The organism is Bradyrhizobium sp. CB1717, assembly GCF_029714325.1.
Classification (GTDB): Bacteria; Pseudomonadota; Alphaproteobacteria; order Rhizobiales; family Xanthobacteraceae; genus Bradyrhizobium.
This window is the reverse complement of record NZ_CP121666.1, coordinates 4,583,099-4,812,021: the sequence shown is the minus strand read 5'-3', so window position 1 is coordinate 4,812,021 and position 228,923 is coordinate 4,583,099. Positions and strand designations below refer to the sequence as shown.

Genomic DNA, 228,923 nt, shown 5'->3' with positions numbered 1-228,923 from the left:
AGCAGCGAGCCCGACAACGGCTTCAGGCCACGCCGGGCGAGGCCGGCGTCGAAGGCTTGCGGATTGTCGCGGATCGATTTGATGTCGTGCATGGCTATGGTCCTGGATCGGCGCGTAAACATACAACGGCAAACGTTGTACGTCAGCGCGTCTCCCCTAGCACTCTGTCATCGCCCGCGAAAGCGGGCGATCCAGTATTCCAGAGACGGGAGTGATTCTCCGAGGGGCCGCGGCCTACTGGATTCCCCGCTTTCGCGGGGGAATGACACCGGAGGGTGCGGCGCCCTACTCGGCCGGTTTCGCCGGCGTCGAGACGTCGGTGCCAGTGGCAGCCTGCGCGGCCGCCGCCTTCTTCTCCACCATCCCGACCGCGATGATCGAGCCCTCGTAGAGCGCGAGCAAGGGGATCGCGAGCGAGCACTGGCTGAGCACATCGGGCGGCGTCAGCACGGCCGCGATGACGAAGGCGATGACGATGAAATAGCGGCGCTTCTCGCGCAGCATTTTCGACGTGACGATGCCGATGCGGCCGAGCAGCGTCAGGATCACCGGGAGCTGGAAGGCGATGCCGAAGGCGAAGATCAGCGACATCATCAGCGACAGATATTCGCCGACCTTGGGCAGGAGCTGGATCTGCGCAGTCTCGTCGCTGCCGGCCTGCTGCATGCCGAGCGAGAAGCGCACCAGCATCGGCAGCACGACGAAATAGACCAGCGCCGCGCCCAGCACGAAGAAGAACGGGGTCGCGACCAGATATGGCAAAAAGGCCTGCTTCTCGTGCTTGTAGAGCCCGGGCGCCACGAACTTGTAGATCTGGGTCGCGACGATCGGGAACGAGATGAAGCCGGCGCCGAACAGCGCGAGCTTGAGCTGCGTGATGAAATATTCCAGCAGCGCCGTGTAGATGAACTTGGAGTTCTCGGGCCCTGCGACCCACACGAACGGCCAGACCAGCACGTTATAGATCTGCTTGGCGAAGAAGAAGCAGAAGATGAAGGCCACGCCAAAGCCGAGCAACGCCTTGATCAGCCGCGAGCGCAGCTCGATCAGGTGGTCCATCAGTGGGGCTTTGCTGGCCTCGATATCGGCGTCGGTCATGACGCTTTGGCGTCCTTGATCGGTTCGGATGGCGCGGTGTCCTGCGCGACCTTTGCCTGCTCGACTTCACGGGTGATGGCGAGCGGCTCGTTCACGGCCGCATGCGCTTCGGCTTCCACGAAGGTCTCTGGCGTCGGCGCTTCCGGAGTCGTTGGTGTGGCCGGCGCTTCGCTTGAAGTCGCCGACGGTTCGACAGCGGCGGTAGCCGGCGTTTCGGCCGGCTTGTCCAGCGCATCGACACGAAGCGCGTCGCTGACGTCCTTCTGCAGCGAGCTCAGCGGATTGAAGCCCGTGGCGGCTTCCTTGACCTCGTCGAAGCTCTTCTTGAGGTCGGCCATCTCGGCCTCACGCATCGCTTCCTGGAACTGGCCCTGGAATTCGGCGGCCATCTTGCGCGCCTTGCCCATCCACTGTCCGACCATGCGCAGCACGCCCGGCAGCTCTTTCGGGCCGATGGCGATCAGGGCCACGACCCCGATCAGGACCAGTTCACTCCACCCGATGTCGAACATGAGGTCTTCCGTTCACGCGAAGCCGCAACCGGCCAAATCCCTTGCGCGCAGGATCGGGCCGCTACCCGCGTCTCGCGTGCTCTCTGGCTCAGACGGCCTTGCTGCCGACGTCGGACCGTGCCGCGGTCGGCGCGGCATTGTGCTCGATGGACTTGGACGGCTCGGCGGGCTTGTCGGCAACCTTGTCGTCGTCCTGCATGCCCTTCTTGAATGCCTTGATGCCCTGCGCCACGTCGCCCATCAGATCCGAAATCTTGCCGCGGCCGAACAGCAGCAGGACCACTGCGATCACCAAGATCCAGTGCCAAATGCTGAGTGAACCCATCCTGCAACCCTCCAAACGCGCATGGCCGGGGACCCGGCCGATCTTGACCGGAACGTAGGCTTGGCGGGCCTTAAAAACAAGGACCAAGGCAGCGCCAATTCTCTGTTGGCACTACGTAATCTTGCTAAGTGGTAACTGGTCGCAGGGGTCCGTGGACGGACGGTACGTCAGTCTTCGGTGCCGCCTTCGGGGCCACCCTCGCCGCCACCCTCATTGCCCCCTTCCGGAGCCGCTTCCGAGGTCTCAGGCTCGACCGCAGGCGCCAACGCCAGATCCAGATCCTCGCCCGGTTCCAGCGGATCCTCGTCCTCACGCAGCGCCGGATCGTCCGACGGCGTCGGCACGCTGAAGCCCGTCGGCAAGCGCGAATCCAGCAGGCCCGTGCCCTTCAGCTCTTCCAGGCCCGGCAGGTCGCCGAGCTGTTCCAGGGTGAACTGCGACAGGAAGTCCTCGGTGGTTCCGAAGGTGAGCGGACGGCCCGGCGTCTTGCGACGGCCGCGCGGCTTGATCCAGCCGGTTTCCAGCAGCACGTCGAGCGTGCCTTTCGAGGTGACGACGCCACGGATCTCCTCGATCTCGGCGCGCGTCACCGGCTGGTGATAGGCGATGATCGCCAGCACCTCGATCGCGGCGCGCGACAGGCGGCGGGTCTCGGTGCTCTCGCGCGTCATCAGCCAGGCGAGATCGCCGGCAGTGCGGAAGGTCCATTTGTTGGCGACCCGCACGAGATTGACTCCGCGCGAGGCGTAGTCGGCCTGGAGCTGCTCGAGCGCGGCCTTGACGTCCACGCCATCAGGCATGCGCTTGGCGAGCGTTGCGGTATCCAGCGGCTCGCTCGACGCGAACAGCAGCGCTTCCAGCAGCCGTAGCTCTTCGGGACGTGCCTGGGTCTCGTTCTCCATCGGCTCGGCCTCTTCTACCCGCACTTCAGCCAGGCTTGCCATGGCAGATTCTCCTTCTTGCACTTAAGCGACCGGCGCGTCGGGCGCAGGAGCTGCGTCGACGACCGGTTTAGGACGCCCCTTCCGGAAATAGATGGGCGCAAACGCCTCTTTCTGGTTCAGCTCGAGCTGACCCTCGCGCACCAACTCGAGCGCGGCGGCGAAGCTCGAGGCGAACACCGTCGCGCGCTGCGTGGGATCGGCGACGTGCCGGACCAGGAAGTCGTCGAGAACGCCCCAGTCGTCCTGTTCGGTGATGCTGCCGACCAGTCGTTCCAGCGTCGCGCGCGCTTCGGCGAGCGACCACACGGTGCGCTTGGCCAGATGCACGCTTGCGAGCACGCGCGACTGGCGCTGCGAGGCGTACGCGGTGAGCAGGTCGTAGAGGGTTGCCGTATATTTCGGATGCTTGATCTCCGCGATCTGCTCGGGCTCGCCGCGCGGGAAGATGTCGCGCTGCAATTGCGGCCGATTCATCAGCCGGTTGGCGGCTTCGCGAATGGCTTCCAGACGGCGCAGCCGGTTGGCGAGCGCGGTCGCCATCTGCTCGGCGCTCGGCCCTTCCGCGCTCGGCGGCTCCGGCAGCAGCAGGCGCGATTTCAGGAAGGCGAGCCAGGCGGCCATGACCAGATAGTCGGCAGCGAGCTCCAGCCGGATCTTTCGCGCGGCTTCGATGAAGTGGAGATACTGGTCGGCCAACGCCAGGATCGAGATCTTGGCGAGATCGACCTTCTGCTGCCGCGCCAGCGCGAGCAGCAAATCGAGCGGGCCCTCATAGCCCTCGACGTCCACCACCAACGCCGGCTCACCCTCGGCGAGCTCTGCGGGCCGCCCGGTTTCAAACGATAGGATTTCTGCGGTCATGCGGATGCCGTGTTTGCCCGTGCGATCAATGCGTCCAGCTCAGCGCGTGCGGCCACGCGGTCGAACGGCTGCGGCGGCTTGCGCGCTGCGAGCGCCGCGTTCGCCCGCTCCAGCGCCCTCCCCGACAATTCAGGTGTCTGGCCGGCGACCTCGCGCATCTCCTCGAGGTTGCCGTTGCAATGCAGAGCCACGTCGCAACCGGCCGCGAAGATGGCGCGGGTCCGCTCGGCGATGCTGCCTGCCAGCGCGTTCATCGACACGTCATCACTCATTAACAAACCCTGGAACCCGATTGCGCCGCGAATCACCTGAGCAATCATTGTCGCAGATGTCGTCGCCGGATGGGCGGGGTCGACGGCGCTAAACACAACATGTGCAGTCATGGCCATCGGCAGATCCGCCAGCGGCTTGAACGCGGCGAAGTCGGTCCGATCGAGCTCGTCCATCGGCGTATCAACTGTCGGCAGCTTGAAATGGGTGTCCGCGGTGGCGCGCCCATGCCCGGGGATGTGCTTGAGCACCGGCAGCACTCCGCCCTGCTCCAGCCCCTCGGTGACCGCGCGGGCAATCGCCGCGACCTTGGCCGGCGAGGTGCCATAGGCTCGGTTCCCGATCACAGCGTCGGCGCCAGGCACCGGCACGTCAGCCAGCGGCAAGCAATCCACGGTAATGCCGAGATCGGCGAGATCGGCCGCGATCAGCCGGGCGCTGAGCCGCGCCGCGGTGAGCCCGAGCGCCGAATCAGTGTCGTACAAAGTCGCGAATACGGCCCCCGGCGGATAGACCGGCCAGTGCGGCGGGCCCAGCCGCTGCACGCGCCCGCCCTCTTGATCGATCAGGACCGGCGCATCGGGAGCATTCGCAACCGAGCGCAATTCCGCAACCAATGCAGCAACTTGCGCCGGCGTCGCGACATTGCGCTTGAACAGGATGAAGCCCCATGGGCGGTCGGCACGGATAAACGCCCGCTCGGCGGCGGTCAGTTCCGTTCCGGATACGCCGGTAATGAAGGCCCGCGTGCTCATAACGGCCGATTAACCCTGACCCGCGAGGGGGTCAAGGAAACGGCCGTTAATTCCTCTGGACGAAGCAGTTCGGGAGGCCAGCAGACTTTAGGCTGTTGCAGGCATGCGTCGCCTCTTCGAGCGAACCATAGGGGCCCGCGAAGGCGCGGTAGACGATCCCCTTGCCCTTGTCGGTCAGATCAGTCCGCTTGATCACCGGCGAGCGCGATCCAAGCAGGCTGCCATACTTGCTCTGAAGCACCCGGTACGACGCGGCAGCGCTGTCCTCGCTCTGCTGCGAGGAGACCTGGACGATGAAGCCGCTACCACCGCTGCTCGCGGGCGCGATCTGTGTCGGATTGGTCGCAGCCATCCGCTGTGGCGGCTCGGCCGCCGGTACCGATTGCGGCGCCAAAGACATCGGCTGGTTGGCGCTGGCATTGGCCGAGGTCGGCGGATTGCGCGGCGCGGCCGGCGCAGCAGGCGCGGCAACAGGCTTTGGCGCGACTGCAGTCGGCCTGCCAGCGGCCGATTGCGGCGTGGCGCTGTCGGTCTGATCACCCTTCACGGCCACGGTCCTGATCGGGCGCGGCGAATTGTTCGGCAGCGTGCCGTTGCTCGGGGTCGGCCCCGGGCTCGGCGGCGGCACCGCAGACGGCGACACGCTCGCCACCGATGGCGGATTCGCGTTCTGGTTCAGTGGCGGGAACACCACGCGGGGACCACCTGCCCTGGCGTTGACGTCGACAGGCGCCTCCTCGCGCGGCACGATCTTCTCGGTGCCGTCACCGGTGACCATGCGATCCGGCACCTTGGCCGAGGAGTCCGTCGGCGCCGGCACGATCTTGGTCGGGGTGTTGTCGGCCTTGATGATCGGCGGCTCGCCGCTGCGGGGCGAGCCCACATAGGTCTTGTAGGCGAAAGCCGCGCCGGTGCCGACCACCGCAAGCGCAAGGATCGCCGCGACCGTCATCATGCCGCCGCGCTGCTTCTTCGGTTCGTCGAGGTCGGCCTCGGGATAGTCGCTCTGGAACGCGTAGGGGTCGTCCGGATAGGCCGGGTCGCGCTGAAAGTCCTGCTCGCCCGTCTCCAGGCGGCCATAGAGTGCATCGTCGTAGCGCGACGGATCGGGCTGCTGATACGGCTCCTGATAGGCCTGGTCCTGCTGGTAGGCTTGAGCCTGATAAGCCTGATCCTGGTAAGCGTGATCCTGATAAGCCTGCGGCTGATGAAAATCAGGCTCGGGCGCGGCCGGCTGGGCGGAATAGCGATGCAGCGGATGAACCGGACTGGCAGAAACGGGATAGTCCGGCTCCGGCGCGGGTGCCGGCTGCGGCTGCACGTTGGCGCGGCGCATCCATGACGGCGGCCCGGGCGGAGGCGACGGGGCCGGCTCGGCGTAATCCTGCTGATAATCGTCCTGACCGTAGCCGTCGTCCTGATAGCTCTGGGCGGGGGCTGCCGGCGGGCGCGCGGCGGGCCGGCCCTGCGCGGCGAACGGATCGGTCTGTCCGATCAGGCGGGCGAGCTCGGCCAGCGGATCGTTATCCGCCTTCCCATGCTGATCGCCGCCGCGACCATAGTCATCGGAAGGAAACGGTCTGTCGTGATATCGTTCGGCCATCGTGATGATGCGTCCCTTCGGGAAAACCGCGCGCCCCTCGACCAAGGCACGGCTTTCGACCCACAAGGCTTTCAACCAAGTCTAAGCGATCCGGCTTCTGCCGGTTACCCCCGAATTCCCATTAAGTAGTTCGCCCCAAACTACCGCATCTCGTCCGGAGCATGGACGCCGAGGATGGCGAGGCCCGATGCCAGGACAGAGACGACGCCCTGGACCATTGCCAATCGCGCCTTTGTAAGATCTGCATCATTATTGATAATGAAGCGTAAATAGGGCAAATCGCGCCCCTTCGTCCAAAGTGCGTGAAATTCGCTCGCTAAGTCATAGAGATAGAAGGCAATTCGGTGCGGCTCATGGGCCGCGGCGGCAGCTTCCAGCATGCGCGGATAAATTGCGAGGCGCTTGAGAAGGTCGAGCTCGACGGGGTCCGACAGCCGTTCCACCGCCGATTCACTGAGCCAGGCGATGCGCTTGCCGGTGTCCTCCGGGAGTTCCGGGAACACCTCGGCCCGCGCGTTGCGGAAGATCGAGTGGCCGCGGGCGTGGCCGTACTGGACATAGAACACCGGGTTGTCTCGCGACTGTTCCATGACCTTGGCGAGGTCGAAGTCGAGCACCGCGTCGTTCTTCCGGTAAAGCATCATGAAGCGGACGGCGTCCTGGCCGACTTCATCCACCACCTCACGCAAGGTGACGAAGTCCCCGCTCCGCTTCGACATTTTCACAGGCTCGCCGTTGCGCAAGAGCTTCACGAGCTGGACGATCTTGACGTCGAGCGAGCCCTTGCCCGAGGTCGTCGCCTTCACCGCTGCCTGCATGCGCTTGATGTAGCCGCCATGATCGGCGCCCCAGACGTCGATCATCTCCGCAAAACCGCGGTCGAACTTGTTCTTGTGGTAGGCGATGTCGGAGGCGAAATAGGTGTAGGAATTGTCCGACTTGATCAGCGGGCGATCGACATCGTCGCCGTAGGCGGTGGCTTTGAACAGCAGCTGCTCGCGATCCTCCCAGTCCTCGACCGGCGCGCCCTTCGGCGGCGGCAGGCGGCCTTCGTAGATGTCGCCCTTGGCCTTCAGGAAATCGATGGTCTCGGCAACCTTGTTGTTGCCGGTCTCGATCAGCGACCGCTCCGAGAAAAACACGTCGTGACGGATGTTGAGCGCGGCGAGATCGTCCTTGATCTCGTCCATCATCATGGAGATCGCCTTGGCGCGCACGGTCGGCAGCCATTCGGCCTCGCTCATCGCGCGCAGCTTGTCGCCGTGCTCGTTTGCCAGCGCCGCACCCACCGGCTTCAGATAGTCGCCGGGATAGAGGCCTTCCGGGATGGCACCGATATCCTCGCCAAGCGCCTCGCGATACCGCAGGAACGCGGAGCGCGCGAGCACGTCGACCTGCGCACCGGCATCGTTGATGTAATATTCGCGGCAGACGTCGTGGCCCGCGAACTGGAGCAGGCTCGCCAGCGCGTCGCCGAACACGGCGCCGCGGCAATGGCCGACATGCATCGGCCCGGTCGGATTGGCCGACACGTATTCGACATTGACCTTGGAGCCGCCGCGGACGCGGCCGTAATCGGCACCCTCACGCAGCACGGTGCGCAGCGCCTCGGCCCAGGCGGCCGGCTTCAGCGTCAGATTGATGAAGCCGGGACCTGCGACATCGACCTTGGCTATCAGCGCGTCGGCACGCAGCCGCTCGGCGATCTGCTCGGCGAGATCGCGGGGCTTCGCCTTTGCCTCTTTCGCAAGCACCATCGCGGCGTTGGTCGCCATGTCGCCATGGGAGGCGTCGCGCGGCGGCTCGACCACCACGCGGGAGAAATCGATGCCCTCGGGCCAGCCGGAATCCGCCGCAAGCGCGCGGCAGGCGACGTGCACGCGTGCGAGCACGTCGGCGAACAAATGCAGGGATGAGGATGTCTGGGGCATGGCCGCCGCCTAACGCAAATCCGGGGTCGAGTCAAAAAGCCGCTGGTGCTCGGTCAGGGCGAAACGGTCGGTCATTCCGGCAATGAAATTGCCGATCCGGCGGGCCCGGTCGCCCTCGTCATCCGCCTCCGCCCCGACCAGCCATTCCGGCGGCAGCTCGGCCGGGGATTTCAGGTATTTCGCGAACAGGTCGAACAGGATCTGCTCGGCCTCCCCCATCACCCGCATCACCCGCTTGTGACGGTACATGTGCTGATACAGGAAGCCCTTGATGGCGGCCTCCTCCTCGGCGACCTCCGCGGGAAAGGCGATCAGCGCCCGGCTCTGCTGGCGCACGTCCTGGGCCGACTGCGGCTTCACCGCGGCGAGGTTCTTCTGCGCCTCCGCAAACACCGCGCCGATCAGGTGCGAAATCAGCTCGCGCACCAGCTCGGCACCGCGCCTGACGTCTTCGAGATCGGGATAATGCGCCGACGTTTCGGCGATGATCTCAGCGGTGAGCGGCATCACCTTGAGATCATCGAGATGGAACAGGCCGGCGCGCAGGCCGTCGTCGATGTCGTGGGCGTCATAGGCGATGTCGTCGGCGATCGCGGCGACCTGGGCTTCGAGCGAGGCGAAGCTCGACAGTTCGAGATCGTAGACCTTGATGTAGTCGGCAATGCCCACGGGAACGCCATGCTCGCGATAGCGCCCGACCGGCGCGCCGCTGCGATCGGTCAGCGGGCCGTTGTGCTTGACGATGCCCTCCAGCGACTCCCAGGTCAGATTGAGCCCGTCGAACTCGGGATAGCGATGCTCCAGCGAACCGACGACGCGAAGCGTCTGCGCGTTGTGATCGAAGCCGCCGAACTCCTTCAGACAGGCGTCGAGCGCCCGCTCGCCAGCGTGGCCAAAGGGCGGATGACCGAGATCGTGGGCGAGCGCCAGGGTCTCGGTGAGGTCCTCGTCCAGCCCGAGCTGCCGGGCCAGCGCGCGGGCGATCTGGGCAACCTCGAGCGAATGGGTCAGCCGGGTGCGGTAGTGGTCGCCCTCGTGGAACACGAACACCTGGGTCTTGTACTTCAGGCGGCGGAACGCGGTGGAGTGGATCACCCGGTCGCAATCCCGCCGGAACGGGCTGCGGGTCCGGCTCGGGGGCTCGGCGACCAGCCGGCCGCGGCTGCGATCGGGGTCGCAGGCATAGGGCGCGCGGGGGGCTGCCATTCCGACGGACACGGCGAATTTAGTCCCTATCCATTTGATTCTGCGTATGGTGGCACTTAACTATGTCAGGCGCGGGATACCAAATGAATTGGATATGACGCGGGACTATCGGAGACCAGCAATGACCACTGCCGTGACCATCAGTGACCGGGCCGCACGCCGGATTGGGGAGATCCTCAAGGGCGAAGGCTCTGGCGCGATGCTGCGCATCTCGGTCGAGGGCGGCGGCTGCTCCGGCTTCCAGTACAAGTTCGACATCGACCGTGCGCGCACTGACGACGATCTCGTGATCGAGCAGGACAACGCGGTGGTGCTGGTCGATTCCGCCTCCCAGCCGTTCCTGGCGGGCTCGCAGGTCGATTTCGTGGACGATCTGATCGGCGCCTCGTTCCGCGTCAACAATCCCAACGCGACGGCGTCCTGCGGCTGCGGCACCAGCTTCTCGATCTGATCTGGCCGGCTACGCGCCGGTGATCTGCCTTTCCTCATCCGTCCACTCCACGTCATCCGGCAATAGCGCCGGCTGAAGCGGTGCGTCCTCCGACACCAGGTGGCCGTCCAGCGCGCGCAGCAAGGCTTCAACCAGCGCCGGCTTGCGCAGCGGCTTGGCCAGGAAATCGGACATGCCTGCTTCGCGGCAGATCCTGACGTCTTCGGGGAAGGCGTTGGCGGTGAGCGCAACGATCGGCAGGGCCTCGGAGCGACCGCCCTGCGCACGGATCGCGCGGGTCGCGGCAAGGCCGTCCATGTCGGGCATGCGCACGTCCATCAGCACCACGTCGTAGTCGACTTCGGAGGCCGCCGCGACGGCTTCGACGCCGTCGGTGACGACGCGCAGCTCGACCTCGAAGGCCCCCAGCATCTTGCTCACGACCATGCGGTTGACGGCATCGTCCTCGGCGACCAGCACCTTCAGCGGCCGATCGAGGCCGGCAATGCGCGCTTTCAGCTCCTCTGCCTCATCGCGCTCGGCCGTCGCATCGGAAGCCTGGGCCTGGCTCCAGGGCAGCACCAGCGTGAAGCGGAAGGTCGAGCCCTCGCCCGGCGCCGAGGTGACGCCGATGGTGCCGCCCATCTGCTCGATGATGCGCCGGGAGATCGCAAGGCCGAGGCCGGTGCCGCCGAAGCGGCGGCTGATCGAGGCGTCGGCCTGCGCGAAGTCGCTGAACAACTGGCCAAGCTTCTCGGGCGCGATGCCGATGCCGCTGTCGGTCACCGTCCACTCGACTGTCGCCAGCAGGTCGCGCCGCGCCTGGCAGGTGGCCGATATCGTCACCTCGCCTTCGTCGGTGAACTTCACCGCGTTGGAGGCGAGATTGAGCAACACCTGGCGGATGCGCGCGACGTCGCCGCGCAGCGTCGGCGGCAGGTTCGGATCGAGCTCGACCTTGACCGTGAGCGCCTTGCTCTTGGCGCTCGCGCGCACCACGGTCGCAACCGTCTCGACCAGCGCCTGCGGCGCGAAGTCGATCGCCTCGAACTGGAAGCGGCCGGCTTCCAGCTTGGACAGATCGAGAATGTCGTTGAGGATGCGCTGGAGATTGTCGCCGGACTCGCGGATCGTGGTGACGGCCTCGCGCTGCTCCGGATCGAGTTTCGTTTCAAGCAGCATGCTGGCGAGCCCGAGCACGCCGTTCATGGGCGTGCGGATCTCGTGGCTCATCACGGCGAGGAAGTCGGACTTGGCGCGGCTCTCGGCTTCGGCCTTTTCTGCGCGCCAGCGCTCGGTGACGTCGCGGCCGAAGCCGCGATAGCCGAGGAACTGGCCGTCGCGGTCATAGCCGGGCTTTGCCGTCAGCGACCACAGCCGCGCCTCGCCGCCCGCGACGACCTTGAGGTTCATCTCGTGCAGCGGCTCGTTGTGTTCCATCAGGCCGACGACGTTGTAGGCCGCGGCCTTGTCCTCGGGGCAGAGCATGTCGAGCACGTCGGCGAAATGCGAGCCCTTCAGCAGCGGAAGCGGCAGCTGCGCGACATCGGCAAAGCGTTGGGGCACGTCGACCAGATGCCCTTCGGCGTCGGTCTGCCACAGCCAGTCGCTGGCGTTCTCCTGAAAGTCTTTCAGCAGCAGCGAGATGATCTCGGTCTGCCGCTCGAGCTCGAGCCGGGCCTTGAGGTTGCCGAGGAACAGATTGCCCTGCGAGACGATGTTGCGCGCCATGAAGAACGCGAACAGCAGCAGGAACACCGCGGTCACCAGATAGGGCCCGGTGCCGCACAGCAGCAGCGCGCCGGTGCAGGCGACCGTCATGGTGGCGAGATAGACGAGGCCGGCACGGGGGAAGGTCGAAAGCGTGAAGGCGCCGCCCGACATCATGCCGACCATCAGACAGGCGAGGATGAGCTGGCTGGTCGGCTCGATGCGGCTGAACAGGGCGAGCGGCAGCGTGCCCCAGATCGCGGCAAGGAAGAACGCCTGCCGCATCATCTGCCGCGCGGAGCGGGGCGAGGCTTCCTGCGGCGGGTTTTGATACGACCGCCGCCAGGCCCGCACCGCAAGCGAGGCGGTGACGGCAAGGGTCATGCCCCAGATCGCGAGAAAGTCGTTCCAGCCCCGGCCCCAGAACAGGATCAGCACGATGGCGACGTTGAGCATGGTGACAGCCATCGTCACCGGGATCAGCCGCGTCACGGCGTCGATCTGCTTGGCGCGGATACGGCGGATCTGGCGCTCGCTGAGATCGGCGGTCAGACCATCCTCAATCTCGAAGCCGCCGAGCCAATACAGGAACGCGCCGACGAGGCCGTCGCGCGGCTCAGTGCGTTGTGAAGTCTTGTCCGGCCATCCCATCCGCGGAACCTTTTCCGTATCAATGGCCTGCGGCCCGCTTAAGCCGGGTTAATTTTGTGGGAGATTTTGCGGCGTCCTTGACGGGCAGGTTTGCATTTTGTTCTAACCATGGCCCCTGCCTGGAGCCCTTCCCCAATGCCCATCAGAGTTGCCACCTGGAACGTGAACTCGGTCCGGCAGCGGATCGATCTGCTGCTGACCTGGCTGAGGGAGTGCCAGCCGGACATCGTCTGCCTCCAGGAGATCAAGTGTGTCGACGAGGCCTTCCCGCGGCTGGAGATCGAGGCGCTCGGCTACAACGTCGTCACGCACGGGCAGAAGACGTTCAACGGCGTCGCCCTGCTCTCGAAGCTGCGGTTCGACGAGACCAAGTCGGGGCTCGCCGGCGACGATGAGGACTCCCATGCCCGCTTCCTCGAAGGCGTGGTGACGCTCAAGTCCGGCGTGATGCGGATCGCCTGCCTCTATCTGCCCAATGGCAATCCGGTCGGGACCGACAAATATCCCTACAAGCTCAAATGGATGTCCCGGCTTTTTGAGTATTCGAAGGAGCGCCTCAAGACCGAGGAGCCGCTGATCCTCGCAGGCGACTTCAACGTCATCCCGCATGCCCGCGACGTCTCCAATCCCGCCGCCTGGACCGAGGACGCCCTGTTCAAGGCCGAGACGCGCGAGAGCTTCCAGTCCCTGCTCGGCCTCGGCCTGACCGACGCCTTGCGCGCGGTAACCGACGAGCCGGGCCTCTACACCTTCTGGGACTACCAGGCCGGCGCCTGGCAGAAGAACCAGGGGCTGCGGATCGATCATCTGCTGCTGTCGCCACAGGCCAGCGACAAGCTCGCCAATGTCGGGATCGACAGCTATGTGCGCGGCTGGGAGAAGCCGTCGGATCACGTGCCGGTGTGGGCGGATCTGGATCTGGAGGCGGCTTAGCGTACGCTGAGTTGGTGGGCACGCTGCGCTTTGCCCACCCTACGGCACCGAGTCTGCCGCTCTACTCCCGGCGGCCCTGCACCCATTGTTCCAGCATTTGCAGGCACATGGCGCGGTCGTCGTCGGAGGCCTTGGCGAAGGCGCGGTTGTAGCTTTCCTTGATCCAGGTCTCTTCGGCGCCGGCGCTGTCGCGCGCCAGGGTCAGCCACATCAGGCCGCGCGCGGCCTGCCGCGGCAGACGGTCGCCGTTGAACAGCATCTGGCCAAGCAGGGCCTGCGCCTCATGCTGGCCCTTCTGGGCGGCCAAGCCGAGCCAGCGGGCGCCATAGCGGAAGTCCTCGCGCGAGGCGTCGGGCGTCTTCAGGTACAGGCGGGCGAGATCGTACTGCGCGTCCGCATTGCCGAAATACGACGCGGCGTAGGAGAACATCTCCCGCGCCCGGTCCGGGTCGGCCTTGATCTTCGAGTTCGGGATGCCGGCGAGATAATAGCGGCCAAGCGCGACGAAGGCATTGGCCACGACCTGCGCCTGCGGCGCCGACGGGCTGTCCTCGGCGTGCGCATTGGCGATCCGGCTGAAATATTCGAACGCCCGCATGTCGTCCTGGGCGACGCCGTCGCCATTGGCATACATGCGGCCGAGCTTCCACTGCGCGATGGGATGACCGCCCTCGGCGGCATATTGCAGGGCGCTGAGCGAGGTTTCCTGGGTCGCCGGCGGCACCTTGCCGCGCACCGCGCCAGCGGCGCCCGGCAGCGTGGTCACGACGGGGATGGTCGCGTCCTTCTGATTGACTGGCGCGCCGTCGAAGGCGAGCGCAGGCGCGACCAGCGCACTGGCTCCCAACACAAACGCAACTATGGCACGCCTAGATGTCCGCATAGCACTGTTTCTCGTGCGCGCCGCCCGGATGGGTCACAGCCCCCCCGACCGCTGGTCCAACCTGCTGAGCATATTTCCAGAGCGCACCCGACGTGTGGTTAGTCGCGCGAGCGCTCCATTTGGTTTTGCGCTGGGTGAGCTCCTGGTCGCTCAATTTTACGTTAAGGGTACCGGCGTCCGCGTCGATCTCGATGATGTCGCCGTCCTCGAGCAGCGCGATCGGACCGCCGATGGCAGCCTCAGGCCCGACATGGCCGATGCAGAAGCCGCGGGTGGCGCCGGAGAAGCGGCCATCGGTGATGAGCGCGATCTTGCCGCCCATACCCTGCCCGGTCAGCGCCGCGGTGGTCTGGAGCATTTCCCGCATGCCGGGGCCGCCCTTGGGGCCCTCGTAGCGGATGACGATGACTTCGCCTTCCTTGTAGGTGCGGTTCTGAACAGCCTCGAACGCGTCCTCCTCCCGGTCAAAGCACCTGGCCGGACCGGTAAACTTGAGGTTGGACATTCCCGCGACTTTCACGATCGCACCTTCTGGCGCCAAATTGCCCTTCAGACCGACCACACCGCCCGTGACGGTGATGGGTTTGTCTGCCGGGTGCACCACGTCCTGGTGCGGATTCCATTTCACGCTTTTGAGGTTTTCGGCGATCGTTCGACCGGTGACCGTAATGCAGTCGCCGTGGAGAAATCCGTTGTCGAGCAGCGTCTTCATCAGAAGCGGTATGCCACCTACTTCAAACATGTCTTTGGCGACATAACGGCCGCCCGGCTTCAAATCCGCGACATAAGGTGTCTTTTTGAAGATTTCGGCGACGTCGAATAAATCAAACTTAATGCCCGCCTCATGGGCGATGGCCGGTAGGTGCAGCGCAGCATTGGTCGAGCCGCCAGAGGCAGCGACGACGGCCGCCGCGTTTTCCAAGGCCTTACGGGTGACGATGTCGCGCGGCCGGAGGTTCTCGGCGATCAGGTCCATGACCTTCTCGCCCGCAGTCATGCAGAAGGCGTCGCGGATTTCGTACGGCGCCGGAGCCCCGGCCGAGTACGGCAGCGCAAGGCCGATCGCTTCCGAAACCGTTGCCATCGTGTTGGCGGTGAACTGCGCACCGCAGGCGCCCGCCGAGGGGCACGCCACGCGCTCGATCTCGTCGAGGTCCTCGTCCGACATGGCACCGACCGAGTGCTTGCCAACGGCCTCGAACATGTCCTGTACGGTCACCTGCTGTCCCCGGAAATTGCCGGGCAGGATCGAGCCGCCGTAGATGAAGATCGAGGGCACGTTGAGACGAACCATCGCCATCATCATGCCGGGCAGCGACTTGTCGCAGCCGGCAAGGCCCACCAGCGCGTCGTAAGCGTGGCCGCGCACAGTCAGCTCGACGGAATCGGCGATGCATTCGCGCGACGGCAGCGACGAGCGCATGCCGTCATGGCCCATGGCGATGCCGTCGGTCACGGTGATGGTGCAGAACTCGCGTGGCGTGCCGCCGGCGGACGCGACGCCCTTCTTCACCGCCTGCGCCTGGCGCATCAAGGCGATGTTGCAGGGGGCGGCCTCATTCCAGCACGAGGCGACGCCGACGAAGGGCTGGTGGATCTGGTCGGTGGTCAGACCCATGGCGTAGAAGTAGGACCGGTGCGGCGCGCGCGCAGGGCCTTCCGTCACGTGACGGCTCGGCAGCCTCTGCTTGATGTTAGACTTCGCGTCCATACAACCAGTTTCCCCGGTCAACCCTTTCAGACCCGAAAAATCAGAGCCAAGATTTGAATCGACCTTGGGATTTCCCGTCGCCTTCGCGGACCGCCGCTCCCGCTGAAAAACTTAGAGCGATTTTATTCATGTTCGGGTGTGGCCAAAAAGCGGCGGTGATGCGAACGGCCGGCGATGAGGGCTTAATCCGGAATGGGTGTTGCGTAGACAGCACAATCGTGACCGGGAAGACACGGAGATGGCTACTTGGATACCGCCGCGAAGATGACAATCAACAACTTTAAGTTTTGTAGCAAGTAAAGCGCACTCAGTTTGGCTTCAGAGACGGAGCACGTATCAACTGAGTCGCGTCCCCAAATTGGGAGTCCCACGGGGAGCCTCAAAGGATGCACGGCCGAGATGCAGAGTGCCGTAGGGTGGGCAAAGGCGCAAAGCGCCGTGCCTCACCATTTCGGTCGGGGTGCGCATTGTGGTGGGCACGCTTCGCTTTGCCCAGCCTGCGATGCCTGAGTGTATCGCATGCTCTCTCCCCATCGTCATTGCGAGCGCAGCGAAGCAATCCAGAATCCATCCGCGGAAAGACTCTGGATTGCTTCGCTGCGCTCGCAATGACGGAGCAAGAGGCAGCATCACCATGCTTCAACTGCACCTCGACTTTCAGACACGCCTTCGCACCCTCGCGGCTGATTTCGCCCGAGCTTTGCTTGATCTCTCCACCCTCATAGCCAAGAGGGCGCAGGGAAGGCCGGGTGCCCAGCTGGCACCCGCGGTCCGCTGCGCGAAAAGGTAGCGCAAAAGAACCGCACAGCAGCATACAGGTGGAGCCAATCACTCGGCCTTCCCTGCGCGATGGTCGGACGGCTTATGCCGCGCTCTCCCGGGAGCCGAATTCCTTCTGGCCTCCCTCACGCTCACGGAATTCACCGGCACCGCGCCGGTTGACGCGATCACCGCATCCGCAAGAGCTTGACCGTAGCAACGACGGCCAGGACCACACGGTTTTGCCGTACGCACGGCCCGCCATTTCGCCGCAGTATTCCCAGCTCCGTCGACAGAGCCGGAAACTTACAGACGAGACGAACCTGTCAGCGCCGTTCGTCCGCACGCGGCCGCGAGCTCACCGGGGACTACCCTCCCTGCCCGCACCTTTCGCGCCCGACGCTGCCGCGTCCACCGCAAACCCGGCTCGCGAAAATGACGACCACATGATCGCCCCTCAAGGATGAGCCGGGATGGGCGATACATACGATAAATCCGAATTTCGGTAAAGCGGAATGTTTTTGCGCAGGCGGATTGACAGCCGGGCGACACAGCCCGGTCCCGTATCCCAGATGAGTCAACGGGTCGGCGCGAAGCGCCGCCCGATGAACAGGCGCCGCGACATCCGGGATCTTTGCGAGTGATTTCCCGGGTATCGCTGCGCTCACCCGGGCTAAGGTGGCGGCTCAGGCCGACATCGCCTTACGCCTGGACGGCGCGACCAGACGCACGATCTCGCAGACAGCGACGAGGCCGGCGAGCCAGACGGCGCTGAGGAGTCCGAGCCGCGTCACGATGGCGGCGGTGAAGGCGCCCTCTCCGCCAAGCAACGGCGTCGCGGCGAACAGCACGAGCTCATAGATCGCATAGGCGACGGCAAGCGTGCTCGCCAGCATCAGCGGCGTGCGCCCCTGCGGCAGCGCGCCGAGCACCGCGGATGAGACCGCGGTCGCGACCAGCGCAGCGGCACCGATCACAAAACCCCAGGCGAGCGTGCTGCCATCGACCGGATAGTGCAGCAGTCCGAAGCCGATACCCTGATTCACCAGCCATGCGCCGGTGACGACGAGCAGCGCCGGCCGCAGCGGCAACATCGCGGCCGCCACGACGGCGAACGCGGCAAACGGTGTTGCGCAAGCGAGCGCGAAGCTTGCCAGCGCGCATGACGCGGTCAGCAGCGCAAGGCAGAACGTCGGCGCAAGGCGCGGCGCGACCGGGTGAAGGCGGAAACGATCAACGTCGGGCGAAAGCATCTCGGCAGGCATCATGGATCTCCGTTGGCGATCCTAGCACATGCGCCGAGGGGGTCGACATGACATGCACGCGAGAAGCGGACCGACCGGGCTAGGCGGGCTCTTTCTCCGCAGGCGTCCTGATCATCGCCCGCTCGCCGGCGTCGACGAGCTGGCCGATGCCGGTCCGCCCTGCCAGCGCAGAGCGGATGATGTTTTCGGCGACCGATCTGCGGAAGCCGTGGTCCTCGCCGTCGGGGCGATTGCGGCAGACCCGGTCCAGGGCCAGCTTCATGTTGATGCGGGTGCGGGTGTCGAAATGCTCGCTGATCATTCGCACGGCCTCAGTCGCGTTGATATCGGAGGCGGAAACGCTTCGGTGACCGGGCGGGTTCCAAAACAGAGCCGAGCGATGTGCCGGTCGTCTACGTCCGGCCTCTCGGGCGCTGCGCCAGAGCCCAGGCCACGGCAACGTCGCGCGGCGGGACGTCGACGCGCCGGATCGGCGTCAACTCGCCCGAGGCGGAGACGATCGCGGTCTCCTCGCGGCGGCAGCGCGGGCACACGAAGCGGACCTCATGCGGGGACGGACGCCGACCAGCTCGAACGTTTCACATTGGCGGCCATGGGCCAGGCCTCGCATTGCGAGCACGACACCAGAAACCGCCCGGGATCGAGCATACCCATTCCATCGGACTCCGCGTCCTGCCTGCCCCTTCAATGATTAACCCATGTGAATCGTTCCGGTGCCTTGGCACCGTCAGGCTCGCCCCAGGGAGCCCTGGACTCGCTGTTCCCGATCCGCCGGCCTCCGGCTTCGAACGGCTCAGTGCGCGCCCTTGAGGGTGCAGGAGGTGGTGCAGGTGACCGTGGTGCCGTGGTCGCACGCCTTGCAGGCGGCGACGCACTGGTTCATGTCGCGCGCATTGTACGAGCTGTAGTTGCGCATCGGGCAGGTCGTGGTCGACCCGGTAATGTCCTGCTCTTGGTTGCAGGCCGCCATTGCGAGCGCGAGACCAAGGACTGCAAGAAGGCGCATGGGATTGCCCTGTAGGAGCGGCAAAGCGACGTCAGCGAGGCACGTTGCACCGCAACGGACCCCGGCATTCCCACCGCGAGCAATCGTGGAAGTCCGACGCTCGCATTCCCGGAGGATGCGCGCGAAAGATTAAAAACGGATTGCAGCCGACGTCAGGCCGCAGTTTTGGTCGCGATCGCCTGCCGCATGTCCACCGCGAGTTGGCGGTACTGTTCTGACAGTTTCAGATAGAATGCGCGCTTGGTGCTGTCGGTGGCGAGCTTGGCGATCAGCTCGCATTCGGCCGTGAGCGTCTCGAACCGTTCCAGCCTGTCCTCAAGTTCTGTCATCGGCGTGTCCCCATCAAACGCCTAAGGGACAATCAACCTAAGCCCGGGAAATAGGTCACGGCGAACATCGTTATGGGGTAGCATCAATTTTCGCTGCCGCGCGCAGCGAGAAGAGGACGCCGCTACCTATTTCTGCTCCAACCGCCATGCGCCGTCCCATTCCTCGCCCGGCGGATTGGACTCGAACTGCGCGATGCGGGCGAGCAGCGCGCGCGAAGGACCGTCGCCCGGGACGGCTTCGAGCGCCGCATTGAACGCGGCGCGCGCATCGTCGAAACGTTGCGCGCGATAGGCGGCAAGGCCTTCGCCGTAGCGCGTGCGCAGGCTCTCCTGGGGGACGCTGAGGCCGTGCGCCTTGCTCATCACCTCAAAAATGGCCTGCGGTACGCTCTGGCCGGCCACTGCGAGGCGATCGATCTCGCGCAGCTCAAGGTTCGATCCGATCGCATCCGCGGTCGCCTGCGAAATCAGGATTCGGGTTCCGTAGATCTTGTTGACCATCTCGAGCCGCGACGCGAGATTCACGGCGTCGCCCATCACTGTAAAGCTCATCATCAGCTCGGAGCCGATGCTGCCGGTCAGGACCTCGCCGGTTGCAATGCCGATGCGCAGGTCGCAGGGACCGGGCATGGCGCGGATGCCGAGCAGGTCCGGCAATTGCTTCTGCAGCGCGGGCACCTGGTCCGCCATCTCGATAGCGGCGTAGCAGGCGAACAGCGCCGGCTCGTCCTCCTCGATGAAGGGCGGGCCCCAATAGGCCATGATGGCGTCGCCGATATATTTGTCGATGATGCCACGATGGCTCCGGATCGGCGCGGACATCACCGTGAAGTAATGGTTCATCACCTTGACGAGGCCTCGCGGGGTCATGCCTTCGCTCATCGAGGTGAAGCCGCTCATGTCGCAGAACATGATGGTCATCACCCGGCGCTGGCCGTCGATGGCGACCTCCGGCCGATCGATCAGGCCCTGCACCACCTTGGGGTCGATGTAGCGGCCGAAGGTCTCGCGGATGCGCTCGTTGTGCCTGAGCTGCTCGATCATGCGATTGAAGGCGGCGGCGAGCTCGCCGATCTCGTCCTGGGTGGAGACGGCGATGGTCTTGTCGAAGTGACCTGCCTCGACCTCGCGGGTGCCGGCGAGCAACAGCCGCACAGGGCGCGTGATGCCGCTGGACACCAGCAGCGCGAAGGCGAATCCGACGATCGCCGCGAGCAGTGTCACGATCCCCGAAATGACGATCGCCTGGCGCTGGTGGCTGGTCACCTGCGACGTCGATGCAAACACCTGCTTGAGCATGTCGGCGCGGATGCCGTCGATCTTCTGGTTGAACTGATCGCGGATCACGTCGATGTGCTCCAGCGTGCCGCGGGCCTCGACCATCTGCTTGGCGTCGACCTGCTGCAGAAGCTTGGCGTGGTCCTCGTTCAGGTCGCGACGCAGCTCGGTGACGGCTGTCTCGATGCGGATCTCGATCCGCGCCAGCGCGGCATTGTCGGACGGCGTCCTGGGATCATCGATGATCGCGTTGATGAGCTTGCGCGCAGCCTCGGACTCCTCCTCGATCTTGCGGTCGGCTTCCTCGAACTCGCGCAGGCGCGCAGCATAGGCCTCCTCGTCCGAGGACACCTGCATCTTCACCATGATCATCCGTCGCAGCGCCACAGCCCGCTCCAGCGAACGGATGTTGGCGCGCGCCAGATGGCCATAGGCCGGCACGTAGCGGTTGGTCAGCTCGTCAAGGAGGACGCCGACCTGGCTCGACATCACCATCGACAGGATCGAGGTGACCAGCATCAGGACGATGAGTCCGAGGGCGATGCCGACGATCTTGCGCCGGATCGACTGGTTGAAAATCGGCATAGGTGCGGGCAAAGGCTGAAAAGACGGCTCGGAACTCAATACACCGGATTTGGCGACGGGAACACGCGCAATCTGGCTGCTTTGACGCTCCAGGCAGCGCACAACCGTCGCGCGAGCCCAAATCGTTAATAAAGGTTAAAGCGCCTACCCTTTTCTCCTTTGCGGAAGTTCCCTTGCATCATCCGTATTTTGCCGCATTGTTGCGACAGCGTGAGACATGCGAAACGATGCCGTGGCATCGTTTTCGGTGTCTTTGATTCTCAAGCCGCATACGATCGCGGACCTTGGTTTGTAGTGGTTTCGCAGGGGGACCATCCAATGAACCAGTGCCTACGCTCGCTCGCGTGTGTCGTTGCCGTGGCCGCTTTGGCCCTCCTTCCGTCGGAGCTGGCGGCGAAGAGCAGTCACAAATCGTCTGCGTCGAAAAAGACGCATGAGGCGAAAGCCGGCAAGCAGCGTCATGCCGCGGCGAAATCCCGTCACGGCAAGCATGCCGAAGCCAAACGCAAGTCGAAGAAAGAGGACGACGCACCCGCGGACAAGCCGGCCGCCCCGCCGCTCACCGGCGATCTCGCCGCGCTGAAGGACGCGATCGATCTTACGCGCAAGGGCAAGACCGACGACGCGAGCGCGGCGCGCGACCGCATCGCCGACCCCGCCGGGCAGAAGCTCGCCGACTGGTTCATGCTGCGCCATTCCGAGAGCACCGCGAATTTCAAACGCTATGCCGGCTTCCTCGCCGTCAACCCGGACTGGCCGAGCAGCGCCCTGCTCCGCCGCCGCGCCGAGGCGCGGCTGTGGCAGGAGAAGGCCGACGCCCTCACCGTTCACAAATTCACGATGGATCGCCCGACCAGCGCCAAGGGCAAGTTCGCACTCGCCCGCGTGCTGCTCGCCGAAGGCGAGACCGATAGGGCCGCGCGGCTCGTGCGCGAGGCCTGGCGCACGGACGAATTGTCCGAGCGCAGCGAGGAAGATTCCTACGAGGCGTTCCGCGATCTGCTGAACGCCGACGACCATCGCGCCCGCATGGACAAGCGGCTCGGCGCCAAGGACTACGCCGGCGCAAAGCGCGCAGCGAAACGGCTCGGCGAGGATGCGCTCGCGATCGTCAAGGCCTGTGCCGCGGTCACGGGCAAGGCTGACAAGTCCAAGGACTATCTCGACGATGTCGCTAGCGAGGCGCGCCGCGATCTCGGCTATGTGCTGTGCCGCGCGCAATGGCATCTGCAGAAGGACCGCATCGACGATGCGGCCGAGGTGATCCTCGCCGCCGCGCCCGACACGATGGCCGCGCAGGACACTGACGCCTGGTGGCGCGAGCGCCGCCTGCTGGCGCGCAAGCTGCTCGACCAGGGCAAGTCCAGGACCGCCTACGACGTGGTCCGCTCCGCGGCCGTGCCGGCGATGGAGGTCTACCGGGTCGACTATCACTTCATGTGCGGCTGGATCGCGCTGCGCTACCTCAACGATCCCAGGACGGCGATGGTGCATTTCGCCGCGATCGACGAGGGCTCGGCCAACCCGATCGCGCTGTCGCGCGCGCATTATTGGCGCGGCCGCGCGGCGGAAGCCATGGGTGCGACCGCCGATGCGCGCATGAGCTACAAGGCCGCCGCGCGCTATTCGACCGCCTATTACGGCCAGCTCGCCCGCGCCAAGCTCGGGCTCGACCGCATCGAGCTGCGTGCGCCCTCGCCCGTGCTGGCCTCTGCCGACACGCCTCCCCCTGATGAGCGCGTGCGCGCCGCCGACATGCTGTACGGGATCGGCGAACGCGACATGGTGTTCTACTACGCCGAGGATTTCGCCAAGGAGAGCACCGACGTCGCGGCGCTCGAAGCGCTCGGCGAGCTCGCAGGACGGCGCAACGATGCGCGCGTGATGCTCGAGGTCGGCAAGTCGGCGCTGGCGCGCGGGCTCGCGCTCGACCATTATGCCTTCCCGACCATCGGCATCCCCGAGCACAAGCAGCTCGCTCCGCCGATCGAGACCAGCGTGATCTATTCGGTGGCACGCACCGAGAGTTCGTTCGACCAGCGCGACAAGTCGCCCGCCAACGCGGTCGGGCTGATGCAGGTGACGCCTGAAGCCGGCCGCGACACCGCAAAACGCTTCGGCCTGACCTATGATTGGGACCGGATGGTCTCCGATCCCGTCTACAACACGCAGATGGGCGCGGCCGAGCTCAGTGCGCTGCTGTCGGAATATCGCGGCAACCAGATCATGACCTTCGCCGGCTACAATGCCGGCCGTGGCCGCGTGCGGGAATGGGTGCAGGCGCGCGGCGACCCCAGGGATCCCAATGTCGATCCGGTCGACTGGGTCGAGCGCATCCCGCTGTCGGAGACGCGCAATTACGTGCAGCGCGTGATGGAGAACGTGCTGGTCTACCGCGCACGGTTCGAGGGCAGCGGCATGGTCGCGTCGAAATCCGAGCAGCGCGTCACGACGCAGGAGGTGAGCGCGGAGCCAACCGTATCGGCCGCAGCCCCGTCGCCCTAACCTCGCGACCGCCGGGGCTGGACGCGGCGCGGGCTGGACGCGGTGGCTGCGGCCGACGGCTCTGCGCGGCCGGCAACGGGCAGTTAGCGGTCACCTCCTTCCGTGGTCAGAAGGACGTACTCGCGCAGATAGACCTCAGCCAGTGAGCGCGACAGCGCGCTCATCTGAATCATCCAGCTCCAGCTCGCCATCGCCGTCAGCACCGCGATCGCCTCGAACGGACTACGGGGCCTCAGCATGTCCATGGCCGTCTGCTGGCGGTAGCAATCGTAGTCGCAATACCGTTCTTGCTTGGACACATGCCGGACGTAACTCGAGCCCAGCGGCTGGGCGCATGCGCTGCAGGCTGCGCCGTGGCTGGGATGTTCCTGATTGACGAGCATGAATCTCAATGTCGTGTCCTCTCCTGCCTAAGGCACGTCCGCCGATGCGGCCCGCAGGCCTGTCTGCTCAGGATGCCGCGCGCGTACGCCCCTCGATCGACCGCCCTGATTCCTGATGAATCGCGTAGCACTCGTAGCCGCAGTAGGGCAGCAGCGTCCTGGCGTCGCGCAGATAGCCGCCCTCGATCTCCTCGCAACACCACAGGCACGACGTCTTGCGGAACGGGGTCCTGCCGTTCACCAATATGAATCTCACGTGGAACCTCCCAGCGCGAAGCAGTAGACCGTGTCGACCAGAGAGGCGGACGGCGGCGGCGCACAGATGTGGTTGCGGCCGTCGGGATTGTCTCTGTTGCGCTCGACCTTCTGGGACGGGATCAGGATGTATTTCCCGTCTTCCCGGCGCCGCGCGTAGATCCTGCCGTCGACGTAGCGTACCTCGGTCGGGTAGCAATCCGCATTGTTGCAGCAGCTCAGAACCGGATTGTCCGGCATGCGCCAGCCCGAATAGAATTTCTCGTGGAGCAGCTGATCCTGAGGCGGATGGTGGCGATGTGAACCATCCCGTCCGGCTTCCTCGGCCTTGACGCCCGTCAGTAGCGGAAGCGGCAGCGCGATCGCCAACAGGAGCTTGCAGCTACGGTTCAACTCACAGCCTCCGGGCGAAGAAATGACCTGACGGGCTAGGTGCGGCAGCCGATCCTCATGCCGCCTGGCACTGGAACAGCCAGCGGCGGTCGCGTTCGCGACGCGCCCTGAACCGGTCGAGGCATTTCCGCGAGCAGAGCGGCGCCCGCCAGGAGTAGTATCGGATCAGACCAAACTTGCCGGCACAGACGGCACAGCCTTTGGACTCGGAACGGCGCTCGGAGTAGTCGGGGCTATCGCACATCATCCTCTCCTCTTGACCTCTTGGGGTCCTGGCCTCCTCGCGCAAAACGCAGAGGTCGCCACGGTCGTCACGGAAAATGCGGGCTTCTCAATCGTGTGGACGCAGAGCCTGGCTCTTTTGGGTGCAACACGCCGGGCGTTCCGGCAATTTGTGCTCCGCAATCGTCTCCTCTCGATTGGCCGCAAGACTAGGCTCCTTGCAATGCGCCGCTCAATTGTACGGAGGTAAATGCGCGCTAGAACTAGGATTGTGCGAGCTATACGTAGGTTTGTGCCGTAGTTTTCCGGACCTTCTCCGCCCACCTTGCGCAACGAGACGGCGCAGCGCGCGCAAGCTGCACGGCAATCGGGAATTTTGCCGAGAGTTCGACTTTGGTCGGAGGGAATTGCCCCTGTTATGGCAAAGTGCTCTACTCGCCTTGACGCTGGCGAGCCGGGACGCTTGCGATGATGCCTGGCCAGATCATGAAAATCGGGAATTCGGCCGCCCAATTCCTGCTCGGCGGCCTTGCGGCGCTTCGATCATTCGGCAACGGCGAGAAGGACGGACCCGCGGTCGCAGAGGTCTCGCGGCAGAACACCGATCTGCGTGAGGCCATGAAGCAATGGCGCGAGGTGTTCGAGCACAATCCGGTCATGTACTTCATGGTCGATGCGGCCGGAACGGTACTCAACGTCAATACGTTCGGCGCCGAACAACTGGGCTACACGACGGACGAGCTGATCGGCCAATCCGTGCTGAACGTCTTCTTCGCGGAAGACCACGACTTCGTTCGTCAATGCGTCGCCTTGTGCCTGACGACCGTGGGCCAATCGCACACCTGGGAGATCCGCAAATTCCGGAAGGACGGGTCCGTGCTCTGGGTCCGTGAAAACGCCAAGGCGATGCTGCGCGGTGACGGCACGCCGATCCTGCTGGTCGCCTGCGAGAACATCACCCAGCGCAGGGAGACCGAAGATGCATTGCGGCAGAGCGAGGCCTACCTCGCCCAGGCCCAGGAATTGAGCCACACCGGCAGCTTCGGCCTGAACTTCGCGACCGGCGAGGCGGTCTGGTCGAGGGAGACCTTTCGCATCTTCCAGTGCGACCCGGCGAGGAAGCCGACCCTCCGCTTCGTCTTTCAACGCATTCATCCGGAAGATCGCGATACGGTCCGCAGCACCCTGGAGCGGGCCTACCGCCTGGCGGAGGATTTCGATCACCAATACCGCCTGCTGATGCCCGACGGATCGGTCAAATATCTCCATTCCGTGGCGCGCGCGGTGCGACATCCATCCGGGCGCATCGAGTTCGTCGGGGCCGTGACCGATGTCACGGTTGCCAAGGAAGCGGAACAGAGGCTGCGTCGCAGCGAAGCCTATTTGAGTGAAGCTCAACGCCTCAGCCATACGAGCAGCTGGTCCTGGGACGTTCGTCGCCAGGAGTTCGCCTACCGATCGGCTGAACTCTACCGCCTGTTCGGGTTTGAGCCGGACCAGATCGATGTCCCGGCCAAGGCTTTTCAGCAACGTATTCTGCCGGACGACTTTCAGCGGATCGTCGAGATGGAACGCGAAGCGGTTCGGCAGAAGCAGCCCTTCCAGATCGACTTCCGGATTGCGCGCCCCGACGGCTCGATCAGACGCGTCCATACCGAAGGACACCCCGTGATAGGCCACGACGGCGAGGTGATGGAAATCATCGGCACGCACGTGGACGTCACCGAGCAGTTCGCGGCAAAAGATGCGCTGCACAAGGCGTTCGACGAGCTCAAGGCATCCGAGCAGCGATTCCGCGACTATGCCGAAACCGCATCGGACTGGTTCTGGGAGACCGGCCCGGACCACCGCATCACGCGGATATCGGAACATGCCGACACCTCCACCGCCCCGCCGACGGGCTTGATCGGCCTGACCCGCTGGGACATCCCCCCCGATGCCGAGCTCGAGCCGGAGAAATGGGAGCAGCATCGCGCGGCGCTCGATGCCCGCGTTCCGTTCCGCGATCTGATCTACCGCAGCAGGGATCGTAACGGCTCTCCAATCTACGTGCGCACCAGCGGCAAGCCCTTCCATGATGCGCAAGGTAATTTTCTCGGCTATCGCGGCGTCAGCAGCGACATCACGGCGGCGATCCGCGTCGAGCAGGCGGAAGAGGCGCTGCGCAAGGCGCAAGGCGAGCTCGCCCATGTCACGCGCGTCACGACGCTCGGCGAGCTGACCACCTCGATTGCCCACGAAATCACCCAGCCTCTTGCCGCCGTGATCTCCAATGCGGACGCCTGCATCGCCTGGCTCGACCGCGAACCGGCCGATTTGAAAGCCGCGCGCCGGTCCGCTGAATGGATTGTCGAGGACGCCAATCGGGCGACCGAGGTGATCCGCCGTATCAGGGCGCTTGCGAAGAAGACCGAGATCGAAGTCGTTCCGCTCGACATCAACCAGGTCGTCAGGGAGGCCGTGGCGCTCGTTCGGCGCGAGCTCGCGACCCACGCGGTATCGGTGCGCATGGAGCTGGCGTCCGACCTGCCCCGGATCTGCGGCGACCGGATCCAGCTCCAGCAGGTGCTGATCAACCTGGTGATGAACGGCATTGAAGCCATGCAGGGCAATGTCGATCGTGCTCGCGAGCTGGCGATCCGCTCGTGCCGGGCGGACGACGACGACCGCCTGCTCCTCACCGTGACGGACCGCGGCGTCGGCCTCGCCAAAGACGTCAAGGAACGCATCTTCACTCCCTTCTTCACGACGAAATCGAGCGGCCTGGGAATGGGACTCTCGATCTGCCGATCGATCATCGAGGCTCACGCGGGCCGGCTTTCGGCCTTTCAAAACGAGGGGCGCGGTGCAACATTCCAGATCGCCCTGCCCTTGCCCTTGCCACACAAGGACATGTCGTGACTGACCATGCCAAGCAGGCCGAGGGGAGCGCCGGTGAACCGATCGTCCTTATCGTCGATGACGATCCGTCGATGCGCCGTGCGCTGACCAATCTTTTTCAATCGGTCGGCCTCAAGGTCGAAGCCTTCAGCTCGGCGGCGGAGATCCTGGAAGCCAAACCGCCTGCGGTCCCCAGTTGCCTCGTGCTCGACATCCGCCTGCCAGGCGCGAGCGGCCTCGACCTCCAGGCCGACCTCGCCAAGGCCAATATTCACACGCCCATCATCTTCATCACCGGTCACGGCGATATCCCCATGACCGTGAGAGCCATGAAAAGCGGTGCCGTCGATTTCCTGACCAAGCCGGTGCGCGACCAGGACATGCTGGATGCGGTGCAAGCGGCGATCGAACGGGATCGCAAGCGGCGCGATGCCGAGAAGTCCATCTCGGGCGTGCGATCCCGTTTCGAGGGGCTGACGGCACGCGAGCGCGACGTCCTCGCTCTGGTTGCATCCGGCCTGATGAACAAGCAGGTTGCCGCCGAACTCGGATTAGCCGAAATTACCGTAAAGATCTATCGAGGGCAGATCATGCGGAAAATGGGGGCGAAATCGTTGGCCGATCTCGTCAGAATGACGGACGCGCTCGGAATCCCGCGCAACAGGGGTCACCTGCAAACCTAAGTATGCTTTCCAAGCTCGCTCCGGTGGCCCACTTTCCCTGAGGCGGCTGAACCGCGGCCGGCGGCTCCCCGTTCAGGAGCGATCATCTTGTCAGTGCCTTCGATCATTTCCGTCATTGATGATGATGCCTCCGTTCGCCTTGCGACGAACAACCTCCTGACGTCGCGCGGGTACACGGTCTACACCTTTGGCTCCGCTCACGAATTTCTCCAATCCGCCGAACTGGAGGCGACCTCCTGCGTGATCGCGGACGTGCAGATGGCGGCCATGAGCGGTGTCGAGCTGTTGACGCATATGCGTGGCCTCGGGCGCATCACGCCCTTCATCTTCATGACGGCTTTTCCCGACGAGGCCGTGCGCGACCGCGCGCTGAAGGCCGGCGCGATCGGCTTTCTCGCCAAGCCGTTTTCAACACGAGCCCTGATCGAGTGCCTGGAGACGGCACTTTCGGACGCCGGTGACGCCACGATGTGACGCGGCGCCGCGTCCCGCCGCTCCTCAGGGCAAGCACTGCGCGCTGCGGCCACAGCGAGGCGCTCAATCCACCTTGATATTGGCCGCCTTGATGATCGGCCACCACTTTGCGATCTCGGCCTTTTGCCGCGCACCAAGCGCCTCCGGCGTGAGCTGGTCCTGCGGCGTCATCTCCAGGCCCTGGCTTTCGAGCTGCTTCTTCACGCCGGGATCGTTCAACGCCTCCACGGCTGCCGCATTCAGTTTCGTCACGATCGCCTTCGGCGTGCCCTTCGGCACCCACATGCCCGACCACAGCGTCATGTTGAAGCCTTTCAGGCCCGCCTCCTCCGCGGTCGGGATATCGGGCGCGGATGCGAGGCGCTTGTTGTCGGTGATGGCGTAGGCGCGGATGGTGCCGGCGCGGACCTGGTTGATGGAGTTGGAGGTCTGGTCGACGATGATATCGATCTGGCCGGCGATCAGATCGTTCAGCGCAGGCGCGGTGCCGCGGTACGGGACGTATTGCAGCTTGATGCCGGAAACGCTCTCGAAATAGACGCCGGCGATGTGGCTGCCGGAGCCTGCACCGGCCGTGCCGGCGGTCGGCGGCGACGGCCGCGACTTCAGCCATTCGATCAGCTCTTTCAGCGAGGTCGCGGGCACCGCGTTCTTGCTGACCACGATCATCGGGTTGCTCGGCAGCAGCACCACGGGTTCGAGGTCGGTGACGAGATCGTAGCTGAGCTTGTAGACGGCGCCGTTGGCGACATGGGTGCCGAGATGGCCGAAGGAGATGGTGTAGCCGTCGGGCGGCGATTGCACGGCGCGGCCGACGCCGATCGAGCCGCCTGCGCCGGTGACGTTCTCGATCACCAGGGGCTGGCCCAGCGAGGTCCGCATCCGCTCGGCGAGCACGCGCGCCATCGCATCCGACGGACCGCCGGCTGCGAAGGGAACGATGATGGTGATGGGGCGCGAAGGATAGTCGTCGGCGCGCGCGGCGCCTGCAAAAGCGAGAATACCTATCAGCCCGGCGCAGACGGCCTTCTTCATTGTGTTCTCCCCAGCGATGTGATTGTTATTTTTGCGCCCTCCCGCGTACGGGAAGAGGGATCGATCGTGAAGAGGCCAAATGACGCGCCGGAGCGCGATGATCGCACTCCGGCTTATTGGTCTTGCTTAGAACTGCGCGTAGTCGATCGGCTTGTGGCGATCGAGCGTGCGGGTGACCGGCGGCAGCGGGTATTTCAGGCCGGTCGCGCAGTTGAACAGCATCACGCGATCAGTCTTGCTGACGCGGCCGTCGGCGAGGCTCTCCTTGTAGGCGGCGTAGGTTGCGGCGCCCTCGGGACACAGCAAGAGCCCCTCCTCGCGCGCGACCTCGTTCAGGGCGGCGGAGATCTTGTCGTCATCCACGGCGATGGCAAAGCCCTTGCTCTCGCGCACGGCGCGCAGAATGAGAAAATCGCCGATCGCCTGCGGCACGCGGATGCCGGACGCGATGGTGTGGGCGTCCTCCCAGCGCGTGGCGTGCTCGGTGCCGGCCTCGTAAGCCCGCACCATCGGTGCGCAGCCCGAGGCCTGCACCGCGACCATTCGCGGGCGCTTGCTTCCGATGAAGCCGATCTTCTCGAGCTCATCGAACGCCTTCCACATGCCGATCAGGCCGGTGCCGCCGCCGGTCGGATAGAAGATCACGTCGGGCACGTCCCAGCCGAGCTGCTCGGCGAGCTCGAGGCCCATCGTCTTCTTGCCCTCGATGCGATATGGCTCCTTCAGCGTCGAGGTGTCGAACCAGCCGACCTTTGCCTTCCCCTCGCCGACGATCTTGCCGCAATCGTCGATATAGCCGTTGACGCGGTAGACGGTCGCGCCCTGGAGCTCGATCTCGCTGACATTCACTTCCGGCGTATCGGCCGGGCAGAAGATCGTGGTCTTGATGCCGCAGGAGGTGGCGTAAGCGGCGAGCGCCGCGCCGGCATTGCCGTTGGTCGGCATCGCCATGTGCTTGATGCCGAGCGCCTTGCCCATCGACACTGCCATCACGAGGCCGCGCGCCTTGAACGAGCCGGTCGGCAGGCGTCCCTCGTCCTTCACGATGATCTCGCCGCCGCCGAGCTTCTTCCCGAGCTTCGGCAGCCGGATCAGCGGCGTCGTGACTTCGCCGAGCGAGACGATGTCCTGGCATTTGCGCACCGGCAGCAGCTCGCGGTAGCGCCACATGTCACCGGGACGTTGGCTCAGCGCGTCCTTGGTCAGCGCCTTCTTCACGCCCGCGAGGTCGTAGCGGACCAGAAGCGGCTTGCCGGCCTTGGAGAGGTTGTGGACCTGGTCAGCGGCGTAATGGTCGCCCTCCATCGCGCATTCGAGATGGGTGACGAAGGTCGGGCGTTCGATGGTGAGGTTGTCGTTGTCGTGCATGGGGTGATTTCCTTCTTATTTTGCAGACGGCTCTCTCTGTTCGTCATTGCGAGCGCAGCGAAGCAATCCAGAATCTTTCCGCAGAGGCAGTCTGGATTGCTTCGCTTCGCTCGCAATGACGGCGGCGGGCGACGCGCTCGTCCATCAAATATTCAACACCCGTCCATACGCGTCCAGCACGGCTTCCTTCATCATCTCCGACAGGGTCGGATGCGGGAACACCGTGTGCATCAGCTCTTCTTCCGTCGTCTCCAGATTCATCGCGACGACGTAGCCCTGGATCAGCTCGGTGACCTCGGCGCCGACCATGTGGGCGCCGAGCAGCTGGCCGGTCTTCTTGTCGAAGATGACCTTGACCAGGCCCTGGTCCTCGCCGAGCGCGATCGCCTTGCCGTTGCCGACGAAGGGGAATCGGCCGACGCGGATCTCGCGGCCGTTCTCCTTGGCCTTGGCTTCGGTCAGGCCGACGGAGGCCACTTGCGGCTGGCAATAGGTGCAGCCCGGGATCATGTTCTTGTCCATGGGATGCGGATGCAGGCCCTTGATTGCCTCGACGCAGATCACGCCCTCATGCTCGGCCTTGTGCGCGAGCATCGGCGGGCCGGCGACGTCGCCGATGGCGTAGATGCCGGGGACATTGGTCTTGCCGTAGCCGTCGATCACGATGCACCCGCGGTCGGTCTTCACCCCTAACTTTTCGAGGCCGAGATTCTCGATATTGCCGACGACGCCGACCGCCGAGATCACGCGCTCGAACTCGGTGGTGACGGGCTTGCCCTTGCCGTCGTCGATGGTGGCGACGACGCTGTCGGCCTTCTTCTCGAGCTTGGTCACCTTGGTCGAGGACATGATCTTGAGGCCCATCTTCTCGAACCGCTTGCGCGCCAGTGCTGCGATCTCGGCGTCCTCGACGGGCAGGATCTGCGGCAGCACCTCGACCACGGTGACGTCGCTTCCCATCGTGTGGAAGAACGATGCGAATTCGATGCCGATCGCGCCGGAGCCGACCACCAGCAGCGACTTCGGCATCCGCTCCGGCACCATCGCCTCGAAATAGGTCCAGATCAGCTTCTTGTCAGGCTCGAGGCCGGGCAGCACGCGCGGCCGCGCGCCGGTCGCGACGATGATGTGCTTGGCCTGGTAAGTGCCCTCGCCCAGCGCGCCCTTCGGGCCCTCGACATCGGACTTCTTCACGGTGACTTTGCCGGGCGCGTCGATGGAGGCCGCGCCCCAGATCACGCTGACCTTGTTCTTCTTCATCAGGAAGCCGACGCCGTCGTTCAGCCGCTTCGAGACGCCCCGCGAGCGCTGCACCACGGCCTTCGGATCGAACGAGACCTTCTCGGCCGACAGGCCGTAATCCTTGGCGTGCTGCATGTAGTGATAGATCTCGGCCGAGCGCAGCAGCGCCTTGGTCGGAATGCAGCCCCAGTTCAGGCAGATGCCGCCGAGATAGGATTTTTCGACGATCGCAACCTTGAAGCCGAGCTGGGCGGCGCGGATCGCGGTGACATAGCCGCCGGGACCGGAGCCGATGATGATGACGTCGAAGGATGTATCGGCCATGGCGGCTCCCATTCAACTCAAGCGGTCGTTGCGCCGCGGGCGCGGCGTTTGAAGATCCAGGTTCTGATCAGCCATTCGATGAGAATGACCACCGCCATGATGGCGAAGATGGTGAGCGCGATCGGCGCCCAGATGTTGCGCGACAACGCCTCGCCGGCAAAGAAGGCGGCCTCAATGATCTCGCGGCCATGCGGGCTGAGCGTGAGGATCAGCGAAATCAGCATCGAGATCCAGGGCCAGCGCGACGTCATGCGCCATCTCAGACCATCATCATGACGGGGTTTTCGATCAGCTGCTTGAAGGCGCCGATCAACTCGGCGCCGAGCGCGCCGTCGATGGCGCGGTGATCGCAGGACAAGGTCACGCTCATGATCGTTGCGATCTCGATCTTGCCGCCGCGCACCACCGGACGCTCCTCCGAGGTGCCGACCGCGAGGATCGTCGCATGCGGCGGGTTGATCACGGCGGTGAAGTCCTTGATGCCGAACATGCCGAGGTTGGACACCGCGGTGGTGCCGCCCTGATACTCTTCCGGCTTCAGCTTGCGCGAGCGGGCGCGCGCGGCAAAATCCTTCATCTCGTTGGAGATGGTCGAGAGCGTCTTGGTCTCCGCTTTCCGGATGATCGGCGTGATCAGGCCGCCGGGCATCGCCACGGCAACGCCGACGTCGGAATGGTGGTGCTTGACCATGCCGCTCTCGGTCCAGCTCACGTTGCAGTTCGGGATCTTCTGCAGTGCGACCGCCATCGCCTTGATGACGAAATCGTTGACCGAGATCTTGTAGAGCGGCTTCTTCTCCTTGTCCTTGGGAGCAGCCGCATTGATCTCCTCGCGCGCGGCGAGCAGCTTGCCGATATCGCAGTCGATGGTGAGGTAGAAGTGCGGGACGTTCTGGATCGACGCGGTCAGGCGCTGCGCAATCGTGCGGCGCATGCCGTCGTGCGGGACGACCTCGTAGGAGCCGGGCTCGAACAGCGACAGGATCTGCTTGTCCGACATGGTCGGCGCGATCGAGGGCGCGCCTGACGGCGCCGCGGCGGGCGCCTTGAGGCCCTTGCCGGACTTGGCCTGCTCGACGTCGCGCGCGACCACGCGGCCATGCGGACCGGTGCCCGTCACCATCGCCACGTCGATGCCGGCATCCTTGGCGAGACGGCGCGCCAGCGGCGACGAGAACACGCGACCGCCATGGCCGTTGCTCTGCGCAGCCGGCGCTGCCGCCTGCGGCGCAGGTGCGGCAGCAGGCGGCGGAGCGGCCTTGGGCGCAGCAGGTGCGGGCGCCGGAGCAGCGGCAGGAGCTTCAGCAGCCTTCGGAGGCGCGGCCGAGGCGCTGGGCTTGGCGCTACCCGCGGCCTTCACGTCCTCGCCCTCGCCGGCGAGCACCGCGATCACGTCGTTGACCGGGACGTCCTGTGTCCCCTCGGGCACCAGGATCTTGGCGATCGTGCCCTCGTCGATGGCCTCGACCTCCATGGTCGCCTTGTCGGTCTCGATCTCGGCGATGACGTCGCCGGATTTGACCTTGTCGCCTTCCTTCTTCAGCCACTTGGCGAGGTTGCCCTTCTCCATCGTCGGTGAGAGAGCGGGCATCAGGATGTTGATGGGCATGCTGACCTCAAGAAGAACTTTGCAAAACGTCGTCCCCGACAGCGGAGACGAACAGACCAGGTTTAGTTGCCGATGTCGCCCTGCCAGAGGCGCTCATTGGCAGGGATGGAACGCCAATTTTTCATCATGGTGATGGAACGGTCGTCGGCAAGATCGATCCAGGGGATGCCGAACTTGTCGAGGATGTCCTTGGAGCCCGGGAAAGTGACGGACTCCCCGATCACCACCAGCTTGACCTTGAACAGCGCGAGCGCGCCGGCGCACATCGAGCAAGGGGACAGCGTGGTGTACATGACGGTGTCGTGGAACGTGATCGCGCCGGCCTCGCGCAGGCAGCTCATCTCGCCGTGCAGGATGACGTTGTTCTCCTGCACGCGGTTGTTGTGGCCGCGGGCGATGATCTCATTGCCGCGCGTCAGCACGGCGCCGATCGGCAGGCCGCCCTGCGCGATCGAAGCCTCGGCCTCGCGGATCGCCTCGAGCATGAAATCGTAATGATGGGCTTCGATCGCCACGGTCAGTGTCCCTTCCCGCGCGGCGTCGTGGTGCCGGTGTCCGTGGGACGCTCGATCTCGGCCTGGAACATGTCGAGGATCCGGTTCAGCGCATCCTCCTCGGTATATTCGCTCTCGCGCGCATAGGCGCGCGCGGCGTGGCGGGCGAGATCGACGAGCAGCAGGCCCCACATGTCGGGTTCCTCGAAGGCGCGCTGGAACGCCATCGACAGCCCGCCGTCCAGCACGAACACGCGCAGGATCTCGACCGCGTCGTCGCGGGTCATGACGTCGGGCGGCAGTGGCTGCTCCTTGGGGCCCGCCATGGTCTACCTGTAGCAGACGGCTTTGGCGGCCTCGACGACTTCCGCCGCCGAGGGCAGCGCGAGCTTCTCCAGGTTGGCGGCATAGGGCATCGGCACGTCCTTGCCGGAGACGCGTGCGACCGGCGCGTCCAGGTAGTCAAACGCGTTTTCCATGATGCGCGCGGCGATCTCGGCGCCGACGCCGCTCTGAGCCCAGCCCTCTTCCACCGTGACGGCACGGCCCGTTTTCTTCACGGAGTTGATGATGGTCTCGGTGTCCATCGGACGCAGCGTGCGCAGATCGATCACCTCGGCCTCGATGCCGTCCTTGGCGAGTTCGTCGGCGGCCTTGAGCGCATAGGTCATGCCGTTCGACCAGGAGATGATGGTGACATGGCTGCCGGAGCGCACGATGCGCGCCTTGCCGATCGGGATGATGAAATCATCGAGCTTGGGCACTTCGCCGGTGTGGCCGTAGAGCACCTCGTTCTCGAGGAAGATCACCGGATTGGGATCGCGGATCGCGGCCTTGAGCAGGCCCTTGTAGTCGGCGGCCGAGAACGGCGCGACAACCTTGAGACCCGGAATGTTCGAGTACCAGGCCGAATAGTCCTGACTGTGCTGGGCGGCGACGCGCGCAGCGGCGCCGTTCGGCCCGCGGAACACGATCGAGCAGCCCATCTGGCCACCGGACATGTAGAGCGTCTTGGCCGCGGAGTTGATGATCTGGTCGATCGCCTGCATGGCGAAGTTGAAGGTCATGAACTCGACGATCGGCTTCAGGCCGGTCATGGCGGCGCCGACGCCGACGCCGGCAAAGCCGTGCTCGGTGATCGGGGTGTCGATGACGCGCTTGGCGCCAAATTCCTGAAGGAGGCCCTGGGTGACCTTGTAGGCGCCCTGATATTCAGCGACCTCTTCGCCCATCACGAACACGTCGGCGTCGCGGCGCATCTCTTCGGCCATGGCGTCGCGCAAGGCTTCACGGATGGTCTGCGTCACCATCTCGGTGCCGGCGGGCACTTCCGGATCGGGCTCGGCGACGGCTTGCGGCGCAGGCGCAGCCTTGGGCGCGGGTGCCTCGGCTTTTGCTGCCGCAGGCGGCGCGGACTCCGCAGCCTTCGCGGCCGGCGCAGGCGCTTTGGCAAGATCGGCCGCGCTCTCGCCGTCGGCGAGAATGGTCGCGATCGGCGTGTTCACCGCGACGTCGGCGGTGCCCTCGGGGATCAGGATCTTGCCGAGCGTACCCTCGTCGGTCGCTTCGACCTCCATGGTCGCCTTGTCGGTCTCGATCTCGGCGATCACATCGCCCGACTTGATCGTCTCGCCCTCTTTTTTCAGCCACTTGGCGAGGTTGCCCTTTTCCATCGTGGGCGACAACGCGGGCATCAGCACTTGAATTGGCATATCGACTCCAAAAGAAAGCTTGCGCGCGTTCAGCGGTAAACGTCGGTCCAGAGCTCGGCGGCATCCGGCTCGGGATCATGCTGGGCAAAGTCGGCGGACGCATTGACGATGTCGCGCACCTCGGCGTCGATCGCCTTGAGATCGGCCTCGCTCGCCTTGGCCGCCAGCAGGCGATTGCGCACCTGCTCGATCGGGTCCTGATCGTGACGGACCTTCTCGACCTCCTCGCGCGTGCGATATTTTGCCGGGTCGGACATCGAATGGCCGCGATAGCGGTAGGTCTGCATCTCAAGGATGAAGGGGCCCTTGCCGGCGCGGCACCATTCCGCCGCTTCCTCGCCCGCCGCCTTGACGGCGCGAACGTCCATGCCGTCGACCTGCTTGCCGGGGATGTTGAAGGACGCACCACGCTTCGAGAAATCCTGCTGCGCCGAGGCGCGCGAGACCGAGGTGCCCATGGCGTAGCGGTTGTTCTCGATGACGAAGATCACCGGCAGCTTCCAGAGCTCCGCCATGTTGAAGCTCTCATAGACCTGGCCCTGGTTGGCCGCGCCGTCGCCGAAATAGGTGACGCTGACATTGCCGTTGCCGCGATAGTGATTGGCGAAGGCGAGGCCCGTGCCGAGCGAGACCTGGGCGCCGACGATACCGTGGCCGCCGTAAAAGTGCTTCTCCTTGCTGAACATGTGCATGGAGCCGCCCTTGCCCTTGGAATAGCCGCCGCGGCGGCCCGTGAGCTCGGCCATGACGCCGTTGGCGTCCATGCCGGTGGCAAGCATATGGCCGTGATCGCGATAGCCGGTGATGACCTGATCGCCCTCCTTGAGGGCCATCTGCATGCCGACCACCACGGCCTCCTGGCCGATATAGAGATGGCAGAAACCGCCGATCGCACCCATGCCGTAGAGCTGGCCGGCCTTTTCCTCGAACCGCCGGATCAGGAGCATCTCGCGGAGCGCCTTGAGCTCCTGCTCCCTGGTGAATTCCGGGGGCGATGCGCCGTCGGTCTTGTCCTGTGCAGCGCCTGCGGCGGCTTTCTTGGGTGCGGCCATGGGAATTCCGGGTCAGAGAAAACTTCAGCCCTCTCTAACCCAAGTCAAACGCCCTTGGAAAGCACCGCGGCGGCATGGCACGACTTTCATTATGCCGCACTGCAACGTGGCCGAAACTTTGCAAAACCTTTAGGCTTGATCAGGCAACTTTAGCTCACGCGCCAGCGAACGTGGCGCGTGCCATGCACGCAACGAAATTCGGACGCGTTTATCCGCGGGTCTGAACCCTCGCACGCGTCCGATTCGCCGTGCCGCCTACCAGCCCAGCTCGCGCAAATACGCTGCGCGGGCAGCGACGCCGGTATGCGTGAAGTCGCTGAAGACCCCATCGACGCCGAGCCGGAAGAATTTGAGATATTCAAGGCTGGGATCACCGCGATAGTCGGCTGCGAGATATTTCTTCTCGTTCCGGAATGTGAAGACATGCACGAACAGGCCGAGCTTGTGCGCATCGGTGACGAGGCTGGTCGGGTCCTGCGTCGAAGCCTCCGGCGTCGATCCCTTGTAGGGCGTGCCGTCGGCGTTGCTGTCCTTCCACGGCGCGATCTTGAGTGGAACGATATAGGCCTTCCACGGACCGATGCCGTCGGCATAGGTCTTGATCTCGGCAAGGCCCTCCGGGGTCAGCATCGCATCGTAGAGGCGCGCATCGCCCGCAACCGTCCAGTCGAACGGACGCGAGCTCGTGATGTTGTTGAGGAGCACCTTGCCGGTTTTGAAGTCGATACCGTTGCCGTCGATCAGCTGGACCTGCCGCGTCTGGAGCCCGTGGCTGCGCATATATTTCAGGCTGCCGGGCTCGAAGCTCTGGACCAGGATGGGCGCGTCCTTGGTGTTGAGGCCGTTGTCCTTGATGATCTTGATCAGGGCATCTTCGAGCGGATGACTGCCGGCCGGGCCGCAGCCATTGGCGATCGCCTGGGCATTGTTCCAGGTCGGGTTCTTGGTTTCGGGGTAGACGAGGATCGAACGCCCGGTCTCCTTGCTCTTGGCCTTGGCGATGTCGATGACGTCCTGGAAGCTGATGATCGGGAGCTTGCCATTGAAGACCTTCGGCCGCTCGTTGGCCGCGTCATAGGTGGTGCCGGCGATCCATTCCTTCAGCTCGGCCATAGTGAAATCGGTGATCGACCAGTCGTTGGTGTGGTCCTCGCCGTCCACGATCAATGACTTCAGCACCGATTTCGGATCAGCCGGATCGGTGAGGTCCGTCAGGTAATCGGCAGGCGCGCTCGGGGAAGCTGGCGCCTTGACGCGCACGCCGGGCATCGTGCGCTTGCGCGCGGCTACGGTCGCATTGGTCTTCGCGACCTCGGCAATGTCAGTGTTGTCGCTGAGCCAGGGATTATGCCGCACGACCAGCACGCAATCCTTGGTCAGGTGCAAATCCTCTTCGAGCGCGTCGGTCCCGACGGCAGAAGCGAGGTCATACGACGCCTCGGTCTCTTCCGGCACCAGTCCCGGCAGGCCGCGATGGCCGAGGACGAGCGGCGCCTTGCCATCGACGGTCAGGAAGGGTTTTGCGCCTGATGGCGCCGCAGCGGTCTGCGCGAAGGCCATCGACAGCGGGAGCACCGCGGCCCCGAACAGAATCGCCCCAACATACATTGTCCGCCGTGAACGAATGTTCCGCATCGCCAAGCCTCCGTCTTTGCCCGGCATTGCTGCGAATGCCGACAGCGCCGAACCCGGATAGGCGCGGCGCTGCCGTCTTGTCCCAATTCTCTGACAGATGGATGACGGTGGAACGGCGGCGCAGGGGTGCGCCGCCCTCTCCTGCCTGAACAGATCTTGCCCGATCAGAAGAAACCCAACTTCTTCGGGCTGTAGCTGACCAGGAGATTCTTGGTCTGCTGGTAGTGATCGAGCATCATCTTGTGGGTCTCGCGACCGACACCCGACTGCTTGTAGCCGCCGAAGGCCGCATGCGCGGGATAGGCATGGTAGCAGTTGGTCCAGACCCGGCCGGCCTGGATCGCGCGGCCGAAGCGGTAGCAGCGGTTGGCATCGCGGCTCCAGACGCCGGCCCCGAGGCCATAGAGCGTGTCGTTGGCGATCGCGAGCGCTTCGTCGTCGGTCTTGAAGGTCGTGACCGAGACGACCGGGCCGAAGATCTCCTCCTGGAAGATGCGCATCTTGTTGTGGCCTTCGAACACCGTCGGCTGGACATAGAAGCCCTTGGCGAGGTCGCCGCCGAGCTCGGCACGACCGCCGCCGGCCAGCACCTTGGCTCCCTCCTGCTTGCCGATGTCGATGTAGGAGAGGATCTTTGCGAGCTGCTCGCTCGATGCCTGCGCGCCGATCATGGTGTCGGCCACGCGCGGATCGCCCTGCTTGATCGCGGCGACGCGCTTCAGCGCCCGCTCCATGAAGCGGTCGTAGATGTCGGCGTGAACCAGCGCCCGGCTCGGACAGGTACAAACCTCGCCTTGGTTCAGCGCAAACATGACAAAGCCCTCGATCGCCTTGTCGAAGAAGTCGTCGTCCTCGGCGGTGACGTCCTTGAAGAAGATGTTCGGCGACTTGCCGCCGAGCTCCAGCGTCACAGGGATGAGGTTCTGGCTGGCATATTGCATGATCAGCCGGCCGGTCGAGGTCTCGCCGGTGAAGGCGATCTTGGCGATGCGCGGGCTGGACGCCAGCGGCTTGCCGGCCTCGAGGCCGAAACCGTTGACGATATTGAGCACGCCTGCCGGCAGCAGGTCGGCGATGATCTCGGCCCAGACCATGATCGAGGCCGGGGTCTGCTCGGCGGGCTTGAGCACGACGCAATTACCGGCGGCCAGCGCAGGCGCAAGCTTCCAGCAGGCCATCAGCAGCGGGAAGTTCCAGGGAATGATCTGGCCGACCACGCCGAGCGGCTCGTGGAAATGATAGGCGATGGTGTCGTGGTCGATCTCGCCGATCGAGCCTTCCTGGGCGCGCACCACGCCGGCGAAATAGCGGAAATGGTCGATCGCGAGCGGCAGGTCGGCGGCCCGGGTCTCGCGGATCGGCTTGCCGTTGTCCCAGGTCTCGGCAATTGCGAGGCGCTCGAGATTCTCTTCCATGCGGTCGGCGATCTTGTTCAGGATCGCGGCGCGCTCGGCGACGCTGGTGCGGCCCCAGGCGCCCTTGGCGGCATGCGCCGCGTCGAGGGCGGCCTCGACGTCCTGCGCGTCGGAGCGCGCGATCTTGCAGACGACCTGGCCGTTCACCGGCGAGGCATTGTCGAAATACTTGCCGGCAGCCGGCGGGACGAACTTGCCGCCGATGAGATTGTCATAGCGTTCGGCGAAGGGATGCTGGGTGACGCCCAGGAATTCCACCTTGTTCATTGATCACTCCCGATGTTGCTGTTTGCGCTTGTCGTCGCCTGTTCGCGACTTGCGCAGACGATGATGCGGGAGGCGTTTTCTGTCAGCCCGGTCGGGAGCGATGGCGGCGCGGACCTGTCGCAGTTCTGCGACAGTCGTCGGCGAGGCAGCGCGAGATGGGGTGCTCGCAGCCTCCATGTCGTCATCGCGAGCGCAGCGAAGCAATCCAGAGTCCCTCCGCGGAAAGATTCTGGAGTGCTTCGCTGCGCTCGCAATGACGGCTGAGTTCAGTGGTTCAGCTCGAACCGCTTGAGCTTGCGGTGCAGCGTGGCCCGGCTGACGCCGAGGGCCTTGGCGGCGGCGGAAACATTGCCGCCCGCGCGGAGCAGCGCCCGCTGCAACACCGCGCGCTGACCGCCGGCAAGGTGGTCATGCGCGACATCACCGCCGAGCAGATCGGCCGCAGGCACTGGCCGCAACGGGCGGCCGGGCGCGATCCCAATTCCATTGCCAAGTCCAATGCCAAGTCCCACCCGGGCGGAGCGGGTCGCGCCAATCACGAGATCGTCCGCATCGACGGCCACGAGGCCGCCGCACTGGCCGTCCGCAGCCGGCGTCAGCACGATGCGGGCATGGGCGAAGGCGCGGCGGAACATGTCGGCCTCGATGCGTTTGGCCGCCTCGCCCGCCGCCAGTGCGATCAGGCTGGAAAACGCATCGGTCCGGTCGGCGCGGCAGGAGGAGACGTCGAGCACACCGGCAAAGGCCGCCTCGTGGTTGTAGATCGGAACCGCAGTGCAGCTCAGAAGCGTGTTGCGGGTGAAGAAGTGCTGGTCGCGGTCGATCGTCAGCGGCCGCTGCTCGACGACGCAGGTGCCGATGCCGTTGGTTCCCTCGTGCTCCTCGCTCCAGAGCGCGCCGGTCCACAGGCCCCAGGATTGGAACGTCGCATCGTCCGCGGGCGTGCCGCGACGGTCGACCGGCACCCCCTCGCCGTCTGCAAGCAGCACGCAGCAGCCGGCCGCACCCACCGCCTGATAGAGCCGGTCCATGGCGCCCTGCGCGGCGGCCAGCAGCGGCGCGATGCGCTCGCGCGCCGTGCGGAGTTCCGCCTCCGTCAGCCGCTTCGGCAGGCCGCGGCCGGAGGGGTCGAGATGATGCAATCGGGAGGAACGGCGCCAGGAGGCCACGAGCGCGGAACGAGCCGCCTGGCCTGATGCAATGGCGGCCTCGACACGGGCCGCGTGATGCTGGGGGACTTGCCCATTCATCACCGTTTCCTCCGGGTGGCATTCTTAAGTCGTGCCGGCAGGGCCTTATTGATCTCCGTCAACCCTGGAGGCCGCGCGTCGAACAAGCCATGCCCCCGCCGGTAAAGCTCCGTCAAGGCGGCAAAGCGACCGCAGACTTGCGACGTTCGATGTAGTGGAGAAGCACGCTAGGAGCTCCCGGCCGCCGGCTTTCGATGCCGGTTTCGAATCGCGCGAAAACGCTAGTTCGGCGGGATCATCCGGACGAGATCATGCGGATTGACGTAGTCGAGCTGGAACCGTGCCCGCTCATCCAGCATGTCGGGATCGATCCTCGAGGTGCGCAGCAGCGAGACGCGCTGCTCGCTCCGAGCCCGCTCGCGCTTGAGCTGCGCCAGTTCGCTCGTCAGCGCGATGATCTCCTGGTCGAGCTCCTGGCGGGCGTTGAGGCCGTATTTGCCGGTATAGGCGTTGACGCCGAAATAGCCGACGATGGCGGCCGCCATCGCATAGAGGGCAAGACCGGTCAGGATCGATTTCAGGCGCGCGCGGGAGACCATCTCGGGAAGATGGGGCAGCTTGGTTAAGGGAGCGCTAACGCCCCTACCCGCGTCGTAGTCATGGCCGAGTCAGGCCCGGCCATGACGAGAGCGTGTGTTCACCCGTGATGCTTCGCCACGTGCGCAGCGAAGGCGTCGATGTAGGCCTGCAGCACGCCCTTCAGCGAGTCCTTGGTGAGGTTGCCCTCGGCATCGAAGGCATCGCCGACAGCGTTCAGGTAGGTCTCGGGCTGCTGCATGATCGGGCCTGTGATGCCCGGCAGGATGGTCTGCAGCGTCTTGGCGGCGCTGACGCCACCGAGCGGTCCCGGCGAGTTCGAGATGATACCGACCGGCTTGCCGTTGAACGAGCTCTTGCCATAGGGCCGCGAGGCGACGTCGATGGCGTTCTTCAGGGCGCCCGGAATGGCGCGGTTGTATTCGGGGGTGACGAAGATGACGCCGTCGGACTTCTGGAGCTTGTCGCGGAAGGCCAGCCAATCCGCGGGCGGCGCGCCCTCGAGGTCCTGATTGAAGAAGGAGATGCCCGCCGGCGTGATGACCTCGAGCTTGAGCGTATCAGGCGCGAGCTTGGCGAGCGCATTGGCGATCTTCAGCGAAAAACTGTCCTTGCGCAGGCTGCCGGCGATAACGACGATTTTGTAGGCCATGGGGTGTCCTTGAAACCTTGAGGGGAAGTGCCGCGCGGCACTTAAGCGATCCGGATCGATGGATGCAAGTGCATGAACCGGTCCGATTTGGAAACGCTGCGTTTCGCGAAAGCAGATATTGAGGCCCGGCTACGCTGCAAAACAATCAGGCCGCCCAGCGGCGGCCTGATGTTTCGCACAAAATCTGCAAGGGCGATCAGATCGTCGGATTCCAGGCCGACGGGATCAGGCGGTACTTGGCACCGTCCTTCTCGACATGACCGACCGAGGGGAAGGTGAAGTGGAAGCCGATCACGGTGGCCTTCTCCGCCGCCGCCATGTCGTAGAACTTGTGGCGCGTCGCCTGCGCCAGCGCGGCGTCGGCATCGAACATCACGTGCCAGTCCGGATTGCGCAGAAAGAACTCCGGAATGTTGGTGACGTCGGACTGGATCAGCACCTTGGCATCGCCCGAGGCAACCGCGAACGAGGTGTGGCCGGGAGTATGGCCGGGCGTCGCGATCGAGGTGATGCCAGGCGCCACTTCCTTGCCCCAATCGTACTTCGTCACCTTGGACTCGAGTCCGGCGAAGGTCTTCTTCACGTTGGCGAAGTAATTCTTCATCATCGGATTGGACTCGGCCTTGGCGGCGTTGTCCTCGCTGGTCCAGAATTCCCAGTCCTTGCCCGGCACCATGATCTCCGCGTTCGGGAACGCGAGCGCGCCGTCGGCCAGACGGATGCCGTTGGTGTGGTCGGGATGCAGATGCGACAGCAGCACGACGTCGATGCTCTTCGGGTCGACACCAGCGGCGGCAAGGTTTTGCAGGGTGCGGCCGACGGCGCCCTTGCTCGGCTCGAGATTGGCGACGCCGTTGCCGGTGTCGATCAGCACGAGCTTGGAGCCGGTGTTGATCAGCTGCGGATTGAACGGCACCGTAACCATGCCCTTGGGCATGTAAGCGGCTTCACCGGCGGCCGCGGCTTCTTCCTTCGGCACATTGACGACGAACTTGTCGGGCATCGGGAAAGTGCGCGCGCCGTCGTTGATCGAGGTGCACTCCAAGCTGCCGACCTTGTAGCGATAGAAGCCCGGCGCCTGCGTCCCGGCTGGCGGCACTGAAGCATTGGCAATGGTCGGGCGAAGTCCGGTGGCGGCGGCCGCACCGACGGCGGCGACGCCTGCGAGCAGGTGACGACGATTGAGATCGGTCATGGAATGAAGTCCCCTTCTGAGCGCCTTGCGGTTTTTCCGCTTTCAACGGCGGCGGGAATAATCCCCGGCTTCGCCCAGAAGGCAAGTCCTTCTTTCGGTGATGCGCCGTCGCACATCACGATAATTTATTCGGGGCGTTGGGGAATTTTTCGCCCGTGGCCTGTCCGCGCCAGTATCGCTTCGGCGCATGGCCGTAGACTCGCTTGAAGGCGTGTCCGAAGGCGCTATCCGACGAATATCCAAGCTGCGCGGCCGTTGCCGAAACGGTCGCTCCACGTCGAAGCAGATCGCGTGCAAGTCGCATTCGCCATCGGAGGAGGTAGTCGAGCGGCGCCAGCCCCACCAGCGACCTAAACCGCTTCGAAAATGCGGATCGCGACATGGCGATCGCTTCGGACAATGCTTCCAGTGTCCAGGGGTGAGCGGCGTCTTCGTGCATCAGCCTGATGGCCTTGCCGATCCTGGCGTCGACCAGCGCGTTGATCCATCCCAAACCCTCGCCGGCACTCTGATCCAGCGCCGCGCGGAGCACCTGGACGAGCAGGACGTCGGCAAGCCTGTCGGTGAGTACGGCCGCTCCGATTCCCGTCCCCCTGATTTCAAGATCGAGAATCTCGAGCGTGGAATGAATGACGGGTGCCGACGGACTGCGCGACGGTATGAGCAGAAAGCGGGGGAGCGCATCGAGCAGCAATCCGGCGTCCGACGCTTCGAAACCGAAACTGCCGGCAAGCAGAACGGTGTCGCTGCCCGCATGACGCGCGACATCCGACTGCGTCCAATCGAACGCCGCTATACCGTCTTCGGGAGCAAGGCGTTGGTCGTTGGCCAGAACATAGGCCGGTGCATTGGCCAGAAGAAAGCAGTCGCCGGTGGCAAGCCGATGGTGGGCTTCGTCGCCGAAATCGATCCAGCAATCACCTCGGATGACCGCGCCGAACTTGAGGGCGGGTTTGGCCGGGAACCGATACGACCAATTGCCGCCCGCCTCGAACCTCGTGCAACGCGCAGCGCGAACGTTCAGGAGCGAGAAGACCTGAGACAGCGGGTCCAGGGTCTTGTGCCTTTCCGAGGGGTTGTCCAAGGCTTGATCCGATCTCGACGATTTTCGAGCATTTCGAGCATAGATCATCCTCGCTTCCGATGCGAAGTTCATCTCGCAACGAATTGCATGGAACATCTATGACGGGCATCGCAGGCAAGGTCATCGCCATCACGGGCGCGAGCAGCGGAATTGGCGAAGCCGCCGCCCGGCATCTCGCAGAACGTGGCGCCATCGTGATCCTCGGCGCACGGCGCGCCGACCGGCTGCAGATGCTGGCCGCGAGCATCGCCTCAAAGGGCGGAAAGGCATCATTCCTCGTCACCGACGTCAGGCAACGCGAGGATGTCGCCAGGCTCGTCGGACTTGCCACGGACCGATACGGGAAGCTGGACGTCCTGATCAACAATGCCGGGATTGCCCCGATTTCGCGCCTGGACGATCTGAGGGTCGACGACTGGGACGACATGATCGACGTGAACGTGAAGGGCGTGCTCTACGGGATCGCCGCGGCCCTGCCCGTCTTCCGTCGTCAGGGCTTCGGCCATTTCGTTAACACCCTGTCGACCGCCGGCATCAAGATCGTTCCGACAATGGCCGTCTATGCGGGGTCGAAGAATGCCGTCAGGGCGATTTCCGAAGGGCTTCGTCAGGAGGCCGGCCCGTCCCTTCGCGTGACGACCATCTCACCCGGTTATGTCGACACCGAACTGCCGTCCTCCATGACGGATTCGGCGCTACGGGAACAAGGACAGGCAAGCATGAAGGCGATGGCCATTCCGGCGAGCGCTATCGCGGAGGCGATGGCCTTCGCGATAGCGCAGCCGGATAGCGTGGACGTCGGCGAGATCGTTGTTCGCCCCACGGCTCAGGCATAAATTCGATCAGGCCTGGACGCCGTCCGTCACGACTTATTCGGGTTGATGAGGAATTTTTCGCCGGTGGCGCGTTTGGCGTACACCGCGATGTTGGCGGGATCGAGTGCCTCCTGAAGCGACACCACCTTGGTGTAGTGGCTGGCGAAGGTGGTCTTCAGTTCATTGACGACGCGCTGGCGCAGCCGTCCGATATCGGCCGGACCGATCTTCTGGAGGAACGGCGTCAGCAGCCAGCCGCCGACGCCCCAGGCCATGCCGAAGCCGCGCGGCAGCTCGATCGGACGGACATCGAGCGCGCCATAGACATAGACCTGCTTGTGCACGCTGGAGCCGTAGCGGCTGTATTCCTTGGCGGTCTTGTTGATCGCGACTTCCATGCAGTTGAGGATGTCGCCGGCAAGCTTGCCGCCACCGATGGCGTCGAAGGCGATGGTGGCGCCAGTCTCGACCAGCGCATTGGTGAGATCGTCCAGGAAGGTCGGCTTGCTGGAATCGACGACGTATTTGGCGCCGATCTTCTTCAGGATCTCCGCCTGCTCCTGGCTGCGCACGATGTTGACGAGCGGGATGCCGTCGGCAAGACAGATCTTGTTCAGCATCTGGCCGAGATTGGAGGCCGCCGCGGTGTGCACCAGGGCCTTGTGGCCCTCGCGCCGCATCGTCTCGGTCATGCCGAGCGCAGTGAGCGGATTGACGAACCAGGACGCGCCCTCTGCCGCCGTGGTGCCCTCGGGCAGCGGCTGGCAATCCCTGACCTTCATCGTCCGGTACTGCGAATACATGGCGCCGCCGATCATGGCGACCGTCTTGCCCATCAGCGCCTTCGCGGCATCCGACGAGCCGGTCTTGATGACGACGCCGGCACCTTCATTGCCGACCGGCAGGGACTGGTCGAGCCGCGCTCCCATCGCGCGCATCGCGCCTTGCGGCACAGTTGCCGTGATGACGGGCGCCTGCTTAGTGCCGGACGCCTTGGCCGTGCTCATGTCGGCGGCGCCGACGAGCAGGCCGAGGTCGGACGGGTTGACCGGCGCCGCCTCGACGCGGACGACGACCTCGTCGTCCGCGGGCTTGGGGGTCGGCACGTCGACCAGCGAGATCTCGAGCTCACCGCTCTTCTTGATTAGCGAACGCAGTTGCAGTCCGGTCTTGCCGTCGCTCATGTCGATCTTCCCCTGTGTTTGCTAAGGCGCCGGCTTATGCCAGCGCCTTCAGTGCCGCCCTGCCGCCGTAGAGCGCCTGCTTGCCGAGCTGCTGCTCGATGCGCAGGAGCTGGTTGTATTTGGCGGTGCGGTCGGAACGTGCAAGGGAGCCGGTCTTGATCTGACCGCAATTGGTGGCGACCGCGAGATCGGCGATGGTGGAATCCTCGGTCTCGCCGGAGCGGTGCGACATCACGGAGGTGTAGCCCGACTTGTGCGCCATCTCGACGGCGGCAAGCGTCTCGGTCAGCGTGCCGATCTGGTTGACCTTGATCAGGATCGAGTTGGCGCGGCCGGCCTTGATGCCTTCGGCGAGGCGCTTGACGTTGGTGACGAACAGATCGTCGCCGACGAGTTGGCACTTCTTGCCGATGAGGTCGGTGAGCTCCTTCCAGCCGTCCATGTCGTCTTCCGACATGCCGTCCTCGATGGTGACGATCGGGTAGCGCGAGACGAGGTCGCCGAGATACTTGGCCTGCTCGGAGATCGAGCGGGTCTTGCCCTCGCCTTCATAGACGTATTTGCCGTCCTTGAAGAACTCGGTCGAGGCGCAGTCGAGGCCGAGCACGATGTCGGCGCCCGCCTTGAAGCCGGCCTTGCCGATCGCGTTCATGACGAAGTCGAGCGCGGCGTCGGCCGACGGCAGGTTCGGGGCAAAGCCGCCCTCGTCGCCGACATTGGTGTTGTGGCCGGCCTTCTTGAGCTCCGACTTCAGCGTGTGGAAGACTTCCGCGCCGTAGCGCAGGCCCTCGGCAAAGGACGACGCGCCGACCGGCAGGATCATGAATTCCTGGAAGTCGATCGGGTTGTCCGCATGCACGCCGCCATTGATGATGTTCATCATCGGCACCGGCAACAGCCGCGCCGAAGTGCCGCCGACGTAACGGTACAGCGGCATGTCGAGCGAGTTCGCGGCAGCCTTGGCGCAAGCGAGCGAGACGCCGAGGATGGCGTTGGCGCCCAGCCGGCTCTTGTTCGGCGTGCCGTCGAGCTCGATCATGATCTGATCGATCTGCGCCTGCTGCTCGACATCGAGGCCGCTCAGGGCCTCGAAGATCTCGCCGTTGACCGCGCCGACCGCCTTGGTGACGCCCTTGCCGAGATAGCGGGCCTTGTCGCCGTCGCGCAGTTCCACCGCCTCATGGGCGCCGGTCGAGGCGCCCGACGGCACGGCGGCGCGGCCGAGCGCGCCATCTTCCAGCACGACGTCGACCTCGACGGTGGGATTGCCCCGGCTATCGAGAATTTCGCGGCCGATGATGTCGATGATGGCGGTCATGATGTGCACTTCCGTTCGTTAGGGCTGATCGGTGCCGCGGGTCTTACACGGGCCGCAAGCAAATGTGAACGCTTGGACCCCCGGCTTCGGCTGACGCGTGAAGCACCTAATACTAAACTTGAGAACGCCGGGTCTGCGCGTCCATCCTCAATCCCAAGGAGTCGAGGTAACGCCATGAATCGCCGTCAGTTTCTTGCTTCAAGCGCCGCCGTCCTTGCCGCCCGCCCAGGTCTTGCGCAGGAGGCCCCGTTCCGGACGAAATATTTCCCTGTTAGCGCCGGCATCGGCTTGCACGATCTCGCGCCCGCCCCTGACGGCACGATCTGGTTCACCGCCCAGGGCAAGGGCCTGCTCGGCAGGCTCGATCCCCGGGATGGCAGTTTCAAGACGGTCAGCCTCGGCCAGGGCGCCGCCCCGCACGGCGTGACGATCGGCCCCGACGGCGCCCCCTGGATCACCGAAGGCGGCCAGAATGCGATCGCGCGGGTCGATCCCGGCGATCTCAAGGTCGCGCTGTTCCGCCTGCCGGAAAAGTTCGCCTCCGCCAATCTCAACACCGGTGTGTTCGACAAGACCGGGACCTACTGGTTCACTGGCCAGTCCGGATATTACGGCCGCCTCGCGCCGAGATCGGGCGAGATGAACGTGTTCAAGGCACCGAGGGGCGTCGGGCCCTACGGCATCACCGTGACGCCGAAGGGCGATGTCTGGTACGCCTCGCTCGCCGGCAGCCATATCGCCAGGATCGACCTTGCGACGGGCAGCGCCCATGTCGTCGAGCCGCCGACACCCAACCAGGGCGCGCGGCGAGTCTGGTCGGATTCGAACAGCCGGATCTGGGTCAGCGAGTGGAACAGCGGCCATGTCTCCGTGCACGATCCCGCTGACGGATCCTGGAAGACATGGAAGCTGCCGGGCGAGCGTCCCCGCGCCTACGCGGTCTATGTCGACGACAGGGACAAGGTGTGGCTGACGGATTTTTCGGCCAATGCCATCGTGCGTTTCGATCCCGCCACCGAGAAGTTCAACGTCTTCGCCAGCGACAAGGCCAACGCCAATGTCCGCCAGCTCGACGGCCGTCCGGGCGAGCTGTGGGGCTGCGAGTCCGGCAACGACCGGATCGTCATGATCCAGACGACCGCCTCGGGTTGACGACGGCCGCGATTACGTCCATCCCGGCATCCGTAACAGGATGTGACGACGATGGCGAAAAAATCCCTCCAGCTCGGCCGCGCGGTCGAGTGGCCGCACACACCGGAAGAAGCCCAGCTCGACCGCGTGCCCAATCCGCAAGCCGGCACGGACTATCTGGTGCGCTTCACGGTGCCGGAATTCACCTCGCTCTGCCCGGTCACGGGCCAGCCGGATTTCGCGCATCTGATGATCGACTACGCGCCCGGCCAATGGCTGCTGGAGTCGAAGTCGCTGAAACTCTACATCGCGAGCTTCCGCAACCACGGCGCCTTCCACGAGGATTGCACCGTGATGATCGGCAAGCGCATCGCGAGCGAGATCAAGCCGAAGTGGTTGCGCATCGGCGGCTACTGGTATCCGCGCGGCGGCATCCCGATCGACGTGTTCTGGCAGACCGGCCGCGTGCCGAAGGGCCTGTGGGTGCCCGAGCAAGGCGTCGCGCCCTATCGCGGGCGGGGCTAATGGGAGAAGAACAACAATGAAATCGACGTCAGCAACATTCCGCAACCTTGCCCTGAACCTTTCCTTCGGTCTTCTGGCCGTCCTGTGGCTCACCGGTGCGTCCGATGCTGCCGAGGTCCGGGTGATGATCTCGGGCGGATTGACAGCTGCCTACAAGGTGCTTGTGCCGGAGTTCGAGAAAGCCACCGGCAACAAGGTGCTGACGGAATATGGGCCGTCGATGGGGACCACCACCAACGCGATTCCCGTGCGGCTCGAACGCGGTGAACCGGCCGACGTCCTGATCATGGTGGGTTACGCCCTCAGCGATCTCGCGAGCAAGGGCAAGGTCGTTGCCGGCAGCCAGGTCGATCTCACCAAATCGCCGATCGGGATCGCCGTGAAATCAGGCGCGCCGAAGCCGGACATCAGCTCGGTCGACGCGGTCAAGCGCGCGCTGCTGGCGGCGAAGACGATCGCCTATTCCGACAGCGCCAGCGGCGTCTACGTCTCGACCGAGATGTTCGACAAGCTCGGCATTGCCGACGTCATGAAGGACAAGGCGCGCAAGATTCCGGCAACGCCGGTCGGCGAGATCGTCGCGCACGGCGAGGCCGAACTCGGCTTTCAGCAGATCAGCGAATTGAAGCCCGTGAAGGGCATCGACATCGTAGGTCCCCTGCCGAACGAATTGCAGAAGATCACGATCTTCTCGGCCGGGATCGCGACCGGTTCGAAGGAGCCCGAAGCCGGCCGCGCTTTGATAAACTTCCTCGCCTCCCCGGCCGCCCGTGACGTGATCATCGCAAGCGGCATGGAGCCGATCGCGGCTGGTGGAGCGAAATAGCGCGGCTCCCGGTGCGCCCTAATACGCGCTGAGCAGATCGACCTTCGCATTGGCCGCGACCAGCCGCCGCGCCAGGATCGCGGCGAGGTTGCGCATGATCTTCAGCGACGTCTCCGGGTGCAGGCGGCGATAGTCGGCAAAGCTGTCGAGCGGCAGTTCGAGGCAGGTGACGGGCGTATCGGCGAGAACGTCGGCGCTGCGGCTTTGCTCCAGCATCGCCATCTCGCCGAACTCCATGCCGGGGCCGAGGGACGCGAGCCGCACGCCGCTGCGCAGCTTCACGCTGACCATGCCGCTCTGGAGAAAGAACAATGAATTGGCGGGCTCGCCGGCGGCGATGATGCGCTGGCCGGCCGCGTAGTGCCGCGTGGTCGAGAGCTTGACGATCGCGGCGATCTCCTCCGCGTCGAGTTCGGCGAGCAGCGCCTGCTCGCCGAGATGCGCGCTCTCCTTGACGTCGGTGAAGCCGCCGAAACGGTAGATCACCTGATCCTCGGCCCATTCGATGGCATCATCGAGCAGCGGAAAGCGGCGCAGCCGGCGCGGCTCGGCCGTGCGCGCGGCGATCGCACTCCACACCGCCGAGTTCTCCTCGAAGCCGGACAGAACAGCGGTGACGCCGGCATTGCCGAGCGCAGTCAGCGTCTCGCCGAGCAGCTCCGCGCCGGCCGCGGTGATGTCGGGAACGCGGCGGAAATCGATGATCAGGAGCGGCGCATTCGGCGGCTCGCTGGTGAGCCGTCGCGTGACGTAGTCGATCGTGCCGAAATTCATCGCGCCGACCAGCTCGAGCACGCAGATGTCGCTGTGGCGCTCGTCGAGGATCTGCTGCTCGTGCGGCTGGCGGCTGCGGCGCGAGGAGATGCCGTAGACGTCGTAATCCGCCATGATGCTGGTGCGCACGTCCGCGTTGCGGTTGAGCATGTGCAGGTCGAACCGCGCCGACAGCGCCTCGCAGACCTTCAGGCCGCGCACACTGTTGAAATGGTTGTCGAGCAGCGGCGAGAAGGTGCCGAGCCCGAGCTGCGAGGGCAGCGCCGCGACGATGCCGCCGCCGACGCCGCTCTTGGCGGGGATGCCTACGCGATAGGTCCACTCGCCGGCATAATCGTACATGCCCGAGCTCGTCATCACCGACAGCGTGCGCGCGACGATGTTCGGCGTGATGACCTGGACGCCCGTGACCGGATTGATGCCGCGATTGGCGAGCGTTGCCGCCATCACGGCGAGGTCGCGCGCGGTGACCAGGATCGCGCATTGGCGGAAATAGACGTCGAGCACGGCGTCAACGTCGTCGGGCAGCACCGCGTAATTCCGCAGCAGCCAGGCGATCGCGCGGTTGCGATTGCCGGTAGCGGTCTCCGAGGCATGCACGGCCTCGTCGACGCCGAGCTCGCGGCCCGCGAACTGGCTGAGCTTGGCGCGGACACGCTCGAAGGCGCCCTTCCCGTCCGCCTCGTAGATCAGGCCAGAGCAGGCGATGGCGCCGGCGTTGACCATCGGATTGAAAGGACGGTTGTCGTTGGTGAGCCGGATCGAGTTGAAGGCTTCGCCGCTCGGCTCGACGCCGATGGTGGCCGCGACGCGCGCCTCACCGACCATCTCCAGCGCCAGCGCAAAGACGAAGGCTTTGGACACCGACTGGATCGTGAACGGCACATCGCTGTCGCCAACCTCGTAGACGTGGCCGTCAATGGTGACGAGCGCGATGCCGAAATGATCGGGATCGGCGCGCTTCAGCTCGGGGATGTAGTCGGCGAGCTGGCCGGAATTGTCGGTCCGGAATTCGGCGTGGCAATCGGTGAGGAAACGCCGCAGCGGTGGCCTGGTAGGATAACCGGTCGTGCGGGGCGTGCTGGCTGCGTTGGCGGAACGGCTGGTCTGGGCGTCCACGATCTCACACCTCGATTTGCCCAGAATAAAAGCAATTCGTGTGCCATGTATACGTTGCCGGTGGTGTCATGGTGCGGGACAACGCCCGGGTTACGTCCGCGAATGGACATCAGCGCGCGTCGGAGGGTGCCCGCGGCTTGAGCAGCCGGGCGCAGACGAGGCCCAGCACCACCATGATCGCAGCGCTCGTGAGCAAGGTCGCAACCTTGCCGGCATGCTGGAGCCCGAAGCCGTAGGCGAGCGGGCCGACCGTCTGTCCCATGAAGAAGAAGAACGAATGCAGCGACAGCGCGGTCGCGCGCGCCTCCACCGACAGCTCGCTGGCGAAAACCTGGAGGCAGCCATGGGCGATGTAAAAGCCCCAGCCCATCACGACGAGGCTTAGCGCCTGCACCTCCCAGCGCGGGCCAAAGGCCACGGCGATGAGCTGTGAGGCCACCAGCGTCATGCCGGCGATCATCATTCCCTTCATGCCGAGCCAGGGCAGCAGGCGCGACACCGTCAGCGTGTAGAACAGGCCGCCGACCGCAAAGCCCGCGATGACGATGCCGGCGATCGACAGCGACGTCTGCCCGAGCTCGAACAGGAACGAGGCGATGTAGGGAAACAGGCCGAGCACGCAGCAGCCTTCGATGAAAACGGCCGAGTAGCACACATAGGCATTGGGATTGGTGAAGATGGTGCGATAGCCCGCCTTCAGCGCGGACAGGCTCGTCTTCGGCGGATGCTTGACCTTCGCGCCGCGAAAGCCGGCGGCGACCGCGATCGAGGCGACGATGACGAGCACGCCGAGAACCGCCAGCACGCCGCGCCAGCCGAGGAAATCGCCGATCAGGCCGGACGCCGAGGCGCCGAGCAGATTGCCGGTCATGGCCCCGGCGAGCGTGCGGCTGATCGCGACCTGGCGCTTCTCCGGCCCGACCAGATCGCTGGTCAGGCTCAACGCCACCGGAAACACGCCGCCGGAGCCGATGCCTGCAAGGATGCGCGTGGCAAACAGCACCGAGAACGAGGTCGAGAGCGCGCCCAGGATGTTGGCAAGGCCCAGCAGCGCGAGGCATGCGATCATCAGCCGCGTCTTGCCGAACAGATCGGCCGCGGCGCCGATCACCGGCTGGATGATCGAGAAGGTGAAGGCGAACACGGCGGCAAAGGCCGCCGCGGTCGCGATGCTGACGCCGAAATCCTCGGCGACGTGCGGCAGCACAGGATCGAGCGCGCGCGCCGAGAGCGCTGCTGCGAAGCTTGCTCCGGAAATGACATAGAGCGCTGCCGGCAAGCCGTGATCGTGCGGCCCCGCCTCGCCGTGCTGCATCAGCGCGGGTTCTTTGCCAGCGCGTCGAACGCCATCAGCCTGGCGATCAGCCCCTCGAACTCGCGCAGCGGTACCATGTTGGGCCCGTCGGAGGGCGCACGATCGGGATCGGGATGGGTCTCGATGAAGACGCCGGCAACGCCGACCGCGACAGCCGCGCGCGCCAGCACCGGCACGAATTCGCGCTCGCCGCCGGAGGACGTACCCTTCCCGCCCGGTTGCTGCACCGAGTGGGTGGCGTCGAAGATCACGGGCGCGCCGGTGCTGCGCGCCAGGATCGGCAGCGCACGCATGTCGGAGACCAGCGTGTTGTAGCCGAAGGAGGCACCGCGCTCGGTGACGAGCACGTTGGGATTATTGGCGCTGGTGATCTTGGTCACGACGTTGGCCATGTCCCAGGGCGCCAGGAACTGCCCCTTCTTGACGTTGACGACCTTGCCGGTCGCAGCCGCCGCCAGCAGCAGATCGGTCTGCCGGCACAGGAAGGCCGGGATCTGCAGGATGTCCACGGCCTGTGCCACCTCGGCGCATTGCGTGGCTTCGTGCACATCGGTCAGGACAGGCAGGCCGAGCGACGACCGGATTTCGGCGAAGATCGGCAGCGACTGCGCCAAGCCCAGCCCGCGCGCCGCCGACGCGCTGGTACGGTTGGCCTTGTCGAACGAGGTCTTGTAGACGAGGCCGATGTTCAACCGCGCAGCGATCTCCTTCAGCGCGGAGGCCACCTCCAGCGCATGCTGGCGGCTTTCGAGCTGGCAGGGTCCAGCAATGATCGCAATCGGCAGATCATTGCCGAATTTGACCCTGCCAATGGTGACGACCGGCGCAGCTGAATTCGAAGAGCTCAAGGCAAATCCCTCGTTTCGGCGCGACCATAGCCCCCATGAGGGTCGGATCAACCCCATTCGGCCCGGGCTATCAGAATATCAGGGTTGCGCCGGGGCTCCCGGCGCCGCCCCTGCGTTGCAGGTTCCTACTTCACCGCCGAGAAGGCAGTCGGCGTCAGGAGCTGGCTGACGATATTGCCGACGATCTGGCCATCCGCTTCGCTCTCGGCGCGCGCTTTCATCCAGTCCGGATCGGTCATGAACTTGCCCCACTTCGTCTCGCGCTCGGCAAGCGAATCCCAGGCCAGAAAATAGGTCAGCTCCTGGTTGGATTCGCCGATCAGCGTGGTGAAGAACCCGGCCTGCTTGATGCCGTGCTTCTCCCACAACTTCAGCGTCGCCGTCTCGAACCGCTTCAAAAGCGCCGGCAGGCGGCCGGGCACGCAACGATAGACGCGCATTTCGTAGATCATTCATGTCCTCCCTGAACAGGTCCGGCGGTTATAGCGGCTCGCCCCGACGGTGTCTTGAGCCCGGCCCGACCGGCCCTGCGGCGTTCTGCGCATGGCTTGAGCTTCAGACGCTGCGCCAGACTCCCGCAATGCTGCCGCAATGATCGGGCCGCTACAAAGGCTCGGTTGCGGATCAGGTGCCTGTCACATGCGGATTTTGCTGGTCGAGGATGAAGCGGAAATGGCCGGCGCGCTGGCCTCGGCGCTGAAGCGCTACGACATGGTGGTGGACCATGCGCCGACACTCGCCGAGGCGGAGGAGGCCATTTCCGCCGACGTCCATGCCGCGGTCCTGCTCGACCGCCAGCTTCCTGACGGCGATGGCCTCACCTTGATCCCAAAGCTCCGCGCACGGGCCGACGGTGTGCCGATCATCGTCCTCACGGCGCGGGGCGAACTCGCCGACCGCATCGCCGGGCTCGACAGCGGCGCCGACGACTATCTGGCCAAACCGTTTGCGGTCGAGGAGCTGCTGGCGCGGCTGCGCGCCGTGCTGCGGCGGCCCGCGGGCCTCTCCCCCGAAATCATCCGTGCCGGCCGCCTCGCCTTCGACCTCAGCCATCGCGAAGCCAGCATCGGCGGCGAGCCGTTCGAGCTGCCCCGCCGCGAGCTGCTGGTGCTCGAGGCGTTGATCCGCCGCATGGGCCGGACCGTGCTGCGCTCGGCGCTCGAAGAGGCGGTCTACAATTTCGACGACGAGATCCAGTCCAACGCGCTGGATACGCATATCTCGCGGCTCCGGCGAAAGCTCGCGGACGCCAACGCTGGGATCGAGATCCACGGCATTCGCGGCGTCGGCTATCTCCTCAAGAAGATTCCATGAGCAAACACGACGATCACTATTGCCTGCGCTCGCGCTTGAGCTGGCGCCTGCTCTCGCTTCAGGCCGCGATCCTGATCGCGCTGGTTGCAGTCGTCCTGACCGGGCTGTGCGCCTCCGGCTTCGTGCTGGCCGAGCGCGACGAGGACCGCGTCATCGATGTCGTCCAGCGCGCGCTCACGCGCGAGGCGCAAGGTGGACTGGTCTTGCGCCCGACGGCCGAGCTGCAGCAGTTGCGCAGCGAGACGCCGGACCTCTGGTTCCTGGTCCGTGACAAGCAGGGACATTCGCTCAGCGAAGGCACCGTGCCGGCCGCATTCGCTGCGATCGGCGGTGGCCTTGACCAGATCAGCCAGGCGCGGCTCGGCTGGCAGATGTTCGAGGACGATCCGCGCAAGCCGGCGGCGCGGCTGAAGCGGGTCGACACCGATGCGGGCAACGTGCAGGTCATCACGGCGACGCAAGGACGCCTGACCGGCGCCAAGGCGCTGTTCACGACATCGCTTGCATTTCTCGGCATCGCCCTGCCCGGCCTGCTGCTGATGGGAACGGCGACGTTCATTGCGACGCCGATGATCGTGCAGCGCGCCTTCAGGGGGCTCGATAGCGCAGCGGACGAGGCGCGGCGCATCGACATCCATCAGCGCGGCGCGCGGCTCCCGGTGGAGCGCATTCCGCTGGAGGTCGTGCCGCTGGTGACCGCGATCAACGACGCGCTGGCGCGGCTCGATCAGGGCTATGCCCGCCACAAGCGCTTCGTTGCGGACGCCGCGCACGAGCTGCGCACGCCGATCGCGATCCTGAACACGCGGCTGGAGTCGCTTAGCCCCGGACCGGACAAGACCCGCCTGCTGGAGGATGCGGCGCGGCTGGCGACGCTCGCAGAGCAGTTGCTCGATATCCAGCGGCTCGACCGCTGCGGCCATCCGTTCACGCGCGTCAATCTCGTCGCCGTTGCACAAAGCGTCGCTGCCGACCTCGCGCCGCTGGCGATCGCGGCCGGCTACGAGCTGGCCCTCGATGCGCCGGCAACACCGATCGAGACGATTGGCGATGCGGCAGCGCTGGAGCGCGCGCTCACCAACCTCGTGCAGAATGCGATCCAGCACGGCCCGCGCCGCGGCACGATCGGGCTTCGCCTCAGCCAGCCTGCGAGCATCGAGGTCACCGATGAAGGCGCCGGCATTCCCGCCGATCATCGCGAGCAGATCTTCGAGCCGTTCTACCGGCTGACGCCACTCGATCGCGGTGCCGGCCTCGGCCTCAACATGGTGCGCGAGATCGTGCAGCTGCATGGCGGCCACGTCTCGGTGGCGGACGGCCCCGACGGCGGCGCCTGTTTCCGGATGACGCTGCCGGAAGTGCGGCAGAGCTGATTCAATTCGCATTCGCACTCCATAGCGCAATGCTCTCGCAATGCGCTCCCGTGACACTGCATCCGTCTCACCTCTGATCTCAGGAGGTGCAAACCAAGATGCCGGAGTGCGCATGCCCAACGATTTTCTTTCGTTTTTCATGTCCTGGATGTCGTCCCCGCGCCGGGTCGGCGCGATCGCACCATCGGGCGCGGCGCTCGCCGATCTCATCACGCGCGAGATCAGTGCAACGACGGGTCCGATTCTCGAGCTCGGTCCCGGCACCGGCGCGTTCACCTACAAGCTGCTCAAACGCGGCGTCCGTCCGCAGGACCTCACGCTGATCGAATACGGCTCCGATTTCATGAAGCTCCTGCAGATGCGCTTTCCCGGATCGCGCGTGCTCTGGATGGACGCGGCACGTCTTGTGAGCGAGCGCCTCTATGACGGCGCCCCCGTCGGCGCGGTCGTGAGCGGCCTGCCGCTGCTCAACATGTCGAGGCGCAAGGTGATCTCGATCCTCGGCGGCGCGTTCAGCTATGTCCGCCCGGGCGGCGCCTTCTACCAGTTCACCTATGGCATGAGCTGTCCGATCCCGCGGCCCGTGCTCGACCGGCTGGGCCTGCGCGCAAAGCTCGTGGATCGCGCCTTGCTGAACGTGCCGCCCGCCGCCGTCTACCGGCTGACGCGGCGGCCACAGATGAAGCTGATCACGGGATCGCTTGCGCCTGAACCGTCAACGCGGGTCGCGTTGGCGCCCATGCATCAAGCGCGCGACTATTCCGCCGCGCGCTGAATCATCAGACCAGCCGGCTCTGCACCATCGCCGCCTGAATGAACGAGGCGAACAGCGGATGCGGCTCGAAAGGCCGCGACTTCAGCTCGGGGTGGAACTGGACGCCGATGAACCAGGGATGGTCCTCGTACTCGACGATCTCGGGCAGCACGCCATCGGGCGACAACCCTGAGAATTTCAGGCCATGCTGCTCGAGGCGGTCCTTGTAGGCGGTGTTCACTTCGTAGCGGTGGCGGTGGCGCTCGGAGATCTCGGTCGCGCCGCCATAGACCTGCGAAACGCGGCTGCCGCGATTGAGCGCGGCGGGATAGGCGCCAAGCCGCATCGTGCCGCCGAGATCGCCGGCCTGCGAGCGCTTCTCGAGCTCGTTGCCACGCAGCCATTCCGTCATCAGGCCGACCAGGGGCTCCTTGGTCGGGCCGAACTCGGTGGAGTTGGCGTCCTCGATGCCGACGAGATTTCGCGCGGCCTCGATCACCGCCATCTGCATGCCGAAGCAGATGCCGAAATACGGCACGTCGCGCTCGCGCGCGAACTGCGCCGCCTTGATCTTGCCCTCCGCACCGCGCTGGCCGAATCCGCCCGGCACCAGGATGCCGTTGACGTGCTCGAGGAACGGCGCCGGATCTTCCTTCTCGAAGATCTCGCTCTCGATCCAGTCGAGATTGACCTTCACCTTGTTGGCGATGCCGCCATGCGAGAGCGCCTCGATCAGCGACTTGTACGCATCCTTCATGCCGGTGTACTTGCCGACGATGGCGATGGTGACGTTGCCTTCAGGGTTGCGCACGCGCTCGTTGATCTGCTGCCAGCTGCGCAGCTCGGGCGGAATCCGCGAGCCGATGCCGAAGGCGGCGAGCACTTCGTCGTCGAGGCCGGCGTTGTGGTAGGCCTCGGGGACGGCATAGATGTTGTCGACGTCGCGCGCTTCGATCACGGCGCTTTCGCGCACGTTGCAGAACAGACCGAGCTTGCGCCGCTCTTCCTTCGGGATCTCGCGATCGGTGCGGCAGAGCAGGATGTCCGGCTGGATGCCGATCGAGCGCAGTTCCTTCACGGAGTGCTGCGTCGGCTTGGTCTTCAATTCGCCGGCGCTCGGAATGTAGGGCAGCAGCGTGAGGTGGATATAGACGGCGTGATCGCGCGGCAGCTCGTTCTTGAGCTGGCGGATCGCCTCGAAGAACGGCAGGCCCTCGATATCGCCGACGGTGCCGCCGATCTCGACCAGCACGAAGTCGTAATCGTCATTGCCGTCGAGGACGAACTCCTTGATGGCGTTGGTGACGTGCGGAACCACCTGGATGGTCGCGCCGAGATAATCGCCGCGGCGCTCCTTGGTGATGATGTCCTGGTAGATGCGCCCCGTCGTGATGTTGTCGGCCTTGGTCGCCGGCCGGCCGGTGAAGCGCTCGTAGTGACCGAGATCGAGATCGGTCTCCGCGCCGTCATCGGTCACGAACACTTCGCCGTGCTGATACGGCGACATCGTCCCGGGATCGAGGTTGAGATAGGGGTCGAGCTTGCGGAGGCGGACCTTGTAGCCCCGGGCTTGCAGCAGGGCACCGAGTGCCGCTGAAGCCAGACCCTTGCCGAGCGAAGAAACCACGCCGCCGGTGATGAATATGTACCGCGCCATGGGACTTAACCTCTAATCCCTCGAATACGATTCGCCAAAGCGATTCGTATTCCGCCCCAAAGATTTTGCGGGCCTGTGGGTGAGCCAAAACGAAGAGTGGTGACAGTGCCTTGATGGGGATTGTTGATGCAGGAAGGTAGCCACCGCCCTGCATGGCCCCCCTGCTTTATTGCGAGCGCGGTACCTGCGGGCCGCTCGGGGCCGGCGCCTGCTGCTGCTCGTCGGCCTTCTTCAGCGTATCCAGGATGCCGCCCGAAGTCGGGGCCGTGATCGGCGCCCCGCCGGCCGGCTGGCCCTGCGACGCGGGCGTGCCGATGATCGACGACGGCGCGCGGCTGTAGCCCGCGTGCCAGGACAGGAACATGCTGGTGAGGAAGAAGCCCGCAGCCAGAACCGCGGTGGTCCGCGTCAGGAGGTTCGCGGTGCCGCGGCTCGACATGAAGCCCGCGCCGCCGCCCATGCCGAGGCCGCCGCCTTCAGACTTCTGAAGCAGGACGGCGCCGATCATGACGGCAACGATCATGAGGTGGATGACGATGACAACGGTCTGCATAGTGTCCTTCCGTCACAAGCGGGCGGCGCCTGACGGCGGCCGATCGCGCTTCGCGGGTTTTCCTGAAGTTGCGCGGTGTTACACGATCGGAGGGGGTATTGCCACCCCCCGATCAGCCCTGAACCAAAGCTTTGGGTTAGCTAGGGGCAGCCCTTGGCAATGGCAAGGAAATCGGCCGCTTTCAGGCTGGCGCCGCCGACCAGCGCGCCGTTGACGTTCTTCACGGCCATCAGCTCGGCCGCGTTCGAAGGCTTGACCGAGCCGCCGTAGAGGATCCGCATCTTCGCACCCTCAGCCTTGAACCGGGAGGTCAGGAACTCCCTGATAAACCCATGAATCTGCTCGACATCCTGAGCCGTGGGGGTCAGGCCCGTGCCGATCGCCCAGACCGGCTCATAGGCCACGACCAGATTGGCCGCGGTCGAGGCGTCCGGGAGCGAGCCTTGGAGCTGGCCGCGAAGGATGTCCAGGGTCTGGCCGGCGTCGCGCTGGACTTGCGTCTCGCCGATGCAGACGATCGCCGTCACCCCTGCTCGCCAGGCCGCTTCGGCCTTCTGCCTGACCAGGGCGTCGCCCTCGCCGTGATCGGCGCGGCGCTCGGAATGGCCGACGATGATGGCGGTCGCCCCTGCATCGGCCAGCATTTCGGCGGCGATATCGCCGGTATGAGCACCGGAGCTCTTCGGATGGCAATCCTGGGCTCCGACCGCGACCTTTTGGCCCCGCGCCTTATCGGCAAAGGCGGCGACCAGCGTCGCGGGCGGGCAGACCAGCAGGTCGGCCTTGGCGACCACATCTGCCGCGCCATTGAGCATGGCGTCGAATTCGGCAGCCTGGGCCTTCAGGCCGTTCATTTTCCAGTTGCCGGCAATCAGCGGTCGGATGGCGTCGGTCATGTCAATTTCCAGCGATATGAGGGTTTGTTCATGCGCTAGCAGAGGACCTGCCGCAGTTCCAGATTCTTGTTCTGACGCGTTTTCCTGACGGAAAACGCTTTGGGGCTTTTAACCGCAGCTTCTCGCCGTCGCAGGACCTGAGGTTGCGGGGGGAAAGCCGCCACTTTATGATGATCTATCAATTTGGTGACGCGCTTTTGCGGAATCTGCATTAAGACGCGCTCCCGTTCCCCTCCTGACCAAACAAGTTGGACCAAATGCTTCGAGGAATGCGCAAGGCCTCATCAAACTGGCTCGGCAAGACCATTATGGCCGTGGTGATGGGCGTGTTGATCGTCAGTTTCGGCATTTGGGGCATCGCCGACATCTTCAAGGGCTTTGGCCAGTCCACTGTGGCCAAGGTCGGCCGCACCGAGATCTCGCTGAACGAGTTCCGGCAGATCTATACCGACCGCCTGCAGCAGATCAGCCGCCAGTTCGGCCGTCCACTGACGCCCGACCAGGCGCGCGCCTTCGGCCTCGACCGTCAGGTGCTGCAGCAGACGATCGCCGAAGCCGCCCTCGACGAAGAGGCACGCCGCCTCGGGCTCGGCCAGTCCGACGAGCAGATCCGCCAGGTCATCATGAACGACCCCAACTTCAAGGGCGTCGGCGGCAACTTCGATGCGAACCGCTTCCAGGCCGTGATCCGCAATTTCGGCTACACCGAGCAGCGTTACGTCGCCGAGCAGCGCAAGGTGTCGCTGCGCCGGCAGATCACCGGCACGATCGGGGCCGGCCTCGAGCCGCCGAAGGCCATGATCGACGTGCTGACGCGCTTCCAGAACGAACAGCGCTCGATCGAATTCGTCAGACTCGACGCGGCCCAGGCAGGTACCATCGACGCGCCCTCGCCCGAGGCGCTGGCCGCCTATTTCGAGGACCACAAGGTCCAGTTCCGCGCCCCCGAATATCGCAAGATCGCCTTCGTCGTCATCTCGCCGGAAGAGATCGGCAAATGGTCCGAGGTCTCCGACGAGGACGCGAAGAAACTGTTCGAGCAGCGCAAGGACCGGCTCGGCACGCCGGAGAAGCGCCAGATCCAACAGCTTGTGTTCCCCAGCGTCGCCGAGGCGCAGGCCGCGCGCGAGCGCCTCGTCGGCGGAATGTCGTTCGAGGACCTCGGCAAGGAGCGCGGGCTCAGCGCCTCCGACGTCGATCTCGGGCTCGTGACCAAGTCCTCGCTCGACTCCGCGGTCGGGAATGCCGCCTTCGCGCTGCCCGCAGGTGAGATCAGCCAGCCGATCCAGGGCGCCCTCGGCACCTCCATCGTCAAGGTCGACAAGATCGAGCCGGGCAATGAGGCCGACTACGCGAAGCTTGCCGGCGACATCAAGCGCGAGATCGCGGCCGACCGCGCGCGCGTCAAGGTCGCCGACCTCCGCGACAAGATGGAAGACGAGCGCGGCGGCGGCTCCAGCGTGATCGACGCGGCGCAGAAGCTCGGCCTCACCGCCGTGACCATCGACGCCGTCGATCGCTCCGGCCGCGCCCCGAACGGCCAGCCGGTGGCCAACATTCCGCAGGGCCTCGACGTGGTGTCGCAGGCCTTCAACACCGATGTCGGCGTCGACAACGACGCGATCTCGTTCAAGGGCGGTTATGTCTGGTACGACGTGCTCGCCATCACGCCTTCGCGCGACCGTAGTCTCGACGAGGTCCGCGACCAGGTCGAGGCGCGCTGGCGCCAGGACCAGATCGCGACCAAGCTGAAGGTTAAGGCGACCGAAATGGTGCAGAAGCTCGAAGCGGGCAGCAAGCTCGCGGATGAGGCGGCCTCGATCGGCGCCAAGGTCGAGACCGCAACCGGCTTCAAGCGCGACGACTCGCCCGCCGGCGTGCCCGGCACCGTCGTGGCGGCCGCGTTCCGCACTGCCAAGGACGGCGTCGCACAGACGCCCGTGAGCGGCGGCAGCGAGGTGATCGTGTTCCGCGTCACCGACATCATCGACCCCGCGGTCGATGCCGCCTCCGAGGCGGTCAAGAAGCTGAAGGACAGCCTCGACCGTGCCCTGACCGAGGAGCAGGTCGCCTCCTACGTCAACAAGCTTGAAACCGACATCGGGACCACCATTAATCAGGCCGCCTTCGCGCAGGTGACCGGCGCGAACCAGTGAGTTGAAAGCACGCGATGGACGACCTGAAATCGATCATTGGAAAAGTGGCGACCGGCGCCAGCCTGTCGCGTGACGAAGCCGCATCCGCCTTCGACGCCATGATGTCAGGCGAGGCAACGCCCTCGCAGATGGGCGGTCTGTTGATGGCGCTGCGGGTGCGCGGCGAGACCGTGGACGAGATCACCGGCGCAGTCGCGGCGATGCGCTCCAAGATGCTGACCGTGACGGCACCGCCCGACGCGGTCGATATCGTCGGCACCGGCGGCGACGGCTCCGGCTCGGTCAACGTCTCGACCTGCGCCTCCTTCATCGTGGCGGGCGCCGGTGTGCCGGTGGCCAAGCATGGCAACCGCGCGCTGTCGTCGCGCTCGGGAGCTGCCGACGTGCTGGCCTCGCTCGGGGTGAAGATCGACCTCAAGCCGGAGCAGGTCGGGCGCTGCGTGCGCGAATGCGGCATCGGCTTCATGTTCGCCCCCGCCCACCATCCCGCGATGAAGAACGTCGGCCCGACCCGGGTTGAGCTCGCGACCCGTACGATCTTCAACCTGCTCGGCCCGCTGTCGAACCCTGCCGGCGTGAAGCGGCAGATGGTCGGCGTGTTTTCCAGGCAATGGGTGCAGCCGCTGGCGCAGGTGCTCAAGAATCTCGGCGCCGAATCCGCCTGGGTCGTGCACGGCTCCGATGGTCTCGACGAGATCACCCTCACCGGACCGACCTTCGTGTCCTCGCTTCAGAACGGCGAGATCCGCAATTTCGAGGTGACACCGGAGGAAGCTGGACTGACGCGCTGCGAGACTGGGGCGCTCAAGGGCGGCGACGCCGACGCCAATGCGATCGCGCTGCAAAGCGTGCTCAACGGCAAGCCGAGCCCCTACCGCGACGTGGCGCTGATGAACGCCGCCGCCGCACTGGTCGTGGCCGGACGTGCCAAGGACCTCAAGGAGGGCGTTGCGATCGGCACAAAGTCGCTCGACAGCGGCGCGGCGAACGCGCGGCTGAAACACCTGATCGCGGTCTCCAACGGCTGAGCCTGACATGTCGGATATCCTGACCAAGATCGAGGCGTACAAGCGCGAGGAGATCGCCGCCGCCAAGCGCGCGCAGCCGCTGTCGGCGGTGGAGGCCAAGGCCAAGGCGCAGCCCGCGCCGCGCGGCTTCGTGCGCGCGATCCGGGCCAAGCACGCCAACAGCGATTACGCGCTGATCGCCGAGGTCAAGAAGGCCTCGCCGTCGAAAGGATTGATCCGCGCCGATTTCGATCCGCCACTCCTCGCCAAGGCCTATGAGGCCGGCGGCGCTGCTTGTCTCTCGGTGCTGACCGACACGCCCTCGTTCCAGGGCCATCTCGACTTCATGGTGGCTGCGCGCGCGGCGACCTCGCTGCCGGTGCTGCGCAAGGATTTCATGTTCGACACCTACCAGGTGGTCGAGGCGCGCGCGCATGGCGCCGACTGCATCCTCATCATCATGGCCGCGCTCGACGACGCCACCGCAAAGGACCTCGAAGATGCCGCCATCGCTCATGGCATGGACGTGCTGATCGAGATCCACGACCGCGCCGAGCTCGACCGGGCGCTGAATCTTCGTTCGCCGATGATCGGCGTCAACAACCGCAATTTGCGCACCTTCGAGACCACGCTCGCGACCAGCGAAACGCTGGCGCCGCTGATCCCAAAGGACCGGCTGATGGTCGGCGAAAGCGGCATCTTCACCCCTGCCGATCTCGCCCGGCTCGAGCGGGTCGGCATGTCGACCTTCCTCGTCGGCGAGAGCCTGATGCGGCAGGCCGACGTCACCGCCGCCACGCGCACGTTGCTCGCGCGCGAGATCGGCGCACGCGCGACGGGCACGCGCTGACATGGCGCGCAAGGCCTCCACGACCAAGCCATCGAAGACCAAGGCCGGCCCTGCCCTCACCCATATCGGCGCCTCCGGCGAGGCGCGGATGGTGGACGTCTCGGCCAAGCCCGCGACCGAGCGGCTCGCGGTCGCTGAGGGCCGCGTCGTCATGACCAGGGCGACGCTCGACCTGATCGTGTCCGGCAACGCCAAGAAGGGCGACGTGCTCGGCACCGCGCGCATCGCCGGCATCATGGCGGCAAAGCGCACCTCGGAGCTGATCCCGCTCTGCCATCCGCTCGCGCTGTCCAAGGTCACCGTCGACATCGAGCCCGATGCCAAGCTGCCGGGCTGCCTCGTCCGCGCCAGCGTCAAGGTGACAGGTCCGACCGGCGTCGAGATGGAAGCACTCACGGCCGTGTCGGTCGCCTGCCTCACCATCTACGACATGATCAAGGCCGTCGAACGCGGCGTCCGCATCGAAGGCATTCATCTCGTCGAGAAGCTCGGCGGCAAGTCCGGCCATTACCGCGCCTGATCTTCTACTTCAGCGATGTGCTGATCGATCCAAACTTCAGCTTCAGCGTCGAGCCGAGATTGTTGACCACGGCGATGATCGCAAGCGCGATGCCGGCGGCGATCAGGCCGTATTCGATCGCCGTCGCACCGGATTCGTCGGCAATGAAGTTCTTCAAAACGGTTTTCACGATCATCTCCTCACTGTGTCGTTGGCAGGCATGTTCGCAAATCACGTGCCAATGGCGACTCGAGGATCGCCAACGCCTTAAATGGTTAAGCCTTGGTTGATCGCGGCATGGTCGGCAGGAACTGTCCGGCAGCGCAGGTGTCTTGCGGCAATTCCTGCACGGCTTGCTCCCGCTTTTCTGCGTGATGATTCATGTCGCATTAACCGCGCTTCCTAACTTCTGCTCCATACCGTTCCCGTAAACCAACGGATGTCTTGAGGATCAAGAATTGATCCTGGCGTGTGCGCGGCAGCGATCGAACATGATGACGAAATTCGGCAGTCGCCTTTACGACCAGGCCTTCGCGCGCAGCGGACCGATCCGCTGGCTGGTCGTGGGCGGCACACTGCTGATCGCCGCGATCGCCGTCGGCGCGACGCTGATGGCGCAGAACTTCCGCGAACGCGCACTGCGCAATTCCGGCCGCGAGCTGGAAAACACCGTCTTGATGCTGGCCCATCATTTCGATCAGCAATTGCAGGATTTCGCGGTCATCCAGAAGGATTTCGTCGACCACGTCCGCACGATCGGCATTTCCAACGCGGAAGACTATCGCAAACGCCTCTCGGGTCAGGACATCCACCGGATGCTGCGCTCGAAGATCGAGGCGCTTCCTTACATCGGCGGCGTCAACATCATCGATGCCGACGGCAACTTGATCAATTCATCGACGGCATGGCCCGCCCCCAAAGTGAACGTTGCCGATCGCGCCTATTTCCGTACCTTCAAATACGACCCTTATTCGCCTGATGTCCTGATCGAGCCGCTGCACAGCCGGATCTCCGGCGCCTGGACCATCCTGCTCGTGCGCAGGATCGTCGGCCCGAACGGTGAGTTCATGGGCGTGGTCGGACGCGGCATCGAGCCGGCCAATTTCGAGAAATTCTTCGAATCCGTGGTGCTCGGCGAAGGTGCGACGATCTCGATGTTGCATCGCGACGGCACGCTGCTCGCCCGCTATCCCCATTCCAACGAATTGATGGGGCGGAATTTCAAGACCGGCCCCTTCGCGCAGCAGCGGGTCTTCGGGCTCGATCACTTCGCCGGACGCTTCATGAGCCCGGTCGACGGCGAGGACCGCCTGATCGCTTCGCACGCCCTGCCCCACTACCCGATCCTGATGATGGCCACCACGACACGCGCGGCGGCCCTGACGGACTGGCGCGAGCAGATCGGCATCCTGATCTCGGTCGCCGCCTCTTCCGCGCTCGCCATCGCCGGCGTCCTGATCGCGATCGTGCGCAAGCTGCTGGAGCAGCACCGCCTCTCCAGGGAACGGCTGACGCTGGAGAAGCAACGTCTCGACCGCGCCGTCAACAACATGACCCAGGGCTTGCTGCTGTTCGACGCGGACCGGCGGCTCGTGGTGTGCAACCAGCGCTACATCGACATGTACGGCCTGTCGACCGCCGTGGTGAAGCCCGGCTGCAGCTTCCACGACATCATCGCCCATCGCAAGACGACCGGCTCCTTCACCGGCGACCTCGATCAGTATGTCGAACGCGTGCTGCGCGAAATTCACGTGCGCAATTCCATGGTGGTCGACACCGCCGACGGCCGCTCGATCCAGGTCCTCAACGAACCGCTCACCGACGGCGGCTGGGTGGCGACGCACGAGGACATCACCGAGCGCCGGCGCATCGAGGAGCGCATCATTCATCTGGCCCACTACGACGCGCTGACCGATCTGCCCAACCGCGCCATGTTCCACGAGCATCTGCGGCAGGAGCTGGCCGCCATCGTCGATGGCGAAGAGGTCGCGGTCCACTATATCGACATCGACGAGTTCAAGGGGGTCAACGACGCGCTCGGCCATCTCGTCGGCGACGAGCTGCTGAAATCGATGGCAGCGAGCCTCAGCCGCTGCGCCGGTCCGACGGATTTCGTGGCGCGGCTCGGCGGCGACGAGTTTGCCATCGTGCAGAGCGCGGTGACCTCGCCGGACCAGGTCAACGATCTCGTCGCCCGGATCTTCCAGGCCATCCGCACGCCCTTCGACTGCATGGGCCATCATCTCACCAGCGACGCCAGCATCGGCATCGCGCTGGCGCCGGGACACGGCACGGCGCTGGACCAGATCCTGAAGAACGCGGACCTTGCGATGTACGCCGCCAAATCCGCGGGACGCCGCACCTACCGCTTCTTCGAACCCGAGATGGACGCCAAGGTCCGCGAGCGGCGGCAGCTCGAGATCGACCTGCGCCACGCCATCGCGCGTGGCGGCCTCGAGGTCTATTACCAGCCTTGCCTCGGCCTGAAGGACGACCGCATCACCGGCTGCGAGGCGCTGGTGCGCTGGCGCCATCCCGAGCGCGGCATGGTTTCACCGGCCGAGTTCATCCCGATCGCCGAAGACACCGGCCTGATCAACGAGATCGGCGAATGGGTGCTGGCGACCGCCTGCCGGGATGCTGCCGGCTGGCCCGACGACATCCGCCTCGCCGTCAACGTCTCGCCGGTGCAATTCAAGAGCGGCACGCTGGCGCTGAAGATCATGGCGGCGCTCGCCGCTTCCAACCTGCCGGCAAGCCGGCTCGAGCTCGAGATCACCGAGGCGGTGCTTATCCGCGACGATGACACGGCGCTCGCGATCCTGCACCAGCTCCGCGCCATCGGCGTGCGCATCGCGCTCGACGATTTCGGCACCGGCTATTCCTCGCTGAGCTATCTGCACCGCTTCCCGTTCGACAAGATCAAGATCGACCGCTGCTTCGTCGAGGATATCGCCGGCCCCGACGGCTCCGCCAGCATCGTCCAGGCCGTCGTCAACCTGGCGGCCGCCCGTCGCATGACCACCACGGCCGAGGGTGTCGAGACCGAGGAGCAGCAGCGCCTGCTCCGCACGCTGGGCTGCTCCGAGATGCAAGGCTATCTGTTCAGCGCCGCCAAGCCGGCCGACAAGATGCTGGAGCTGTTCGCGCTGCATCGCAGCCGGCTCGCCCGGCGCGAAGGCAGCGAAGGCCGCCGGCGCGAGGCCGGTTAGGTTGGACCTCGATTATCGCCGCAGCGGCATTCCCAAAAACTTTCCTCGAGGCATACGACGCAGGTCTGCTCGAGGCGCTCCTTCAGGGCGTGCCGTGCGCGATGAAGCCGAACAGTCAGGTTGTTCACGGTCACCCCGAGGGCGGCCGCAACCAGCTCCCGCGGCTCACCGGCGAGATCCACCCTTCTGATGACCTCGGCATGTTCCGGCTTCAGAAGGGACAGATGGGTATGAAGACACTCGCAGACCGCGGCATTCGCCGCGGCGTCCTGCTCGGCCGCAAGACGATCGTTGAGCTCATTCGGGAACGGCATCTCCCTCGTCCTGCTCTTTGACGCCTGCCGGTGGAAGTCAGCGATCGTCGTGGCCAGGACCCTGCTGAGCCAGCCCCGAACGGAGTCGGCATCGCGGATATCGCCGGACCGCTCCAGTGCGCGCAACATGAATGCCTGGAGCACCTCCTCCGCTTCCGCCTTCCCGCCAAAGCGTCGCTGCAGATAACCGCGGAGGCGATCGTAACTGCCGATGAGGGCGGCACGAACGATTGCCTCCTGCGCTTCCAGGGAGCCGGCCGTCAGCACCGGCAGATTCTCGTTCGACGGTTTCATGACGCATCGTCCTTGCATGACATTTGGTAGAACGCTTCGTTGGAGCGGGAACGTGACGGCACGGCTGTCATCAGCCGGTACGGCAGTCGTCCGAGCAGGGTCGCGAGCGATCGCCGCGACAGCGGCGCTCGACCTCTCTTTCCGCAAACCGGCGTTCGTCCGCCCAGCACGCAGCGCGCGAGCAACACCGAGGCCGGCGCTGTCACTCCATCGCGTGTGAGGTCCTGGCGGGCATGGCCGCCATCCGCATGGCAAAGCGTCCCGCGCAGACGAATCGATCCGCGCTCGCTCCTGTAGCGACGCAGCCCGGTTTTCGGGAGCTATCTCAGACGATGGGAGGCCGGTAGTGGCGACGGAACGTGCCTTCGTCGCCGATCACGTCAGGCTGCGCCTCGCAGCGCGAGCGCGGCACGACATGATCCGCAATCGCGGGAGCTTGCGGCCACACGGCGCTGAAGCAAAGCACCGAGCCGCAGCAGGTCGCATGCCGGTCGCCGAGCCGGTCCTGGTCGTCGTCGCAATCCCCGGCCATCGCAACGTCATGCGAATGCGCTGCCGATCCGGCAGCGTCATCGTGCTCATGCACATCTCCGGGCTGAGCGAGCGGATGCTCGCACTGCATGGCGACGTCGAGGGAGATCGAGATCGCGAGGGACGGCGTCATCGACGCGAGCAGGTAGGCGATGGCGACAACCCATCCCCACCATCTTCGCCTCGGCTTTCGCAAGCCAATCATCCCTGCACCTGCTGTCCCGACCGGGAACATATAGCTCTGGTTGCAGGCACGGCCAACAGAAAACGACGCACGCGAGAACGGCGATGCGCGTCTTGCGCCATGCGGGCGTGAAGGGCTCGGCGCGTGCATCCGACATTGTGATGCGGCGCGGAAATGAGCTCCCGATTTTTTTCGTCGAAACCTGTAATATATTGCCGATATCTCCGTCGCCGAAACGAATCCGTCAATGATGCTTCATCCAACCGACGCCCTTGATGTCATTGAACGAGTCGGTCCTGTGGCACAGAAAGCATTGATCGACCGATGCGTGTTCCTGCCCTGCGATCATCCGGTCCATCATGATGAAGTGGCCCATATAGTGGCTCGGCGGTGCCTGATGGCATTGGGCGCAGTCCCGCGACGTTGGCGACGGATGCAGGAAACCCGCGATCTTCCAGGACGCGAGTCCATGGCAATCCGCGCAGCCCCGTCCAAACAATTCGCGGTGCGGCTCCCGGTTGCTGTGGCAGTTGGCACAGTCGAGCGCCGCCTTCTCCCGCTGCTCTGACTTTTGCAGGCCGAGAAACTCCCTCAGGTCTGCCGTCATTTGGTCGGGTGCAGTCCGATCGAACACCGTCTTGCCGGAGGCAGGCATCGCGACTTTCAGCAGCGACGCATGGTTCATCCTGATCGGCCGCAAGTCGCCAGAGTGCTCGCGGTGGCAACCGGAACATTGACCGCCCGCCATGGCATGAAACGCTGTCGATTGCTTGGCGAGATCCGCGGCGGCAGGCGCATGACAGGTGATACAGGCGGCCGCCTCGACCCCTTTGATCGGCGCATGGCAGCTCTCGCATTTGTCGGACAGAAATGCATGCTTTGCGGACAGCGGTCCGGGACTGACGAGCCTCGTCCAGCCCGGGACGCTCGTTGAGCCGCCCCGATACAGAGCAATCGATGCGACCGCTGCACTTGCGACCGCCAGTGTCGCGACCACGACATAGAGCGCGCCCCTGATCGTCACGCGAGCCACCGCAGCCCGAAATAGATCTCGGCCGCCACATGCACGGCGAGCAGCACATACATGACGATCGCGGCCAGGATATGCAGCCCGATCCACTGCGTGAAGATCGTCTTGACCGCCTCACTTGATCCGATCGCTGCTTCGAGATCGGAAATGCCATCGACGAGTTGCAGCAGCGGTACCTTCTGCAAGGCCAATCCACGCTTGGCGGACCCGTCTTGCCCCTCCCGATCGGCCGACGACATGGCCGCCGCGGTGTGCTCGTAGGCCGATCTCAACGTCGCCAGATGCGACTGCTGCTGGCGGAGTTCCAGCGCAGTTTGCGGCAGGTAATAGCGCCCGACAAATCCGGTGACGACGACGATCAGCATGCTGGTCACCAGGGCGATCCCCATCGGGCTCTGAAACTTGTGCCCGGTATGCAGGAGCGCGAAGAACGTGGCGGTGATTCCGGCATAGGCGTGAAATGCCAGCAGCGTCGACATCGACACGCACCGCGTGACCACGGCCTTCAGCCCCGCGCTGTATTTCGTCATGGGATAGACGAGAAGGAGGAGCATCAGCACGGCCGCACCGGCCCCGAGGGCAAAGCCGGCCAGGCTTCCTGCAAACCGGCTGTCGGAATGAAGCAGGAAAGCCGGCACCAGCAGTAACAGGGCCGCCAGAACGACGTCGGCGATCAGGCGCTCTCTTGCGTCCATCATGTCAGGCCTCGACGACCAGGTCTCCGACCGATCTCGCCTGGCAGGCCAGGATGAGACCGTTCGCCTTGTCGTCGTCTGTCAGAGCCTCCTGGACCTCCATCGTGACGTTGCCTTGCAGCAGATGCGTCTTGCAGACACCGCAGATTCCGGCCCGGCATGAATAGTCGATCGACACGCCCGCGCCCTCGGCCACCTCAAGAACGCTCTTGTCCGGAGGCAGCGCCGCCACCTTGCCCGATCTCGCGAAGCGGATCGTGGCCGTTGCCGGCCCGACCGCTGCGACCCCTTGATCGCCCGCTCCGCTTCCCGGAATTGGCGCTTCGGCGACGGCCTTACCGGGAGGCGGAACGGCGCCGCGGGCCGGTCCGAAGGCCTCCGTCTTGATCTGCTCGCCCGGCACACCGAGGCCGACCAGCGTCTTCCGGAGCGTCTCCATCATTCCGGGCGGACCGCACAGATGAACGCGCCTTTTCGCAATATCCGGCACGGCCTGCGTCAGGAACTCGGCCGTGATCTGTCCCTCGCTTCCCATCCAGGATGTGCCTGCGGCCCGCATCATCGTGGCCGCGACGTGCAGATTGGTCATCCTGCGCTGAAGATATTCCAGTTCGTCCCGGAAGATGAACTGCTCGGTCGTCTGCGCGCCATAGACGAGATAGATCTGGCCGGGCCAGGCGATGTCCGAGAGATACCGGATCGCCGCCATCAGCGGGGTGATGCCGACCCCGCCACCGATCAGGACGACACTGTCGGCTTCCGCGCCCGTGAACGTGAAGGCGCCGGAGGGGCCTGCAACCTCGACCAGGTCTCCCTCCTTCAGGTGGCCATGCATGTAGTCGGACAGAAGCCCGCCGTCTTCACGCTTGATCGTTGTCTCGACATAGGCGGTCTGGGCAGCGGACGAGGCGATCGTGTAGGAACGCCTGACGGTCTTTCCGTCGATCTCGATGGCGTAGGTCAGGAACTGCCCGGGCAGGAACGCGAACGGAATCGCGCCGCCGCCAGGTGCCTGCAGGCGGAAGGTCTTCACGTTCGGCGTCTCCTGATAGATCGCGCAGATCCTCAGTTTGCCCTTCCAGGAACGGCCCGGTTCGACCCGCGCGGCATCGCGACTTGCCTGTTGCGCGGGCCTCGCCGCGGCCTTGTCGTCCGTCGAGCCGACGGCCGTCGCGGTTGGCACCGGCGCGGCAGTCGCCGGAACGGCCGGCGCACGCGTCAGCCGGTCGACCAGCGCATTCGCCCGGCGCATGCGCGCGACATAGACGGCAAGCAGCGTGAGCGAGAACAGCACCAGCAGCGCCATGGTCGTGAGGTGAAACCAGGAGATTCCCTGCGTGCCGTCATCCGCATCCATCGTGCCTCGTTGAGGCAGCAGGTTCATCTGCGACTTGAACCACGCCTGTGCGATCTGCTGCGGCGGTTTGCCCTCGTGCAGCGAACGCAGCGCGACCACGCCGCTCTGGACGGCGTTCAGGGATTCGCGAAGCCGACGCGACGCCTGATCCGCCGCGACGATATCGCCTCCGGCGATGGCGTGCCGCAGATCCATTTCGGCACTCGCCAGGCGATCGGCCTCCGCACTGATCCGCTCGCGCGCCTGGACCTCCAGCTTGCTCCTCTGCTCCGCGGACAGCGCCGGCATGTCCATCAATGCCGGATAGAACTCCTTGCGCGGCCGACCCATCATGCCGTCCATGCTGCCCATCATTCCCGACGCGGTGCCACCGGACGGCACCGCATCGCCAGCGGAGCCGGACGCTGCGGGATGATGCGCCGCGTGGTCATCCTCAGCCTGCGCCAGCTCCCAACGTTGCGCGGACTGCCCTGTCGGATACGCGTCACCGAGGCCCATGTCCGATGCGAGCGTGGCATTGGCGGCAAGCTGGCTCGTCAGGATGACCAGCACGGCCAGACCGGATCGACGTCGACAGGGCAGACCTGACATGATCTCGCTCTCGCCTCGGCAATCAGAACGAGGCAATCAGGGGCAGCAGGATCGTGTCCGCGGTCTGCTTCTGGCTTTCGTTCAGCGACGCGTAGAGCCGCGTGAAGGCCACGCGAGCCGACTTGAGCGCCTCCAGACGTTCGGACAAATGCCGCTCGTAGTGCTCCAGACGGTCGGCGCTTCCCAGCCTGTCGTCCATTGCGAGCATCTTGCGCGCCTCCAGCAGGTGCTGCCGGCTCGAACGCAACGCATCTGCGACGCTGTTCCAGTCGGCGGCCTGCTTGTCGCTGACCTGCAGCTCGGCCTTCAGAAAGGCGATCCGCCCCTCGATCCGTTCCGTCGCGTCCATCGGGCCGCTCATCGCGCCGCTGCTGCCGGACGAACTCATCTGGCCGCGCATCATCTTTTCCATCATCTGCATCATCGGCATCATCGGCATCATCTGCATCATCTGCATGCCGGAATTGTCCTGGCCTTGCTGCGGCATCTTCATCTTGTCGTCGTTCATGCGGCCACCGCTCATGTTCTGCGGCTGCCCCGCTGGCTGGCCCATGTTCATCTTGTCGCTGGAATCCGACGGGCTCGGCATCTTCGACATCTTGTCGTCATCCATCATCGCGGTCCGGGTGAGACCGGCGGCGATTGCGGACGACAGCCCGACCGGCCCCAGGGCGAGGACGGCAAAGGCGGCTGCGCTCACGACGAATTTTCTCGAACGGTTCATGGTCATTCTCCAGGGTTTGATTCGGATGGCTCTCTGCTCATCGAGATCGGCGATGAGGACAGCGTGGGGCGGGTCAGGCCATATAGACGCGAAGCGCCGGCAACTCTTACGCACGGAGGCGTCAAAGGCAGATGCGATCGACACGGACGTCATCATTCGCCCACCTCCCCGCCCTGCTTGGACGATCGGCTTCTGTCCACGCTTTTCGACCAGGTCCGGTAGTAGGCGACGCCCGTCATGATCCAGAGACCCGCAGCGCCAACGAGGAGCTGAGCCGGGATTCCCTCCGATCCGAAATCAAGCAGGAAATGCGCGATGAACGAAAGGAAGAGGCCGACGCAGAATACCGGCAGGGATTGCTGGCCGCATCGAATCAACGGCTGCAGCAAAGGCGACTGCAGTCCCGGCCAGTCGATCGGAACGAGCGAAACGACGATGAGCACCAGGCTCGCCAGATGGAGGACCCGATAGGCGCCGAGATTGGTCTTGTCGTTCGGTATGAAGATGGCGGCGAGTTCGTCGGGAATGTAGTCCCTGAGCCCGGGAATTCGCTCAGCCAATGTCATCACAAGCGCGAAGAGCAGGTAGCCACAGCTCATGACAAGGAGCGTGCGGGACGACAGCAGCCAGCGGCTTGCCGCCGCCCCTCCCAGGGCGAGCCAGGCTCCAAATACGAAGAGCAGTTGCCAGGCGAACGGATTGAAATACCAGACGCCAGAGGGATAGGCGGGCAAGTTCCAGCCGTAATGGCGGGCGGCCAGATAAAGGCCAAGCGAGCCGATCATCACCGCGTTGCGCCATCGCAGCATGAACCAGAGCACGACAGGAAACGCCGCCATCAGCACAATGTAGAGCGGCAGGACGTCAAGATTGAGCGGCTTGAACTTGAGGAGCAGGCCTTGCGATAGCGTCTCGACGGGAAAGTCCATCAGCGGCGCGACGTTGAACTGATCCATCAAATGAAGGTCGTCGAACCTGTGAGCGAGGTAATGCACGGCGGTGAGATAGACGAAGAACAGCAGCAGATGGGCAACATAGAGCTGCCACACCCGTCGCAGCAGCCGGGTTGCTCCGACGACGAAGCCGCGCTCCGTCATCATGGTGCCGAACACGAATGTCGCGGTGTAGCCGGAGATCAACACGAACAGATCGGCGCCGTCGCTGAAGCCGTAATTCCGCGTCGTGAACCAGACCAGCACCGAATTCGGAATGTGTCCGAGGAAGATCAGCCAGTTCGCCAGGCCGCGAAACAGATCCAGCCGGACGTCGCGCTGGGGCTTGGCCAGAACCGATCTGATCGTGATCGTCTCCCAGAGCCGGCGGCGCCAAAGAAACGCAACTTGCAGGGACCGACCGGATAACTGGATCGTCTCGTCAATCAAAAGCGTGCTTCCCATTCTTGCGCGACATTGCGGCCCGTCATCGCTGCGCGACATTGTCGCCGCTCAGTCACGTGGGCACGCTAGGTCGCGTCGTTGATGCACTTTTGACCGACATCAAACTCGGGCGATGGGCCAGCCAAATCTTTTTGTCGGCCGGGCGTGTAATGAATTGAGGCGATCCTCGTCCTCGCCTCTCCCCGATCGAAGCGGGCATCTTCCGATGACGTCTCTCGACGCCGCGGCACGTCGTCGAGAGCATGACGCGAAGCCATCGAATTCGCGCGATCATCGCAAATCTTTTTCTGTAAGAACTTCGACGCTCGTCGTCGCCTGCGGCAACTCGACGATCCGCACCTCGGCGCGCGCAGGCGTGCGCGTCGCAATTTGATTTCGCTCAACCTGGGCAACCCCACTCCGGGTTTGGTTGCACTCAATCAAGCCACCGGGACTTGATTGACACCAACTCGACAAGTTCAAACAGGAGAAACCAGAATGAGTCACCGCAAGCTGATCGTCGCTGCCGCGATCATGTCGTTCGTCGCGCTGCCTGCCATCGCGCAGACGAGCACGACGACCACGACCGATGAGAAGAACGGCCACCATTATTCGGGCGGGCCCAAGACCGAGGTCCCGCACCACATGGGCAAGAAGGAGGGCGACGGCAGCTCGACCAGCGGATCGGGCGGGAGCCACCATTACGGCGGCGGACCGAAGACGGAAGTGCCGCATCACATGGGCTCGAAGAAGGAATAATGACAATCGCGCTGTGATCCCGCGGCTTGCGGGCTGCGGGATCACCGCCTTCCAGACCGGCTCGGCGCGAGGAACGTCGCGCCCCCTCTTCAAGCTTGACGACGGCGACCGGCGATGAAGTGCTGGTCGACCGCGCCCGGCGCGCTGATCCCGAGGGTCGCCATGAGAAGCGACCTCTGCCGCGATCAACACAATTGAGACACGCCCCCAAAACGAAATCGCCCGGGAGCGGTATCCACTCCCGGGCGATCGGTGTCTGGAGATCGAAAGGTCTAGTTCGGCACCGCAGCCTTCGGCGCCGGTTTCGAGGCAACGGCATTGGCGGTGACGCCGTGGAGGAAGTCGTAGGCCGCGTGCAGGGCCTTGTCGTCCTTCTCCTCCGGCGGGACATAGGATTGCGATCCGGTCTGCTCGGTGCCGTCGGCGGCTTGCAGATGCCCGCGCATCTGGGACTCCGCCATGGTGTCCATCCGGCCCTTCAGCTCGGGCGGCACATCCTGGAGGATCTCGATGTCGGGCGCGATGCCCTGGGCCTGGATCGAGCGGCCTGATGGCGTGTAGTAGCGCGCCGTAGTCAGCGCCAGCGCGCCGTTGCCGGAGCCGAGCGGGATGATGGTCTGCACCGAGCCCTTGCCGAACGAGCGCGTGCCGATGATCGTTGCACGCTTGTGGTCATGCAGCGCCCCGGCCACGATCTCCGAGGCCGAAGCCGAGCCGCCATTGACCAGGATCACGAGCGGCTTGCCCTTGGTGAGGTCACCGCCATGCGCGGTAAAGCGCTGGGTCTCTTCCGGATTGCGGCCGCGCGTCGAGACGACCTCGCCGCGCTGCAGGAAGGCGCTCGACACCGACACGGCCTGGTCGAGCAATCCGCCCGGATTGTTGCGCAGGTCCATCACGTAGCCAACCAGCTTCTCCTGCGGCACCTGCTTGGAGATCGAGGCGATCGCCTTCTTCAAGCCGTCGGTGGTCTGCTCGTTGAACGAGGTGACGCGGATATAGCCGATATCCCCGTTCTCGACATGGAAGCGGACGGGGCGCACGTGGATGATCTCGCGCGTGATCGCGACGTCGAGCGGGGCGTCCGCGCCCTTGCGGACGATGGTGAGCTTGGTCTTGGTGTCGACCGGGCCCTTCATCTTGTTGACGGCCTGCTCCAGCGTCATGCCCTGCACGGCCTCGCCGTCGATCTTGCTGATGAGGTCGCCTGACATGATACCGGCCTTCGAAGCCGGCGTGTCGTCGATCGGCGAGACGACCTTGACGAGGCCGTCCTCCATCGTGACCTCGATGCCCAGCCCGCCGAACTCGCCGGAGGTGGTCTCCTGCATCTCGGTCCAGGCCTTGTCGTTCATGTAGCGCGAATGCGGATCGAGCGAGGTCACCATGCCGGCGATCGCACCTTCGATCAGCTTGGAATTGTCCGGCTTCTCGACATAGCTCGCCTTCACCCGCTCGAACACTTCGCCGAACAGGTTGAGCTTGGAATAGGCATCGTCCGCGCCCGCCGCCGCCCTCGCCGCCCATAGTCCGCCCTGCGGACCGGATACCAGAAGGGTCAGGCACACACCGGTGAGCGCGCCAAGGGGGAACAGCAGGGATTTCCGCATGGATGAGTTAGCCTTCTTGCTCGGGGCTCGGGAGCCGCCATGCAAATGGCGATCCAGCCCGGTTCTCACAATACCATTCAGGTTTCTTCAAGGCCGGCCCGCAACGCCGGCGGGGCACCTGCAAAAATCCCTTCGTCCCGGCCTAAACTTTTGGCAACGTTCCGAAACCGTCTCGCGCGAAACACGGGACTCGGTCGGCCGGTCCGCGCTTCGCAGCTATGCGATTTTAGGATGGTTTTGGAGAGGCGGACGGGTTAGGCGATGACACAAGGCTTCAAATTCTCGGGAGGACAACAATGAACGAAGCGCCCCGCATCCGGCCGGAACGGAACGTCGAACTCGGCGCCAGCAACGAGCCGTTCCAGAACCTGCACGAATTCATCCGGAAGGCGCGCGCCAACCTCAACCAGAATGCCTGGGACTACATCGTCGGCGCCGCCGAGACCGAGACCACGATGCGCCGCAATCGGATGGCGCTGGACGAGATCGCCTTCCGTCCCCGCGTGCTGCGCGACGTCCGCAAGGTCGATGGAAGCGTCGAGCAGTTCGGCCGCAGGATGCGCCTGCCGGTGGTGCTGGCCCCGGTCGGCGCGCTCGAGATATTTGACCCGGATGGGGCCGCGAGCGTCGCGCGCGCTGCCGGCACTTTCGGTGCGGCGCATATGCTGAGCTCGGTGTCCGAACCCGGCCTGGAGCAGACCGCCGAGGCTGCCCCCGACGCGCTGCGTCTCTACCAGCTCTATGTGCGCGGCGATGACGCCTTCGTCGCCGACGTCGTCAGCCGGGCCGAGAAGAACGGCTACGCGGCCTTCTGCCTGACCGTGGACACCGCCCATTACAGCCGTCGCGAACGTGACATCGCCAAGCGCTACGTTCGCGAAAGCCGCCTGCGCGCCACCGGCGGCGACTACCAGAAGGGACTGGAGTGGCGGACGGTGAAGATGATCAAGGACACGTTCAAGATCCCTCTGATCCTGAAGGGTATCGCCACCGCCGAGGATGCGCAGATCGCGCTCGATCACGGCGTCGAGTGGATCTACGTCTCCAACCATGGCGGACGCCAGCTCGACCACGGCCGCGGCGCCATGCATGTGCTGCCTGAAATCGTCGACGCCGTGAAAGGCCGCGCCAAGATCATGGTCGATGGCGGCTTCTGCCGCGGCACCGACATCGTCAAGGCGCTTGCGGCGGGCGCCGACCTCGTCGGCATCGGCCGGCTGCAATGCTGGGCCCTGGCCGCGGCCGGCGAAGCCGGCGTGGCGCGAATGCTGGAACTGCTGGAAGACGAGGTGCTGCGCTGCCTCGGCCTTTTGGGCGCCACCTCATTCGCCGAGGTTGGCAAGTCCTGCCTGCATCCGGCCGTCGCGACCAATGCGCCGAGCGTGTTCAGCGCGTTCCCGCTGTTCGACCACGATCCGTACCGATACTGAGGAAAGGAAGTAGGTGACCCCGCTCTCTCCCGGCAGCGCAGACGCGCTTCTGTTCGATCTCGGACGCGTGGTGCTCGACATCGATTTCTCCAGGGCGATCGCCTGCTGGGCGGGACACGCCGGCTGCAAGCCCGAAGCCATTGTCGCGCGCTATGTGCGCGACAGCGAAGCCTATCGGCTGCACGAGGTCGGCAAGATCAGCGACGCGGACTATTTCGCCTCGCTGCGCTCATCACTCGGGATCGCGATTTCCGACGCGCAGTTCCTGGAGGGCTGGAACGCGATCTTCGCCGGCGAGATGCCCGACATTGCGGAATTGTTGCCGCGTGCGGCCAGGCAGATGCCGCTCTACGCCTTCTCGAACACCAACCGGCCGCATGTCGACCATTTCTCGAAGGAATATGCCAGCCTGCTCGGCCATTTCCGCGAGCTCTACCTGTCGTCCAGCATCGGCCTGCGTAAACCGGACGCGGAGGCTTTCGACCATGTCGTGGCGGCAATCGGCGTGCCAGCGAGCCGCATCGTCTTCTTCGACGACCTCGCAGAAAACATCGAGGGGGCGCGGGCGCGCGGATTGACCGCGGTGCATGTGACCTCGCCCCGTGACGTCGGCGATGCGCTGAAAAAGCTCGGGATTTGACGGAACCGCCCCCGGTTCCCCGGAACTCGTTTGCCCGAAATGAGGAACCAAATCACTTTGTGCATTTTTGTACAGAGTTCCGGGAACGGAATCGGCCCTTCCGGACTCTTCAGTCGGTTGGAACTTCTACATTGGACCGATCGACGTGCTGGGCAAATCCTACCTCACCAAGCAAGCCTCTCTCCTGCTCGAGTTCGCAAGAACCACCTCGGACTCCGACCTATCCGCCAAGTTGATCAGCAAGGCCGCCGACCTGAAATCCCAGGCCGACCCGCTGCCCGACAAGGACCAGGGCCCCAAAGCGCCGGACGTCAGTCCGGACGAGCCGGCAGGGAGTTGACCGATGCTGGCCGTGGCGCTCGTTCTTCTCGTGCTTGCCATGGCCGTCCTCGTGCCGGTCTGCCTCGCCTTCCGGATCATGCCGCGGCGGATTTGAGGTCTCTCTTCACCACAGAGCGGATGATGCAGGTTGAATGATCCTGCGTCTCGCCTGTTTTGCCTCTGCGCCCGCACTCGGCTAAAACTCTGGCCGCCGATTTGCCGAACGTGCTCAGCAGGAGTTTTCACCCGTGGCCTTGATGCCGGTATCCGATGCGCTTGCCGCAGTGCTTGCCGGCGCGGAGCCGCTGCCTGAGGAGACGGTCTCCCTCGCCCAAGCCTTTCACCGCGTGCTCGCGCGCGACATCGCGGCGCGGCGGACGCAGCCGCCGGAGGCGATGTCGGCAATGGATGGCTATGCCGTGCGCGCGGCCGATGCGGCGACGATCGATTCCCAACTGACGGTGATCGGCGAGGTCGCGGCGGGGCGGCCGTTTGCCGGGTTGGTCGGCGCCGGCGAAGCGGTCCGCATATTCACTGGCGGCGTCGTTCCCGCCGGCGCGGATGCGATCGTGATCCAGGAGGATACGGCCGCGGACGGCAAGCGCATCACGATCAAGGAAGCAGCGATTCCCGGACGGCACATCCGGCGCGCCGGGATCGACTTTGCCGAGGGCGACGTGCTGCTGCGCAAGGGAACCCGGCTCACCGAGCGCGATCTCGCACTCGCCGCCGGGATGAATCATCCGCATTTGCCCGTGCAACGCCGTCCGAAGGTCGCGATCCTTGCCACCGGCGACGAGCTGGTGATGCCCGGCGCAACGCCCGGCCCCGGCCAGATCGTCTACTCCAACGGCTACGCCCTCCACGCACTCGCCCGCCAGGAGGGCGCCGATACCGTCGATCTCGGGGTTGCCGCCGATACGCTGGAGGCCACCACCGCCGGGATCCGCCGGGCCCGCGAGAGCGGCGCCGACATCCTGATCACGACCGGCGGCGCCTCGGTCGGCGACCACGATCTGGTCCAGCAGGCGCTCAAGGCCGAGGGCATCGCGATGTCGTTCTGGAAGATCGCGATGCGGCCGGGCAAGCCGATGATGCACGGCCGGCTCGACGCGATGCGCGTCATCGGCCTGCCCGGCAATCCCGTGTCATCCTACGTCTGCGCTTTCCTGTTCATGGTGCCGTTGATTCGCGCGCTGTCGGGCCGCACCGTGATTCATCATCGCCGCGAGCGCGCCGTGCTCGGCCGCGACCTCAATGCCAACGACCAGCGCGAGGATTATCTTCGCACGCGCCTGGAGCGGCGCGACGACGGCACGCTGATCGCCCTTCCGGTCAATCATCAGGATTCCTCGCTGCTTGCGAATCTCGCTGCAGCACAGGCACTTCTCGTGCGCGCGCCGTTCGCGCCCAAGGCCGAAGCCGGCACGCAATGCGAGGTGCTGCTGCTGCCCGTATGAACGCTATCACCACACGCGTTCCGCGAACTTTGTCGCGTTCACGGTAAATTAAGCAGTTGCGGAACATGTATCGAACATATAGTGTCCGTTCATGATTTGTTTCGAGCATGCAGCGGCTTATCGCTGAACTGAGCGTCTCGGAATCGAACGACATCAACCGGGGGATTTTGGTCGAGATGTTAACGCGCAAACAATACGAGCTCCTGCGGTTCATCAGCGAGCGACTGAAGGAAAGCGGCGTGCCGCCATCCTTCGACGAGATGAAGGACGCGCTCGATCTGCGCTCGAAATCGGGCATCCATCGCCTGATCACCGCGCTCGAGGAGCGCGGCTTCATCCGCCGCCTGCCCAACCGCGCCCGCGCGATCGAGGTCATCAAGCTGCCCGAGCTCCAGGCGGCTGCCGGCAACCGCCGCGGTTTCACGCCGAGCGTCATCGAAGGCAATCTCGGCAAGGTGCGCACGACCTCCAGCCCGCCGGCTGACGAGGGTGAGCGTCCCGTCGCCGTGCCCGTCATGGGCCGCATCGCGGCCGGCACGCCGATCGAGGCGCTGCAGACCCGCAGCCACACCATCAGCGTACCGCCCGACATGCTCGGCTCCGGCGAGCACTACGCGCTCGAGGTGCGCGGCGATTCGATGGTGGAAGCCGGTATCCTCGACGGCGACATGGCGCTGATCCAGCGCAACGAGAGCGCCGACACCGGTGACATCGTGGTGGCGCTGATCGACGACGAGGAAGCAACGCTGAAGCGCTTCCGCCGCCGCGGCGCATCGATCGCGCTCGAGCCCGCCAACGCCGCCTACGAGGTCCGCATCCTGCCGCCCAACCGGGTGAAGATTCAGGGCAAGCTGATCGGCCTGTACCGGAAGTACTGAAGCATGATCCGGAAAAGTGCACAGCGGTTTTCCGAAAAGATCATGCTCAAACAATAACCTAAAGCGCGATGACGATTCATCCCAATCTCATCGCGCTTTAGGTGCATCCTGCGGCGCCAGTTGGCGACCGCGCCTGAACGATTGGAGCGGACAATTGTCCGCTCCGGCTGGATAGTCTTTCTGGTTCTGCACAGATTATCCGGCCACTTCCCCCGCGCTAGATCCTCGGCACGCCGCGCAAAGCACGCATCGCTTTACGGGCCTTTGAGAAACCGAGGAGACAACCATGCGCGAGATCGTCTTGAGCACTGTCACGATGGCGCTGATCGTAACCTCAGTATCACCGGCTGTCGCCGCACGATCGCATCATGTCCGCAAGACGACGCCAGCGACGACGCGCGAGCAATTCCGCAGCGCACGCGACGCCGTTGCACTGCCGTCGCAACCGGCCTGGCCGTATTCGGGCTGGTCGGCACCTGCTGGCCGTTGACGAAGAAGCACGCCGAATGCACGGGACCGGGCTTTGTTCCTCGTGCATCTGAAAAAGATATTGTGATGGCGGCGTGCGGATCCAAGCCGCAGATTTGCCCACAACCAAGCAGACCGTTGTATGCTTCCACTCTGATAGAGGCGTGCGCCTCGACAAGAGGCGCGGGTCGCTATCTTCGAATGAGGAGCACCCCGATGTGTGACTACAGCCTGCACGCCGTCGCGACGCGTCCTGCCGAAGTCGGCGAGACGATCGTCACGACAACCTTCCGCGGCACTTCCACACGCGGCTTCGCCTCCGAAGCCGACATGTCCGTCGCGGTATGCCTGCTGCCGGGAACGGAGCTCGCCTTCGCCGACAACGTCCGTTACGACAATCGCTGGATCTGGACGCGCACCATCAACTCGCGCGTCGGCAAGTTCGGCAAGATCGACCCGCACATTCCAGATCGCCATCACGATGCGATCGAATTTCCCGACGGCAAATACGTGCTGGTGACTCAGCTCGTCGAAGGCCAGCGCGCAACCGTGCTGCAATTGCCGGTGACCCAGCCACTCGGCGAGCGCGAGCACAAGCCGCAGACCATCGCCGACAGGCCGACGATCACACGCCTGCCGATCGGCTGATCGTAGCTGCCCCGGCTCGCGGGTCGGGCCATGATTGAAATCGCCATCGCCGGCCGTGGCCGGCGACGTGGTGTGGTTTGCATCTTCGAAAATACCTTCGCCAGGTCACCGCCGCTCTTCTCCGTCGCACGAAGTTTGCGCTGCCCTGCCTGAATTTTGAACGTCCGTTCCGCGGGCAAATGGCCGATGCTGCCAAAAGGCTTGAGGCGGCGGACACGTTCGATGAAAACCTTCATTCGCGTCGTTGAACTCTGGGTGCCCGACCGGACGCGCATGCGGCTGGAATTCGGCGGCGGCCTCTACGGCGAAGGGCTGTCCGCGTTCAAGGCCGCAAGTGAAGAGCTGCGCTTCGGTCGGGATGAGGGGCTTCCGGGCAGGGCCTGGGCTTCCGGCCATCCCGTCATCCTCACCAAATTCGCCAACTCCTATTTCAAACGGACCGACCAGGCCCTCGCCGCGGGCCTGACTTGCGGCGTGGCCGTGCCGGTATTTTCAGGCGAATTCCTGCAAGCCGTGATGGTCCTGTTTTGCGGCGATGACGACGCGCATGTCGGCGCGATCGAGCTCTGGCACAATGATCCCGATACCTCCCACGAGATGGGACTAGTCGACGGCTACTATGGCACCGCCGACATGTTCGAGTTCAACTCGCGGCACACCCGCTTTCCGCGCGGCTTCGGCCTGCCCGGACGCACCTGGAAGGCCGGCCTGCCGCTGATCATCAAGGACCTGCACAACGCCAAGAGCTTTCTGCGCTGGGAAGACGCCGCCGAGGTCGGGATCAATCTCGGCGTCGGCGTGCCCTACCGTACCGGCACCGACCAGACCTGGGTGCTCACCTTCCTGTCCGCGCAGGCCACGCCGATTGCGCGGCGCTTCGAGATCTGGATGCCAGATGAGACCCGCTCAGCACTGGTCTTCCGCGCCGGGGATTGCAGCGCCCAGACCGATCTGGTCGCGCTCTATGCGGACAAGTCAATCACCAGGGGCGACGGCAGCATCGGCGGCGCCTGGGCCACCGGGATGCCTGCGCTCAACGATGATCTCGCGCATGACAAATCGATCGCTGCAGCCGAAGCCCGTACGTCCGGGCTAAGCCAGATGGTTGCCTTGCCGGTGATCGGGACCGCCGGGCTCGAGGCCGTGCTGGCCTGGTACCTGTAGCCCGCCTCCTCAATCCTCAGCCTGCATGTCCGCCTCGGACGGTGTCGCATCCCGGGTACGAGGCGCCGCCGCGGGCGGCGCAAGGCTCGCACCGAAATCACCCTCGCCGGCAGTCGCCGGCGCCCACGGGCGGTCTGCGCCTCTTGCTTTGACCGTCTGCACCGCAAAGCCGTCGCCCCGCCGTGTCAGCGCCAATGCGCCCTGCGCGGCAAGGCGCTGCCGGTCTACCACCATCGCCGCGCAATCCGGCGCAGCGGGCCGGGCCGTCACCACCAGCGCGGCGCGGCTGCAGTCGTCCGCCAGCGCGTCGACGCGCAAGGCCAGCGCGACCAGCCGCCCATCGGCAAGCGGCGTCACGCAGCCGGCCTCGTCGCACGACACGCCGTCGGCCAGCGTACCATTCGCGGCATCGCGCGGATCGGCGTCGGCAGCCAGCCACTCCTTCAGCAGAAAGCCATCCTTGTTCGCCCGGATCATGTGGAAGTGCCCGTCCCTGCCGCGCACCGCGACGTTCTGCCCGTCCCCCGCGATCAGGATGTCCGGCGGCCGCGCCGACAGGCCCCAGAGGATCGCAGCCAGCAGCACCAGCCCGCCTGACCAGCGCAACGGCGTACGCAACAGGCCCATGACAATGATGCCGAGACTGGCCGCGATCAGCGGCGCGATGCCGAACGCCGGGATGCGGCCGACCGCGCCGGGCAGTGCCGCCACCCAGCGCGACACCGCGACCATCCAGTCGATGCCGATGCCCATCAGCCACCAGAACACGCCATCGAGCCCGAAGGGAGCAGCGAGCAGGCCCAACAGCCCCGCCGGCATCACCAGCGCCGATACCACCGGCATCGCGCCGAGATTGGCGAGCACCCCGTAGGGCGTTACGCGATGGAAGTGGAAGGCCGCATAGGGCGTGGTCGCAAGCCCCGCGATCAGCGAGGCCAGGAACAGCATCGCGATCTCGCGGCCGCCCCACATCGCGATGCGTGCGGTCGCGGAATGGTCGGGCGATGCATACAGGTTCGGCATGCCGATCTGCACCAGCGCCACCAGCCCGAGCGTTGCCGCAAATGACATCTGGAAACTGGGGTGAACCAGCGCTTCCGGCGCCACCGCGAGCACGATCAGCGCGGCCACGGCCAGCGTGCGGAAGGTGATGGCGCGGCGATCAACCATGACGGCGATCAGCACCACCGCGGTCATGAAGAACGAGCGTTGCGTCGCGACCTCCGCGCCCGAGAGCAGAAGATAAAACGCGGCGGCAACCAGCGCCGCGGCCGCCGACCATTTCTTGATGGGGAAGCCGACTGCCAGTCCCGGGATCAAGGCCAGCAGCGCGCGCACCGCGAAGAACACGACGCCGGCAACCACCGCCATGTGATAGCCGGAGATCGACAGCACGTGGCCGAGCCCCGAGACGAACATCGCGTCATTGACGGGCGCAGTGATGGCATCGCGCCGGCCGGTCAAGAGCGCAGTCGCGATCGCGCGGTTGTCGCCTTCGAGCACGGCACGGATGCGCGCGTCGATCGCATCGCGCAGGCCCTGCATGAAGGCGGCGTAGCGCAGCCGCAAGCCGCCGGCATCCGGCGCCGCTGCGGCCGTGATGGCGCCCATCACGAAGCCGGAGGCACCGATGCCCTGGAAGAACATGTCGCGCGAGAAATCGTAGCTGCCGGGGCGCACCGGCGAGATCGGCGGCATCAGCCGCGCCTTGAGCTGCACGAAGCTGCCGACCTCGGGCGCTGTCCCCTTGCGCACCGACAGACGCACGCGCTCCAACCTGATGTCGCTGCGCTGCGCCTCCATCGCGGTCACGCGCAGCACGAAGCGATCGGTGCGCTCGCGGATGTCGCGCGTCTCGACGAAGCCCGACAACGACACTGAATAGAGCGGCTTTGCCAGAACGGTGTGCGCGATGCGCGCCGTCTTCCAGGTGGCGACGGCAAAGCCGGCCGCCACCGCCGCGATCATGATCGCAGGGGCAAACACCCGGCTCCGCCGCACCAGGACGGCGCCGAGCAGCAGCGCGATCGCCGTTGTGGCAACGACCCACAGCACCGGCTCGTGGTCGGCCGCAAAGTAGAGTCCGATGCCGCTGCCGAATGCGACGGGGACCCACGGCAACAGCCGGCCGGCGCCGGCCTCGGCGCTGGCCCATTGGCGCAATGTCCCGGCGATCGCGGACCAGAGGTCGAAGCCTGCGGGTGCAAGGCCGCCAGCGGACGCGGAGCCCCCCGCCGGCCAGGTTCCTGCGATCCCTTGCGAGACACGCTGCGGCCGGCCCGGCTCCGCCATTCCTGCACCTTACGATACGCGACTGGCTCAGAGGCTACCGGAACGTGCGGGCGGACGAATAGCGGTACAGATCGGGAACGAAGAGGGTGCGCCCTACTTTTCCTCTTCCATCGTCACGGCGACATCCGCCTTGGCCGACAGGCGCACCTTGTTGCCTTCGACACCGGCGACGAGGCCCTTGTCGATGAAGTGATGATGGCCCTTGTGGCTGCCCTCGCCGCTGTCCTTCTTGGTCAGCTTGATGCGGTTGCCCTCGACGCGATCAACGGTGCCGACATGGACGCCGTCGGCGCCGATGACTTCCATATGCTCTGCGATGTTCTGCATGGCGGGATCCTCGTTGGACCCACACAACGCCTGAAAGGCCTTTCCGTTCGTTCGCTACAAAACCGCCGGGCGCGATGGGCGAGCGTTCCGTCTCAGGACGGGGCAGTCCCGGTTCGGTCGATTGAGCCGAAAGTCTCATAAGACGCCAGCCCCGGCGGGATTACACTGCTGCTCCGCCTCCCCGGCTGACGGGCAGGTTGTGATAGCTCGCGGTACCGAAGCGACCGCTGGAGCTCTTTCTCAGGAGGCTCAAGCCTCCCTGAGATTTGGCGTTGCGGACGCCACTCGCAATTCTCGCCTGTGGCGTCGCGCAGCAAGCGTACTGCGCGAGCGAAGGACGTTGAAAAGCGCCAAGCGTAGCGTTCGAATTTGACAGGAGCAGCACATGGCAATTCAAGTACCGAGCGATTTTCGCCGCGTGATTGTTGCTGCGTCGGTGGGAAACGTCATCGAATGGTATGATTTCTATATCTTTGGCAGCCTGGCCGCAGTTCTGTCGGTCAAGTTCTTCGAGCAGTCCAACCCGGTCGCAGCCCTCCTCAGCACGATCGCGCTGTTCACTGCCGGATTCCTGATCCGTCCGTTGGGAGCTTTCCTGTTTGGATGGATGGGCGACCGGGTCGGGCGAAAATATACGTTCCTCATCACGCTGAGCGGCATGGGACTGGGTACGGGGGCAATCGGATTGATCCCGACCTACCAGTCCATCGGCTTGACGGCCGCGTTCCTTTTATTCGGCCTGCGCATGATTCAGGGTCTGTGTCTGGGCGGCGAATATGGCGGCGCCATCACCTATGTCGCAGAGCATGTTCCGGACGACAAGCGCGGCTACTACACCGGCTGGCTGCAGACCTCGCCGACTCTCGGCATCGTCGTGTCCCTAGCCGTGATAATCCTGACACGGACCTGGTTCGGCAATCAGGCGTTCGACGAATGGGCGTGGCGCGTTCCGTTCCTGGTGTCCTTCCTGCTTGTGGCCGTCGCAATCTACATTCGGCTCCAGCTCCAGGAGACACCTATCTTCCAGGAAATCAGGGCCCGCGGCCAGATGACGACGAATCCGTGGAAGGAGGCCTTCCTCAGTTCGAACGTCAAATTCATCGGGATCGCAATCGTGGTCCTGATCGGACAGGGCGTGGTCTGGTACAGTGGCCAGTTCTGGGCGCTGTACTTCCTTCAGCAGGTCTCGAAGGTGGACCCGCTGACCTCCGCCTACATCGTGGGAGCCGCGCTGCTGATTGCCACACCGAGCCTGATTTTCTTCGGCTGGCTGTCGGATCAGATCGGCCGCAAGCCGGTAATCCTGGGCGGCATGCTGCTCGCCGCGATCACGTACTATCCGCTGTATCTATGGCTGGGAGCGGTCACGCAGCCCGGCAACATCAACTATCCGACCGCAATCTTCATCATCTTCATCCTCGTTTGCTATGTTGGGATGGTCTACGGGCCGGTCGGCGCGTTCCTGGCGGAATTCTTTCCGGGCAGGATCAGGTACACGTCGGTATCGGTGCCATACCACATCGGCAATGGCTGGGGGGGTGGATTGGTGCCGTTCATCACGTCGGCGGCATTCGCGGCGACCGGGAGCATCGGCTACGCGTTGATCTACCCGATCGCGGTCCCCGCGGTATGCTTCCTGCTCGCGCTGTTCCTGATGCCGGAGACGCGCAAGATCAGCATCTGGCAGCCGGTCGAGCCCAGAACCGCATCGTAACGTCATCGCCTCTCCTCCGGCCGCCAAACGATGGCGGTCGGAGAAGAGCCGGCAACCTCTCGTCTCAGCCGGCGCGGTGAGGCCAGTGATCGTGCCACCAGGCACTGAAGTTGTGATCGGTCATCAATTCCCAGACAGCGAGCAAGATCACTAATAGGCCGGACACTACGCTGCTGACCGTGGCGGATGCGGACTCGTAGCCGACAGACCAGGGTGCCGCCACCAGAGCCAGTCCCAGCAGCATTTCGCCCCATTCTTCCAGGTCAGACGGGATGACAAAGGCTTCCACGGCAAACAGCATGACGCCCAGCCCGAGCGCGATAGTGATCCACACCGCCGCCCCGGATAAGCCGAGGACAAAGGACGACAGGACCAGCCATACGCCCACCAACAGGCTGGCAGCGTCTTGCCAATGTTGGATGCGCATGATGCTCACCTCCCTTCTGGTATTCATATGGGGGCGCAGCGATGATGAACCATCCGTCCGGCCTGCGTTGTGTTGCCGCGAGGGCCGGTCCGGGAGCCGGCGTCCAGGCCCGGCCGCCCATGCCCGGAGAGGGCCCTTGCGAGTGCGGCGCACCCGGATGCAGACTGTCGCCGCTTGACAGGTGTCAATGTCGACCGTTCCCGGTGCCGCGGAAATTCGCGCCCGGAGCAGAGGGAGATGACGCCATGCGAGAAATGGAAATCCACGACTATGCGCGGCAGTTGCTTGAAGCCCATGGCCCCAAGGCCATTGCGGAAGCCGCTCAAAACGCCATCGACCTCGAGCAGAAGGGCGAGCTCGAATTGGCAAAAACCTGGCGGCACATCGAAGATGCGATGAAGCTGATGCGCGGGCCGCACCAAAGCTGACTGCCGGCGCGCAAAGCCTGCCTGACTGCGGCGACAACGCCGAACGTGGACCACAGTCCGTCGCGAGCCGCCAGGTTGCGGCCGAACGGCTACGCGATCTCGGGACGCTGACCTGGGAGCGAAGCCATGGTTGCGAAATGTACGACAGCCGAAGACCTCGTGAAGGCGATCACGGACGAGAAAGTCCAGATGATCGATTTGCGGTTCACCGACCTGCCGGGGATGTGGCAACATTTTTCCGTGCCGCCGAGCGCGGTGAATGCCGATGCACTCAATGAGGGCATTGGATTCGATGGCTCATCGATCCGCGGCTTCCAGGAGATCCAGGAAAGCGACATGCTCGTCGTCCCGGATCCGACGACGACCTTCGTCGACCCCTATAGTCCGGCCAAGACGCTGGTTCTCATCTGCAACATCCGCGACCCCGTGACCGGCCAATCCTATAGCCGGGACCCCCGCTACATCGCCCAGAAGGCCGAAACCTACCTTAAGAGTACCGGGCGCGCCGATACGAGCTATTTCGGCCCGGAGGCCGAGTTCTTCGTCTTCGACGAGGTCCGCTACGGACAGGGCATCAACTTCGCCATGCACGCAATCGACTCCAGCGAAGGGAGCTGGAACACCGGGACGGATGAAGGACCGAATCTCGGCCACAAGCCGCGCCCGAAAGAAGGATACTTTCCCGTTCCTCCGACCGACAGCATGCAGGCGCTACGCACCGAAATGGTGCTGACGATGGAATCTCTGGGGATCCAGATCGAAGCCCATCATCATGAGGTCGCGACCGGCGGCCAGAACGAGATCGACATGCGCTTCACCACGCTGACCCGCATGGCCGACAATTTGATGATCTACAAATACGTGGTCAAGAACACCGCGCATCAGCACGGCAAGACCGCGACATTCATGCCGAAGCCGCTGTTCGAGGACAACGCTTCGGGCATGCACGTTCATCAGTCCCTCTGGAGGGGCGAGACCAATTTGTTCTACGACAAGGGCGACTACGCCGAGCTGAGCCAGCTTGCGCGCTACTATATCGGCGGGCTTTTGAGCCACGCCTGGGCGTTGTGCGGGCTCTGCGCCCCCACCACGAACTCCTACCGGCGCCTGGTGCCGGGTTATGAAGCTCCGATCAACCTCGTCTACTCCCAGCGCAATCGCTCCGCCTGCTGCCGGATTCCGATGTATTCGCCCAATCCGCGCGCCAAGCGCGTCGAATTTCGTTCGCCTGATCCCTCCTGCAATCCCTATCTGGCCTTCGCCGCAATGCTGATGGCCGGCCTCGACGGCATCGACAAACGGATCGACCCGGGCAGCCCGATCGACAAGAACCTTTACGACCTCCCGCCTGACGAAGCGAAGGAGGTGAAGTCGACGCCAGGATCGCTGGACCAGGCGCTGGACGCGCTCGAGCGCGATCACGCGTTCCTGCTACGCGGCGACGTCTTCACCGCCGACGTGATTGAGACCTGGCTCGACTACAAGCGAAAGAAGGAGGTCGATCCGATCCGGCTGCGACCGCATCCCTACGAGTTCCACCTTTACTATGACATCTAGCGGCGGTCCTCCGCCCCAGGCCTTTCGCCGGCCTACCTCTCATACCAACCAACGAGGATCGCTTCCGCGATGACGTGCTTGCGTGCCTCTCGTTCAATGTCCCGACAGGACGCATTGGCCTTTACGGGAAGGTCCTCCATCGAGAGGGCAAGCAGCCGGAAGTGATAATGGTGCGGCCCATGGCCATGCGGTGGACACGGGCCGCCATAACCCATTTTGCGAAAATCGTTGCCCCCCTGCTTCAGCCTGGTGTTCTGCGCGGTATTGACTGCAAATTCCATTGTGGCCGGCGGAATATCGTAAACCGCCCAATGATGCCATGTGCCGCCGGGAGCATCGGGATCGTCGCACAGCAGGACAAAACTCCGCGCCCCCTCTGGCGCGTCGGACCATTGCAGCGGGGGCGAAAGATTTTCGCCATCACAGGTAAACCGTCGCGGAATTGCGGCACCATCGGCGAAGGCGCTTGAAACGAGTTTCATGGCTCTCTCCTCGGGCTGCGGAACACGTCAGGCTCGCGCTTGACCAGATCTTTCACGATCCGGACCGCGGCTGACGCAGCCGGACCACGGATCGTAAGTCGGCGCCTGCGAGCGCGACCGGATCGCCGATCTCAAGACCAATTGCCCTCTGGCGAGGAACCAATGGTGCCGCGCAATACCGTCCCCATGCCCGCGATGATACCGGCACGAGCGCGATCCGATTGGTGTATTCTAGCTCGATCTTGCCCGACGCGGAATCCATCAACGTTGGCCAAATACGGGAAATCCATCGGGCGCTGTTGCAGCAGCACAGTTTGCCATGCGACCACTTTTCCATCCGAGCCTGGTCAATGGTCGCTACGGCGACCCGACGGTCTATGTCGAAACGCTGTTCGAAAGGCGAAGTCTTCTGTTCGATGTCGGAGAGATTGCTTCACTGGCGCCGCGGAGGATACGGCGCGTCGACCAGGTCTTCGTCTCGCATGCGCATATCGATCATTTCGTGGGCTTCGACCATCTGCTTCGCTTGCTCGTCGGGCACGAGAAATCGGTGCAGCTGTTCGGTCCGTCCGGCTTTGCCGAGCACGTCTTTCACAAGCTTCAGGCCTATCGCTGGAACCTGGTCGAAACCTATCCCTGCGATCTCGTTTTCGATGTAAGCGAACTCGGAGCGGCGGATTCCATCTCGACCACGCGGTTCCGCCTGAGGAAGGCGTTCGCGGCAGAGCCATCAGTCTCTCGCAAGACCTTTGGCGGCATACTCTGCGATGAACCAACCCATCGCGTGTCAGCCGCGATCCTTGAACATGGCACGCCCTGCCTCGCCTTTGCGCTGCAGGAGGCCGCACATATCAACGTATGGAAGAACCGGCTGTTGGAGCGCGGACTGCCCGTCGGTCCCTGGTTGCTCTCGCTGAAGAAGGCCGTCGCCGAGCGTCGCGCCGACGATCACCTTATCCGTATTGATGAAGCAGCGACGGCGGACCACCTCGTCCCACTCGCCAGCCTGCGCGATCTCCTGACGATCACAGCCGGCCAGAAAATCGCCTATGTGACCGATGTCGCCGACACGCCGGACAATCGTTCCGCCATCGTGGCGCTGATTCAGAATGCGGACATCCTGTTCATCGAGGCGGCATTTGCGGGGGCCGACGCCACATTGGCGCGAGAGCGGGCTCATCTTACAACCACGGCTGCCGGGGAAATCGCGCGGGAAGCCAACGTACGGCGCATTGAGCCATTTCACTTCTCGCCGCGCTATGCGGGAGAGCAGGAGCGGATGCTTGCGGAGGTGATGGCGGCTTTCAGGGCATCTCGCGCCTGACGCGAAGACCCGAGCGGCAGGACCCGAGTGGAAAGTCATGTCCGAGGAGCGACATCTGCCAGCTGGGTATCGGAAACCGGTGCGGCTCCAGATATGTTGGAAAGGCAACGAGGAGGAACGGATGACAATTGCCCTGTACATAGTCGCAGCTGTCATCATGGCGACCGGGAGCCTCTACCTCGCCTGGCGAAACAGGGACTTTCGCAAATTTCTGGCAGGCGCGTTCTTCGTGTCAGCGGGCATTTTGTTCTATCTCTATCTCGCCGAAGTTTCGGTGCCTCTGTTGGGGACAAGTTTCGTCGAAACACCTCGGATCAGCGGAGGCCGATCCATCGTCCATTTCATCCTCTTCTTGCTCTGTTTGTATTTTGGCTTCGTCAGGAAACCAGAGGCTTGAAACCGACGCAATGTCCTCTCTGGGCGAGCACGCTGAGGCTTTGCCAAACGCCGCCTTCGGATGTCTTATGCTTAATGTCCGCCGCGCGGGAGCTATGCCCAATGTTGACCCAGGTTTATGAAATCTCAACCATCGAAGAGGCGTCCGCTGTTTCTGCCATTGGTGTCGATCATATCGGAGTGCTCGTCGGCGACGGCCGATTTCCGCGCGAGCTGCCGATTTCAGCAGCTTCCAAAATCGGCGCGGCAATTGTACCGCCATCGAAGTTCTCAGCACTGTTTCTGACCTGCGATCTCTCCTTGATTGCGTCATGGGCGCGCGAACTCGCTCCCTCGATCGTCCATTTGGGAGCCAGCGCCGAGCTGCTTTCCCCGCAAGACGTTGCTTCGCTCAAGCACATGTTGCCCGGGATCGTCGTGATGAGAAGCGTACCGGTGTTCGGCGAGGAGAGCGTCGCAATTGCCCGCAGCTACGTTGGCATTGCAGACTTTCTGCTTCTCGACAGCTATCGAGCCACGGACAAGCAGATCGGCGCGCTCGGCGTGACGCACGACTGGGGTATCAGCCGCCGGATCGTGGACCTCGCCCCTGTTCCTGTTGTCCTTGCCGGCGGCCTCGGACCGGACAACGTCGCAGAAGCGATCCGAACCGTCCGTCCAGCCGGTGTTGATTCCAAGACGAGAACGGATCAGGACGGATCGCATGCCAAGGACCTAGATCGAGTCCGCCGGTTCCACGAAGCGGCTCGGGCGGCGGCGCTGTCATAGTGTGGAGCAGCTGACATCATGATTGTCCTGTTCACGGATCTGGCCCGATGAAGGCCGTACTGCACCAGATGGCGCCTGGCATACCCGCTATCGACCTCTTCACCGATGCGCCCACGTCTCCGGCGCTAGGGCGCGTGCTCATAAACCGACGCAGGCGGGTCAGCGCGACTGGCACCCCAGCTACGCAAAATAGTCCCCACCCCGTCGAGTTCGTTCCGGCTCGGCGGTTTTGAGCAAGAAAACTCCGAGAACGGGCTAGTTATTTCTTGTAACCCACATAGTAGACGCCAATTTGAGCGCCCGAGCTATCCTTCATCGGCTCGTAGCCCGTTACGTACGGTGTTCCCAGAATAGGCACTTCGCCATAATACGCTTTGCCTGCTTTGATCGACTCGAGCGCATGTCCTGCCAGTACGGTGCCCACCGCTCGACCGCTGCCGTCGGGCTTCGGTACACTCGTGGAGACGCGAATGTATTCGTCTCCACTTTTCGCGAACAGAGTGGCCGTCATCCCTTTGCCGTCTTCCTTTCCAACTGCGTCAACAATATCGAAATTGTTGTTGACCTTGGTCGTACCGAAATACAGGGCAGGAGCTTCCTTGCCGCCGACCGCGTCTTTGCCCTCGAGCTTTGGCGCTCCCAGTTTCGCTGTCATGGACTTGAGGGTCTCCATGGATTTTGTGACCCTGGGGTCTGCCTGAGCGTGCCCGACACTAGGAGCCATCACAGACGCTGCCATGAAGCCAGCGGCTAGAATGCCGGCGAAAAGAATCTTCCGATTCATTGTTACCTCCCGGTGCAAAGCGATGGGACAGCGCCCAATCGCTAACAGAAACTAACAATCGCAATTTGAGATGTGTTTGCCTGCCGACGGCACGATGGCTGCCTGTGTCGCACCACCGGGAATTCGGCGTTTCCCGTCGGCAGCCGCAAACAAGATTATACCCGCTCGATGGTCACCAAAAGAACTTTTGACGGCGCGCTCTGGTTGCTGACCGATGAGGACGCTAGCAAAACTTCCGCATTCGAAGGCATTTATGAGTACACGCCCTAGATCAGCGCAGCCCTGGACGACACGTGATGGCTCGCGATCCTCCAGTCGTCATCTTCGCGCACGATCACCCAGGTGATCTTGACCGAAAGCGGCGCGGCTTCCTCGCCGAGGTCGAATGACGCGATGGCTGCCATGTTGATCACGTCGGGCGCGACCTGCGCCGTAGCCACGTCGGAGAAGCGAACGCTCGGCTTTCGCCATCGCGGCAGGCCGTTGAAATAGGCCGTTACGCCCTCCCGACCGCGGTAGAGCTTTGGATTGGAGCCAAAGAAGAAGGCGTTCTTCGAATAGAGCGACGATAGTGCTACGGCGTCGAGCATCGCGAAGCCGGCGCACCATTTCGCGATGATGGCGGAAACGATGGCGTCGGCTTCGCTGCTCATGTCATCCCTCAACCCTTCGCGACTTCCTTCGCGAAGGTGTCACGCAGACCGATGGTGCGCGAGAATACCGGCTTGCCCGGCGTCGAGTCCTTGTCGCGGACGAAATAGCCCTGGCGCTCGAACTGCATCGGCTCGGTGGAATTGCTCTCGGCGACGGAAGCCTCGATCCGCGCATCGGAGAGGATCTCCAGCGAATTCGGATTGAGATCTGCCGCAAAATTCGACGCATCCGGGCTCGGATTGGCGAACAGCTGGTTGTAGATGCGGATCTCCGCAGGCACCGAATTCGCCGCCGGCAGCCAGTGCATGGTCGCCTTGACCTTGCGGCCATCGGGCGCGTTGCCGCCCCTGGTCGCGGGATCGTAGGTGCAGCGCAGCTCCACCACCTCGCCGGCATCGTTCTTGATCACGCCGGTGCACTTGACGAAGTAGGCATAGCGCAGCCGCACCTCGTTGCCCGGCGACAGGCGGAAGAACTTCTTCGGCGGGTTCTCCATGAAGTCGTCCTGCTCGATATAGAGCTCGCGGCCGAACGTGATCTTGCGCGTGCCGGCGCTAGCGTCGTCGGGGTGGTTGATCGCCTCGAGCTCCTCGGTCTGCCCTTCCGGATAGTTCTCGATCACGACCTTGAGCGGCTTCAACACCGCCATGCGGCGCTGCGCGGTGCGGTTCAGCTCCTCGCGGATACAGAACTCCAGCATGCCGACGTCGACGACGCTGTTGGCTTTCGCAACGCCGATGCGCTTGACGAATTCACGCAAGGCCGCCGGCGGCACGCCGCGGCGGCGCATCCCCGCCACAGTCGGCATGCGCGGATCGTCCCAGCCGGCGACGTGGCCGTCGCGAACGAGCTGCGTCAGCACGCGCTTGGACAGGACAGTGTAGGTCAGGTTGAGCCGCGCGAACTCGTACTGATGCGGCTCCGACGGCACCGGCAGCTTCTCGATGAACCAGTCGTAGAGCGGCCGATGGTCCTCGAACTCCAGCGTGCAGATCGAATGCGTGATGCCTTCGATGGCGTCCGACTGGCCGTGGGCATAGTCGTAGCTCGGATAGATGCACCATGCGTTGCCGGTGCGCGGATGATGCGCATGCAGGATGCGGTAGAGCACGGGATCGCGCAGGTTGATGTTGCCCGCGGCCATGTCGATCTTGGCCCGCAGCACGCGCGCGCCGTTGGGAAATTCGCCGGCCTTCATGCGGCGGAACAGGTCGAGGTTCTCCTCAACCGAGCGGTCGCGGAACGGCGAGTTCTTGCCCGGCTCGGTCAGCGAGCCGCGCGAAGTGCGGATCTCCTCCTGGGTCTGGTCGTCCACATAGGCGAGCCCGTCCTGGATCAGCTTCTCCGCCCATTCATAAAGGCGGTCGAAATAGTCCGAGGCGAAGAACAGGTTCTTGCCCCAGTCGAAGCCGAGCCAGCGCACGTCTGCCTGGATGGAATCGATATATTCCTGCTCTTCCTTGACCGGGTTGGTGTCGTCGAAGCGCAGGTGGCAGCGGCCCGGAAACTCCTGGGCGATGCCGAAATTGAGGGCGATCGACTTGGCGTGGCCGATATGCAGGTAGCCGTTCGGCTCCGGCGGGAACCGGGTCACGATCTCCTTGTACTTGCCCTGATCGAGGTCGGCCTGGATGATGTCACGAATGAAATCGCGCCCAACCTCAGGTGCCACCGGTTCTGTCATTACGAAAATCCTGTAGGGAAATCAGCGGTCCTTCTGCCAAATTCGCGTGGCCGCGCCAAGGCCTTCAGCCGCCCGCCGTCGGGCTTTAGTTATGCTCCGGTCCTGCTATACACCACCGCCTCCAATGCATAGGCCCTGCCAAGAATGACCGATTCCGTCGTCACCCGCTTTGCCCCCTCTCCGACCGGCTTCCTCCATATCGGGGGTGCCCGTACGGCGCTGTTCAACTGGCTTTATGCCAAGAAGCATGGCGGCAAGATGCTGCTCCGGATCGAAGACACCGACCGGGAGCGCTCCACGGAGGCCGCGATCGGGGCCATTCTCGACGGCCTGAAATGGCTCGAGCTCGGCTGGGACGGCGAGGTGATCTACCAGTTCAGCCGCGCCGCCCGTCACCGCGAGGTGGCCGAGCAGCTGCTCGCCGACGGCAAGGCCTATCGCTGCTACGCCACGGCCGAGGAGCTCGCCGCCATGCGCGAGAAGGCGCGCGCGGAAGGCCGCACCCGCCTCTATGACGGCATGTGGCGCGACCGCGACCCGGCCACGGCCCCTAGCGACGTCAAGCCCACCATCCGCCTGCGCGCGCCGCAGACCGGCGAGACCGTGATCGAGGACCAGGTCCAGGGCCGCGTGGTCTGGCAGAACGAGAACCTCGACGACCTCGTGCTTTTGCGCGGCGATGGCAATCCGACCTACATGCTCGCGGTGGTCGTGGACGACCACGACATGGGCGTCACCCACGTCATCCGCGGCGACGACCATCTGATCAACGCCGCCCGCCAGAAGCAGATCTACGACGCGATGGGCTGGGCGCTGCCAAGCATGTCGCACATCCCACTGATCCACGGCCCGGACGGCTCGAAGCTGTCGAAGCGGCACGGCGCGCTCGGTGTCGATGCCTACCGCGCCATGGGGTACCTGCCGGCCGCGCTGCGCAACTATCTCGTCCGCCTCGGCTGGAGCCATGGCGACCAGGAGATCTTCTCGACGGAGGAGATGATAGCAGCGTTCGACCTCGCCAGCGTCGGCCGGGCCGCCGCCCGCTTCGACTTCGCCAAGCTGGAAAACCTCAACGGCCATTACATCCGTCACGCCGACGATCAATCGCTCGTGAGGATGTTCGAGGACGTGCTCGACCATGTCGTGCCCAGCCGCGACGAGATTAAGGCGAAGTTAAACGACACCACGCGGGCACAGCTCCTCAAGGCCATGCCGGCCCTGAAGGAGCGCGCCAAGACGCTGCTCGAGCTGATCGACGGCGCCTATTTCATCTTCGCCGACCGGCCGCTGCAGCTCGATCCCAAGGCACAGGCGCTGCTGACGCCCGAGAATCGCACGCTGATCGGCGAGCTTCATTCCGCGCTGGAGAAAGTCGAGACCTGGAGCGCGGCCACCGCGGAAGCCGCACTGCGCGCCTTTGCGGAGGAAAATAGTCTCAAGCTCGGCGCGGTCGCCCAACCGTTGCGGGCGGCGCTGACCGGACGGACCACATCGCCTGGTATATTTGAGGTTTTGGACGTGCTGGGACGCCAGGAAAGTTTGGGCCGGCTTAAGGATCAGGCTACGACGTAAGTAGGCCATGCGTGCGGGTGATCTTGCAGCGCACACAGCAATAATATACCCATCTCCCCCGTACCTTCTGGAACATCCGGCCTGCCCCACCATCTCAACGGGGCCTTCCGGGTCCGGCCCGTTTCACCATACATCGGGGACCTCTGATGGACGCAAAAGAAAGCCCAAAGACCGCCACGCTGACGGTCGGAAACAAGAACTACGATCTCCCGATCCTCAGCGGCAGCGTCGGGCCCGATGTCGTCGATATCGGCAAGCTCTACGGCCAGTCCGGTCTGTTCACCTACGATCCGGGCTTCACCTCGACCGCGAGCTGCCAGTCCAAGATCACCTATATCGACGGCGATGCCGGCGTGCTGGAATACCGCGGCTACCCGATCGAACAGCTCGCCGAGCACGGCGACTTCCTGGAGACCTGCTACCTCCTGCTCTACGGGAACCTGCCGACCGCTGAGCAGAAGAGGGATTTCGATTACCGCGTGACCCATCACACGATGGTGCACGAGCAGATGGCCCGCTTCTTCCAGGGCTTCCGCCGCGACGCCCATCCGATGGCGATCATGGTGGCCGCGGTCGGCGCCCTCGCCGCGTTCTATCACGACTCCACCGACATCAACGATCCCAAGCAGCGCATGATCGCCTCCATGCGCATGATCGCGAAGATCCCGACGCTGGCCGCGATGGCCTACAAGTACACCGTCGGCCAACCCTTCGTGTATCCGAAGAACTCGCTCGGCTTTGCCGAGAACTTCCTGAACATGTGCTTCGCGGTGCCTTGCGAGGACTACAAGGTCAGCCCGGTTCTCGCCGACGCGCTGGAGAAGATCTTCATCCTGCACGCCGACCACGAGCAGAACGCCTCGACCTCGACGGTGCGCATCGCCGGCTCCTCGGGTGCCAACCCGTTCGCCTGCATCGCGGCCGGCATTGCCTGCCTCTGGGGCCCGGCGCATGGCGGCGCCAACGAAGCCGCGCTGAACATGCTCTACGACATCGGCACGGTCGACAAGATTCCCGAATTCATCGCCAAGGTGAAGGACAAGAACTCTGAAGTCCGCCTGATGGGCTTCGGCCATCGCGTCTACAAGAACTACGATCCGCGCGCCAAGATCATGCAGAAGATGTGTCACGCCGTGCTCAAGGAGACCGGCCATGGCGACGATCCGATGCTGAAGGTGGCGATGGAGCTCGAGAAGATCGCGCTCAGCGACCAGTATTTCATCGACCGCAAGCTCTACCCGAACGTCGACTTCTATTCGGGCATCACGCTGAAGGCGATGGGCTTCCCGGTCTCGATGTTCACCGTGCTGTTCGCTGTCGCCCGCACCGTCGGCTGGATCAGCCAGTGGAGCGAGATGATCGAGGACCCGCAGCAGAAGATCGGCCGTCCGCGCCAGCTCTACACCGGCGTCACCAAGCGCGATTACGTGCCGATCAAGGATCGCAAGTAAGACGTAAGCCGATACGGCTTTCGAAGCGGCGCCATCTCACGATGGCGCCGTTTTTGTTTGGCGGGGTCCGACAGAGCGAGCGAAGCGTGGGGCTCCTGGTCGATCCGGACAACCGCAACCGGATCGCGCGTCTTTCGTGAAGCTGGCGCTCGCCTGCACGGCGAATGCGGTTTGCACGCGCCAATCTTGCTGCCGCGCACAACAACAAGTCGGCGCATCGCGCCGGCAAACGCTTGACAGTCGAAACGCTCCGCGCGCAAATTCTTACACTAAGTAAGAATGACGACATCAGGGATGGAAATGCCGGAGCAGCCGAGAAGTCGGCGGCAGACGCGCGCTGCCATTTTGACTCATCTGCTTCAGTCGGGCGGCTCGTTTCGCCCGCCGCTGGCCAAGGCCGTGCGCCTGTCGGAAGCAAGCCTGTCGCGCATCCTGTTTGACCTCAAGGCCGAAGGCCTGATCGAGGAAGTGCGGCGCCCCGCCCCTTACGTCGGCGGCCCAACGGCGCTCGTCGCACTCGATGGCTCGGTGGCACTCGCGGCCTTCGAGCTGAGCACGCAGCGGCTCAGTGTCGGCGTTGGCAGCCTGTCGGGCGAGCTGCACTACACGGAGCGCGTGCCGCTGCCGAAAACGCCGACCGTCGAATCCGTCGGCCGTGTGTTCCGCGAGGCCATGACCTCGCTGCGCGACTGGACGCGCCGCCGCCGCATCACCCTCGCGCAGATCGGCGTCTCCATTCCCGGCCTCGGCCGGCTCAGCGTGTCGGGCAATCCAATCATTCCCTGCGACGTCGGACGCATCCGCGACATGCTCGACGGCGTGTTTGCCGGCGTGCCCGCCGAGTTCACCAATTCGGTCGTCGCCCACGCCACCTTTCACCGCTGCCGCACCGAAAACTATCCCTTCGGCAATACGCATCTGTTCGTCCTCGTCAGCCACGGCGTGGCCGGCGCATGGATGGACGATCCGGGCGAGGCCGACGCCCTGCAACCGATCGAGCTCGGCCATATGGTGTTCGGGCCCGAAGGACCGCGCTGCCGCTGCGGCCATCATGGCTGCGTCGAGGCCTATACGTCGCTGACGGCTTTGGCCGAGCTCCTCGGCGTCGCCGAAGCCGAGCTGCTCCAGCCCGGCAGCGAATGGGTGAACGCGCTCCCGCTCCCATCGCGCGTTCGTCAGGAGCTGCACCGGCGGCTGTTCAGGCTCGGGCTCGCGATCGGCAACACGCTGAACGTGAAGCCATGCGGCGGGGTCGCGATCAGTGGCTGGCCATCGCTTCTCGGCGATGACGACCGCCAGGCGGTGATCGACGGGATCGATGCCTGCCTGCTCGGAGGCCGGACCCTGGCGCAAACGTCCCTCGCCTTCGTGCCGCCCTCGACCGGCAACGATCCGCAGGCCGCATTGGCCTTCGCCGCCTTCTGCCTCGCCAGAAGCGGCGGCATGCCTGCCGCATCGACGGAGGCTGCCTGACATGCCCTAAAGCCGCGCCGTCTGCACGCACCACGAAAGTTCACACCGGGAGGAACTGCCATGCCGATCACAACAACAAGGCGCCGTCTGCTCGCTGGATCTGCCGCCGCGCTCGCACTGCCGGCATTTGCCCGCGCGCAAGGCGCGGTCAAGCCGCGCCTGACCGCGATCTCGCAATGGTCCGCCGGCAGCGACGGGGCGGCGATCACGGCGCTCGGCAAGAAATTCGAGGAGAAAGGCGGGGTCTGGCAGCACTCGCCGGTCCCCGGCTTCACCACCGAGATGATGAACAAGCTGCGTGCCCAGATCATCGCCGGCGATCCGCCGGCCTGTTCGCAGCTCAAGGGCCCGGAGATCGCGGCCTGGTCGAAGATCGCCCCGACCGTCGATCTCGACGCCCTCGTCGCGGCCGCCGGTTACGAAAAGGTCGTCGCACCGGATCTTGCCAAATTGCACAAGCCTGCGGGCAAGTGGATTGCGCTGCCGCTGCAGATCTACAGCACCAACATGCTTTTCCTCTCCAAGCGCGCGATGGACAAGGCCAAGGCCGACAAGATCCCCGTCACCTGGGCCGACTTCAACGATCTCGCCGAAAAGATGAAATCGGGCGGCGTCGCATTTCCCGTCGCCAACGGCGGCACCCGTCCCGATGATGGGCAGAAGTTCGAGGCCGCTTTGGCCGGGATCAGTCCGGCCGTATATCGCACGGCCATCATGAATCTCGACGAGAAGGCGCTGAAGGCCCCTGAGATCAAGGCCGCCTTCGCGCAGGTCCGCAAGATCGCCGACTGGATGGACCCAAATGTCGGCGCCCAGCATTTTTCGACCAATCTGAAGCGCTTCGTCGACGGTGACATGGGCATGATGATCATGGGCGGCTGGGCCCAGGGCGTGCTGCGCAACGCCGGCTTCAAGTTCGAGGACTTCATGATCGCGCCCGGCCCGAGCGACAACGGCAAGCCGGTATTCCTGCTGAATGCCGACGCCTTCATCTTCTGGCAGCGCAAGGAGGCGGACCTGCAAGCCGGCCAGACGCTGATGGCCCAGCTCGTGATGGATCCGGCGATCCAGACCATGTACTCGCAGATCACGGGATCGATCCCTGTGCGCACCGATGTCGATCTCTCGGGCGAAGGCTGGTCGGACGGTCAACGGCGGACCGCAGCAGCGCTGAAAGACGCCATCGCCAGCAATCAGGCCGTCCTCAGCCTCGCGCACAACATGGCGCAGGAAAATGGCATGACCGCAGCGATGATCGACGTGATCACCGAATACGTGAAGAACAAGACGATCAAGCCGGAGCAAGCCGCCACACGCCTCGCCGAGGCCGTCGAGAGCGCGCGTTGACGATCGCCGTCTCGACGAGCGTTCGCCGGCCGGCGGGTTCTGACATGATCCGTCGGCTGCCCGAACTTCTGGCGATCTGGGTGCCGCTGCTGCTCTCAGCGGCGCACCTCATTGCGTTTACGTTGTGGACGATCTGGATCTCGTTCACGCCGTCCACGCTGGTGCCGGTTACGGGCTGGGTGGGCTTGCGCAACTATTCCGCGGTCGCGGCCTCGCGCAACTGGCAGATCGCCCTCGACAATCTGCTGCTGTTCGGCAGCGCCTTCGTGCTCCTCAGTCTGGCAACCGGCCTGATCCTGGCGATCCTGCTCGACCAGCGCATTCGCGGCGAGAACGTGCTCCGCTCCATCTTCCTCTATCCCCTGGCGGTGTCGTTCGTGGTCACCGGCACGGTCTGGAGCTGGCTGCTCAATCCCGGCCTTGGGATCCAGAAGCTGGTCCACGACCTCGGCTGGACCTCCTTCCGGTTCGACTGGCTGATCGATCGCGACATGGCGATCTGGACCATTGTCATCGCTGCGATCTGGCAATCCTCCGGCTTTGCCATGGCGCTCTTCCTCGCCGGCCTGCGCTCCGTCGATGCCGACCTGATCAAGGCCGCGCAAATCGACGGCGCCGGAGCTATCAGGATGTACCGGCGCGTCATCCTGCCGACGCTGTGGCCGATCACCATCACCGTCATCGTCATCCAGCTGCAGTTCGCGATCTCGACCTTCGACCTCGTCCGCGCGCTCACCAATGGTGGGCCGGGCATAGCGACGCAGCTGCCGGCCCTCGTCGTCTATGACCTGATGTTCCAGCGCAGCCTGCTCGGACGGGGAGCGGCGGCGGCGGTGCTCATGCTACTCATTCTTCTCGCGGTCTTGCTGCCCTATGCAGCGTGGCGTTATGTCCAGCGGCGGCGGGCGATCCATGCGTAGCTTCGCGCCAAGCCGGATCCTGATCTATCTCGTCGTCTCGCTGATCGCCGCAGCATGGCTCGCGCCATTGGCTGTTGTCGTGCTGAATTCGCTCCGCACCAACGAGGAGATCGCGCAGGGCTCGATGATCGGCTGGCCGCAACATTTGGCCTGGAGCAATTATGCCGCCGCCTGGAGCGGCTTCTGCGTCGCCGAGACCTGCGCCGGCATCCGGCCGTACATGCTGAACTCCGCGCTCGTGACCATTCCCGCGACGATCTTCTCCACCCTGCTTGGCGCGGTCGCCGGTTACGCGGTGTCGCTCTGGCGCTTTCGCGGCGACAGCTGGATCTACGGCATCGTCACGCTCGGCATCTTCCTTCCGCAGCAGATGCGCCTTCTGCCCTGGACCATCGTGCTGCGCGATACCGGCCTGATGAACACGCTGACCGGTTTGGTTGTGATCCACACGATCCAGGGCCTCTCCTTCACCACCCTGTTCTGCCGAAATTACTACGTTGCCATCCCGCAGGAGTTGATCAGGGCCGCGCGCATCGACGGCGCCGGGTTCTTTCGCATTTTCTGGCGCATCATCCTGCCGCTCTCGCCGCCGATCCTGGTCGTCACCGTGATCTGGCAGTTCACGCATATCTGGAACGAGTTTCTCTACGGCGTGACATTCACGACCGGTCAGCAGCAGCCGGTCACCGCCGCGCTGATCGCGCTCTCCGCCGCGGTCGCCGACATCCCGCAGCATGGCGTGCAAAGCGCCGCGGTGATGATCGCCGCCCTGCCGACGCTTCTGATCTATCTGATCGGCGGGAAGTACTTCGTGCGCGGCCTCACCGCCGGAGCCGTGAAATGATGGAGTGGTTATGGCCGCGTTGAGCATTCGCGCCCTGTCGAAGCGCTACGCCAATCTGGAGGTCTTGAAGGGGATCGATCTCGACATCGAGAGCGGTGAGTTCACCGTGCTGGTCGGGCCGTCCGGCTGCGGCAAGTCCACGCTGCTCAACATCGTCGCCGGTCTTGACCGCGCCAGCACAGGCACCGTGGAAATCGGCGGACGCGTCGTCAACGACGTCCCGCCGAAAGACCGCGACATCGCCATGGTGTTCCAGTCCTACGCACTCTACCCATCGATGACGGTGCGCCAGAACATCACCTTCGGCATGGAATGCCGTCATGTGCCGAAGGCCGAGCAGGAGAAGGCGGTCGCGAACGTCGCAAAACTGCTCCAGATCGAGCCGCTGCTCGGCCGCAAGCCGTCGCAGCTCTCCGGCGGCCAGCGCCAGCGCGTGGCGATGGGCCGGGCGCTGGTGCGCGATCCCCTGCTCTTCCTGTTCGACGAGCCGCTCTCCAATCTCGACGCCAAGCTGCGGGTCGAAATGCGGATGGAGATCAAGCGCCTGCATCAGCGCATCGGCGCCACCATCATCTACGTCACCCACGACCAGATCGAGGCCATGACCATGGCGACCCGCATCGCGGTGATGCACCGCGGCGTGGTGCAGCAGTTCGCCGACCCCGATACGGTGTACCGCTATCCCGCAAATCTGTTCGTCGCCCGCTTCATGGGCTCGCCGCCCATGAACACGATGCCGGCACGGCTCGAGGCAGATAGCAGTGGACTGGTGGCTGTGATCGGCGCCGGTCGACCGGACGAGGTGCGTCTGCCTCTGCAGGGCTACGATTCCGCCGCATCCTATGTCGGCCGCGAGGTGGTGCTTGGAATCAGGCCGGAATGCATCGCCGAAGGCGACCGCGCGTTCTCTGGCGCAACCGGCGCGCCGGTTGTCGTCACCGCGCCGGTCGAGATGGTCGAGCCTACCGGGGCCGAGACCATCGTCCTGCTGCGCCTCGGCGGCGAGCCCGCACAAGCGCGTATCTCGCCGGACGTCCGGCCCGCGCCGGGCGAATTGGCGCCCTTCGCGCTCGACACCCGCCGCATCTGCCTGTTCGACCCCGAGACGGAGCGACTGATCGCATGACAAAGACGAGCTATCCCAGCCTCGCCGACCGCGTGGTGCTGATTACCGGCGGCGCCAGCGGCATCGGTGCCGCCTTCGTGCGCGCCTTTGCCGGTCAAGGCGCCCGCGTCGCGTTCCTCGATATCGACGAAGCGGCCGGCGCGGCGCTGGTGGCGGAGGTGTCGGCCGCGTCCGGCACGGCACCGTTGTTCGTGCCTTGCGACCTCCTCGACATCGATGCCTTGCGCGCCGCCATGGCCGAGGTCCGCCGAAAGCTCGGGGACGCCGCGGTGCTCGTCAACAACGCCGCCAACGACCAGCGCCAGGTGCTCGCGGAGCTGACACCCGCCGAATTCGACTGGACGATTGGCGTCAACCTCAAGCACGTCTTCTTTGCCGCGCAAGCCGTGGTGCCGCAGATGCAGGCGCGCGGCGGCGGCTCGATCATCAACATGTCGTCGATCGCCTGGATGCGCGGGGCGCCGGCGTTGCCGGTCTATGCCGCCGCGAAGGCCGCCATCGTCGGCTTCACCAACTCGCTGGCGCGGGCAGTCGGCCCCGACCGCATCCGCGTCAACGCGATCGCGCCGGGCATGGTGATCACCGAACGCCAGCGCCGGTTGTGGTATCCGGACGAGCGGGTCATCGCCGAGTTTCGTACCCGCCAGGCCATTCCTGATGCGGTGACGCCTGAGGACATCGCGCGGATGGCGCTGTTTCTCGCATCCGACGAGAGCCAGGGTATCACCAGCCAGTGTTTTCGGGTTGATGGCGGCTTGGCCTAGGACCGTAGTGCCGTAGGGTGGGCAAAGGGCGCACAGCGCCGTGCCCACCGTCTCTCAATGATTACGAAAGAACGTGGGCACGCTATCGCTTTGCCCACCCTACAAGACCGTCTCTTACCGCCGCGCCTTTCGCATCGTCGCGAGGACCACATCGGCGGCGAGCACGCTCGGCGATTTGTTGCCGGTCGACATGATCTGATCGAGCCGGGCAAAGGCTTCGACCTGCCGCCTGCGCAGCGGCGTGTCGGTCAGCACCTCGGACAGCGCCAGCGCAAGCTTCTCCGGCGTGCAGTCCTCCTGCAAATACTCCGGAATGACATCCTCGCCGATCACGAGATTGGCGAGGATCACCGAGGAGACGCGGATCGCACGGCGCAGGATGAAGGCCTCGATCGCACCGACGCGATAGGCCGTCACCATCGGAATGCCTGACAGCGCGAGCTCGAGCGTCACCGTGCCTGATTTCGCCAGCGCGGCGTGCGCGATACGGAAGGCGGCGCGCTTCTCGGCCTCGCCGACCACGATCTGCGGCTTGACCGGCCAGCTCGCAGTGCCTTCGCGCACGGTGGCTTCGAGATGCGGCATGGTCGGCAGCATCAGCTCGAAGGCGCGGCCTTGCCCCTGCAACCGGCCGAGCGCCGCGCCGAAGACTTCGAGATGATGCCGGATCTCGCTGCGGCGGCTGCCGGGCAACACCAGCAGCACCGGCGGCTCGGTGTTGCGGCGCTTCTGCTCCTCCACATTCGGCCGCAGCGAGGACAATTGCTCGATCAGGGGATGGCCGACATAGCTGCAGGGCGGCCCGCCGAGCTTGCGGTATTCCTCCGGCTCGAACGGCAGCAGGCCGAGCACGTGATCGACATAGCCGAGCATGGTCCGCGCCCGTCCCGGCCGCCAGGCCCAGAGCTGCGGCGAGACGTAGTCGATGACCGGAATCGCGGAATTCTTCGCGCGCACGCGGCGGGCGACGCGATGGGTAAAGTCGGGACTGTCGATGATGACGAGCGTATCAGGCGCGGACTCGATCACGGCATCGACGGTCTGGCGGATCAGCCGCAGGATTTTTGGCAATTGCTGCACCACTGCGGCAAAGCCGACGATCGACAACTCCTCGATCGGAAACAGCGTCTCCAGTCCTTCGCGCGCCATGGTGCGGCCGCCGACGCCCTCGAACTGCACGCCGTCACCGAGGCGCTGGCGCAATACCTTCATCAACGCGCTGCCGAGCCGATCGCCGGATTCCTCCGTCGCGATCAGAAAAATCTTTCGCTTGGGATCGCGGGTCTGCATCATTTGGGCAGGCCGATGACGAAGAGATATTTGGCATCGGCAAGCGCGATCATCGCCTGCGGCTCGGCAGCAATCGTGTTGCCGGCGATGACGGCGATGCCGGCAAGGCCGGCCTTGGCGACACCCTCGATGGTGCGCGGGCCGATCGTCGGCAGGTCGAAGCGCAGATCCTGACCGCTCTTCGGCGCCTTCACCAGCACGCCGCGGCCGGTGGCGGCGCGGATGCGGCCCTCTTCGCGCAGGCGCGCGACGCGCGCGAGCAGCGCGTCGGTGCCTTCGATGTCCTCGATCGCCACCACATGGCCGTCGATCACGACGGCAGCCTGACCGATGTCGAACGGGCCGAGCGCCGTCAGCACCGCGCGCCCGCGCTCGATGTCGGACTTGGCATTGTCATTCGGCCAGGCACGACTGATGCAGCCCTCGGGCATCAAGAGGTCGGGCGCCACATCCTTGATGCCGACCATGCGAAAGCCGTCCTGCTCGAGGATACGGCCGACACCCGAGAGAAGATGATCGTCGCCGCCGCGAAAGGCACGGATGACGTTGCCGAGCAGGCGGAGCGTCTTGATGTCGAACCGGATCTCGGACAGCGAAGGCCGCACCAGGGTGCCGATGAAGATCAGGTCGCGGCAGCCCTCCTCGCGGAACAGCCGCATCGCGCGGCCGAGCTGGCCGACCGAGATCCAGCGGTGGCGGAATTTCTCCACCCGCGCCGGATCGCAGGCGCCGCGCAACGGAAACAGCACCGGCGTGACGCCGCGCGCAGCGAGCGACTCGGCCACAGCGAACGGCATCGCGCCGCCGCCGGCGACCACGCCGACCGGCGATGAAATCTCTGGAGCCGCCGATGTCATGTCCGCGGCCATCCCGGCATCACTTCTCGATGGCAGGCAGACAGAGCGGGCGCTTGCCCTTGCCGATGAAGTCGAGGATTTCGGCGATGGCCGGATCTTCTCCCGTGAGCGGCCGCACCGCCTCGAGCCGCTCGGCGAACGTGCCCGGGCCGTGGAAGAGCTTCTGGTAGAAGCCGCGCACCGTCGCAAGCCGCTGCTTGGTGAACTTGCGCCGCTTCATGCCGATGATGTTGAGGCCCTCGAGTGCCGCATACTGGCCGTTGACCAGCCCGAACGGAATGATGTCGTCGCGCACGCCGCAAACGCCGCCCACCATGACCTGCGGCCCGATGCGGGTAAACTGGTGCACTGCGGACAAGCCGCCGATGAAGACGAAGTCGCCGATCTCGCAGTGACCGCCGAGCGTTGCCGACGTCGCGAAGATCACGTCGTTGCCGACATGGCAGTCATGACCGACGTGGCTGCAGTTCATGAAGTAGCCGCGGTCACCGACCGTGGTGATGCCGCCGCCGGCGACCGTGCCGGCATTCATGGTCACGGATTCGCGGATGGTGCAGCCTGAGCCGATCTTGAGCTTCGTCAGCTCGCCCCGATAGCTGAGCGACTGCGGCGGCGTGCCCAGCGAGGCAAAGGGATAGATGGTGCAATTATCGCCAATGGTGGTCTGCGCCGTGATGTGCACATGCCCGATCAGCTTGCAGTTAGCGCCGATAACGACATTCGGGCCGATGATGCAGAAGGGCCCGATCTCGGTGCCCTCGCCGATCACGGCGCCGTCCGCGATCCGTGCGGTGGGATCAATCTTGCTCATCAAGCAATCTAACTCGTCAAGAAGGTCTGATTATGTGTTGAAGTCGCTGGGTTTTCCGGTGGTTAGCGCGACTATGCCCGATCTGTCCAGTGACGTATCATCTCGGCGTGTTTCAAGTGCCGGATGAAGCGGCCCTCCCCGCCTTTCAACGTGCTCATGTGGAGCTTGAACTTATCATGGTCAGGGCCCTGGCACTTCTGCTCGCGCAGCTCGCGGCTGCGCCGATCGTCTCCGAAACGGTCGAGATCGGCGAGCGCGACCGCGTCGATCTCGGGACATTCGAGTGCCGCGACATCACCCGGAGCACTGTGCTCCAGCGGGTCTGCTACGATCGCACGCGTCAGGACCTCGTCGTCGCAGCGAACGGTGCCTACGACCGCTATTGCGGCGTCACGGCCGAGACGGTCGACCGCCTCCTGGGCGCATCCTCCATGGGCCAGTTCTTCAACCAAAATATCAGGCGCGAGACTGCGGGCAGCCGCTACGACTGCCGCGCCTGAATCCATTCGCGCTAGCTGCTCCCTCAATCCGTCAGCATGGCGCCGACGTCGGCCTCCGCAACCACCTGGCCGTTGACCTTGGCGTCGCCGTGAAACCACCACATGGACTTGCGGCGGCCGAGAGAGCGCATGTGATACTCGATGGTATCGCCGGGCAGCACGGGCTTGCGGAACTTGCACTTGTCGATCGTGAGGAAATACACCGCACGCGGCTTCTCGGTGCCCTCGACCGATTTGATGCCGATCACGCCCGCCGTCTGCGCCATCGCCTCGATCATCATGACGCCGGGATAGACCGGACGCTCGGGGAAATGCCCCTGGAAGGCGGGCTCGTTGAAGGTGACGTTCTTGATGCCGATGCCGCTGTAGTCAGCGCGGATATTGATCACGCGATCGATCAGCAGCATCGGAAAACGGTGCGGCAGCGTCTGGAGGATCGCGTTTATATCCACCAGCTCGAACTTGATAGGCGATTCCTCCGTCATTCCCGTCCCTCGTCCTTCGGATCGGCCTTGCTGTCGCGTACCAGGCGCTCCACCGCGATGATCTCCTTGAACCATTGTTTGGTCGGCTTGGCGAAATGCCCGCCCCAGCGGCCGCCTGGCGGAATGTCGTCCTTGACCGCGCTCATCGCGGTCACCTGGGCTCCATCGCCGATCTTGAGGTGATTGTTGATGCCCACCTTCGCTCCGAGCGCCACGTTGTCGCCGATGGTCAGGCTGCCGGCGAGGCCGATCTGGGCCGCCAGCAGGCAGTGCCGGCCGATCGTGACATTGTGGCCGATCTGGACCTGATTGTCGATTTTGGTCCCTTCGCCGATGACCGTATCCCGCAACGACCCGCGGTCGATCGTGGTATTGGCGCCGACCTCCACGTCGTTCTGGATCAGCACGCGCCCGGTCTGGGGCACTTTCAGATGGCCCTCGGGGCCGAAGAAGATGAAACCGTAGCCATCCTGGCCGATCGAGCAGCCCGGATGGATCAAGACGTTGTTGCCGATCAGGGCGCACTGGATCGCGGTGCGGGCGCCGACATTGCAGTCCCGGCCGATCTTGACGCCAGGGCCGATCACCGCGCCAACACCGACCACCGTGCCGCTGCCGATCTCGACATCCGCACCGATCACCGCCAGCGGCTCGACGATCACGCCGTCCTCGAGCCGGGCGGTGGGATCGATGATGGCCGACGGGGCGATGCCGTCATTGCCGGTCCAGGATTGCGGCCTCAGCGCGTCGCCGTGCCATTCCCGGGCAATCCCGACGAAGGCGCGGAACGGCTGCTTCGCCCGCAGCACGGCCACATGTGCGGGCACCTCGGCCTCGAAGCGCGGACTGACCAGGCATGCACCTGCCTTGGTTGCATTGAGCTGATCCGCATATTTGAGGTTGTCGAAGAACGTCAGATGCATCGGGCCGGCTTCGTCCAGCGAAGCCAGGCCGGTGATGACGTGGCCGCCCCTCGTGGGGTCGACCAATTGCGCCTTGGTCAGCGTGGCAATATCGGCCAGCGCTGTCGCGGGCGGCTTTGTGAAAAAGGTCGGCTGAGCCATTCCACCCCGTCGCGGTCCGGCTTCGGCATGAAGCGGCCCGGCCGCATCATGCCTCAACTCATGGATTGAGCACGATCTTTTTGAAAGACCGCCCCCGAGGGAAACCCAAGGGGCCGGATCATGCCCTGCTGATCGAACTAGAACGTGGTGCCGCCGCCGAACCGGAACTCCTGGGTACGGTCATACTTGCCCTTGCTGAGCGGCACGGCGTAGTCGAAGCGCAGCGGACCGAACGGCGACTGCCAGATCAGGCCGACGCCGACCGACGACCGGATCACCTTGCTGTCGTCGTAGATCAGGCCGGTACAGGTTCCCGCGGACACCGGATTGGTGGTCGAGGGGATGCAGCCCGCCACATTGACCTCGTTGGTCGCGGTCCAGCTCGTCGGTCCCTTATAATCATAGAGACCGCCAGCGTCGGCATAGACTGCACCTTTCAGACCCACTTCCTTCGGCAGGAACCAGAACGGCATCTGCAATTCGAACGAAGCGCCCCAGTACTTGGTGCCGCCGAGTGCGTCCTGCGTGCCAAAGGGATTCAAATCGCGAGGACCGATGCCGTTCGGAGCAAAGCCGCGGACGAGGTTCGGGCCCATCTGGAAATGATCGAGCATACGCAGATCGCTGCCCATCTTGGTCAGGATACCGCCCTGGAGGTGGACAAGGCCCACAATGTCCGAGACCAACGGGGTGTAATACTTACCGTCCGCCGCGGACTTGAGGTAGGAGACGTCGCCACCGACGCCGGCGAAGTCCTGGCGGAAGTCGATGAGCAGACCGTCGGTGGGGTTCTTGTTGTTGTCCAGCGTGTTGTAGGTCAGCGTGTAGCCGAGCGCCGAGGTCAGGGTCTTGCCATTGGCAAGCTCCTTGCGCACTGGCAGCGAGGCTTCGCCGTCGCTGTAGCAGCCGAGGCCATTGGTCGAGGCCAGGCTGATACCGTTAGCATTGGCAAAGGCTGGGCTCGGATTGAACAATGGATTCACGCTGCCATCGGGCAGAAACTGCACGTTGTTACAGTTCGCCAGGTAGCTCGGCAGCGTGATTTCCTGCCGGTAGATCGAGTAGCGCAGCTGGAGCGCCAGATCTTCACGCAAGGAGAAGCCGAGACGGGGCGAGAAGCCGAGCGTCTTGGTGCCGTAGGAGATGTAGCTGTTGGACTTCTGCTCACGCTGATAGAGGTCGAGGCCGAGCGCGACGCGATAGTCGAGCAGATACGGCTCGACGAACGACAGCGAATAGCCGCGCGCGTATTGGCCGTAGGTCACCGACGCCTTGGCGAACAGGCCGCGGCCGAGCAGGTTGCGCTCGGAGACCGAAACTTCGGCCAGCGCGCCGTCGGTCGTGGAGTAACCGCCCGAGATCGAGAAGTCGCCGGTCGATTTCTCTTCCATGTCGACGATCAGGATGACGCGGTCGCTCGACGAGCCGGGCTCCGTCGTGATCTTGACGCTCTTGAAATAGTCGAGGTTCTTCAAGCGCCGCTCGGCCCGGTCGACCAGCGCGCGATTGTAGGCATCGCCCTCGGAGATGTCGAACTCGCGGCGGATGACGTAGTCACGCGTGCGGGAGTTGCCGCGCAAATTGATGCGCTCGATATAGGTGCGCGGGCCCTCGTCGATGTTGAACACGACGGACACCGTGTGCGCCTCGAAATTGCGGTCGCCGCCGGGACGAACCACGGCAAAGGCATAGCCGCGGCGCGAGGCTTCGATCTGCATCTCTTCGACCGACTTCTCGACCGATTCGACGTTGTAGAGCGAGCCGACGCCGACGCGGGAATAGGCCCGCATCGAAGACGGATCGAAGTTCGGAATGCTGGAGCGGAAGTCGACCGCGCCGACGCGATACTGCGCGCCTTCCTCGATCTTGAAGGTGACGTTGAAGCCCTTCTTCTCCGGATCGTATTCGGTGAGCGCGGCGACGACCTGGACGTCGGCAAAACCGTTCTTGAGATAGAAGCGGCGGATCAGGTCGCGGTCGGCCTCGACACGATCGGGATCGTAGATGTCGCCGCTGGCAAGGAAGCTGAGAAGATTCGATTCGCGCGTCTTGATGACGTCCCGCAGGCGGTAGGACGAGAACGCGACGTTGCCGACGAACTCGATCGACTTCACGCCGGTCTTGGCGCCTTCGACGATCGTGAAGATGAGATCGACGCGGTTGTTCGGCTGCTCGATCACTTCAGGCGTGACGCGCACGTCGTAGCGGCCGGAACGGCGATAGATTTCAGCGATTCGCAGCGTGTCGGACTGCACCATGGCGCGGGAGAAGGTTCCGCGCGCCTTGGACTGGACCTCGGCACTGAGCTGCTCGTCCTTGATCTTCTTGTTGCCCTCGAAGGCGATGCGCCCGATCACCGGGTTTTCCACAACGGAAACGACGATCTGGCCGCCGGGGCCGCGATTGATCCTGACGTCCTGGAACAGGCCGGTCTCGATCAGCGCCTTGAGGCCATCATCGATGGCGCCTTGATCCAGGCGACCGCCCGGACCGGGCTTGAAATAGGAGCGGATCGTCTCCACCTCGACGCGGCGATTTCCTTCGACGGAAATCGACTGGACGGTCTGAGCGAGCGCAGACGAAGACACGAAAACAGCCCCGACCGGGGCAACCACCGGCGCGCCGAACATGATCAGGGTTGCGAGCAAGCCCCCCCGGAGTCGCAGTCCAAACTTCATGCGCAACGCGCCCTTATCATTCCGTGCCAGACCCACCCCAACGCCGGTCTGGAGATTCCCCAAGTTCAGGCCGCTTGTAGCCAATTTCGTCGACGCCGCAAACGGCCGAAAGCGCCGTGATTTCAATTTCATTCCAGGACGTTGCTCAACAGCAACGCCACAAAAAAGCCCCTATCAGGAAGCTGCCATCCGCAGGATGTCGTTGTAGGTGGCAAACACCATCAACATCAGCACCAAACCCAGCCCGATTCGGAACCCCATCTCCTGAGTTCGCTCGGACAAGGGCCGGCCGCGAACCACTTCGGCCGCATAGAACATAAGGTGACCGCCATCGAGCAGCGGAATCGGGAACAGGTTCAACAGGCCGATCGACACCGACAGCACGGCGCAGAGATTGATCACAAACTGGAACCCGGCACTGGCCGCCTGCCCCGACATCTTCGCGATGCCGAGGACGCCACTGACCTCGTTCGGGTTACCGTGTCCGACAAACAGCGAGCCCAGGAACTTGAAGGTGCTGGTGATGATGAACCAGACCTGCTCCACGCCGATCTTGAACGCCTCACCCACACCGACCGGAGCGGTCGAAGCCTCGCCGGCTTGGCTCTTGTGCTCGACGCCGAGCACGCCGACGCGGTGGCTGTTGCCGAACGGGTCCTTGCGCTCGAGCAGCGCCGGGGTCGCAGACAGCGCCACGATGGCCCCGTCGCGCTTCACCTGGAACGCAAGCGTCGAACCAGCGTTCATCGCAACGATTCGCTGCATGTCGGCAAAGCTCTCGATCGGCTTGCCGTCGATCTGAACCACGACGTCACCGATCTTGAAACCGGCCGCAGCCGCCGCGCCATCGGCGACGACGCCGTCGACGCGGGCGATCGTGCTCGGCTTGCCGTAGTACAGCGCCATGCCGGCGAAGATCAGCGCGCCCAGGATGAAATTGGCGATCGGACCGGCCGCAACGATGGCCGCGCGCGGGCCGACCTTCTTATGGTGGAAGCTGCCGGCGCGCTCCTCGGGCGTCATCGCCGCAAGTGTATCGGCCGACGGGGTCGAGGCCTCGCTCTCGTCGCCGAAGAACTTGACGTAGCCGCCAAGCGGGATCGCCGAGATCTTCCAGCGGGTGCCGTGACGGTCGTTGAAACCGATCAGCTCGGGTCCGAAACCGAGCGAAAAGGTCAACACCCGAACGCCGGCCCAGCGCGCGACCAGGAAATGGCCGAGTTCGTGGAAGAACACGACGATGGTCAGGACGAACAGGAAGGGAACCGCGTAGCCGAGGAGCCCATGGCTCAATGCATTGAAACTATGGACAAAAAAGTCGATCATCGATTTCCCTCATCCAGCGCCGCAAGGCCCTGGCCCCGAACCAACTAGGATGCCTTTAAGGCAATTTGAGGCAATAGGGCGGCAGCTCTATTTCGAGCAACATGGTCAACAGAGATTGCATCGTCGGCGGACGTCAGGGGCGCTTGGTTCCCGCCGCGGATCCAGTCATCAAGGGTCGCCTCGACCAACCGGGCAATCGCGCCGAAGCGGATCTTGCCGGCGATGAAGGCGGCGACGGCGACCTCGTTGGCGGCGTTGTAGACCGTGGTGGCCCCCTTCCCGGTCCGCAGCGAATCGTAGGCCAGCCGTAGTCCCGGGAACCGCTCGAAGTCCGGTGTCTCGAAGGTGAGCTGGCCGATCTTGGCGAGGTCCAGCTTGGCAGCGGGCCCCTTGATGCGGTCGGGCCAGCCGAGGCAGTGCGCGATCGGCGTGCGCATGTCGGGCGAGCCGAGCTGCGCCATGACCGAACGGTCGGAGAACTCGACCATGCCGTGGATGATCGACTGCGGATGCACCAGCACGTCGATCTCATCCGGCGTCAGCGCGAACAGATAGGACGCCTCGATCACCTCGAGCCCCTTGTTCATCATCGAGGCGGAATCGATCGTGATCTTCTGGCCCATGCTCCAGTTCGGATGCTTGAGCGCCTGCTCGAGCGTCGCCTGCTCGATGTCGGCGGGCTTCCAGGTCCGGAACGGGCCGCCCGATGCGGTGATGATGACGCGGACCAGCTCGTCGCGATTGCCCGACGCCAGCGCCTGGAACAGCGCGTTATGCTCGGAATCGGCCGGCAGGATGCAGGCGCCTGCTTTCGTCGCTCGCTGCATGAAGAAATCGCCGGCGCAGACGAGGCATTCCTTGTTGGCGAGCGCGACATGCGCGCCGCGATCGACCGCGGCGAGAGCCGGCTTCAGCCCGGCGGCGCCGCTGACGGCTGCCATCACCCAATCGGCGGGACGCGCGCCAGCCTCGATCACCGCGCTTTCACCGGCGCCGCATTCGGTGCTCGTTCCCGCCAGGAGAGCCTTGAGCTCGCCGAGCTTCGAGCTGTCCGCGATCGCCACGAAGCGCGCGTTGAATTCCTTCGCGAGCTTGGCCAGCGCTTCGACATTGCCGTTCGCCGTCAAGGCCTCGACGCGGTAGCGCTCAGGAGAGGCGCGCAGCAGATCCATCGTGCTGTCGCCGATCGAGCCGGTGGCACCGAGGACTGTGACGCTGCGAATGTCGGACGCAGCAAGCCTGTTATTACGCAAGGGAACGGCGCTCATATCCTCACCAAACCATAAGACCGCTTCCGGTGCTATGCACACCGTGACGGAGAAAGCCGATAAACCAGGCCGCCAGGATGGCGGCAACAAAGCCGTCCAGGCGGTCCAAAAGCCCGCCATGGCCGGGAATTAAGTGACTGGAATCCTTGACTCCGAACCGCCGCTTCACCGCGGATTCGAACAGATCGCCCAGCTGCGACACCACCGAGAGCACGGCGCTGACCAGCAGCAGCGGGACCGCCTTCCCGACACCGCAAGCCGCAAAGCCGGCAGCGACCGCAAGGCTCGCGGCAAAGCCGCCGAGAGCTCCGGCCCAGGTCTTCTTCGGGCTCACCCGCGGCCACAGCTTCGGTCCGCCAATGCCGCGGCCGGCGAAATAGCCGCCGATATCGGTCGCCCACACCACCAGCAGTACGAACATCAGCGCGGAGAAGCCGTTGACGAGATCCTTCCGCACCAGGATCGAGGCCAGCAGCGCCGCCGACGCATAGGCAAACCCGGTGGCTGCCCATAAGAACTTGCCGCGCGCGATCAGCGTCACGATCGCACCGCCGATGAGGCCAGTGACGACGGAGGTCTTGAGCGCGCCAAAAGCGACGGCGGCTCCCATCATGGCGATCACGACCGTCCCTGCCCCGGTCAGCGCAGCCGATCCCGCCCCCACCACCATCAGCCATTCCGCGAACAGCCCGATCGAGACCAGGGTGACGAGAAGCGCCCACAGCCAGCCGCCGGCATAAGCGATGGCAATGGTCAGCGGCGCCAGCACCAAGGCTGCGAGGACCCGCATCACCAGATTGCTCGGGGCAGGCTTTGCGCCCGCCGGTGCGGTGTCGGATTCGCTCACGAGGCGGTTTTCGCGACCAGGCCGCCGAAACGGCGCTCGCGCCTGGCAAATTCGGCGATCGCGCCCTCCAGCGCCGCCTTGTCGAAATCGGGCCAGTGGATCGGCACGAAGACGAGCTCGCTATAGGCGGCCTGCCACATCAGGAAATTCGAGAGCCGCTGCTCGCCGCTGGTGCGGATGATGAGATCGGGATCGGGGATGTCGGGCGCATCGAGATGCGCGCCGAGCGTCTCGGCGTCGATCGTGGCAGGATCGCGCTTGCCGTCGGCAACCTCGCGCGCCAGCTTCTGCGCCGCCTTCGCGATCTCCTGCCGCGAGCCGTAGTTGAAGGCGACGACGAGCGTGAGGCGGGTGTTGTCGCGCGTCAGCTCCTCGGCCTCGTTCAGGAGCGCGCAGATATCGCTTTCGAGCCCGTCCCGCTCGCCGATGATGCGAACCTTGACGCCGTCGCGATGCAGGCTCGCCAGATCGTTGCGGATGAAGCGGCGGAGCAGACCGAAGAGATCGCCGATCTCGCTCGCCGGACGCGACCAATTCTCCGATGAGAAGGAGAAGATGGTGAGATAGCGGATGCCGAGCTCGTGCGAGGCGCGCACCACGCGGCGCAGGGCCTCGACGCCGCGGCGATGCCCCTCCGCACGCGGCAAGCCGCGCGCGGCCGCCCAACGCCCGTTGCCATCCATGATGATGGCGACATGCGCGGGCGCCTCGGACCGGTCGGGTCCTTCCGTAGCGGGCGCGGCGGCGTTGGACATGGAGGCAGCCTTAAACAGTCAGGATTTCTTTTTCCTTGGCGGCCAGCAGCTGGTCGATTTCGGCGATGGTGCCGTCGGTCGCCTTCTGCACCTCGTCGGCGTGACGCTTCTGGTCGTCTTCCGACATCTCGTGATTCTTCTCGAGCTTCTTGAGCACGTCGAGACCGTCGCGGCGGACGTGGCGCGCGGCGACCTTGGCGGCTTCCGCGTATTTGTGCGCGACCTTCACCAACTCCTTGCGCCGCTCCTCGTTGAGCTCGGGAATGCGCAGGCGCAGCACCTGGCCTTCGGTCGCGGGCGACAGGCCGAGATTGGAGTCGACGATCGCCTTCTCCACCGCCTTGACCATCGACTTGTCCCAGACCTGCACCGAGATCAGGCGCGGCTCGGGCACGCTGACGGTGGCGAGCTGATTGAGCGGCATATGGCTGCCATAAGCATCGACCTGCACGGGATCGAGCATCGAGGCCGAGGCGCGGCCGGTGCGCAGGCCGCCAAGCTCGTGCTTGAGCGAGGCGACGGCGCCCTGCATGCGGCGCTTCACTTCGTTGAGATCGAAATTACCCGTGGCCATCACGTTTCTCCTTCAAAATCCCGGCGACCTCACCGCGCCCTTCCCTTGAGGGCGCGGCAGATGAGCCGTCAGCCGGCGACGATGGTTCCGTGGCCGACGCCACGCAGAATCGCACCGATCGAGCCCGGCTCCGCGATCGAGAATACGATGATAGGCAGCGACGTCTCGCGGGCAAGCGCGAAGGCGGTCGCATCCATCACCTTGTAGCCGCCTTCGATCGCCTGCGAATGCGTCAGCCGGTCGAACCGCGTGGCGCTCGGATCCTTCTTCGGGTCGGCCGAGTAGACGCCATCGACATTGGTCGCCTTCAGGACCGCCTCCGCGCCGATTTCGGCCGCACGCAGCACCGCGGTCGTATCGGTGGTGAAGAACGGATTGCCGGTTCCGCCGCCGAGCAGCACGATCCGGCCTTCGGCGAGGTATTTGTGCGCCGCAATGCGGGTGAACAGCTCGGAAATCTCGGGCATGACGAAGGCCGACAGCGTGCGCGCCGGCGTACCCTTGCGCTCGATCGCCGCTTCCAGCGCGAGGCAGTTCATCATGGTGGCGAGCATGCCCATGGTGTCGCCGGTGGTGCGCGACACCCCCCGGGAAGAGACCTCGACGCCGCGGACCATGTTGCCGCCGCCGATCACGACCGCAACCTCGGTGCCGAGCCTGCGGGCGGCGATCAGATCGTCCGCAACCCGGTCGACGGTCGGCTGATCGATGCCAAACCCCTGCTGCCCCGCGAGATATTCGCCGGACAGCTTGATCACGACGCGACGATAGACCGGATCAGTCATGAGCACTTTCCTTGTCCGGGCGCCGCTTCCGGCGGCACGCCGGAAGGAACGTTCCGGCGCTTTACTTCTTGCCGCTGGCCGCCGCGACCTCGGCTGCGAAGTCGCTTTCCTGCTTCTCGATTCCCTCACCGAGAGCATAGCGCACAAAACCGGCGATCTTCACTGCGCCGCCGACCTTGCCCTCGACTTCCTTCACCGCCTGCGCCACCGACTTGCCGGTGTCGTGGATGAAGGCCTGCTCGAGCAGGCAGACTTCCTTGTAGTAGGTCTTCAGGCCGGACTCGACGATCTTCTCGATCACGTTCTCGGGCTTGCCCTGCTGACGGTACTTGTCGGCGAGCACGTCCTTCTCGCGCTTGACCACCGCCGGATCGAGGCCGGACGGATCGAGCGCCAGCGGGTTGGCGGCGGCGATATGCATCGCGATCTGGCGGCCGAGGGCGGCGAGCTCGTCGGCCTTGCCCGGCGATTCCAGCGCAACGATCACGCCCATCTTGCCAGCGCCGTCGATGACGGCACCGTGGACGTAGTGCGACACCACGCCCTGCTTCACCTCGAGGGCGGCAGCGCGGCGCAGCGTCATGTTCTCGCCGATGGTGGCGATCGCATCATTGATGGCGGCTTCGATCGTGACGTCGCCGACCTTGGCGGCCTTGATCTTCTCGACGTCTGCACCGGCGTCGAACGCGACCTGGGCGATCATCTTGACGAGGCCCTGGAACTGGCCGTTGCGCGCGACGAAGTCGGTCTCGGAGTTGACCTCGACCACGACGCCCTTGGTGCCCTTGGTGAGCGCGCCGATCAGGCCCTCGGCCGCGACGCGGCCCGACTTCTTGGCGGCCTTCGACAGGCCCTTCTTGCGCAGCCAGTCCTGCGCCGCTTCCATGTTGCCGTCGTTTTCGGTGAGCGCGGCCTTGCAGTCCATCATGCCCGCGCCGGTCGATTCGCGCAGGTCCTTGACCATCGCAGCTGTGATCGTTGCCATCGTTGAAAATCCTTTGTGCCTGCCGGTTTGCCGCGGCGTGGCATCCGATCGCCCCGCCGCGGTCCATCTCAGGGATTCGCGTCAACTGAAATGGTGGCCGAATCCTATCCGGCCAACCCATCGCTCTTTTTGACTATTCCGCTTCCGCGGTCAGCGCCTTGGCCTTGGCCACCCAGGCATCCGCACGGCTCGGCAGACCGACTTCTTCGCCGATCGTGTGCGCGGTGTCGTGGTCGAGCTCGGCGAGCTGCCAGTAGTGGAAGATGCCGAGGTCGTTGAACTTCTTCTCGATCGCGCCCGACACGCCCGGGAGCTTCTTGAGATCGTCGGCGGTGCCGCGCGGACCTGCGAGGCCCTGGAAGCCGCTCGAGGACGCCGCCGGCAGCTCTTCGGCAACCGGACGAACCGAGGCGCCGATATCGATGCCCGAATCGCCCTGGGCACGCGAGATGCCGTCGATCGCCGCACGGGCGATCAGGTCGCAATACAGCGCGATGGCGCGGCCGGCGTCGTCATTGCCGGGGACCACGTAGGTGATGCCCTTCGGGTCCGAATTGGTGTCGACGATCGCGGCGACCGGAATGTTGAGGCGCTGGGCCTCCTGGATCGCGATGTCTTCCTTGTTGGTGTCGATCACGAAGATCAGGTCGGGCAGACCGCCCATGTCCTTGATGCCGCCGAGCGAACGGTCGAGCTTGTCGCGCTCGCGCTGAAGCGTCAGGCGCTCCTTCTTCGTGTAGGAATTGGCTTCGCCGCCCGAGAGCACGTCGTCGAGGTGACGCAGGCGCTTGATCGAGGCCGAGATCGTCTTCCAGTTGGTCAGCGTACCGCCGAGCCAGCGCGAATTGACGAAGTACTGCGCGCAGCGCTTGGCAGCATCGGCAACGCCGTCCTGCGCCTGGCGCTTGGTGCCGACGAACAGGATGCGGCCGCCCTTGGCAACCGTGTCGCTGACGGCCTGAAGGGCCGTGTGCAGCATCGGCACGGTCTGCGCGAGGTCGACGATGTGGATGTTGTTGCGAGCACCGAAAATGAACGGAGCCATTTTCGGATTCCAGCGGTGAGACTGGTGACCAAAGTGCACGCCAGCTTCGAGCAGCTGACGCATAGTGAAATCGGGCAGTGCCATCGTTCTAATTCTCCGGTTGGTTCCTCCGGAAACGTGTGAGCAAAACGGAGCGTTCTCGCCCCGGTTGCCACCGGACGGCCTTGTGAGCCATGTTTCCGTGTGAGATGGCGCGCTCTATAGCGCAATTTCGGCCAGAAGCAAGGAAATAAGGGCCTTATCTGGGCGGTTTTCGCCAGCCAAAGGCCCCTGTTCCATCAATACCGCCCTGCCATCTAGCACTTCGGCTGGTTGGGTGGGCACTTCTTTGCGGGCGGCGGGGCCGCCGGGCGTGGCGGAGGCGCCGCCGGACGCGGCGGGGCCACGGCCACCCGTGGTGGCGGCGGTGGTGGAGCCGGCCGGGCAACAGGCGGAGGCGGCGCGGGACGGGCCGCAGCGACCGGCGGCGGAGCGGGTCGCGGCGGCGGGGGTGCGGCCATCCGTGGCGGCGGAGGCGCAGCCACCCGTGGCGGCGGCGCGGATACGCGCGGCGGCGGTGGCGGCGGCGAAGGCCGCGCCACGGCCTGGGGCCGCGGCGGCGGTGCAACGGGTCTCGCCGCCTGCGGCGGAGCGGCTGATGGCCGATTCTGCGGCCTGATCGGCTCATGCGCAGCCGAGGGCGGTGGCGCAACAACCGGCCGTCCGGCCGCGGCCGGAGGCGTGCCGGGCGACTCGCGGGTTGCGGACTTGGCGCGATCCGCAGGGCCCGCCCCCGGCGGGGTCTGTGCCACCGGCGGCTTCGGCGGCTGGCCGGGCGCGGCAGGCGGGTTTGTCGTGGTGGGCGCTGCCGTCGCAGAGCCGGCAGCATTTGGCGCACCGGGATGGGCAGGCAGCGTGGTCGTGCCGGGAGCCGCAGCCGTGGGCGCCCCCGGATGAGCCGGTGTCGTCGCTCCTGGCGCAATTGCGGTCGGCGCGGGCCTGCCGTTCGGCAGCGGGCCAGCCCCCGCCGGCGGCGCAGGCGGACCGCCATGGGCCCCTGGCACCGGCAACGTGTTGGCCGCGGGCAGCCTGGTCTGTGGTGCAGCGTTCGGGGCCGCACCTGGTGCGGCGGCGCCCGGCAGGGCGTTTGGCGCGACGTTCGCCGGCGCCGCCGGCGGCGCCCCGGGCCTCGCCGTTGGCTGGATCGTCGCGCTCTGCGGCAACGGTGCCTTGCCCTGCTGGATCAGGGCGGCGCGCTGCATCACCGCCTGCGGCACGGCCGGCGCCACCGGATTGGCGCGGCCGGCAACCGCCGGCGCCAGATTGGCCGGCCCTGCGCCGGCTCCCGCAGCAGGCGCCGGTGCCGGCGCCTGGTTGATCACGGTGTTGATGACCGTGGTGTTATGGATGTTGTTGAAAATGATGTTGTTCGGCGGCGGCGCGACATAGACCGGCGGCCTCACGAACACCGGGATCGGCACGAACACCGGCTGCGGCAGTACGAACAGGCCGACCACGGGCAGCGGCGGCGGCAGCACGACGAAATCCGGCGGCGGCGGCGGCAGATAGTAGACCGGCGGCGGCGGAGGCGGCGCGAAGCCGAAATCGGGGTCGCTGAAATACAGCACCGGGCGATCGACATAGACCACCTCCTCCGGCGGCGGGGGCGGCACGTCGTAGTCGATCATCGCAAAGCTCGGCGGCGGCTCGACCGGCGCGGTGAGGATCGCAAGGCGGCGACGCGCATCGCCCGCGTGCGGGCCGCGCGGATAGCGGCGCAGATACGACCAATAGGCCTCCGGCGTGTCGGTCCGGTACGTGCGTCGCCAGGTGATCGCCTCGCGGCGCGCCGCAACGATCACCATCACGCGCTTGGACATCGGATCGTTCGGATAGGCCGCAAGAAATTCCTCATAAGACGGCAGCGTGTCGCGCGAGAGCGCGGCGGCATAGGCATCCTGCGCACCGAGATCGCGGATCGGCTTGCTGCGGATCGCAGCAACCTGGTCCGGTGCCGTCTCCGGCGGCGGCGCGTCGGGCCCGCGCTCGAAGAAGGAGAATGGCGCCGATATCTTCTGCTCGTTCCAGGGCACCTGCGCGCCCTTGCTGGCCTCGTTGACGCGCAGGCGGACGCGGTCGAACACATCTGCCAACGACAACCCGCCGGTCCGGATCATTTCCGCCAGCGACTGCGCGTAGATGCCGTACGGTCCCGGCTCCTCCGGCGCCACCGTGCCGGGCGCGGCGTTGAAGGCGATCAGCATGTTCGGATCGGGCTCGACCAGCGCCAGCCCGCTCGCGATCGGCTGCCCGCCCTCGATGAAGGGCTGCGCGCGGGCTGCATCGAGCACGACGATGTTGGCCTTGAGCGGAAGGGCCGCAAGCTGGCGCGCATAGTCGCTGATGCGCAAGGCTTCGGTCGGAATGTCGGTGTCGCGCGTGATGTTGGAATCGACCGGGATAAAATAGTTCTCACCGGCGAGCTGCACGCCGTAGCCGGCGAGATAGACCATCGCGACGGTCCCGGGACCCGAGGCCTGCGCCTTCTGGACGAAATCGCGAAAGCTCTTGCGCAGCGTGTCGCCGTCGAGATCGCGGGCGCCGACGACGTCGAAGCCCGCCGCCTGCAGCGTCTGCGCGATCAGGCCGGCATCGTTCGCGGTCGTCGCGAGCGGCGACTTGGCATAAGCGCCGTTGCCGACAACGAGCGCGATGCGCTTTTCCTGCTGCTGCGCGCGCACCGGCCCCGGACCGCCAGCGGCAAGGACCATGATCGGCAGGAGAAGGCAGATGAAGACTTTGAGCGTCCCACGCATGGCTTGCTTGCCCGCTTTTGTCTTTGAGGTGCCAGCGTGCATGAAACGCCCGGCTGGCTGAATGGCTCTTGAACGAAAAGCGCGGATTGAGGCGGCGGCATGGCGCCCCCGCCTCATATCAAACCCTGCGTCAGGCCCACGCAAGCCTTGTGGCCGCACTGCGGCGAGCCGCGTCGGCCCGTTCAGCCCTGGATCAGGTCGACCGTTCCCGTCGTGAGCCGGTAGATGCCGCCGACGACCTTGAGCTTGCCCTGCTCCACGGCCGCGTTGAGGATCGGCGCGGCCGACTTCAGCTTTGCGACATTGTCGATCACGTTCTGCCGGATCGCCTTGTCGAGGACATCCCCGCCGCCCTGCTGCATCGCAGCCTTTGCGGCGGGCGCGATCGCATCGACCAGCGAGGGAATGTGTCCCGGCGGCGACGTATTGTCCTTGATCGCCTTCAGCGTCGCATCGACCGCGCCGCAACTGTCATGGCCGAGCACGAGGATCAGGGGCGCGTTGAGCACCGCGACGGCATATTCCATGCTGGCGATGGTCTCGGTGCCGGCAAAATTTCCGGCGACGCGACAGACGAAGAGATCGCCGCGGCCGCTGTCGAAGGCATATTCCGGCGCGATGCGCGAGTCGGCGCAGCTCAGAACGGCCGCGAACGGGTTCTGGCCACCGGCCAGCGCCTCACGCTCGTGCTTGAAATCGTGGCGCCGCGCTACGCCTTCGACATAGCGCGCATTGCCCGCCATCAGCCGCTTCAGCGCCGCGTCGGGCGCCAGCACGTTCTGCGGCTTGGGTGGCTGCTTGGCTTCCTTGGCCAAGGCGCGGTTGGCGAAAGCTCCGCCGGCGAAAGCCATGCAAAACGCAGCGGCGCCAAACAGCATCGCGGACCGACGTGACGGCGCGATGTCTTGATGCGGAGGTTGATGATGCAGAGATTCAGAGCACTTGTCGCACATGTGATGTTTCCCCAGGTACAGTGGACGAATGGAAGCGTCGCGATGATAGGTGCGCCGATATGAAAAAATCACCAATTATAATTGACGCAACTTATGATTGCTGCACCGCGAACCATGCTGCCAAGCCGAAGTGATCGCTCGCCTCACGCGCAGCGACTGCACGGACCTGCGCGCGCCCGCATATATTCGCGACCGGCTGCTAGGGCATGATCCGAAAAAAAGCGCAGCAATCTTCCCTCGCGACAAACGCGGCACGCGTTTGTCCGGAGTTCATGCTCCAACAACAATCCAAAGCGCGATGATGATTCGTCTAAATCTCATCGCGCTCTACAGTTGCTGCACGTCCACCACGCCCGCAACCGCCTTGATCGCGCCGGCGATCTGCGGCGAGACCTTGAAGCGGCCGGGCAGCTTCATCTCCACCTCGGTCTCGAGGTCGAGCATCATCACCAGCGAGACCTCGCCGTCGCCGTTGGAGCGCGGCGCTAGCCCCGGGCTGCCGACCTTCGGCGCGGCGCCGTTCGACGCGGCTGCATCGGGACCGGCGAGACGCTTGGCGATCGAGTCCAGCGGCTTGGTATCGCGCAGGAAGATGCGCAGGCCCTTCTGCGTCTTGGCCGCGGCCTCATCGAGCGGCTCGGCATGCAGCACGCGGGCGCGCACGTCCTCGCCCTGGAGCTCGGCGCCGAGCTGGAGCAGCACGGCGGCGCCCGGCTCCAGCACGTCGCGATATTGCGCGAGCCCTTCCGAGAACAGCACCGCCTCGAAATGCCCGGTCGGGTCCGACAGGCCCATGATGCCCATCTTGTTGCCGGTCTTGGTGCGCCGCTCCATGCGCGAGACCACGGTGGCCGCGACCTTGCCGGCGGTGGCGCCGGTCTTCACCGCGCGCGAGAACTCGGCCCAGCTCTGCACCCGCAGCCGCTTCAGGACGGTGGCGTAATCGTCGAGCGGATGTCCCGACAGGAAGAAGCCGATCGCGTCGTACTCGCGACGCAGCCGCTCGGCCGGCAGCCAGGGCTCGATCTGCGGCAGCATGATCGTCGGCGCGTCCGCCGACATGCCGAACATGTCGTTCTGGCCGATCGTCTCGGCCTGATGCGCGCGCTGGCAGGCGGCCATGATCGAGTCTGCGCCTGCGAAGACGCGGGCGCGGTTTGGCTCCAGCGTGTCGAAAGCGCCGGCGGCAGCCAGGCTTTCGATGATACGCTTGTTGATCGCACGCGGATTGACGCGCGCGGCGAAGTCAGCGAGCGAGGTGAACACCCCCCGCTTCGTGCGCTCCTCGATGATCTGTTCGATCGCCTGGATGCCGACGCCTTTGAGGGCGGCGAGCGCGTAGTAGATGACCTTGTCGCCGACCTCGAAGGTCGCACCGGAGCGGTTGATGTTCGGCGGCTCGACCTTGATGCCGAGGCGCTGCGCCTCGGAGCGGAATTCGGAGAGCTTGTCCGTGTTGTTGAGATCGAGCGTCATGGACGCTGCGATGAACTCCACCGGATAATGCGCCTTCATGTAGGCGGTGTGGTAGGATACCAGCGCATAGGCCGCTGCGTGGCTCTTGTTGAAGCCGTAGTCGGCAAACTTGGCGAGCAATTCGAAGATGGTCTCGGCCTGCCCCTTCGGCACGCCGTTCTTCACCGCGCCCGCGACGAAGATGTCGCGCTGCTTGTCCATCTCGGCGCGGATCTTCTTGCCCATGGCGCGGCGCAGCAGGTCGGCGTCGCCGAGCGAATAGCCCGACATCACCTGCGCGATCTGCATCACCTGTTCCTGGTAGATGATGACGCCGAAGGTCTCCTTCAGGATCGGCTCCAGCACGGGATGCAGATATTCCGGCTCCTCGTCGCCGTGCTTGCGTGCGCAATAGGTCGGGATGTTCGCCATCGGGCCCGGGCGATAGAGCGCGACGAGGGCAATGATGTCCTCGAAACGGTCGGGCCGCATGTCGACCAGCGCGCGCCGCATGCCCGCGCTTTCAACCTGGAACACGCCGACCACCTCGCCGCGCGCCAGCATCTGGTAGCTTTCGGCATCGTCGATCGGCAGCGTGGCGAGATCGACATGAATGTCGCGCGGCTTGAGCAGCTTGCAGGCGACGTCGAGCACGGTCAGCGTCTTCAGGCCGAGGAAGTCGAATTTGACGAGGCCCGCCGGCTCGACCCATTTCATGTTGAACTGGGTCACCGGCATGTCCGACTTCGGATCGCGGTACATCGGGACGAGTTCGCTCAAGGGGCGATCGCCGATCACAATGCCGGCCGCGTGAGTCGAGGCGTGCCGCGTCAGGCCTTCGAGGCGCTGGGCGATGTCGAAGGCGCGCGCCACCACCGGATCTTCATCGCGGAACGCCTGAAGTTTTGGTTCGCTTTCGATCGCTGCCGCAAGCGTCACCGGTGCGGCCGGATTCTGCGGCACCAGCTTCGTCAGCTTGTCGACCTGGCCATAGGGCATCTGCAGCACACGGCCGACGTCACGCAGCACGCCGCGCGCCTGCAGCGTTCCGAAGGTGATGATCTGCGCGACCTGGTCGCGGCCGTACCGCTGCTGGACGTACTGGATCACCTCGCCGCGGCGGTCCTGGCAGAAGTCGATGTCGAAGTCCGGCATCGACACGCGCTCGGGATTGAGGAAGCGCTCGAACAGCAGGCCGAACTTGATCGGGTCGAGGTCGGTGATGGTCAGCGCCCACGCGACCAGCGAGCCGGCGCCGGAGCCGCGGCCCGGCCCGACCGGGATGCCTTGCGACTTCGCCCACTTGATGAAGTCGGACACGATCAGGAAGTAACCCGCGTACTTCATGCGCATGATGACGTCGAGCTCGAACGCGAGGCGCTTGTTGTAGTCCTCCTCCGTCATGCCCTGCGACAGGCCATGCACGCGCAGACGGTTGGCGAGCCCCTCCTCCGCCTGGCGCTTCAATTCGGCGGCCTCGACCGCCGCGGCATCGGAGCTTGCGGCGGCGCCAACCGTGAAGAACGGCAGGATCGGCTTGCGCGTCATCGGGCGGAACGAGCAGCGCTCGGCGATCTCGACCGTGGACGCCAGCGCCTCCGGAATGTCGGCGAACAGCACCGCCATCTCGGCGCGAGTCTTGAAGCGGTGGTCGGGAGTGAGCTGCACGCGATCGGTCTCGGCGATCAGCCGGCCGCCGGCGATGCAGAGCAGCGCGTCATGCGCCTCGTAATCGTCGGTCGACGCGAAATACGGCTCGTTGGTCGCGACCAGCGGCAGGCCCTTTGCATAGGCGATGTCGATCAGGCCGCTCTCGATGCGCCGCTCCTTGTCGATGTTGTGGCGCTGCAGCTCGATGTAGAGCCGGTCGCCGAACAGATTGGCCAGACGCTCGCAGCGCGTCGCCGCGAGCTCGGCCATGCCGCCGGCCAGCGCCAGCGAGATCGGCCCGTCCGGACCGCCCGTGAGCGCGATCAGGCCCTCGGTCTCGCCGTCGAACCAATCGAACTTGATGAACGGGGCATGGCTGTCGGGCGATTCCAGGAACGCCCGCGAATTCAGCCGCATCAGACTGCGATAGCCGCGCTCCTGCGCGGCCAGCAGCACCACACGCGACGGCGCCATCGCATTGCGCGCGTTGGGATCCTGGTCGCCGAAGTCGATCGCAAGCTCGCAGCCGACGATCGGCTGGATCCCGGAGCCCGCCATCTTGTCGGAGAACTCGAGCGCCCCGAACAGATTGTCGGTGTCGGTCAGTGCCAGCGCGGGCTGATGGTCTTTCTTCGCAAGCTCGGCGAGCTTGGCGATCTTGATCGAGCCCTTGAGCAGCGAATAGGCCGAGTGAACGTGAAGGTGGACAAATCCGGCGCTCGGCATGGTCGCGTGACGGCCTCTTGCAGATGAGATGGAGCGGTCGCCGGCTCCTCAAGGCATCATGCACTCGCGCGGCCGACTCGCATCACAATGGTGGGGTCTCGCGCCGCCAGAGTCCACGCCGGAGCGGCCGCTTTGCCGCGTCGTCCCGCTTTTCCCCAAGGGGCACCGGTGAAGAGGAGCACGGGTTTGCAAAAACCGCAGGTCTAGAGCTGCGGTATGACCTGGGCCCAGATTGCGATCATCCCGACGAACAGTGTGATGGACGCCAGTGCAGCCGCCTCTTCCACGAAAATCCTGAACATGGTCTCGCTCCCTTGCTAGAACGTATGAAGAACATTGTTCTCATTTCGTTCACGGGAGTCAAGCCTGGCCAGCGATCTCGCAACGCAATGGTTAACTCGCTGAATTCACCTAACAAAAAAGCCCCGGCCAACGGCCGGGGCTTTCGATGACCGCTCAAACGAGCGATCGGTATCAGTAACGGCCGATCAGCGGGCCGCCGAACTTGTAGTTCAGGCGGACGAGGCCCATGTCGACGTCCTGGCGGATGCGCTCGGTGCCGGCGAAACCGGCAAAGGTGACATCCTTGTCCGACAGGAAGATGTGGTTGTACTCGACGCCAACCGACCAGTTCGGCGCGAAGCCGTACTCGAGGCCAGCGCCAACAGTTCCGCCCCAACGGGTGTCGCTGGTCGACGCGAGCAGTCCGCCGCCGAGGGCGGAGATCTCGTACTTGTCGCTGACCACGGCGGCACCGCCCTTGACGTAGATCAGGACGTTGTTCCAGGCGTAGCCGACCTGGCCGGTGATCAGACCGAACGCATCGATCTTCGTGCGGTTGCGGGTGGCGAACAGCGCGCTCTGATTGTCGCCGGAGAAGTCGGCCCAGTTGCCCTGGCCTTCCACGCCGAACACCCACTGGCCCGACTGCCAGCGATAGCCGATCTGGCCACCGACCGTGCCGCCGGTCGCATCGTGCGAGCCTTCGCGACCAACGCCAACGAAATCCCAGGTCGCGTGCGACGAACCACCGCCGCCGTTGATGCCGATGTAGAAGCCGCTCCAGTCGTAGATCGCGGCGACCATCGCGGGCGCCTTGGTGTACGGCCGAGCCGCGAGATCGGCAGCCAGCGCCGGTGCAGCTGCGCTGAGCGCGACGAGGCTCACAGCGGCAAGCAACAAATTCTTCTTCATTTCAATCCCGTTCCAGTTTCGTCGTTAGGCCCCCTGGCCGTGGCGTGGTCATAACAGCGATCGATGGAATTGCTGTAACCTCGACGCAACAGTTCACACCAAAGGCCCGCGCTTCATTAATGAAGATTTATCAGAGCGCGCTGGAAACCCTTTGAAACAAGTGTTTTCGGCAGTTCCAATGTCGACGAGACGAGATAAACTGCACGCGCGCGTAACATCGTCGCGCGCACAATCGTGTGATTGGAGAATCGAGAAATGTGCGGACGAATTGCCCTCCCCATTGTCGCCACACTTTCGCTTGCAATCGCCACATTCACGCTCGCGCTGAACACAAGCACGCCTGCACGCGCGTTCGGTACGCATCACGCGTTCTGCCTGACGGGCGACGAATGGCCGGGGCTGAGCAATTGCAGGTTCGATACTTACGCACAGTGTCAGGCAAGCGCATCGGGCCGCGCGCTGACCTGCATCGCCAATCCCTACTTCGGGGGACAGAGTGATGATCCCTACGCGTATCAGAATCGCCCGCGCACGCTGGCGCCGGGCACCTTGCTCTCGCGCTGAGATGCGCAGCGCCTGGCTTGCGCTCATTGCGACCGGTACGCTCTTCGTGAGCGCGCAGGCGCGCGCGCAGACCTATGATCCCAGCTATCCAGTGTGCATGCAGATCTACGGCCAGGTGGGCTATTTCGACTGCCGCTACACCTCGCTCGAGCAATGCAGGTTTCTCGCCGTCGGGCGCTCGGCGAGTTGCGTCGCGAATCCTTACTTTTCGCAGCAGAGACCCGCTCCGCGGTCGAAGCGACCCGGCTAATCGTTGGCACACGCAAATCGGGACGCTGATATGCGACCTGCCTTGCGCTGCGCCTTACGTGTTGACGCAAACTGATCCGGGTTTAAGTACGACGGATAAATCTTGCAGGGATGGCGACGTTCGCTGGGCTGGTTCCCGTTGACGCCAGCAATGCAGGACTCATGACGATCTCGCCTCTCGCGACCTCGCCCCGCGCCAATTCGACCGCGGCCGCTCATCCCCCTCACCTCGCCATCGTTCTGATCTCGCTCGCGATGGGCGGCTTTGCGATCGGGACCACCGAATTCGCCTCGATGAGCCTGCTGCCGTTCTTCGCCGCCGACCTCCACGTCGACGAGCCGACCGCAGGGCACGCGATCAGTGCCTACGCACTCGGCGTGGTGCTGGGCGCACCGCTGATCGCGGTGCTGGGTGCGCGCTTCGCCCGGCGCACGCAACTGCTGGTCCTGATGGCCGTGTTCGCGCTCGGCAACGCGCTCACTGCGCTTGCACCCGGCTTTGGCTGGATGATCGCGGCACGCTTCCTGTCGGGGCTGCCACATGGCGCCTATTTCGGTATCGCCGCGCTGGTTGCGGCTTCGCTGGTTCCGCAACAGCGCCGCTCGCAGGCGATCGGCCAGGTCATGCTCGGCCTGACCTGCGCGACCATCATCGGCGTGCCCCTGGCCAACCTGATTGGACAGTCAGTCGGCTGGCGCGCGAGCTTCGGTCTCGTGTCGGTGCTGGCGCTGCTCACGGTGCTGCTGTGCGCGCTGTTCGCGCCGCGCGACCAGGCGGGCCGGTCGGATCCACTGCGGGAGCTCGGCGCCCTCAGAAGCGGCCGCGTCTGGATCACGCTGGCGATCGGCGCCATCGGCTTTGGCGGCATGTTTGCCGTCTACACCTATCTTGCGACAACGCTGATCGAGGTCACCAAGGTCAGCCCCGCGACCATTCCGTTCTTCCTCGCATTATTCGGCATCGGCGCCACGCTCGGCAATCTGTTCGTGCCGCGCTTTGCCGACCGCGCGCTGATGCCAACGGCGGGCATCATCCTGCTGTTTGCGGCGGTCGCACTCCTGGTGTTTCCGCTCGCCGCAGGCAATCCCTGGCTGCTGGCAATAGACATCTTCGCGATCGGCGCCAGCGTCTCGCTCGGCGCCATCCTCCAGACGCGTCTGATGGACGTCGCCGGCGACGCGCAGGCGCTGGCGGCCGCGCTGAACCATTCGGCCTTCAACACCGCCAATGCGCTCGGCCCGTTCCTGGGTGGCCTTGCCATCCGCGAAGGGCTCGGCTGGACCTCCACCGGTCCCGTCGGCGCTGCGCTGGCGTTGCTCGGTTTGCTGATCTGGGCCGTCGCCCGGCGCGATGCCGGGTCTGCTCCGGTCGAGGTCGCCTCGCGAGGCGACGCTGCGCCGCTCGCGCCGTCGCTGACGCCGGATCACCGAAGCCGTTCGGCGGTTCACAGGGATCTGCCCGCCCGGACGTCAGCAAAATAAACGCAAATTCGAGCGCCACCGCAAGTTGTGAAAGCGCCAGGCGTCGTATAGCGTCGATATCGGTTTGCACCGCATAGTCGATCATTTCATGCTCGCCCGTATTCTGCTTGCCGTCGCCACCCTCTCGCTTCCCGGCGCATTGCGCGCTGAAACGCCGTCGGAGAAAGCCGGATTTGCGCCCAGGCTGACGATCTATCTGGCCAAGGGAGCGCCCGATGCGTGCGGGCCGGGCTGCGACCGCTGGATCGCCATCGAGGGCGAGATCGATGGGGACGCAGCCCCGCGCATTCGCCGCTTCCTCGCCGCGGTCAAGGATACGCAGCGGCCGATCTACCTTTATTCGCCCGGCGGGAACGTGGAGCAGTCCTACGCGATCGGGCGGCTGCTGCGCGGTCGCAAGGCGATCGCCCGGGTCGGCCGCACCATCGTGACGGCATGCGCGGCGGACACGCAGGTGGACGCCGCCTGCCTGAAGGTGAAGAACACAAGCGGCGAGGTCGAGGCGGAGCTCACCACCCGCAGGGCCATGTGCAACTCGGCCTGCGGTTACCTGTTTCTTGGCGCGACCTCCCGCGAGGTGGCGCCCGACGCGGCGCTGGCGGTTCATAATTCCAGGCTGGTCCTGCGCTTTCCCGGGGATCCGCCCCCACAGATCGTCGCCGAGGCGAGGCAGCGCCGCATGGCGAGCGCCGATCGCGATCGCACTGCGTTCATCACCTCGATGGGCATCAGCCGCGAGCTCGACGCCCTGATCCGGACCGTGAAGTTCGAGAACCTGCACGTGCTGACGCGAGCCGAGCTCTATCGTTTCGGGATCGACACGCGACCGCTCGCCGAGACGGCGTGGAAGCTGGAGAAGGACGCGCGACCGTACGTCCGCAAGATCACCGTGATGAAGAAGGAGAACGACTCGTCGTTCCGGACCATGGAGTGGCGCCTGTCGTGCGAAAGCAAGGCGCGCGTGCCGCTGTGGTTCGCGGCCGAAATCGACGAGGCGTCGACCGGCAAGAGCACGATCCTGATCACGGCGGACGCAGTCACGGACAAGGAGGCCGGAGGGTCACCGCTCCGATCCGGCAAGTACGAGGTCTGGCGCGGCAGCATCGACGCCGACATGGTCAAGGCGATCCTGGCCTCCCGCTCCCTGCATGTCCGCGAAACCACGACGATGCCCGACGACAAGACGGACATGATGAAATTCGACGTCGACCTCACGGGCCTCGCGCCGGCCTGGACGCAGCTCAAGTCATCCTGCGCCCCGTCGGCACTCAACCCGATCAGCCCCTGGCCGACCACGGTGCCGGGCGTCAGCGCAACGCCTCCGGCTGCGGCAGCGCCGTAAGCTCAGCCCAGCCTGGACACCAGGCCGGCCCATCGCTCAGAAAGCGGCCGGCGATTCACATAGCCTAATGCGCACCGCGCGGAACAACGTCAAAATCGTGTCCGGCATGAGGGCAACGTGATGACGATGGATCGCGTCGAACGGGCATTCATCGCGACAGCGATGCTGGGTTTCCTGGTGATGCTGGGAGCGATCATATGGATGATGGTGGCTTGACGGACTCCTCGTTGCGCCAAGCCGTCTCGCAGGGCTTGCAGGCCCTGCCCTATCTTGGGATCGCCCTCTGCCTTGCCGTGGCTATGTGGCTGACCTGGAGCCGCCTGCTCTAGGCCGGATCGCCCTCCCCGCGAACCGGTTCGACCGCAACCAGTTCATCCCGGATGCGCTGCGCCCTTGCGATGTGCTCGCTGTCGCGCAGTATCTGGAGGGCATCGCGAACCAGTTCGCGCGAAAAGGAGAGGATCTGCGCGTCGCCCGCGCTGCGGGTGTAGATCATTCGAACCTCACTCGGATCATGTGCGGGCCGCGCAACGGCGCGGCGCCTCACGCCTTCGGCTTCCCGATCAGCCCGGCCAGGCTGCGAACCATCGCGGCGATGTCGATCGGCTTTTCCAACAGCACCACGTCGTGAAATTGCGGAGCGATGCTGACCTTGTCGTAGCCGGTCGTGAACACGAACGGCACCTGACGGGCCCTGAGCTCCTGCGCAATCGGGAAAACCATTTCACTGCGAATGTTCACATCGAGCACTGCCCCGTCGAGGATACCGCCGCCGTTGATGATCGGGAGCGCATCGTCGAGCTCGCCGACCGGACCGGCAATTTCCGCGCCCGCCGACCGCAGCGCAGAGCTGATGTCGTCGGCCAGGAAATACTCATCCTCGACCACGAGGATGCGACGTCCGGACAACGGGGCGTGCCGGCGCGACAACGTTGGCGATAGCGCCATGCTTCCTCCAGTGCCCCGCCAACAGATAGGAACATAGGCCTCAAGGCCGTCTTGGTGCAAACGAAGCATTGAATGGTGGGTTCCATGAGCAACCGCGACATCATCGTCATCGGCGGTTCCGCCGGAGCCACCGGGCCGCTGAAGCAGATCCTGGCAGCCCTCCAGCCGGATGTGCCGGCAGCGATCTTTATCGTCCTCCACCTTCCTGCGCAGGGCATCGGCATCCTGTCCACGGTCGCCGCTGGTGCCGGCAGGCTCCCGGTGCATCAGGCCGTCGACGGCATGAAGTTCGAGCGCGGCCACGTCTATCTCGGCGCCCCCGACCATCATTTGCTGCTGTCCGGTGATCGCATCCAGCTCGGACGCGGCCCGCGCGAGAACATGGTGCGGCCGGCGATCGACCCACTGTTTCGCTCGGCCGCGCTGCACCACGGCCCGCGCGTGATCGGGTTGGTGCTCAGCGGACTCCTCTCGGACGGGGCCGCCGGCCTCAACGCGATCAAGCGCTGCGGCGGAATGACGATCGTGCAGGATCCGTCGGAGGCGATCGCGGTGGAGATGCCGCAGCGCGCGCTGGAGGCAGCCGGCGCCGACCTCTGCGTTCCCGCCGCGCGGCTCGGCGACGTCCTTGCCGAGCTTGCCCGGGAAGCGCCGGGGGTCGCACGTCCGATCGCTCCGGATATCCGCCTGGAGGTGCAAATCGCCGCGGGCGAGCGGATCGGCTCCGCAATCCTTGCCGACATCGCCGATCCGGCGGCGCTGACCTGCCCCGCCTGCGGCGGGGTCCTTTCCGAAGTCAATAAGGCCCATCCCATGCGCTTTCGCTGCCAGGTCGGCCACGCCTACACCGCTGATGCGCTCGCCAAGGAGCAGGAAGGACAAGTCGACGAGGCTCTGCGCGTCGCGCTCCGGATCGTCGAGGAGCGGGCCGAACTGGTGCAGCGCATGTCCGCAGATGGCCGTCGCAGCGGCAGGCCGGCGGTGGCCGAAATGTACGAGCGGCGTGCGGCCGAATATCGCGAATATGCCGACATGATCCGGCGCGCCGTGTTACAATCGCTTGATCGACCGATCCGCCAGCGAGAGAAGTGAAAAGCCGCAATGGCCGTATCCCTTGCCGAGCGTACGCAGCAACTCCATGACGAGCGACGCCTCCTCGAGAAGGCCGATCTCGATATCGAGGAAGGCTGGCAGCGGATCCGCCGGCAGGAAGATCGGGTGCAGGAGTTGCAGGCCGGCGGGCACGATTCCCGCCAAGCCGAACGGCTGGTGGAGCTGTTGAAGCAAACCCTGACGGAGTGGGAGCGGCATCGCACCCTGATCATCCAGCGGGTGAACTACCTCGAGCAGGAGGTCGAGCCGGTTCCGCGAACGACCGGCTGACAGGGCAAGGGCCTTACCGCTTTGGCTCCCGGGGGCGGCGTCAGCAGGCCGAACGTTTTCCGCTTTTAGCTGTTGGGATGATGTCGATTTCTGCTATTTGCAGAGACTGGAATCCGTCGACCCCAGGCAATCAGAGTAGCGGCAAACATGGACGAAGTCGACACGACGGCGGGGGGGCCGGGGCCTCAGGCCAAGGCGCCGCTGGTCATTGGCGTCGGGGCGTCGGCCGGCGCAATCGACAGTATCGAGCGGTTCTTCGCCAAGCTGACATTGGCCGACGACCAGGCGATCGTCCTCGTCCTCCAGAATGCCGAGATGCTCGACGAGGCACGGATGCGCAGCATCGTCCAGCGCGCCGACGGCGCGCGCCTCGCCGACATCCGCGATGCGATGGTAGTCGAAGGGGGCGCGATCTATCTCAGCCCCGCGGCCATGATCACCACGATCCAGGGCGGGCGCTTTGCGGTCCGCAAGGCCGAACAGGGGCCCGGTGAGCGCGCTACCATCGACAGTTTCCTGGTGTCGCTGGCCGAAGAGCGCGCCGAGCAGTCCATCGGCGTTCTCTTGAGCGGGACCGGTGGCGACGGCACGCTCGGCGCAGCCACGCTGAAGGACCATGGCGGGCTTGCGATTGCGGAAAGACTGTCCGGCGACGAGTCGTCCGACCATCTGGTCGACAGCAACAGGCCGGCGGCGATCGCAGATTACGTCCTGCCGCCCGAAGACATCCCGGAGCACATCCAGGTCTATGCGCGCCATCTGCGGCGGCTGGAGGAGAAGCAGGGCTTCGACGAGGTCCTGGCCGCGGCGGCGACCTCGCTGTCGCGCATCGCCGACATCCTGCGCAACAAGACCGGCAACGATTTCCACGGCTACAAGCAGAACACCTTCCTACGCCGCGTGCAGCGGCGCATGCAGGTCGTGCAGATCGAGGAGATCGCCTCCTATGTCGATTTTCTGCGCAACGACAAGGACGAGGCGCAAAATCTCTTCAACGACCTCCTGATCGGCGTCACCGAGTTTTTCCGCGACAAACGCGAATTCGAGGTGCTCGAGACCCAGATCATTCCGAAGATCTTCGAAGGCAAGGCAAACGGCCAGCAGGTTCGCGTCTGGGTGCTGGGCTGCGCCACCGGCGAGGAGGCCTATTCGGTCGGCATCCTGCTGCGCGAGCACATGGCCAAGCTCGATTCCGCGCCGCAGGTGCAGATCTTCGCGACCGACATCGACGGCCGGGCGCTCGCGGCCGCCCGCGTCGGGCGCTACCGCACCAACATCGAGCAGGACATGTCCCCCGAGCGCCTGGCGCGCTGGTTCGTGCGCGAGGGCGACACCTATTGCGTGGTGAAGGAATTGCGGGAGATGTGCATCTTCTCCCAGCACAACGTGATCAAGGATGCGCCGTTCTCCAAGCTCGATCTCGTCTCCTGCCGCAACCTGCTGATCTATCTCAACGCGGAGCTTCAGAACCGCGTGATACCGCTGTTCCATTTCGCGTTGCTGCCCGAGCGCTACCTCTTCCTCGGCAACTCCGAGAACGTGACGCGGCACCCGAAACTGTTTGCGCCGGTCGATCGTCGCGCCCGGATCTTCAGGAAGCTCGATACCGGCACGCGGCTTCCTCCGGAGTTTCCAATCTCGACCTCGGCAGGGCGTGCGCCGGTCGAGGTGCCGCCGGTCCGCTCGTTCGGGCCGGACGTCGGCCTCGAACGCCGCGCCCAGCGCATCGCCGAGCGCTATGCGCCCGCTTACGTTATTACGGACGACAATTTCCAAATCCTGCACTTTTCTGGCCGCACCGGACGCTACATCGAGCCGACGGCCGGCGCCGCCTCGCTCGATCTGCTTCAGCTGGTGCATCGCGATCTCAGGCTGGAGCTGCGCACCGCCCTCTCCCGCGCCTCGGAAACCAACGAGTCCGCCCATGCCGAGCAGGTCCAGCTCGGCGTCAACGGCCATCGCGTTCTCGTCGACATCACCGTCGAGCCGATCCTGGAAGGCGCCGGCGGCCATCGCAATTTCGTCGTCCTGTTCAAGGACGGCCCGGCGCGGGCGGCCGATGTACCCGAGAACAATCCCGGCACGCTGGTGCGGACCGAGCACGTCGAACGTCTCGAAGGCGAATTGCGGGCGACCCGCGAGCGCCTCCAGGCGACGATCGAAGAGCTCGAAAGCACGAATGAAGAGCTGAAATCCTCGAACGAGGAATATCAGTCGCTCAATGAAGAGCTGCAATCCGCCAACGAGGAGTTGGAGACCTCGCGCGAGGAGCTGCAATCGGTCAACGAGGAATTGACCACCGTCAATGGCGAGCTGGCGCACCGGGTTCAGGAGCTGACCCGCGCCACCAGCGACCTCAAGAATTTCCTCGAAAGCACGCAGATCGCGACGGTCTTCCTCGACAACGATCTCCGTGTGATGAACTTCACGCCCGCGATCACGCAGATCCTGCATCTGGTCGAGACCGACGTCGGCCGCCCGATCGCCCACATCAAGGCGCGCATCCCGATCGAGGAGCTCTATGACGACGTGCGCCGCGTCTTGCGCACGCTAGCCAGCGCCGAACGCGAACTGACCGCGCCCGACAGCGGCACGCGCTACATCGTTCGCATCCTGCCCTATCGCAGCATCGACAATTTTATCGCCGGGGTCGTGATCACCTTCATCGACGTCACCGCGATCACCCGCGCAGAGGAGCGGCAGCGCCTTCTTCTCGCCGAGCTTCAGCACCGCGTTCGCAATACGCTGGGCGTCGTCCGGTCGATCGCGCGCCGCTCCGCGGAGACGAGCTCCACGGTCGAGGAATATGCCGCCCATCTCGACGGGCGCCTCAATGCCTTCGCGCGCACCCAGGCGCTGGTGACGCGCGATCCCGAGGGCGGCGTCGATCTCGAATATCTGGTGATCGAGGAGCTGCTGGCCTATAATGCCCACGAGGGCGAGCAGGTGCGCGCGTCCGGGCCGGCGGTTCGTTTCAAGCCGAAGGCGGCAGAGACCTTTGCGCTCGCAATCCACGAGCTTGCGACCAATGCCCTCAAATACGGCGCGTTGAGTCAGCCGGGCGGTCGGCTCGAAATCTCGTGGCGTATCGACGGGGCGGTCGAGCTCCCGCAACTGCTGTTCGAATGGCGTGAGCGCGGCGGTCCGGCGGTGACGCCACCGCCGCGCAAGGGTTTTGGCACCGAGCTTCTAGAGCGCACCCTTGCGTTCGAGTTGAAGGGACAGACGACCATGTCGTTCAATGCGTCCGGCCTCATGTGCTTGATCGCGATCCCTCTGACCAGGCGAACCTTCCATACGCCGTCGCTGGAGGGATGATGCGCACTCACGGGACCGATGGCGGTGTGGCGCAGGCGGTCCTCCGCCGCTTCAACGCCTTGCGCCCCCTGTCCGATGAGGACGCCGCTGCGCTGGAGCATGCCATCCTCGAGGGTTTGTTGCGTGCCGGGCCGGGCGAGGACCTGATCGGGGAAGGCGATCCGATCGACAGCGTCCGCATCGTGCTCTCGGGCTGGCTGTTTCGCCACAAGACGCTGGAGGATGGGCGCCGGCAGATCGTCAATTTCATCCTGCCGGGCGAGACCTGCGACGCCCAAGCTTATCTCCTGCCCACCATCGATCATTCGATCACGACAGCGACGCCGGTTGCCTATGCCGAGATCAAGCGCGCGCGCTTCGAACAGCTGATGGCGGCCAACCGCACGCTGGCCGAAGCCTTCATGTGCGAGACGCTGCTGAACAGCGCGATCCAGCGTGAATGGATCGTCAACCTCGGCCGGCGATCGGCCTTCGAGCGCGTGGCCCATCTGTTCTGCGAAATCTTCGAACGGCTGCGAGCCGTGGGCCTGATCGACGGCAATTCCTGCGCGCTTCCGGTGACCCAGACCGATCTGGCCGACGCGACCGGCCTGTCGGTGGTTCATGCCAACCGCACGATCCAGGAATTGCGCGCGTCCGGCCTGATCGTCCTGAAGGACCGGACCCTGACGATCGGAGATCTCGGAGCGCTCAAGAATGCAGCGATGTACTCGCCGGGCTATCTTCGGCTCTACCGGGCAAAGTGAACGCTCCTGCGGCCGACGACTTATGGCGGCCCAAGACGGCCGCCATGTTTCAGACAGCAGCACTGTCTGACCTGTTAGAAATTCGCACGGCCTTGCGTTCGTCCCGAGGAACGAGTGTGATGCCATTAGCTTATGTTAAAGCGGACGCATCGGGGGCTTCGCGCGATGAGGCCGATGCGAAGCGCTAAACGCCTTCAGGCGGAACGGTTCCGCTGATTGGCGGTAGAGCACGCTCAATCCGCTCGCTTACGGCGCGTGCTGGCGGCTTGCTGCCGATCGGCACAGAACGGCCAACAACGCGCAATATGAAAGGTCGTGGCGCGGACCGCCCTTGAGCGACTGGCATCGGAGATCAGAATGCCACGTTATTATTTCGATCTTCGCGATGAAGATGAATTGGCGCCCGACGAGGAAGGCCTCGAGCTTTCCGGCCTTCGCGCAGCCCAGGTCGAGGCTGCCAGGTCATTGGTCGACATGGCGCGAGAGTCTGCCTGCTCGTCCGCTCCCGTGAATGGCACGCACCGCATGGCGATCGAGGTCCGGGACGCCGGCGGTCCCGTGATGCAAGTCAAGTTCACCTTCGAGGTTGAGACGCTGAAGCATTGAATCGGCCACACGGGCCACGAGGGCAGCGAAGGCGACGGCTCGGCTCGGCTCAACGTACGTCATCTCAAGCATATTCGAGCCTGGCATTAACCTATGGAAATGCCGGAACCCGCCGTTCAGCCGGAAGCTATTGGCTTGCCGGCCTCTCTCCCAAGCCTCTCAACCCTTGGTGTCGGACGGGCCGACCGAGTGGACTTCATCGTGAGCATCTCATGGCGGTCAAACGCAATCGAAAGCGCCAGACAACATCTCTTCAGGAGCGGCTGTTGGCCGCGGCGGACATCGCCCGCGAGCGCGCTCGTCGCATGCCGGCGGGCACGGCGCGGGACATGTTGCTGCGGAGCGCGAAGCAGAACGAAATGGCCTCAAGCCTGACGGATTGGTTGTACCCATCCGGCATCCAGAGGCGCGGAGGACGATGATGGGGCCCGTCAAGCACTACCGGGCTTTCCAGATCGATCCCGACGGTCGCGTCTTCGGCTGCATCAACATCGTCTGCGGCGACGACGAGGAGGCCAAACGTCAGGCGGCTTCGCTCGTCCTGCTCCATCGCATCGAGTTGTGGCGCCTGGACAAGCGGATCGCGCAATTCGACCAGTCTTCCGCGATCGTTCCACATTAGACCGTCGGTTGACCAGCGACGGTCGCCATCGAAAGCGGATGCTAGACCTCTGTGCCTGCCCAAGAGCCAGGATCGGTGAACACGCTCCGGCTGGCATAGCCATCGGAAATCGCGAGCTTGGTCACGAATTACTTCAGGGCCAGGCTGGTGCAGTACCAGGTGATTTCGCGACTTTGCCAGCCCAGCAACAGTCCAGTACCCGAGCACTCGGCGTAGGTCTTGAAATGGTAGACGTTCCGGCACGTTGTCGACAACGCCGGCCAGCCGGACGACGAGCATCCGCGCCAGGGCGCATTGCCGGTCCTGAAGCTCGTCTGGCAACCGTCGACACAACTGCCGGAGATGCTTTCGAGCTTTGCGAGCTTGGTCATGACCGGCGTCGGCGCCGCCAATATTGCGGTCACCGACGTTTCAGTGGTCGGCGATGACCGGCGCGGCACGGCCCTGCGGGCAGCGGCGGGATGCCGGATCGGCTTGCGGAGCCTCGGTGTCTGGCTCGGTGCTTCGACCGTGACGGCGGGAAGCGTTGTGGCAGAACTGCTCGCCGACGTCGCAGCTTGCGAGACGCCTATGCCGCCTGCGCCGCACGTCAACAGCGCAATGCAGGAGCAGGCAAGAGCCAGGCGAGACAAAGACCTCATGACGACGTCCTCGAAGTGCAGGGCCAGCCAATCCTACTCGCGCGCACTCAATTGACAAGAGCATCGTGCGTACAATACACGCGATATTGCGGGGCGTGTCAGCTTCGTGTCAGCAAAACGAAGGCACGGGCGGCTATCCGCCACGTTTCTCTGGCAATGGCCCCTCCTACACCGGCGTGTAAATCACGAGCTTCAGCGCGGGATCGTCATTGGCCTGAACGCTCGTGTGCTCGAAATGCAGCACGCCGAGGGTCGGATGGTTCATGGTCTTGAGGCCCCGACATGGTGCTGCGGATCTCGTGGGCACCCAGCCTCTCGCGGTGCGCGATGTGCCGGCCCCCCATTCCGGCAAGCAGTGCCGCCTTGGCGGCATGCGCCCGCAATACGCCCGCTATTCCTAGCCGCGAACGACTCGTTCGATTTCGCCGAGCACCGAGGAATCCTCGATCGTGGAGGGAACGTCGAACGTATCGCCGTCCAGGATTCGTTTGATCGTCGACCGCAAAATCTTGCCCGAGCGTGTCTTGGGGAGTCGTTCGACCGGTATGACGCGTTTCAGAGCCGCTAGCGGCCCGATTTGCTGTCGAACGATGGCAACGATTTCTTCGCTGACCCGTTCGGGACTCGCTTGGACGCCGCTCTTGAGGACGATCAAGCCGCATGGCAGTTCGCCCTTGAGTTCGTCCTTGCAGCCGACGACGGCGCACTCGGCGACTGCGGCGTGGGACGCGATCGCCTCCTCCATTGCGCCGGTCGAGAGGCGATGGCCGGCAACATTGATGACGTCGTCAGTGCGGCCGAGCACCCACACATAGCCATGCGCGTCGATGTAGCCCGCGTCAGCAGTGCTGAAGTGGCCCGGATGGCGCGACAGGTAACTCTCATGAAATCGATCGTTCGCATTCCACAGCGTGACTGCGGCTCCCGGCGGCAACGGCAGCCTCAGCGCGATCTCGCCCATCTCGCCGGTGCCAAGACTGCGGCCTTCCGCATCCAGAATCTCCAGATCGTAACCGGGCATGGGGACCGACGGCGAGCCGTGCTTCACGGGCAGCATGCCGAGACCTATCGGATTGGCGGCGATGGACCAGCCGGTCTCCGTCTGCCACCAGTGATCGATCACGGGCACGCCCAGCGTCTCCTCGCTCCACCGCACCGTCTCCGGATCGGCGCGCTCGCCCGCGAGAAAAAGCGCGCGGAGGCCCTTCAGGTTGTAGTCAGCCTGCAGTTTGCCTGGTGGGTCCTCCTTTCGGATCGCCCGGATAGCGGTCGGCGCCGTGAACAGCACCTTCACGTCGTGCTCCGCGATCACGCGCCAGAACGCGCCGGCGTCGGGCGTGCCGACCGGCTTGCCTTCATAGAGTACGGTCGTGCAGCCGGTGATCAGCGGCCCGTAAGTGATGTAGCTGTGACCGACGACCCAGCCGACGTCGGAGGCCGCCCAGAAAATCTCGCCTGGCGACATGCCGTAGATCGCCGACATCGTCCAGCGCATCGCAACCAGGTGGCCGCCGTTGTCGCGCACGATGCCCTTGGGTTTGCCGGTCGTCCCCGAGGTGTAGAGGATGTAGAGCGGATCGGTCGCGCCGAGCCGCACGCACTCCGACTTGCGGCCGGCACGGAGCTCGGCCGCCTTTCGCGTCGTTGCCGCCTGCCAGTCGTGATCGCGATCGAGAGCCAGCTTCGCCTTGGCCTGGCTACGCTGCAGGATCACGCAGGCGTCCGGCTTGGACCTGGCAAGCTCGATGGCCGTGTCGAGCAGCGGCTTGTACTCGACCACCCGGCTGCCCTCGATTCCGCATGATGCGGAAAGCACGACGCGCGGCTTGGCGTCATCAATCCGCGCCGCGAGCTCGGGTGCCGCGAAGCCCCCGAACACGACGGAGTGGACGGCGCCGATCCGCGCGCAGGCGAGCATGCCGAACAACGCCTCCGGCACCATCGGCATGTACAGAAGGACGCGGTCGCCGCGCTTGACACCGAGATCCTCGAGCATCAGCGCGCAGGTCTGCACCTCGCGCAGAAGCTCGGCATAGGTGATCGTGCGCTTGATGCCCGTGGCGGCGCTGTCGTAGACAATCGCGGCCTGCTCGCCGCGGCCGCTGACGACGTGGCGGTCGACAGCATTGTGGCAGGTGTTGCAAACGCCGTCGGCGAACCAACGTCCATACGGTTTGATGTCTGGACGGTAGATCTCGGTGGGCGGCGAGAACCAGTCGATGTCGGCGGCAGCCGCCCTCCAGAAACCGACCGGATCCGCCTTCCAGCCATCGTAAACTGTGCGATACGAACTGCTCATGACACACCTCGGAAGCTGCGGGCGATCTACGATCGCCCGCCGTCCACGGAACGTAGGTGAAAGTTGGCTCGCGAAAGCCGAGCAGCTATTTGGCGGCGCCTTCGAGCGCCGGCAGAGCGGCGTGCTGCGGAGGCTCCGGCACCTGGCAGCCGGTTGCACAGCAGCGGCCGGGCTGCTTCGAGACGCGGCGCCCCTCATCGAGAATGCCGCGGTCGAGAAGACCTTCGACCAGCTCGATCTTCTCCATCACCGGGTAGTTGCGCCAGATCTCGCGCTTCATCGCTTCCGGCGAGCCGCCGCCGTGCAGCGAGATCACCGAGTACCAGCCGGCTTCGTGCGACACCGTCAGGTCCTCAATGAAGCGGGCAACTTCGGCCCGCTTGTCGGCGGGGACGTCCGGCCGGCCGCCCATGACCGCGGCAAGCGACGCCTTGGTCTCGGGGTTGTGGTCCTCCTCCGGACCCGGCAGGGCGACGATCAGGCCGCCCGAGACGTAGTGCGCGACGCGGTGCATGTCGTAGATCTTGGTGGCGAGCAGCAGCTTGCCGATATTGGAGAACACCGCGTCAGGCATCACCGATCCGGCCGGATCCTTCGTGCAGTACACGGACGAAGCCACGCCGCAAGCGTAGAAGCTCTCCGTGATGGTGATCAGTTCGACCATCGCCTCGCGGATATGGGCGTGGCGATCGATGTCGAGCCCATTGGCCTCGATCATCAGCGCGCCCGCGCCGATCAAGAGATCGCCGAACCCGGCGCGGGCACCGATGCAGGAGTGCCGGTGGTGGGTCGCATAGGACGTCGTGAGGAAGCCACCCTCCTCGGTCTCGCCCGCTAGGAAGACGCGATCGTGCGGCACAAAGACGTCGTCGAACATGACGACGCCGACCGACTGGCCGTACTTGGCCGAGAATTTGGCCGACGCCTCGCCGGGACGGCCGGCGGGCCGCGAGATGATGGTAACGCCGGGCGCATCACACGGCACCGCGCAGCACACCGCGAAATCCTTGTCCTCCGGATTGTGGGTCCGGCAGGGCATGACGAGGAATTCGTGCATATAGGGCGCGCCGGTGACGATGGCTTTGGTGCCGCGGATGACGATGCCATCCGGACGGCGCTCCTTGATGTGCACGTAGACGTCCGGATTGACCTGCGCGCCCGGACGCTTCGAGCGGTCGCCCTTGGCGTCCGTCATCGCAACGCCAAGCGTCAGATCCCGGTCCTGGATGTCGTGCAGGTAAGCGAGGAAGCGCTGGCTGTAGTCGGTGCCGTGACGGTCATCCGTCAGCTTCGTGGACTGGAAGATGCCGTTGAGGGCGTCGTGCGTGAGGTAGCGCTGCGCGCAGCCGACGGTCTTGCAGACCAGGCGGACGGCCTCGAGCTTGAACAGTAGGTCCTGCGAGGTCTCGTTGATGTGCAGCATCCGGTTCACGATCTTGCCGGAGGTGCCCTGCCGCGCCGTCATGATCGGCACGTGCTCGTGCTTGAGGGCGAAATCGTAGGTAACGCCGACGCCGGCGACGCCCGGCGCGAGCAGCGGCTCGTCGGCGACGCTTTCCACGGCGCTGCCATTGACGAAGACCCGCGGCTTGTAGGCGCGAAGGGATTCCCGGTAGTCGGCACCCGACATCATCATGACGCCACTCCCTCTTGTTTGAATAATTGAACATTGTTAGATTATTTAACGCTGTTAGAATTGATGTCAAGCGGGATTCGAGGGGCGAATGGTCGAAAAGCGGCAAAGCCGGCGCGAGGCGGTCAGCGGACACAAGCGGGAACTCATCCTGGATGCGGCGAAGCAGGTCTTCGCGGAGGAAGGGCTGGAGGGCGCTAGCCTTCGGTCCATCGCCGTCCGCGCAGGCTACACGCCGGCCGCGCTCTACTTCCACTTCGAATCCAAGGAGGCGATCTACGCCGAGGTGTTGAAGGGATCCCTCGCCTCTCTCGGCGCCGCCGTCAGCCGAGCGGTCGCGCAGGCGAAGTCACCGGCGCTGCGGCTGAAGGCCGCCGCCATGTCGTTCTTCCGGTTCTACGCGGACAATCCACGCGACCTGGACCTCGGCTTCTACCTGTTCCGCGGCGGCATGAAGCCGGCAGGTCTTGGACATGAACGCGACGAGATGTTGAATGCGGCTCTCGAGTCGGCCCTGCGCCCGATCGCCGACGGCGCGATCGAACTCGGCGCCTCACGGCAGAGGGCCAATCTGCTGATGGTCGATTGCTTTGCCCATGCCACCGGACTGCTGTTGTTGCTGCACACCGGCCGCATCCGGATGTTCGGTGCGTCCGCGCCTGACCTGATGGAGGCTTACGTGAAGGACCGCATCGCCCACCTATCGGAACGGTGACACCATGCTCACGATCGACCGGAAGCGCTCGCTCCTGCTCGTCGTCGACGTCCAGTCGCGGCTGATGCCCGCCATTCACGACGGTGAGGCCGCCATTCTGAATACGAAGCGCCTCATCGAAGCGGCGAAGCTCGTTAACGTCCCCCGCTTGTACACCGAGCAGAATTCCAAAGGCCTCGGACCGACTGTCGCCGGCCTGGCCGTCGAGCAGGATCGGCTGGTCCACAAACAGTTCTTCGACGCCTGCCGCGAGGAAGGTTTTCTCGACCGCGTTCCCGCCGACGGCCACATCGTCATCGCCGGCTGCGAGGCGCATGTCTGCGTCCAGCAAACCGTGCTCGGCCTGCTGCAAGCCTCGCGGAAGACCTATGTGGTGCGCGACGCCCTGGGCTCGCGACGTCCAGAAGACAAGGAGACTGCAATCCGCCGCATGGAACGGCATGGCGCGGAAATCGTGACAACGGAGATGGCCGTCTTCGAATGGCTTGAGACAGCCGAGCACGCAGAATTTCGACGAGCGGTTGCGTTGATCAAGTAAGGCACGACATCCGCCCTCCCGGATCGATCGATGACGCCCGGTCTGGTCACCGATGGATCGCAGTGCTGTTCGCTCACGGCCGGAAATTGACAGCCGGCCTCAACCTCCGGCCTACACCGGCGTGTAAATCACCAGCTTCAGCGCGGGATCGTCATTGGCCTGAAAGCTCGTGTGCTCGAAATGCAGCACGCCGAGGGTGGGATGGTTCATGGTCTTGCGGCCCGACATGGTGCTGCGGATCTCGTGCGCTTCCCACCATTTGACGAATTCCGGACTGCCCTCGCGCAGCCGCGTGAGCAGCTCGGTGAAGGCGGGATCGCCGGCCCAGACGTCGTGGGTGGCGCGAAACATCGCGACCATGGCCTTGGCGACATCGGCCCAGCCTGCGCCGTAACGCTTGCGCGTCTGCCTGTTGGTCATCATGAGGAGAAGCGTGTTGCGATCCTGCTCGGGCAGCTGACCGAAGGCAAAGACCTCCTCGGCGGGGTCATTCCAGGCCAGCACGTCCCACCGCCGCCCGGTGATGTAGGCCGGCTGGTTCAGGCTCTCGATCATCCGCCGGATGGACGGCGGCACGACCTCCGGCACGAACGCGCGCTTGTCGCCGTCGCGCGCCAGCGCCTTCAGGTGTGCGTGCTCGGTCTTTGAGAGGCGCAGCGCGCGGGCCAGCGCGTCGATGGTGGTGACCGATGGGCTGACGGTGCGGCCCTGCTCGAGGCGGATGTACCAGTCGACGCCGATGCCGGCGAGCTGGGCGACCTCTTCGCGGCGCAGGCCCGCGGTGCGGCGCCGCCGGCCGGCGGGCAGGCCGACCGTCTTCGGCGACAGCTTCTCGCGGCGGGACCTCAGGAAGTCGCCGAATTCGACGCGGCGTGGATCGGCCATGATGGGTGTCCTCGATGGAGGGACTCTATAATACTAGGATAATACCAGGCCTTCTTGTCGCTTCAAGGGCGAAGCATATCCACCTCACCCGTCCCTGAGGTGAACATCATGAAAGCTGCCGTGCTCAAATCCTTCGGCTCGCCGCTGGCGATCGAGACTGCCCCCGACCCGGTGCTCGGCACCGGCGAGGTCATCGTCGACGTCGTCGCCACGCGGGTGCTGTCCTACATGAACGAGGTCTTCAGCGGCGAACGCAACTACGCGCTCGACCTGCCTGTTATCCCCGGGCCGGGCGGCATCGGCCGCGTGCGGGCGATCGGCCCGGACGCGACCAAGCTTGCCGCCGGCGACTGGGTGTTCTGCGACCCGACAGTGCGCTCGCGCGACGACGCCGTCGCACCCGATATCGCCCTGCAGGGGCTCACGGCCGCCGGCCCCGGCGGCATGCGCCTGCAACAGCATTTTCGTCACGGCTCATTCGCCGAGCAGATGCGCGTGCCGACCGAGAACGTCAAACGCCTCGGCACGATCACGTCGGAGGACGCCACGCGGTGGTGCGCGCTGGGCACGCTGCTGGTGCCCTATGGCGGCTTCCTCGCCGCCAACCTGCAAGCAGGCGAGACCGTGCTGGTGAGCGGAGCCACCGGCAATTTCGGCAGCGCGGCGGTGTCGGTTGCGCTGGCGATGGGCGCGGCCTGCGTGGTGACGCCAGGGCGCAACGAAAGGATCCTCGCCGATCTCGTCCGCCGTTTCGGCAGCCGTGTGAAGCCGGTCAGGCTCACCGGAGTTGAGGACGACGACCGCGAAGCGATGAAGCGCGCCGCGCCGGGGCCGATCGACTGCGTGTTCGACATCATGCCGCCCTCGGTGAGCCCGACGGTCGTGCGCGCGGCGGTCATGACGGTGCGCGCCTACGGCCGTGTTGTGCTGATGGGCGGCGTCGGCATGGCCGGCGGCGCAGGGCTCGAGCTGCCCTACCCCTGGATCATGCGCAACTGCATCAGCATCCACGGCGTCTGGATGTATCCGCCCGACGCAGCGGCCCGCCTGATCGCGCTGGTGCGCTCGGGCCTGCTGCGGCTGGAGGAATACGAGACGACGGCCTTCGACCTCAACTATGCCAATGAGGCCGTGGCGCATGCCGCGGCGAATGGCGGGCCGTTCAAATTGACGGTGATCAGGCCGTAAAACAGCCACCTGCCCGCGATGCTCCGTCAGCGCCGTTTTGCCCGACACATCAAACGCCTGGCGGGCGTCGGGCCGGCCCTGGCTGAAACAGGCCGGCTACTGTGCATGGGGTTGTTTTCGCAGTTTTTTTATTCGAGCTCGACCACCTGGCCGTTCGACAGCGAGACCCGCCGGTCCATGCGGCCGGCGAGCTCCATGTTGTGGGTCGCGATCAGCATGGATACATGGGTCGCCTTGACCAGCTGCATCAGGGCCTGGAAGACGTGATCGGCCGTGTGCGGATCGAGGTTGCCGGTCGGCTCGTCCGCGAACAGCACCCGCGGCGCATTGGCCACCGCGCGCGCGATGGCGACACGCTGCTGCTCGCCGCCCGACAGCTCCGCGGGGCGATGGGTGATGCGGTCGCCGAGGCCGAGATAGCCGAGGATCTCCTTGGCGCGCTTGACGCTCTCGGACTTCTTCAGGCCGCGGATCATCTGCGGCATCATCACGTTCTCCAGCGCCGAGAACTCCGGCAGCAGCCGGTGCGACTGGTAGACGAAGCCAATATCGGTGCGGCGCAGCTGGGTGCGCTCGATGTCGGGCAGCTGCGAGGTCGGCGCGCCGTTGACATAGACCTCGCCGGAATCGGGCGCTTCCAGCAGCCCGGCAATGTGCAGCAGCGTCGACTTGCCGGAACCCGACGGCGCCACCAGCGCGACCGACTGTCCCGCCCACAGCGCGAGCTTGGCGCCGTCCAAAATCGTCAGCGGCACCTCGCCCTGCAAGTACTGCCGCTTTATCTCGTGGAGATAAATGACCGGTACGTCTTCCGCCCCCTGCTGCTCCATCAGCCCCTCACTCGTACCGGAGCGCTTCGACGGGGTCGAGGCGCGCGGCGCGCCAGGACGGATACAGCGTCGCCAGGAACGACAGCGTCAGCGCCATGATGACGACCGCCGTGGTCTCGCCGATGTCGATCTCGGCGGGCAGCTTCGACAGGAAGTAGAGCTCCGGCGAGAACAGCTCGGTGCTGGTCAGCCAGGACAGGAATTGCCGGATGGACTCGATGTTGAGGCAGATCACGAGGCCGACGACGAATCCGACCAGCGTGCCGACCACGCCGATCGAGGCGCCCGTGATCAGGAAGATGCGCATGATCGAGCCCTGCGAGGCGCCCATGGTGCGCAGGATCGCGATGTCGCTGCCCTTGTCCTTCACCAGCATGATCAGGCCGGAGACGATGTTGAGGGCGGCGACCAGCACGATCATGGTCAGGATCAGGAACATCACGTTGCGCTCGACCTGGAGCGCGTTGAAGAAGGTCGAGTTGCGCTGCCGCCAGTCGACCAGGAATACCGGCCGGCCCGCAGCCTCCGTCACCGCCTGGCGGAACGCGACGATCTGATCGGGATTGGTGGTGAACACCTCGATCGAGGTCACGTCGTTGCTGCGGTTGAAATAGGCCTGCGCTTCCGCCAGCGGCATGAACACGAAGCCGAGATCGTATTCGGACATGCCGATCTCGAACACGGCCACGATCTTGTACGGTTTGATGCGCGGCGTCGTGCCCATCGGCGTCACCGCGCCCTTGGGCGCCACCAGCGTGATGCTGTCGCCGGCATGCAGCGACAGCTGGTCGGCGAGGCGCCGGCCGATGGCGACGCCCTGCCCCTCGTCAAAACCCTCGAGCGAGCCCTGCTTGATGTTCTTGGCGATCGAGGTGAGGTTGTTCAGGTCATCGGAGCGGATGCCGCGCACCAGGACGCCCGAGGCGTTCCACGGCGAGGATGCCAGCGCCTGACCGTCCACCACGGGTGCGGCGAGCCGGATACCTTTCACCTGGCTGAGGCGGTCAGCGACGTCCTTCCAGTCGGTCAGCGGCGATTCCAGCGGCTGCACCAGGATGTGGCCGTTCAGCCCCAGGATCTTGTCGAGCAGTTCCTTGCGGAAGCCGTTCATGACTGCCATGACGATGATCAGCGTCGCCACGCCCAGCATGATGCCGAGGAACGAGAACCCGGCGATCACCGAGATGAATCCCTCCTTGCGGCGCGCCCGCAGGTAGCGCGCCGACAGCATCCACTCGAAGGGCGCAAAGGGCGCGGTTTGCACGGTTTCAGTCATGGTCTCGTCCATCGCTCGATAATCCCATGATTCGGGGTCAATTGTGGCCGGATTGGCGGCCGCGATATCGGGCGATGAACAATATTCAGCCGACCAGCCTTATCAGCCCACAAGTCTTGCGACCGCGTCCGCAGGCGACATGGTCTCGCGGGAGCCGTCGCTGCGCCGCTTGATCTCGACCTTGCCGTCGGCGAGCCCCTTCGGCCCGATCATGATCTGCCAGGGGATGCCGATCAGGTCGGCGGCAGCGAATTTGGCGCCGGCGCGCTGGTCGGTGTCGTCGTAGAGCACGTCGACGCCCTTGGCCTGGAGCTCGGCATAGAGCTTCTCGCAGGCCGCATCGACCGCGGCATCGCCCTGCTTGAGGTTGAGCACCACCGCGCGGAACGGGGCGACGGCCTCGGGCCATTTGATGCCGGCATCGTCATGGCAGGCCTCGATGATGGCACCCAGCAGGCGCGAGACGCCGACGCCGTAGGAGCCGCCATGGATCGGCACGTCGACACCATCAGGGCCCGCCACGAGCGCCTTCATCGGCTCGGAATATTTGGTGCCGAAATAGAAGATCTGCCCGACCTCGATGCCGCGGGTGTTCACGCGCTTGTCCGCGGGCACTTCCTGCTCGAATCGGGCGGCATCGTGAACGTCTTCCGTCGCGGCATAGACCGAGGTCCATTGCTTGATGATCGGCGTCAGGTCGCTGTCATAGTCGACGTCCTCGCCGGGCACCGGCAGGTCCAGCACGTCGCGATTGATGAACACGCCGGATTCGCCGGTCTCGGCGAGCACGATGAACTCGTGGCTGAGATCGCCGCCGATCGGGCCGGTCTCGGCGCGCATCGGGATCGCCTTCAGCCCCATCCGCGCGAAGGTGCGCAAATAGGCGACGAACATCTTGTTGTAGGCCACGCGCGCCGCCGCCTCGTTGAGGTCGAACGAATAGGCGTCCTTCATCAGGAACTCGCGGCCGCGCATCACGCCGAAACGCGGACGCTGCTCGTCGCGGAATTTCCATTGGATATGATAGAGATTCAGCGGCAGGTTCTTGTACGACTTCACATAGGCGCGGAAGATCTCGGTGATCATTTCCTCGTTGGTCGGCCCGTACAGCAGCTCGCGCTTGTGGCGGTCGGCGATGCGCAGCATCTCCGGGCCATAGGCGTCGTACCGGCCGCTCTCGCGCCAGAGGTCGGCGAGTTGCAGCGTCGGCATCAGCACCTCGATCGCGCCGGAGCGATCCTGCTCCTCACGCACGATCTGCTCGATCTTCTTCAGCACGCGGAAGCCGAGCGGCAGCCAGGCATAGATGCCGGCGGCCTCCTGCCGGATCATGCCGGCGCGCAGCATCAGCCGATGCGAGACGATCTCCGCCTCTTTCGGATTTTCCTTCAGGATGGGCAGAAAGAACCGCGACAACCGCATGGCAATACTCTGGGAATCAGTGAGGGGTTGCAGTGAAACCGGATTGAGAGCGAAAACACAAGACCGGGAATGAGGAAAAGCCGCTAACGCAACGGAATTCCTGTCATTTTTCCGTTGCCTTCAGGTTCAACTTGAACCGATTTGCCTACGGCGCCAGCTCGAGGTCGTCCTCCAGCGTGATCTGCTCGAAATCGGTCACCAGCGCATCGATCCGCACATGCCAGCGGCCAGCGAAGGGCAGCTCGACCTTTCGAACATGCCAGTAGCCATCCGGCCCGAGCGAGGCAGCCCGCGCCATCGGCTCGATGCCCCGCTCCGGCAGGTTGAGCGTCAGCATCACCTCCTTGACTGTCAGCAACGTCCCCTCGCCCGTCATGAGCTGGAGCACGAAATCATCGACGCCGGCCTTCCCCGGCGAGACCAGCACCTGGAACATCGCCTTGTCGGTGTGGATGTGGATCGCCAGCGGCGTCTCGGGAACTATGGTCCGCGGCGGCGGCGTGAAGCGCCAGCCGGCCACGACGGCGAAGATGGCGAGGGCGATGGTGCTTTCAAGCAGGATCGAACGCCTGAGCGCGGGCGCGGCCTTCTCGTCCCTCGCCAGGGCCGAGGTCAGCCGCAACCGATTGAGTGCGGCAAGCGCCAGCAGCAACACGGCCAGACCAAGCTTGATCGACAGGATCGCCCCATAACGGGTGTCGATCAGCGCGGACGGCCTTTCGAGCTGAACGATGGCAAGGCCAAGGCCGGTCAACGCCAGCGCACCGACGGCCAGCACGGCCATACGCGAAAACCGGTTCACGACCGGCACTGCCGCAGTCCCCGGCTTCGACACCAGCGCGGCGAGCGGCGCAAGGGCACCGATCCAGAAGGCGACGCCGAGGCCATGGAGGAAGATCGCCGGGCGCGTCAGCACCTCGGGCGGTGCCGTTGCTGCGTGCCCGGTCATGGCGAGCGACAGGCCAACGCCGATGAATGCGATCATCGCAGAGGCGCGCGCGTACCACGCGCTGCGCAGCGCCATCAGCGCGAACAGCATCGATGCGACCGCGACGAGCAGTGCGGGGCCGGCGCTGGTCGCGAATGCGACCTTCCACGGAGCAGCCGTCACGAGCGCCGCCAGCGGCAGCCCGAGAAGATCGAGACCCAGCGCACCGACGGATGCAACCGCGCTCGGAATGCCGATGAGGAGCGCCACGAACGGCACTGTCGTGCCCGACATCGACCACGCAATCCAGCGTGCGAAAAACACGCCGCCGACGCCGACGAACAGGCCGAGATAGAGACCGATCCGCGCCAGCCAGATCAGCGCGCTCAATCCGCCATCCGCACCGGCGGGCGGCTTCGTCGCCGTCGGAGCGCCGACCGAGAAGATCACCGATCCCGCGACGGGATGGCCGTCCTGCGAGATCACGCGATAGCTTACGACCGCCGTGCCTTGCGGGAGATCCGGCGGCATCCCGAGCGAAATGGTCTCGCCCGCTGCCTCGATGCGCGCGTCGTCCCGCCCCCTGCCCGCGCCGTCGATCAGCCGGATCGCGCCCGGCGTCACCGCCTCGTTGAAGCGCAGCTCCACCGCCTTCGGCGCAGTCTTCAGGATGCTGCCGCTCGCCGGATCGACCGAGACCAGAGCGGCATGGGCCGACGCGCCGGTCGCGAAGCCGACGACGAGCAACAGCGTCGCGAGCGCGGCGAGGAGGCGCATCAAGGTTTTGGCAGCAGCTTAACGCCAGGCGCCGGCGACTTGCTCTCATGCGAATGCCCTGCCCCTTCCGCCGGGATTTCGATCCAGCGGCTGACGCCGGTCTCGCATTCCTGGACCACGGGAAAGTAAAGGGTCGTGTTCGGCTTGAGGGCGTCCGTCAGCACAGTGTGCATGATGAACTCGTCATAGTTCTTGTCCGACAGCTTGCCGCCGGACCATGCGACCTCCTTGACGCCGGAAGAGAGCTTGTTGCCGTGATAGTCGTACTCGGCGGCGTATTTGCCTTCGACGACATCGATGGTCCAGCCCGCCTTCGGCATCGGCTTCACCGCGATCACCCCTTCCGGGACTTGCACGCGGATCTTCACCGTCGGCGAGCCCGCGCAGCCGTGCGGGACCGCGAACACGGCTTTGTAAGACGCCCCGACGGTGGCCTGCTTGCTCTCCAGAAAAACATGCGCCGCCGCAGGCGATGCGGCGAACACCGCAACAAGGAATAAGAGGGATTGCTTCGACATGTTCGGCCTCTCGAGCGCGGTCATTTGATCAGGATCGGCGCTTCGACGCTGACATGATCGGCCTCGGAGATCGAAATCCCGAGCCCCAGCATCCAGCGTCCGGGCGTCAGCTGCGCCACCTTCACGCGCCAGCCATCCTCGCCATCGCGCGAGGCCGTGACCGGAGCGAGCTTTCTTCCGGTCTGCGTATCCACGAGCGTCACCGATACGGCTTTGGCCGTGAGCGGTGTTTCGTCAACCGTCTCGAGCTGGATCGCGATCTCGACCGGGCCGGCACGCCCCGGGGAAACCGTGACATTGGCCATCGCCTTCTCGGTGTGCAGATGGGTGAAGAAGCTGTCGTCATCGGTCGCCGCGGCAAGCGGTGTCGCGGCAACCGACAGCAGCGCGGTCATTGCGAACGCGAGGCCCGCGATGGTTCGATTCGAGGTCACGAGGGACTTGATCTGTTTCATCACATTTTCATTCCCGAATGATCGTGCATCTTCTTCATCATTTGACCGCCATCGCCCGGCGCCTGCGCGCCGACGGCCTGTACATCGAGAGACACGGCGACCTTGCCGGCCTTCTCGAACTGAAGCGTCACCGGAACCTTGTCGCCCTGCTTGAACGGACCCTTCAGCTCCTGCAGCATCAAATGATTGCCGCCGGGCGCGAGCTTCACGGTCTTGCCGGGATCGATCGCCAGCCCCTTGTCGAGCGGACGCATCTTCATCACGCCATTGTCCATCGCCATCTCGTGGACCTCGGCCTTGCCCGCGATATCGGCAGAAACGCCGACCAGTCTGTCTGCGGCCGTCCCCTTGTTCTCGATCGTCAGATAGCCGCCCGCGACCTTGGCACCGCCCGGCGTCGCCCGGCTCCACGCCTGCGAGATGACGAGATCGCCGGCCTTGACGTCCTCGGCGCGCACGGGGGCGGCGAACATTGCGGCGAAGAGCGCTGCGAGCGCGAGGATGCGTGAGAGCTTAGTCATGTCATTTGCCTTTCTTGTCGTCAACATCGCCCCACCCGTCAGAACGTGTACTTGCCGGCGAGAACGAAGGTTCGCCCCGGAAACGGATGGAACAGGAAATACTGCTCGTTGAAGAGATTATCGATGCCGAAGTCGAACGCAAAATTCTTCGTCGCGTTGTAGCGGATCTTCAAGTCCACAACGAAGAAGTTATCGAACGCACCATAGACGTGGGAAACACGATCGGTGTTGTCCAGCGTCGAATATTGCTTGCCGCTGTAGCGTGCGGCAACCGTGTAGGCCCAGCTGTCGTTCGGCCGGTAGGTCACGCCGAGCTTGGCGCGCCAGTCCGGTACGAAGGGGACGCGCTTGCCGACGACCGTCGTGGGCGCGCCGGTCAGGGGATCAAATCCGGCCCAGCCCGCGTCAGCCAGGATCCGCGAGTCCACATAGGTGACGCTGCCGAACAACTGTAGACCGCTGACGAGAACGTTGTCCTTGTCGGCCGACAGCTCGACGCCCTGCATCCTGATCGCATCGACATTGCTGAATGTGGTCGCACTCTGGGTCGCGTTGATCATGTTGGTCTGCGCGATAATCGCGTTGTTGGTCCGCTCCCTGAACAGGGTCAACCGGACCCGGCCGTCATTCCAGTGACGCTCGATGTTGAGCTCGCCGGTGAAGTCCTGCTCGGGCCTCAGGAAAGGATTGGCCACCGTGATCGTGTTGCCGACAGTGACGTTCTGATAGAGTTCGAGGACGGTCGGATAGCGATAGGCCTCGCCGAAATTGACCGTGATGTTCCAATCCTTGTTCGGATCGTAGGAGAGCGATGCCTTCGGCGAGAAATTCGTCGAAGCAAGGCCCGGCTGGTTGGTCGCGAACGACGAGGTAATGACACCCGCTCCGTTGGCCAGGGTCACGACGTTCTGACCGTCGAGCGATTGCCAGGTCTCGAGCCTTCCACCCAGTGTCAGCTTCAGATTGGGCTGTATTTTCCAGGCGTCCTGAAGCCACAGCGCGCCAGTGCGGGTTTCACCCTGACTATTGGCATAGAGCTGTCCCGTCGCGGTCGAGGCCTGATACCAGACTGACGACCCATAGGTCGGATTTTCAAGACGATACCGGTCGCCGTGAATACCAAAACTGATCTCGTGCGCTCCGCCATAACCCAGCGGACGCCAGATGCCCTTGGCGTCGGCGTTCTGCCAATTGGTGCCGTCCATGCGCTGGATCTTGCCATTCTGCGAGAAGCCGACGCCGGTCGGCGTCGTGTAGGGATTGAGCTGGGTGTCTTCGAGATAGTTGTAGCTCGAGGCCGACAGGTCGAAATCGAATGTGCCCTTGGTGTCGCTCTTGATCGCAACCGCATTACTTACATGGGTTTGGTCCCAGATATATTTGGCATTCGCGAACGTCGTGATGTTGTTGAAGGTCGGCAGCCCCGTCGCCGTCGACCGCAGGTAGGTCTGGGGATCCGAGACCTGGTGATTATTCCAGATCCCGAACGAATAGGTCGCCTGCACCTGCGCGGTCACGTCATAGGCAAGGCGGATGTTACCGGACGTCTGCTGCGAATGCGCGAGGATGCCCGTACCAACCACATTGGCCGGGACGCCCTGCTTGTTCAGCGCGGGAAACGTACCGGTCGTGCCGGCCGGGATTGTGGCGCTCGTCGTATAGGTGAGCGGCTGCTGGTAGCTGTCGAGATAGTTCGCGCTCACAAGCCAGGACAGCTGGCCGTCGCGATTGCCGGCGGCGGCGCTGGTCTGGCTGGTCACGTAGGTCTCCTTGGTGCCGTATTGATTCCACGGCATGACGGACACCGTTTCCTTGGCGACCGCAAACGGCTTGTCCGGCATCTTTGACGAGATCAGCAGCACGCCGCCAATCGAGTTGCCGGGATAGGCGGCCGCGAACGGACCGTTGAGATAGTCGACCCGCCCGATCGCTTCCGGCGAGATCAGGCTCCACTTCGGCGAGGCATTGGTGTTGTTGTTGCCGATCAGCGCCGAAATCAGGAGATCGTCGTAATAGATCAACGTCCGCGCGCTCGAATTGAGGCCCCAGCTGCGCGTCGCGAGCACGGCATTGTTGTCCCCATCGTTGCGTTTCCGCACGAACAGGCTCGGCATGTATTTGACGGCGTCCTCAGGGTCCTTGAGATTGATCGTCTCATCGACCTCCTTCGCCGTGATGCTGAAGGAGCGCTGCGGCAATTGATAACGCGCCACGGCAGCCGGCGGCTCCAGCGACGGCCGGGTGCTGCCCGCGCCCTGCTCGCCCGTAATAACGGGAGCTGTCCGCTCGCTGGCGGGTTTCGCCGACCGGCTCCGGGCGGCAATCGTCTGCACCGACGGCTTGCGCGGCTTGGGCTTCGCTGCCGCGGGCGCCTCGACGGTAACCGGCGGCAGCACGGCGCTGCTGCTCTGGGCAAAGACTCCGCTCGACGAGGCAAGCAGCGTGGCCTGGACGGCAACGACGCTCACGCCACGGCGGGCATGGCAACGTGACATGGGGGCATTCCTGACGCCGGCCTTCTTCCCGGCTGTTTGACAGCATCAATCGCCGGCGGACGGACCGCGGCGACCACGAGGGTCGTCAGGAAAACTGAGGAGGCGCGCGCGCCTGGGCGTTTGAGCCCTTATGGACGGAAGCGGTGGAAGCCTCCGCCGTGTGCCACACCACGCGGTCGGCATGGCGGAAAGGAATGGCGAAAGCCGGCTGCGGCGGCGAATCCAGCGATGCGTTTGCCTGCGCAAGACAGCAGAGGGCACAGGCGCCGGCATGCGCCGTCGGCGCGCCGGGCCGGTCGTTCAGGCCGCCAGCCTGGTCGCTCGCGCTATGGCAGATGACGGCGGCGGACAGCGGATCGGCAACGGCCTGGCCTGCCGCCAGACAGGCGGCAATCGGCGCCAGCACCTGCATCACCAAAGCGAGCAGGACCAGGGGTAAGAATTTTTGCAGCCGTGCGCGCATCCACCGAACCATTCGTTCGTGCGCTAACTAAACACCGGGCCGGCACCCGAGTCGAGGCCAGTTCCGCCGCCCGCTTGGCCCAGCGCAAATTTCGCTAAAACTGTGATCGGAGCCCCCTCCCGCGGGAGGGGGTCCGGCATTTGAGGCAGCCAAACCACCCCTGCCCATCCACAGATTTCTTATATTTGTCATATGTTTAGATGGCTGAAAGCCCGATCATTTCGTCAGCTGCTCTTATTTTGAACAATCGTTGCCGAAAATGATGACAAGTGAGAAAAGTTGATCTAGCATCCTCTTGCTCAGGTGCTGACCGCGAGGTCGTGGCCTGGTGGTCCAAGTCTCGGGAGGAGCCCCTGGCGCGCAAAATGCAGCGTCGCCCCGTCAATCAAGATTAAATCTTAAGATCGGGGATAATAGGGTCGACACAATTTTTGAGCGGGGCCAGGGCCCCGCTCTTTTTTTGCCCGCATGGCTGAAAAGCCGATGAATGCTTCTCCCAATTTGATCGAACAGAGTTTTGAGATCGCGGCACAGCGCTGCGCTGATCTCACGCCGCTCGTCTACCAGAGGATGTTCGAAGCACATCCGGAAACGCGAACGATGTTCCGGACGCAAGGCAGCGAGCTCGTGAAGGGATCGATGCTGGCGCTGACGATCGAGGCGATTCTCGACTTCGCGGGCGAGCGCCGCGGGCATTTCCGGCTGATCGCCTGCGAGGTCGCATCGCACGATGCCTATGGCACGTCGCGCGAGCTGTTCATCGCGTTCTTCGCCATCATCAGGGATACACTGCGCGACCTGCTCGGCGATGAATGGACGCCGGACATGGCGCTGGCCTGGGACGCATTGCTCGTCGAGATCGACACATACGCCGGCATTCCAGCCTGACGCTTTGCGCTGCACCAACGCGCGGGCAGCGGCGACGCTGCGGCTGATTGCAGATTGAGTGCCAACAACTCTTGTGAGAGACTTTCGGACATCGGTCGCGCAGGCAATGACGCGCCGACGACAAAAGATATGGGAGCGAGCGATGTCCGGGACGAAAGATTTCTCGACGACGAGGCGCGATCTTCTTCAGGCGGCAGCGACCGCCGGCGCCGGGGCTGCCCTGTTCGGCAGCATGGGCATAAATCCAGCGCTGGCCGCCGAAGTCGGGCGCAGCGAGAAGCCGTTGAAGGCGGCATTCTCCAATGCCGGCCTTCAGGCCACCTGGTGCGCGCAAGGCAAGCAGGCGGCGGAATTCTGGGGCAAGCTGTTCAACGTCGAGGTCACCTGGTTCGACGGCCAGCTCGATGCGGTGAAGCAGCGCGCGGCGATCGACAACATGGCCTCGCAGAAATGGGACTTCGTCGCGATCCAGGCGTTCGGCATCGGCACCCTCACCCAGCCGGTGCAGAAGATGATCGACGCCGGCACGCCCGTGATCGACATGGATACGCTGATCGCGCCGCTCGACCAGATCAACGTCCACTCCTTCCTCGCCCCCGACAACGAGTTCATGGGCGCTTCGGTGACGCAGGCGCTGTGCAACGCCATGGGCGGCAAGGGCAAGATCATCATGACGCAAGGCGCGCTCGGACATACAGGGGCGCAAGGAAGAGCCAAGGGCTTCAATTCGGTCGTCAAGCAATTCCCCAATATCGAGGTGCTCGACACCCAGCCGGCCGACTGGGACGTGTCGAAGACCGCCCGTCTCTGGGAAACGTACCTGACGAAATATCCGCAGATCGACGCCGCCTTCTTCCACAATGACGACATGGCGCTCGCGGCGGCCAACATCATGAAGGCGCGCGGCCGCACCAACATCCTGATCGGCGGCGTCGACGCCATGCCGCCGGCGATCCAGGCGGTGAGCGAAGGCCGCATGTTCGCGACCGTCCGCAATCCGTCCTGCCGCATCCATGGCGGCGCGATCATCGCGGGCGTCTCCGCCGTGGTCGGCGGCGAGAAGAGCGGACAGGGAATCCCCAAGAACGTCGTCACCGACGGCCCCGTTGTGACCAAGGCAAATGCCGCCGGGATGCAGTGGATGCAGGATCACTTCCTGATCTGAGCTTCCAAGATCTGAGCTTCCATGTCAGCGGGTCGTTCGCCCATCCTGGAACTGCAGGGCATCACGAAGAGCTTCGGCGGCGTCGAAGCGCTTCGTGGTGTCGACTTTGCGCTGTACCCCGGCGAGATCCATGGTCTCGTCGGCGAGAACGGTGCGGGAAAAAGCACGCTGATGAAGATCATCGCCGGCGTGCACACCGAGTTCTCCGGCCGTTTCCTGATCGACGGCAAGGAGACGCATTTCCGCTCGGCCCGCGATGCGCACGCGGCCGGCATCGCCATGGTGCATCAGGAGCTCTCTGTCGCCCCCGACCTCACGGTCGCCGAGAACGTCTTCCTCGGCAACCAGCCGACCAACGCCCTTGGCCTCGTGCAATGGCGGCGGATGGCGCGCGAGGCCGGCGATCAGCTCGCCCGCTTCGGCATCGACGTCGATCCGATGACGAGGCTCGGCGACCTCCCGATCGGGCTGCAGCAGCTGATCGAGATCGCGCGCGTGCTGTTCTCCGGCGCACGCATCGTCATCCTGGACGAGCCGACCTCCGCCCTCTCCCCGCCCGAGGTCGAGCGCCTGTTCGCAACGCTCCGGCGGCTGCGCGAGGAAGGCACTGCAATCGTCTTCATCTCGCATTTCATCGAGGACATCCTGCTCGTGTCCGACACGGTGACCGTGTTCCGCAACGGACGGAAGGTCGCGGAGACCGCGAGCGCGGCGACCAGCAAGGGCGCGCTGATCGAGGCCATGATCGGCCGCGGCGGCGAAGCGCTCGAGCACAGCTACACCGATGATCTGATGTTGCCGCAGCCGAGCGACAGCACGGTGGTCCTGAAGGCCGATCAGCTTTCGCTGGCGCGCAGCCTGAAGGACGTCTCCTTCGAGGCGCGCGCCGGCGAGGTGCTCGGCATCTACGGCTTCATGGGCTGCGGCCAGCAGGAGCTGTCGCGCATCCTGTTCGGCAAGCTGAAGCCGGACGGCGGCACGCTGGTGGTCGAAGGTAAGCCAAAGACCTTCGTCAGCACGGCAGCGGCCCGGCGCGCGGGCGTGGCGCTGGTGCCGGAGAGCCGGCGCGACATGCTGTTTCATCAGGAGCCGGTCTACAAGAACATCTCGATCAGCATTCTGGACCGCATCTCGTCCCTGCTGCTCAAGCCGGCCCAGGAGCGCGACATCGCGAGGCGCCAGGTCGAGCAGCTGCAGATCCGGCCGCCGGTGGTCGGCCTCGATCTCGGCATGCTCTCCGGTGGCAACCAGCAGAAGGTCGCGCTGGCAAAATGGCTGACCTACCCGCCAAAGCTGCTGGTGTTGTGCGAGCCGACCCGCGGCATGGATGTCGGCGCCAAGAACGACGTCATCAACATCGTCCGTGACCTCCGCGCAAAAGGGCTCGCGATCATCGTGCTGTCGACCGAGCCGGAAACGGTGCTGTCGCTGGCCGACCGCATCCTGGTGCTCAAGCGCGGCGCATTGGTGCGGGAATTCTCGAACGAGCCGGTCAGCAAGGACCGCCTGCTGGAAGCGGCGTGACGGAGAAGCACATGAGCAGCGAGACGGCCTTTGCGGAAGCCCATCGGGCGCGAGGGCTCGCGCCCTTCCTGCGCTCGCAGATGCGCAACATCGCGCCGTTCCTGACGCTGATCTTTCTCTCTGCCTTCTTCGCCTTCGCCAGCCCCTCCTTCGCGACGCTGGACAATCTCGGCAACATCCTGACGCAGGTGTCGGTGACGGGCATCATCGCCGTCGGTCTCACCTTCGTGATCCTCTGCGCCGAGATCGACCTCTCGATCGCCAGCATCGCCAACGTCACCGGCATCGCGGTCGCCTACTTCACGCTGCAGGAGTCCTACGTCAACATCGCCAACATCCCCCTGCCCGGCGCGGTTGCGATCATCCTGTCGATCCTGCTCTGCGCCCTGCTGGGGCTCGTCAATGCGCTGGGCCTGACCGTGATCGGCATCCCCTCCTTCATCATGACGCTGGCGATGATGCAGATCGCCGCCGGCATCTCGGCCCTCCTGGTGCGCGGCCAGATCGCCTACAAGGTGCCGAGCCTGATCACGACGCTCGGCTCGGGCTCGATCGGCGGCATTCCCTGGATCGTCATCGTCGCCGCCATCATGCTGCTCGGCGGGCACCTCGTGCTGACCTACACGCGCTTCGGCCGCTACGTCTACATGGTCGGGGGCAATCGCGAGGCGGCCGAATATTCCGGCCTCAACGTCAAGCTGATCTTGGGTGCCGTGATGGTGATCTCGGCGGTCTGCTCCGGCATCGGCGGCATGCTCGGCGTCGCCCATTTCGGCAGCGCGCAGCAGAACGAGTTCGACACCTACCTGCTCGACTCCATCGCCGCCGTCGTCGTCGGCGGCACCAGCCTGTTCGGCGGCCGCGGCGGCATCGGCAATACCATCGTCGGGCTGTTCGTGCTGGGCGTGCTCAACAACGGCCTCGACCACGTCAACATCGACAGCTTCCTGAAGATCCTGATCCGCGGCCTGATCCTGCTTGCCGCGCTGATCATCAATGTCTACGCGCAGCGACTGAGAGAGAAAGCGGCGGAGTAGACGGCCGCCAAAACAAAAAGTGCGAAAACAACCCCATGCACAGTAGAAACTGTGAGGGAGTTCAGCCGCTTGCCAAGCCTGCATGTGCGTGGGCGCGACCGTATCCACATTTTGACTCGTCGGGCAAAACAGGAGCATGATGTCATCGTGGCGGTGAGCGCGTCGCCGGCAGCGTTCCCACAAATGTTTTCGAGTTCACCCCCGTCATCCTGAGGCGCGTAGCGTGCGACGCAAACGCATCGCGTGCGGAGCCTCGAAGGATGAACGGCCGCGATGCAGCCGGGCCGTCGCCCTTCGAGGGCCGCTGAAGAAGCGGCCACCTCAGGTGACGGGGATAGGGCGTCGCCCGTTGCACTAGGGCGCGGACTCATTAGCGCGTAACCAAATTCGGATTGAGGCGCACGGCGAGGCGCTCCTTGAGACGTGGCACCGCGAAGTCGAGAAACGCGCGCAATTTGGCCGGCATGAACCGATTTGGCGAGTACACAAAGTTGACGGGTTGCGGTGGCGGCTGAAAGTCCTGCAGAAGCGGAACCAGTTGCCCTGAATTAATCGCGTCGGCGAGGAGATAGGAGAAGGCCTCGGTGATCCCGAGGTCCGCTCGCGCAGCGTCGCAGGCCGACTCGAGATTGCTCGCAACGAAGCGTGACCGAACCGGAACCACATATTGGGTCTGATCTCGCGTGAATCTCCATGTCGATGGCGACTGCATCGGCGGATAGCTGATGCAGTCATGCGTCGCGAGGTCTTCAGGCGATTTGGGCATTCCGCGCGACTCCAGATATACCGCGCTGGCGCAAACCACACGGTGGATTTCCCCCACCCGCACCGCGATCATGCTGCTGTCGGCGAGACGGCCAATGCGAAGCGCGACGTCAATGTGCTCTTCCAGGAGATTGACCATACGGTCCTGCAGATTGAGGTGAACGTCCACTTCCGGGAACGTTACCAGGAACTCCGACAGAATCGGCTGCAGACATAAGCGCCCGAGCGCAACGAGTGTCGAAACACTCAGTTCTCCCCTTGGCGTCGTGTACTCGCCGGAAACCGCGCGCTCGGTTTCCGAGACATCGGCAAGGATTCGCTTTGCCGCGGCAATGTAGGAGAGCCCTGCTTCTGTCGGGACGAATGCGCGTGTCGACCGGTTGAATAGCTTGGTGCGCAAATGCGCTTCCAGCTCCGAGACTTTGCGGCTCACGGTGGCCAGCGGCATTTTCTGATGGCGGGCCGCGGCAGTCAGGCTGCCGGCTTCGGCCACGGCCAGTACAACCGACATGGCTTCGAAACGATCCATTTTGTTACTTCCATTTTTTGGAAGAATGTCTCTCGATTTTGCCAGATACCGATCAATTTCGGAAGGGCATATCCATCTCCGCGGCGCAACAAACCAGCCCAACCACGGAGACGGACTATGACCCAGGCCCAAGGCACCGCCCTTATCACCGGCGCGTCCACCGGCATCGGCGCGATTTATGCCGATCGTCTGGCGAAGCGCGGCCACGACCTCCTCCTCGTTGCACGCAACGGAGAGCGACTGACGTCGCTCGCGCGCCGGCTCACCAACGAGACCGGCCGGAAAGTGCAGACGGTCGAGGCCGATCTCACGTCGGCGGCCGACCTGCTGCGCGTTGAACGCATCCTTCGGACCAATGCCGGCATCTCGGTGCTGGTCAACAATGCCGGCGTCGGTGCCTCGGCCACGTTGCTCGCCTCCGACGTCGACAAGATGGACGACATGATCCGCCTCAACGTCACGGCACTGACGCGCCTCACCTATGCGGCCGTCCCCGGATTTGCCGCCCGCGGCAAAGGCACGATCATCAACATCGCATCGATCGTCGCGCTCGCTCCGGAAGTGCTGAATGGCGTCTATGGCGGCACGAAAGCATTCGTGCTCGCGTTCAGCCATTCGCTGGTTCATGAGCTCGCCGGCAAGGGCATCCGCGTGCAGGCAGTGCTGCCAGGCGCCACGGCCACCGAATTCTGGGACGTCGCCGGCACGCCGGTTCATCAGCTTCCGGCGCAGATCGTCATGACCGCCAGCGACATGGTCGATGCCGCGCTCGCGGGTCTCGACCTTGGCGAAACCGTCACGATCCCGTCGCTGCCGGACAAGAGCGAATGGGATCGTCATGAGGCGGCACGCCTTGCCATGTCGGGCAAGCTCTCGAGCGCCATCCCGGCGCCTCGTTACAACCTGCACAGGCGTGAAGACGTGAACGCCTAGGCCCCGCAACTGCGGCCAAGACTGTTGAAATCTTTCTCGGCATCCAGCCGGACGTGCCGAGACCGTCGAGCCATGGCTCGCGGGCAGTTCAAACGCCCGGTGCAAAAGGAGAAAGTATCATGAAGTCGGAAATTGCCATCTCGCACATCGTCTCACAGGGACCGACACCGGTTCTGGCACTGCGCACGACATCGGAGTGGCGCGTTCATGCCGAACGCCTGCTCACCTACGCTGAACCGCTCAGCCGCGTCGGGCTCTATGTGTCGCTGGCGATCATCTACGCCTGGTTCGGCGGGATGAAGTTCACGGCCTACGAGGCCGAAGGGTTGGTGCCGCTGGTGAAGAATAGCCCGTTGGTGAGCTGGTTCTATGCTCTGCTATCGGTCCGCGGTTTCTCCACCTTCCTCGGCTTCGTCGAGCTCAGCATCGGGCTGCTCATCGCCCTGAGATTGGCGAGCCCGATCTTTTCTGCAGCGGGTGGCCTTCTCTCGGCCGGACTGTTCTTCACGACCGTCAGCTTCATGATCTCGACGCCCGGCGTCGTCGTGCCGGAGCTCGGAGCTCCTGCGATCACGGTCGCGCCGGGTCAGTTCCTCCTGAAGGATGTCGGCCTGTTCGCTGCATCGTTCTGGATATTCGTCGACTCTCTGAAGGCCCTGGTTCGCAGGTAAAGGAGAACAGCACCATGAAAATACGATCCGTCTTCGGAGCGACTTACGCTGCGATCGTCATCGCCACTGCAACGCCCGCCGCCGCCCATGGCGTCGGCGGCGTCGGCGAAACGATCACACCGCACTTTCAGCAGATCATACCCAATATCCCTGGCAAGTCACTTAAGGCCCTGCTTGTCGACTATGCGCCGGGTGGGGCATCGGTTTCGCACATCCACGCCAAATCGGCTTTCATTTTCGGTTACGTCCTGTCGGGAGAAATCGAGTCCCAGGTCAATGACGGACCAAAGCGAGTCTATCGTGCCGGCGAAAGTTTTTACGAGACGCCAGGATCGCGCCATCCCGTCAGTCGCAATGCGAGCAAAACCAGGCCTGCAACGCTGCTCGCGGTGTTCGTCGTCGATAGCGACGAAAAAGAACTGACGACTTCAATTGAGCAGGATTCGTCCTCAAGGAGCAAAAAATGAGTCAGCGTCTCGACTACAATCAGATTGCACCGGCGGGTGTGAAAGCGCTCGGCGGGGTCTACGGCTACATCATGCAGAGCAGCCTTCCGCCTGCGTTGGTGGAACTGGTCTACCTGCGAATTTCCCAAATCAACAACTGCGCGTACTGCCTCGACTCGCACACGCGCGACCTGCTCAAAAAGGGCGTAAAGATCGAAAAGCTGGCGCTGGTGCAGGCCTGGAAGGAAGCCGGCAATCTTTTCGACGAACGCGAACGCGCCGCCCTTGCATGGGCCGAAACGGTGACGCACGTCGCAGAGACCAACGTGCCGGATGAAGCATATCAGGCCGCCCGTGAGGTGTTCGAAGAGCGCGAGCTAGTGGATCTCACGATCGCGATCAGCCTGATGAACGCTTACAACCGCATGGCGATCAGCTTCCGCAACACGCCGCAAGCTGCGATCGAGAACTAGAACCAGGCAGCCATGCGCGCAGCAAGCCAGGAGCTGGCTATAAAGTCTTCATTGCAGGCGCCACCGGTGCCTCGGTTTCCACCGGGGTGCGGCATAGCGTTACATTTGGGGGCTGCTTCTTCAAGTGACGCCGTCGGCCGCCAGTCATAACATTGAGTTGGCGAACCGTTGGTATCGGCACGCTCGCTCAAAGCGAAAGCTACTGGAAGCCCGTGCTGATCGATCCGGCTGTCCTGAAGACATGAGGTATCCATGAGCGCGTTGCTTGGCCAAGTTCTCGAAGCGCATGGCGGTTTGGAATGCTGGAAACGACGCAGCAAGGTCGAGGCCACCATCGTCACCGGTGGTGGCCTCTTTCCGCTGAAGGGCCTGATGCAGGATCGCAATCCGCGGCGCATGACTGCGTGGCTGCACGAGGAGCGGTCTTCCATCACGCCTTTCGGAGCTCCCGATCAGCGCACGATGTTCACGCCGGACCGGATCGCCATCGAGAAGCTTGACGGTGCGCTGGTCGCTGAGCGCTACGCGCCCCGGGATTCCTTTGCCGGACACCAGATGCACACGCCCTGGGATCCCCTGCACCGCGCCTACTTCAACGGCGAAGCCGTGTGGACCTATCTCACGACACCGTTCCTGCTGGCGATGGATGGGGTCCGTGTCGAAGAGGCCGAGGCCTGGCGAGAGGGGGCGGAGACCTGGCGCGTGCTGCGCGCCCACTTTCCCGGCTGGATGGAAACCCACTGCCTGGTCCAGGACTTCTTCTTCGGCGAGGACCTGATGCTGCGCCGTCATGATTACAGCGTGAACATCGCGGGAGGTTTTCCGGCCGCCCAGCTCACATCTGGCTATATCGAGGCGGATGGCATTCGTCTGCCAAGCATACGGCGCGCCTACGCCCGCGGTCCTGATCGCAGGCCCGTCACGGACATGCTCCTGGTCTCGATCGATTTCAGCGAGGTCGCCTTCCGGTAATGATCCGCCGCTCTGGAGTTCACGAGTCTCTTGCCGTTCCACGACGAGCGGCACCAATCGGCGCCCACCGAGGTTGATCTGAATCAACGTCTGTCATGAATTGCCGTGGCTCCCTGCGCAGGACGTTTGTTGATTGCAGGAGACGCCCATTACGCGGGTGCAGCGGCGGTCGGAGCCGCGGCGGTGGGGGCCGCTTACGAGGCCTATGCGCCGCGCTGCGGCTACTATCCGTACCCACCTTGTTACTGAACGAGACCTCCGTGCTGCGGAGCGTCTGACGGTGAACGGCCATGATTGACGCTCGCTTTATTGTCCTACTTGCAAGTCTCTCCATTGGCCTGGTTACGCCCGTTCCTGCGGCGAGTAATCGGGCTCGCTCACCTGACGCGAAGGTTCGGGCGCAGCCCTCACCGGGGCCGATCTCCCCAACCAAGCTTGGGTCGATTTTACGACAAGATCTCTTTGATCGCGGCAATCGTAGCAATCTCAGATCCGATTGGCCGGCTCCGCCGGCACAGCCGGGACAATTTTAGGACCGGAGAGAGAGATGAAAGTCATTCTGTTTTCACTTGCAATGCTCGGAAATCATTCGTTGATACCGGTCTCCGATCGTGTTCCCGAATTGAAGATCGAAGTGCTCTGCAAAGCGACGTCCGAAACTGACAAAGCAATGGGATTGGCGTTGGCACAGAGCGATGCGGATTGCATGCGCGACGAAAGGGCCGCGCAACAGCAACTTGGAACAATATGGACGGCGACCAGGCCGGCTGTCCGCGATTCATGCGAGGGCGAGGCCGTATCAGGCGGGGCCCAAAGCTACGTCGATCTCCTTACGTGCATCCAGATGACGGACACCGCGAATGCGCTGGCATCGACCACGCCGCTCCGAGGGGCGAGCAAGAATCGAAACAAGCAATAGCAGAAGCAAAGTCTTTGTGGGGGCGAAGGTGATCCGAAACGTGCCGTAAGAGCTGTTGTGAGAGGCGGCGCCTGACCTCTAAGGACTCATTCAGCTGTCAGCCAGCCAAGCTCGAAGAGCCGGCGGACCACATCGTTGTAGGATTGACTCTGCACGATCTGCTCCTTGGCGATGCCGACATTCGTAATGACGCCTTGGTCGATGAGCTCAGTGACAAACCAAAGAAAAGCGGCGTGCATCTTTGGCCGATCTGTTTCACTGAGAGGCATGCTCTGCACGAGTTCGTAAAGCGACTGAAGCCGCAGACGATTTGCGTCAGGCAACAAGTGGATAATGCGGTCGCGCGGGAGCGCAAAGGCAGCCTGCACATAGGACGCGACCAGAAACAGCTTTTCAAGACCGATCAGTTTGACGACGGGGAGCAATGCCGCGACTTGCTGCCGTGCCATGGGCGGCATGGCAGCAATGAACGCCTCGTGCGGTTGCCTTTGTCCCGTTAGGACGAGCTCTGCCACCGCGACCGCATCCTCCGATCCGGGCGGCGGGTCGCCGTTGTGTTGGCGGATCATGCCCATCACGCCGATGAACATGGCCTCCTCCAGATTGAAGCCCAGGAGCCCGCCACCGGTGAAGCCGGGAGATATCCCAAGGGAGCCAAGCCGAAGGGCAACCTGGTCGTCGATCTCCCGCCGGCGATTATAGGAATCGGCCTGCTGTTTTATCGCCGCGGCCTGTCCGATGATCTCCGCAGGTAATTTTTGCCACGACCACCGCGCCAAAAGGGTCGCGTGGGCCACATTGTGATGCATCCATATGTCCCAGATTTTTCCAAGGAAACCCTGGTATGGATTCTTCGGCTGGAAGAGCTTGCTGATGATTCCGAAAATGGGAGCCTCCCATCATTGAGCTGCAATGAGCGGCGGTGACCCCTTGAGCTTTTCAATCCCTGAGGGGCGCGCGCAATTCCTTGTCGATCTCCTCCGGCGTAACGCTCTCCAGCGAACGCAGCGTCCCGGCGATCTCCACCTTGATGGCCCGGATCAAGGCTCCGCCTTCCCTGACCATTTTGCGCAAGGCAACAAGAAGCGTCGTTCCGGCGCCGACCGCGCCGGTCATAGCGGTGAGCAGGACTGCGAGATGGGCGACCGCCGCGGGATCGAGATTTGCCTCCGAACGCACAGCCATGCCATCAACCGCAACACCCTTTACATCCCCGAGATTCGTGCGCGCCAACGCAGCGATCTCGTCTTCGTGTTTAGCGGCGATTTTGGGGTCCGGGTCCCCATTGATCTCGACGAATATCTGCAAACTCATTGCAACCTCCGTTCGCTATGCTTTCATGCCAAACTGCATCGCCGTGAACGGCGCCCAGTCGTAGTGTGCCCGGTGCAAGACGTTCTTGTAGAGTTCCAGCGCTGCTATTTGGACGCTAGCCGCAGCATCCGCGCCATTGACCCAGGCATCGTACGCGATGCCCGCCATTGTCTTGGCGGCGCCGACCTCGGCATTCCAGAGTGATCCGATCACCTGGCGCGCGCCGGCGGCGCGAAATGCGGCCTGGAGCCCAAACAGATCGTCCCCGGGCCAAAATTGAATCCCCATCCCGCCGACGGCTCGTTGCCCGGAGCAGCAGGCAACGAGCACGACAAGGTCGGCGGGAACGCGAGACGTGGAGATCATGTCTGCAGTCAGGCGTTCCGACCCCAGCTGCAGGAACGACTCTCCAGGGACGTCGCCCTGCGCGGACGTGCCGTGGCAAGCCAGCAGCAAGAAGGCGGCATGGTCCAGCTCACGGACGGCCAGCATCCGTGCGAATGACTTGCAGGCGCCCGGCTCCGCGAGCCGACTAGCCGGAAGTCCCCGAGCCTCGTGCCTTGCAACGATTTCTTCGGCAGCACCGTCAAATCCCCTGGTGGGCCGAGCATCGGGATAGTAGTCGATACCCACAGCAACTACGCCTCGCCCGTCGGCAACCGGTATGCGACGGTGGATGGCCCCGAGATTTGGGATCGTTGTCCATGGAAAGCGTAACCCGAGCCGCCTTTCCTCAAACCTGAGCATGCTGAAGGGAATCGCATGGAGCGACCGATGCGGAAGAATGAAGAGCTTCCGGACGCTCGCCAGTCGGGACGTCACCAGGCAGGGCAACAACACAGGGCACAGGACGTCGAGCAATTCAGCCTCTTTGGGAGTGAAGGACCAGCCTTTGACCTCGCCGTTTCGAAGATGGGCCGAGAACGATTCCAGAATGCGCAAAGCCTCCGGATCCACCGTCACCGACACCGATTGCAACGCATTTCGTTCGACGGTCGCGACCAGAAGACGGTCAGTTGCCAACCAGGTATAGACGATGGCGAGCTCACCAATGTGCAGAGCATCCTGAACCAGCTTCAAATCCAATGGCGGTTCGCTTGGTAGCGCGGGCCGCTGGTTCTCTGCTGCCTTCAGTGCACACGCCAGATGTCCAGCGGCCATCGCCGCCGAGGTCGCGCTCTCGAAGACGCGAATGCGATCCCGCATGGCGGTGGCCCGAAGAATTGGATCAGTTATTCGTTCGCGATGCTGTCGAGCCAGCTTGATCGCGCGCTGCGTCAGGTCGTAGGCGCATTCCGGCCTGGGCTCGTCGCCCTTCATCGCCGCGTCCGCCTCGATCGCGAGCGAGAGCGCCGTAACGTTGGGGGCGGACGTCTCGTCCACCAACCCGCGTGCCTGCACGGCGAAGCGTCGCGCCTTGTCGGGCTCTTCATCGAGCCAGGCATCCGCCACTTCCAGCAGGGAAGCGGCTTTGATAACGCGCTGTGTCAGCAGGGCCGCATGCGCTGCGAGCCGCTCGGCCGCCGCCAGCCTGTCGCGCCCGCGAACGCCGGAGAGGCGCTGGAGCCGAACTTCAGTCAGGAGCTGGTTGACCGCCAGGAGCACACTACTGCTTCCGCTGGGTTAGCAATTGATGCTTCTCGATGAGGCCCGCGTAGTGATCGGCCAGACTCCGGTTTCCGAGGTTGCCCGCATCGACCGGGGCATATGCATTCTTCAAGCCGCTGTACAATCGGTAGAAGAGGAGCCTGAGCTTGAGGATGTTACCGGCACGCTGCATCAATTGCGCGCCGTTTCCCGTGTCGCTCCTCATCGACGCCAGCATCTCGGCCAGGATCGTGCCGGGGGCCGGAGGCTGGTCGTAACCGGCCAGCTTCATGGTTGCATCCGCGTCGTTAAACGTCGCGATCGCCGCCCATTGATTGCCGGTTTGCAGTTGGATTTCGCCCAGCCGGATCAAACAAGACGCTTTCGAAACCGTCGAAGGAGGTGCCGAAGCGGCCGCCGCCCGCGCGCGCGAAAGCCGCTGCTCGACATTGCCGGCCGAAACGTCGACACATGCTGCCGCATTTTCGGCCGCTTCCCGGGCGTCCGCCAACAGGCCAGCTCTTTCGAAATTGGCTTGCGCCAACTTGTATCGAGGCGCAGCGCGATCTGGTAACTCCAACACGGTATCGAGGATGAACGCCGAGAGCCGGGAACATTCAGCCGCTTGCGCGAGAGGCGGCGCCGGCCATCCCGAGGCCGGAGCTGGCTGGATCGCAAGGGCCAAAAAAACCGTCTCGATCTGCTGAAGTTCCGCGATCGTCGTCTCGTCCACCCGCATCGACGACGCTCCCAGCGTTGCCACGGCAACTGGCGGCAGATTCCAGCCCATCGAAGCGAACGTGGCCTGCAGGCTCACACGCCGAAGCCTCGCATATGCATCGAAGAATGCTTTCAGTTGACCCATGGGATCTGCCCCGCCGAAGGCGTTCGGCCTTCGTCGAAGGCGTTCGACAACGGCAACATGCTCATTGATCAAAGCCGCATCCAACGCGGACCTTCCGTGCGTGTCCCGCAGATCCCGATCGGCGCCATGGTCGAGCAATATGTTCACGGCGGCGAGTTGACCCGTCATCGCGGCGGACATGAGGGCGGAGAATCCGTTATCGCCGACCGAGTTCGGATCGGCTCCCTTGGACAGCATGAGGCGAAGAACATCGACTTGGCCACGTTCAGCCAGGAGGTTGAGCAATGTCGGCCCTCCCAAATAGATGTTTGGCGGCACTCCTCTGTTCAGCCCTTCGGTGACGGCCGCCAGATCACCCCTGATGGCCGCTCCTGCCAGCACGATCTCTTCGTCTGTCATGCGTTTGCACCCCAACTTCGCCGGTAGAGCGCCCCGAACGAGCAAGATACGCTTTGCTCGTGTCGACGTTGGATCAGCTTTGTATGCGGCATCAACGGCGGGAAAGGCTGGCGTGACCAGCCGGAGCGCCACCGTTCCTTGCCTGCTATCGCTGCTGTTGCGACCTCTCAAACGTCAAAGCAGGTCGAAAATTGGCCCCGAAAGTTCGCCGAAGCCGAAAGCACTTATCGTTGGGGAAGGCGCGCGCTAGCACTTCCCTTTGCACAACCACAGGGCGACTTTAGCATGACATGCTCTGTCGTCCAAGCCGCTCTCCTGTTCTTTGCATCACGTGTTCATCAGCAAATACACGGCCGCGTAGAGACAATTTATGCGCCTCACCGTGAAAACCGTGTGAACCAATTCACTACCAACAAGCAACTTTTGGCCAACTGAAATCGAGCTCTTGAGGCTTGTCATTTCCACGACAGAACGACGTCACCCAATCGGGCGAGCGATGACTCGCCACCAACAATTGACGGAGTCCTGCTGACCTTTTCGCGCATTGCAAATTTTGAGAAGCTGGCTGACGTTGGCGATCGGCACGAACGCTCTCGCCTCCACCAGCGCTCTATCCTTGGAGGCCTCTACTCCAGACCGGAGCTAATCCCGCCTGCCCTGCAATCTCCTCACTCCGCCAGCATCGCACAGCATGCCCATCGGGCCGCGTCTCCAACACCGGCCCTGGCTCGCTCCGGCACACCGCTTCCGCGTAACGACACCGCGGGCTGAAGGCGCATCCGTTCGGCGGGTTGAGCGGATTGGGCAAGTCGCCACCTGTCGTCGCCAGCGGGGCGTGGCGCAGAGGATCGGGGATGGCGGCGATCAGGGCTTGCGTATAGGGATGCGCCGGCCGCTCGAAAATCTCGCGCCAGTCGCCGTTCTCGACGATGCGGCCGAGATACATCACGGCGACGCGGTCGCTCATGTGCTCGACCACGCCGAGGTCGTGGCTGATCATGATGTAGGACAGGCCGAGCGTGTCCTTCAGTTCCAGCAGCAGGTTGATGATCTGGGCGCGGATCGAGACGTCGAGCGCCGAGACGGGCTCGTCGCAGATGACGATCTTTGGATTGAGGATCAGGGCGCGGGCGATGCCGATGCGCTGGCGCTGGCCGCCGGAGAATTCATGCGGGTAGCGGTCGGCCTGTTCGGGGCGCAATCCCACATGTTTGAGCATGGTCGCGACGCGATCCTCGATCTCGCTTTTGGCGGCCAGCCCATGCACCCGCAGGGGATCCTCGAGCGTGCGGCGAACGGTCTGGCGTGGGTTGAGCGACGCATAGGGATCCTGAAACACGATCTGCACGGTGCGTGCCAGGGCCTTGCGATCGGCGGATTGGCTGTCCGTCGCGACCTCGCGCCCGTCCACCACGATACGGCCGCGCGTCGGCTTCAACAGCCCGAGGATCGACAAGGCGACCGTCGACTTGCCCGACCCGGACTCGCCGACGAGGCCGAGGCATTCCCCACGCTTCAGCGTGAGATCGACGCCGTCGACGGCACGGAGCAGCCGCCGCTCGCGGCCGAACAAGCCGCCTCCCAGCGGAAAATGAACCGCGAGATCCTCGACCCTGAGGATGAGATCCTCGTCCGGCTTCCGCTGCGGCTCATGCATGGTGGTAACACCTGACGAAACCGCCGGCCTCGAGGACATCCGTCTGCGGCGCGACTGTCCGACAGATCTCGGTCGCCTGGGCGCAGCGCGGATTGAACCGGCAGCCATCCGGAAAACTGGTGATCGCCGGGACCACGCCCGCGATTTCCTTCAGCCGGGTGCGGCCGAGCGCGGCGCGGCTGCCCAGCCGCGGCAGCGAGGCGACGAGGCCCTGGGTATAGGGGTGCGAGGGCGCGCGGAAGATATCGGCGGAGCCGCGCTCCTCGACAATGCGACCGGCATACATGACGGCGACGCGGCGGCAGACATTGGCGACGAGGCCGAGATCATGGCTGATCATCAGGATCGCCGTTCCGCGCTCGGCGCAGAGATTGCGCATCAGCTCGATGATCTCCGCCTGCACGGTCACGTCGAGCGCGGTGGTCGGCTCGTCGGCGATCAGGAGGTCCGGACCGCAGGCGAGCGCAATGGCGATCATGACGCGCTGGCGCATGCCGCCGGACAGCTGATGCGGATAATCGTTCACACGCCGCTCCGGCGCGGGCACGCGGACACTCGCGAGCGCCTCGACCGCGAGCTGGTTGGCTTCCCGCCAGCTCTTGCCCTTGTGCAGCACGAACATCTCGGCGATCTGCCGCCCCACCGGCGAGACCGGATTCAGCGCCGTCATCGGCTCCTGGAAGATCATGGCGATGCGGTTGCCACGCAGCTCCCGCTGGCCGGCTGCAGACAGGCGCTGGATTTCCCGCCCGTCGAACCGGATGACACCGCTGCCGATCGACAAAGGCGACCGCAACAGTCCGATCAAGGCGAGCGCCGTGATGCTCTTGCCGCAACCGGACTCGCCGACGAGGCCGAACGTCTCGCCGCGATCGATGCGGAACGAAATGCCTTCCGCTGCCGCAACGCGCCGCGATCCGTCATCGAGATCGATGCGGAGGTCTTCGACCTCGATCAGCGGGGAGCCCGTCATGTCCGCCGGCTCCGCGAGTGAGGATCGAGAATGTCGCGCAGGCCATCGCCGAGCAAATTGAGGCCGAGCACCGTCAGGAAGATGGCAAGGCCCGGAAACAGCGAGAGCCACGGCGCGGTGGTGATCTGGTCGCGGGCCTCCGAGAGCATGCTGCCCCAGCTCGGAAAGGGCGGACGGACGCCGAGACCGAGGAACGACAATGCGGCTTCGGAGAGGACCGCGCTGCCCATGCCCAGCGTACCGATGACGACGATGGGTCCCAGCATGTTCGGCAACAGCTGCGTGATCATGATGCGCAGATCGCCGTAGCCGAGCACGGTCGCCGCCTGGACATAGCCCTGGTTCCGCAGCGACAGCGCCGAGGCGCGTGCGAGGCGGCAGGTGAAGGACCAGTTGGTCAGCCCGAGTGCGATCAGCAGGCTTGTCAGGCCCGGGCCGAGCACCGCCATGATGGCGAGCGCGAAGATCAGCGAGGGGATCGCGAGCATCAGATTGGTCAGGGCGTTGACGACATCGTCCCACCAGCCGCCAAAATAGCCGGCGCTCAGCCCCAGCGCCACGCCGATGACGCTGTTGATGAGCTGGGAGACGATGCCGACCGTCAGCGACACACGTGCGCCGTAGAGGACGCGGGAATAGATGTCGCGGCCCTGCCCGTCGGTGCCGAACCACCAGGTCCAGCTCGGGGGCTCCTCCGCATTCATCAGATTGGCGTCCATGACGGGGTCGGTGTGCGCCAGCCAGGGCGCGAGCAGGCCGACGATGATCGCGAGCGCGAACAACGATCCGCCGATGACGAGATTGGCGCGGAGCTTCATGCGTATCTGATCCTGGGATCGATCACGCCGTAGAGCACGTCGATCAGCAGATTGATCGCGAGAAAGAACAGCACCACCACGAGAATGGAGCCCTGGACGGCGGGAATGTCGCGCTGCAGGACGCTGTCCACGAGCAGCGAGCCGATGCCCGGCCAGGAGAACAGTTTCTCGACGACGACCGCCTGCCCCATCAGCGCGCCGAACTGCAGGCCCATGGTCGTGAGAATGAGGACGAGCGCGTTGCGCATGACGTGCCACTTCACGACGCGGGTCTCGCTCATGCCCTTCGAGCGCGCCGTGCGGACGAAGTCGGCGGTCATGATTTCCAGCACCGCCGCGCGGGTCGTTCGGGCCAGCAGCGCCATCGGCGACACGCCGAGCGTCACGGCCGGCAGGATCAGATATTTGAGGCCACCATCGCCATAGCCGAAACTCGGCAGCCAGCCGAGCTTCAGCGCGAACAGGTACATCAAAAGCAGTCCGAGCCAGAATTTGGCCAGTGACAGGCCGGACACCGCCAGAACCATCGAGACGGTGTCGACGAGGCTGCCTGGCCTCAAAGCCGCGACGAAGCCGAGCGGCACGCCAAGCAGAACCGCAAAGGCCATGGATGCGAAGATCAGTTGCAGGGTCGGCCATGCCCGCTTGGCGATCATGGTCGTCACCGGCTCGCGCGTCCGGAACGATGCCCCGAGATCACCGGTCGCGAGCCTCGCGACATAGGCGCCGAAACGCGCATAGACGGGCTGGTCGAGGCCGAGCTGCTTCTTCATGCGCAGCTCGACCTGCGGATCGCTGTCGTCGCTCATGGTCGAGACGATGCTGCCGGGAACGACGCTGAACAGCACGAAGACCAGCAGCACCACCGCGAGCACGGTCGGAATGGTCTGCAGGAGGCGACGGATCAGAAACGCGAGCATCTCAACTTTTCCCCGCTCCCTCCCTCGCCTGTGGCACTAGGCGGGAGCGCGCGTGTCACTTCGCGGGCGAGGTCTCGTCGACCCAGAGGTCCTCGACGTTCTGGTGGGTCAGCTCCGTCGCGTTCAACTGAACTCCCTTGAGCCAGGGCTGCACCGCCATGACCGCCTTGTTGTAGTTGAAGAACCAGACCGGCGCCTCGTCATAGAGCAGCGCGTTGGCCTTCTGCAGCAGCTGGCCGCGCTTGGCGGGATCGTCCGCCTGCCCGGCCTCGTCGACCAGCTTGTCGAAATCGGCATTCTTGAAATTCATGTAGTTGCAGGCCGATTGCGGCGTTGCCGAGTGGAAGCATTTCAGCGCGGCCTGGGGATCCGGGCCGGTCGCCTGGGAATAGATGAAGGCCTGATAGTCGCCGCTGCGGACCACCTCAGCCAGCACCGCGGTCTCGACCTGCTTGACCTTGGCCTTGATGCCGACCTTGTCCAGCATCGGGATGACGGCCGTGACGATCGGCAGGCCCCAGCTTTCATTCTGGCTGGTAGTCCATTCGAATTCGAAGCCGTTGGGATAGCCCGCCTCCGTCAGCAGTTGCTTGGCCTTGGCGGGATCGTAGGCGTAAGGCTTCATGGTCTTGTCGTAGAGCGGCGAAGTCAGCGGCAGCCAGCTGGTAGCGCGATAGGCCTTGCCCTTGACCAGCTTGTTGATGATCAGGTCGGTGTCGATCGCATAGTTGATCGCCTGCCGGACGCGCTTGTCGGCGAACGGCTTGAAGGCGGTGTTCATCCCCATGTAGCGCGTGAAGACCTCGGCGACCTCGACGATGGTGCCCTTGAGGTCGGCATCGGACTGATAGGCGACATACTGCGCAGGTCCCAGCACCGAGGTGTCGACCTCCTTGTTGCGGAAGGCGACATCGCGGGCCGCGGCCTCGCCCATGACCGAGACGATGATCTTGTCGGCGTAGGGCTTGCCGGGCTTGTAGAACCGGTCAGAGCGCTCCAGGACGATGCGCGATCCCGGCACGTGCTCGACGAATTTGAACGGACCGAGACCGATCGGCTTCTGGATGAAGCTCTCCTTGGCGGCTTCGTCGGCGGGATAGATCGAGGTCAGCGCGGTGAAGAAGTAGAAGCCCGGATCGACCTTCTCGGTCAGCTTCATCTCGAGGGTGAAGTCGTCGATCTTCTTCAGGCCGGAAATCTCCTTGGCCTGGCCCTTCTCGACCGCGGCCGCGCCCTCGATCACGCGGACGAAGCGCGCGCCGGGATAGGCCTTGGTGCCGTCCATGATGCGGTTGTAGGACCAGATGACGTCGTCGGCGGTCATCTTGCGGCCATTGTGGAAATAGGCGTCGTCGCGCAGCTTGAAGGTGTAAACGAGACCTCCACCCGAGACGACGACCTCCTTGGCAAGCTCCGGAACCGGCTTGCCTTCCGCGGAATCCCAGATGTAGAGCGAGCGGTGCAGCGCCTTGGCGTAGATCTCGTCCTGGGCGCGCTGCGTGGTGTGAATGTCGAGGCTGGTGAAGCTCGAACCATAGGGCGCCGTCATCCGGATGGTTCCGCCCTTGCGCGGCGTCTGGGCCTCCACCGATCCGGCGAGCGCCAGTCCCAACCCAGCGACGATCGCCACAATCCTGAACATCATGTCCCCTCCGGCAATGCAGGCATATTCCAGTCACGGAGTTGACCACTCGCGGCACGTCGAGTGCAAGCACCTCTTTTCGTCGCGGATGCCGCAGTTCCTTGCAGTGCATCCCTCGAAACGCCCGCCCGAGGGGCAAACCATCAGGATGAGATCGTGCACTGCGGCGAAATCCCTCAACCCGGTGGGAATCGGGAGCGGAAACAACGATCTGTGGGCAGTGAACGTCCCGCGCGATCGTTGCGACCAAGATCAGGACAAGGGCCTTCCGCCCAGCGATTTCGTCGAGACGGGAATCCGAATTATGAAAAGCCGAACGCTGGGTGCCTTGCTTATCGGCGGTCTGGTCGCCGCCACGGCCGTGCTGGCAAGCCCGGTCGCGGCCAGCCTCGGCCGGACCAGCGAGGCGGACAGCATCCGCTTCAGCTGGAGTCGCACCACCGGCGTGAACGACTATCTTGACGAAACGTGGTGGGCGGTCCGGGGCCATGACACTCCGGATAATTTCGTCGAACGACTGCTCAGCATCCCCGTCGGAGCGGTCGCACGGGGCGCAGGTGCGGGTTTCCAAGCCAGAGTTTCCCAAGGCACCGGTCTGCCACTGCCAGAGAGCTGGAGCATCGCGACGGCGAAGAATTCGCCGTTCATCACCTCGGTCTACGCCGAGACCCCGCGCGATCTCGCGGCGGTGCTCGGTTTCTATCGCACCGAGCTCGGCAAGCGTGGCTGGATCGAGACGGTGCTCGAACCGGACCGCGCCGTGATCACCTTCACGACCCCCCGTGGACCGATCCTGCTCCGGCTTTCCCGTCAGGACGACAGGACGATCGCCGAACTTTCGCTGCGCAGGCCGGGTATCGCGAATGCCGGCCTCCTGCCGAGGCCGGGGCAGGCAAAACTGATGCTCGGCAACACATCGGACGCGGCGGCGGTCATCACCGTCGCCGACCAGATCATCAAGCTACCGGCGCACGCCGGCGAGAACCTGGCGGACTCCGACTCCGCCGCAGCCGAAATACCGGACAGCCAGAAGATCGATCTGCCGCCCGGCAGGTACAAGGTCACCCTCAAGGTCGACGGCGGTGCGGCAGAGAGCCGGGAGTTCGAGATCGCGGCCAACGAGACCCGGGGTCTGCTGGCCAGCAAAGACGGCGCCCTGGTGCCGATGCGGCTTTATTGAGGCGCGCGACAATCTCTCGCCTCGTCATTGCGAGGAGCCCTTGCGACGAAGCAATCCAGAGTCTTTCCGGAGAGGGACTCTGGATTGCTTCGCTGCGCTCGCAATGACGGAGTGTGGCGGCACGCTCCTTGCCACAAAGCTCTGTCAGCCGGACAGCTCCGGCATCCAGTCCCGCAGTTTTCGCGCGGCGCCTGTCACGTCGGCGATCGTCCGAAACGCCCCCGTCTCCACCATCATCGCGCGCGCCAGCCGCACGGCGCGGGCTTCGGTGGTCGCCCGCTGCCTGGGGTCCTCGATCAGCTCGAAATCGATGTTGTGGGCGAGACCGAAGATGCGGCGGATGGTCTTGGCTGCGGCGAAGCCGACCGCATCAGTGAACAGGCGCTGCATGTAGGCCTGCCGCTCGGCCTCCAGCCGCGCGGCGCCCTTCTCGCCGGGAAAGAGCGAGATCGGATAGGCGTCACCGACCGCGCCGGCGCGCCAGAGGTCGAGGAATTTGCCGGCGAACACGGTCCAGACCTTTTCGACCGCCTCCAGCACCCAGGCCTCGAACACGGCCCGTTCGCCCGGCGCGCGCTCGTGACCGGCGGAGGCGAAATAGGCCATCAGCAGATTGGCCAGCACCGCGCCGACGTCGAAACCCATCGGGCCGTAGAACGCAAATTCAGGGTCGATCACCCGCGTCTGGCTGTCCGTCACCATGATCGAGCCGGTGTGGAGGTCGCCGTGCAGCAGCGCCTCGGGGCTCGCCATGAATTTCAGCTTCAGCCGGGAGATCGCGACATGCAGCTCCAGATCGTCGCGCAAATCGGCGGCGAGGCCGTCGAGATATGGCGCGGTCCAGCGGTTCTGTTCGGCGATGCGGTAGGGATCGGTGAAGATCAGGTCTTCGGTGATCTTGCAGAGCGCGTGGTTGCCGGCGAAAGCGGCGATGCCCTCTTTCTTCTCGGCGGCCGTGCGCGCGAGGTCGGAGGTGAAGAACAGCGTCCGCGCCATGAAGGTGGTGATGTCGTCCGTGAAGCGCGGGTAGCGCGTTCCCGCAACCAGCCCCTTGCGCATGATGATGTGGGGCTCGAGCAGCTCCATCACCGTCAGCGCCAGCTTTTCGTTGTGATGCAGCAGGGCCGGCACGAGGCCGGGTGCGAGCTCGGCCTGCCGGGACAGAGCGAGATATTCGTAATGGGCCCGTGACAGCGGCAGCGGCCAGCTTTCGCCGACGAGGCGGACGTAAGGCAGCGCCTGTTTCACCGCGATGCCGCCGCTTGCGCCCTTGACGATGAAGACGAGGTTGAGATTGCCGTCGCCGACCTCGGTGATCTCCCAGGCCGCCGGATCTCCGCCGAGCAGCGCCTCGAGGTCCGGAAGGCCCGCGAGATAGTCCCGCAAGGCCGCCTCATGCAGAATCCGATAATCCCCTGCCCGGTCCCCGGTCATGACGATCCCACCCCATGAATATGGGCCGGATCGTTACTCCCGCTCCAGGAAGCTCGAGCCGATCTCGGCCTTTCTTTTGATCGGATCGTAGTCGCAATAGACGCTGTCCGCCACCAGCGTATAGCTGGCGACGACGTTGTATTTGTCCGGCTTGACCGAGTTCAGGCCGATCACCGAGGTGCTCTTGCCGCCGTTCCACTTGAAGGGCGTCGAGCTCTTGGCCTGCTCGCAGGCCATCACCGCCTCGTTGAAGACATAGCCCTCGACGAACGCCTTCAGCGTCCGGGCCTGAACGGCGATCTTCCATTCAAAATAGCCGATGGCACTGAGCCCCGCGACAATCAGCACCAGAAGCGCGACGACGATCCTCTGAAAAGTCATTTGTGCCCCCAATATACGAACTATCTCCGCCGTCATTGCGAGCGCAGCGAAGCAATCCAGAATCCCTCGGCGGTAAGACTCTGGATTGCTTCGCTGCGCTCGCAATGCTTGGTTGAAATCCTTCGTTCCTTACACCTCTAAAACGGCATGCCCATCATTTTCGACAGGCGTTCGATCGAGAGATAGCCGGCATGGTAGGCCACCATGCCGAGCCCGTAGATGACGGCCGAGATGATCGTGGTCCAGATCAGCTTGCGGCCCATCCGCGTCAGGATCGGCGCGCCGGGGTCGGTGCCGGGGGCGCCGACGCCGTCCTCGTGCTGGCTGCGCACGCCGAACGGCAGCGTCAGGAACAGCGCGATCCACCAGATGACGAAGTAGATCGCAAGCGCGGTCGAGATCTGGATGGCCATGGGGCGGCCTTATGCCTGCTCGATCTCGACGAGGGCGCCGGAAAAATCCTTGGGGTGCAGGAACAGCACCGGCTTCCCATGCGCGCCGATCTTCGGCACGCCGTCGCCGAGCACCTGCGCGCCCTCCTTCACCAGCGTGTCGCGCGAGACGATGATGTCGACGACCTCGTAGCAGACATGGTGGATACCGCCGTCGGCGTTGCGTTCGAGGAATTTTGCGATCGGCGAGGATTCTCCAAGCGGCTCGATGAACTCGATCTTGGTGTTGGGCAGTGTCGCGAACACGGTGGTGACGCCGTGCTCGGGCAGCGGCACGGCCTCGGAAATCTGGGCGCCGAATGCCGCACCGTAGATCTTTGCGGCCTTGACGGCGTCCTTGGTCGCGATCGCGACATGGTTGAGGCGACCCAGCATGTTTCTTCTCCCTCAGCGCATGATCCGGAGACCACGCCCAGTCTACACCCTCAGGACGTGTACCAGACAGGGGGGCTTTTTGCCCCAATGTTCGTTGATGACGGCCCGGACGGCGCGTCGCACCGACTCGGCCAGCGCATCCGGATCCCGCCGGCGCGCCCGCGGCAACCCCTCGATCGTGGACATCACGGCATCGAAGACCAGGTCGTCGAAGGTCTCGCCGGCCCTGTTCTTCTCGGGGATGCCGACGAGATCGACCTCGGGCTCGTCGGCGAGCTCGCCCTGCGCGGTCAAGGCGATGGCGACGAAGGCGCAGCCGGAGAAGGCCATGCGGCGGCGCTCGACCACGGCACGGGATTTTGAGTCCTCCAGGATGGTGCCGTCCTTGTAGAGCCGGCCCGAGGGCACCTCGCCGACGATGCCGGGATCGCCGGGGCCGAGCTTGACGAGATCGCCGTTGCGGCAGACCAGCACGCGCGGCACGCCGGCGGCGCGCGCGAGCTTGGCATGCTCGTGCAGATGCAGGGCTTCGCCGTGGACCGGGATCAGGAGCTGCGGCTTCACCCAGGAGATCAGGTCGCGCAGCTCGTCGCGGCGCGGATGGCCGGAGACGTGGACCAGCGCGTCGCGGTCGGTGATGATCTCGACGCCCTGGAGCACCAGATTGTTGATGATCGAGCCGACGGCCTTCTCGTTGCCCGGGATGGTGCGCGAGGAGAAGATGACGCTGTCGCCGCGGTTCAGGGTAATCTCGGGATGGTCGTCATTGGCGATGCGGGCCAGCGCGGCGCGCGGCTCGCCCTGGCTGCCGGTGCACAGCGCCAGCACCTTGTCCTGCGGCAGGTGGCCGTAGACCTCGGGCGAGCGGAAATTCTGCACACCCTCAAGATAACCGGTCTCGCGCGCGACCTGGACCACGCGCTCCATGGCGCGGCCGACCACGACAACCTCGCGGTCGGCAGCTTTGGCAGCGTCTGCGACGGCTTTGACGCGGGCGACGTTGGAGGCAAAGGTCGTGACCGCGACGCGGCCCTTGGCCGATTTGACGAGGTCGATGATGGTCTTGGCGACCTCGGCCTCTGAGGGCGAGCGGCCGTCGCGCACAGCGTTGGTGGAATCGCCGATCAGGGCGAGCACGCCCTCCTCGCCGAGCTCGCGCAGCCGCTTCTCGTCGGTCGGCGCCCCCAAGGTCGGCGTCGGGTCGATCTTCCAGTCGCCGGTGTGCAGCACGATGCCGGCTTCGGTGTGGATCGCCAGCGCATGCGCCTCGGGAATCGAGTGCGCGACGGGAATGAACTCGACGTTGAACGGGCCGATATCGACGCGGCCGCCTGACGGGACCACGGTCACTGGAATCTCGGGCGCATTGCGCTCGGCGGCGCATTTGGCCTCGAACAGCGCCGCGCTGAACTTGGTCGCATAGATCGGGCATTTCAGCTTCGGCCAGAGATCGATGATGGCGCCGAAATGATCCTCATGGGCGTGCGTCAGCACGAGGCCCATCAGGTTCTTGCGTTCCTTCTCCAGGAAGCTGATGTCGGGCATGATCAGGTCGATGCCCGGCAGATGCTCCTCGTCGCCGAAGGAGACGCCGAGATCGACCGCGAGCCAGGCACGCTGGTGGCGGTTACCGAGGCCGTAGATCGACAGGTTCATGCCGATCTCGCCGACGCCGCCGAGCGGCGCAAACACCAGTTCGTCGGGCCTCGCCATCACGCAGCCCCCGCCGAGCGGGCCGGGCCGAAGAACACCTCTCCCGCCGCGACCGGCACGCGCCGGCCCTCGGCGGTGCGGACGATCAGGCAGCCGGTGTCGTCGATGGTGTCGAAAATGCCTTCCAGCGTCGTCGTCCCCGTATGGATCGCGACCTTCTCGCCGATGCCGGCGGCGCGCTCAAGCCACAGTTTACGGATATCGGCGAAGCCGCGGCCATTGTCCCAAATGCCGCGGAACTCGACCCAGGCGTCCGACAGAGCCGTGAACAGCTCCTCCGCGCCGATCTGGACGCCGAGAGCTGCCAGCGACACGGCGGGCGTCGGCGTGCCCTCGGGCGCGGCGACGACGTTGGTGCCGATGCCGACGACGATGGCAAGGTGATCGCCGACGGCCTCCGCCTCGAGGCCAATGCCGACGAGCTTCTGGCCGTTGGCGAGGACATCATTCGGCCATTTCAGGGCGTAGCGGGGACGGCCCTCGCCGAGCCGCAGCGCGGCCTCGAGGCTGACCTTCTCCAGCGCGGCGTCCTCCGCCAGCCCCGCCGCAAAGCCGATGGTGGCGGCAACCGCGGGCGCGATGTCCAGGACTTCGAGGACGCTGGCGGCGAGATTGCCTTTCGGGGCGATCCAGGCGCGCTGGCGGCGGCCGCGGCCGGCGGTCTGCTCCGACGTGACGAACCACATCGGGCCGCGCTCGCCGGCCCGCGCGTGCTCGATGGCGTCGGTGTTGGTCGAGCCGGTCCGTTCGAAAGCAGCGAGCTTGTAGCCCGCCGAGAGTGCGCGAGGACCGAGCGCGAACGCCATCCTAGAACAGCGACTTTGCCGCGGCCGAGGCGACGCTCACCACGGGGCCAGCGAACAGCGCGAACAGGATGTTGAACAGGCCAGCAACCGCCAGCACCGTCTTCACCTCGACGCGCACCGGATCGACCTGGCCGGCCGGCTCGTCGAAATACATCGTCTTGACGATGGCCAGATAGTAGTAGGCGCCGACGACGCTGGAGAGCACGCCGATGACGGCGAGCGTGAACAGGTTCGCCTTGATGGCGGCGACGAAGACGTACCACTTCGCGAAGAAGCCGGCGAGCGGCGGAATGCCGGCGAGCGAGAACAGCAGCATCGCGAACATGAAGGCAAGCAGCGGGTTGGTCCGCGACAGGCCGGCGAAATCGCTGATCTGCTCGACGGCCTGGCCGTTGCGCTTCATGGCGAGGATGATCGAGAACGAGCCGAGCGTCATCGCGACATAGATCACGATGTACATCAAGACGCCCTGCGCGCCCTCGACCGTGCCGGAGGCAAGGCCGACCAGGGCGAAGCCCATGTGGCCGATCGAGGAATAAGCCATCAGGCGCTTGATGTTGCTCTGGCCGATCGCGGCGAAGGAGCCGAGCGCCATCGAGGCGATCGCCACGAACACCAGGATCTGCTGCCATTGCGAGACGATGCCGGGGAATGCGGTCAGCGTGACGCGGGTGAAGACGGCGAGCGCGGCCACCTTCGGCGCCGAGGCGAAGAAGGCGGTGACCGGCGTCGGTGCGCCCTCATACACGTCCGGCGTCCACATGTGGAACGGCACGGCCGAGACCTTGAAGCAAAGGCCGGCGAGCAGGAAAACCAGGCCGAACACGAGGCCGATATTCGAGGCCGTCACGGCCGCGGCGATGCCGGTGAAGCTGACGGTGCCGGTGAAGCCATAGACCAGCGAGGAGCCGTAGAGCAGCATGCCCGAGGACAGCGCGCCGAGCACGAAATACTTCAGGCCGGCTTCGGTCGACTTGGCGTTGTCGCGGTTCGAGGAGGCCACGACGTAGAGCGCCAACGACATCAATTCGAGGCCGAGATAGAGCGAGATCAGGTCGCCGGCCGAGATCAGCACCATCATGCCGAGAGTCGAGAGCAGCACCAGGATGGCGTATTCGAAGATGCGGCGCGAGGGATCGGATAGGAACTCGGTCGACAGCACCAGCGTCACCGCCGAGCCGATCAGGGCCAGGATCTTCATGAAGCGGGCGAAGTCGTCGACGATGAAGCTGCCGCCGAAGGTCACCTGTTTGCCCGCGGGCTGGGCGTAGACAAGCACACCGACCACGACCAGGAGCAGGACCGCCAGCGACGTCACCGTCCTGGTCGTCTCCTGCCCGCGATAGGCCCCGAGCATCAGAAGCGCCATGGCGCCGACCGCGAGCACGAGCTCGGGCAGCACCGGCGCCAGTTGATAACCTGCAGTCGAAAAGCTCATGGCGATATCCTGACCTGCCCGATCACTGGAGCAGTGCGGCGGCCTTCACGGCCGTCACAGCGGTGTTGTAATTGTTGACGAGTTGCTGGACCGAGGCGGCCGACATGTCGAGCACCGGCTTCGGCCAGACGCCGAACAGGATCGTCAGCGCGACCATCGGGAACAGCGTCACGCATTCGCGCAAGGTGAGATCCTTCATGCTCATCAGCGACGGCTTGACCAGCGCCCCGAACACGACCTTGCGGTAGAGCCACAGCGCGTAGCCCGCCGACAGGATCACGCCGAAGGTGGCGAAGAACGCGGTCGGGATCGAGACCTTGAAGGTGCCGAGCAGCGTCATGAACTCGCCGACGAACCCGCTCGTTCCGGGCAGACCGACATTGGCCATGGTGAAGATCATGAAGGTCATCGCGTAGAGCGGCATCCGGTTGACGAGGCCGCCATAGGCCGCGATCTCGCGGGTGTGCAGGCGGTCGTAGACGATGCCGACGCAGAGGAACAGCGCGCCGGAGACGATACCGTGCGAGATCATCTGGAACATGCCGCCGGCGACACCCTGCATGGTGCCCGCGAAGATGCCCATGGTGACGAAGCCCATATGCGCCACTGACGAGTAGGCGATCAGCTTCTTCATGTCCTCCTGCATCAAGGCCACCAGCGAGGTGTAGATGATGGCGATGGCCGAGAGCGTGAAGATCAGCGGCGCGAAGTCGTGCGAGGCCAGCGGGAACATCGGCAGCGAGAAGCGCAGGAAGCCGTAGCCGCCCATCTTCAGCAGGATCGCGGCAAGGACCACCGAACCCGCGGTCGGCGCCTCGACGTGCGCATCGGGCAGCCAGGTGTGCACCGGCCACATCGGCATCTTCACCGCAAAGGAGGCGAAGAAGGCGAGCCACGCCCAGGTCTGCAAAGACCGCGGCACCGCGGTGTGCATCAGGGTCGGAATATCCGTGGTGCCGCCGTTCCAGTACAGCGCCATGATGGCGAGCAGCATCAGGACCGAGCCGAGCAGCGTGTAGAGGAAGAACTTGAACGAGGCATAGACCCGGCGCGGACCGCCCCAGACGCCGATGATCAGGAACATCGGGATCAGGCCGCCCTCGAAGAACAGGTAGAACAGCACGAGATCGAGCGCCGAGAAGGTGCCGATCATCAGCGTTTCCAGGATCAGGAACGCCATCATGTATTCGCGGACGCGGTTGGTGATCGCCTTCCAGCTCGCGATGATGCAGAACGGCATCACGGCGGTGGTGAGGATCACGAGCGGCAGCGAGATGCCGTCCACGCCCATGTGGTAGGTGATGCCGGTGGCGAGCCAGTTCGCCTTCTCGACGAACTGGAAGTCGGCGCTGTTGGGGTCGAAGCGCATGACCAGGATCACCGACACCGCGAAGGTGATCAGCGTGGTCCAGAGCGCGATCCAGCGCGAATTGCGTCGGGCCGCCTCGTCATCGCCGCGGCTGAGATAGACGATCAGCGCGCCGACTGCCGGCAAGAACGTCGTGACCGAAAGAATGGGCCAGGTTGTCATTTACTGGCCTCCAAAGCCGAACATGAACCAGGTGATCAGGCCGGCGGCGCCGATCAGCATGGCGAATGCATAATGATAGAGATAGCCGGTCTGGATCTTCACGACGTTGCGGGTGACATCCAGCACGCGGGCGGAGACGCCGTCGGGACCGAAGCCGTCGATGATGAAGCCGTCGCCCTTCTTCCAGAGCTGATAGCCGATCCACTTCGCCGGGCGGACGAAGATGACGTCGTAGAGCTCGTCGAAGTACCATTTGTTGAGCAGGAACTGGTACAGCATCGGCTGCTCTTGAGCGAGCCGAACGGGGATGTAGGGCCGGCGGATGTAGAACAGGTACGAGACGAGGAAGCCCAGCACCATCATCACCGTCGGCAGGAACGCGATGGTCTCGGGGATGTGATGCATCTCCTCGATGATGTGCGGGTTCATCTTCACGGACTCGCGGAAGAACTCTTCGACGCCGTGACCGGCGAACAGCTCCTTGAACGGGAAGCCCGCGACGATCGAGCCGACCGCGAGAACGCCGATCGGGATCAGGATCCAGAGCGGAGCTTCGTGCGCGGCCTCGTAATGATGCTCGTCATGCGGCTCGCCGTGGAAGGTCTTGAAGATCAGGCGCCAGGAGTAGAACGAGGTCAGGCCGGCGGCGACGACCGTCATCAGGAAGCCGTACACCCCGAACGGATTGTGCGAGGCGTAGGCGGACTCGATGATCGCGTCCTTGGAGAAATAGCCGGCGGTGAGCGGGAAGCCGGTCAGCGCCAGCGTGCCGACCACCATCACCGCATAGGTGTAGGGGATCTTGCGCCAGAGGCCGCCCATGTTGCGGATGTCCTGCTCGTGGTGCATCGCGTAGATCACCGAGCCGGAGCCTAAGAACAGCAGCGCCTTGAAGAAGGCGTGCGTGAACAGATGGAACATGCCGACCGAATAGGCCCCTGCTCCCATCGCCACGAACATGTAGCCGAGCTGCGAACAGGTCGAGTAGGCGACGATGCGCTTGATGTCGTTCTGGACGAGGCCGATGGTGGCCGCGAAGAACGCGGTAGTGGCGCCGAAGAACATCACCACGGCCTGGGCGGTCGGGGCGAGCTCGAACAGCGGCGACAGGCGCGCCACCATGAAGACGCCCGCGGTCACCATGGTCGCGGCGTGGATCAGCGCCGACACCGGGGTCGGGCCTTCCATCGCGTCCGGCAACCAGGTGTGCAGCAGGAACTGCGCCGACTTGCCCATCGCGCCCATGAACAGGAGGAGACAGGTCAGGGTCAGCGCGTCGGCGTGCCAGCCGAGGAAGTTGATGGTCTTGCCGGTCAGGCCGGGGGCGACGTGGAAGATGGTCTCGAAATCGGTCGAGCCGGCCAGCATGAAGATCGCGAAAATGCCGAGCGCGAAGCCGAAATCGCCGACGCGGTTGACGACGAAGGCCTTGATGGCGGCAGCGTTCGCCGACGGCTTCTGGTACCAGAAGCCGATCAGCAGATAGCTGGCGAGACCCACGCCTTCCCAGCCGAAGAACAGCTGGACCAGGTTATCAGCGGTCACCAGCATCAGCATGGCGAAGGTGAACAGGCTGAGATAGCCGAAGAAGCGCGGCCGGTACGGATCCTCGTCCATGTAGCCGATGGAATAGAGGTGCACGAGCGAGGACACGGTCGTCACCACCACCAGCATCACGGCGGTGAGCGTGTCGACGCGCAGGGTCCACCAGACTTGGAGGTCGCCGGAGAAGATGAAAGGCAGCAGCTGGATGCGGGCGTCATGGTGCATGAAGCCGACGTCGACCAGCGTCATCCAGGACAGCGCCGCCGCGACGAACAGCAGCCCCGTGGTGATCAGCTCGGCAGCGCGCGAGCCGGCCGCGGCCGGCTCGACCGGGCCGTGGCCGTGGTCGTCATGGCCGTGATCGTCGTGGCCATGGTCGTCATGGGCCGCCGACGCGTGGGCATCGCCATGGCCGTGATCGCCGTGATGCTCGACCTCGTCGCCGGAGGGGTTGCGGGCATGCGCGCCGACCAGGGAGATCAGCCCGGCCAGAATGGCGCCCAGCAGGGGCAGGAAAACGATTGCCTGAACCATTTGAGAGCTCAGCCCTTCATCAGATTGACGTCCTCAACCGCGATCGAGCCGCGGTTGCGGAAATAGACCACCAGGATGGCGAGACCGATCGCGGCTTCAGCGGCCGCGACGGTGAGCACCAGAAGCGCGAAGACCTGGCCGACGATGTCGCCGAGGAAGGTCGAGAACGCCACGAGGTTGATGTTGACCGAGAGCAGGATCAGCTCGATCGACATCAGGATGACGATGATGTTCTTGCGGTTCAGGAAGATGCCGAGGATCCCGAGCGTGAACAGGATCGCGCCGACCGCCAGATAATGTCCGAGCCCGATCGTCATTTCACCCACTCCGCCGCATCGGCATCCTGGAGTCCCTGCCCCGGCGCCACCTTGCGCATCGCCATCGCCATCTCGGGCGTGCGCGCGTTCTGAACGTTGATGTCCTGCCGCTTCACGTTCGCCTTGTGCCGCAACGTCAGCACGATGGCACCGATCATGGCGACCAAGAGCACCATGCCCGCGAGCTGGAAGTAGTGGATGTACTTCGTATAGAGCACGAGCCCCAGCGCCTCGGTGTTGGAGACGTTGGCCGGGATCGCCGCCGTGATCGTCTTGGCGACGCCGGGATTGATGACCCAGAAGCCGACGGTCAGCAGCAATTCGAACAGGAAGATGCCGCCGATCACGAGGCCGACCGGCAGGTACTCGATGAAGCCCTCGCGCAGCTCGAGGAAGTCGACGTCGAGCATCATGATCACGAACAGGAACAGCACCGCGACCGCGCCGACATAGACGACGATCAGCATCATGCCGAGGAACTCGGCGCCCATCAGCACGAACAGGCCGGAGGCGTTGACGAAGGCCAGGATCAGGTACAGCACGGAGTGCACGGGATTGCGCGAGACAATCACCATCACGGCCGAGGCAACGCAGATGCCGGCGAAGAGATAGAAGAACAGCGCGGGAAGGATCATGCCCTCACCTCACCGGTACGGCGCGTCGAGCTCGATCGCTTTCGCGATCTCGCGTTCCCAGCGGTCGCCGTTGGCGAGCAGCTTGGCCTTGTCATAGAACAGTTCCTCGCGGGTCTCGGTCGCGAACTCGAAGTTCGGACCTTCGACGATGGCGTCGACCGGACAGGCCTCCTGGCAGAGGCCACAATAGATGCACTTCACCATGTCGATGTCGTAGCGCACGGTGCGGCGGGTGCCGTCGTTGCGGCGCGGGCCGGCCTCGATGGTGATGGCCTGCGCCGGGCAGACCGCTTCGCAGAGCTTGCAGGCGATGCAGCGCTCCTCGCCGTTCGGATAGCGGCGCAGCGCGTGCTCGCCGCGGAAGCGTGGCGAGATCGGGCCCTTCTCGAACGGATAGTTCAAGGTCGGCTTCGGCTGGAAGAAATAGCGCATGGCGAGGAAGAACGCCGAGACGAATTCCGACAGCAGAAGCGAGCGTGCAGTGGCGTTGATGTTGATACCCATGACGGCGGCCCTCACTTCGGCGCGATGCCGGCGAAGTGCAGCACGCCGGCCACCACGATCACCATCGCCAGCGACAGCGGCAGGAACACCTTCCAGCCGAGGCGCATCAGTTGGTCGTAGCGGTAGCGCGGCACGATCGCCTTTGCCATCGCGAACAGGAAGAACATGAAGAACAGTTTCAGCGCGAACCAGATGATCCCCGGCACCCAGTTGAAGGGCGGCAGGTCCACCGGCGGCAGCCAGCCCCCGAGGAACAGGATCGTGGCCAACGCGCACATCGTGACGATCGCGACGTATTCGCCAAGCATGAACAGCAGGTACGGCGTCGAGCCGTACTCGACCATGAAGCCGGCGACGAGCTCGGATTCCGCCTCGACGAGGTCGAAGGGCGGACGGTTGGTTTCCGCCAGCGCCGAGACGTAGAACACCACGAACATCGGGAACAGCGGCCATACGTACCAGTTCAGGATGGTCAGCTGCGGCAACCCGATCAGGCTGGCAAGGCCGCGCGCGTGCTGGGCCTCGACCACGGCCGAGAGGTTCAGCGTGCCGGCGCAGAGCAGCACCGTGATGATGACGAAGCCGATCGAGACTTCATACGACACCATCTGCGCCGCCGAACGCAGCGCGGCCAGGAACGGGTATTTCGAGTTCGACGACCAGCCGGCCATGATGATGCCGTAGATCGACAGCGACGAAATCGCGAAGATGAAGAGGACGCCGACATTGATGTCGGAGATCACCCAGCCGAGATTGGTCGGGATCACCGCCCAGGCCGCCAGCGCGAGCACGCAGGACACCAGCGGCGCGAGCAGGAACACACCCTTGTTGGCGCCGGCCGGAATGATCGGCTCCTTCAGCACGAACTTCAGAAGGTCGGCGAAGGACTGCAGCAGGCCCCAGGGACCGACCACGTTCGGGCCGCGGCGGATCTGCACCGCCGCCCAGATCTTGCGGTCGGCGAGCAGGATGTAGGCGATCGCCACGAGCAGAACGACGAGCACCAGGACGCTCTCGGCGACCATGATGATCAGCGGCCAGAGGAACCCGGTCCAGAATGCGCTTTCGAAGAATTCCATCAGATCACGCTCACTCCGCTGCGGTCAGCATCTGCCCGGAGGCAAGCCGCGAGCACTCCGCCATCACGGCGGACGCACGCGCGATTGGGTTCGTCAAATAGAAGTCCTCGACCAGAGGCTTGAACGGCGCCTTCTCGGGCGAGCCGCCCTTCCCCGCCAGCTTCTTGATCTGGTCGGCGGAGCCGGCCTCGATCTGGTCGAGACGGATCAGATGCGGCACGGCCTTGAAGATCGCCTGGCGCAGGGCGGGAAGCGAGTCATAGCCGAGCTTCTTGCCGAGCGCTTCCGACAGCGCACGGACGATCGCCCAGTCCTCGCGGGCTTCGCCCGGCGGGAACGCGGCGCGACCGGTCATCTGCACGCGGCCTTCGGTGTTGACGTAGATTGCGGACTTCTCGGTGTAGGCGGCCGCCGGCAGGATGACGTCGGCGCGATGCGCGCCGCGGTCGCCATGGGTGCCGATATAGACGACGAAGGTGCCGTCCGGCGCCTTGATCTCGTCCGCGCCGAGCAGGAACAAGAGATCGAGCGTGCCGAAGGTCGTCATCTGCGCAGCGTTCAGGCCGCCTGCGGTTGCCGCGAAGCCGATGTCGAGCGCACCGACGCGCGAGGCGGTCTCGTGCAGCACGCCAAAGCCGTTCCAGCCGTCCTTGACCGCGCCGACGTCGAGCGCAAGCTTGGCGGCGGCGGCGAGAATGGCGGCGCCGTCGTGACGGGCGGCCGCGCCCGCGCCGACCAGGATGATCGGGTGCTTGGCGTTCTTCAGCACGTCCATGAAGGAGTGCTTGCCGGCCGCGAGCTCGCCGAGCGTCTCGGTGCCCGCACCGAGATGGTCGTAATCATAGGTCAGGTCGGCCTTGGCGCCGATCACGCCGACCTTGAAGCCGCCGGCGCGCCAGCGCTTGCGGATGCGGGCGTTGAACACGGCCGCCTCTTTCCGCGGATTGGCGCCGATGATGAGCAGCGCATCTGCCTGCTCGACACCGACCAGCGTCGGATTGAAGATGTAGGAGCCGCGGCCGAGCGCGGGGTCGAAGGCGTCGCCGCCCTGCACTGCCAGATTGCCCGAACCGTACTTCGCCAGGAGGTCCTTCAGCGCGAACATCTCCTCGACACCGGCGAGGTCGCCGGCGATCGCGCCGATGCGCTTGCCGTCGGTGCGCGCCGCTTTCGAGGCGATCGCGGCAAAGGCCTCCTGCCAGCTCGCCGCGCGCAGCTTGCCGGCTTCGCGGATATACGGGCGGTCGAGGCGCTGGGTGCGCAGGCCGTCGACGATGTGGCGGGTCTTGTCGGAGATCCATTCCTCGTTCACGGCCTCGTTGATGCGCGGCAGCACGCGCATCACCTCGCGGCCGCGGGTATCGACGCGGATCGCCGAGCCCAGGCCGTCCATGACGTCGATCGACTGGGTCTTGCCGAGCTCCCACGGACGCGCCGCGAAGGCATAGGGCTTCGAGGTCAGCGCGCCGACCGGGCAGATGTCGACGAGATTGCCCTGCAGTTCCGAGGTCAGCGCGTGCTGGAGATAGGTCGTGATCTCCATGTCCTCGCCGCGGCCGGTGGCGCCCATCTCGGGGGCGCCGGCGACTTCCGCCGAGAAGCGGACGCAGCGCGTGCACTGGATACAGCGGTTCATCGAGGTCTTGACCAGCGCACCGAGATATTTGTCCTCGACGGCGCGCTTGTTCTCAGCGAAGCGGCTGGTGTCGACACCATAGCCCATCGCCTGGTCCTGCAGGTCGCACTCGCCGCCCTGATCGCAGATCGGGCAGTCCAAGGGATGGTTGATCAGAAGGAATTCCATCACGCCTTCGCGTGCCTTCTTCACCATCGGCGAACGCGTGGAGATCTCCGGCGGCTCGCCCTTGGGGCCCGGACGGCAGTCGCGCACGCCCCAGGCGCAGCTGGCGACCGGCTTCGGGCCGCCCTTCACCTCGACGAGGCACATCCGGCAATTGCCGGCGATCGACAGCCGCTCGTGATAGCAGAAGCGCGGAATCTCGGCGCCGGCCGCCTCGCACGCCTGAAGCAGCGTGTACTCGGCGGGGACATCGATCTCTTTGCCGTCGATGATGAGCTTGGTCATGTCTCTTACTCCGCCGCGACCATGTTCACGGGATCGCGGACGCCGATGTCGTCGACATCGGCCTTATGCGAATACTGGTCGATGCGCGCTTCGATCTCATGACGGAAATGCGCAATCAGGCCCTGGATCGGCCAGGCCGCCGCGTCGCCGAGCGCGCAGATGGTGTGGCCTTCGACCTGTTTTGTCACCTCGAGCAGCATGTCGATCTCGCGCTTGTGGGCGCGGCCTTCGGCCATGCGGGTCAGCACGCGCCACATCCAGCCGGTGCCTTCGCGGCACGGCGTGCACTGGCCGCAGCTCTCGTGCTTGTAGAAATATGAGATGCGGGCGATGGCGCGGATCAGGTCGGTGGACTTGTCCATCACGATCACGGCCGCGGTGCCGAGGCCGGAGCGCAGCTTGCTCAGGCTGTCGAAATCCATCGGCGTGTCGATGATCTGCTCGGCCGGCACCATGCGCACCGACGAGCCGCCGGGAATCACGGCCTTGAGGTTGTCCCAGCCGCCGCGGATGCCGCCGCAATGCTTGTCGATCAGCTCACGGAACGGAATGCCCATGGCCTCTTCGACGTTGCAGGGCCGCTCGACATGGCCGGAGATGCAGAACAGCTTCGTGCCGACATTGTTCGGACGGCCGATGCCGGCGAACCAGGCCGCGCCGCGACGCAGGATGTCCGGCGCAACCGCGATCGACTCGACGTTGTTGACGGTGGTCGGGCAGCCGAACAGGCCAACGTTTGCCGGGAACGGCGGCTTCAGGCGCGGCTGGCCCTTCTTGCCTTCGAGGCTCTCGAGCAGCGCGGTCTCCTCACCGCAGATATAGGCGCCGGCGCCGTGCGCGACGTAGATGTCGAACGGCCAGCCGTTGACGTTGTCCTTGCCGACCAGCTTGGCCTCATAGGCCTGGTCGATCGCGGCCTGGAGATGCTCGCGCTCGCGGATGAACTCGCCGCGGACATAGATGTAGCAGGCATGCGCGTTCATCGCGCAGCTCGCGATCAGGCAGCCCTCGATCAAGAGATGCGGATCGTGCCGCATGATCTCGCGATCCTTGCAGGTGCCGGGCTCGGATTCGTCGGCGTTGACGACGAGATAGCTCGGCCGGCCGTCGGTCGATTCCTTCGGCATGAAGGACCACTTCAGACCGGTCGGGAAGCCGGCGCCGCCGCGGCCGCGCAGGCCCGACGCCTTCATCTCGTTGATGATCCAGTCGCGGCCCTTGTCGATGATATTCTTCGTACCATCCCAGGCGCCGCGGCGCCGCGCACCCTCGAGCCCCCAATCGTGGAGGCCGTAGAGGTTCTTGAAGATGCGGTCCTTGTCCTCGAGCATATCAGTGCTTTCCGATCAACGATTGGACTGCTTGTAGGCAAGTCCGGCGGCGCAGACGGCGAAGGTCAGCGCCCAGAGCAGGCTGGATTCCAGCGACGCGTTCAGGCTGAAGCGTTGCAGGAGAAAGATGAACGCACCCGCCACGGCGGCATGCATCGCGATGAAGCCCCACTTCTTCATGGCACCGCTCCCCTGCACCGAAGGCTGCGAGAGACCACGCATCAGGTGATCTCCTTCAGCGTGGTCGGCCCGGTGATCGGCGCCGAGAACTGGCGGCCGTTCTGCGGGCCGGGCTTGGGCGGATTGCCCGAAGCAAAGCCGTCGAGCACCTTGCCGAAGCTTTCCTTGGTCAGGTCCTCATAGGTGTCCTTGCCGATCAGCACCATCGGCGCGTTCACGCAGGCCCCGAGGCACTCGACCTCTTCCCAGCTGAAATTGCCGTCTTTGGAGAGATGGAAGGGCTCGTGATGGATGCGGTGCTCGCAGACGTGAATGAGATCCTCGGCGCCGCGCAGGCGGCACGGCGTGGTGCCGCAAACCTGGACATGGGCCTTCTTGCCGACCGGAGCGAGCTGGAACATCGTGTAGAAGGTCGCAACTTCCAGCACGCGGATATAGGGCATGTCGAGCAGGTCGGCGACGGCGCGGATCGCAGCCTCCGACACCCAGCCCTCGTGCTGTTCCTGGACGCGCCAGAGAATGGCGATGACCGCGGAGGCTTGCCGGCCGGCCGGATATTTCGCGATCTGCTGCTTGGCGAACGCGAGGTTCTCCTCCGTGAACGCGAAGCTCGCGGGCTGGACTTCCTTCGGTGCTAATCGGCGAACGGACATCTCTTATCTCTCACTGCAAGCGGCGCGCGGTTTTCGCATTCAGGGCATTGATCCTGTCCTGCCAGAATGCGCTTGCGGTGCCGAAAACATTATAGCCGACGTGGGTCGAGACCTTGATGCGGTCGAGGATCGACAGCTCGGTCACGGTCTCCATCCGGTTGCTGCGCGGATCGAACACGATCAGCTTCAGCGGGGTCTGTTCGAGGATGTAGCGCGACACCGCATGGCTGCGGTCGCTGCCGTGCTCCTCGCACATGATAACGCTGTCGGCCTGGAGCAGCCGGGCGCCGCCCTTGATCGCCTCGATCTCGACGCCCTCGACGTCGAGCTTGATCAGGTATTTTCCGTTCGCCGCGACCTTGCCGTCATCGATCAGATTATCCAGCGCCAGGACCGGCACTTCCTCGCCACCCGCCGACGGATCGCCGGCGATGCTGAAGGCCTCGTGCTTGGTGCCTGACAGTCGCGCGGTGCCGCGCGTGGCGCCGATCGCGCATTTCATCGTCTCGAAGCGGCCACCGTTGACGCGGGCGTTGTTGGCGAGCTTCGGATAGTTCTGGCCCGACGGCTCGATCGCGATCGCCTTGTGCGAGCCGAACGGCTTGCTCGACACCAGCACCGACCAGTAGCCGTAATTGGCACCGCAATCGAGCAGCGTGTAGTCGACGTCGATGGAATCGGCGAACAGCAACTCGAGCTCGTCCTCGTAATTGTACGAGCGGTTGAGCAGCTTGCTCCAATAGCCGTCGCCATAGGGGAATTCGAACACGGCGTCGGGGTTGAGCTTGATCGCGATGTTGCGCCTGGGCAGCGTCTTCGCCAGCAGATTGGCGCAGGCGATGTAGCCCATGTGCGAGAAGTGCGAGGAGATCTTCGATCCCGTCACCAGCGCCAAGGCAGCCGTCCGCTCCCACAGGTTGGCCCCTTCAAGGGCCCCCGAGGCGCGGTCAAACTGGATTGGCGCCTGCGCCATCACCGATCGACCTCTCCGAACACGATGTCGAGCGAGCCCAGGATCGCCGAGACGTCGGCGAGCAGATGGCCGCGGCAGATGTGGTCCATGGCCTGCAGATGGGCAAAGCCCGGCGCGCGGATCTTGCACTTGTAGGGCTTGTTGGTGCCGTCGGAGACGAGATAGACGCCGAACTCGCCCTTGGGCGCCTCGACCGCGGCGTAGACCTCGCCGGCCGGCACGTGGACGCCTTCGGTGTAGAGCTTGAAGTGGTGGATCAGCGCTTCCATCGAGCGCTTCATCTCGCCGCGGCGCGGCGGGGCGACCTTGTTGTCGGCGACGACGACGGGGCCCTTGCCCTCCGGTGCATTCAGCTTCTGGATGCACTGCCTCATGATGCGCACGGACTGGCGCATCTCTTCCATGCGGATCAGGTAGCGGTCGTAGCAGTCGCCGTTCTTGCCGATCGGGATGTCGAAATCCATCTCGGCGTAGCATTCATAGGGCTGCGACTTGCGCAGGTCCCAGGCCGCGCCCGAGCCGCGCACCATCACGCCAGAGAAACCCCACTCCCAGGCTTCCTTCAGTGGCACCACGCCGATGTCGACGTTGCGCTGCTTGAAGATGCGGTTGGCGGTGAGCAGGCGATCGAGGTCATCGACGACCTTCAGGAACGGATCGCACCAGGCCTCGATGTCGTCGACCAGCTTCTGCGGCAGGTCCTGATGCACGCCGCCGACGCGGAAGAAGGCCGCATGCATGCGGCTGCCCGAGGCGCGCTCGTAGAACACCATCAGCTTCTCGCGCTCTTCGAAACCCCAGAGCGGCGGGGTCAGCGCGCCGACGTCCATCGCCTGCGTGGTGACGTTGAGCAGATGCGACAGGATGCGGCCGATCTCGCAATAGAGCACGCGGATGAGCTGGCCGCGGCGCGGCACCTCGATGCCGAGCAGCTTTTCGGCGGCGAGGCAGAAGGCGTGCTCCTGGTTCATCGGCGCGACGTAGTCGAGGCGGTCGAAATACGGGATCGCCTGGAGATAGGTCTTCTGCTCGATCAGCTTCTCGGTGCCGCGATGAAGCAGGCCGATATGCGGGTCGACGCGGGCGACGATTTCGCCGTCAAGCTCCAAAACCAAGCGCAGCACGCCGTGCGCGGCCGGATGCTGGGGCCCGAAGTTGATGGTGAAATTGCGAAGCTGTTCGGGTTGCTCGTTCATGATCAGACCTTCGGTCCCGCCTTCTCGTCACCGGGAAGCGGATAGTCCGCCCCTTCCCACGGCGAGAGGAAATCGAACTTGCGGAATTCCTGGTTGAGCCGGACGGGCTCGTACACCACCCGCTTCTCCTGGTCGTCGTAGCGGACCTCGACGAAGCCGGTGAGCGGGAAGTCCTTGCGCAGCGGATGGCCCTCGAAACCGTAATCGGTGAGGATGCGGCGCATGTCGGGATGGCCGACGAAGAACACGCCGTAGAGGTCGTAGGCCTCGCGCTCGAACCAGTCGGCACCGGGGAATTCGTTGATCAGCGACGGCACCTGCGTGGTCTCGTCGGCGGCCACGCGGAGCCGGATCCGCGTGTTCAGGGTCGGTGACAGGAAGTGATAGATCACGTCGAAGCGCTTTTCGCGCGAGGGATAGTCGACCGCGGTCACGTCGGTGATGTTGACGAAACGGCAGTTCGGATCGTCGCGGAGGTACTTGACCACCTCGACGATCTTGCCGGCCTCGACATCAACCGTGAGCTGGTTGAAGGCCACCGTGTGACCGGTGGCGGCGCCCGGAAGCGCGCTAACGATCGTTTGCCCAAGGGCGTCGAGCTTGCCGTCGTCCATGACGTAAAACCTTAGCGTTCGATGGTGCCGGTGCGCCGGATCTTCTTCTGCAGCAGCAGCACGCCGTAGAGCAGCGCTTCCGCCGTGGGCGGGCAGCCCGGCACGTAGATGTCGATCGGCACGATGCGGTCGCAGCCGCGCACGACCGAGTAGGAATAGTGATAGTAGCCGCCGCCATTGGCGCAGGAGCCCATCGAGATGACGTAGCGCGGCTCGGGCATCTGGTCGTAGACCTTGCGCAGCGCCGGCGCCATCTTGTTGGTCAAGGTGCCGGCGACGATCATCACGTCGGACTGGCGCGGCGAGGCACGCGGGGCGAAGCCGAAGCGCTCGACGTCGTAGCGCGGCATCGACACCTGCATCATCTCGACGGCGCAGCAGGCGAGACCGAAGGTCATCCACATCAGCGAGCCGGTACGGGCCCAGGTGATGAGGTCGTCGGTCGCGGCCACGAAGAAGCCCTTGTCGGACAGCTCGGAATTGACCTCGAGGAAGAACGGGTCATTGGCCCCGACCGGCTTGCCGGTGGACGGATCCAAAATGCCCTTGGGGGCCGGCGCGAGAACCGGACCTGTGGACGATGCAGGGTTCAATCCCATTCGAGTGCCCCTTTCTTCCATTCATAGGCGAACCCGACCGTCAGCACGGCGAGGAACACCACCATGGACCAGAAGCCGGTCGCGCCAAGCTTGCCGAACGCCACCGCCCAGGGAAACAGGAACGCCACCTCGAGGTCGAAGATGATGAAGAGGATGGCGACCAGATAGAAGCGGACGTCGAACTTCATTCGCGCGTCGTCGAAGGCGTTGAAACCGCACTCATACGCCGACAGCTTTTCCGGGTCCGGCTGCTGGAACGCCACGATGAAGGGCGCGATCAGCAGCACGAGGCCGATGAGGCCCGCTACCCCTATAAAGACGACGAGTGGAAGATAGTTCTGTAGAATGCCGCTCATTGACGAGCCCTTTTTCCCGCGACGTCGGGGGAGCCGCGGATTCGTCCCGATTTGGAATTATTCTGAGCCTTAGCGCAGTGCACCAATGGGCGCAAGACACGCTCTTTTCAGGCCCTTTGTCGCCCCCAGAACGGTGGAAATCCCGGAATCACCCCGCGGCTGGTATGGAGCAGATCGCCCAGCCCAGCAAGGGCGACCGCAGTTTTGCACGGAGGCTTGTTCTGAGCTTGCGGGGCACGGACCGGGACAGCGATCTGCCACACAGCATCCGGTCAAAATGCCCGATTTTTTCGTGCGGCAGCGCACCCAGAGCTTGGCAATAACGGCCGTGGCGGCCCTTTCCGTCACTCAGGCGACATACTGGCCCGTCCGGGTGGCGCAACGGGCGGCCGGTGAAGCTCGCGGGCGCAGGCAGGACCATGCGCGGGAATATCGGTATCCGCAGGCGCGGCTGGTCAGCCATGCATCATGACCGGACCGCACCCCGTCCGGCGAATGCGTGGGGGCAGCATCCGATCCGGAGCGACCGCGAGCGCGGCGGCGACTTGCTGGGCCGTCGCACGCGCCGCGCTCGCATGAGCTTCGGGCCGGGGGGCATAGCCCGGGAGCTCATCGATCTCCCGACGGAAGATCAGCGGTCGTCCGGTCGGTAGAGCCTAGGAATGGCCGAGATCAGGGGCGCCTGACGCTGCCCTCGCCTCTCCTCATCCCTGCCTCACCATTTGTAGGAGACGCTGGCGGTCACGCGCCGGCGGTCGCCGTAGAAGCACGACGTCGCCGACGCACAGCTCGCGACGTAGATCTTGTCGGTCAGGTTGATCACGTTCAGCGCCGTGCGCCAGTTCTGCCATTCGTAGTGGAGCGCGAGGTCGCCGAGCACCACCGCGGGAACCTCGAGCGTGTTGGCGGTGTCGGCCCAGGACGAGCCGATATAGCGGACGCCGCCGCCGAAGCCGAAGCCCTCGAGCGGCCCGTCCTTGAAGGTGTAGTCGGCCCAGCCCGACACCAGCATCTCGGGCGTATTGGTCGGGGTCTTGCCGACCAGCGACTGATCGAGGTCCTTGCTGGTGAACAAATGATAGGCCGTGAAGGCGCCGATCAGCTTCAGTTCCTTCGTGGCGTTCGCCACCGCTTCGAGCTCGATACCGCGCGAGGTCACCTCGCCGGTCTGGTTTTGCAGCAGCGCATTCGACGGATCGGTCGTCAGCGCGTTCGTGCGCTTCAGGTCGAACACAGAGGCCGTGAAATAGCCGTCAAATCCCTTCGGTGCGACCTTCACGCCGATTTCAGCCTGCTTGCCGGTCTCCGGAAGCAGCAACTGGTTGATGGCATTCAGGCCGATGACCGGATTGTAGCTCGTCGCATAGGAGACATAGGGTGCGATGCCGTTGTCGAAATTGTAGATCAGGCCGGCGCGCCCGCTGAACTTGGTGTCGTCGCGCTGGCCGACGACGGTGCCGGTGTCACGGGCGGCCTGCGTGGTTTCGACCCAGTCGTTGCGGCCGCTCAGCACCAGCGTGAAGTTGCCGAGCTTCATCTGGTCCTGGACGTAGGTACCGGCCTGCTTCTGCGTGATCAGGAAGTTGCGGAACGGCGCACCGGTGATCGGAACGTTCACGCCATAAGCCGGATTGAACACGTTGATCGACGGCACCGTGCTGAAGTTGAAGGCCTGGTAGTCGTCGATCTGATAGCCCCGCAGATCGACCCCGAACAGCATCGTGTGCTTCACCGGACCTGTGCCGAAGCGGTATTCCAGCTGGTTGTCGAGGTTGCCCTGATTGGCCGTGTTCTTCGCATACCAATTGTAGCGGTTGAGCGTGGCCGTGTTGATGTTGTCCCAGCCGTTGCCGACATAGCCGCGATAGGTCACGTCGACATGCGCAAAGCGCGCATTCTGGCGAAACGTCAAATCGTCCGTGAGATTGCGCTCGAACTGGTAGCCGAGCATCTCCTGCTCGCGCGCGAATTTGTCGACGCTGGGATCGCCGACGAAGAAGCTGGTCGGGATCTTGCCGAACGGCGCGTTCGTCACCGTGCCCTGATAGGGCAGGAAGTTGATGCCGCGGGTGTCCTGCTTCGAGGCCGAGGCCAGCACCGTGAACGTAGTGTCGGCATCCGGCTTCCATGTGAATGACGGCGCGATGAAGTAGTTGTTGTCGGGCGTGAAGTTGACCTGCGTCGGGCCGTTCTGGACCTGGCCGACGACGCGGTAGAACAGCTTGCCATCCTGGGGCTGCGTCGCGACCGGCCCGCCGAAATCGAAACCGACATAGGCGTTGCCGAAATTGTTGACGCCGGTCTCGACATAGCGGATCGGCTCGGCCGGCGGCATCTTGCTGATGACGTTGACGATGCCGCTCGGGCTCGATCCGCCGTAAAGCACCGCCGACGGACCGCGCAGCACCTCGACGCGCTCCATGTTGGGTGTCTGGAGCTTCCAGCTCGCATAGGACGTGTAGAACAGCTGCATGCCGTCGAGGAACAGTCCGACGTCGTCGGACTTGAAGCCGCGGATCAGCCACCAGTCGTTGCGCGTATCCGCGCCAAAGGTCCCTGCCCGCACGCCGGCTGTGTAGCGCAGCACCTCGTCGAGCTTGTTCGCCTTCTGGTCCCGGATCTGCTCCGCGCCGATGACGGACACCGATTGCGGCGTCTCCATGATCGGCGTGTCGGTCTTGGTGCCCGACGAGCTGCGGCCGGCGACGTAGCCGTGCACCGGTCCACGTGGCGTCTCGACGAAGCCGGCGTTGCGCTGGGGCTGCGGCTTGCTTCTGTTCGCGGCCTGCACCGATCGCCGCGGCGCACTGCGCGCGGCGGACGCGGGTGCGCGGCGACGTGCTTCCGGTGCGGTGACGGTCACGGACGGCAGGTTCTGCGCGCCGCTCTGCGTGGACGATTGTGCGAGCGATGCCTGCGGCATCAAAACCCAAGCCGATGCGGTCGCCAATACGGCCGACCGCAGCATTCCAAGACTGTTCAACGCGCCACCCCAAAGCTGCATGTTTGATGCGTCATGCCGCCGTGTCCCCGGGGCGGCCTGCGCTTGCGGTGACGCTTATGTGAGGGTGCGCGAATTCCCTAATTGAAAGCCTCTTAGAGAGACTCTTAGAAGCGATCCATTGTTCCCGGGGACTATCGGAACGTCAGCGCGCGTTCTTCTCGCTCTCGAGCATCTCGGCGGCGATCGCCGTGAGCCGGTCGACCTGCTGCAGCAGCATGTCGAACTCGGCGGCGCTCAGATGTTCCAGGAGGCGGCGGTTGCGCTCCTGCGCGCCTTCGACGATCGCATCATGCGCGGCGAGGCCCGCCGCGGTGAGCGAGATCAGCACCTCGCGGCTATCCTTCGGATTTGCCGATTTCGCGATCAGCTTGCGCGACACCAGATTGGCCAGCGCGCGGCTGATCTGGCCCTTGTCCTGGCCGACGGCCTCGGCGAGCCGCGCCACGCTCATCGGCGGACGCCGGCCGAGCGAGGCGACGAGACCGAACTCGACGGAGGACAATCCGGTCAGCCGCTTGTAGCGCAGGATGGCGCCGCGCTTGAGCAGATTGGCGAGCACCATCAGCCGCGAGGACAGCATCGCGGTGATCGGCGCCGGCTCGCTCTCGCCCGGCTCGGGGGCCGTCCACCCGTCCCTGCTCGGTGTCTGGTTCATCGTCCACCTCTGCCAAGAAAGCCCGGTCCTGCCAAGCCTGAGCCGCCGCGGCCGGCCGTTCTCCTCAAATGCGATTAAGAGGCATTCAGAAGATCGTTGACAATGTCATCGATTTATCTTTCACTGCTGCCAAGACAGAAAAAAGGCCCCGGCCAGCACGGCCGGGAGCGGGAGGACCAGCATGACCATCACCCAGCGGGATCGCGATCTCGGCACGGCCTATGCGATGAAGCCGGCGCACACGCGCACCGAGCTCACATCGGTCGTGCGCGGCACGCCGATGGGTGAACTGCTGCGCCGCTACTGGCATCCGGTCGGGCTCGTCGGTGACGCCACCGGCACGCCGAAGAAGGTGCGCGCGCTCGGCGAGGATCTGGTGCTGTTCCGCGACAAGCATGGCCGCGCCGGCCTCCTGCACGCGCGCTGCTGCCACCGCGGCACCACGCTCTATTATGGCAAGGTCGAGGAGGACGGCATCCGCTGCTGCTATCACGGCTGGAAGTTCGACACCGAAGGCCACTGCCTGGAGCAGCCTTGCGAGCCCGATGGCGGCCAGTTCAAGGACAAGGTGCGCCAGCCCTGGTATCCGGTCGAGGAGCGTTACGGGCTGATCTTCGCCTATATGGGCCCGGCCGAGAAACGCCCGGTGCTGCCGCGCTATGAGTGCCTGGAAAACATGGATGATGGCGAGCTCGTCGAGGCCGACGATTCCTCGATCGGCGGCGGCGGTCCCGCGATCATCCCCTGCAACTGGCTCCAGCATTTCGAGAACGTCGTCGACCCCTACCACGTGCCGGTGCTGCACGGCTCGTTCTCGGGTCCGCAATTCACCAACATGATGGCGTCGATCCCTGAGGTGAAGTTCGAGAAATCGTCGCGCGGCGTCCTCGTGCGCTCCGAACGCAAGCAGGACGACGGCAAGGTGTTTTACCGCGTCAGCGAGGCGGCGCTGCCGACGCTGCGCGTGGTGCCGAACCCGCGCGTTGCGCAATTCGCCCGCGTCGAGTCGATTGGCTGGGTGCTACCGATCGACGATGCCTCGTTCCGCATCTATGTCGCCGGTCGCGTCAAAAATCCTGGCGATATCAGCCGCATGCGCTCGAAGTTCAACGGCAAGTTCTGGTGGGACATGACCGAGGAAGAGCACCAGCAGTTCCCGGGCGACTATGAGGCCCAGGTCGGCCAGGGCGAGGTGACCGTGCATTCCGAGGAGCATTTCGGCCAGAGCGACCGTGGCATCCTGATGATCCGGCGCATGCTGAGTGACCAGCTCGACGCGCTCGCCGCAGGCGGCGATCCGATCGGCGTCTCGTTCGATGCAAGCGCGCCGCCGGTCGAATTCGAAGCGGGGAATTACATCCGCGAAGGCTGACCAACCAGCCCTCAGGGCTGGACCGACAACGATAACAAAGACAAATTGGGGGAAGCGATGGTCGATGTGACGTCACAGATGTCGGTGCAAACGGCTGCCGCGGCAAAGCCCTCGGCGCGGCGCTACTACGTGCTGGGCTTGCTCACCGTCATCTACGCGCTGAATTTCCTCGACCGCACGATCTTCAACGTCCTGATCGAGCCGATCAAGAAGGAGTTTGCCCTCAGCGATACCATGATGGGCCTGCTCGCAGGCTTCGGCTTCGCGCTGTTCTACTCCCTGCTCGGCATCCCCATCGCGCGCGTCGCCGACCGGCTGAACCGGCGCAACATCGTCGCCGTCGCCTTCGCGTTCTGGAGCGCGATGACGGCCCTGTGCGGCGCCGCCACCAGCGTGACCTCGCTGGCGCTGGCACGCATCGGCGTCGGCATCGGCGAGTCCGCGGGCTCCCCGGCCTCGCAGTCGATCGTCGCCGATCTCTTTGCCAAGAACGAGCGCCCGCGCGCGCTCGGCATCTATGCCATCGGCACCTATCTCGGCGTCTTCCTCGGCTATTTCGTCGGCGGCTACGTCAACCAGCACTATGGCTGGCGGATGGCCTTCTACGTCGCCGGCCTGCCCGGCATCCTGCTCGCGGCTGTCCTGTGGCTGACGATCTCCGAGCCGAAGCGCGGCGCCATGCAGGAGAGTTTTGTGCCCGAGCCGCTCGGACCGACACTGCGCTTCCTCGCGTCCCAGCGCAGCTTCATCATCGTCCTGATCGGCTTCTGCCTCACCACCTACACCAACTACGCGACCGCGGCCTGGATCCCACCGTTCCTCGCGCGCGTGCACCATCTGTCGAGCGCCGAGATCGGCACCTATGCCGGCACCTTCAAGGGCCTCGCCGGCATGGCCGGCACGCTGCTCGGCGGCTTCCTGGTGGCGCAGATCAGCCGCCGTGACGACCGCTGGAAACTGTGGGCCCCCGCGATCACCTCAGGGCTCGCCGGACCGGTGTTCGCGCTCTGCATGCTGACGCAGGATTTTGCGATGATGGTGGCGATGCTGGCGCTGACCTCGTTCCTGGTCGGCTTTCATCTCGGCCCGATCTTCGCGATCGCGCAAACCGTGGCCAAGCCCAGCATGCGAGCGCTGGCTTCAGCGCTGATCGCGCTGACAGCCACCTGCTTCGGCCAGGGTGTCGGCCCACTCGCCGTGGGCATGGTCAACGATGCCCTGAGGGGCAGCTATGGCACGGATGCCGTGCGCTACTCCCTGCTCTCGGCGGCGGTCACGACCACGCTCGGCGCCCTGCTGTTCGTCTGGGCTGCCCGCTCAATCCGCAACGACATCGGCCGGGCGGCCGCCTGAGGCCCGCCCACCGCCAGCCCGGCGAAACCAAGCGGGCGTATTAATGAAACCATTTTGCGGAACCCGCGAAACGATCCGGAAACAGATGGTCCTTAGAAGATGAGCCCATAGACGACGGCAAAGCCCGTCGGGAGGCTCATATGAACCACTCAATTCACTCTGCTGATCGTGCGACCCACCTGAAGATCGTGGTGGTGGCGCTGGTTGCCGGCATTGCAGTGGCCGGTTTCGGGATTGCTGCCCGTACCAACGCCGATTACGGCCAGACCGCCCAGTCCGCCCAGGTGATCAAGGCCGGCAAGCCCGTCGCGATCACCAGCGCAGGCACATCCGAGATTCGCTGACGGCGAAAAGGTCCGATTTGACTCCAAACGGCCGCCCTCGGGCGGCCTTTTGATTTCAGCCGTCGGCTGAAGGTGACCTGCCAAGCCTTTGAAATATCGAGGGTGTATTCCATAGCTCGGCCTGCGCCAAAGTCAGTCGGCCCGGTAGCTGCCGCAGCAATGCTTGAATTTCTGCCCCGAGCCGCAGGGACAGGGATCGTTGCGGCCGGCATCGGCCTGCCCGTAACGCAGCCGGTTCAATATCTTCCTGTTCTGTTCGAGGATCATCTTGCGGCGCACCTCCTGCACCTCGATGACCGCCGCATTGTCGCCGGCATCCCAGAATGCCTGCGGCTTCAGATGGGCGAGCTTGCCGCTGACATAGACGGGGTAAAACCAGCCGAGCGTTCCGTCGCGCAGGCGCTGCAGCGTCGTCAGGTCGTAGAGGAAGAAACCTGCCCCCAGCAGCGTCGCGTTGATGTCCTGGAAGTCGTCGATGTCGGCCTCGCACACGACGACGCTGCAATTTTCGAGCACGTAACGTGCGCCCTTCAGCGCGGCCTTTTCCGCGCCCTGGACGTCGAGCTTGAGCAGGAACGGCGGCTCGAGCGACAGTTCCTTGACCAGCGCATCGAGTGTCGTCGCCGGCACCTTGACCTTGCCCTTGATCAGATCGTTGAGCCGCGCCCAGTAGAGATCGCCTGTCGGGCGCACAGACGACCAGTAGGGATGGACCGACTCGGTGATCTCGATCTCACCCTCATGGTCGGTGATGGCGCAGATGCGATAGTGCCCGCCAAGCACCTCCTTGATGGCCTTCAGGGAGTCCTCATAGATCCGGTTGGCATCAATGTTGAGCGGCACCGCACCACCGAGGCGTGACAGGTGGTTAAGGACGAAATGCCCATCTGCACAGCCAAGGTCGATCACAGTCCCGTAGCGCACGCCTTTGGCGAACAAATTTTGCAGCGTTGCGCTGAAATCGGCTGCCTGCATTGGATTGATCCGAATGAGAGCGGTTTGACCGGTCGTAGGCGGTCTGGCGGGTTGCACAATGTGTTGCACACCGCTTGCTGCGGGCAAGATCGGAAACACGAAGACATCGAAAATAACGACGGTCCGCTCGCCGGCCATCGAATCCGGTTTCGCTCCGCCGGCGGCTTGCCAGGGAGGGCTTCTATTCAGCGATTAAGTTATTGATTTCCGCCATGAAATGGCGCGAGAGACGGGGCTCGAACCCGCGACCTCCGGCGTGACAGGCCGGCGCTCTAACCAACTGAGCTACTCCCGCGTGGCGCACAGATGTCCGCGGAACGAGGGGGGACTTAAAGGCCGGGCTTGGTGAAGTCAAGGACGTTGCATCCACAGCCTGAAGAAGCGGATATCCGCCGGTGGCGCGCAGGAACGTGACCCCGCCGCGCCGGGCGGCGTAGTCAGTCCGGTCCCGAATCGTCTACGCCTCCGGGAACCTGCGGGGTCCGGGGCGGTCTCCAGCCACCGGCAAGAATCGAGGAGGCCAGACATGGCGAAGAAGGATTCGGCGAAGAAGGCAGCCGTTCCTGCCACCATCACGCTGAAGCACCTCGCCGCCGATATCGCGGAGAGCCAGGACCTGTCCAAGAAGCACGCCGAGGCCGTCCTGACCGACATGGTCGATCTGATCACCAAGCACCTGAAGAAGGGCGACCGGGTCCGCATCGTCGGGCTCGGCATCCTCCAGGTCCGCAAGCGTGCCGCCCGCACCGGCCGCAATCCCGCCACCGGCGAAGCCATCCACATCAAGGCCAGCAAGAAGGTCGCGTTCCGCCCGGTGAAGGAACTCAAAGAGGCGATTTAAGGCTACCATTCGTTAAGCCTGATCGGATGTCGTTCCTGGCCGCATCACGGCCCGCTTTTCTGATATACCGCCTGCATCCCCCAAAGACCCGGCGGTTTGACCAGAAATGTCCTCCCTCACCTTTTCGCACACCGTGACCGAGCGCTTCCTGCGCTACGTCACCATCGATACCCAGTCCGATCCGGATTCCCCTCACTCGCCCTCGACCGAGAAGCAGAAGGATCTCGGCCGCGTGCTCGCCGCCGAGCTAAAGGCCATGGGCGTCGCCGACGCCCATCTCGACGATTACGGCTATGTCTACGGCACCATCCCGGCCAACACCGACAAGAAGGTGCCGGTGATCTGCTTCTGCTCGCACATGGACACCTCGCCCGACGTCACCGGCAAGGACGTCAAGCCGCAAATGGTGAAGAACTATCGCGGCGGCGATATCGTGCTGCCGGGCGACACCAGCCAGGTGATCCGCTTCACCGAGCATCCGGCGCTGAAGAATCAGATCGGCAACGACATCATCACCACGGACGGCACCACGCTGCTCGGCGCCGACAACAAGGCCGGCGTCGCAGAGATCATGGATGCCGCGCATTTCTTCATCAACAATCCCGACGTGAAGCACGGCACCATCAAGATCCTGTTCACCCCGGACGAGGAGATCGGTCGCGGCGTCGACAATGTCGATCTGAAGAAGCTGGGCGCCGACTTCGGCTACACCATGGACGGCGAGAGCGCGGGCTGCGTCGAGGACGAGACCTTCTCGGCCGATGGCGCCACCATCACCATCAACGGCGTCAGCGCCCATCCCGGCTACGCCAAGGGCAAGATGGAGCACGCGATCAAGATCGCGGCCGCCATCGTCGAGCGTCTGCCTAGGGAAGGCTGCTCGCCGGAGACGACGTCGGGCAAGCAGGGCTTTCTGCATCCGATCGGGATCGAGGGCGCGCTGGAGCAGGCGAGCCTCTCCTTCATCGTCCGCGACTTCACCGAGGAAGGGCTGAAGGAGAAAGAGGACTTGCTCGAGGGCATCGTCAAGGACGTGATGAAGGACTATCCGCGCTCGACCTACACGCTCGAGATCAGGGAGCAGTACCGCAACATGAAGCAGGTGATCGACCGTCACCCGCACGTCCTCGAATACGCCATCGAGGCGATTCGGCGGGCCGGTCTCCGGCCGATGCGCACCGCAATCCGCGGCGGCACCGACGGCTCGCGCCTGTCCTTCATGGGCCTGCCCTGCCCCAACATCTTCGCCGGCGAGCACGCCTTCCACTCGCGCCTCGAATGGGTCAGCCGGCAGGACATGGAGAAGGCGGTACAGACCATCGTACACCTTGCGATGATCTGGGAGGAGAAGGCGTAGGTCTTGATCCGGAACAGCGTAGGACGGCCGTCCGGAAAGATAGTTCCGGTCGTCCATGCGCCTCCGGCGGGAGAAAAATGGGTCCGTTTGTCATTGATCAACGCCCGCGGGTCGCCGGGCCGTTAAGCTTGGCGAAGAAGTGAACGAGGGGCACTTCCTCGTCCGAGCCCCCCGTGGGAATATCGCCCCGATGACAACGGCCCGCCTCCTGCGCTTGCTCTTTGCATCGCTGATCTCGATCGGATTGGCGGTGGCGCCTTTGGCCGCGCCGGCCGCCGCGTCGGGCATGGCATCAGGCCCCGCCTCCTCCGATACCAACATGATGCAGATGGCCGATATGGCGGCCGACATGCCCTGCTGTCCGCAAGAGCAGAAGCAGAGCGACTGCCAAGACTGTCCGCTCCTCGCGATGTGCGTGCTGAAGGTGTTGCAGGCGGGACCCGCGGTCGTGACCGCAACCCGCTACGCGCGTCCTCTCGCGCTGCTTCGGCCGCTCGATGATGCTCTCGTCGACGGCCTCACCCGCCCGCCTCCGGACCAACCACCTCGATCGATCGTCTGACAGGCGCCTGGGCGCCTGGTGAACATGCGCGCCGGAACCGGCGTGCATCGCTGCCTGCCGTCACGTCGTTGCGTGCGGCTCCATCAGATCCATCGAGGAATTGAAATCATGACAACGTCCAACCTCGCGCGCGCCGCCGTGGCCGCGCTGATCGCCGCCGCGTTCGCGACTGCCGCGCGCGCCGAGATCAAGAACTACGAATTCCAGCTGGTGCAACCGACCGTCAAGGCCGGCGCCGATCGCGTCGTGACGGTGCGCCTGGTCGACAAGATCACCGGCAAGACGGTGCCCGACGCCGTGGTGTTCGCCAGCCGGCTCGACATGGCGCCCGACGGCATGCAGGAGATGGCCACCAAGGTGACGCCGGTGCCGGGCAGCGAGCCCGGCACCTACCGTTTCAAGGCGACCTTCGGCATGGCCGGCCGCTGGCAGTTGTCGCTCGGCGCCAAGGTGCAGGGCGAAACCGGTACGGTTGACAACAAGCTCGTCGTCACGGCCGAGCAATGACCCGCGCCCGCCTCATCGGCACTGCCGCTGCGCTTGTCGCGGCGGCAGGCCTTGCGCTGTTCGCCGGCAGCCTGCTGCCGCCGAACGACGATCCAGTTCTCTCCGCCGCCAATGCGGCGGATGCGCCTGCCCCGCTCTATTACCAGGACCCGGACGGCAAGCCGCTCTATTCGCCGACGCCGAAGAAGACCGACGACGGCCGCGACTATGTCGCCGTGCCGGCGCCGGCCGATCCCTCCGACCAGCCGGCGACGATGAGCAAGAGCGATCGCAAGATCAAATATTATCGCAACCCGATGGGCCTGCCCGACACCTCGCCGGTGCCCAAGAAGGATTCGATGGGGATGGATTATATCCCCGTCTACGACGGCGACGACAGCGACGACGGCTCGATAAAACTATCGCCCGGCAAGATTCAGCGCAGCGGCGTCAAATCGGAGCCGGCCGAGCTGCGCCGGCTGCGGACGCTGGTGCGCGCGCCCGGCACGATCCAGCTCGACGAACGCCGGATCTCGGTGATCGCCATGCGCGCCGAGAGCTTTGTGCAGAAGGTTGCCGACGTCACCACCGGAAGCCGCGTGACCCGGGGGCAGACGCTGATGGAGATCTACAGCCCTGCGGTGTCGTCCGCGGCGGCCGAATATCTCGCGACCATCACCTCGAAGTCCATTGGGGGCATCGAGCCTTACGGCCGCGGCTCGCGGCAGCGGCTGGTCAACCTCGACGTTCCCGAGCCCGTCATCGCCGAGATGGAGAAGAGCCATTCGGTGCCGATCACCATCCAGTGGTCTTCGCCGCGTGACGGCATCGTGCTCCAGCGGAGCGCGATCGACGGCATGCGCGCCCAGCCGGGCGACATCCTGTTCCGCATCGCCGACATCTCGCTGGTGTGGGCCAATGTCGACGTCGCCGAGCGCGACCTCGGCGGCATCGCCGTCGGCCAGCCCGTGACGGTGCGCGCGCGCAGCTATCCCGGTCGGGATTTCAAGGGCCGGATCAGCGTCATCTACCCGCAGCTGAACAAGGAGACGCGCACGGCGCGCTTGCGGATCGAGCTCGCCAACGCCGATCTTGCGCTGCTTCCCGACATGTATGTCGACGCCGAGATCGATACCGGCAATCCGGCGCCGGTGCTCAGCGTTGCCGAAAGCGCGGTGCTCGACACCGGCAGCCGGCAGGCCGTCCTGGTCGACAAGGGACAGGGCCGCTTCGAGCCGCGCGAGGTCAAGCTCGGACGGCGCGGCGACGGCTATGTCGAGATCCGCGACGGCCTTGCCGAGGGCGACGCCATCGTCACCTCCGCGAACTTCCTGATCGACGCAGAGAGCAATCTCAAGGCGGCGCTCAAGGGGCTCGCCGAGGGCGGCAACGCGCAAGGCACCGACGCGCACAGCGGCCACGCCATGGGAGGCAAGCCATGATCGCGCGCATCATCGCCTGGTCGGCACGCAACCTGCTGCTGGTGCTGTTCGGCACGGGCTTTGCCGCCGCTGCCGGCCTCTATGCCCTGCTGCATCTGCCGCTGGACGCCATTCCCGATCTCTCCGACACCCAGGTTATCGTCTACACCGAATATCAGGGACAGGCGCCCCAGGTGATCGAAGACCAGGTCACCTATCCCCTCACCACCGCGATGCTGACGGTACCGAAGTCGAAAGTGGTGCGCGGCTTCTCCTTCTTCGGCGTCTCCTTCGTCTACGTCATCTTCGAGGACGGCACCGACATCTACTGGGCCCGCTCGCGCGTGCTCGAATTCCTCAACGGCGCCGCATCGCGGCTGCCCGCAGGCGTCACGCCGACGATCGGCCCCGACGCCACCGGTGTCGGCTGGGTCTACCAATATGTCGTGATGTCCAAGGAGCTGAACCTCGCCGAGACACGGACGATCCAGGACTGGAATCTGAAGTTCGCGCTTGCGAAGGCGGAAGGCGTGGCGGAGGTCGCCAGCGTCGGCGGCTTCGTCCGGCAGTACAACGTGATCCTCGATCCGCAGCGCATGCGCGACCTCGGCATCACCATGCAGAAAATGCGCGAGGCCATTCGCGCCAGCAATGCCGACGTCGGCGGCCGCACCGTCGAGCTGTCCGAGTTCGAATATGTCATTCGCGGCAAGGGCTATCTGAAAAGCGTCGACGATCTCGGCAACATCGTGCTGAAGACCGACAACGGAACGCCAGTCAAGCTGCGCGACGTCGCCCGCGTCGAGCTCGGGCCGGACGAGCGGCGCGGCATCGCCGAGCTCAACGGCGAGGGCGAGGTGGCGAGCGGCATCGTGCTGCAGCGCTTCGGCATGAACGCGCTCGACGTGATCGAGAACGTCAAGAAGCGGTTCAGGGAGATCGCGACCAGCCTGCCGAAATCGGTCGAGATCGTCCCGGTCTACGACCGCTCCAACCTCATCAAGGCCGCGATCGACACGCTCCGGCACACGCTGCTCGAGGAGAGCATCGTGGTGGCGCTGGTCTGCATCGTGTTCCTGCTGCATGTCCGCAGCGCGCTGGTCGCCATCCTGATGCTCCCCGTCGGCGTTCTCATGGCCTTCGGGGCCATGAAGCTGCTCGGGATCGGTTCCAACATCATGAGCCTCGGCGGCATCGCGATCGCGATCGGCGCCATGATCGACGCCGCCATCGTGATGATCGAGAACGCGCACAAGCATCTCGAGCGCGCCCAGCCCGGCCAATCGCGGGTGACGATCCTGATCGAGGCCGCCGCCGAGGTCGGCCCGGCGCTGTTCTTCAGCCTCCTGATCATCACCGTCTCGTTCATGCCGATCTTCACGCTGGAATCGCAGGAGGGCCGGCTGTTCAGCCCGCTCGCCTTCACCAAGACCTTTGCGATGGCGGCGGCGGCCCTGCTGTCGGTCACGCTGGTGCCGGCGCTGATGGTGATCTTCGTCCGCGGCAGGATCATCCCGGAGCACAGGAACCCGATCAACCGCTTCCTGATCTGGATCTACCAGCCGGTGATCTCAGGCGTGCTGCGGGCGCGGATTCCGGTGATCCTGCTCGCGCTCGGCGTGCTCGCCGCCTCGGTCTGGCCGGCCGGCCGGCTCGGCTCCGAGTTCATGCCGAACCTCAACGAGGGCACTCTGCTCTACATGCCGACGACGTTGCCCGGCATCTCCGTGACCAAGGCCGCCGAGCTGATGCAGACCCAGGACCGGATCATCCGCTCGTTTCCGGAAGTCGCCTCGGTCTACGGCAAGGCCGGCCGCGCCGCCACCGCGACCGATCCGGCGCCGTCGGAGATGTTCGAGACCATCGTCGACCTCAAGCCGAAGAAGCAATGGCGCACTGGGGTGACCATCGACAGCCTGATCGCCGAGATGGACAAGGCGCTGCAGTTTCCCGGCGTCTCCAATGCCTGGACCATGCCGATCAAGGCGCGCATCGACATGCTCTCGACCGGCATCCGGACGCCCGTGGGCATCAAGGTCATCGGCACCGACCTCGTCGGGATCGACAGGCTGGCCCGGCAGATCGAGCAGGTGCTCAAGGCCGTGCCGGGCACCTCCTCGGCATATGCCGAGCGCAGCCTCGGCGGCTACTATCTCGAGATCACGCCGGACCGCGAGGCGCTGTCGCGCTACGGCATCGCGGTGCAGGACGTGCAGGACACGATCGCCACCGCGCTCGGCGGCCAGGCGGTGACCACCACGGTCGAAGGCCGGCAGCGCTTCACCGTCAACATGCGCTACCCGCGCGACCTGCGCGACAATCCGAAGGCAATCGCCAGCGACATCCTGGTGCCGATGCCATCAGGCGGCACCGTCCCGCTCGGCGAGGTCGCCAGCGTCACGCCGGCACGCGGGCCGACCTCGATCCGGACCGAGAACGGACAGCTCGCCACCTACATCTATGTCGACATCCGCGACCGCGACCTCGGCGGCTATGTCGCCGACGCGCGGGCGGCGGTGCAGGCGAGCGTCCCGTTTCCGCCCGGCTACTACGTGGTCTGGAGCGGACAATACGAATATCTGGAACGTGCTACCGCGCGTCTGAAGATCGTCGTACCTGTGACGCTGCTGATCATCTTCCTGCTGCTCTATCTCAACTTCCGCTCGATCACCGAGACCATGATCGTGATGCTGTCCCTGCCCTTCGCGCTCGTCGGCGGCTTGTGGCTGATGTGGTGGCTCGGCTTCAACCTCTCGGTCGCGGTCGCCGTCGGCTTCATCGCGCTCGCGGGCGTAGCGGCCGAAACCGGCGTGGTGATGCTGATCTATCTCAACCACGCCCTTGCCGAAACCGAAGCGCGCTGCGCAGCTGCCAGCCGCGCCCTGACCCGCGACGATCTCGACAAGGCCATCATGGAAGGCGCAGTCGAGCGCGTCCGCCCGAAGATGATGACCGTGGTTGCGATCATGGCCGGCCTGCTGCCGATCATGTGGAGCAGCGGAACGGGATCGGAGATCATGCAGCGTATCGCCGTGCCCATGATCGGCGGCATGATCTCGTCGACGCTGCTGACACTGATCGTGATCCCTGCGATCTTCGGGTTGGTGAAGGGGGTTGGGCTGCCGTCGGGCCGCGACAATGAACGAACGTCGCCGGCACGGGATGACCAAATGGTACCCAAGCATATCGAGGAGACCGCGGCTTGACGACGGCCGGCGTTGCAAGCCGCACGCTCTCGCGTCAGGCCGGGCGAAGGTTCAGCTCCATGCGTGATTGCCGCACCACCACGACTGCGCCCTGGAGCGCGAGGCCGGCCATGATGGCGGCAACGATCACATCTGGCCATCCCGTGCCGGTGCCGAACACGCCGATGGCGGCCAGCAGCACGGCAATGTTGCCGAGCACGTCGTTGCGGGTGCAGATCCAGGCCGAGCGCATGTTGGCGTCGCCCTTGCGATGGGCCCACAACAATCCGAACGAGGCCGCGTTCGCGACAAGGGCCGCGACGCCGACCGCGCCCATGGTGAACGCGCTCGGCAGCGTGCCATGGGCGGCGTGCCAGATGACTGTGCCGACGACCCACAGGCCGAAGGCCCCCATCGTCAGCCCTTTGGCCAGAGCCGCGGTGGCGCGATAGCGCAGCGCCATGCCGACCACCAGGAGGCTGATGGCGTAGTTCGCGGCGTCTCCGAGGAAATCGAGCGCGTCAGCCTGGAGCGACGCCGATCCGGCCGCAAGGCCCGCGCCGATCTCGGCCAGGAACATCACGGCATTGATGGCGAGCACGGCCCACAGCACGCGACGATACGCCTTGTTGCCCCGATGGCGATCGAGATTGAGCGGCGGGGGTGAGCAGCATGCGTCGGCCATGCTCTCAAGATATGGCGATTGACCGCGCCGGACAATCTCGGTGATGCGGTCCGCCCGCGACATCGAGTTCCCCACACGTAACACTATTGCGGGTCGACACTGTTCCCGCTGCCATGCTAGGCCAGCCGGATCGACAGCAAGAGTGAATTCGTGCTCCCGAACCGCCAGCCCCTCAGACTGAGCTCGACGCGCAACTGGCGCGGGCTCGTGGCTGTGGTCGTCGCGGTCCTGTATCTGCTCTCGGGCGCGCTCCATGGCGCCCATGACATCGATGTGACCAGCCCCTCCGGCGGCTCGGAGATCGCCTCGATCCTCGATGACGGCGCGGCCGGCCATGGCGACCACAAGGCGTTTGCCGGCCATCACTGCCACGGTTGCTTCTCCGTCGCCGTCGTACAACCGGTGCAGTCGGACACCGCAATCGATGTGATGGCCCCGCCGGTCTCACAGCGGCAGCCGGCGCTTGCCGGCATCGCGCCCGATACCGATTCCCCGCCTCCAAAACACCTGACCTGAGCGGATCAGCCGGGCGCCGCGCGCGCCCATCGGTTCTCTTCACGGGTCTTTTTCATGTTTCGCAGACGAACGGCCGCGCGCATCGCGTGCGCGCTGGCTATTCTCATCAGCCCGCCCCTGGCGCTGACGTCACACGCCCAGACGCTGACCATGCGCGCGGCGCTCTCGCGCGCGCTGGCCGCAAGCCCGCGCCTGACGGCGGCGGAACGCGATGTCGGCATCGCCACCGGCCAGCGCATCCAGGCCGGCGCGCTGCTCAATCCGGAACTGTCGTACGAGCAGGACAATTCGTTCGGCTCCGGCATCTATCGCGGCACCAGATCGGCCGAGACCACGCTCCAGATCAGCCAGGCCCTCGAGCTGTTCGGCAAGCGCGACGCCAGGATCGCCGCCGGACAGGCCGGCATCGAGGTCGCCGCGATCCAGCGCAAGGCGGTCAGGCTGGAGGTTCTGTCGGAGACCGCGATCGCCTTCCTCAGCGTGCTCGGTGCGCAGCGCCGGATCCAGATCCTCGACGAGCAGATTGCCGCGATCGACCAGTTGACGCCGCTGCTCCGCCGCCGCGTCGAGGCCGGCGCCTCCTCTCCGGCCGAGACCGGCCGCGCCGAGGTCGCCTCCGCGCTGGTGAAGGCCGACCGCGAGCGCCTCAAGGCGACGCTGGCGAGCGCCCGGCGCGAGCTTGCGGTGCTGATGGGCGATCCCGGGGCGAAATTCGGCGAGGTCTCCGGCCGGCTCGACACCACCGGGCGCCCGCCCAACTTCCAGTCGGTCGTCGCCGCCATCGACGCCAATCCGCAACTGGTGCGCTGGACCGCCGTCTTTGCCCAGCGCAATGCCGAGCTGCTGATGGCGCGGCTCAGACCTTATCCCGACGTGCGGATCGCCGCCGGCTGGCGTCACTTCAACGAGAGCAATGACGACGCGGTGCGCCTCACCGTCTCGGTGCCGATCCCCGTGTTCGATCAGAACCAGGGTAACATCCTCTCGGCGCAGGAGAGCCTCGCCAAGACCAAAGCCGAGCGCGAGGCCAACCGCAACACGCTGATCGTGATCGCCGGCCGCGCCTATGACTCGCTGCAGGGTTCGCTGCGCGAGCTCGCGGTGCTGCGCGAGACCGCGATCCCCAAGGCCGTTGAAGCGTCCGAGGCGATCTCGCAAGGCTATGGCCAGGGCCGCTTCACCCTGCTCGAGGTGCTCGACGCTCAGGCGAGCGTCACCCAGGCGCGGCTGCGCGAGCAGGAAGCGCAGCAGAATTTCCATGCCGGCGTTGCCACCATCGAAGGCCTCGTCGGCAATCCGTTTGCGCTGGCCCGGGAGAGCGCGCGATGAAGACATCCTCCACCATCCTCGTTGCCGTCATTGCGGCCGCCCTCGGCGCCTACGGCTATTCCATGCTCGTGCCGGCCAAGGTTGCCTCGACGGAACATGCCGAGCATTCCGAACCGAAGAAACCGAACGACCATGTCGAGCAGGACGAGCACGGCGCCGACCGCATCCGCATCTCCGACGTCAAGCTGGCTGCCGCCGGCGTGACCTTGGCGGAAGCCGCGGGCGCGACGCTGACCGACACGCTGTCCTTCAACGGCATCCTGCGCGCCAACCAGGAGGCAGTCGTTCAGGTCACGCCGCGTTTTCCCGGAATTGCAAAATCGATCCAGAAGCGGATCGGCGACAAGGTCGCCAAGGATGACCTGCTGGCCGCCATCGAGAGCAACCAGAGCCTCACCGTCTACGAGCTGAAGGCGCCGATCGCCGGCACCGTCATCGAGCGGCAGATCTCGCTCGGCGAATACGCCTCCGAGCAGAAGCCGGCGTTCGTCGTCGCCGACCTCTCCAGCATCTGGGTCGATCTGTCGATCTACCGGCAGGACCTGAAGCGCGTCCACATCAACGACGAGGTGCTGATCGATCCCGACGACGGCCGCGGCGAGATCAAGGGCACGATCTCCTACATGGCGCCGATCGGCTCGAGCGAGACCCAGACCGCGCTCGCGCGCGTGGTGCTGCCCAACCCCGAGGGCCGCCTGCGCCCCGGCCTGTTCGTCACGGCGCGGCTGATCCTCGCCGCGCGCAATGTCGCGGTCGCCGTGCGGCGAAGCGCGATCCAGACGCTGGAGAACAAGACCATCGTGTTCGTCCGCGAGGACGGCGACAAGATCGAGGCGCGGCCCGTCGAGCTTGGCGACTCCGACCCGAGATTCGTCGAGATCCGCGCTGGCCTCTCGGCCGGCGAGCGCTACGTCGCCGAGAACAGCTTTGTGGTCAAGGCGGAGATGGGCAAGGGGGACACCGACCATGATTGACGCCCTCCTCGCCTTCTCGGTTCGCCAGCGCTGGCTCGTGGTGCTGCTCGCCCTCGCTGCCGGCGCCCTCGGTGCCTGGAATTTCACGCGCCTGCCGATCGACGCCGTCCCCGACGTGACCAACGTCCAGGTCCAGATCAACACCCGCGCGCCCGGCCTGTCGCCGCTCGAAGCCGAGCAGCGCATCACTTTCCCGCTCGAGACCGCGATGGGCGGTTTGCCAAAACTCGACTACACCCGCTCGATCTCGCGCTACGGCCTGAGCCAGGTCACCGTCGTATTCCAGGATGGCACCGACATCTATTTCGCCCGGCAGCTCGTCAACGAGCGCATCCAGCAGGCCAAGGACCAATTGCCTGCCGGCACCGAGGTCGCGATGGGGCCGATCTCGACCGGGCTCGGCGAGATCTATGTCTACTCGGTCGAGGCCAAGGTGGGCGCGAAGTCACCCACGGGCGCCGAGTTCACGCCGACGGAGCTGCGCACCATCCAGGACTGGATCATCAAGCCGCAGCTGCGCACCATTCCCGGCGTGGTCGAGGTCAACTCGATCGGCGGCTATGAGCGGCAGTTCCACGTGCTGCCGATCCCGGGCCGGCTGATGGCCTACAAGCTCGGCTTCCGCGACATCATGACCGCGCTGGCCGCCAACAATGCCAATGTCGGCGCCGGCTATATCGAGCGCAACGGCGAGCAATATCTCGTCCGCGCGCCCGGCCAGGTCGCCAATATCGAGGACATCAGGGACATCGTGATCGGCTCGCGCGGCGGCGTGCCGGTGCGCATCCGCGACGTCGCCGAGGTCCAGGAAGGCCAGGACCTACGCAGTGGCGCGGCCTCGGCCAACGGCACGGAGACGGTGCTCGGCACCGCAATGCTGCTGATCGGCGAGAACAGCCGGACCGTGGCCCAGCGCGTGAAGGCGAGGCTCGCCGAGATCGCGAAATCGCTCCCCGACGGCGTCGTCGCCCGCGCCGTCTACGACCGCACGCATCTGGTGGAAGCCACCATCCAGACCGTCGAGAAGAACCTCATTGAGGGTGCGGCGCTGGTGATCGCGGTGCTGTTCCTGATCCTCGGCAACATCCGCGCCGCCCTGATCACGGCCTGCGTCATCCCGCTCTCCATGCTGTTCACGATCACGGGCATGGTCGAGAGCAAGGTTAGCGCCAATCTGATGAGTCTGGGTGCGATCGATTTCGGCATCATCGTCGATGGCGCGGTCATCATCGTCGAAAACTGCCTGCGGCTGCTCGCCGCCGAACAGCACCGGCGCGGCCGGCTGCTGACGCTGGATGAACGGCTCCAGACCATCCGCACTGGTGCCAGCGAGGTGATCAAGCCGAGCCTGTTCGGCACGCTGATCATCGCCGTGGTCTATCTTCCGGTCCTCACCCTGACCGGGACCGAAGGCAAGATGTTCACGCCGATGGCGCTGACCGTGCTGATGGCGCTCGCCGGCGCGGCGCTGCTGTCCGTCACCTTCGTGCCGGCTGCGGTTGCGATCTTCGTCACCGGCAAGGTCTCGGAGAAGGAAAACGTGTTCATGCGGGCCGCCAAGCGGCTCTATGTGCCGCTGCTCGACCGCGCGATCCGCTATCGCGGCAGCGTCGCGTTCGGCGCCGTGCTGATTGTCGCCGGCAGCATCTTCGCTGCGACGCGCATGGGCGGCGAATTCATTCCGAGTCTCGACGAAGGCGACATCACCATCGAGACCATCCGGATTCCCGGCACCAGCCTGACCCAGAGCATGGACATGCAGCTGCGGCTGGAGAAGGCGGTGAAGCAGGTGCCGGAGGTCGCGACCATCTTCTCCAAGGTCGGCACCGCCGAGATCGCGAACGACCCGATGCCGCCGAATGTCGCCGACACCTATGTCACGCTGAAGCCGCGCGAGGAATGGCCCGATCCCGCCAAGCCGAAGAACGAGGTGATCGAGGAGGTTGAACGCGCCGCCAACACCCTGCCCGGCACAGCCTATGGCATGACCCAGCCGATCCAGATGCGCTTCAACGAGCTCATCGCCGGCATTCGCAGCGACGTCGGCGTCAAGATCTTTGGCGATGATCTCGACGTGCTCGCCGGCATCGCCCAGCAGGTCAACGGCGTCGTGCGCGGCATCGAGGGTGCCGCCGACGTCAAGACCGAGCAGATCGCTGGCCTGCCGATCCTCACCGTCAAGCTCGACCGCCAGGCGCTGTCGCGCTATGGCCTCAGCCTCAGCGAGGTGCAGAACCTCGTCGAGATCGCCATCGGCGGCAAGCCGGTCGGCAAGCTGTTCGAGGGCGACAGGCGCTTCGACATCGTGGTGCGGCTGCCGGAAAACCTGCGTGCCGACCCCGACAGGATCAAGTCGCTGCCGATCCCGCTGCCGCCGGGCGAGGACGTCGCTTCCGTCACGAAAACCGCCTGGCCGGGGACCTCAGGGACGACGCCGCGGTACGTGCCGCTTTCCTCCGTCGCGGCGATCGAGATCGCGCCGGGTCCCAACCAGATCAGCCGCGAGAACGGCAAGCGCCGCGTCGTGGTGATGGCAAACGTTCGCGGGCGCGATTTGCGTTCCTTCGTCGCCGAGACGCAGGCCGCCGTCGCCGAGAAGGTCAAGCTGCCGCCGGGCTACTGGATCGGCTGGGGCGGACAGTTCGAGCAGCTGGTCTCCGCCACCAAGCGGCTGACCATCGTGGTGCCGGTGGCGCTGCTGCTGGTGTTTTTGCTGCTGTTCATGGGCATGGGATCGGCGGCCGATGCGGCGCTGGTGTTCTCGGGCGTGCCGCTGGCGCTGACCGGCGGTGTCGCGGCGCTGCTGCTGCGCGGGATTCCGCTGTCGATCAGCGCCGGCGTCGGCTTCATTGCGCTCTCGGGCGTCGCCGTGCTCAACGGCCTCGTCATCATCGCCTTCATCGAGCGGCTGCGCAGCGAGGGGCGGCCCATTGCGGAGGCGGTGCGCGAGGGCGCGCTGACGCGCCTTCGCCCGGTGCTGATGACGGCCCTCGTCGCCTCGCTTGGTTTCGTGCCGATGGCGCTCGCCACTGGCGCCGGCGCCGAGGTGCAGCGGCCGCTCGCAACCGTCGTGATCGGCGGCATCATCTCCTCGACCGTGCTGACGCTGCTGGTGCTGCCGGCGCTCTACGTACTGTTCCGGCGTGACGGGGCGCACGAAACGCCTAGAATGGCGCCTGATTTGGCGGCTTCCGGAGAGCGCTAGGTTTGGGCAACCACGACCATCACCATCATGACCATGCCGGCCATTCGCATGATCGCGGCCATGGTCACGACGACCACGATCATGGTCTTGGCCACGCACATGTCCATGCGCCCGCCAGCTTCGGCAGGGCGTTCGCGATCGGCATCACCCTCAATACCGCGCTGGTCGTGGCCGAGGCGGTCTATGGCTATATCGGCAACTCCACCGCCCTGCTCGCGGATGCCGGCCACAATCTTTCCGACGTGCTGGGCCTGGTCGTGGCCTGGGGCGCATCGATTGCGGCAAAGCGCGCGCCGAGCGGCCGCTTCACCTATGGCCTGCGCGCCTCCACCATCCTGGCGGCGCTCGCCAATGCCGTGTTCCTGCTGGTCGCGACCGGCGCCATCGGCTGGGAGGCGATCCTGCGCCTGCGCCAGCCGGAGCCGGTCGCGGGCGTCACCGTGATGGTGGTGGCCGGCATCGGCATCCTCATCAACGGCTTTACCGCCATGCTGTTCGCGCGCGGGCGCAAGGACGACATCAACATCGAAGGCGCGTATCTGCATATGGCGGCGGATGCCGCCGTCTCGCTCGGCGTCGTGGTCTCGGCGGCGCTGATCATCTGGACCGGCTGGCTCTGGCTCGATCCCGTCACCAGCCTCGTCATCTGCGCCACCATCCTCTGGAGCACGACCAGCCTCTTGCGCGGATCGATCGACATGTCGATGGCGGCAGCACCCAAGGGCACGGACCTTGCCGCGATCAAGCTCTTCCTGCTGGAGCGGCCCGGCGTCTCCGCCATCCACGACCTCCACGTCTGGCCGATCTCGACTACCGAGACGGCGTTGACGTGTCACCTCGTCATGCCAGATGGCGCCGGCGATGCGTTCCTGATGGAGACCGCGCAGGTGCTGAAGGCATCCTTCCGCATCGGGCACACCACGCTTCAGGTCGAGACGCATCCCGACAATGGCTGCGCGCTGGCGCCGGACGATGTGGTGTGAGGCGCCTACGTCGCCGTCACGCGAGTGCTCGGCTTCGAGCGGCCGCGATAGGCGACGATCCGATCGAAAAGCAACCAGACCAGGACGGCGCTCGCGCCGCCGAGGAAAGGAATGGTGTAATACGCGTAGCGATTGAGCCCGTAGATGAGGAAGGTGGGGAATGCGGCGCTGACCAGCGCAAGCAGGACCATCAATGTGCCGACCGCAACAAGGCCGCGGGGAAGCTGCCGGACGACCCCCGCATAGCCCGCGGGAACGCCGACCAGAAGGATGAGAGCGAGAAGGAGTGTCGCCAGTGACAGCCAAACGATCGGTCCGGGACGGTCGTCGTATTCCGTCGAGACCTTCAACCCGCAGCAGAACTTGACCAACTGCGAATTCGGCGCGTAGCCGTGCCCCAGAAGCTGGCTCAGCCTGAGCTGAACCGCATCGGCACCCGGCAGAAGCCGCGACAGCGGCCACCAGGGTTTATAGTAGTCCTGAACCAGTTGTCCGGGCTTGAGCCCGGTCGGACTTTCGAAGAACGGAGAAGCATCCCGCTTGACGAAAAACTCGTAGGCCTGCGGATTGGGGGTCTGTCGCGCCACCGCGTTCCCGTCGAACAACAGGAAATACATTTCCCGCAGGAAGTGCTTCGTGAGGTGTCGATAGAGCGTTGATGGCGTCGTCAGTGTTTCGATGAAGATATCGCGCACGACCTTCCCGAGGTCCGCGTCGGTGTCACCGGGCATCCTCAACCGCCCCACCGCACCGAAGGGCCATTGATACTCACCGCCGTCGGCCCATCCGCTCGGAGTGTCCGCAGCCCGCATCTGTTCGACGAACGGCCGCGCCTGCGCCTTCCGGTCGAGATGAACGCCGTGATCGAAATCGCCGGAATAGCCGACCACGAAGGCCATCACAGCAATGCTCTCGCTGCCTACGGCAGTCTTTCCAGTCACTGCGTTGATCGCCGCAGGGGTGAGATAGACCGCGGAAGCAAGGACGGTCGCCAGCACAACGGCACCCAACCGGCGCAAGACTCCCGCATCCAGCATCAAGAGCAGCCACAGCAGAATGACGGCGGCCTGACCGATCGCCGCCGACCGGCAAAGCATCAGCGCCCCGAGCGTCAGCCCCACTGCCGCCGAAGCGAGGAATACCGGCCATTTCCTGAAGACGGCTCCAGCGACAATGAAGGCCGCAAGCCCGACCAGGAAGTTGGTAATCGTCTCGGCGCCAACCGTGTTGTCATAGTGGATGATGCGGCCATGCAGCGCCGCGAAGAAAAAGGCCAAAAGCGCGAAGAAGCGCGGCGCGCCGGCCATGCGCACGGTCGCGGCGATGAGGAGTGCAGTGCCGACGCTGGCCAAGTGCTGGGCGACGACGAAGACCAGGATATGCGGGCCGAACAGCTTCGAAAGCAACACGAAGAAGACGGCCACGCCGTACGGCCGCTTGATCACATCGTCGATATATTGCCCGTTCAGGATCGATTCCGCCTGAATGACGTAGGCGCCGCCGTCCTCGTGGATGAAATGATCAGGCCAGGTCACCAGGAAAGCGAGGTGAACCATCAAGACGGCGCCGATCGCGCCGACCCAGATCCAGAACCACGCGACAGAACTCACCCAGCCTGGCCATGCGGGCAAAACTCCGGCGTGCCCGGCGCGTGCTCCGTTCATCTTCAATGCCCACCCTTGATATTCTCAGTCGCGGATTGACCGGGCGACGCCGCCGGGCGCGTGCCGGACAC

The 228,923-nt window shown here is 64.6% G+C and carries 216 protein-coding genes and 1 tRNA gene (2 of these 217 running past the window's edge); 82 read left to right on the top strand and 135 right to left on the bottom strand.

All coding sequences use genetic code 11. The features are described from left to right. From serS to QA649_RS22875, 10 genes are all read right to left on the bottom strand, one after another. On the bottom strand, positions 1–92 hold the 5' end (the start) of the coding sequence (gene serS / locus QA649_RS22920) for a serine--tRNA ligase (RefSeq protein ID WP_283019189.1). The gene continues 1,240 nt to the left of window position 1, outside the view; the window shows 92 of its 1,332 coding nt (coding positions 1–92); its start codon is at positions 90–92; the stop codon falls past the left edge of the window. A 193-nt stretch (positions 93–285) separates the two neighbouring features. Further along, a complete protein-coding gene (gene tatC, locus QA649_RS22915; protein WP_283019188.1) occupies positions 286–1,098 on the bottom strand; it encodes a twin-arginine translocase subunit TatC in 813 nt (270 codons plus the stop codon). Then, entirely contained in the window at positions 1,095–1,610 is a 516-nt protein-coding gene (gene tatB / locus QA649_RS22910; RefSeq protein WP_283019187.1) for a Sec-independent protein translocase protein TatB, read from the bottom strand. The genes tatC and tatB overlap by 4 nt, the downstream gene beginning before the upstream one ends. A gap of 88 nt (positions 1,611–1,698) precedes the next feature. After that, complete coding sequence (locus tag QA649_RS22905) at positions 1,699–1,935, bottom strand: twin-arginine translocase TatA/TatE family subunit (protein ID WP_092028685.1); 237 nt, start codon at positions 1,933–1,935, stop codon at positions 1,699–1,701. A 167-nt stretch (positions 1,936–2,102) separates the two neighbouring features. Next, the gene (gene scpB / locus QA649_RS22900; protein ID WP_283019186.1) at positions 2,103–2,879 is read right to left on the bottom strand and encodes an SMC-Scp complex subunit ScpB; all 777 of its coding nucleotides are present in this window, start codon (positions 2,877–2,879) and stop codon (positions 2,103–2,105) included. Between the two features lie 21 nt (positions 2,880–2,900). Beyond that, positions 2,901–3,740 carry a ScpA family protein gene (locus QA649_RS22895; protein WP_283019185.1) on the bottom strand — a complete coding sequence of 280 codons (840 nt, stop codon included), beginning with the start codon at positions 3,738–3,740 and terminating at the stop codon, positions 2,901–2,903. Further along, positions 3,737–4,765, bottom strand: a complete 1,029-nt coding sequence (gene nagZ, locus QA649_RS22890) for a beta-N-acetylhexosaminidase (RefSeq protein WP_283019184.1) — start codon at positions 4,763–4,765, stop codon at positions 3,737–3,739. The genes QA649_RS22895 and nagZ overlap by 4 nt, the downstream gene beginning before the upstream one ends. 46 nt (positions 4,766–4,811) lie before the next feature. Continuing rightward, positions 4,812–6,368, bottom strand: a complete 1,557-nt coding sequence (locus QA649_RS22885; RefSeq protein WP_283019183.1) for an SPOR domain-containing protein — start codon at positions 6,366–6,368, stop codon at positions 4,812–4,814. Positions 6,369–6,508: 140 nt separating this feature from the next. Then, on the bottom strand, positions 6,509–8,299 hold the full coding sequence (argS, locus tag QA649_RS22880; RefSeq protein ID WP_283019182.1) for an arginine--tRNA ligase: 1,791 nt from the start codon (positions 8,297–8,299) through the stop codon (positions 6,509–6,511). Between the two features lie 9 nt (positions 8,300–8,308). Further along, positions 8,309–9,517, bottom strand: coding sequence for a deoxyguanosinetriphosphate triphosphohydrolase (locus QA649_RS22875; protein WP_283019181.1), 1,209 nt, complete (start codon positions 9,515–9,517; stop codon positions 8,309–8,311). A 109-nt stretch (positions 9,518–9,626) separates the two neighbouring features. On the opposite strand from QA649_RS22875, the gene erpA reads away from it, so the two are divergent. Next, positions 9,627–9,956: an iron-sulfur cluster insertion protein ErpA gene (gene erpA / locus QA649_RS22870; protein ID WP_025036472.1), complete on the top strand. Its 330-nt coding sequence runs from the start codon at positions 9,627–9,629 to the stop codon at positions 9,954–9,956. A 9-nt stretch (positions 9,957–9,965) separates the two neighbouring features. Here the strand turns inward: erpA and QA649_RS22865 are convergent, their stop codons facing one another. Beyond that, positions 9,966–12,296: an ATP-binding protein gene (locus tag QA649_RS22865; protein WP_283019180.1), complete on the bottom strand. Its 2,331-nt coding sequence runs from the start codon at positions 12,294–12,296 to the stop codon at positions 9,966–9,968. Positions 12,297–12,431: 135 nt separating this feature from the next. Here QA649_RS22865 and xth point away from each other — a divergent pair, with 135 nt between their 5' ends. Beyond that, positions 12,432–13,229, top strand: a complete 798-nt coding sequence (gene xth / locus QA649_RS22860; protein WP_283019179.1) for an exodeoxyribonuclease III — start codon at positions 12,432–12,434, stop codon at positions 13,227–13,229. A 61-nt stretch (positions 13,230–13,290) separates the two neighbouring features. On the opposite strand, the gene QA649_RS22855 is transcribed toward xth, so the two are convergent. The 7 genes from QA649_RS22855 to QA649_RS22825 form a co-directional block, all read right to left on the bottom strand. Beyond that, on the bottom strand, positions 13,291–14,112 hold the full coding sequence (locus tag QA649_RS22855; RefSeq protein WP_283019178.1) for a tetratricopeptide repeat protein: 822 nt from the start codon (positions 14,110–14,112) through the stop codon (positions 13,291–13,293). Next, positions 14,099–15,823, bottom strand: a complete 1,725-nt coding sequence (ilvD, locus tag QA649_RS22850) for a dihydroxy-acid dehydratase (protein ID WP_283019177.1) — start codon at positions 15,821–15,823, stop codon at positions 14,099–14,101. The genes QA649_RS22855 and ilvD overlap by 14 nt, the downstream gene beginning before the upstream one ends. Before the next feature lie 1,445 nt (positions 15,824–17,268). Continuing rightward, complete coding sequence (locus QA649_RS22845) at positions 17,269–17,847, bottom strand: hypothetical protein (protein ID WP_283019176.1); 579 nt, start codon at positions 17,845–17,847, stop codon at positions 17,269–17,271. A 79-nt stretch (positions 17,848–17,926) separates the two neighbouring features. After that, positions 17,927–18,148, bottom strand: coding sequence for a hypothetical protein (locus QA649_RS22840; protein WP_018642215.1), 222 nt, complete (start codon positions 18,146–18,148; stop codon positions 17,927–17,929). 492 nt (positions 18,149–18,640) lie between these two features. Continuing rightward, positions 18,641–18,853, bottom strand: a complete 213-nt coding sequence (locus QA649_RS22835; RefSeq protein WP_283019175.1) for a hypothetical protein — start codon at positions 18,851–18,853, stop codon at positions 18,641–18,643. A 152-nt stretch (positions 18,854–19,005) separates the two neighbouring features. Continuing rightward, positions 19,006–19,182 (bottom strand): hypothetical protein, encoded by a 177-nt coding sequence (locus QA649_RS22830; protein WP_018642221.1) that lies wholly within the window; start codon positions 19,180–19,182, stop codon positions 19,006–19,008. Between the two features lie 126 nt (positions 19,183–19,308). After that, positions 19,309–21,045: an adenylate/guanylate cyclase domain-containing protein gene (locus QA649_RS22825; protein ID WP_283019174.1), complete on the bottom strand. Its 1,737-nt coding sequence runs from the start codon at positions 21,043–21,045 to the stop codon at positions 19,309–19,311. A gap of 318 nt (positions 21,046–21,363) precedes the next feature. Between QA649_RS22825 and QA649_RS22820 the strand changes: the two genes are divergently transcribed. Further along, positions 21,364–23,550: a lytic transglycosylase domain-containing protein gene (locus QA649_RS22820; RefSeq protein ID WP_283019173.1), complete on the top strand. Its 2,187-nt coding sequence runs from the start codon at positions 21,364–21,366 to the stop codon at positions 23,548–23,550. Positions 23,551–23,633: 83 nt separating this feature from the next. Here the strand turns inward: QA649_RS22820 and QA649_RS22815 are convergent, their stop codons facing one another. The 3 genes from QA649_RS22815 to QA649_RS22805 all read right to left on the bottom strand — a co-directional run bounded on the left by QA649_RS22815 (position 23,634) and on the right by QA649_RS22805 (position 24,581). Next, complete coding sequence (locus QA649_RS22815; protein WP_283019172.1) at positions 23,634–23,795, bottom strand: hypothetical protein; 162 nt, start codon at positions 23,793–23,795, stop codon at positions 23,634–23,636. A 205-nt stretch (positions 23,796–24,000) separates the two neighbouring features. After that, on the bottom strand, positions 24,001–24,189 hold the full coding sequence (locus tag QA649_RS22810) for a hypothetical protein (protein ID WP_145831632.1): 189 nt from the start codon (positions 24,187–24,189) through the stop codon (positions 24,001–24,003). Then, positions 24,186–24,581, bottom strand: coding sequence for a hypothetical protein (locus QA649_RS22805; RefSeq protein WP_283019171.1), 396 nt, complete (start codon positions 24,579–24,581; stop codon positions 24,186–24,188). The genes QA649_RS22810 and QA649_RS22805 overlap by 4 nt, the downstream gene beginning before the upstream one ends. A gap of 690 nt (positions 24,582–25,271) precedes the next feature. Between QA649_RS22805 and QA649_RS22800 the strand changes: the two genes are divergently transcribed. From QA649_RS22800 to QA649_RS22790, 3 genes are all read left to right on the top strand, one after another. Further along, positions 25,272–27,704 carry a PAS domain S-box protein gene (locus QA649_RS22800; RefSeq protein ID WP_283019170.1) on the top strand — a complete coding sequence of 811 codons (2,433 nt, stop codon included), beginning with the start codon at positions 25,272–25,274 and terminating at the stop codon, positions 27,702–27,704. Further along, positions 27,701–28,366: a response regulator transcription factor gene (locus QA649_RS22795; protein WP_283019169.1), complete on the top strand. Its 666-nt coding sequence runs from the start codon at positions 27,701–27,703 to the stop codon at positions 28,364–28,366. The genes QA649_RS22800 and QA649_RS22795 overlap by 4 nt, the downstream gene beginning before the upstream one ends. Positions 28,367–28,453: 87 nt before the next feature. Further along, positions 28,454–28,840, top strand: a complete 387-nt coding sequence (locus tag QA649_RS22790; RefSeq protein WP_260423934.1) for a response regulator — start codon at positions 28,454–28,456, stop codon at positions 28,838–28,840. Between the two features lie 63 nt (positions 28,841–28,903). On the opposite strand, the gene QA649_RS22785 is transcribed toward QA649_RS22790, so the two are convergent. The 16 genes from QA649_RS22785 to QA649_RS22710 form a co-directional block, all read right to left on the bottom strand. Continuing rightward, entirely contained in the window at positions 28,904–29,875 is a 972-nt protein-coding gene (locus QA649_RS22785; protein WP_283019168.1) for a tripartite tricarboxylate transporter substrate binding protein BugD, read from the bottom strand. A 126-nt stretch (positions 29,876–30,001) separates the two neighbouring features. Then, the gene (locus QA649_RS22780) at positions 30,002–31,243 is read right to left on the bottom strand and encodes a threonine synthase (protein WP_283019167.1); all 1,242 of its coding nucleotides are present in this window, start codon (positions 31,241–31,243) and stop codon (positions 30,002–30,004) included. 144 nt (positions 31,244–31,387) lie between these two features. Further along, positions 31,388–32,809 (bottom strand): dihydrolipoyl dehydrogenase, encoded by a 1,422-nt coding sequence (gene lpdA, locus QA649_RS22775; RefSeq protein ID WP_283019166.1) that lies wholly within the window; start codon positions 32,807–32,809, stop codon positions 31,388–31,390. Positions 32,810–32,826: 17 nt separating this feature from the next. Next, positions 32,827–33,060 (bottom strand): hypothetical protein, encoded by a 234-nt coding sequence (locus QA649_RS22770; protein WP_283019165.1) that lies wholly within the window; start codon positions 33,058–33,060, stop codon positions 32,827–32,829. An 8-nt stretch (positions 33,061–33,068) separates the two neighbouring features. Beyond that, entirely contained in the window at positions 33,069–34,418 is a 1,350-nt protein-coding gene (locus QA649_RS22765; protein WP_283019164.1) for a pyruvate dehydrogenase complex dihydrolipoamide acetyltransferase, read from the bottom strand. Between the two features lie 62 nt (positions 34,419–34,480). Then, on the bottom strand, positions 34,481–34,933 hold the full coding sequence (locus QA649_RS22760; protein ID WP_283019163.1) for a nucleoside deaminase: 453 nt from the start codon (positions 34,931–34,933) through the stop codon (positions 34,481–34,483). Between the two features lie 2 nt (positions 34,934–34,935). Then, positions 34,936–35,238 carry a DUF5076 domain-containing protein gene (locus QA649_RS22755; protein ID WP_008547332.1) on the bottom strand — a complete coding sequence of 101 codons (303 nt, stop codon included), beginning with the start codon at positions 35,236–35,238 and terminating at the stop codon, positions 34,936–34,938. A 3-nt stretch (positions 35,239–35,241) separates the two neighbouring features. After that, on the bottom strand, positions 35,242–36,624 hold the full coding sequence (locus tag QA649_RS22750; protein WP_283019162.1) for a pyruvate dehydrogenase complex E1 component subunit beta: 1,383 nt from the start codon (positions 36,622–36,624) through the stop codon (positions 35,242–35,244). A 29-nt stretch (positions 36,625–36,653) separates the two neighbouring features. Further along, positions 36,654–37,676: a pyruvate dehydrogenase (acetyl-transferring) E1 component subunit alpha gene (gene pdhA / locus QA649_RS22745; protein ID WP_283019161.1), complete on the bottom strand. Its 1,023-nt coding sequence runs from the start codon at positions 37,674–37,676 to the stop codon at positions 36,654–36,656. A 255-nt stretch (positions 37,677–37,931) separates the two neighbouring features. Beyond that, on the bottom strand, positions 37,932–39,311 hold the full coding sequence (locus tag QA649_RS22740; RefSeq protein WP_283019160.1) for a glycerophosphodiester phosphodiesterase family protein: 1,380 nt from the start codon (positions 39,309–39,311) through the stop codon (positions 37,932–37,934). A gap of 164 nt (positions 39,312–39,475) precedes the next feature. Next, positions 39,476–40,993 (bottom strand): aldehyde dehydrogenase, encoded by a 1,518-nt coding sequence (adh, locus tag QA649_RS22735; RefSeq protein ID WP_283019159.1) that lies wholly within the window; start codon positions 40,991–40,993, stop codon positions 39,476–39,478. Positions 40,994–41,259: 266 nt separating this feature from the next. Continuing rightward, positions 41,260–42,243 (bottom strand): GAF domain-containing protein, encoded by a 984-nt coding sequence (locus QA649_RS22730; RefSeq protein WP_283019158.1) that lies wholly within the window; start codon positions 42,241–42,243, stop codon positions 41,260–41,262. A 221-nt stretch (positions 42,244–42,464) separates the two neighbouring features. Further along, positions 42,465–42,782, bottom strand: a complete 318-nt coding sequence (locus tag QA649_RS22725; protein ID WP_130366516.1) for a septum formation initiator family protein — start codon at positions 42,780–42,782, stop codon at positions 42,465–42,467. 98 nt (positions 42,783–42,880) lie between these two features. Further along, on the bottom strand, positions 42,881–43,432 hold the full coding sequence (locus QA649_RS22720) for an NAD(P)H-dependent oxidoreductase (protein WP_283019157.1): 552 nt from the start codon (positions 43,430–43,432) through the stop codon (positions 42,881–42,883). Between the two features lie 196 nt (positions 43,433–43,628). Further along, positions 43,629–44,627: an MBL fold metallo-hydrolase gene (locus tag QA649_RS22715; protein WP_283019156.1), complete on the bottom strand. Its 999-nt coding sequence runs from the start codon at positions 44,625–44,627 to the stop codon at positions 43,629–43,631. 115 nt (positions 44,628–44,742) lie between these two features. Then, complete coding sequence (locus QA649_RS22710; protein WP_283019155.1) at positions 44,743–45,711, bottom strand: AraC family transcriptional regulator; 969 nt, start codon at positions 45,709–45,711, stop codon at positions 44,743–44,745. 98 nt (positions 45,712–45,809) lie between these two features. Here QA649_RS22710 and QA649_RS22705 point away from each other — a divergent pair, with 98 nt between their 5' ends. Continuing rightward, positions 45,810–46,547 carry an SDR family oxidoreductase gene (locus tag QA649_RS22705; RefSeq protein WP_283019154.1) on the top strand — a complete coding sequence of 246 codons (738 nt, stop codon included), beginning with the start codon at positions 45,810–45,812 and terminating at the stop codon, positions 46,545–46,547. Between the two features lie 26 nt (positions 46,548–46,573). Here the strand turns inward: QA649_RS22705 and QA649_RS22700 are convergent, their stop codons facing one another. Next, positions 46,574–47,710, bottom strand: a complete 1,137-nt coding sequence (locus tag QA649_RS22700) for a zinc-binding dehydrogenase (RefSeq protein ID WP_283019152.1) — start codon at positions 47,708–47,710, stop codon at positions 46,574–46,576. Positions 47,711–47,744: 34 nt separating this feature from the next. After that, a complete protein-coding gene (gene eno, locus QA649_RS22695; protein WP_283019151.1) occupies positions 47,745–49,028 on the bottom strand; it encodes a phosphopyruvate hydratase in 1,284 nt (427 codons plus the stop codon). 174 nt (positions 49,029–49,202) lie between these two features. Between eno and QA649_RS22690 the strand changes: the two genes are divergently transcribed. The 3 genes from QA649_RS22690 to QA649_RS22680 are packed head-to-tail and all read left to right on the top strand — an operon-like array spanning position 49,203 to position 51,510. After that, complete coding sequence (locus tag QA649_RS22690; protein WP_283019150.1) at positions 49,203–50,180, top strand: lyase; 978 nt, start codon at positions 49,203–49,205, stop codon at positions 50,178–50,180. A 51-nt stretch (positions 50,181–50,231) separates the two neighbouring features. Beyond that, on the top strand, positions 50,232–50,684 hold the full coding sequence (queF, locus tag QA649_RS22685) for a preQ(1) synthase (protein ID WP_074120056.1): 453 nt from the start codon (positions 50,232–50,234) through the stop codon (positions 50,682–50,684). A 16-nt stretch (positions 50,685–50,700) separates the two neighbouring features. Then, positions 50,701–51,510, top strand: a complete 810-nt coding sequence (locus tag QA649_RS22680; RefSeq protein WP_283019149.1) for a substrate-binding domain-containing protein — start codon at positions 50,701–50,703, stop codon at positions 51,508–51,510. Between the two features lie 18 nt (positions 51,511–51,528). Here the strand turns inward: QA649_RS22680 and glsA are convergent, their stop codons facing one another. From glsA to QA649_RS22660, 4 genes are all read right to left on the bottom strand, one after another. Continuing rightward, complete coding sequence (gene glsA / locus QA649_RS22675) at positions 51,529–53,403, bottom strand: glutaminase A (RefSeq protein ID WP_283019148.1); 1,875 nt, start codon at positions 53,401–53,403, stop codon at positions 51,529–51,531. Positions 53,404–53,512: 109 nt separating this feature from the next. Further along, complete coding sequence (locus QA649_RS22670) at positions 53,513–54,718, bottom strand: MFS transporter (RefSeq protein WP_283019147.1); 1,206 nt, start codon at positions 54,716–54,718, stop codon at positions 53,513–53,515. Next, positions 54,718–55,566 (bottom strand): 3-deoxy-8-phosphooctulonate synthase, encoded by an 849-nt coding sequence (gene kdsA / locus QA649_RS22665; protein WP_283019146.1) that lies wholly within the window; start codon positions 55,564–55,566, stop codon positions 54,718–54,720. Before kdsA ends, QA649_RS22670 begins: the two co-directional genes overlap by 1 nt. A 125-nt stretch (positions 55,567–55,691) precedes the next feature. Further along, positions 55,692–56,018: an NIPSNAP family protein gene (locus QA649_RS22660; RefSeq protein ID WP_283019145.1), complete on the bottom strand. Its 327-nt coding sequence runs from the start codon at positions 56,016–56,018 to the stop codon at positions 55,692–55,694. A 187-nt stretch (positions 56,019–56,205) separates the two neighbouring features. On the opposite strand from QA649_RS22660, the gene QA649_RS22655 reads away from it, so the two are divergent. From QA649_RS22655 to QA649_RS22645, 3 genes are all read left to right on the top strand, one after another. Then, positions 56,206–56,880, top strand: coding sequence for a response regulator transcription factor (locus tag QA649_RS22655; RefSeq protein ID WP_283019144.1), 675 nt, complete (start codon positions 56,206–56,208; stop codon positions 56,878–56,880). Further along, positions 56,877–58,253, top strand: coding sequence for a HAMP domain-containing sensor histidine kinase (locus QA649_RS22650; protein WP_283019143.1), 1,377 nt, complete (start codon positions 56,877–56,879; stop codon positions 58,251–58,253). Before QA649_RS22655 ends, QA649_RS22650 begins: the two co-directional genes overlap by 4 nt. Positions 58,254–58,365: 112 nt before the next feature. Beyond that, a complete protein-coding gene (locus QA649_RS22645) occupies positions 58,366–59,028 on the top strand; it encodes an rRNA adenine N-6-methyltransferase family protein (protein ID WP_283019142.1) in 663 nt (220 codons plus the stop codon). A 4-nt stretch (positions 59,029–59,032) separates the two neighbouring features. On the opposite strand, the gene QA649_RS22640 is transcribed toward QA649_RS22645, so the two are convergent. From QA649_RS22640 to tpiA, 3 genes are all read right to left on the bottom strand, one after another. Further along, a complete protein-coding gene (locus tag QA649_RS22640) occupies positions 59,033–60,664 on the bottom strand; it encodes a CTP synthase (RefSeq protein ID WP_283019141.1) in 1,632 nt (543 codons plus the stop codon). A 166-nt stretch (positions 60,665–60,830) separates the two neighbouring features. Next, entirely contained in the window at positions 60,831–61,217 is a 387-nt protein-coding gene (secG, locus tag QA649_RS22635) for a preprotein translocase subunit SecG (protein WP_283019140.1), read from the bottom strand. 140 nt (positions 61,218–61,357) lie between these two features. After that, a complete protein-coding gene (gene tpiA / locus QA649_RS22630; RefSeq protein ID WP_283019139.1) occupies positions 61,358–62,113 on the bottom strand; it encodes a triose-phosphate isomerase in 756 nt (251 codons plus the stop codon). Between the two features lie 257 nt (positions 62,114–62,370). Here tpiA and QA649_RS22625 point away from each other — a divergent pair, with 257 nt between their 5' ends. From QA649_RS22625 to moaC, 4 genes are read left to right on the top strand one after another with little or no spacing between them, the layout of a single operon-like run. Continuing rightward, complete coding sequence (locus tag QA649_RS22625) at positions 62,371–64,269, top strand: peptidylprolyl isomerase (protein ID WP_283019138.1); 1,899 nt, start codon at positions 62,371–62,373, stop codon at positions 64,267–64,269. Positions 64,270–64,283: 14 nt separating this feature from the next. Next, entirely contained in the window at positions 64,284–65,297 is a 1,014-nt protein-coding gene (gene trpD / locus QA649_RS22620; RefSeq protein ID WP_283019137.1) for an anthranilate phosphoribosyltransferase, read from the top strand. A gap of 7 nt (positions 65,298–65,304) precedes the next feature. Then, on the top strand, positions 65,305–66,126 hold the full coding sequence (gene trpC, locus QA649_RS22615) for an indole-3-glycerol phosphate synthase TrpC (RefSeq protein ID WP_283019136.1): 822 nt from the start codon (positions 65,305–65,307) through the stop codon (positions 66,124–66,126). Between the two features lies 1 nt (position 66,127). Continuing rightward, on the top strand, positions 66,128–66,646 hold the full coding sequence (gene moaC / locus QA649_RS22610) for a cyclic pyranopterin monophosphate synthase MoaC (protein ID WP_018642268.1): 519 nt from the start codon (positions 66,128–66,130) through the stop codon (positions 66,644–66,646). Positions 66,647–66,650: 4 nt separating this feature from the next. Here moaC and QA649_RS22605 read toward each other — a convergent pair whose 3' ends face one another. Then, positions 66,651–66,815 (bottom strand): Flp family type IVb pilin, encoded by a 165-nt coding sequence (locus QA649_RS22605; protein WP_026311877.1) that lies wholly within the window; start codon positions 66,813–66,815, stop codon positions 66,651–66,653. Positions 66,816–67,116: 301 nt separating this feature from the next. On the opposite strand from QA649_RS22605, the gene QA649_RS22600 reads away from it, so the two are divergent. Further along, the gene (locus QA649_RS22600) at positions 67,117–69,837 is read left to right on the top strand and encodes an EAL domain-containing protein (protein WP_283019135.1); all 2,721 of its coding nucleotides are present in this window, start codon (positions 67,117–67,119) and stop codon (positions 69,835–69,837) included. On the opposite strand, the gene QA649_RS22595 is transcribed toward QA649_RS22600, so the two are convergent. The 7 genes from QA649_RS22595 to QA649_RS22565 form a co-directional block, all read right to left on the bottom strand. After that, entirely contained in the window at positions 69,834–70,445 is a 612-nt protein-coding gene (locus tag QA649_RS22595) for an RNA polymerase sigma factor (protein WP_283019134.1), read from the bottom strand. The two genes, QA649_RS22600 and QA649_RS22595, sit on opposite strands and share 4 nt — an antisense overlap. 325 nt (positions 70,446–70,770) lie before the next feature. Next, entirely contained in the window at positions 70,771–71,172 is a 402-nt protein-coding gene (locus QA649_RS22590) for a hypothetical protein (RefSeq protein WP_283019133.1), read from the bottom strand. A 232-nt stretch (positions 71,173–71,404) separates the two neighbouring features. Beyond that, the gene (locus QA649_RS22585; RefSeq protein WP_283019132.1) at positions 71,405–72,184 is read right to left on the bottom strand and encodes a cytochrome c3 family protein; all 780 of its coding nucleotides are present in this window, start codon (positions 72,182–72,184) and stop codon (positions 71,405–71,407) included. Next, complete coding sequence (locus tag QA649_RS22580; protein ID WP_283019131.1) at positions 72,181–72,888, bottom strand: iron reductase; 708 nt, start codon at positions 72,886–72,888, stop codon at positions 72,181–72,183. Before QA649_RS22580 ends, QA649_RS22585 begins: the two co-directional genes overlap by 4 nt. 1 nt (position 72,889) lies before the next feature. Continuing rightward, entirely contained in the window at positions 72,890–74,833 is a 1,944-nt protein-coding gene (locus QA649_RS22575; RefSeq protein ID WP_283019130.1) for a 2Fe-2S iron-sulfur cluster-binding protein, read from the bottom strand. A 22-nt stretch (positions 74,834–74,855) separates the two neighbouring features. Next, entirely contained in the window at positions 74,856–75,557 is a 702-nt protein-coding gene (locus tag QA649_RS22570; RefSeq protein WP_283019129.1) for a Spy/CpxP family protein refolding chaperone, read from the bottom strand. A gap of 152 nt (positions 75,558–75,709) precedes the next feature. Further along, a complete protein-coding gene (locus QA649_RS22565) occupies positions 75,710–76,939 on the bottom strand; it encodes an OpgC domain-containing protein (RefSeq protein WP_283019128.1) in 1,230 nt (409 codons plus the stop codon). 492 nt (positions 76,940–77,431) lie between these two features. Here QA649_RS22565 and QA649_RS22560 point away from each other — a divergent pair, with 492 nt between their 5' ends. Further along, positions 77,432–77,692: a hypothetical protein gene (locus QA649_RS22560; protein ID WP_283019127.1), complete on the top strand. Its 261-nt coding sequence runs from the start codon at positions 77,432–77,434 to the stop codon at positions 77,690–77,692. Positions 77,693–77,964: 272 nt separating this feature from the next. Here QA649_RS22560 and QA649_RS22555 read toward each other — a convergent pair whose 3' ends face one another. Further along, complete coding sequence (locus QA649_RS22555; protein WP_283019126.1) at positions 77,965–79,302, bottom strand: S41 family peptidase; 1,338 nt, start codon at positions 79,300–79,302, stop codon at positions 77,965–77,967. A gap of 296 nt (positions 79,303–79,598) precedes the next feature. On the opposite strand from QA649_RS22555, the gene QA649_RS22550 reads away from it, so the two are divergent. From QA649_RS22550 to QA649_RS22515, 8 genes are all read left to right on the top strand, one after another. Beyond that, complete coding sequence (locus QA649_RS22550) at positions 79,599–80,732, top strand: alpha-hydroxy acid oxidase (RefSeq protein WP_283019125.1); 1,134 nt, start codon at positions 79,599–79,601, stop codon at positions 80,730–80,732. A 13-nt stretch (positions 80,733–80,745) separates the two neighbouring features. Continuing rightward, positions 80,746–81,372, top strand: coding sequence for an HAD family phosphatase (locus QA649_RS22545; RefSeq protein WP_283019124.1), 627 nt, complete (start codon positions 80,746–80,748; stop codon positions 81,370–81,372). 145 nt (positions 81,373–81,517) lie between these two features. Continuing rightward, positions 81,518–81,712 carry a hypothetical protein gene (locus QA649_RS22540; RefSeq protein ID WP_283019123.1) on the top strand — a complete coding sequence of 65 codons (195 nt, stop codon included), beginning with the start codon at positions 81,518–81,520 and terminating at the stop codon, positions 81,710–81,712. A gap of 229 nt (positions 81,713–81,941) precedes the next feature. Continuing rightward, positions 81,942–83,153: a gephyrin-like molybdotransferase Glp gene (gene glp / locus QA649_RS22535; RefSeq protein ID WP_283019122.1), complete on the top strand. Its 1,212-nt coding sequence runs from the start codon at positions 81,942–81,944 to the stop codon at positions 83,151–83,153. Positions 83,154–83,329: 176 nt separating this feature from the next. Next, positions 83,330–84,031, top strand: a complete 702-nt coding sequence (lexA, locus tag QA649_RS22530) for a transcriptional repressor LexA (RefSeq protein ID WP_027559402.1) — start codon at positions 83,330–83,332, stop codon at positions 84,029–84,031. Positions 84,032–84,317: 286 nt separating this feature from the next. Further along, positions 84,318–84,521 (top strand): hypothetical protein, encoded by a 204-nt coding sequence (locus tag QA649_RS22525; protein ID WP_283019121.1) that lies wholly within the window; start codon positions 84,318–84,320, stop codon positions 84,519–84,521. A gap of 194 nt (positions 84,522–84,715) precedes the next feature. Beyond that, complete coding sequence (locus QA649_RS22520) at positions 84,716–85,147, top strand: hypothetical protein (RefSeq protein WP_018642279.1); 432 nt, start codon at positions 84,716–84,718, stop codon at positions 85,145–85,147. Positions 85,148–85,369: 222 nt separating this feature from the next. Continuing rightward, positions 85,370–86,311, top strand: coding sequence for a GAF domain-containing protein (locus QA649_RS22515; RefSeq protein ID WP_283019120.1), 942 nt, complete (start codon positions 85,370–85,372; stop codon positions 86,309–86,311). Positions 86,312–86,320: 9 nt separating this feature from the next. Here QA649_RS22515 and QA649_RS22510 read toward each other — a convergent pair whose 3' ends face one another. Together QA649_RS22510 and QA649_RS22505 are read right to left on the bottom strand one after the other, a co-directional pair. Then, positions 86,321–88,603: a ComEC/Rec2 family competence protein gene (locus QA649_RS22510; RefSeq protein ID WP_283019119.1), complete on the bottom strand. Its 2,283-nt coding sequence runs from the start codon at positions 88,601–88,603 to the stop codon at positions 86,321–86,323. A 93-nt stretch (positions 88,604–88,696) separates the two neighbouring features. Then, positions 88,697–88,930, bottom strand: a complete 234-nt coding sequence (locus QA649_RS22505) for a DUF2171 domain-containing protein (protein WP_026311879.1) — start codon at positions 88,928–88,930, stop codon at positions 88,697–88,699. A gap of 385 nt (positions 88,931–89,315) precedes the next feature. On the opposite strand from QA649_RS22505, the gene QA649_RS22500 reads away from it, so the two are divergent. Further along, entirely contained in the window at positions 89,316–90,644 is a 1,329-nt protein-coding gene (locus tag QA649_RS22500) for an MFS transporter (protein WP_232992014.1), read from the top strand. A gap of 64 nt (positions 90,645–90,708) precedes the next feature. On the opposite strand, the gene QA649_RS22495 is transcribed toward QA649_RS22500, so the two are convergent. After that, positions 90,709–91,071 carry an SPW repeat protein gene (locus QA649_RS22495; RefSeq protein ID WP_283019118.1) on the bottom strand — a complete coding sequence of 121 codons (363 nt, stop codon included), beginning with the start codon at positions 91,069–91,071 and terminating at the stop codon, positions 90,709–90,711. 245 nt (positions 91,072–91,316) lie between these two features. Here QA649_RS22495 and QA649_RS22490 point away from each other — a divergent pair, with 245 nt between their 5' ends. Both QA649_RS22490 and glnA read left to right on the top strand, forming a co-directional pair. Continuing rightward, positions 91,317–91,499 (top strand): hypothetical protein, encoded by a 183-nt coding sequence (locus QA649_RS22490; RefSeq protein ID WP_028171775.1) that lies wholly within the window; start codon positions 91,317–91,319, stop codon positions 91,497–91,499. A 126-nt stretch (positions 91,500–91,625) separates the two neighbouring features. Beyond that, the gene (gene glnA / locus QA649_RS22485) at positions 91,626–93,056 is read left to right on the top strand and encodes a type I glutamate--ammonia ligase (RefSeq protein WP_283019117.1); all 1,431 of its coding nucleotides are present in this window, start codon (positions 91,626–91,628) and stop codon (positions 93,054–93,056) included. Between the two features lie 32 nt (positions 93,057–93,088). Here the strand turns inward: glnA and QA649_RS22480 are convergent, their stop codons facing one another. After that, on the bottom strand, positions 93,089–93,538 hold the full coding sequence (locus QA649_RS22480) for a YbhB/YbcL family Raf kinase inhibitor-like protein (RefSeq protein WP_283019116.1): 450 nt from the start codon (positions 93,536–93,538) through the stop codon (positions 93,089–93,091). Between the two features lie 319 nt (positions 93,539–93,857). On the opposite strand from QA649_RS22480, the gene QA649_RS22475 reads away from it, so the two are divergent. The 3 genes from QA649_RS22475 to QA649_RS22465 all read left to right on the top strand — a co-directional run bounded on the left by QA649_RS22475 (position 93,858) and on the right by QA649_RS22465 (position 96,026). Further along, positions 93,858–94,862, top strand: a complete 1,005-nt coding sequence (locus QA649_RS22475; RefSeq protein ID WP_283019115.1) for an MBL fold metallo-hydrolase — start codon at positions 93,858–93,860, stop codon at positions 94,860–94,862. A gap of 121 nt (positions 94,863–94,983) precedes the next feature. Next, positions 94,984–95,259 (top strand): hypothetical protein, encoded by a 276-nt coding sequence (locus QA649_RS22470; RefSeq protein ID WP_283019114.1) that lies wholly within the window; start codon positions 94,984–94,986, stop codon positions 95,257–95,259. A 101-nt stretch (positions 95,260–95,360) separates the two neighbouring features. Beyond that, positions 95,361–96,026, top strand: coding sequence for a phosphoribosylanthranilate isomerase (locus tag QA649_RS22465; protein WP_283019113.1), 666 nt, complete (start codon positions 95,361–95,363; stop codon positions 96,024–96,026). 259 nt (positions 96,027–96,285) lie between these two features. Here QA649_RS22465 and QA649_RS22460 read toward each other — a convergent pair whose 3' ends face one another. The 3 genes from QA649_RS22460 to QA649_RS22450 all read right to left on the bottom strand — a co-directional run bounded on the left by QA649_RS22460 (position 96,286) and on the right by QA649_RS22450 (position 99,148). Then, on the bottom strand, positions 96,286–96,810 hold the full coding sequence (locus QA649_RS22460) for a Cache 3/Cache 2 fusion domain-containing protein (RefSeq protein ID WP_283019112.1): 525 nt from the start codon (positions 96,808–96,810) through the stop codon (positions 96,286–96,288). Between the two features lie 266 nt (positions 96,811–97,076). Next, on the bottom strand, positions 97,077–97,463 hold the full coding sequence (locus QA649_RS22455; protein ID WP_283019111.1) for a nuclear transport factor 2 family protein: 387 nt from the start codon (positions 97,461–97,463) through the stop codon (positions 97,077–97,079). A gap of 8 nt (positions 97,464–97,471) precedes the next feature. Continuing rightward, positions 97,472–99,148, bottom strand: a complete 1,677-nt coding sequence (locus QA649_RS22450; protein WP_283019110.1) for a glutamine--tRNA ligase/YqeY domain fusion protein — start codon at positions 99,146–99,148, stop codon at positions 97,472–97,474. A 144-nt stretch (positions 99,149–99,292) separates the two neighbouring features. On the opposite strand from QA649_RS22450, the gene gltX reads away from it, so the two are divergent. The 8 genes from gltX to QA649_RS22410 all read left to right on the top strand — a co-directional run bounded on the left by gltX (position 99,293) and on the right by QA649_RS22410 (position 108,645). Next, entirely contained in the window at positions 99,293–100,720 is a 1,428-nt protein-coding gene (gene gltX / locus QA649_RS22445; protein WP_283019109.1) for a glutamate--tRNA ligase, read from the top strand. A gap of 146 nt (positions 100,721–100,866) precedes the next feature. Beyond that, on the top strand, positions 100,867–102,171 hold the full coding sequence (gene gltA / locus QA649_RS22440) for a citrate synthase (RefSeq protein WP_283019108.1): 1,305 nt from the start codon (positions 100,867–100,869) through the stop codon (positions 102,169–102,171). Between the two features lie 294 nt (positions 102,172–102,465). Beyond that, positions 102,466–103,644, top strand: a complete 1,179-nt coding sequence (locus tag QA649_RS22435; protein WP_283019107.1) for an ROK family transcriptional regulator — start codon at positions 102,466–102,468, stop codon at positions 103,642–103,644. Between the two features lie 60 nt (positions 103,645–103,704). Continuing rightward, entirely contained in the window at positions 103,705–104,991 is a 1,287-nt protein-coding gene (locus tag QA649_RS22430) for an ABC transporter substrate-binding protein (RefSeq protein WP_283019106.1), read from the top strand. Then, positions 104,988–105,911: a sugar ABC transporter permease gene (locus tag QA649_RS22425; protein WP_283019105.1), complete on the top strand. Its 924-nt coding sequence runs from the start codon at positions 104,988–104,990 to the stop codon at positions 105,909–105,911. The genes QA649_RS22430 and QA649_RS22425 overlap by 4 nt, the downstream gene beginning before the upstream one ends. Further along, on the top strand, positions 105,865–106,755 hold the full coding sequence (locus tag QA649_RS22420; RefSeq protein ID WP_283019104.1) for a carbohydrate ABC transporter permease: 891 nt from the start codon (positions 105,865–105,867) through the stop codon (positions 106,753–106,755). Before QA649_RS22425 ends, QA649_RS22420 begins: the two co-directional genes overlap by 47 nt. 10 nt (positions 106,756–106,765) lie before the next feature. Beyond that, entirely contained in the window at positions 106,766–107,881 is a 1,116-nt protein-coding gene (ugpC, locus tag QA649_RS22415) for a sn-glycerol-3-phosphate ABC transporter ATP-binding protein UgpC (protein WP_283019103.1), read from the top strand. Then, on the top strand, positions 107,878–108,645 hold the full coding sequence (locus QA649_RS22410) for an SDR family oxidoreductase (RefSeq protein WP_283019102.1): 768 nt from the start codon (positions 107,878–107,880) through the stop codon (positions 108,643–108,645). The genes ugpC and QA649_RS22410 overlap by 4 nt, the downstream gene beginning before the upstream one ends. Before the next feature lie 114 nt (positions 108,646–108,759). On the opposite strand, the gene lpxB is transcribed toward QA649_RS22410, so the two are convergent. Genes lpxB through lpxA form a run of 3 tightly spaced genes read right to left on the bottom strand, consistent with a single transcriptional unit; the run spans position 108,760 to position 111,603 of the window. Beyond that, positions 108,760–109,938 carry a lipid-A-disaccharide synthase gene (gene lpxB / locus QA649_RS22405; RefSeq protein WP_283019101.1) on the bottom strand — a complete coding sequence of 393 codons (1,179 nt, stop codon included), beginning with the start codon at positions 109,936–109,938 and terminating at the stop codon, positions 108,760–108,762. Continuing rightward, on the bottom strand, positions 109,935–110,792 hold the full coding sequence (lpxI, locus tag QA649_RS22400; RefSeq protein ID WP_283026072.1) for a UDP-2,3-diacylglucosamine diphosphatase LpxI: 858 nt from the start codon (positions 110,790–110,792) through the stop codon (positions 109,935–109,937). The genes lpxB and lpxI overlap by 4 nt, the downstream gene beginning before the upstream one ends. 19 nt (positions 110,793–110,811) lie before the next feature. Then, positions 110,812–111,603, bottom strand: a complete 792-nt coding sequence (gene lpxA / locus QA649_RS22395; RefSeq protein WP_283019100.1) for an acyl-ACP--UDP-N-acetylglucosamine O-acyltransferase — start codon at positions 111,601–111,603, stop codon at positions 110,812–110,814. Positions 111,604–111,779: 176 nt separating this feature from the next. Between lpxA and QA649_RS22390 the strand changes: the two genes are divergently transcribed. Next, positions 111,780–112,103, top strand: coding sequence for a KTSC domain-containing protein (locus QA649_RS22390; protein WP_283019099.1), 324 nt, complete (start codon positions 111,780–111,782; stop codon positions 112,101–112,103). 23 nt (positions 112,104–112,126) lie between these two features. On the opposite strand, the gene fabZ is transcribed toward QA649_RS22390, so the two are convergent. The 15 genes from fabZ to QA649_RS22315 form a co-directional block, all read right to left on the bottom strand. After that, positions 112,127–112,588 (bottom strand): 3-hydroxyacyl-ACP dehydratase FabZ, encoded by a 462-nt coding sequence (gene fabZ / locus QA649_RS22385; RefSeq protein ID WP_283019098.1) that lies wholly within the window; start codon positions 112,586–112,588, stop codon positions 112,127–112,129. Continuing rightward, positions 112,585–113,652, bottom strand: a complete 1,068-nt coding sequence (lpxD, locus tag QA649_RS22380; protein ID WP_283019097.1) for a UDP-3-O-(3-hydroxymyristoyl)glucosamine N-acyltransferase — start codon at positions 113,650–113,652, stop codon at positions 112,585–112,587. The genes fabZ and lpxD overlap by 4 nt, the downstream gene beginning before the upstream one ends. Before the next feature lie 137 nt (positions 113,653–113,789). Next, positions 113,790–116,330, bottom strand: coding sequence for an outer membrane protein assembly factor BamA (gene bamA / locus QA649_RS22375; protein ID WP_283019096.1), 2,541 nt, complete (start codon positions 116,328–116,330; stop codon positions 113,790–113,792). A gap of 174 nt (positions 116,331–116,504) precedes the next feature. Further along, on the bottom strand, positions 116,505–117,656 hold the full coding sequence (gene rseP / locus QA649_RS22370) for an RIP metalloprotease RseP (protein WP_283019095.1): 1,152 nt from the start codon (positions 117,654–117,656) through the stop codon (positions 116,505–116,507). Between the two features lie 44 nt (positions 117,657–117,700). Then, the gene (dxr, locus tag QA649_RS22365) at positions 117,701–118,924 is read right to left on the bottom strand and encodes a 1-deoxy-D-xylulose-5-phosphate reductoisomerase (protein ID WP_283019094.1); all 1,224 of its coding nucleotides are present in this window, start codon (positions 118,922–118,924) and stop codon (positions 117,701–117,703) included. Between the two features lie 4 nt (positions 118,925–118,928). Beyond that, complete coding sequence (locus QA649_RS22360; protein WP_283019093.1) at positions 118,929–119,771, bottom strand: phosphatidate cytidylyltransferase; 843 nt, start codon at positions 119,769–119,771, stop codon at positions 118,929–118,931. Next, positions 119,768–120,526, bottom strand: coding sequence for an isoprenyl transferase (locus QA649_RS22355; RefSeq protein WP_283019092.1), 759 nt, complete (start codon positions 120,524–120,526; stop codon positions 119,768–119,770). Before QA649_RS22355 ends, QA649_RS22360 begins: the two co-directional genes overlap by 4 nt. Positions 120,527–120,536: 10 nt before the next feature. Next, positions 120,537–121,100: a ribosome recycling factor gene (gene frr / locus QA649_RS22350; RefSeq protein ID WP_057756077.1), complete on the bottom strand. Its 564-nt coding sequence runs from the start codon at positions 121,098–121,100 to the stop codon at positions 120,537–120,539. Positions 121,101–121,168: 68 nt separating this feature from the next. Continuing rightward, positions 121,169–121,885 carry a UMP kinase gene (gene pyrH / locus QA649_RS22345; protein WP_283019091.1) on the bottom strand — a complete coding sequence of 239 codons (717 nt, stop codon included), beginning with the start codon at positions 121,883–121,885 and terminating at the stop codon, positions 121,169–121,171. Between the two features lie 61 nt (positions 121,886–121,946). Further along, entirely contained in the window at positions 121,947–122,870 is a 924-nt protein-coding gene (gene tsf, locus QA649_RS22340) for a translation elongation factor Ts (RefSeq protein ID WP_283019090.1), read from the bottom strand. 133 nt (positions 122,871–123,003) lie between these two features. Further along, the gene (locus tag QA649_RS22335; protein WP_018642316.1) at positions 123,004–123,999 is read right to left on the bottom strand and encodes a 30S ribosomal protein S2; all 996 of its coding nucleotides are present in this window, start codon (positions 123,997–123,999) and stop codon (positions 123,004–123,006) included. A 212-nt stretch (positions 124,000–124,211) separates the two neighbouring features. After that, positions 124,212–126,710, bottom strand: coding sequence for a caspase family protein (locus QA649_RS22330; RefSeq protein WP_283019089.1), 2,499 nt, complete (start codon positions 126,708–126,710; stop codon positions 124,212–124,214). A 182-nt stretch (positions 126,711–126,892) separates the two neighbouring features. Continuing rightward, positions 126,893–127,663: a carbonic anhydrase gene (locus QA649_RS22325; RefSeq protein WP_283019088.1), complete on the bottom strand. Its 771-nt coding sequence runs from the start codon at positions 127,661–127,663 to the stop codon at positions 126,893–126,895. A 327-nt stretch (positions 127,664–127,990) separates the two neighbouring features. After that, entirely contained in the window at positions 127,991–131,494 is a 3,504-nt protein-coding gene (dnaE, locus tag QA649_RS22320) for a DNA polymerase III subunit alpha (RefSeq protein WP_283019087.1), read from the bottom strand. A gap of 474 nt (positions 131,495–131,968) precedes the next feature. Beyond that, entirely contained in the window at positions 131,969–132,688 is a 720-nt protein-coding gene (locus QA649_RS22315; RefSeq protein ID WP_283019086.1) for an outer membrane beta-barrel protein, read from the bottom strand. Between the two features lie 255 nt (positions 132,689–132,943). On the opposite strand from QA649_RS22315, the gene QA649_RS22310 reads away from it, so the two are divergent. The 4 genes from QA649_RS22310 to QA649_RS22295 all read left to right on the top strand — a co-directional run bounded on the left by QA649_RS22310 (position 132,944) and on the right by QA649_RS22295 (position 136,325). Next, positions 132,944–133,252, top strand: coding sequence for a DUF3551 domain-containing protein (locus QA649_RS22310; RefSeq protein WP_283019085.1), 309 nt, complete (start codon positions 132,944–132,946; stop codon positions 133,250–133,252). A gap of 1 nt (position 133,253) precedes the next feature. Continuing rightward, positions 133,254–133,502: a DUF3551 domain-containing protein gene (locus QA649_RS22305; RefSeq protein WP_018642322.1), complete on the top strand. Its 249-nt coding sequence runs from the start codon at positions 133,254–133,256 to the stop codon at positions 133,500–133,502. A gap of 161 nt (positions 133,503–133,663) precedes the next feature. Further along, on the top strand, positions 133,664–134,983 hold the full coding sequence (locus tag QA649_RS22300) for an MFS transporter (RefSeq protein WP_283019084.1): 1,320 nt from the start codon (positions 133,664–133,666) through the stop codon (positions 134,981–134,983). Positions 134,984–135,071: 88 nt separating this feature from the next. Next, positions 135,072–136,325: a hypothetical protein gene (locus QA649_RS22295; protein WP_283019083.1), complete on the top strand. Its 1,254-nt coding sequence runs from the start codon at positions 135,072–135,074 to the stop codon at positions 136,323–136,325. 325 nt (positions 136,326–136,650) lie between these two features. Here the strand turns inward: QA649_RS22295 and QA649_RS22290 are convergent, their stop codons facing one another. Together QA649_RS22290 and QA649_RS22285 are read right to left on the bottom strand one after the other, a co-directional pair. Further along, positions 136,651–136,821, bottom strand: coding sequence for a hypothetical protein (locus QA649_RS22290; RefSeq protein WP_283019082.1), 171 nt, complete (start codon positions 136,819–136,821; stop codon positions 136,651–136,653). A 47-nt stretch (positions 136,822–136,868) separates the two neighbouring features. Next, a complete protein-coding gene (locus QA649_RS22285; protein WP_283026071.1) occupies positions 136,869–137,273 on the bottom strand; it encodes a response regulator in 405 nt (134 codons plus the stop codon). Positions 137,274–137,357: 84 nt separating this feature from the next. On the opposite strand from QA649_RS22285, the gene QA649_RS22280 reads away from it, so the two are divergent. The 7 genes from QA649_RS22280 (at position 137,358) to QA649_RS22250 (ending at position 143,948) form a co-directional block, all read left to right on the top strand. Then, positions 137,358–138,365, top strand: a complete 1,008-nt coding sequence (locus QA649_RS22280) for a chemotaxis protein CheB (protein ID WP_283019081.1) — start codon at positions 137,358–137,360, stop codon at positions 138,363–138,365. Positions 138,366–138,374: 9 nt separating this feature from the next. Then, entirely contained in the window at positions 138,375–138,656 is a 282-nt protein-coding gene (locus tag QA649_RS22275; RefSeq protein ID WP_283019080.1) for a hypothetical protein, read from the top strand. 147 nt (positions 138,657–138,803) lie between these two features. Continuing rightward, positions 138,804–141,974 carry a CheR family methyltransferase gene (locus QA649_RS22270; protein WP_283019079.1) on the top strand — a complete coding sequence of 1,057 codons (3,171 nt, stop codon included), beginning with the start codon at positions 138,804–138,806 and terminating at the stop codon, positions 141,972–141,974. Continuing rightward, entirely contained in the window at positions 141,971–142,720 is a 750-nt protein-coding gene (locus QA649_RS22265; RefSeq protein ID WP_283019078.1) for a Crp/Fnr family transcriptional regulator, read from the top strand. Before QA649_RS22270 ends, QA649_RS22265 begins: the two co-directional genes overlap by 4 nt. Before the next feature lie 357 nt (positions 142,721–143,077). Then, entirely contained in the window at positions 143,078–143,326 is a 249-nt protein-coding gene (locus QA649_RS22260; RefSeq protein ID WP_283019077.1) for a hypothetical protein, read from the top strand. A gap of 212 nt (positions 143,327–143,538) precedes the next feature. Continuing rightward, positions 143,539–143,748 carry a hypothetical protein gene (locus QA649_RS22255; protein WP_283019076.1) on the top strand — a complete coding sequence of 70 codons (210 nt, stop codon included), beginning with the start codon at positions 143,539–143,541 and terminating at the stop codon, positions 143,746–143,748. Next, positions 143,748–143,948 (top strand): hypothetical protein, encoded by a 201-nt coding sequence (locus QA649_RS22250; protein WP_283019075.1) that lies wholly within the window; start codon positions 143,748–143,750, stop codon positions 143,946–143,948. The genes QA649_RS22255 and QA649_RS22250 overlap by 1 nt, the downstream gene beginning before the upstream one ends. Before the next feature lie 128 nt (positions 143,949–144,076). On the opposite strand, the gene QA649_RS22245 is transcribed toward QA649_RS22250, so the two are convergent. Then, positions 144,077–144,319: a hypothetical protein gene (locus QA649_RS22245; RefSeq protein WP_283019074.1), complete on the bottom strand. Its 243-nt coding sequence runs from the start codon at positions 144,317–144,319 to the stop codon at positions 144,077–144,079. Here QA649_RS22245 and QA649_RS22240 point away from each other — a divergent pair. Further along, complete coding sequence (locus QA649_RS22240) at positions 144,318–144,644, top strand: hypothetical protein (RefSeq protein WP_283019073.1); 327 nt, start codon at positions 144,318–144,320, stop codon at positions 144,642–144,644. The genes QA649_RS22245 and QA649_RS22240 overlap by 2 nt on opposite strands. A gap of 111 nt (positions 144,645–144,755) precedes the next feature. Here the strand turns inward: QA649_RS22240 and QA649_RS42965 are convergent, their stop codons facing one another. The 3 genes from QA649_RS42965 to QA649_RS22225 form a co-directional block, all read right to left on the bottom strand. After that, positions 144,756–144,854, bottom strand: coding sequence for a hypothetical protein (locus QA649_RS42965; protein ID WP_349254028.1), 99 nt, complete (start codon positions 144,852–144,854; stop codon positions 144,756–144,758). A gap of 132 nt (positions 144,855–144,986) precedes the next feature. Beyond that, on the bottom strand, positions 144,987–146,888 hold the full coding sequence (locus QA649_RS22230; RefSeq protein ID WP_283019071.1) for an AMP-binding protein: 1,902 nt from the start codon (positions 146,886–146,888) through the stop codon (positions 144,987–144,989). 85 nt (positions 146,889–146,973) lie between these two features. Beyond that, positions 146,974–148,524 (bottom strand): 4-hydroxyphenylacetate 3-hydroxylase N-terminal domain-containing protein, encoded by a 1,551-nt coding sequence (locus QA649_RS22225; protein WP_283019070.1) that lies wholly within the window; start codon positions 148,522–148,524, stop codon positions 146,974–146,976. A gap of 88 nt (positions 148,525–148,612) precedes the next feature. Between QA649_RS22225 and QA649_RS22220 the strand changes: the two genes are divergently transcribed. Together QA649_RS22220 and QA649_RS22215 are read left to right on the top strand one after the other, a co-directional pair. Further along, positions 148,613–149,236, top strand: a complete 624-nt coding sequence (locus tag QA649_RS22220; protein WP_283019069.1) for a TetR/AcrR family transcriptional regulator — start codon at positions 148,613–148,615, stop codon at positions 149,234–149,236. Between the two features lie 4 nt (positions 149,237–149,240). Further along, positions 149,241–149,774 carry an isochorismatase family protein gene (locus QA649_RS22215; protein WP_283019068.1) on the top strand — a complete coding sequence of 178 codons (534 nt, stop codon included), beginning with the start codon at positions 149,241–149,243 and terminating at the stop codon, positions 149,772–149,774. Between the two features lie 111 nt (positions 149,775–149,885). Here the strand turns inward: QA649_RS22215 and QA649_RS22210 are convergent, their stop codons facing one another. Next, complete coding sequence (locus QA649_RS22210) at positions 149,886–150,659, bottom strand: helix-turn-helix transcriptional regulator (protein ID WP_283019067.1); 774 nt, start codon at positions 150,657–150,659, stop codon at positions 149,886–149,888. 108 nt (positions 150,660–150,767) lie between these two features. Between QA649_RS22210 and QA649_RS22205 the strand changes: the two genes are divergently transcribed. Further along, positions 150,768–151,847, top strand: coding sequence for a zinc-binding alcohol dehydrogenase family protein (locus QA649_RS22205; RefSeq protein ID WP_283019066.1), 1,080 nt, complete (start codon positions 150,768–150,770; stop codon positions 151,845–151,847). A 128-nt stretch (positions 151,848–151,975) separates the two neighbouring features. On the opposite strand, the gene QA649_RS22200 is transcribed toward QA649_RS22205, so the two are convergent. The 9 genes from QA649_RS22200 to QA649_RS22160 form a co-directional block, all read right to left on the bottom strand. Next, entirely contained in the window at positions 151,976–152,677 is a 702-nt protein-coding gene (locus tag QA649_RS22200) for an ABC transporter ATP-binding protein (RefSeq protein WP_283019065.1), read from the bottom strand. Between the two features lie 7 nt (positions 152,678–152,684). Then, entirely contained in the window at positions 152,685–153,965 is a 1,281-nt protein-coding gene (locus QA649_RS22195; RefSeq protein WP_018642337.1) for a lipoprotein-releasing ABC transporter permease subunit, read from the bottom strand. 90 nt (positions 153,966–154,055) lie between these two features. Next, positions 154,056–155,375 carry a proline--tRNA ligase gene (gene proS / locus QA649_RS22190; protein WP_183238930.1) on the bottom strand — a complete coding sequence of 440 codons (1,320 nt, stop codon included), beginning with the start codon at positions 155,373–155,375 and terminating at the stop codon, positions 154,056–154,058. A 145-nt stretch (positions 155,376–155,520) separates the two neighbouring features. Further along, entirely contained in the window at positions 155,521–157,080 is a 1,560-nt protein-coding gene (locus tag QA649_RS22185) for a CopD family protein (protein WP_283019064.1), read from the bottom strand. Beyond that, positions 157,080–157,598, bottom strand: coding sequence for a YcnI family protein (locus tag QA649_RS22180; protein WP_283019063.1), 519 nt, complete (start codon positions 157,596–157,598; stop codon positions 157,080–157,082). Before QA649_RS22180 ends, QA649_RS22185 begins: the two co-directional genes overlap by 1 nt. A gap of 20 nt (positions 157,599–157,618) precedes the next feature. Next, positions 157,619–158,053, bottom strand: a complete 435-nt coding sequence (locus tag QA649_RS22175) for a hypothetical protein (protein WP_283019062.1) — start codon at positions 158,051–158,053, stop codon at positions 157,619–157,621. Beyond that, positions 158,053–158,574 (bottom strand): copper chaperone PCu(A)C, encoded by a 522-nt coding sequence (locus QA649_RS22170; protein ID WP_283019061.1) that lies wholly within the window; start codon positions 158,572–158,574, stop codon positions 158,053–158,055. Before QA649_RS22170 ends, QA649_RS22175 begins: the two co-directional genes overlap by 1 nt. 38 nt (positions 158,575–158,612) lie before the next feature. Beyond that, positions 158,613–161,069 (bottom strand): TonB-dependent receptor, encoded by a 2,457-nt coding sequence (locus tag QA649_RS22165; RefSeq protein ID WP_283019060.1) that lies wholly within the window; start codon positions 161,067–161,069, stop codon positions 158,613–158,615. Positions 161,070–161,154: 85 nt separating this feature from the next. Next, entirely contained in the window at positions 161,155–161,532 is a 378-nt protein-coding gene (locus tag QA649_RS22160; RefSeq protein WP_283019059.1) for a DUF2946 domain-containing protein, read from the bottom strand. 483 nt (positions 161,533–162,015) lie between these two features. Here QA649_RS22160 and QA649_RS22155 point away from each other — a divergent pair, with 483 nt between their 5' ends. From QA649_RS22155 to QA649_RS22140, 4 genes are all read left to right on the top strand, one after another. After that, entirely contained in the window at positions 162,016–162,420 is a 405-nt protein-coding gene (locus QA649_RS22155) for a globin (RefSeq protein WP_283019058.1), read from the top strand. Positions 162,421–162,562: 142 nt separating this feature from the next. Beyond that, positions 162,563–163,585 carry a sugar ABC transporter substrate-binding protein gene (locus tag QA649_RS22150; protein ID WP_260423853.1) on the top strand — a complete coding sequence of 341 codons (1,023 nt, stop codon included), beginning with the start codon at positions 162,563–162,565 and terminating at the stop codon, positions 163,583–163,585. 21 nt (positions 163,586–163,606) lie between these two features. Next, positions 163,607–165,109, top strand: coding sequence for a sugar ABC transporter ATP-binding protein (locus QA649_RS22145; protein WP_283019057.1), 1,503 nt, complete (start codon positions 163,607–163,609; stop codon positions 165,107–165,109). 11 nt (positions 165,110–165,120) lie between these two features. Further along, positions 165,121–166,146, top strand: coding sequence for an ABC transporter permease (locus QA649_RS22140; protein WP_283019056.1), 1,026 nt, complete (start codon positions 165,121–165,123; stop codon positions 166,144–166,146). A 370-nt stretch (positions 166,147–166,516) separates the two neighbouring features. Here QA649_RS22140 and QA649_RS22135 read toward each other — a convergent pair whose 3' ends face one another. Next, entirely contained in the window at positions 166,517–167,440 is a 924-nt protein-coding gene (locus QA649_RS22135; protein WP_283019055.1) for a LysR family transcriptional regulator, read from the bottom strand. Between the two features lie 117 nt (positions 167,441–167,557). Between QA649_RS22135 and QA649_RS22130 the strand changes: the two genes are divergently transcribed. The 6 genes from QA649_RS22130 to QA649_RS22105 all read left to right on the top strand — a co-directional run bounded on the left by QA649_RS22130 (position 167,558) and on the right by QA649_RS22105 (position 171,854). Then, a complete protein-coding gene (locus tag QA649_RS22130; protein ID WP_283019054.1) occupies positions 167,558–168,373 on the top strand; it encodes an SDR family oxidoreductase in 816 nt (271 codons plus the stop codon). Between the two features lie 119 nt (positions 168,374–168,492). Continuing rightward, entirely contained in the window at positions 168,493–169,044 is a 552-nt protein-coding gene (locus QA649_RS22125; RefSeq protein ID WP_283019053.1) for a DUF417 family protein, read from the top strand. Between the two features lie 14 nt (positions 169,045–169,058). Continuing rightward, positions 169,059–169,511, top strand: a complete 453-nt coding sequence (locus QA649_RS22120) for a cupin domain-containing protein (RefSeq protein WP_283019052.1) — start codon at positions 169,059–169,061, stop codon at positions 169,509–169,511. Next, on the top strand, positions 169,508–169,963 hold the full coding sequence (locus tag QA649_RS22115) for a carboxymuconolactone decarboxylase family protein (protein ID WP_283019051.1): 456 nt from the start codon (positions 169,508–169,510) through the stop codon (positions 169,961–169,963). The genes QA649_RS22120 and QA649_RS22115 overlap by 4 nt, the downstream gene beginning before the upstream one ends. 252 nt (positions 169,964–170,215) lie before the next feature. Next, entirely contained in the window at positions 170,216–170,935 is a 720-nt protein-coding gene (locus QA649_RS22110) for a hypothetical protein (protein ID WP_283019050.1), read from the top strand. A 547-nt stretch (positions 170,936–171,482) separates the two neighbouring features. Then, positions 171,483–171,854: a hypothetical protein gene (locus QA649_RS22105; protein ID WP_283019049.1), complete on the top strand. Its 372-nt coding sequence runs from the start codon at positions 171,483–171,485 to the stop codon at positions 171,852–171,854. A gap of 86 nt (positions 171,855–171,940) precedes the next feature. Here the strand turns inward: QA649_RS22105 and QA649_RS22100 are convergent, their stop codons facing one another. The 9 genes from QA649_RS22100 to QA649_RS22060 all read right to left on the bottom strand — a co-directional run bounded on the left by QA649_RS22100 (position 171,941) and on the right by QA649_RS22060 (position 182,032). Continuing rightward, positions 171,941–172,663: a hypothetical protein gene (locus QA649_RS22100; protein ID WP_283019048.1), complete on the bottom strand. Its 723-nt coding sequence runs from the start codon at positions 172,661–172,663 to the stop codon at positions 171,941–171,943. A 130-nt stretch (positions 172,664–172,793) separates the two neighbouring features. Next, complete coding sequence (locus tag QA649_RS22095; protein ID WP_283019047.1) at positions 172,794–173,168, bottom strand: hypothetical protein; 375 nt, start codon at positions 173,166–173,168, stop codon at positions 172,794–172,796. A 15-nt stretch (positions 173,169–173,183) separates the two neighbouring features. Next, positions 173,184–174,773 carry a CHAT domain-containing protein gene (locus QA649_RS22090; protein WP_283019046.1) on the bottom strand — a complete coding sequence of 530 codons (1,590 nt, stop codon included), beginning with the start codon at positions 174,771–174,773 and terminating at the stop codon, positions 173,184–173,186. 1 nt (position 174,774) lies between these two features. Next, positions 174,775–176,019, bottom strand: coding sequence for an ankyrin repeat domain-containing protein (locus QA649_RS22085; protein WP_283019045.1), 1,245 nt, complete (start codon positions 176,017–176,019; stop codon positions 174,775–174,777). Positions 176,020–176,629: 610 nt separating this feature from the next. After that, the gene (locus QA649_RS22080; RefSeq protein ID WP_283019044.1) at positions 176,630–177,676 is read right to left on the bottom strand and encodes an oligopeptide/dipeptide ABC transporter ATP-binding protein; all 1,047 of its coding nucleotides are present in this window, start codon (positions 177,674–177,676) and stop codon (positions 176,630–176,632) included. Further along, entirely contained in the window at positions 177,669–178,649 is a 981-nt protein-coding gene (locus QA649_RS22075) for an ABC transporter ATP-binding protein (protein WP_283019043.1), read from the bottom strand. Before QA649_RS22075 ends, QA649_RS22080 begins: the two co-directional genes overlap by 8 nt. Then, the gene (locus tag QA649_RS22070) at positions 178,646–179,467 is read right to left on the bottom strand and encodes an ABC transporter permease (RefSeq protein ID WP_018642354.1); all 822 of its coding nucleotides are present in this window, start codon (positions 179,465–179,467) and stop codon (positions 178,646–178,648) included. Before QA649_RS22070 ends, QA649_RS22075 begins: the two co-directional genes overlap by 4 nt. Next, positions 179,464–180,387, bottom strand: coding sequence for an ABC transporter permease (locus QA649_RS22065; protein ID WP_283019042.1), 924 nt, complete (start codon positions 180,385–180,387; stop codon positions 179,464–179,466). Before QA649_RS22065 ends, QA649_RS22070 begins: the two co-directional genes overlap by 4 nt. A 55-nt stretch (positions 180,388–180,442) precedes the next feature. Continuing rightward, entirely contained in the window at positions 180,443–182,032 is a 1,590-nt protein-coding gene (locus QA649_RS22060) for an ABC transporter substrate-binding protein (RefSeq protein WP_283019041.1), read from the bottom strand. A gap of 217 nt (positions 182,033–182,249) precedes the next feature. On the opposite strand from QA649_RS22060, the gene QA649_RS22055 reads away from it, so the two are divergent. Beyond that, complete coding sequence (locus QA649_RS22055; protein ID WP_283019040.1) at positions 182,250–183,209, top strand: hypothetical protein; 960 nt, start codon at positions 182,250–182,252, stop codon at positions 183,207–183,209. A 144-nt stretch (positions 183,210–183,353) separates the two neighbouring features. On the opposite strand, the gene mtnK is transcribed toward QA649_RS22055, so the two are convergent. From mtnK to QA649_RS21935, 24 genes are all read right to left on the bottom strand, one after another. Then, complete coding sequence (mtnK, locus tag QA649_RS22050) at positions 183,354–184,643, bottom strand: S-methyl-5-thioribose kinase (protein ID WP_283019039.1); 1,290 nt, start codon at positions 184,641–184,643, stop codon at positions 183,354–183,356. 33 nt (positions 184,644–184,676) lie between these two features. Then, entirely contained in the window at positions 184,677–185,024 is a 348-nt protein-coding gene (locus QA649_RS22045) for a hypothetical protein (RefSeq protein WP_283019038.1), read from the bottom strand. Between the two features lie 137 nt (positions 185,025–185,161). Next, positions 185,162–185,437 (bottom strand): DUF1467 family protein, encoded by a 276-nt coding sequence (locus tag QA649_RS22040; protein WP_080136915.1) that lies wholly within the window; start codon positions 185,435–185,437, stop codon positions 185,162–185,164. Between the two features lie 9 nt (positions 185,438–185,446). Next, positions 185,447–185,851, bottom strand: coding sequence for a methylmalonyl-CoA epimerase (gene mce, locus QA649_RS22035; RefSeq protein WP_283019037.1), 405 nt, complete (start codon positions 185,849–185,851; stop codon positions 185,447–185,449). 42 nt (positions 185,852–185,893) lie between these two features. Continuing rightward, entirely contained in the window at positions 185,894–187,564 is a 1,671-nt protein-coding gene (locus QA649_RS22030) for a ribonuclease J (protein ID WP_283019036.1), read from the bottom strand. Then, positions 187,564–188,370: a biotin--[acetyl-CoA-carboxylase] ligase gene (locus QA649_RS22025; RefSeq protein ID WP_283019035.1), complete on the bottom strand. Its 807-nt coding sequence runs from the start codon at positions 188,368–188,370 to the stop codon at positions 187,564–187,566. Before QA649_RS22025 ends, QA649_RS22030 begins: the two co-directional genes overlap by 1 nt. A gap of 1 nt (position 188,371) precedes the next feature. Beyond that, on the bottom strand, positions 188,372–189,808 hold the full coding sequence (nuoN, locus tag QA649_RS22020; protein WP_260390216.1) for an NADH-quinone oxidoreductase subunit NuoN: 1,437 nt from the start codon (positions 189,806–189,808) through the stop codon (positions 188,372–188,374). A 22-nt stretch (positions 189,809–189,830) separates the two neighbouring features. Continuing rightward, the gene (locus QA649_RS22015) at positions 189,831–191,339 is read right to left on the bottom strand and encodes an NADH-quinone oxidoreductase subunit M (protein ID WP_283019034.1); all 1,509 of its coding nucleotides are present in this window, start codon (positions 191,337–191,339) and stop codon (positions 189,831–189,833) included. Further along, positions 191,340–193,418 (bottom strand): NADH-quinone oxidoreductase subunit L, encoded by a 2,079-nt coding sequence (gene nuoL, locus QA649_RS22010; protein WP_283019033.1) that lies wholly within the window; start codon positions 193,416–193,418, stop codon positions 191,340–191,342. Positions 193,419–193,426: 8 nt separating this feature from the next. Continuing rightward, positions 193,427–193,735 carry an NADH-quinone oxidoreductase subunit NuoK gene (gene nuoK, locus QA649_RS22005; RefSeq protein ID WP_008547737.1) on the bottom strand — a complete coding sequence of 103 codons (309 nt, stop codon included), beginning with the start codon at positions 193,733–193,735 and terminating at the stop codon, positions 193,427–193,429. Then, positions 193,732–194,370, bottom strand: coding sequence for an NADH-quinone oxidoreductase subunit J (locus QA649_RS22000; protein ID WP_130366411.1), 639 nt, complete (start codon positions 194,368–194,370; stop codon positions 193,732–193,734). The genes nuoK and QA649_RS22000 overlap by 4 nt, the downstream gene beginning before the upstream one ends. A gap of 9 nt (positions 194,371–194,379) precedes the next feature. Further along, on the bottom strand, positions 194,380–194,868 hold the full coding sequence (gene nuoI / locus QA649_RS21995; RefSeq protein ID WP_026232873.1) for an NADH-quinone oxidoreductase subunit NuoI: 489 nt from the start codon (positions 194,866–194,868) through the stop codon (positions 194,380–194,382). A 17-nt stretch (positions 194,869–194,885) separates the two neighbouring features. Then, entirely contained in the window at positions 194,886–195,953 is a 1,068-nt protein-coding gene (nuoH, locus tag QA649_RS21990) for an NADH-quinone oxidoreductase subunit NuoH (RefSeq protein ID WP_018642373.1), read from the bottom strand. 10 nt (positions 195,954–195,963) lie between these two features. Beyond that, positions 195,964–198,039, bottom strand: coding sequence for an NADH-quinone oxidoreductase subunit NuoG (nuoG, locus tag QA649_RS21985; protein WP_283025970.1), 2,076 nt, complete (start codon positions 198,037–198,039; stop codon positions 195,964–195,966). Between the two features lie 5 nt (positions 198,040–198,044). Continuing rightward, entirely contained in the window at positions 198,045–199,370 is a 1,326-nt protein-coding gene (gene nuoF / locus QA649_RS21980) for an NADH-quinone oxidoreductase subunit NuoF (RefSeq protein WP_018320146.1), read from the bottom strand. Between the two features lie 15 nt (positions 199,371–199,385). After that, entirely contained in the window at positions 199,386–199,592 is a 207-nt protein-coding gene (locus tag QA649_RS21975; protein ID WP_018642378.1) for a hypothetical protein, read from the bottom strand. Further along, the gene (gene nuoE / locus QA649_RS21970) at positions 199,592–200,203 is read right to left on the bottom strand and encodes an NADH-quinone oxidoreductase subunit NuoE (RefSeq protein ID WP_027559486.1); all 612 of its coding nucleotides are present in this window, start codon (positions 200,201–200,203) and stop codon (positions 199,592–199,594) included. The genes QA649_RS21975 and nuoE overlap by 1 nt, the downstream gene beginning before the upstream one ends. Positions 200,204–200,213: 10 nt before the next feature. Beyond that, entirely contained in the window at positions 200,214–201,176 is a 963-nt protein-coding gene (locus tag QA649_RS21965) for an FkbM family methyltransferase (protein WP_283025969.1), read from the bottom strand. Next, positions 201,176–202,372 (bottom strand): NADH-quinone oxidoreductase subunit D, encoded by a 1,197-nt coding sequence (locus tag QA649_RS21960; protein ID WP_018642381.1) that lies wholly within the window; start codon positions 202,370–202,372, stop codon positions 201,176–201,178. Before QA649_RS21960 ends, QA649_RS21965 begins: the two co-directional genes overlap by 1 nt. A 2-nt stretch (positions 202,373–202,374) precedes the next feature. After that, complete coding sequence (locus QA649_RS21955) at positions 202,375–202,986, bottom strand: NADH-quinone oxidoreductase subunit C (protein ID WP_260390212.1); 612 nt, start codon at positions 202,984–202,986, stop codon at positions 202,375–202,377. An 11-nt stretch (positions 202,987–202,997) separates the two neighbouring features. Next, positions 202,998–203,585: an NADH-quinone oxidoreductase subunit B gene (locus tag QA649_RS21950; RefSeq protein ID WP_167533053.1), complete on the bottom strand. Its 588-nt coding sequence runs from the start codon at positions 203,583–203,585 to the stop codon at positions 202,998–203,000. Then, positions 203,576–203,941, bottom strand: a complete 366-nt coding sequence (locus QA649_RS21945; RefSeq protein ID WP_008136158.1) for an NADH-quinone oxidoreductase subunit A — start codon at positions 203,939–203,941, stop codon at positions 203,576–203,578. The genes QA649_RS21950 and QA649_RS21945 overlap by 10 nt, the downstream gene beginning before the upstream one ends. A 715-nt stretch (positions 203,942–204,656) precedes the next feature. After that, on the bottom strand, positions 204,657–206,909 hold the full coding sequence (locus tag QA649_RS21940; protein WP_283026070.1) for a TonB-dependent siderophore receptor: 2,253 nt from the start codon (positions 206,907–206,909) through the stop codon (positions 204,657–204,659). 178 nt (positions 206,910–207,087) lie between these two features. Then, the gene (locus QA649_RS21935) at positions 207,088–207,600 is read right to left on the bottom strand and encodes a MarR family transcriptional regulator (RefSeq protein WP_283025968.1); all 513 of its coding nucleotides are present in this window, start codon (positions 207,598–207,600) and stop codon (positions 207,088–207,090) included. Positions 207,601–207,781: 181 nt separating this feature from the next. Here QA649_RS21935 and QA649_RS21930 point away from each other — a divergent pair, with 181 nt between their 5' ends. From QA649_RS21930 to QA649_RS21920, 3 genes are all read left to right on the top strand, one after another. After that, a complete protein-coding gene (locus tag QA649_RS21930; protein ID WP_283025967.1) occupies positions 207,782–208,972 on the top strand; it encodes an aromatic ring-hydroxylating dioxygenase subunit alpha in 1,191 nt (396 codons plus the stop codon). 57 nt (positions 208,973–209,029) lie between these two features. Then, positions 209,030–210,325 carry an MFS transporter gene (locus QA649_RS21925; RefSeq protein ID WP_283025966.1) on the top strand — a complete coding sequence of 432 codons (1,296 nt, stop codon included), beginning with the start codon at positions 209,030–209,032 and terminating at the stop codon, positions 210,323–210,325. A gap of 140 nt (positions 210,326–210,465) precedes the next feature. Beyond that, a complete protein-coding gene (locus QA649_RS21920; RefSeq protein ID WP_283025965.1) occupies positions 210,466–210,669 on the top strand; it encodes a hypothetical protein in 204 nt (67 codons plus the stop codon). Positions 210,670–210,801: 132 nt separating this feature from the next. Here the strand turns inward: QA649_RS21920 and QA649_RS21915 are convergent, their stop codons facing one another. After that, positions 210,802–211,644, bottom strand: a complete 843-nt coding sequence (locus QA649_RS21915) for an FkbM family methyltransferase (RefSeq protein ID WP_283025964.1) — start codon at positions 211,642–211,644, stop codon at positions 210,802–210,804. A 218-nt stretch (positions 211,645–211,862) separates the two neighbouring features. Continuing rightward, positions 211,863–211,939, bottom strand: a tRNA-Asp gene (locus QA649_RS21910). A gap of 231 nt (positions 211,940–212,170) precedes the next feature. On the opposite strand from QA649_RS21910, the gene QA649_RS21905 reads away from it, so the two are divergent. The 6 genes from QA649_RS21905 (at position 212,171) to QA649_RS21880 (ending at position 219,517) form a co-directional block, all read left to right on the top strand. Then, positions 212,171–212,485 carry an HU family DNA-binding protein gene (locus QA649_RS21905; RefSeq protein WP_283025963.1) on the top strand — a complete coding sequence of 105 codons (315 nt, stop codon included), beginning with the start codon at positions 212,171–212,173 and terminating at the stop codon, positions 212,483–212,485. Positions 212,486–212,591: 106 nt separating this feature from the next. Beyond that, positions 212,592–213,842: a peptidase T gene (gene pepT / locus QA649_RS21900; protein ID WP_283025962.1), complete on the top strand. Its 1,251-nt coding sequence runs from the start codon at positions 212,592–212,594 to the stop codon at positions 213,840–213,842. A gap of 190 nt (positions 213,843–214,032) precedes the next feature. After that, positions 214,033–214,404, top strand: coding sequence for a hypothetical protein (locus QA649_RS21895; RefSeq protein WP_283025961.1), 372 nt, complete (start codon positions 214,033–214,035; stop codon positions 214,402–214,404). A 108-nt stretch (positions 214,405–214,512) separates the two neighbouring features. After that, positions 214,513–214,911 carry a FixH family protein gene (locus QA649_RS21890; RefSeq protein WP_283025960.1) on the top strand — a complete coding sequence of 133 codons (399 nt, stop codon included), beginning with the start codon at positions 214,513–214,515 and terminating at the stop codon, positions 214,909–214,911. After that, on the top strand, positions 214,908–216,332 hold the full coding sequence (locus QA649_RS21885; protein ID WP_283025959.1) for an efflux RND transporter periplasmic adaptor subunit: 1,425 nt from the start codon (positions 214,908–214,910) through the stop codon (positions 216,330–216,332). Before QA649_RS21890 ends, QA649_RS21885 begins: the two co-directional genes overlap by 4 nt. Beyond that, on the top strand, positions 216,329–219,517 hold the full coding sequence (locus QA649_RS21880) for a CusA/CzcA family heavy metal efflux RND transporter (protein ID WP_283025958.1): 3,189 nt from the start codon (positions 216,329–216,331) through the stop codon (positions 219,515–219,517). The genes QA649_RS21885 and QA649_RS21880 overlap by 4 nt, the downstream gene beginning before the upstream one ends. Before the next feature lie 34 nt (positions 219,518–219,551). Here QA649_RS21880 and QA649_RS21875 read toward each other — a convergent pair whose 3' ends face one another. After that, positions 219,552–220,181 carry a cation transporter gene (locus tag QA649_RS21875; protein ID WP_283026069.1) on the bottom strand — a complete coding sequence of 210 codons (630 nt, stop codon included), beginning with the start codon at positions 220,179–220,181 and terminating at the stop codon, positions 219,552–219,554. 150 nt (positions 220,182–220,331) lie between these two features. On the opposite strand from QA649_RS21875, the gene QA649_RS21870 reads away from it, so the two are divergent. From QA649_RS21870 to QA649_RS21850, 5 genes are read left to right on the top strand one after another with little or no spacing between them, the layout of a single operon-like run. Continuing rightward, on the top strand, positions 220,332–220,697 hold the full coding sequence (locus QA649_RS21870; RefSeq protein ID WP_283025957.1) for a hypothetical protein: 366 nt from the start codon (positions 220,332–220,334) through the stop codon (positions 220,695–220,697). 54 nt (positions 220,698–220,751) lie between these two features. Further along, positions 220,752–222,026, top strand: a complete 1,275-nt coding sequence (gene ihpA, locus QA649_RS21865) for a divalent metal ion exporter subunit IhpA (RefSeq protein WP_283025956.1) — start codon at positions 220,752–220,754, stop codon at positions 222,024–222,026. After that, positions 222,023–223,000: a divalent metal ion exporter adaptor subunit IhpB gene (ihpB, locus tag QA649_RS21860; RefSeq protein ID WP_283025955.1), complete on the top strand. Its 978-nt coding sequence runs from the start codon at positions 222,023–222,025 to the stop codon at positions 222,998–223,000. The genes ihpA and ihpB overlap by 4 nt, the downstream gene beginning before the upstream one ends. Continuing rightward, positions 222,993–226,205: a divalent metal ion exporter subunit IhpC gene (gene ihpC / locus QA649_RS21855; protein WP_283025954.1), complete on the top strand. Its 3,213-nt coding sequence runs from the start codon at positions 222,993–222,995 to the stop codon at positions 226,203–226,205. Before ihpB ends, ihpC begins: the two co-directional genes overlap by 8 nt. A 2-nt stretch (positions 226,206–226,207) precedes the next feature. Continuing rightward, positions 226,208–227,188 carry a cation diffusion facilitator family transporter gene (locus QA649_RS21850; RefSeq protein ID WP_283025953.1) on the top strand — a complete coding sequence of 327 codons (981 nt, stop codon included), beginning with the start codon at positions 226,208–226,210 and terminating at the stop codon, positions 227,186–227,188. Positions 227,189–227,193: 5 nt separating this feature from the next. On the opposite strand, the gene QA649_RS21845 is transcribed toward QA649_RS21850, so the two are convergent. Together QA649_RS21845 and QA649_RS21840 are read right to left on the bottom strand one after the other, a co-directional pair. After that, complete coding sequence (locus QA649_RS21845) at positions 227,194–228,852, bottom strand: hypothetical protein (protein ID WP_283025952.1); 1,659 nt, start codon at positions 228,850–228,852, stop codon at positions 227,194–227,196. Between the two features lie 2 nt (positions 228,853–228,854). After that, positions 228,855–228,923, bottom strand: the 3' end of a protein-coding gene (locus tag QA649_RS21840) for a class I SAM-dependent methyltransferase (protein ID WP_283025951.1). It continues 780 nt past the right edge of the window; the window shows 69 of its 849 coding nt (coding positions 781–849); the start codon falls outside the window, past its right edge — the gene reads right to left on this strand; it ends in the stop codon at positions 228,855–228,857.

Coding starts and splice junctions, on each gene's coding strand:
- lpxA (WP_283019100.1), bottom strand. CDS start 111,603: ATGAGCAAGATTGATCCCACCGCACGGATCGCGGACGGCGCCGTGATC.
- QA649_RS22500 (WP_232992014.1), top strand. CDS start 89,316: ATGGCAATTCAAGTACCGAGCGATTTTCGCCGCGTGATTGTTGCTGCG.
- QA649_RS21945 (WP_008136158.1), bottom strand. CDS start 203,941: ATGAGCGGCATTCTACAGAACTATCTTCCACTCGTCGTCTTTATAGGG.
- QA649_RS42965 (WP_349254028.1), bottom strand. CDS start 144,854: ATGAACCATCCGACCCTCGGCGTGCTGCATTTCGAGCACACGAGCGTT.
- lpxB (WP_283019101.1), bottom strand. CDS start 109,938: ATGATGCAGACCCGCGATCCCAAGCGAAAGATTTTTCTGATCGCGACG.
- QA649_RS22250 (WP_283019075.1), top strand. CDS start 143,748: ATGGGGCCCGTCAAGCACTACCGGGCTTTCCAGATCGATCCCGACGGT.
- QA649_RS22230 (WP_283019071.1), bottom strand. CDS start 146,888: ATGAGCAGTTCGTATCGCACAGTTTACGATGGCTGGAAGGCGGATCCG.
- QA649_RS22505 (WP_026311879.1), bottom strand. CDS start 88,930: ATGCAGAACATCGCAGAGCATATGGAAGTCATCGGCGCCGACGGCGTC.
- glnA (WP_283019117.1), top strand. CDS start 91,626: ATGGTTGCGAAATGTACGACAGCCGAAGACCTCGTGAAGGCGATCACG.
- QA649_RS22205 (WP_283019066.1), top strand. CDS start 150,768: ATGAAAGCTGCCGTGCTCAAATCCTTCGGCTCGCCGCTGGCGATCGAG.
- QA649_RS22835 (WP_283019175.1), bottom strand. CDS start 18,853: ATGCGCCTTCTTGCAGTCCTTGGTCTCGCGCTCGCAATGGCGGCCTGC.
- tpiA (WP_283019139.1), bottom strand. CDS start 62,113: ATGACCGACGCCATCCGACCGCTGATTGCCGGCAACTGGAAAATGAAC.
- QA649_RS22175 (WP_283019062.1), bottom strand. CDS start 158,053: ATGAAACAGATCAAGTCCCTCGTGACCTCGAATCGAACCATCGCGGGC.
- QA649_RS22135 (WP_283019055.1), bottom strand. CDS start 167,440: ATGGATCGTTTCGAAGCCATGTCGGTTGTACTGGCCGTGGCCGAAGCC.
- eno (WP_283019151.1), bottom strand. CDS start 49,028: ATGACCGCCATCATCGACATCATCGGCCGCGAAATTCTCGATAGCCGG.
- QA649_RS22475 (WP_283019115.1), top strand. CDS start 93,858: ATGCGACCACTTTTCCATCCGAGCCTGGTCAATGGTCGCTACGGCGAC.
- QA649_RS22855 (WP_283019178.1), bottom strand. CDS start 14,112: ATGCGGACATCTAGGCGTGCCATAGTTGCGTTTGTGTTGGGAGCCAGT.
- QA649_RS22570 (WP_283019129.1), bottom strand. CDS start 75,557: ATGAACCGTTCGAGAAAATTCGTCGTGAGCGCAGCCGCCTTTGCCGTC.
- QA649_RS21920 (WP_283025965.1), top strand. CDS start 210,466: ATGAACCACTCAATTCACTCTGCTGATCGTGCGACCCACCTGAAGATC.
- bamA (WP_283019096.1), bottom strand. CDS start 116,330: ATGAAGTTTGGACTGCGACTCCGGGGGGGCTTGCTCGCAACCCTGATC.
- QA649_RS22030 (WP_283019036.1), bottom strand. CDS start 187,564: ATGGCGAGGCCCGACGAACTGGTGTTTGCGCCGCTCGGCGGCGTCGGC.
- QA649_RS22070 (WP_018642354.1), bottom strand. CDS start 179,467: ATGAAGCTCCGCGCCAATCTCGTCATCGGCGGATCGTTGTTCGCGCTC.
- QA649_RS22285 (WP_283026071.1), bottom strand. CDS start 137,273: ATGGCGCTATCGCCAACGTTGTCGCGCCGGCACGCCCCGTTGTCCGGA.
- QA649_RS22555 (WP_283019126.1), bottom strand. CDS start 79,302: ATGCGGAAATCCCTGCTGTTCCCCCTTGGCGCGCTCACCGGTGTGTGC.
- QA649_RS21930 (WP_283025967.1), top strand. CDS start 207,782: ATGACCATCACCCAGCGGGATCGCGATCTCGGCACGGCCTATGCGATG.
- erpA (WP_025036472.1), top strand. CDS start 9,627: ATGACCACTGCCGTGACCATCAGTGACCGGGCCGCACGCCGGATTGGG.
- QA649_RS22780 (WP_283019167.1), bottom strand. CDS start 31,243: ATGCACGACAACGACAACCTCACCATCGAACGCCCGACCTTCGTCACC.
- QA649_RS22290 (WP_283019082.1), bottom strand. CDS start 136,821: ATGATCTACACCCGCAGCGCGGGCGACGCGCAGATCCTCTCCTTTTCG.
- QA649_RS22295 (WP_283019083.1), top strand. CDS start 135,072: ATGCTCGCCCGTATTCTGCTTGCCGTCGCCACCCTCTCGCTTCCCGGC.
- QA649_RS21975 (WP_018642378.1), bottom strand. CDS start 199,592: ATGCGTGGTCTCTCGCAGCCTTCGGTGCAGGGGAGCGGTGCCATGAAG.
- QA649_RS22885 (WP_283019183.1), bottom strand. CDS start 6,368: ATGGCCGAACGATATCACGACAGACCGTTTCCTTCCGATGACTATGGT.
- QA649_RS22460 (WP_283019112.1), bottom strand. CDS start 96,810: ATGAATCGGAAGATTCTTTTCGCCGGCATTCTAGCCGCTGGCTTCATG.
- QA649_RS22830 (WP_018642221.1), bottom strand. CDS start 19,182: ATGACAGAACTTGAGGACAGGCTGGAACGGTTCGAGACGCTCACGGCC.
- QA649_RS22240 (WP_283019073.1), top strand. CDS start 144,318: ATGACCGGCGTCGGCGCCGCCAATATTGCGGTCACCGACGTTTCAGTG.
- QA649_RS22905 (WP_092028685.1), bottom strand. CDS start 1,935: ATGGGTTCACTCAGCATTTGGCACTGGATCTTGGTGATCGCAGTGGTC.
- QA649_RS22195 (WP_018642337.1), bottom strand. CDS start 153,965: ATGGACGAGACCATGACTGAAACCGTGCAAACCGCGCCCTTTGCGCCC.
- QA649_RS21915 (WP_283025964.1), bottom strand. CDS start 211,644: ATGCAGGCAGCCGATTTCAGCGCAACGCTGCAAAATTTGTTCGCCAAA.
- QA649_RS21940 (WP_283026070.1), bottom strand. CDS start 206,909: ATGCTGCGGTCGGCCGTATTGGCGACCGCATCGGCTTGGGTTTTGATG.
- QA649_RS22750 (WP_283019162.1), bottom strand. CDS start 36,624: ATGCCAATTCAAGTGCTGATGCCCGCGTTGTCGCCCACGATGGAAAAG.
- argS (WP_283019182.1), bottom strand. CDS start 8,299: ATGCCCCAGACATCCTCATCCCTGCATTTGTTCGCCGACGTGCTCGCA.
- QA649_RS22170 (WP_283019061.1), bottom strand. CDS start 158,574: ATGACTAAGCTCTCACGCATCCTCGCGCTCGCAGCGCTCTTCGCCGCA.
- QA649_RS22595 (WP_283019134.1), bottom strand. CDS start 70,445: ATGAAACCGTCGAACGAGAATCTGCCGGTGCTGACGGCCGGCTCCCTG.
- QA649_RS22040 (WP_080136915.1), bottom strand. CDS start 185,437: ATGGCCATCCAGATCTCGACCGCGCTTGCGATCTACTTCGTCATCTGG.
- QA649_RS22155 (WP_283019058.1), top strand. CDS start 162,016: ATGAATGCTTCTCCCAATTTGATCGAACAGAGTTTTGAGATCGCGGCA.
- QA649_RS21925 (WP_283025966.1), top strand. CDS start 209,030: ATGGTCGATGTGACGTCACAGATGTCGGTGCAAACGGCTGCCGCGGCA.
- QA649_RS22755 (WP_008547332.1), bottom strand. CDS start 35,238: ATGGCGGGCCCCAAGGAGCAGCCACTGCCGCCCGACGTCATGACCCGC.
- QA649_RS22625 (WP_283019138.1), top strand. CDS start 62,371: ATGCTTCGAGGAATGCGCAAGGCCTCATCAAACTGGCTCGGCAAGACC.
- dxr (WP_283019094.1), bottom strand. CDS start 118,924: ATGAGCGCCGTTCCCTTGCGTAATAACAGGCTTGCTGCGTCCGACATT.
- QA649_RS22465 (WP_283019113.1), top strand. CDS start 95,361: ATGTTGACCCAGGTTTATGAAATCTCAACCATCGAAGAGGCGTCCGCT.
- QA649_RS22045 (WP_283019038.1), bottom strand. CDS start 185,024: ATGACTTTTCAGAGGATCGTCGTCGCGCTTCTGGTGCTGATTGTCGCG.
- QA649_RS22080 (WP_283019044.1), bottom strand. CDS start 177,676: ATGCATGAGCCGCAGCGGAAGCCGGACGAGGATCTCATCCTCAGGGTC.
- QA649_RS22310 (WP_283019085.1), top strand. CDS start 132,944: ATGTGCGGACGAATTGCCCTCCCCATTGTCGCCACACTTTCGCTTGCA.
- QA649_RS22820 (WP_283019173.1), top strand. CDS start 21,364: ATGAACCAGTGCCTACGCTCGCTCGCGTGTGTCGTTGCCGTGGCCGCT.
- QA649_RS22110 (WP_283019050.1), top strand. CDS start 170,216: ATGAGCGCGTTGCTTGGCCAAGTTCTCGAAGCGCATGGCGGTTTGGAA.
- ugpC (WP_283019103.1), top strand. CDS start 106,766: ATGGCCGCGTTGAGCATTCGCGCCCTGTCGAAGCGCTACGCCAATCTG.
- nuoE (WP_027559486.1), bottom strand. CDS start 200,203: ATGTCCGTTCGCCGATTAGCACCGAAGGAAGTCCAGCCCGCGAGCTTC.
- QA649_RS22705 (WP_283019154.1), top strand. CDS start 45,810: ATGACGGGCATCGCAGGCAAGGTCATCGCCATCACGGGCGCGAGCAGC.
- QA649_RS22125 (WP_283019053.1), top strand. CDS start 168,493: ATGAAGTCGGAAATTGCCATCTCGCACATCGTCTCACAGGGACCGACA.
- xth (WP_283019179.1), top strand. CDS start 12,432: ATGCCCATCAGAGTTGCCACCTGGAACGTGAACTCGGTCCGGCAGCGG.
- adh (WP_283019159.1), bottom strand. CDS start 40,993: ATGAACAAGGTGGAATTCCTGGGCGTCACCCAGCATCCCTTCGCCGAA.
- QA649_RS22455 (WP_283019111.1), bottom strand. CDS start 97,463: ATGAGCAGCGAAGCCGACGCCATCGTTTCCGCCATCATCGCGAAATGG.
- QA649_RS22680 (WP_283019149.1), top strand. CDS start 50,701: ATGAAATCGACGTCAGCAACATTCCGCAACCTTGCCCTGAACCTTTCC.
- trpD (WP_283019137.1), top strand. CDS start 64,284: ATGGACGACCTGAAATCGATCATTGGAAAAGTGGCGACCGGCGCCAGC.
- QA649_RS22815 (WP_283019172.1), bottom strand. CDS start 23,795: ATGGACATGCTGAGGCCCCGTAGTCCGTTCGAGGCGATCGCGGTGCTG.
- QA649_RS22200 (WP_283019065.1), bottom strand. CDS start 152,677: ATGGAGCAGCAGGGGGCGGAAGACGTACCGGTCATTTATCTCCACGAG.
- QA649_RS22115 (WP_283019051.1), top strand. CDS start 169,508: ATGAGTCAGCGTCTCGACTACAATCAGATTGCACCGGCGGGTGTGAAA.
- QA649_RS21845 (WP_283025952.1), bottom strand. CDS start 228,852: ATGAACGGAGCACGCGCCGGGCACGCCGGAGTTTTGCCCGCATGGCCA.
- tatB (WP_283019187.1), bottom strand. CDS start 1,610: ATGTTCGACATCGGGTGGAGTGAACTGGTCCTGATCGGGGTCGTGGCC.
- QA649_RS22105 (WP_283019049.1), top strand. CDS start 171,483: ATGAAAGTCATTCTGTTTTCACTTGCAATGCTCGGAAATCATTCGTTG.
- QA649_RS22060 (WP_283019041.1), bottom strand. CDS start 182,032: ATGATGTTCAGGATTGTGGCGATCGTCGCTGGGTTGGGACTGGCGCTC.
- queF (WP_074120056.1), top strand. CDS start 50,232: ATGGCGAAAAAATCCCTCCAGCTCGGCCGCGCGGTCGAGTGGCCGCAC.
- mce (WP_283019037.1), bottom strand. CDS start 185,851: ATGCTGGGTCGCCTCAACCATGTCGCGATCGCGACCAAGGACGCCGTC.
- QA649_RS22085 (WP_283019045.1), bottom strand. CDS start 176,019: ATGACAGACGAAGAGATCGTGCTGGCAGGAGCGGCCATCAGGGGTGAT.
- ilvD (WP_283019177.1), bottom strand. CDS start 15,823: ATGGACGCGAAGTCTAACATCAAGCAGAGGCTGCCGAGCCGTCACGTG.
- QA649_RS21890 (WP_283025960.1), top strand. CDS start 214,513: ATGACAACGTCCAACCTCGCGCGCGCCGCCGTGGCCGCGCTGATCGCC.
- nuoH (WP_018642373.1), bottom strand. CDS start 195,953: ATGGAATTCTTCGAAAGCGCATTCTGGACCGGGTTCCTCTGGCCGCTG.
- QA649_RS22330 (WP_283019089.1), bottom strand. CDS start 126,710: ATGCGTGGGACGCTCAAAGTCTTCATCTGCCTTCTCCTGCCGATCATG.
- QA649_RS22160 (WP_283019059.1), bottom strand. CDS start 161,532: ATGCGCGCACGGCTGCAAAAATTCTTACCCCTGGTCCTGCTCGCTTTG.
- QA649_RS22575 (WP_283019130.1), bottom strand. CDS start 74,833: ATGTCAGGTCTGCCCTGTCGACGTCGATCCGGTCTGGCCGTGCTGGTC.
- gltX (WP_283019109.1), top strand. CDS start 99,293: ATGACCGATTCCGTCGTCACCCGCTTTGCCCCCTCTCCGACCGGCTTC.
- QA649_RS22765 (WP_283019164.1), bottom strand. CDS start 34,418: ATGCCCATCAACATCCTGATGCCCGCTCTCTCACCGACGATGGAGAAG.
- tatC (WP_283019188.1), bottom strand. CDS start 1,098: ATGACCGACGCCGATATCGAGGCCAGCAAAGCCCCACTGATGGACCAC.
- nuoK (WP_008547737.1), bottom strand. CDS start 193,735: ATGACGATCGGGCTCGGACATTATCTGGCGGTCGGCGCGATCCTGTTC.
- QA649_RS22715 (WP_283019156.1), bottom strand. CDS start 44,627: ATGACCGATCTCAATCGTCGTCACCTGCTCGCAGGCGTCGCCGCCGTC.
- ihpB (WP_283025955.1), top strand. CDS start 222,023: ATGAAGACATCCTCCACCATCCTCGTTGCCGTCATTGCGGCCGCCCTC.
- QA649_RS22600 (WP_283019135.1), top strand. CDS start 67,117: ATGATGACGAAATTCGGCAGTCGCCTTTACGACCAGGCCTTCGCGCGC.
- QA649_RS22785 (WP_283019168.1), bottom strand. CDS start 29,875: ATGAAGAAGGCCGTCTGCGCCGGGCTGATAGGTATTCTCGCTTTTGCA.
- QA649_RS22845 (WP_283019176.1), bottom strand. CDS start 17,847: ATGCCTGCCGAGATGCTTTCGCCCGACGTTGATCGTTTCCGCCTTCAC.
- QA649_RS22720 (WP_283019157.1), bottom strand. CDS start 43,432: ATGGCCTACAAAATCGTCGTTATCGCCGGCAGCCTGCGCAAGGACAGT.
- QA649_RS22275 (WP_283019080.1), top strand. CDS start 138,375: ATGGCCGTATCCCTTGCCGAGCGTACGCAGCAACTCCATGACGAGCGA.
- QA649_RS22210 (WP_283019067.1), bottom strand. CDS start 150,659: ATGGCCGATCCACGCCGCGTCGAATTCGGCGACTTCCTGAGGTCCCGC.
- QA649_RS22525 (WP_283019121.1), top strand. CDS start 84,318: ATGCGCGAGATCGTCTTGAGCACTGTCACGATGGCGCTGATCGTAACC.
- QA649_RS21955 (WP_260390212.1), bottom strand. CDS start 202,986: ATGGACGACGGCAAGCTCGACGCCCTTGGGCAAACGATCGTTAGCGCG.
- QA649_RS22740 (WP_283019160.1), bottom strand. CDS start 39,311: ATGCGGAACATTCGTTCACGGCGGACAATGTATGTTGGGGCGATTCTG.
- QA649_RS22580 (WP_283019131.1), bottom strand. CDS start 72,888: ATGATGGACGCAAGAGAGCGCCTGATCGCCGACGTCGTTCTGGCGGCC.
- ihpA (WP_283025956.1), top strand. CDS start 220,752: ATGTTTCGCAGACGAACGGCCGCGCGCATCGCGTGCGCGCTGGCTATT.
- gltA (WP_283019108.1), top strand. CDS start 100,867: ATGGACGCAAAAGAAAGCCCAAAGACCGCCACGCTGACGGTCGGAAAC.
- nuoN (WP_260390216.1), bottom strand. CDS start 189,808: ATGAGCTTTTCGACTGCAGGTTATCAACTGGCGCCGGTGCTGCCCGAG.
- QA649_RS22800 (WP_283019170.1), top strand. CDS start 25,272: ATGATGCCTGGCCAGATCATGAAAATCGGGAATTCGGCCGCCCAATTC.
- QA649_RS22265 (WP_283019078.1), top strand. CDS start 141,971: ATGATGCGCACTCACGGGACCGATGGCGGTGTGGCGCAGGCGGTCCTC.
- pdhA (WP_283019161.1), bottom strand. CDS start 37,676: ATGGCCGCACCCAAGAAAGCCGCCGCAGGCGCTGCACAGGACAAGACC.
- QA649_RS22520 (WP_018642279.1), top strand. CDS start 84,716: ATGTGTGACTACAGCCTGCACGCCGTCGCGACGCGTCCTGCCGAAGTC.
- QA649_RS22410 (WP_283019102.1), top strand. CDS start 107,878: ATGACAAAGACGAGCTATCCCAGCCTCGCCGACCGCGTGGTGCTGATT.
- QA649_RS22725 (WP_130366516.1), bottom strand. CDS start 42,782: ATGGTCTCCCGCGCGCGCCTGAAATCGATCCTGACCGGTCTTGCCCTC.
- QA649_RS22490 (WP_028171775.1), top strand. CDS start 91,317: ATGCGAGAAATGGAAATCCACGACTATGCGCGGCAGTTGCTTGAAGCC.
- QA649_RS22660 (WP_283019145.1), bottom strand. CDS start 56,018: ATGATCTACGAAATGCGCGTCTATCGTTGCGTGCCCGGCCGCCTGCCG.
- tsf (WP_283019090.1), bottom strand. CDS start 122,870: ATGGCAACGATCACAGCTGCGATGGTCAAGGACCTGCGCGAATCGACC.
- QA649_RS22000 (WP_130366411.1), bottom strand. CDS start 194,370: ATGATCCTTCCCGCGCTGTTCTTCTATCTCTTCGCCGGCATCTGCGTT.
- QA649_RS22130 (WP_283019054.1), top strand. CDS start 167,558: ATGACCCAGGCCCAAGGCACCGCCCTTATCACCGGCGCGTCCACCGGC.
- QA649_RS22355 (WP_283019092.1), bottom strand. CDS start 120,526: ATGTCCAACGCCGCCGCGCCCGCTACGGAAGGACCCGACCGGTCCGAG.
- lpdA (WP_283019166.1), bottom strand. CDS start 32,809: ATGGCCGATACATCCTTCGACGTCATCATCATCGGCTCCGGTCCCGGC.
- QA649_RS22280 (WP_283019081.1), top strand. CDS start 137,358: ATGAGCAACCGCGACATCATCGTCATCGGCGGTTCCGCCGGAGCCACC.
- QA649_RS22325 (WP_283019088.1), bottom strand. CDS start 127,663: ATGTGCGACAAGTGCTCTGAATCTCTGCATCATCAACCTCCGCATCAA.
- QA649_RS22245 (WP_283019074.1), bottom strand. CDS start 144,319: ATGACCAAGCTCGCAAAGCTCGAAAGCATCTCCGGCAGTTGTGTCGAC.
- QA649_RS22510 (WP_283019119.1), bottom strand. CDS start 88,603: ATGGCGGAGCCGGGCCGGCCGCAGCGTGTCTCGCAAGGGATCGCAGGA.
- QA649_RS21950 (WP_167533053.1), bottom strand. CDS start 203,585: ATGGGATTGAACCCTGCATCGTCCACAGGTCCGGTTCTCGCGCCGGCC.
- QA649_RS22185 (WP_283019064.1), bottom strand. CDS start 157,080: ATGCGCCTCCTCGCCGCGCTCGCGACGCTGTTGCTCGTCGTCGGCTTC.
- QA649_RS22215 (WP_283019068.1), top strand. CDS start 149,241: ATGCTCACGATCGACCGGAAGCGCTCGCTCCTGCTCGTCGTCGACGTC.
- QA649_RS22655 (WP_283019144.1), top strand. CDS start 56,206: ATGCGGATTTTGCTGGTCGAGGATGAAGCGGAAATGGCCGGCGCGCTG.
- QA649_RS22550 (WP_283019125.1), top strand. CDS start 79,599: ATGAACGAAGCGCCCCGCATCCGGCCGGAACGGAACGTCGAACTCGGC.
- QA649_RS22480 (WP_283019116.1), bottom strand. CDS start 93,538: ATGAAACTCGTTTCAAGCGCCTTCGCCGATGGTGCCGCAATTCCGCGA.
- QA649_RS22430 (WP_283019106.1), top strand. CDS start 103,705: ATGCCGATCACAACAACAAGGCGCCGTCTGCTCGCTGGATCTGCCGCC.
- QA649_RS22305 (WP_018642322.1), top strand. CDS start 133,254: ATGCGCAGCGCCTGGCTTGCGCTCATTGCGACCGGTACGCTCTTCGTG.
- rseP (WP_283019095.1), bottom strand. CDS start 117,656: ATGATCGACTTTTTTGTCCATAGTTTCAATGCATTGAGCCATGGGCTC.
- QA649_RS22435 (WP_283019107.1), top strand. CDS start 102,466: ATGGAAATGCCGGAGCAGCCGAGAAGTCGGCGGCAGACGCGCGCTGCC.
- QA649_RS22015 (WP_283019034.1), bottom strand. CDS start 191,339: ATGACAACCTGGCCCATTCTTTCGGTCACGACGTTCTTGCCGGCAGTC.
- QA649_RS22645 (WP_283019142.1), top strand. CDS start 58,366: ATGCCCAACGATTTTCTTTCGTTTTTCATGTCCTGGATGTCGTCCCCG.
- QA649_RS22220 (WP_283019069.1), top strand. CDS start 148,613: ATGGTCGAAAAGCGGCAAAGCCGGCGCGAGGCGGTCAGCGGACACAAG.
- QA649_RS22640 (WP_283019141.1), bottom strand. CDS start 60,664: ATGGCGCGGTACATATTCATCACCGGCGGCGTGGTTTCTTCGCTCGGC.
- pepT (WP_283025962.1), top strand. CDS start 212,592: ATGTCCTCCCTCACCTTTTCGCACACCGTGACCGAGCGCTTCCTGCGC.
- moaC (WP_018642268.1), top strand. CDS start 66,128: ATGGCGCGCAAGGCCTCCACGACCAAGCCATCGAAGACCAAGGCCGGC.
- QA649_RS22065 (WP_283019042.1), bottom strand. CDS start 180,387: ATGCTCGCGTTTCTGATCCGTCGCCTCCTGCAGACCATTCCGACCGTG.
- QA649_RS22100 (WP_283019048.1), bottom strand. CDS start 172,663: ATGCATCACAATGTGGCCCACGCGACCCTTTTGGCGCGGTGGTCGTGG.
- QA649_RS22650 (WP_283019143.1), top strand. CDS start 56,877: ATGAGCAAACACGACGATCACTATTGCCTGCGCTCGCGCTTGAGCTGG.
- QA649_RS22670 (WP_283019147.1), bottom strand. CDS start 54,718: ATGCAGCACGGCGAGGCGGGGCCGCACGATCACGGCTTGCCGGCAGCG.
- QA649_RS21965 (WP_283025969.1), bottom strand. CDS start 201,176: ATGGCGCAGGCGCCAATCCAGTTTGACCGCGCCTCGGGGGCCCTTGAA.
- QA649_RS22075 (WP_283019043.1), bottom strand. CDS start 178,649: ATGACGGGCTCCCCGCTGATCGAGGTCGAAGACCTCCGCATCGATCTC.
- QA649_RS22255 (WP_283019076.1), top strand. CDS start 143,539: ATGGCGGTCAAACGCAATCGAAAGCGCCAGACAACATCTCTTCAGGAG.
- secG (WP_283019140.1), bottom strand. CDS start 61,217: ATGCAGACCGTTGTCATCGTCATCCACCTCATGATCGTTGCCGTCATG.
- scpB (WP_283019186.1), bottom strand. CDS start 2,879: ATGGCAAGCCTGGCTGAAGTGCGGGTAGAAGAGGCCGAGCCGATGGAG.
- QA649_RS21935 (WP_283025968.1), bottom strand. CDS start 207,600: ATGAACCAGACACCGAGCAGGGACGGGTGGACGGCCCCCGAGCCGGGC.
- QA649_RS22390 (WP_283019099.1), top strand. CDS start 111,780: ATGGTCAGGGCCCTGGCACTTCTGCTCGCGCAGCTCGCGGCTGCGCCG.
- QA649_RS22165 (WP_283019060.1), bottom strand. CDS start 161,069: ATGTCACGTTGCCATGCCCGCCGTGGCGTGAGCGTCGTTGCCGTCCAG.
- QA649_RS22700 (WP_283019152.1), bottom strand. CDS start 47,710: ATGAGCGACGGCAAGACCGGACTGCAACTGCGTTCGCTAATCAAGAAG.
- QA649_RS22515 (WP_283019120.1), top strand. CDS start 85,370: ATGAAAACCTTCATTCGCGTCGTTGAACTCTGGGTGCCCGACCGGACG.
- lpxD (WP_283019097.1), bottom strand. CDS start 113,652: ATGGCTCAGCCGACCTTTTTCACAAAGCCGCCCGCGACAGCGCTGGCC.
- nuoF (WP_018320146.1), bottom strand. CDS start 199,370: ATGCTCGAGGACAAGGACCGCATCTTCAAGAACCTCTACGGCCTCCAC.
- QA649_RS22770 (WP_283019165.1), bottom strand. CDS start 33,060: ATGACGTCGCGCTGGCCCTGGATCTCGATGCTGATTTCGCTGATCCTC.
- QA649_RS21895 (WP_283025961.1), top strand. CDS start 214,033: ATGACAACGGCCCGCCTCCTGCGCTTGCTCTTTGCATCGCTGATCTCG.
- QA649_RS22300 (WP_283019084.1), top strand. CDS start 133,664: ATGACGATCTCGCCTCTCGCGACCTCGCCCCGCGCCAATTCGACCGCG.
- QA649_RS22470 (WP_283019114.1), top strand. CDS start 94,984: ATGACAATTGCCCTGTACATAGTCGCAGCTGTCATCATGGCGACCGGG.
- nuoL (WP_283019033.1), bottom strand. CDS start 193,418: ATGGTTCAGGCAATCGTTTTCCTGCCCCTGCTGGGCGCCATTCTGGCC.
- QA649_RS22730 (WP_283019158.1), bottom strand. CDS start 42,243: ATGAATGGGCAAGTCCCCCAGCATCACGCGGCCCGTGTCGAGGCCGCC.
- QA649_RS22150 (WP_260423853.1), top strand. CDS start 162,563: ATGTCCGGGACGAAAGATTTCTCGACGACGAGGCGCGATCTTCTTCAG.
- QA649_RS22495 (WP_283019118.1), bottom strand. CDS start 91,071: ATGCGCATCCAACATTGGCAAGACGCTGCCAGCCTGTTGGTGGGCGTA.
- QA649_RS22450 (WP_283019110.1), bottom strand. CDS start 99,148: ATGACAGAACCGGTGGCACCTGAGGTTGGGCGCGATTTCATTCGTGAC.
- QA649_RS22095 (WP_283019047.1), bottom strand. CDS start 173,168: ATGAGTTTGCAGATATTCGTCGAGATCAATGGGGACCCGGACCCCAAA.
- QA649_RS21885 (WP_283025959.1), top strand. CDS start 214,908: ATGACCCGCGCCCGCCTCATCGGCACTGCCGCTGCGCTTGTCGCGGCG.
- QA649_RS22260 (WP_283019077.1), top strand. CDS start 143,078: ATGCCACGTTATTATTTCGATCTTCGCGATGAAGATGAATTGGCGCCC.
- frr (WP_057756077.1), bottom strand. CDS start 121,100: ATGGCCACGGGTAATTTCGATCTCAACGAAGTGAAGCGCCGCATGCAG.
- QA649_RS22825 (WP_283019174.1), bottom strand. CDS start 21,045: ATGCCGATTTTCAACCAGTCGATCCGGCGCAAGATCGTCGGCATCGCC.
- lexA (WP_027559402.1), top strand. CDS start 83,330: ATGTTAACGCGCAAACAATACGAGCTCCTGCGGTTCATCAGCGAGCGA.
- trpC (WP_283019136.1), top strand. CDS start 65,305: ATGTCGGATATCCTGACCAAGATCGAGGCGTACAAGCGCGAGGAGATC.
- QA649_RS21905 (WP_283025963.1), top strand. CDS start 212,171: ATGGCGAAGAAGGATTCGGCGAAGAAGGCAGCCGTTCCTGCCACCATC.
- QA649_RS22560 (WP_283019127.1), top strand. CDS start 77,432: ATGAGTCACCGCAAGCTGATCGTCGCTGCCGCGATCATGTCGTTCGTC.
- QA649_RS22180 (WP_283019063.1), bottom strand. CDS start 157,598: ATGTCGAAGCAATCCCTCTTATTCCTTGTTGCGGTGTTCGCCGCATCG.
- QA649_RS22335 (WP_018642316.1), bottom strand. CDS start 123,999: ATGGCACTGCCCGATTTCACTATGCGTCAGCTGCTCGAAGCTGGCGTG.
- QA649_RS22140 (WP_283019056.1), top strand. CDS start 165,121: ATGAGCAGCGAGACGGCCTTTGCGGAAGCCCATCGGGCGCGAGGGCTC.
- ihpC (WP_283025954.1), top strand. CDS start 222,993: ATGATTGACGCCCTCCTCGCCTTCTCGGTTCGCCAGCGCTGGCTCGTG.
- fabZ (WP_283019098.1), bottom strand. CDS start 112,588: ATGACGGAGGAATCGCCTATCAAGTTCGAGCTGGTGGATATAAACGCG.
- QA649_RS21960 (WP_018642381.1), bottom strand. CDS start 202,372: ATGAACGAGCAACCCGAACAGCTTCGCAATTTCACCATCAACTTCGGG.
- lpxI (WP_283026072.1), bottom strand. CDS start 110,792: ATGACATCGGCGGCTCCAGAGATTTCATCGCCGGTCGGCGTGGTCGCC.
- QA649_RS22315 (WP_283019086.1), bottom strand. CDS start 132,688: ATGAAGAAGAATTTGTTGCTTGCCGCTGTGAGCCTCGTCGCGCTCAGC.
- mtnK (WP_283019039.1), bottom strand. CDS start 184,643: ATGACCGGGGACCGGGCAGGGGATTATCGGATTCTGCATGAGGCGGCC.
- dnaE (WP_283019087.1), bottom strand. CDS start 131,494: ATGCCGAGCGCCGGATTTGTCCACCTTCACGTTCACTCGGCCTATTCG.
- nuoG (WP_283025970.1), bottom strand. CDS start 198,039: ATGACCAAGCTCATCATCGACGGCAAAGAGATCGATGTCCCCGCCGAG.
- QA649_RS22120 (WP_283019052.1), top strand. CDS start 169,059: ATGAAAATACGATCCGTCTTCGGAGCGACTTACGCTGCGATCGTCATC.
- QA649_RS21880 (WP_283025958.1), top strand. CDS start 216,329: ATGATCGCGCGCATCATCGCCTGGTCGGCACGCAACCTGCTGCTGGTG.
- QA649_RS22420 (WP_283019104.1), top strand. CDS start 105,865: ATGCAGCGTGGCGTTATGTCCAGCGGCGGCGGGCGATCCATGCGTAGC.
- pyrH (WP_283019091.1), bottom strand. CDS start 121,885: ATGACTGATCCGGTCTATCGTCGCGTCGTGATCAAGCTGTCCGGCGAA.
- QA649_RS22145 (WP_283019057.1), top strand. CDS start 163,607: ATGTCAGCGGGTCGTTCGCCCATCCTGGAACTGCAGGGCATCACGAAG.
- proS (WP_183238930.1), bottom strand. CDS start 155,375: ATGCGGTTGTCGCGGTTCTTTCTGCCCATCCTGAAGGAAAATCCGAAA.
- QA649_RS22025 (WP_283019035.1), bottom strand. CDS start 188,370: ATGGCGTTCGCGCTCGGTCCTCGCGCACTCTCGGCGGGCTACAAGCTC.
- nagZ (WP_283019184.1), bottom strand. CDS start 4,765: ATGAGCACGCGGGCCTTCATTACCGGCGTATCCGGAACGGAACTGACC.
- QA649_RS22225 (WP_283019070.1), bottom strand. CDS start 148,524: ATGATGATGTCGGGTGCCGACTACCGGGAATCCCTTCGCGCCTACAAG.
- QA649_RS22840 (WP_018642215.1), bottom strand. CDS start 18,148: ATGATCAGCGAGCATTTCGACACCCGCACCCGCATCAACATGAAGCTG.
- QA649_RS21875 (WP_283026069.1), bottom strand. CDS start 220,181: ATGGCCGACGCATGCTGCTCACCCCCGCCGCTCAATCTCGATCGCCAT.
- QA649_RS22270 (WP_283019079.1), top strand. CDS start 138,804: ATGGACGAAGTCGACACGACGGCGGGGGGGCCGGGGCCTCAGGCCAAG.
- QA649_RS22865 (WP_283019180.1), bottom strand. CDS start 12,296: ATGGGATGGCCGGACAAGACTTCACAACGCACTGAGCCGCGCGACGGC.
- QA649_RS22690 (WP_283019150.1), top strand. CDS start 49,203: ATGAATCGCCGTCAGTTTCTTGCTTCAAGCGCCGCCGTCCTTGCCGCC.
- QA649_RS22895 (WP_283019185.1), bottom strand. CDS start 3,740: ATGACCGCAGAAATCCTATCGTTTGAAACCGGGCGGCCCGCAGAGCTC.